Genomic DNA, 196,206 nt, shown 5'->3' with positions numbered 1-196,206 from the left:
TTGGTCCAATATTAGTGACTCAATTAGATTTACCTTCAGATGTTGTTTGTTCTAACATTCCAGAAGTTCCTGAGTTAATTTTTGAAGACAACTGTTCTGAACAAGATATTGAATTTACTTTTGAAGAAACTTCAACATACACTGGTGAAGAAGAAATGTACACTATTACTTGGATTTGGACTGCAACAGATGAATGTAACAACAGTACAGTAATTACTCATAATATTAACGTCATTACTGAAAACTTTATAGAAGAATCATTTATTTCAAGATGTTATGAAGATGGTGAAATTGATCTATACAATGAACTACCTCTTGGATATGATACTGATATGGAATGGACTGTTGAAACAGACGGAATTTCAATTGCAAATGGAATATTTGATCCTTTAGATGTAGATTTAGGTGACTATGTCTTTACTTATACAACAATTGATAATGGATGCTTAAAAACATTTAGATTAACTGTTAATATTAATGAAGACTGTGTGGTATTACCTTGTGGAAGCTTAGACAGAATCAAAATATCTAAAGCTGTAACACCAAATGGAGATGGTTATAACGAAACATTTAATGTTACAGGAGCTTCTGATTGCGGTTTTGTTGTAGAAGTAAAACTATTTAACAGATTTGGTGATGTGGTATATGAATCTGATAATTACCAAAATGACTGGAGCGGAGTTTCACCTTCATCTTCAATTGGATCTGCAGGAAGATTGCCAAATGGTACTTATTACTATGTAGTAGTACTTAAAGAAAGTGGTTTAGACCCAATTGCTGGTCCAATATATTTAGGTACTAAATAAAAATGCTATTAATGAAAAAATTTTCAAAATATGGAATAATTGTATTGTTCTTTTTAGGTTGTTTAGAGATAACTGCTCAACAATTACCTCAATTTACTCAATACATGTTTAATACAATTTCCATAAATCCTGCATATGCAGGCAGTAGAGAAACACTAAGTATTGTTGGTCTACATAGAAGTCAATGGGTTGGTCTTGAAGGAGCTCCTACTACTTCAACTGTATCAATACATTCGCCTTTAAAAAATGAAAAAATTGGACTAGGTGCTACAGCTATAAATGATGAATTAGGTTATGAAAATTTTGTGTACGTAAATGGAGCTTTTTCTTATACAATTCAAGTATCTGAAAAAACTAAATTAGCATTAGGTTTAAGCGCTGGTTTTATACACTATAGCTTAGATAGAGCAGGATTTTTGGATGATCAAAGTGTATCTCAAGATCCATTTTTTAGCAATTTTACAAACCGTTGGAATCCTAACTTTGGTGTAGGCGCATATTTACATCAAAATCGTTGGTATTTGGGTCTTTCTGCTCCTAGAATTATTAATACAAATTATAACGAGTCTGCTTTAGATCCTAACGTAGATTACATAGCATTAGAACGTGTTGGATATTATTTTACTGGAGGATACGTATTTGATTTAGGTGAAAACACTAAACTAAAGCCTTCTACAGTAGTTAAATTTACAAATGGTGCTCCAATAACTTTTGACTTAAGTGTTCACTTACTATTTAATGAAACGTTTTGGATTGGTGGAAGTTATAGATATAATCAAGATACGTCAACAATCGGAGGATTAGCAGATTTCCAAATTTCGCCACAAATGAGAATTGGATACGCTTATGAACATTATATAACAGATTTAAGACCTTACACTGGTGGTACGCACGAAATATTGTTAATGTTTGAGGTGTTTAAACCAACAAAACGTGTTAAATCTCCAAGATATTTCTAAAGATGAAATTAAATTTTACATACTTAATATTATTTTTTGTTTGTCAATTATCAATAGCACAAACAAAAGTTGCAGATAATTTTTTTAGAGACTTTAATTATGATAATGCTGCAGAGTTATACAAAGAAGCTTTAAAAAAAGAAGACAGTACAGAACATATTTTGTCAAGACTAGGAGACTGCTATTTTAACATTAGTAAAGTAAAAGAAGCTGCTTTTTGGTATAAAAAAGCGATTGATAAATATCCAAACATTAACTCTGATTATGTATATAAATACATTCAAACTTTAAGAGCTCAAAAGAAATATGAAGAAGCTATTGAATTTGTCAAAATTTTTAACAAGAACAATAAAAAAGATAGACGAATAAAAGATATAGAAAAATTTAATCTAGATACATATTCAGAATTATCAAGCACAGAAAAGGTTTATGTAGAAATTGAAAATTTACCTCTAAATACAAAATATTCAGATTTTGGTAGTTTCGAAAAAGATAATAAATTATACTTCTACTCTACTTGGGTTAAAGATTCTATTACAAATGAAAAAGAATTATACGAACTTAATAATGAACCTTATTTAAATATTTTTGAGTCTGAAATTACTATAGAAAACAATAAAAAAGTATTTAGTAATGCTGCGAAATTAAATTCTGAAATCAATACTAAAAATGATCACGAAGGTCTTGTTACCATTACAAATGATGGTAATACAATGTATTTTACCAGAAATAATGTGAATAAAAAGGAAAAAAGACGATATAATAAAAGTGGATCCTCAAATTTAAAACTTTATAAAGCAACTAAAGTTGATAATACCTGGACAAATATTGAAGAATTACCATTTAATAATGAAAACTTTGACTTTACAGCTCCTACCCTTACTCCAGACAATAAGACATTAATATTTTCATCAAACATGGATAGTGGGTATGGTCAAACAGATTTGTATAAAGTAGCTATAAATGATGATGGTACATTTGGAGAACCTATTAATTTAGGACCAAAAATTAACACAGAAGGAAACGAAAAATTCCCTTTTGTTGCAAAAGACTCTACTCTATACTTTTCTAGTGATGCTAATATTAACCTAGGTCTTTTAGATATTTTTGAATCTAATATTTTAAAAACCAATACTGATATTGAAGTCAAAAATTTAGGAGCTCCTTTTAATAGTTCTTTTGATGACTTTTGTTACTTTATAGATACAGAAACAAATACAGGTTATTTTTCTTCTAACAGAGAAGGAGGACAAGGTGGAGATGATATTTATGCGTTTGGTAAATTAAAATGTGAACAAATCGTAAAAGGTTTAATTAGAGATGAATTAACTAATGAATTATTGTCAAAAGCTACAGTCTCTTTAATTAACATAGATGGTAAAATATTAGAAAGATATCAAACTAAAGAAGATGGTTATTACGAGTTTAAAATAGATTGCGAGAAAACTTATACAATTTTAGCTGAAAAACCAATCTACAGACCTGATAATATTGAGTTTGAAACATCTGCAATTAATCAAGAAGAAACTGAAATTGATTTATCATTAAAACCACTTATTATTGATAATGAAATTGTAATTAACCCGATATTTTTTGACTTTGACAAATCTAATATTAGACCAGATGCTGCTTATGAGTTAGAAAACATAGTTGCTGTTATGAGAGAACATCCAAAAATGGTTATTAAAATCGAATCTCATACAGATAGTCGTGGTAATGATAGTTATAATATGAAATTATCTGATAGAAGAGCTAAGTCTACTAGAGATTATTTATTTTCTAGAGGCATAGCAAAAGACCGAATACAAAGCGCTATTGGTTATGGAGAATCTCAAATATTAAATCGTTGCAAAAACGGAGTTAAATGTACAGATGAAGAACATGAAGAAAACAGACGATCAAAATTTATCATAACAAATAATTATAAATAAAAAAAGCCTTCCAAATTGGAAGGCTTTTTTTTAGCTATTATCCTTTATTATTTTTTTATAAAAATATTTGTAAAATACCATTTGTCGTTAGCATTTTTTTCTGCAGATATCTCAAAATGACTAAAATCTCCTTCTATGGTTTGTCTATGACCTTCACTGTTTAACCAAGCATTTACTACAGAATTTGCACTAGAATATCCATATGCAACATTCTCTGACACAGATTGGGCATCTGCATTTGCTTGTAAGTAAGCTTTTCTGCTATGAAAATAGTCATGATTTACTTCATCAATATCAATCATATAATCTGTGTGAGAATACGCTTGACCTTTAATTATGTCAATACTTTTTAATTCGTTTAAACCAATACTTATTCTGTGCTGGTTAATTAGCTCTAAAATCTCTATTTCAATAGTTTTAGCTTCAGGAATTACAATGTCATTGCTTTTAGCAACATTTTGATCATCATCTAAAGTATCTGTGCTACAAGAAGATAGTGTTATAGCAAAGAAAAAAACAGTAAGTAGGTTAAGTGTTAGTTTCATAATTTTAGGGATAAATAATTTGGGTACCTCTAAAATATGAACAGTTCATTTTTAATTATGTTAAAGAAATGTTAAAATCGATTAACTACATGTTTTTTAACGTCTTTTAATACACTTTATCGATTATTAGTATCAATAACATGCATTTAAACGGTATTTTAAGGAGATAATCTTTTCTTAACCCAATCGTAATTTTCTTCTAACGTATATAAAATTCTATCATGTAATCTATTAGGTCTACCTTGCCAAAACTCAATAGAAATTGGTTTAACAATATAACCTCCCCAAAATTCTGGTCGTTCTACTTCTTTGCCTTTATATGCGATTTCTAAAGCTTTTAACTTATTTTCTAACACATCTCTACTTTCTACAACTTCACTTTGATTTGAAGCTAAAGCACCAAGTTGACTTCCTTTTGGACGAGATTCAAAATAACCATCACTTAAATTAGGAGCAATCTTTTCTGCTTTACCTTTAATAATTATTTGTCTTTCGGCTCCATGCCAAAAAAAAGATAAACAAATATTAGGGTTATTCGCTATTGCTTTTCCTTTTTCGCTTTGATAATTGGTGTAAAATATAAAACCTTCGTAAGTAAATTTTTTAAGAAGTACTACCCTATTTTTTGGGTAACCGTCTAAACCAATAGTAGATACTGTCATAGCATTAGTTTCATCTTGCGGGAAATGTTGGTCTACTTCATTAAACCAAGATCTGAAGAGTTCTAAAGGGTTTTCTGGTGTGTCTTTTAGGAGTAATTCGCCCTTTTCGTAAGACTTTCGATAATTGCTTAAATCTTTTTCCATAAATTTAATTTGAATGTAAATTTACAAGATTTAAATTTTAAATGTTAGTGCGGTAATTTGTATTTCGGCTAAAATTCGAAAACTTTTCCATCTTCAGCTAATTCTACATTGTTAAAAATAGTCTGAGCTTCTATTTTAAAATCTTGTAGATTATCATATCTAGTTGAATAGTGTCCTAATATCAACTGCTCTACATTGGCTAATTTGGCTATTGTTGCGGCTTGTACAGCTGTACTGTGCTTTGTTGGAGCTGCTAGCTTTGCATGTTTTTCTAAAAATGTAGATTCATGATAAAGCGCTGTAGCATTTTTTATAATAGGCACTAAAGCTTCGTTATAAGCTGTATCACTACAAAATGCATAACTTTTTGGTTGTGGTGCTGGTAAAGTTACCATTTGGTTTTTTACTATTTCTCCTTTTTTATTTGGTACATCTGCACCTTGTTTTAATTTACGATAATATGCTACGTCAATATCTTCATTAAGCACTGCATTCATATCCAACTTGCGTTCTCCTATTTTTTCTTTAAATAAAAAACCGTTGGTATATATGCGATGGTCCAATGGTATTGTATGTACTTCTACTTTTTCGTCTTCAAAAATAAGCTCTGATGATGTTGAAGTTAGCTCATGAAAGTATAAATTATAATTAGTCCAAGACTGTGCTAACTTCATTTGTAATACAATGACTTCTTTTAATCCTTTTGGTGCGTGAATATATAGATCTGCCTCACGACCTAATAATCTAAATGTAGATATTAATCCTACTAAGCCAAAAAAATGATCGCCGTGTAAATGAGATATAAAAATGTGTTTTATGCGGTTAAATTTTATTTTATGTTTACGCAATTGTACTTGTGTTCCTTCTCCGCAATCAATTAAAAATAAATGATTTTTAATTTCTAAAACTTGAGATGTAGGATTTGTAAAAGTACGTGGTGTTGCGCTGTAACAGCCTAAAATATTTAACTTCATAAGTTGAATTTAAAATCCTAGATCGCGCTCCATTTCTTCCATTTCAATAATATCTTGTGCTTCTTGAAGTGTTGGCACTATTACTATTTCTTCTGGAGTTTTGTCTACATCTATACCTTCATTTACAATTACAAAAGAATGTTTTGCTGCACGATGTTGATTAGAAACTCTTAAAAACTCTATAATTTGTTCTAAAGGAATAGGTTTTATTGTATTTAAATTAACAATGATGTTATTGTTTTTAAATTTTGGATAAAGAGCCTCTATTTTTTTTACCAATTCTATAACCGAAGCATTTTCTTGGGTTATGGTTGTTATGTTTTCATTTTGATCTATAATCATAACTTAGTTTTTAATTTTTGAAGCTAAAAGATAGATTACAGCCATTCTTACAGCTACACCATTTTGGACTTGGTCTAAAATTATGGCTTGTTTTGAGTCTGCAACATCACTAGTAATCTCTACACCACGATTTATTGGTCCTGGATGCATGATTATTATTTCTTTATCTAAACTGTCTAATAGATCTTTATTAACTCCAAACTGTTGGGTATATTCTCTTGTAGAAGGGAAATAACTAATATCCATACGCTCGTTTTGTACACGCAACATATTTGCTACATCACACCAATTTAAAGCTTTACGAAGGTTGGTTTCTACCTTTACTCCTAACTTATCAATATGTTTTGGCAATAATGTTTTAGGTCCACAAACCATTACGTTTGCGCCTTGAAGTTTTAAAGCAAAAATATTTGATAAAGCCACACGACTATGCAAAATATCTCCTACAATAACTACATTTTTACCTTTTACACTACCTAATCTTTCTCTAATAGAATACGAATCTAAAAGCGCTTGTGTTGGATGCTCATGTGCTCCATCTCCTGCATTTACAATTGCTGCGTCTACATGTTTTGATAAAAAAACACCTGCACCAGGATTAGGATGACGCATTACTACCATATCTACTTTCATAGATAGGATATTATTTACTGTATCTATTAAGGTTTCTCCTTTTTTTACTGAAGATTGTCCTGCTGAAAAGTTAATGACATCTGCTGATAGTCTTTTTTCTGCTAACTCAAAAGACAGTTTTGTACGTGTTGAATTTTCAAAAAATAGATTAGCTATAGTTATATCTCTTAGCGAAGGTACTTTTTTAATGGGTCTATTAATAACCTCTTTAAAATGATCTGCTGTTTTAAAAATAAGCTCTATATCTTCTTCTTTAAGATATTTAATACCTAGTAAGTGATTAACACTTAATTCGCTCATAGTTTAATTATTTATAAGATATACTGTGTCTTCTTCTTCGTTTTCTTTCCAATGCACTTTAACTTTTTCATTGTTAATGGCATCTACTTGTCTTCCTCTGTAATCTGGTTGTATTGGTAAATGTCTACTAAAACGTCTGTCTATAAGTGTTAACAACTCTATTTCTGTAGGTCTTCCAAAACTTTGTATTGCTGTTAATGCAGCACGAATACTGCGTCCTGTATATAATACATCGTCAATAAAGACTACTTTTTTGTCTTCTACTACAAAGTTGATTTCTGTCTTATTTGCTTCTAAAGGTTTATCACTTCTTCTAAAATCATCTCTATAAAACGTAATATCTAAATGCCCTAATTGAAGATTTTTGACTTTATATTCTTTGGTTAAAATTTCAGCTAATCTATTTGCTAAAAACTTTCCTCTAGGCTGAATTCCTATTAAAACAGTATCTAAAAAGTCGTTATGATTTTCGATAAGTTGACAAGCCAATCTGTGAAGAATGATGTTTATTTCGGTTGCATTAAGTAGCACTCTTTGACTCATAGTGTTTTCCAAACGGGTTTGGTTAACAAAGGTAAAGTAAAATATGATAAGTTAAAAGGTGTTTTTGTTTTTACATAAAAAAGCCTCTCAAATTATTTTTGAGAGGCTTTTAAATTATATAAAATTAAGTAAGATTACTTACCGTCCATTTTATCTTTTAATGCTTGTAACGCTTCGTTAGCATCACCTAAAGTTGGTTTTGCTTCTGCAGCTTGAGCTTCTGCTTTTTTAGCAGCAGCTTTTACATTAGCAATCTCTTCTTCTTTAAATACAGCAGTATGAGATGCTACAACACGCTTAAATTCTTTATTAAATTCAATAATTTTAAATTCAGCAGTGTCACCTTTCTTAAGCATTTTTCCGTCTTCTTTTTCCATATGACGAGATGGTACAAATGCAACGATATCTTCGTTAAACTCAATTGTAGCTCCTTTATCTACTACGTCTGCAATTTCTGCAGTATGAGTAGTACCTAAAGCAAATTCAGATTCGTATTTGTCCCAAGGGTTTTCTGTAGTTTGTTTGTGACCTAAAGATAATTTACGTCCTTCAACATCTAATTCTAATACAACTACATCTAACTTATCGCCAACGTTACAGAACTCAGATGGATGTTTTATTTTCTTAGTCCAAGATAAATCTGAGATATAAATTAATCCGTCAATACCTTCTTCTAATTCTACAAATACTCCAAAGTTAGTAAAGTTACGTACAGTACCAGTATGTCTAGAACCTACAGGATACTTTGTAGTAATATCTGTCCATGGATCTGGTGTTAATTGCTTAATACCAAGAGACATTTTACGGTCTTCTCTATCTAATGTTAAGATTACTGCTTCTACTTCGTCACCAACGTTAACAAAATCGTTAGCAGAACGTAAGTGTGTAGACCATGACATTTCAGATACGTGTACTAAACCTTCTACACCTTCAGCAACTTCGATAAATGCACCGTAATCTGCGATTACAACTACTTTACCTTTTACTTTGTCACCTACAGCAACTTCTTCTCCTAATGCATCCCAAGGATGTTTAGATAATTGCTTAAGACCTAATTGGATTCTTGACTTATCCTCATCAAAGTCTAAGATTACAACGTTTAATTTTTGGTCTAACTCAACGATTTCGTTTGGATGGTTGATACGAGACCATGATAAGTCTGTAATGTGGATTAATCCATCTACACCACCAAGGTCGATAAATACACCGTAAGATGTGATGTTTTTAACAACACCTTCTAATACTTGACCTTTTTCTAATTGACCAATAATTTCTTTCTTTTGCTCTTCGATATCTGCTTCGATAAGCGCTTTATGAGAAACAACAACGTTTTTAAATTCGTGGTTAATTTTAACAACCTTAAATTCCATTGTTTTATTTACGTACTGATCGTAATCTCTAATTGGCTTAACGTCAATTTGAGAACCTGGTAAGAATGCTTCGATACCAAAAACATCTACAATCATACCTCCTTTAGTACGACACTTAACAAAACCGTTTACGATTTCGCCAGTTTCGTGAGCTTTGTTTACTCTATCCCAAGCTTTAATTACACGAGCTTTACGGTGAGATAATACTAATTGTCCTGTTGCGTCTTCACGAACATCAATTAATACTTCTACCTTGTCTCCTACTGCTAAATTTGGGTTGTATCTAAACTCGTTTAAAGAAATAACACCTTCTGACTTAGCGTTAATGTCAATAATAGCATCACGATCTGTAATGTGTACTACTTCACCTTCTACTACTTCGTCATCTAATGTGTCAACAAAGTTTTCTGATACTAATTTTTCAAATTCTTTTAATTGAGAATCTTCAACTTCATCAATACCTTCTTGGTAATTGTGCCAGTTAAACTCTTTTAAGAATTTTTCAGGGTTTTTTTGTGCTTCAGATACTTCTGGAGCGTTGTTTTGTTTTGCTTCGGTTGCTTCAACCTTTGCGTCTTGTGCTTTTTCAGCCATTTAATTAAAATTGCAATGTTTTTTTCTCGCTTTCGCGGAAAGAAAACACTGTGTTTGTATTCTGTGATATTTTGGATTAATTAAGCGATATACCAACAGAAGCGTTAAATTTATTTTTCTTAATTTCCTTTTAAAAATCCAATTCTCGCTAAAAGGAGTGCAAAAATACTACATTTTAGCCATTTTGCCTAATTTTTTTGAAAATTAATTAACTGATTATCAACACACTTTAAATTTGTGTAAACAATAACAAAACAATGTTTTTAATCGATGATTTTAAACACTTAGTCGATACAGTAAGTTTACTTAACCTTTTGTTTAAAAGAACTATTGTTATATTTCATATCTTTATTTAAGAATTAACAATTAAAACTATTTATATGGCAGTTAAAGAAAAATATCAAAGCGTATTAGATTTAGGAGAAAAGTTAAATATCCAAAACGGAGATGTTTGGGTTGAAGACGGAATTTTAAAAGTAAAAGGTACTGCTAATACGCAATACGAAAAAAACTTAATTTGGGACGAAATTAAAGCTGTTTCTGGTGAAGAAGCTCCAACAGATATTAAGGCTAATATTACTGTTGCAGATGAAAGTATTTATGCAAAACATACTGTAAAAAGTGGTGATACATTAGGTAAAATAGCAAAGCATTATTACGGAAATGCTAGAAAATACACAGCAATTTTTGAAGCTAATAAGGACATTTTAAATAATCCTGATGTGATACATCCTGATCAAGAACTTAAAATTCCTAATTTATAAAATTATAAATTAAGAATAAAAAAAGCGAACCTTTTGGTTCGCTTTTTTTTATTTAAAATGATATCTAATTATTTAAAGTTTCTTCCACTAGGTTTAGAATCTTTTTAAATTGTTCTTCTAAGGTTAAGTTAGAATTATCTATTTCTATAGCATCTTCTGCTTTTACTAAAGGGGAATTTTCACGGTTAGAGTCTATATAATCACGCTCTCTAACATTTTTAAGCACATCTTCGTACGTTATATTATCTCCTCTTTCTATTAATTCGTCATAACGTCTTTGTGCTCTAGTTTCGGCAGATGCGGTCATAAACAATTTTAGCTCTGCGTTAGGAAAAACTACGGTTCCAATATCACGACCATCCATAACAACACCTTTATCTTTACCCATTTGATGTTGTTGTTTTACTAATTGGTAACGTACTTCTGGTATTGCTGCTACTTTACTTACATAGCTTGATACTTCAAGTGTGCGTATTTGCTTTTCAACATTTTTTCCATTTAAATATACTTCTGCAAAACCTAGATTTGGATTAAACTTAAAACTAATTTCTACGTTACTTAAGTTTGATACTAAAGCGACAACATCAAAATGATCTTTGTCAATCCATCCATTTTGCATAGTATACAACGTTACAGCTCTGTACATAGCGCCAGAGTCTACATATATATAACCTAAGTGTTTTGCTAATTGTTTTGCTACTGTACTTTTTCCTGTTGAAGAAAATCCGTCTATAGCGATTGTTATTTTTTGCACGTTTTAACTTTTAGGCTTCAAAAATAGGGATTAAAATTGATTAAAAAAGATTATACTTTATTTAAGCATCTTTGCATAATTGTTAAACTGAATAAGAAATAACACGCACTTCCTTAATTTGAATTATATTTATCCTTAAATATTAAAACTTATGACTTTTTTCAATAAAATAAAATGGACCCTTGGTATTTTAATGGTTTTTGTTTTAATCGTAACCACAAATCTTATTGACAGAAACAACTTTGTGCGCGTAAAAGACTCAGTCGTGTCTATTTACGAAGATAGACTTGTTGCTAAAAACTTAATTTTAGAGTTTTCAAATTCTATTCATAAAAAAGAAGTTGCAGTTGCATTATCAGATTCTACTTTTTTTAAAGTTTCTAATAAAGAAGAAAATAAAAACATAGAAAACCTTATTTCTAAATTTGAAGCTACCAAACTTACTAAAGAAGAAAGTAAAACTTTTAGTAATCTTAAAGAAAACTTACAACAACTAAATAATACAGAATCTAAATATGTTACTTCTAACTTTTCTAGCAAAGAAGACATGTTTAAACAAATAGCTAAGATTAAAAAGAACTTAGAGGATCTATCTAAAATTCAACTTTTAGAAGGAAGTAAACAAATGTCAATTAGTAAAAAAGCTATAGATTCGGTTGAATTATTTACACAAATAGAAATTTACTTATTAATATTTCTTGCTATCGTAATACAAATAATTGTAATGTATAATCCTAAAAAAGAAGACAATTAAACACTACTTCAAATCAATATGCAAACCAAAAAAGTTAGCATCTGTAGCTGCAGTATATTTAGCATGTGTATAACTAAAACGAAGCTTGTTAATTTTTACTGCAAAACCAGCAGATAAACCAGAAAAATTACGCTGATCAACAACACGAAGCTCTTCTGCTCTTCTAAAATTATAGCCTAAACGAATATTAAAACCTTTATCAGGAAATAACTCTGCACCAATAATTGTGTGTCTTAGCACATTATTAAAAAAGCCTACATTTTCTTGCGTTTGATTACCTTCTAAATCTGTAGTTGCTCTTGCTGGATTAGAAACACCGATTGGCCACTCTTGAAGATTTTCAAAAGTAAGATGCCAACGTAACGGGATGTTTTCTAACGTTTGACTTAAGCCAATATTTACTTCTAATGGTAAAGACTCTTGCAAACCAGCATAGGTTGTAATTTGTGTTCCTAAATTTCTAACAACAAGTGTTGCTTGAAATTCTAAATCTTCATCTATATAAAGTAAGCCTAAATCTGTAGCTATACCAAATGAATTATATTGTTCTAAACGAGAGGTTATAAATTTTAAATTTCCGCCAAAATAAAAATCACTATACCCTATTTGTAAAGCATAACCTAAAGATAATGCGGCTTCGCTACCTGTAAAGGTTCCTGTAGGATTACCTTGCTCATCATAACCATCAAAATCTCCATAATTAATATATGTTACACCTGCATGAAAAGTTTGCGTACGCCTATCCCATGTGTAAGCGTATGCTGCTGTACCATAATTAATACCGCCTAAATAACTACTGTAATTAAGTGCAAATTGATTATCCATATTCACATTAATAGTAGACGGATTATAAAGTGCTTGTGTTACATCGTAATCTACATTAGTTAACACTTTACCTCCAAGAGCAGCTTGACGTGGTGATGCAATTAAATTTAAAAATTGGTAAGTAGATTGTCCACCTAATTGCGAAAAGCAATACGTGCTAAAAAGGCAAGCAGTAAACAGGACAACTTTTTTAAACATAAGGTTGCAAAGTAAATAAATCTCTTTTAAAACGTAGTTATAGATGATTTATTTTTTAGCTTAATTTTATTTAAAAATATCTATTAGTATTTTAAATATTACAACAATAAAAAAAGCTACCTGTTTATGGTAGCTTTTTTAAAATTTGAAATTATAATGATTTTGCGTTTTTAACTTTTTGATTTGTTATTGCAATGTCTATTACGTCTTTCATGTCTGTTACGTAATGAAATGTGAGTCCTTTTAGATATTCAGGTTTAATTTCTTCTATATCTCGTCTGTTATCTTCGCATAATAAAATCTCTTTAATTCTAGCACGTTTTGCTGCTAAGATTTTTTCTTTAATACCTCCAACTGGTAACACTTTCCCACGAAGAGTAATTTCTCCCGTCATTGCAATGCTCTTTTTTACTTTCTTTTGAGTAAATAAAGACACTAAAGATGTTAACATCGTAACACCTGCGCTTGGTCCGTCTTTTGGAGTTGCTCCTTCAGGAACATGAATATGAACATTATAATTATTGAATACATCCGTACTTATTCCTAAAGTTTCAGCATTTGCTTTAATATATTCCATAGCAATTGTTGCCGATTCTTTCATGACTTTACCAAGGTTACCAGTAATTGTCATTGCTCCTTTTCCTTTAGATAAGATAGATTCTATAAATAGTATATCACCACCAACTCGTGTCCACGCTAATCCTGTAACTACACCAGCAACGTTGTTGTTTTCATATTTATCACGCTCTAATTTTGGTCCGCCTAGTACATCTATAACATCTTCGTTTGTAACTTTAATATTATACTCTTCTTCCATAGCAATATTTTTTGCTGCGTGACGCACCATTTTTGCTATTTGTTTTTCTAGACCACGTACACCAGATTCGCGTGTGTAACCTTCAACAATTTTTTCTAATTGCGGCTTACCAATTTTTAAATCTTTATCAGTTAAACCGTGTTCTTTCAACTGTTTAGGTAGTAAGTGACGTTTTGCTATTTCAACTTTTTCTTCAATAGTATATCCTGTAACATTAATGATTTCCATACGGTCTCTCAACGCTGGTTGAATGGTATTTAAACTATTTGAAGTTGCAATAAACATTACTTTTGAAAGGTCGTAACCCATTTCTAAAAAGTTATCATGAAACTCGCTATTTTGTTCTGGATCCAAAACTTCTAACAATGCTGAAGATGGATCGCCTTGATGCGAATTTGATAGTTTATCAATTTCGTCTAAAACAAAAACTGGATTTGATGTTCCTGCTTTTTTAAGACTTTGAATAATACGACCTGGCATTGCACCAATGTATGTTTTACGGTGACCTCTGATTTCTGCCTCGTCACGTAATCCTCCTAAACTCATACGCACGTATTCTCTACCCAATGCTTCTGCGATAGATTTTCCTAAAGATGTTTTACCAACTCCTGGAGGACCGTAAAGGCAGATGATTGGCGACTTCATGTCATTTCGCAATTTTAAAACTGCTAGATGCTCAATAATACGTTTTTTAACATCGTCTAAGCCATAATGGTCACGATCTAATATTTTTTGTGCGCGTTTTAAATCGAATTTATCTTTACTAAACTCGTTCCACGGTAAATCTAAAAATAAATCTAAGTAGTTACGTTGAATAGAATACTCGGCAACTTGTGGATTCATGCGTTGCATTTTTGATAATTCTTTTTCAAAATGCTTTGCTACTTTCTCGTCCCAGTTTTTAGATTTGGCACGAGTTTTCATTTCTTCTATTTCTTCAGCATTTCCGCCACCAAGTTCTTCTTGAATGGTTTTTAATTGCTGATTTAAGAAATACTCACGCTGTTGCTGATTTAAATCGCTTTGTACTTTTGATTGAATATCGTTTTTTAACTCTAGTTTTTGAAGCTCGATATTCATATAACGTAACGTCTCTAAAGCGCGATCTTTTAAATCGTTTATCTCTAATAGTTTCTGCTTTTCTTCAACAGATAAATTCATATTTGAAGACACAAAATTGATTAAAAACGATTCGCTTTCTATATTTTTTATAGCAAAAGTCGCTTCAGTAGGAATATTTGGACTATCCTTTATAATTTGAACTGCTAAATCCTTAATGCTTTCAATAATTGCATTAAATTCTTCATTTTTAACAGCTGGTGTAGCTTGTGCTACTTCTTTAACCGTTGCTTTAATATAAGGATCTTCTGTTAAGACTTGATCTATCGCAAAACGCTTTTTACCTTGAATAATCACGGTTGTGTTTCCGTCAGGCATTTTAAGCACTTTTAAAATACGAGCTACAGTACCTGTTTGATGGATATCGGTAACTTTTGGATCTTCTACATCTTCGTCTTTTTGTGCAACTACACCTATTACTTTTCCGCCTTTATTAGCGTCGTTTATAAGTTTGATAGACTTGTCTCTTCCTGCTGTAATTGGGATAACTACACCTGGAAAAAGTACTGTATTACGCAAAGAAAGTATTGGTAAACTTTCTGGTAATTCTTCTTTATTAATTTTTTCTTCGTCTTCAGGAGTCATTAATGGAATTAATTCTGAGTTTTCATCAAAATCTTGTAATGACAAACTGTCAAGTGATATAAAATTAGATTTCTTCATAAGTATGTTTTAAGTCAAAATGTCATTAAAAAGTAATGGTTTCGACTTTTATAGTTTTAAATTGAATTATTCAAATCCTATAAAACATTGATATACTAGCTATTAATGTTAAATTAGAATACAATAACATTATATAAATTTCAATTAACGTGCCACTTCTTTATTCCTTTTAAAAAGTTGAAACTTTAAAATTGAAAAGAATTTTGAAAAATTTTTAAAGAAAGTGTAACAATGATTATTAAATTAACTCTTTATAATAAACCATCACATTTTTGACACTAACTAATCAAAATACTGAACAACTTGTTATGCTTTGTGTATCTGGTAACCCAAAAGCCCAAATAGAGCTTTACAACAGGTATTACAAAGGATTGTATAACACGTCGTACAGAATTGTAAATGACAGTTTTGAAGCTGAAGATATTATGCAAGAATCATTTATCACGGCATTTTCAAAATTAGATAGTTTAAAAGATAAAAAGACCTTTGGTGGCTGGTTAAAGCGTATTGTAATTAATAACAGCATACAAGCTTATAATAAAAATAATAAGCAACACGATGTCGCTTTAGATGATGTGCTTTATAAAGTTGAAGACCATCAAGGTATTGATACACCTGTTGAAATAACAAACATAAAAGTGCAACAAGTATTAGAAGCTTTAAATCTTTTAAAATCCAATTACAAAGTAGTCTTAACCCTTAATTTAATTGAAGGTTACGATTATGAAGAAATTGGAGACGTAATGAATATTAGTTACGCTAATTGCAGAACTATGATATCTAGAGCTAAAGACAGTTTAAGAAAAAAATTAGAACAATTAAATTAATTGTTATGAGTAAAGATAATTTAGAATATTTATTTAAAAACTTAGAAGGACAATTTGATGTAGAGACACCAAATAACGGTCATGAAGCACGTTTTTTAGAAAAATTAAATGCATTAGAAAACACCAAAACTATTGTGCAAAAAGACTCTAAATCGTACTGGAAACCTTTATTAGCTGTAGCAGCTTCTATTGCACTAATTATTTCTATAAGTTTTGGTGTGCAAGCTAAAGAACAACCTAAAGATTTAGCTAGCGTATCACCAGAAATGGCAGAAACACAACAGTTTTTTACCAATGCTATTGCTTTTGAAGTTAACAAACTAAAAGCAGAACAAACACAAGAAACTAAAACTATTATTAACGACGCCTTAAAACGTCTAAACGAACTAGAAAAAGAATACGACAACCTTAAAATTAGCTTACAAGAAAGTGGCGAAGATCAATTAGTTATCTATGCTATGATCACCAACTTTCAAAACAGAATAGACATTTTAAAAACAACATTACAATATATTGAAGACCAAAAAGAACTTAAACAAAATAACTATGAAACTACTATATAAACTAACATTACTGCTACTCTTACCTGCAGCTATTTTTGCTAATAATGATAATGATTGGAGAGGTAAACACACCAAGAAAAAAACTATAAAAAAAGAATATAACGTTTCTAAAGACGCTACGTTAAAAATAGATAATCGTTATGGCAACCTTGATGTTGTTACTTGGAACGAAAACCGAATTGTTTTTGAAATCACCATCACTACTAACGGTAATGACGAGGACAAAGTACAAGATAAATTAGATGATATTGATGTAAATTTTTCTGCGACTTCAAACTACGTCTCTGCAGAAACACAAATTGGTAAATCTAAAAGCAAATCTTGGTGGAATTGGGGCAACAGCAACAATGTTAACATTCAAATTAACTACCTAGTAAAACTACCTATTACTAACAATGTCGATTTAAATAATGACTACGGAAGCATCCTTCTTGGTACATTACAAGGTCACGCCAATATAAATTGTGATTACGGTAAAATTACCACAAAAGAGCTTTTAGCAGACAATAATAATATCTCTTTTGACTATACAAACAATTCTTATTTCGAATATATCGAAAGCGGAAAAATAAACGCAGATTATAGCGGGTTTACCGTTGCTAAAGCTAAAAACTTAGACATTGTTGCAGATTACACAAATTCTGTTGTCGAAATTGCAGAAAACGTAACTTACAACTGTGATTACGGAAGTTTACGTGTTAATAACATCAATAACTTTTCAGGAAACGGCGACTATTTAACCGTTGTTTTAGGAGACGTCTACAAAAACGTACAGATCAAAGCCGATTACGGATCTATAAAAATTGGTAAAATGACTAAAAATGCAGGGAATGTATTTATAGATTCAGATTACGTAGGTATTAAAATTGGTATAGATAACGATTACAATTTTGATTTTGAAATTGACTTAGATTACGGAGGTTTAAATGGCGATAATGATTTTGAATTTAATATGAAAAACGAACGCTCTACTAGCAAATACTATAAAGGCTATAAAAACACTAAAAATTCTGGTAATTTAATTACTATAAAATCAGACTACGGAAGCGTATCTTTCGATAATAAATAATAACATTAATCATAAAACCATATACAATGAAATCTTTAAAAATCACATTAATATTAGCAATAGCACTAGTTAGTATTAACACTGCATGTGCTCAATGGGGAAACAAAAAAGTAAGAGGTAACGGAGATATTACTACCATTACCAGAACAACATCTAGCTATGACAACGTAAAATTAGCAGGTTGGATGGATTTTGAATTAGTTAAAGGTAAAGAAGGTAAAATAACCCTAGAAGGAGAAAGCAATTTATTAGATTATATCATTACAGAATCTGAAGGAAACAGCTTAATAATAAAAATAAAAAACAACATTAACCTTAAGCCTACTAGCAATAAAGGAATAAAAATTACTATACCTTTTACAGATATTAATAAAGTAACACTATCTGGTTCTGGAGATGTTACTTGTAATACTACAATAAAATCAAGTAATTTTGAAACACGTCTTTCTGGTTCTGGAGATATTACATTAGATATCAATGCAAATGACACCGAAGTAGTTGTAACTGGTTCTGGAGATATTAACCTATCCGGAAAAACAGAAAAATTAGAAGTGTCTGTAACAGGATCTGGAGATTTTGATGGAGGAAATTTAAGCGCAAATTACACCGAAGCTAAAGTAACAGGATCTGGAGATATCGTTGTTGTTGCTAATAAAGAGATAGAAGCAAGAGTAACAGGATCTGGAGATATAGAATATAAAGGCAATCCAGAAAAAGTGTCAAAAAAAGTAACTGGTTCAGGCGATATTAGCAATTAAAAACAATAGTTAGTATAAATAAAAAAGCCACTATTTAAATAGTGGCTTTTTTATACTTCTTATATATTACTAATTTATTTTTTGCCAAATAGATTCTGCTACAATATCTATTTCTGTTTCAAATCCGTTAGCAGATTGTAATGTTGTTTGATTTTGAGAAAATGTTAGCGTTTGCCCATCTGCGCTAATACTATAGTTACTAGTTTGATTGTCCTCAAAAGCAGATTGATCTACACCTTCAAATGAAAAATCAAAAAATGCACCTTCCGTAGTAATCTCATTACCGTCTGTTGTGTAAGATCCTGATCCTGTAACATCTGTTAATGTTAGATTATCTTGTTGAGAAATTCCTCCAGCCTCAATAAATGTATCATAACTATAACTACCTGTTGTAGTAAATTCAGTTTCAGTAAAAGTAACCTGATAATCTGTTGAAGTAGAACTTACTAATATTTCTGTTATCATATCTCCGGAAGGAAGAGTAGCAGAATTTAGCATATCTACATCAAAACTAACAAGATCCCAAGTTCCTACTAAATCTGTATTATTAGAACTGTTATTACTATTATTTATACTATCAATAGACTCTTGGTCATAATCCAAAGATTCATTTTCACAAGTAAAAGCAGACAATAAAATAAATAGTGACAGGAAAGGTAAAAGTGATTTTTTCATTATAAAAATTAGTTGATTGTTATACAAACATAAAAAATTATTCTAGTTTTTGTTGTTTTAACACCCTAAAAAGTAATATAATACCTATTAAAAAGAATATAAATAAGAATAAAATTGAATTACGCATACTTCCTGTAATCTGATCTATTGTCCCATAAATAATCATTCCTATAACGATACCTATTTTTTCTGCAACGTCAAAAAAGCTAAAATAGGACGTTGTATCTTTTGTTTCTGGTAAAAACTTAGAGTATGTAGACCTAGCTAAACTTTGTATACCACCCATAACAAATCCTACACAACTCGCTGCAATGTAAAATTGTACTGGTGTTTCCATAAAATAAGCATAAAAACACAAACTCATCCATATAAAATTAATAGCAATTAATGTTTTTATATTACCGAATTTAGATGATGCTTTAGATGTTAATACAGCGCCAACAATAGCTATAAGCTGTATTATTAAAATACTAACTATTAATCCCATAGTTTTAGCATCATCACTTCCCCAATTTATTTCTTCTTCACCAAAATAAACAGCTACCAACATAATGGTTTGCACAGCCATACTAAACACAAAAAAGGATTGCAAATATTTTTTTAGTAAAACATTTTCTTGTAGCGCTTTCCAGACCACTTTTAGCTCATTAAATCCGTCTAAAACAACTTCTTTAGTTACTTTATGACCTTTAGATGTTCCTTTTGGTAACCAATAAAAGCTATACTGACTAAAACCAATCCACCAGATTCCAACCATGACAAAAGAATAGCGCATCATATCCATTTTTTGACCATCTTCTGCAGTCATAACCATTATTAAATTGATTATTAACAATATAACACTACCTATATAACCTAAACTAAATCCTTTAGCACTTATGCTATCTTGTTGTTCAGGAAAAGCAATGTCTGGTAAATAAGAATTATAAAACACCAAACTTCCCCAATAACCAATTAATCCCATAAAATAGAACAGAAGACTAATGTAAATATGATCTAAACTAAAAAAATATAATCCTATACAGCCTAATCCACCTACATAGCAGAAAAACTTAAGAAAGTTTTTTTTATTACCAACATAATCTGCTATTCCAGATAAAATTGGAGACGTAAAAGCAACAACCAAAAAAGTAAAAGCTGTAATAAAAGTAATTAATGCAGTGCTTTTAAACTCAAATCCAAAAGCATTTACAACTTTGTGGGTTTGATTTATAAATAATGCCGAATAAAATATTGGAAATATAGATGAAGCTATTGTTAAAGTATAAACCGAATTTGCCCAATCATAAAATGCCCAAGCATTAAGTAGTTTTTTACTTCCTTTTTGAAGGTTTTCCATTTGATTTTTAGTTAGGTTATGCTTTTAAAAAAAAAGCTGCTCTTAAAAAGAACAGCTCCGAAAGTAATTAAATATTTTTAATTCTCAATTAGTATTTTCCTAAAGGTCTAAAACTAGACACACCAAATTTTTTAGCTTCAGCTTTTGCTTGAGGCGCTAATGCTGTTAAGTTATCTATTCTTGATTCATTAGCTGGATGCGTACTTAATATTTCTGGTGGTGCTTGTCCTCCACTCGCTTGCGCCATACGCTTCCATAACTCTGCTCCTTCCTCAGGATTATAACCAGCTATTGCTGTTAAATATAACCCTATACGGTCTGCTTCAGTTTCATGACTTCTACTAAAAGGTAGCATTAATCCTACTTGAGATCCTACTCCATAATATTGGTTAAAAGCATTTCTTGTTTGTTCATCTTTTATAGCAACATTACCTGCAACAGCTCCTACTTGTTGTAACATACCAGCACTCATACGTTGTTGACCGTGATTTGCTAATGCGTGCGCCACTTCGTGACCCATAATTACTGCTATAGCTGTTTCATTTTCTGCAACTGGTAAAATTCCTGTATAAAATGCAATTTTACCTCCTGGCATACACCAAGCATTAACCACATCTTCTTGTATTAAATTATATTCCCATTTATAATCATTTAAATATCCTGGTTTTCCGTTAGCATTTAACCAACGTTCTGCAGCAACAGCAATACGTTGTCCTACACGTTTAATCATTTCAGACTGTTGTGTTCCTGTAACAACTTTACCTTCAGAAAGTACTTGATTATACTGAGCAAAAGAAGTAGGAAACAATTGAGAATTTGGTATTAATGCTAATGTCTTTTTTCCTGTAAAAGGATTTGTAGCACAAGAAACTGCCATTAATACTAAAAATGTAAGTGAAGCAATTATTTTGTTAATTTTCATAGTTGAAATTTTAAATTCAATCTAATGTACAAAATCTTTCACAAAAATCACTTTATGCTATGTTAGTATCGTCTTAATGTTTTCGATTAAAAGTCATAAAAATCTGCTAAAATGAAGCTTTGTAATGTCTTATTAATTTAAACGACTTATCTTTAATAAAAAACTATGATTATGAAAAAAATAGCTCTATTACTTGTTGTTACCTTAATGTTTAGTTGTAAATCTAAAGGTCAAGACAAAGACGAAAAAGAATCTTTTTCGGTAAATAAAACTGACTCGCAATGGAAAGCAGAACTTACAGATATGGAATACTATGTTTTAAGAGAAGCCGGAACAGAACGTGCGTTTTCAAGTCCTTTAAATAATGAATACAGATCAGGTACTTTTCATTGTGCTGCTTGTAACACACCTCTATTTAAAAGTGAAAATAAATTTGATTCTGGTACAGGTTGGCCAAGTTTTGATCAAGAAATTAAAGGTAATGTTGCCTTTAGCACTGATTATGACTTAGGATATGCAAGAACCGAAGAACATTGCGCGACCTGTGGTGGTCACTTAGGTCATGTTTTTAATGATGGACCTAAAGATACTACTGGAAAAAGACATTGTATTAATGGTGTAGCGTTAGACTTTGTCCCTGAAAATTAATCTAAATTTTACGGTTTAAATTTATTCTTATAAGGTCTTATGATTAAACGTGCTTCACGATCAAACCTAACATAATTATAAACCCAATTTATAAATACAACAAGTCGGTTTCTAAAACCTATTAAGAAAAATAGGTGAACAAACATCCAAACAAACCAAGCAAAAACACCTTGGAATTTAAATTTTGGTAAATCAACAACTGCTTTGTTACGACCAACAGTTGCCATACTTCCTTTATCTTTATACTTAAAAGGTTTTAGAGGCTTGTTTTCTATTAAACACAATAAATTATCACCTAAGTGTTTACCTTGTTGTATGGCTGGTTGCGCCATCATTGGATGTCCATAAGGTGTTTGATCTGTTGTCATTTGGGCAACATCTCCAATAGCAAAAATATTATTAAAACCTTTTACTTGATTAAACTCGTTAACCTGTATTCTATTACTTTTAGACAATAATTCTTCTCCATCAATACCATTAATTGCAGCACCTTTAACTCCTGCAGCCCAAATAACCGTTTCTGCTTCAAAAGTTAAATCACTGTTTGTAGTAACCACATTACCATCATAACCAGTAACTCTAACGTTTTTCCAAACATGCACACCTAAATCTTCAAGAAAATCTTCTGCTTTTTTAGAAGCCTTTTCGCTCATTTCTTTTAATATTCTATCTCCTGATTGTACTAAATTAATCTGTACAGTTCTGGTATCTAAATCAGGATAATCTTTAGGTAAAATCCCTTTTTTAATTTCTGCTAAAGCACCTGAAAGCTCTACACCTGTTGGTCCAGCTCCTACAATTACAAAATTCATTAAAGCATTTCTTTCATGTAAATTTGAAGTTAATAGTGCGTCTTCAAAATTTTCAAGAATTAAGCTCCTTAAGTTTAAAGATTGAGGTATGGTTTTCATTTCCATACTATTATCTTCAATAGATTTATTTCCGAAGAAGTTAGTTTTAGAGCCTGAGGCAACTACTAGATAATCAAATTTTAAACTTCCAATATTGCTAATTACTTTACATTTTTCAGTATCAATTTCTGAAACATCTGCTAACCTAAAATAAAAGTTTGGAAAATCTTTTAATATTTTTCTTATTGGGTACGCAATAGAATCAGGTTCTAATCCTCCTGTAGACACCTGATAAAGAAGTGGTTGAAAATTGTGATAGTTATGTTTGTCTAACAACACAACTTGTAATTCTTTTTTAGATAATTTCTTTGCTAATGCTACACCAGCAAATCCGCCTCCAATAATTACAACTCGCGGAAAACTAGATTTTGGAATATTCATAGATATAAACTTATTACAAAGGTAGTAAAAGTTATAATTTTTGAGGTTGTAAAATTCTTTATTCAAATACGATTTCGTAAATTCGTAGCTTCTAAAAAACGACAAAACTTTTTATAATGAGTAAATACGATATTATAGTTCTTGGAAGTGGACCAGGTGGATACGTTACAGCAATTAGAGCCTCTCAATTAGGTTTTAAAACTGCAGTAGTAGAAAAAGAAAGCTTAGGTGGTGTATGTTTAAATTGGGGATGTATCCCAACTAAAGCATTAATTAAAAGCGCGCAAGTGTTTGAATACTTAAAGCATGCAGAAGATTATGGATTAAAGGTAAAAGAAGCTGAAGCTGATTTTGATGCAGTTGTTAAACGTAGTCGTGGTGTTGCTGAAGGCATGAGTAACGGTGTTAAATTTTTAATGAAAAAAAATAAAATTGACGTTATTAATGGCTTTGGAAAACTTAAACCTGGTAAAAAAGTTGAAGTTGACGGAAAAGAATATAGTGCAGACCATATTGTAATAGCAACTGGCGCACGTAGTCGTGAGTTACCAAACTTACCACAAGATGGTGAAAAAGTAATTGGTTACAGAGAAGCTATGACACTAAAAAAGCAACCTAAAAAGATGATAGTTGTAGGTTCTGGAGCTATTGGTGTTGAGTTTGCTTACGTATACAACTCAATGGGTACAGAAGTAACTATTGTTGAATACATGGATAGAATTGTACCGGTTGAAGATGAAGAAGTATCTAAGCAATTAGAACGTTCTTTTAAGAAAAACGGTATTAAAATTAAAACTTCTTCTGAAGTTGTAAGCGTAGACACATCTGGTGATGGTGTTAAAGCTACAGTTAAAACTAAAAAAGGAGAAGAAGTTATTGAAGCAGATGTAGTATTAAGTGCTGTTGGTATTAAAACTAACATTGAAAATATTGGTTTAGAAGATGTTGGTATTGCTGTAGATAGAGACAAAATATTAGTTAATGATTATTACCAAACTAACATACCTGGTTACTATGCTATTGGAGATGTAACTCCTGGTCAAGCATTAGCACACGTTGCTTCTGCCGAAGGTATTTTATGTGTTGAAAAAATTGCTGGACAACATGTAGAAAAATTAGACTATGGTAATATACCAGGTTGTACTTATTGTTCTCCAGAAATAGCTAGTGTTGGTTTGACAGAACAACAAGCTAAAGATAAAGGTATTGACATTAAAGTAGGAAAATTCCCTTTTTCTGCATCTGGTAAAGCAAGTGCTGGAGGAAACAAAGAAGGTTTTGTAAAAGTTATCTTTGACGCTAAATATGGAGAATGGTTAGGTTGCCACATGATTGGTGCTGGCGTAACGGATATGATTGCAGAAGCTGTTTTAGGTAGAAAGTTAGAAACTACAGGACATGAAGTATTAAAAGCAGTACATCCTCACCCAACAATGAGTGAAGCGGTTATGGAAGCTGTTGCAGATGCTTATGATGAAGTGATTCACTTATAAAATTGAAAAACTATTTTTAATAAAAAAGGTTCCAGAAATTCTGGAACCTTTTTTATTTAATATGATTGATAATGTATTAAAACATAAATCCTACACCAAATTGCCATACCTCGTTTTTAGCATCTACGTTTTCAAAAATAGTACCGTCTTCAAATATATCTGTGACACCAAAGTTATAACGACCGCTTATAAAAAAGCCATTATTAAATTTATATGCAGCACCTAAAGCTACACTAGTATCAAAGTCTTTTACATTACTATCTTCAATATCTATATCTCCTGCGTTATCGTTTGGTTGATAATCAATTTCTTCATTTACCTTAAAGCCAAATTGCGGTCCTGCTTCTACAGATAATCCTTCTACTAAATAAACTTTTAATAATAAAGGTACTTGAACATAATCTAATTGATATTCTATATTATCATCGGTATCAAAAACATTGTCTTGATCTACTTCTTGAATATCAAATCCTTGACCTGAATAAAAAACCTCTGGTTGAAAAGAAACTCTTTCAGAAATAGGAATTTCGGCTACTAAACCTGCATTAAAACTTGTTCTTGACGATAAATCACCAACATCATCTCCGCTAATTGTAGAAGAGTTAACGCCTCCTTTTACACCTAATTGAACAGCTTTTGAATCTGACTGCGCATTCATAAAAGTTAAGCTAGATAATAATACGACAGTACTTAAAATTAATTTTTTCATTGTATTCATTTTTTTTGGTTTATACAATGAAATTACGAAGACCTTAATTATTCAGATGCTTTATTAACATGGTTTAACAGCAAAAGCATCGCTTTTAACTGTTTTTAATATAGAGAGTAGATTTGCTTTAAATATTTAATATTTGTTTAGAAGTTTTACTAAAAATGCGTTAAAACATACTAAAGAAAACTTTGTATTGCTAGTTCATAACTTTGCAAACCAAATCCTAAAATAACACCTTTTGCATTAGGCGAAATAAAAGAGTGATGTCTAAACTCTTCTCTTCCAAATGTGTTAGAAATATGCACTTCTACAACTGGAGTTTGTATGGCTTTTACTGCATCGCCAATACCAACTGAAGTATGTGTGTAAGCTGCTGCATTTAAAATAATACCATCATAGTCAAAACCTACGTCTTGTATTTTATTAATAATCTCTCCTTCTACATTAGACTGAAAATGTTCTAAAGAGACATTAGAATACTTATTTTTAATTGTATCTAAAAACTCTGTAAAAGATAAGTTACCATAAACATTAGGTTCTCTTTTACCTAATAAGTTTAAATTAGGTCCATTAATGATAATTAGTTTTTTCATAAAGTAAAAATACAAAAATAAGCGCATAAAAAAACCGAAGCATTAAGCTTCGGTTTAATATTTTGTTTATTATAATTTCTTATAATTAGAACTTCCAAGTTAAACCAAACTGAGCAGTTTGGAAGAAGTTATTAAATACGTTTAAGTTACCGTTAAAAGAAGTTACTGCTTCTGCACCATCAACATCTGCTTTATCAGATCTAAAAGATAAAACATCAGTTAAAGCAAAGTTAATTGCAATATTTTCTTTTACGAAGTAGTTTAAACCTAAACCTAAACCAGCTCCAATTCCGTTAGTTTTGAAATCATCAACATCAACACCAGGAACTTCTACTTCTGTTTTAGCAGAATCAAAACCTACACCAAACTCACCATAAGTTTTAAAACGCTTTCCTAAATCTAAGAAATAGTAACGAGCAAATACACCTGCACCAAAAGTAGTTGTTTTAGTTTCAGTATCTGCCATTCCATCAGTTTCTTTGTCTGTATCTAACATTAATTGAACACCAACAGCTAAGTCATCAGATAAAAAGTAACCAACTTTTGGGTTAAACTCAAATGCAGAAGTTTCGATTTCTGTATTCTTATCATTTTCTGAATTAAAACCTAAGTTTCCTTCTACAATAACATCACCTTCTGCAAATCCGAAAGTTTGTTCTTCTTGAGCGTTAGCTGTAAATCCAAATGCTACTAATGCAGCTGCGAATAATAATTTTTTCATAATTTAAATTTTCATTTATTGATTTGAGGCGGCAAAATTAAAGTAGGTTAACCTATCAAACAAGAAAAAAACAGTTAAAAATTTACAAATTTTCCTACAAACCTAATAGTTAATTAGTTATGATTTTAATTTAAAAATATGTCAAAATATACTAGGTTATATAAATAAAAAAACCGAAGCAATTACTTCGGTTTTTAAGTTGTTAATATCTAATAAATTAGAAGTGTAATGCAAATCCAACATTAAATTGGAAAACACCTTCGTCAGTAAAATCTTCATTTAAAGAATGATTATAACGTAATCCTGGTTCTATTGAAACATTGTTCCCTAAAAACCATGCATAACCAGCACCAATACCTAACCACATTGGGTTTTCTTCTGCGTCTTCAATAGAAGCTCCTGTCAAATCTAAAGTTACAGGTATCATACTATTAATGTAATACTTACCTCCTAGTCTATATGAAAAGGTTGAAGTATCTCCAGCATCTGCAGATATACCTCCGTAACCTAAACCTGCTTTTAAAGCAAGATCATCCATAATAAAATAACCTCCATCAAGACCAATGTTATAAGATGTTACTCCGTCTGAGGTAGATAAATAAAAACCTGTATTACCTAACATAGCATTACCTGTGTTAGCTTCTATTAGCCATTTACCTTTTGATGTTTGAGATGACGTATCATCTTGTGCATTCATCGTTGATAATCCGAATACTGCAAAAGCAGCTAAAAAAAATAATTTTTTCATAATTAATGATTTAATAATTTGATTAATAATACTAATCTATTAATTTTTTTCTATAGTTTTTTAAACATTACACAATTAATTAACAAAGTTTTTAACATTTCTTCAATACAACAAACAAATAAAGTATATATTATTATTATACTTATTTTTACATAATGAATTGGACACAAGCTAAAACAGATTTTTCTACATATCTTAAAATAGAACGTGGTTTATCAGATAACACTATAAATAGTTATCTCTTAGATGTTGAAAAACTAATAGTATTTTTAAAAGAAAATAATAGTGGTGATAGTCCTGTAAATATTTCAAAAGAAACTATTAAAGAGTTTGTATATCAAACTGCAAAACAACTTAATGCTAGATCACAGTCTAGATTAATTTCTGGCTTAAAAGGGTTTTTTAATTATTTAGTTTTTGAAAATTACAGAGATAACAATCCTATAGACCACATAGAAGCGCCTAAAATAGGAAGAAAAATACCCGACACCTTATCTTTAAATGATATTAACAAACTAATTGCCGCTATAGATTTAAGTCATCCGCAAGGCACACGCAATAAAGCTATTTTAGAAACACTTTACGGTTGTGGATTAAGAGTTAGCGAGCTAATAAACCTAAAAATATCTGATTTATTTTTTAATGAAGGGTTTATAAAAGTTACAGGTAAAGGAGACAAACAACGTTTTGTACCTATAATGGAACATACTCAAAAATATATTAACATTTATAAAAACGAAATTAGAAACCACTTAAACATCAATCCAGAGCATTCTGACATATTATTTTTAAACCGAAGAGGTAAACAGCTTACAAGAGCTATGATTTTTACCATCATCAAAAATTTAGCAAAAACAATAAATCTAAATAAAACAATATCTCCTCATACTTTCAGACATAGTTTTGCTACACATTTATTAGAAAACGGAGCAGATTTAAGAGCTATACAATTAATGCTTGGTCATGAAAGTATAACAACTACCGAAATATACACACATATAGACAGAAGTCAATTAACAGAAGTAATTAACAATTTTCATCCAAGAAAGTAAAGTTGTACTTTATCGATTATTTTTTGAATTTCAACATATGTTGAATATATTTGTTCAGAATCCCTTACACTAACTTAGTCTTAAATTTAACACAACAGTACAACCTGTATGTCACAGTTATTAAAAGAACTTAAGTTAAAACACTCTAATAACCAACATATTGAAGATGTAAAATGGCAACTAGCCTTAGAGATTTCAAAAGTTGGTATTTGGGATTTTGATGCAAAAGAAAACAAAGTTTTCTTTTCTAAACCTTCAAAAGCTATAATAGGATTTGAAGATGATGATTCCTTTGGCTTTAATGTAAACGATTGGAATGATCGTGTTCACCCAGAAGACAGAGAGCAATATTTTAAAGACTTTCAAGATCATCTTAACGGTTCACTTCCTGATTACGAAAACAAACATCGTGTGCTTCATAAAGATGGTACTTACAGATGGGTTTTAGATCGCGGTCAATATATAGAAAAAAATAGTTTAGGAGAAGCTACTAGAGTTATTGGTACCCATGTAGATATAACAGATTATGCTGATAATGAACAGAAAATTAAAGAAACACTAGATTTAATAGCTAAAAAAAATAGTAAACTTCAAAACTTTGCTCACATTGTTACCCACAACCTAAAACAACATGCTGGAAATTTTGAAAGTTTACTAGAGCTTTATGATGAAGCTGAAGATGTAAAAGAAAAAGCAGAAATGTTAGGTTACATGAAAACCTTATCAAAATCATTAACAAAAACTATTAATGATTTAAGTGAAATCGTTTCAATACAATCCCAACCAGAAGAAACCACAGAAGACATTAAGTTAGTTACAAAGGTCAATAATGTTTTAAAAGATTTAGAATACTTAATTGCCGAAAAGCAAGCTAATATTAAAGTAGATATTTCTGATAAATGTACAGTCAATTTCAATAAGTCTTACCTATATAGTATCATTCAAAATTTAGTAACTAATGCAATAAAATATAAACATCCTGATAGGAATCCTGAAATTTTAATTTCTGCTGAATGTTTAGATGATTATACTAATCTAACAGTAAAAGATAATGGTATTGGGATAGATTTAGATAAATTTGAAAAAGATCTATTTGGGTTATATAAGACTTTTCATAACAATCCAGAAGCAGAAGGAGTTGGATTATATTTAGTTAAAAACCAACTAGAAACCTTTGGAGGTACTATAGATGTTAAAAGCAAAATTAATGTTGGTACAAGTTTTATGCTACACTTACCAAATCAAAAAATCCAGCATTAAGCTGGATTTTTTTATATCTATTAATTATTAGATTATTTTTTATTTAGCAATATTAATTGCTCTAGTTTCTCTAATAACAGTAACTTTAACTTGTCCAGGATAAGTCATATCTGTTTGTATTTTTTGAGAAATATTAAATGATAAATCAGCAGCATTTTGGTCGCTCACTTTTTCGCTTTCTACGATAACACGTAGCTCTCTACCTGCTTGTATTGCATAAGCTTTTTTAACGCCATTAAAACCAAAAGCAATTTCTTCAAGATCTTTTAATCTTTGGATATAGCTATCTAACACTTGTCGTCTTGCTCCTGGTCTAGCTCCAGATATAGCATCACAAACTTGAATAATTGGTGATAATAAAGATTTCATCTCTATTTCGTCATGGTGAGCACCAATTGCGTTACACACATCTGGTTTTTCTCCAAATTTTTCTGCCCATTGCATACCTAATATAGCATGAGGTGTTTCCATATCTGCTTCTGCATCTGGCACTTTTCCTATATCATGTAATAAACCTGCTCTTTTAGCTAATTTAGGGTTTAATCCTAACTCTGCAGCCATTACACCACAAAGTTTAGCAACTTCACGTGAGTGTTGTAATAAGTTTTGACCGTAAGAAGAACGATATTTCATACGTCCAACCATTTTAATTAATTCTGGATGTAATCCATGAATACCTAAGTCTATAACAGTACGCTTTCCAACTTCTATAATCTCCTGCTCTATTTGTTTTTGTGTCTTTTTAACAACTTCTTCAATACGTGCTGGATGTATACGTCCGTCTGTAACTAGTTTATGTAAAGATAAACGTGCAACTTCACGTCTTACAGAGTCAAAACAAGAAAGTATAATTGCTTCTGGTGTATCATCTACTATAATTTCTACTCCAGTAGCTGCCTCTATTGCTCTAATATTTCTTCCTTCTCGACCAATAATACGTCCTTTAACGTCATCACTTTCTATATTAAATACAGATACACAGTTATCTACAGCTTCTTCTGTACCAATACGTTGTATTGTATTAATGATGATCTTTTTGGCTTCTTGTTGAGCTGTTAATTTAGCTTCTTCCATTTTATCTTGGATATAAGCCATAGCATCGCTTTTAGCTTCTCCTTTTAAAGACTCTACTAACTGTTGCTTTGCTTCGTCTGCAGATAAACTAGAGATGACTTCTAATTGTTCTACTTGACTTTTATGTAGTTTATCAAGTTCTGATTGTTTCTTTTCTAATACTTCTAATCGGTGATCAAAATCATTAGATTTTTCTTCGATTTGAGCATTAAGTTTTTTAGTTTTTGATAACTCACTTGATACTTGAGATTCTTTATCTCTAATACGTTTTTCGGCATCAGACATTTTCTTGTCTCTGCTCATGATTACTTTTTCATGCTCTGCCTTTAGCTCTAAAAACTTTTCTTTAGCTTGTAAAATTTTATCTTTTTTAATGCTTTCTCCTTCTGCATTTGCTTCTTTTACAATAGCTGCTGCAGATTTTTTAGCACTTTTAATTAGCTTTGATGCATTACTTCGTTCTAGCATTTTTGCAATAATAAAACCTATTAAAGCTCCTATTGCAATACCAGCAATTATTAAAATTGTATTATCCATTGTTGATTAATTATATATAAAAAAAGCCTACATTAATTTTGTTTTGAAAAAAACTCCTTAAAAACAAGTTTAGGGCTAACAAACTGATCAAGGATCTGCCCAAATACATAGTATTAGCAGCATGCTTTTACAGCTTAAACTCACCCTTTTTAAAGAATTAACGTTGAGTTTCTCAAAAAGATAATCAATGTAGGCAGTAACCTATTATTTTATGTGTTATGAACGTTTTACTTTATAAACTTAAATGTGTGTCTAACATATTGTTTAAAGCTTTTAACTTTTCTTCTACATGTTCTGACACGTACTCTTTATCTAATATGCTCTGCTCTACTTGACTAGCAAATTGTAATGCGCACATTGCCAATACATCTTGCTTATCTCTAACAGAATAGCTTTGCTCAAATTGCTTTATCATAGCTTCAATTTTTTTTGCAGCTAGTCTTAAGCCTTCTTCTTGGCTTGGTGCAATTGTTAATGGATACACTCTATTTGCTATAGATAACTTTATTTTTAGTGTGTCTGCCATTAATCTTAATATTTTAACTAGATAATTGACTTATACAATGGTCAATTTCTCTAATTAATGCATTTATCTTGAGCTTAGTTTCTCGTTTATCATTGTCACTGCCAAGTATGGTGTTAGCCATTTTAAGTGTATTATATTTTTCTTGCCAATTATCTAATTCTAGGTCTTTGGCTTTTAACACTGATTGAGATTGTTGCAATGCTTCTTTTAGCTTAGCATTTTCTGCTTTTAAAACTTGCTGTCTCTTTAAGACTTTGCTAATTTTTTGCTCTAGATTATCAACAATGTCTTCAATTTTACTCATTCTGCTAATACCTATACTTATCTTACAAAGTTAATCAAACCGTAGGATTATACAATTGTTTTTTCATAAAATTTTATTTTTAAAAAAAGTATTTAAAAATCAAATGGTTGGTCTAGTTATTGATTTTTGTTTGCTAATTAAAACCTTATTTCTATTTTAGCAGTAACATGTATTTTATGCGATTTATAACATTTCTCTTTTTATTTTTTTCTAGTTTTATCAATGCTCAAAATATGTACCCTCAAGATTATTTTGCCTCACCTTTGGATGGCGAAACTATTTTAGCTGGTACGTTTGGAGAACTTAGAAGCAATCATTTTCATTCTGGATTAGATATTAAAACAAAACAGCGTGAAGGTTTAAAAGTCTATGCTGCAGCAAGCGGATATGTTAGCAGAATTAAAATTGCTCATTTTGGATATGGTAAAGCACTTTATATTACTCATCCCAACGGTTACACAACTGTCTATGCACACTTACAACACTTTTCTGATAAAATTGAAAGCTTTATAAAAAAGAAACAATACGAACAAGAATCTTTTGAGGTTGAAGTTTTTCCTTCTAACAACGAACTCATTTTAACCAAAGGAGAAATCATTGCTTTTTCTGGTAATACCGGTAGCTCTGGCGGACCACATTTACATTATGAAATTAGAGATAATCAAGAACGCCCAATAAATCCTTTACTTTTTGGCATTAAAGTTAAAGACACTAAAAAACCAATTGTAAAAAGCATCTACGCCTACCCTATTAACGAACTATCACATGTTAATAATTCAAATTTAAAACAAAAACTACGACTAATTCCACTTCAAAATGGTGATTATAAAGTTGAAGACATAAAAGCTTACGGCAAAATTGGTTTTGCAATAAATACAATAGACAGACAAGACCTAGCCGCAAATAAAAATGGTGTTTACAAAATTGAAACTGCCTTAAATGGTATGCCTAATTTTACTATTAATTTTAAGCGTTTTTCTTTTGACGAGTCTAAACATCTAAATCGTTTAATCGATTATCCTCATTATTCTGAAAAAAAAGAACGCCTTCAAAAACTATTTTTAGATACTAATAACCCGTTAAGTATGTATGACAATTTAGTAGATGATGGATATATTATGGTTTACGATTCTATAGCGTCTTTGTACAAAATTAAAGTTGAAGATTTTGAAGGTAACACCACAATTATTGACTTAAATATTAATGGAGACACAACTCCAGTTTCAGAAACTGCAACAAACTTCACCTCTCAATATTATATTAACAAAGAAGAAAATGTGATTTTAGAAAAGGATAAAATTAGCGTTAATATTCCTAAAGAAACATTTTATGACAGTTTTTTTATGGACTTTCAAGTACATTCTGATACTGTAAAAGTACATGATAAAAACAGAGCTGCTAATAAGTACTTTACAATAAATTATGACATTACAGGTTATTCTCCAGAAGATTTAAAACAAGTTTATATTGCTAGATTAGTTGGATGGAATAACTTTCCTAGCTACTCTTCTACAAAACAAAAAGACAACGTTTTATACACTAGGACTAAAAACTTAGGAACATATTGTTTAGCAAGAGATACAGTTGCGCCTACTATAAAACCTGTAAATTTTACTGATGGTAAATGGATGAGTAAATATCGATTTTTAAAACTTAAAATTGAAGATAAGCAAAGTGGTATTTCTAACTACAGAGCAACCGTTAATGGAAAATGGATTTTAATGGAATATGATTACAAAACCGGTATGCTTGTACACGATTTTAAAGATAACGTCGTTAAAGAGACTAATAACAATTTAAAAGTTATTGTAACAGATAATGTTGGAAATAGCACTACATTTGAAGCAACTTTCCATCGAAAATAAATTTTTAGACCTTTGAAAAAACTAAAACTAACCTTAAAGCTTCTTTTTGTCTTACTACCAATTGTTGCTTTAGCGCAAACAGCCACAATAAATGGTGTGATTTTAGATGAATTTAATCAACCCATAGATGCTGTAAATATTAAAAGTGGAGATTTAGGAACACAAACTAACAGTAACGGTTTTTTCTCTTTAAAAATTCCTGCTAACACAGATGTTACCGTCGTATTTTCTCATGTATCATTTAAAAATGTAGAAGCTACATTTAATTTGAAAAAAGGTGAGATTTTTGAATTTAATCCTGTAATGAAACAAGATGCTGTACAAATATCTACAGTTGTCTTAAATGGTAAAAAACGAAAAGATGTAGAAGGTATTGTAACAATAGCTCCAGATGCATTAATTAAAATTCCTGGTGCACAAGCTGGTGTAGAAAATCTTTTAAAAACCTTACCTGGCGTAAGTAGCAACAACGAGTTAAGCACACAATACTCGGTACGTGGTGGAAACTATGACGAAAACCTTATCTATGTTAATGGTATTGAGGTGTATCGTCCGTTTTTAATTAGATCTGGACAACAAGAAGGTTTAAGTTTTGTTAATTCTGATTTAGTTAGTAATATCGAGTTTTCTGCTGGTGGATTTCAAGCGAAATATGGCGATAAGTTGTCTTCAGTTTTAGATATTACTTATAAAAAGCCAACCGAATTTGGTATAGCAGCAAATTTAAGTCTTCTAGGTGGAAGTTTAGCGGTTGAAACTGCAAGTAATGACTCAAAATTTACAGGTATTGTAGGTTTAAGATACCGCGATAATAGTTTATTGGTAGATGCTCAAGAAACAGAAACTAACTTCAACCCAACTTTTGCAGACCTTCAAAGTTATTTTACTTATAGATTTACTGATAAATTTGAACTTAGTTTTTTAGGTAATGCATCATTAAATAAATACAACTACATACCACTTACGCGTCAAACCAACTTTGGTACATTAGACAACCCATTAGCATTAGTAGTAAGGTACGAAGGACAAGAAAAAGATCAATACCAAACACTATTTGGTGCTTTAAGCGCTAATTATAAAGTAAATAACGATCTAGATTTAAGTCTTGTTACCTCTACTTACCACACAACTGAAGAAGAGTATTTTGACATATTAGCACAATATGCTTTAGGTGAAGTAAACAGTAATATTGGTGACGATAATTTTGGTGAAGTCGAATTTGCTGAAGGTATTGGAAGCCAACTTAATCATGGTCGTAACGATTTAGATGCGTTAATTTCTACCATAGAAGCAAAAGGAACATATACTAAAAATGAAAACGAATTTAAGTTTTCAATTAAATATACAAATGAAGATATTAGAGACCGTTTAGTAGAATGGGAAGTCATAGATTCTGCAGGCTTTTCTATAAATCCACCAAGTTCTGATGCGTTTAACGAGCAACCATATGAGCCTTACCAAGGTCCTTTAGAAGCTTATCAAAATGTAAGAGCTACTAATAGTACAGTTATAAATCGTCTGCAAGCATATGTACAATGGAGTTTACGCAGTAAAATTGGCGAACATGATGTTTGGTACAATGCTGGTGTAAGAAGTCATAGTTGGACCGTAGATGATGCATTAACCAATCAGTCTGTTAGTCAATCTGTTTTTTCTCCTCGTGCGCAATTCGCCATAAAACCTAACTGGGACAAAGATATGCTGTTTAGAGTAAGTGGAGGATTATATTATCAACCACCTTTTTACAGAGAATTACGTGATCGATTTGGTGTAGTTAACACAGATGTTAAAGCGCAAAAATCTATACATTTAGTTGTTGGGAATGATTATAGCTTTAAAATTTGGGATAGACCTTTTAAATTAACTAGTGAAGCTTATTACAAAAAACTAACCGATGTAAATCCATACACATTAGAAAATGTTAGAATAAGATACAGAGCAAATAATAATGCAGAAGCTTATGCATACGGATTAGATTTACGTTTAAATGGAGAGTTTGTTCCTGGTACCGAAAGTTGGTTTAGTTTTGGTTACTTAAAAACCGAAGAAAACATTAATGATAGAGGCTACATACCTAGACCAACAGATCAACGACTAAAGTTTGCTGCGTTATTTCAAGATTATGTACCAAACATACCTAGCATGAAAATGTACTTAAATTTAGTATACAATACAGGTTTACCTGGTGGTTCACCAAGTTATGCAGATCCTTACGTATACCAAAACCGTTTACCAGACTACAAACGTGCAGATGTTGGATTACAATTTGTATTAGTTGATAAAGACAAACAATTTGATAGTGGTTGGAAAAAACCGTTTAAAGAATTGTCTTTTGGTTTTGAAATATTTAACGTTTTTAACGTGCAAAACTCTATAACCAACACATGGGTTAGAGATGTGTACAGTAAACGTCAATATGCTATCCCCAACTATTTAACACCAAGAGTGTTTAATGTAAGAACAACTATGAGGTTTTAGTTAATACTTAAATTTTCAGAAAAAATAATTAAGTTATCTGTCCCAGATCCTGTTAATCTCTGCACATGTACTTCTACGACATCGTTAGTGTTTAAAATGGTATTTTGATTAATCGCAACGTTTTGAATTTGCGCATCAGAATCTATATATACAATAGACCTTGATTCATTTAGAATAGTTGTTCCTCCAGAATTTCTCACAGCTATATAAAAAGCATAAAAGTTACCTGCAGCATTAATTACTCTTACTGATAATGTAGCATTAATTTGAAATTGCCTACTTTTTAAACCTTCATATTGTAATCCATTATTTCCTCCATTCGTAGTGAACCTAAATAAATTATTACTAGCAAAAGTACCGTTACCTTGAACTTCATCGGTACCTCCATCATTAACATTTTGAGAAAAACCACTAGTTACGGGTCCATCATAATAAAAATTACCAGCTGCAACTGCATCTTTTTCTACTGGTATTCCTGCACAATCAACATCCCAATCGGTATTAAAATTGTAATTAGTATAAGTTCCTGGTCCATTTATATAATTACCGCCTCCAAAAAAGTCTACAGTTCTTAATGTGCCTCCTCCTGTTAAAGATGTTATACCTAGCACATCTATTGCTGCTGTAGCACCTACAACTTCACTAAACCCACCTTGCTTAGCTATAACTTCAAAATTACCAACAAAGGTTTGATAAGTACCTGAATTACTCCCATCCCAACCTTCAGAATTAAGAAGTAATTGATTTATATTTGTAAAAACTATACCTGTAGTATTACCAACATATTGTACAATACTAAAAAAGACTAAATTAAATCCTGAAATACTACCAACAGAAGCAGAACTAACTATTACAGCATCTCTAAAAATTAAATTTTGGGTATTTGTTATTTCAGATAAATTAAAAACTGAACCTGCAGTAGCTTGTAAAGTTAAGTTTCTAACAGATCCACCAGTATCTCCTTCAAATATATTTCCTGTAGTCCTTAATAAAATATCATTATTAGTATCTTCTCCTGATACATAGGCGTTATTTAGCTCTATTGGATAAGACAGCGTTATAAGTCCATTAATTTCGTAATATGTGTTTGAGTCTAGAAGATAAGTTGTGCCACTACCAGCAACTAACTCAGCAGCTAAATCGGCTTCACTTTTAATTAATTTGTAATTATTACGTTGTGAGGAAGACAAAGGTTTCCAAGAAGAATTATCATAAAAATAGAATAATCCTAAATCTGTATCATAAACTAATAATCCATTAGCAGGACTAGCTATAGCGTTACGCTGTACTGTAGTCATTCTTGGTGCTAACATTCCTGATGTTGTAGATACAATATCTAACACAGATGATGGATCTGGAGATGATGTATTTATTCCAACCTGAGCATAATTAAAGAAAGAAGTTAATAGAAAAATAAAAAAAAGTAATTTTTTTCTCATAGCTGTAGATTTATAAAATTTAGGGGATACAAAATTACAAAACACTACTTTTTTTAAAGAAAAAAAAATGTCATATTATCCTTACAAACACCTATAAACACTAGTTTTTATCAATATTTTAACAAAATTACAAGAATATTAAATGGTATATGTAAGAAAAAACTTTAATTATTAATTTGTGGATTTTCTAATAATCAAACATTGAATAATCTGCTAATTAACGTTTGTTAACTTAGTAAAAATTTTATACGCTATATTTTATTTTTGATATATTGAATTGTAATAGCGTTAAAGACTTCTGGTTGTTCTACATTAACAACATGTCCACAATTTTCAACTATAAATAAAGATGAATGTGATTGATTTAAGACTAGGTTTCTAATCGAAGGTAAAAACAAATGATCTTCTTCACCCATTACATAAAGTGTTGGTGTTTTTGTGTCTTTGGCTCTAAAGAAACGCAACAATGGATTAATTTCTGAAGTTAACTTAAACCATCTAATAAATTCTTTTTGGCATAACTTTTTAGCCTCATTAACAAACAATAGCCTTGAAGATTTATGGTTTTTTCTTGGCATTATGATAAATGCAAAAAACTTGTATAAATATAGGTAAGGTACAACACTTTTAAAAAAATTACCTAGACGAATTAAAAACTGAGATCTCGTATTTAATTTCATTATAGCGCCACCCATAATCATGCTTTTTACTCTATGTGGATGCTTTTCGGCTAAATTTCTTATTAAAATGGTACCTAAAGAAATACCCACAAAATGAGATATTTTAATTTGCGCATGGTCTAAAACTTCTACAATATCATTTGTAATATTATCAAACGTATATTTAGAGTTAAATGTATCTTTTAACTTCGGTTTACTATTTCCATGACCTCTTAAATCTAAGATTAATACATTAAACTCTTTGCTAAAAGACCGTATTTGTTTAAACCAAATAGAGCTGCTTCCTCCTGCTCCGTGAACAAAAGTGACCCATTCCTTAGAGGATCCATGTATAAATGTAGAATAATGAAGCAATCTTTTTTAAATATATTAAAATAATTCTTTTAAGACATTAACCAGATAATCAACATCTTCTTTGGTGTTAAATTTACTAAAAGAGACACGTAATGATGCTTTTTTTAACGCTTCTTTAGCTAATATTTCTTCTAAAACGTGACTATTTTTTGTGCTTCCGCTTTGACATGCGCTACCACGCGAACAAGCTATTCCTTTTAAATCTAAATGAAACTGAACCATAGTTGCATCTTTAGAAATTTCTGGTAAGCGCAAATTTATTATAGTGTAAGCGCTATTTTCTAAAGTGTCGCTAAGCCCATTAAACTTTACCGAAGGAATTTCTTTTTTTAATTGTTTTAAACAATAGCTTTTAAGATTTGTTATATATGCTTTATCTACTTCAAGATTTTGATAAGCTATTTTAAAAGCTTTTTCTAATCCTGCTATATTATGCAAGGCTTCTGTACCAGCTCGTTGTCCTCGCTCCTGCTCGCCTCCAAAAATAATCGGATGTAATCCTGAGTTTTTTCTAATAAAAGCAAAACCAACACCTTTTGGTCCATGAAATTTATGCGCACTTACTGCCACAAAATCTACTTTTATGTCTTGTAAATCTAAATTGTAATGTCCTATAGATTGTACCGTATCACTATGGAATAATGCTTTATTTTCTTGACATAAATTAGCAACCTTTTTAATATCTAAAATATTACCAATTTCGTTATTAACATGCATTAGACTAACTAAAACATTGTCTTTGCTATTTAAAAACTCTACTAACTGATTGTAATTAATTTGCCCGTTTTCATCTAGATCTAAATAGATTATTTCTACATCATAATGTTCACTTAAATAAATAATTGTATTTAAAACAGCATGATGTTCGATTTTTGTAGTAATTATAGTTTTTACACCTAAATCTTTAACCGCACTTTGAAGTATTAAATTATCAGCTTCGGTACCACCAGAAGTAAAAATAATTTCAGAAGAAGACACATTTAATTGCTTTGCTATTGTTTTTCTTGCTTGTTCTACAATTGCTTTAGCATTACGACCATAATTATGCGTGGAAGATGGGTTACCAAAGGTGTTTGTTAAAACTTCTGTCATTGTATTGACAACTTCTGGTAAAATTGCAGTCGTAGCGGCATTATCTAGGTAAACAGATTTCATCTAAAATTCACTTTAATTATGTGCAAAAATACTTTAAATAAAATTAATTGTTAATGGTTACGTTATTAGTTTGGTAATTCTGTTATTTTTGTTTTTTAAAATTGAAATTATGCGCAAAATAGTTGCTTTATCTATACTTTGTTTATCTTTATTTAACTGTGATGATGGAGATATAATTACTAGCGAATTAGAGTTTGATGAAACTTTTGAAGCTTGTGGTGATTTAGTTATTTTTAAAACTAATACTAGCCAAAGCCTATCACTACAAATTACTAGTAGCGATTTTGTTATGAACGACTTAATTGAAGTTGTTGAACATCCTGACAATCCAAACAGACTACAATTAGCTAATACAGAATATACTCAAGCTGATGTTGGAGGAAACCGTACGTTTAGATACAGAAGTTACGCATCTTCTACAGATGGAATTTTTTGTTACGATGTACCACCTGATAACATACAAATAACCGAAGATTACTCTTCTAGTGGCGATTTCACATTTTTTGTTGCATTAGCCGAAGATGATAACGATGGTATCCCTGCTTATTTAGAAGATTTAAATGGAAATGGAGATTTAAATGACGACGATACAGATGGTGATGGTATACCAAACTATATGGATGTTGACGATGATGGAGATAATGTTTTAACTGTTAGTGAAGGTGTTACTTTTGAAGACGGAATGACCTTAGCAGACCTAGATGCAAATGCGTTAGACACAGACGAAGACGGTATACCTAATTACAGAGATAATGATGATGATGATGATGGTGTATTAACCATTAATGAAGAAAACGCAACGACACAAGACAATAACCCTACAAACGATATAACAGATCCTAACGCTGGTCCTGATTATTTAAATGACGAAGTCTCTGATACTTTACTAGCAACATCATACCGACAACATACGGTTTACGATACGTTTACAATTACTATGACAGCCTACAATATTGACTTTGGCTCTTTTCAATATCAAACCTATGATTTTGGGACTTTAACCCAAGCTACAGATGTAGATTTAAGTACTAGTAGAACATTACAACCAGAATTGTAATTAGCTGTTTTGATAAATATAAACTTCTGTTGCTCCTAGACCATATTTCTTATAGTCAGCATCGTAGTATTTAATATTATCATAACGACTAAAAAGAGTTTCTAACTCCATTTTTAAAACGCCTTCACCAACTCCGTGAATAAACACGACTTTTTGAATGCGTTTTTTTATAGCAAATTCTAATTGTCTCCTTGCAGTATCTAGTTGAAGGTTTAACTTATCATAGCTACTCATTCCTCGTTCGTTATCAATTAATTTGTGTAAGTGCAAGTCAACTTCAAGTTTTGGTTGATAACGTTGCTTAGGCTTTATTTTTTGTGTGTTGTTGTGTCGTTTCTTTTCAGTTTTTTCTTTTAAAATCTCATTAACACTAGCTAATTTAAAAGCATCTTGATTTATAGATTTTGAACCTATTTTAACTAATTCATTAGCTTTAAAATCAAGATCAAAACCTTCATTAGTTTCAATAGTAACCATGTTGCCATTAATAGCAACTATAGTACCAGAAAGTACATCATCTAAAACATCTACTTTATCGCCAATTTTTAGCATTACTATTCTTCTTCGTCTATTTTTTCAGATTTTATATAAGTTTCATTTTTCTTTCTACTTGGTATTGTTGCTTGTAGCTTATAGATACCAAACATTAAAATTACAATACCTATCACTAACAAAAATACGTTTTGTTTTTCCGTAGCATTTGCATAGAAAGAAATAGCGCCTCCAATAATTATAAAAAGATAATTTTTATTCATTTTAATATAACTTAAAACAAAAATAAAAGATTTAAGTAAAGAAACTACTATTAAAAGATGTTAATAAGAATAGTCAATTAATACATTAAACCTATAAAACTCGTATTTCGTCTAAAAATAGCTTTAATTGACCGACTAAAATGCTCAACCAGAGTTGTTTTTAGTAATTTTGTGTGTGCCAAATTTAAATTACTATGAAATTATTTTATTTAACTTTTTTATCATTTACATTCTGTCAATTGTCTTTAGCACAATTAACGGTTAGAAATGATGCTTTCATTTTTGCTTCAGATATCGAAGTTTATGTAGAAGATGATGTTAATCTTACAGAAGCAAACTCAACGTTCTATTTAAGAAACGAAGCACAATTATTACAAGGGTCTGGTAACACTGGTAACTCTGGTGTTGGTAAACTTAGTGTCTATCAAGAAGGTACTGTAAATCAATATGCCTACAATTATTGGGCTTCTCCTGTAGGAAATGTTGATGCAAACAGTACTGGTAACAGAGCGTTCACACCTAACAAAAACATTTACGACGTTGCGGATCTAACTAACAGTAATCTTGCTGGTTACAGTACAACAGGATATAACGGAACAAGTTCTCCTTTAAATATAGAAGATTATTGGATTTGGAAATATAATCCAGGTACTGATTATGCTGATTGGATTTTTGTTGGAGAATCTGGTACAGTAGATGCTGGTTATGGTTTTACTATGAAAGGAACAGATGCAGGTAACCAACAATACGATTTTAGAGGAAAACCTAACGAAGGTGAAATAAGTGTTGCTGTTCTTACTGGTCAAGAAACTTTAATTGGCAACCCTTACCCTTCTGCTTTAGATGCAGTAGCGTTTATACATGATCCTGCCAATACTGGTTTTTTAGATTCTGCCTCTTTATACTTTTGGGAGCAAGACCAATCTATTGCATCTCATAATTTGACATCTTATTCAGGTGGTTATGCATCGTTTACTATAAATGCTGCAGGAGATGTTAGGTCATTTACACCTGCCACATTTAAAACTTACAATGGAGATGGTACCGTAAATACAATTGGATCACCTTCTACATCAGGTAAAGAAGTATATAGATATATACCTATTGGACAAGGGTTTATGGTTAAAGGTAGCGCTAATGGTAATTTATTAATTTCTGATAGTCATCGTACTTATTACAGAGAATCTGGTGCTAACAGTGAATTTTTTAGAACAGCACAACAGAATGAGTCTGCTACTAATCAAAATGGTCAATCTACAACAAACGGATCTGATGTTTTACCTTCAGATTACAAACGTTTTAGATTAAATATAGATTTTAACGAAACCTATACACGCCAATTATTACAAAACTTCCATCATACTGCAACACCAAACGAGGATTATGGTTTAGAAAGTAATATGTACAGTACGTTAAACTCTGATGCGTATTGGACTCAAAACAGTAAAAAATTAGTAACTCAAGCTAATGCTTATGATTTAAATTTAGCTATTCCTGTAGTTTTAAATCTTAATAATCAACAGTTAATTAGGTTTAGAATATTTGATGTGCAAAATTTTGATAACAATCAACCTATTTACATACATGATAAAGTAAATGATACTTACGTAAACTTACAGTCTCAAAACTTTGAAATTAACTTACCTACTGGTAATTATACTGATAGATTTGAAGTTGTTTTTGTAGAAGCTAATACGTTATCTACAGATGAGTTTGCAGAGAACAACTTTAACGTGATTCAAAACAACAATACATCTGAATTAGTCGTTTTAAACCCTAAAAAACTAGATATAGAAAACATTAAATTATACGATGTTTCTGGTAAAATTATCTTTAACAAAATTATAAAAAACAACAACGAGCGTTTAAGCTATTCTACTAAAAACTTAAGTGACGGAGTATATTTAGTACAAACTACACTTTCTAACAGTAATACAACAACTAAAAAGGTTATTGTAGCTAATAAAAAGTAGATGTACATAAAATTTTATTTAAAAAGGCTTTTACAAATTGTAAAAGCCTTTTTTATTTTACTAAATTTAAATTTTAAATAGTAAAATGGAAGATTTAAATAACTACATGCTGCCTTGTATGAATAAGCAAGTCTTAGGATTTGAATGTCCTGGTTGTGGTATACAAAGATCTGTCACTTTAGTATCTCAAGGTAAATTGGTGGATGGATTTTTGATGTATCCTGCAATCTACACACTATCTCTTCTTGGTATAGTTATATTAGCATCTGTTTTCTATAAATTTAAATATTCAACAAAAATCATTTCTATATTAGCTATTATTAGTATTATTTTAATTTTAACTAACTTTATATATAATTTAATTAACCACACTTAAAATGAAAAAAAGACTCAACCCAACCTTAGTTTATGTACTTTCAATTGTCGGTTTATTATGCTGCTGTTTTGGCGGATTAGGTTTTATCCTATCTGGTTCAGGATTTTTAGTAGCTAATAACTCTTTAAAAAATGCACAGTTAAACCCTGAAAATTACGAAGCAGGTCCAAAAGAATACAATCAAATGAAAACTGCTAAAACGGTAGCTTTAATAATAACTATTATAAACGTTATCTATTTATTAGTTACAATTTACAGAATTTATACTGTTGGATGGGACGAGATACAAGAACAATTTAGACAAACAATGGAGCAGTATGAAGCACAACAAGCTGCTCAATAATTGACATATTCTTATAAAATAAAAAAGGCGACCAAATGGGTCGCCTTTTTTATGGAAATAAACCTTTTATTTTTCAAAAGCTTCTAAAGTTTTTGTAATGATAGATACACAATCTAATAATTGTTCTTTAGTCATTACTAATGGCGGCGCAAACCTAATTATGTTTCCATGTGTTGGTTTTGCTAGTAAGCCATTATCGCGTAATGCTAGACAAATATTCCAAGCGGTATCACTGTCTTCATCATCATTAATAACTATTGCGTTTAGTAAACCTTTTCCTCTTACTAAATTAACAATGTTACTAGTTTCTATGTATTTATTGATTTCTGCTCTAAATAATTCACCTAAATCAAAAGCTTTCTGTGCTAAGTCTTCTTCTTTTACAACTTCTAAAGCTGCTATAGCTACAGCTGCTGCAACTGGATTACCTCCAAAAGTACTTCCGTGGTTACCAGGTCTAATCACGTTCATCACATTATCATTTGCTAAAACAGCACTTACTGGATATGCGCCACCACTTAATGCTTTACCCAAGATTAAAACATCTGGTTTTACTTCTGGTGTACCAGAACAATTTTTATCCTCGCAATTACAGTTACCACAAGTTGCTAATAATCTTCCCGTACGAGCAATACCTGTTTGTACTTCATCTGCAATAAATAATACATTGTATTTTTCGCAAAGTGCTTTTGCTTTTGCTAAATAATCCTCACTTGGAACATACACACCTGCTTCACCCTGTATAGGTTCTACTAAAAATCCTGCTACGTTTTTATTGTTTTTTAAAGCATCTTCTAATTGCTCTAAATTATCGTAATCAATTTTGATAAATCCATTGGTATAAGGACCAAAATTTTTACGTGCTACGGGATCATTTGAAAATGAAATGATCGTTGTTGTACGTCCATGAAAGTTGTTTTTACAAACAATTATTTCAGCTTCATTTTCATCGATGTTTTTAACTTCGTAAGCCCATTTTCTACAGATTTTTAAAGCAGTTTCTACAGCTTCAGCTCCAGTATTCATTGGTAATAGCTTATCAAAACCAAAATACTCAGTCGCATATTTTTCATAACGACCTAACATGTCATTATAAAATGCTCTTGAGGTTAAGGTTAAGTTTTTTGCTTGCTCGGTCATTGCACCTACAATTTTTGGGTGACAATGTCCTTGGTTTACTGCAGAGTAAGCCGATAAAAAATCGTAATATTTCTTACCTTCTACATCCCAAACGTAAACACCTTCGCCTTTACTTAATACTACTGGTAATGGATGATAATTATGCGCTCCATACTTGTTTTCTAAATCCATCGCTTCTTGCGACGTTAATTGGTCTAAAACAGCCATTTTTATAAATTTTTAAAGTGAAAAAAATAACCATTCCTTATCTACCTTTATCCTTTCGAAAAGTCTCGAAAATTCAGCGTGGGAAAGAAATCATCCCTAGAGGTTGCAAAATAATAAATATTACCTGCCTTTAAAAACATTTTTTAAGTGGATTTAATGATAATATGATTTTTAGCTTAAAAAAGTTAAAAAATCATAATTCTAATTTCCAAAATCGAAATTGCTTTGCTTACTTTTGCAGCATGTCTAGAAGAGATCGAAATAAATTTGTAAAACGTGGTCAGCTTATCGATTTAGATATCGTAGACTATGCGTTTGGAGGTAAAGGAATTGCCCGTATAAGTAACGAATTAGGAAACTTTGTACTTTTTGTACCTAACACTTTACCTGGTCAAAAGGTTAAAGCGCGTGTGGTAAAATCTAAAAAGAAATATGCCGAATGTAAGTTGATTGATGTGCTGCAAAAATCTCCAGATGAAGTTCAATTAAACTATCACGAAATTTCTGGTGCGCCATACATTAATTTACCAATCGAAAAACAACACCAATACAAGTACACCAGTACAATGGATTTGTTTAAAAAAATTGGAAAAGTACCTGAAATTGAAGACTATTTTGATGAGTTTGTGGCGTCTCCTAACCTATTTCATTATCGTAATAAAATGGAATATAGCTTTTCTGCAATTGGATACGATCATAATAAAAACACAGACGTAGACGAGTTTACTCTTGGTTTTAAACGTCGTGGTACATGGTGGATAGGTGATAATCTTGATAAAGATAGCGGTCTTTTTGATAAAGAATTAGAAGACAACTTAATAAAAATTAAAGATTATTGCGAAGCTACACATTTAGCTCCTTGGCATGCTCCAAAGCGTGAAGGCTTTTTTAGATACTTAGTGGTTAGAAAATCTTATAAAACTAATCAACTATTATTTAATTTGGTTACCACTTCTGATGGATTAGATCAATTTGATTTAGATGTATTTGCTAAGTTTTTAGTATCACTATTTAATGATAGAGTTGCCGGACTTTTACATACTATAAATGATGAACAAGGCGATCGTACAATAGCAACATCAGGTAGTATTGCACTTATCCATGGTGAAGACAAAATAGTTGAAGAATTACTTGGCTTAAACTTTGAAATTAGCATGAAAAGCTTCTTTCAAACCAATCCAAAATCTGCCGAAAAATTATATCAAAAAGTAGTCGATTATGCTTTAGAAGATAAAGAAGCTATAGATAACTCTGTAGTTTTAGATCTATTTTGTGGTACTGGTACTATTGGTCAAATTATTGCTTCAAAAAGTAATAATACTAAAATAATTGGTGTAGATATTGTAGCTTCGGCAATAGAAGATGCTAAACTAAATGCTAAAAGAAATAATATTGAAGGTCTTGAGTTTTATGCTGAAGATGTTGGTAAATTTTTAAGCAAATATCCACAATACCAAAACAAAATACAGACAATAATATTAGATCCTGCTCGTTCTGGCATTGCACCAAAAACCTTAAATAAAATCATAAATTTAAATGCAAAACGCATGGTTTATGTATCTTGTAATCCTGCAACACAAGCAAGAGATACAGAAACCTTGATCAATGCAGGTTTTAAACTAAAAAAGATAAGTCTAGTCGACCAGTTTCCGCATACATCACACATAGAAACGGTTGTACTTTTTGAAAAATAAATTATGAAAAAATTATTAACGCTATTTTTGGTGTTACCGCTTTTAACCACTTGCGAACGTGACGATTTATGTCCAGAAAGCTCTCCTACAACACCAAATATGATTGTTGACTTTGTAGACAATAGCATTTTAGAAAATTCTAAAAATGTATTTAATTTAGTTGTTTTAGGTATTGAAGATCCAAGCGTGTTTCCTTTAGATACAAGTGTTCCAGAAGGATCAAATCTAAGAAGCGCCACAGGAGAAGATACTAACCAAGTATTTTTACCCTTAAGAACAACTAACGATCAAACTTACTTTATATTAATTAGTGATTTTGAAATAGATAACAATGGGACACCTGATGATTTATCTGACGATTTCTTTACAGGAAACCAAGATCTAGTCACAATTGACTATTCAAGAAGTGATGTTTATGTATCTAGAGCTTGTGGCTACAAAACAATTTTTGTTAATACAAATGTAACTATAGATCAAGGTACTGATGGTCAATGGATTTTTCAAACAATACCACAAAACGATAATTTAATAATTGAAGATGAAACAATTACACACTACACTTTTTCTCATTAGTCTTGTTTGTAGCGTTTGGTCTTCTAACGCTCAAGACACAATACAAATACCAACAGAAAATACAAACAAGCTAGAATACGGTTTGCGTATTGGTCTGGATGCAGGAAAATTAATAAGATCTGCTGTAGATGATGAGTATAAAGGATTTGAAATTGTTGGGGATTACCGATTAACAAAAAGCTGGTATCTAGCAGGAGAAATAGGTAATGAAGAAAAAACAACTACTAACGATTATCTAAGTGTAACTGCTTCCGGTAGTTATTTTAAAGCTGGTGCAGATTATAATATGTACGATAACTGGTACGGAATGAATAATATGATTTATGCTGGTTTTAGAGTTGGAGCTAGCACATTTAGCCAAACCAGAAATAATTACACAGTGTATAACACAAATCAATATTGGGGAGAACAAAACTCATCCAACGAAAGCTTAAAATTTAGTGGTTTATCTGCTATTTGGGTAGAACTTCAATTAGGTATTAAAGCCGAAGTATTAAACAATTTATACGTTGGTATTAACGGTCAATTAAAAAGTATGATTAGTCAAGATGAACCTGAAAACATGCAAAATTTATATGTACCAGGTTTTTATAAGACTTATGATTCTAATAGTATTGGTGTTGGATATGGGTATACTATTTCTTACATGATTCCTTTATTTAAAAAGGATAACACAAAGAAAAAGAAGACTAAAGAACTGCCTGAAAATACCGAAGAAGATTCTACTAATTAAACTTAGCTTTTTTGCTTCCTGCATAAATTTCATATTTAACTAATCTAGACTCTAGTTTTGCGTTAAATAATTTAATTTTTCTTGAAGGTCTTAAACCTACATATTTTAAAGCTTCTAAATTAGAAGTAATAAACCAAGCATCTGTATTTGGATAATTTTGTTTTAAGGTGTCTCCTATTTGCTTGTAAAACTGCTCCATTTGTATATCCAAACGCTCGCCATAAGGAGGATTAAAAACCATATGCAATTTTTGTGCTTCTCCTGGTCGTTGTGTTTTAAAGAAATCTTCATGCTTAATCGTTATAAACTCATCTAAATGTGCATTTTTAATATTTTCTTTAGCTTTATGCACTGCACTTGGTGACTTATCGTAACCAATAATTTTATAATGAAAATCTCTAGTTTTCTTTAATAAAGACTCTTCTATTTTTTCAAATAACTCTACATCCCAATCTTCCCAACGTTCAAAAGCAAATTCTTTTCGCATTAAATTTGGTGGAATATTACAAGCTATCATAGCTGCTTCGGCTAACATAGTACCACTACCACACATTGGATCCATAAAATCACTTTGTCCATCCCAACCAGATAACATAATTAAACCTGCTGCTAAAACTTCATTTATAGGCGCAATATTAGTTGCTAATTTATAACCACGTCTGTGTAAAGACTCACCAGAGCTATCTAAAGAAATTGTGCAAACAGATCGATCTATGTGCACATTAATTTTTAAATCAGGAAAACGTAAATCTACATTTGGTCTAACACCGCCATTATCTCTAAAACGGTCTACAATAGCATCTTTTGTTTTTAAAGCAATAAATTTTGAGTGTGTAAAATGTTTAGAATGTACTGTAGCATCTATTGCTAAACTACCTGTAGCTTTTAAGTATTTTTCCCACTTAATATTATACACTTGTTTGTATAAATCGTCTTCATTAGATACTCTAAACGTTTTTATTGGTTTTAAGATTTTTATAGCTGTACGTAAACCCAAGTTGGCTTTATACATAAAGCCTTTATCACCAACAAAAGATACTTTACGTACACCTGCTTTAACATCTTGTGCGCCAAGTTGTTTTAATTCTTTTACCAATAAATCTTCAAAACCAAATAAGGTTTTGGCTACCATGTTGAAATTTTCTTCCATTATAAACGTCTAATACTTTGCAAAAATAGAGTATTTTTGCCGGAAACATAACCTTTGTTGATAAATGGGTTAAGGATTGAGCAATTTGTTTGAGCTCCTTGAAAAGAGCGAGTTGCGAAAGCCTGATAAACTGTAGCTTAAGCGAAAGTTTAAACCCCAAAATTAATTTTATGACAAATAGTACTAAAAAATGGTATGCCTCTTGGTTTGACACTCCATTTTATCATATACTTTATAAAGACCGCGATTATGCCGAAGCGGAAACTTTTATGACCAATTTAACCAACTATCTAAATTTACCTGAACAAGCAAAGGTTTTAGATTTAGCTTGTGGTAAAGGCAGACATAGTATCTTTTTAAACACGCTTGGCTACAATGTTGTTGGTGCAGATTTATCTGAAAATAGTATTGCATTTGCCAAACAGTTTGAAAATGAAACTTTACATTTTGATGTACATAATATGTGTAAGCCTTATGGCGAAACTTTTGATACTGTGTTTAATCTATTTACAAGTTTTGGTTATTTTGAAAATGAAATTGATAACCTATCGACCATAAAAGCTATTAAAGCTAATTTAAACGAGTTTGGTTTTGGTGTTATTGATTTTATGAATAGCAACTACGTTATTGATAATTTGGTTAAAAAAAACACCAAAACTGTTGATGGTATTGATTTTTTACAAGAACGTCGTGTTGAAAACGGTTACATTATTAAAGATATTAGCTTTACTTTTGAAGATGAAGATTACCTCTTTCAAGAACGTGTAAAAGCCTTTACTCTTAATGATTTTGAAAAATTATTTGAAAAAGCTAGTGTATATTTATTAGACGTATTTGGAGATTATAAGCTAAATAAATTTGATGCTAAAAACTCTGAAAGATTAATCATGATTTTTAAATAATCTAAACACGACCGCTAAGTCTTCTTTATGTTAAATATTATATTACCCATATTAAGTGTTGTTTTAGGTTTTTTAATTGTACTAATTTTTAAACCTAAAAAATCGACTAACCTCAAGTTATTATTAGCTTTTAGTGGTGCTTTTTTATTATCTATTACCGTTTTTAACTTTTTACCAGAAGTATACCATCATAACCATGATAAGCCTATTGGTTTATTTATTATGGCAGGTATTTTGCTACAAATTGTTTTAGAGTTTTTCTCTAAAGGTGCAGAACACGGACATGTACACATCCATAAAGATAGAGTTAATTTTCCTTGGTTGTTATTTATTAGCTTAAGTATGCATAGCGTTTTAGAAGGTATACCTATCCATGCGCACGAGCAATTATTATACGGTGTTATTATTCATAAATTACCCGTTGCTATCATTTTAAGTTCGTTTTTTATTAGCTCTAAAATAAGTAATCCAAAAATCTTTTTGTTTTTAGGTTTGTTTGCTATTATGACGCCATTAGGTACATTTTTATCAGAAAATTTTGAGTTTTTCACCACTTATTTTTATGAAATTTCAGCTTTAGTTATTGGTATCTTTTTACACATTAGTACCACAATTTTATTTGAAAGTAATGAAGGACATAAATTTAATATCGTTAAATTAAGTACCATTGTTTTAGCAATTATTATTGCTTATTTTGTCTAAAAATCAAGTATAACTATGTTTTCTAAAGAAGAATCAAGGCAATTAAAACAAGAATTTTGGACCAGTTTTGGTAAATCTTTTCCTAGAAAATGGATTTTATACAACACCAAACTTAAAGGTGTTAGCTTTAAATTTCATTTTGATAACAAAAAAGCTTTAGTTGCATTAGATCTTGAAGATAGCTTAGAACATCGTATTAAATATTGGGAAAAACTGGTAGCACTTCAATCTATTTTAAAAGATGAATTTTTACCTGAAGCCATATATGAAGAAGAGTTTTTTTTAGAAAACGGAAAAGAAATCTCTCGTGTCTATGTCCCTTTAGGGCATAAAGTATCTATACATAACAAAAACACATGGCAGGAAGTTATGGTGTTTTTTAATGACATTATGAGTCGTTTTGAAGCCTTCTTTTTAGAGTATAAGGATATTATTGAAGGGTAATTTTAATCAATAACCTAATATTAAGAAAAGTTTAATAAGCGGCACAAAACCTTATTATTACTTTTACGATATGAAAATAAGCGCAACTAATAAAATAATATCATGGTTATCTGTAGTTAGCCTTGCTTTTTTATTATTAGTATCGCCGTGTAAGGTTCGTAATTTTTTTCAAGCAGAACTTGGTTTACCACAAACTGAAGTTTCTAACAAAAACAAATCTACTTTTAGCAGTTACAGTTGTGACAACTTAGTGGTTAACGTTATAAAACTTTCAACATCTAAAAGTAATTCGAAACAGATAGCAATATTTCCTGATGTATTAAACTATAACTTCGCATTAGTTGAAAATATAACTGTAGACACAAAACTGCAAGCAGCTCAAACTACCTCTACTGCTCCGCTTCCTCTTTATATTTTATACCAAAATTTTAAAGATTATCTGTAATTGTTTATGACACAAAACACGTTAAATCGTGAATCATAAATAATAACTTACTGATAATAAAAATGAATAAAATAAATTTAAAAAATGATGCTGGGCTAATGGCTTTAGCATTACGACTTGTTGTAGGTTGGACCTACTTTTCTGCATTTTGGAGACGAACTGTATTAGCCGAAAAACTGGATCCAGAATTAGCTGGATATATTGGTGTAAAATTTAATCACTTTTTACCACATGCGTTGGGCATAAAACCTATTATTAAATATCTAGTTGAAAATCCAGATGCACTATGGATAAATATGGTTGTATTTACCATAATTGAAGGTATTGTTGGATTATTTATCATGTTTGGTCTATTTACAAGATTGATGAGTATTGGTGTCTTTAGTTTAGCTTTAGGTATTCTTTTAGCATCAGGTTGGATTGGTACAACATGTTTAGACGAATGGCAAATAGGTATTTTAGGTATTGCTACAGGTTTTGTTCTATTTCTAACTGGCGGTGGTAAATATGCATTAGACAATTATTTATTAAATAAGAATATATCTTTTACTAAAAAGAAATGGTTTAATTGGCTAGGGTCTGGTAACATTCCTATTAAAAATAATAACTTCTCTAAAGTTGTTTTAATTGGATCTATATTTATTTTTGGTTTAACATTAGCTACAAATCAAATCTTTCATGGTGGATTATGGGGAACACTTCATAATAAATCTATAAAACCTAAAGTTGAAATTACAGAAGGATTATTTAACCATAATACAATTAGTTTTGATGTATTTAGAACTGAAGGTGTTGATGTTTATGGTGCTTGGATTATTAAGTTAGAACTATTAGATAATCAAAACCAAAAAATATATCAACTAGACCAAAATGCCTTATCACAACTAAATGATAAAAACATTTCTAATTACTACATAGCCAAAGTCAAACCTGGCAAACATAGCCTTATCCTACCGTTAGGCGCCAAAGCTAAATTGACTTTTAAAGATGATATTTTTACTAAACTTCCTAAAGGAAACTACACTATCAAACTAACAGATATTAGCGGTGCTTTCTGGGAATATTCTATAAAAAACAAATAGTATCATTATAATGAAAACAACGGTTTACATATTGTAAATCGTTGTTTTTAAACCACAAAAAACAATACCATAAAGAAGTGACAAATAGCACCAGCCAACACAAAAAGGTGCCATATTACATGATTATAAGGTATTTTTTCTATCGCATAAAAAACAATACCAACGGTATAAGCTAATCCGCCAGCCATTAATAATACTATTCCGTTTGCAGGCATCAGACTATTTAAAGTTGAAAAATCAAATACAATAAGCCAACCCATAACTAAATATAAAATGGTTGAAAAGGCTTCGAATTTACCTGTGAAAAATAATTTTAAAATCACACCAAATCCAGCAATAGCCCATACAATATAAAATAGCAACCAACCTTTACTCTGCTCTAATGTAATAAGTAAAACTGGTGTGTAAGTTCCTGCTATTAATAGATAAATACTAATGTGATCAACTATCCTGAAGTAGTGTTTCTTTTTCTCGTCTGTAAAACTATGGTACATTGTAGACGCTGTAAACAATATAATTATTGAAATACCATAAACAACAACACTAAATAAACTAAACTCTGTTTTTTTAGTTTCAAAAATGATCAATAAAACTAATGCTACAATACCAAAAACAGCACCAATTGCATGTGTTAAAGCGTTAAGTTTTTCTTCAAAAGGTGTTTGTTTCCTCATTAATTTTCTGTTGATGCTGGTTTTTTATCTGCCCATTTATCGCTTAGTTCAAAATAATCAAACTCTACAGATGGTGCACGTAGTTCTAATAAGCCTTGTTGTTTAGCTCTTATTAAAATATCTTCTATATAAAAATCTTCTTTAACATCTATTGGATCAAATTCGCGTTTTAAAGAGATGTCAAACATACTTGCTGTGGTATTAAACCAAAATGCTCTCCAACCACTACGTAATTCTTTAATTAAGTCAAATGTAGTTTGACCCGTTTGTCGGTGTATTAATTTGACTAAAATTTGACCTTCGGTACGCGTTAATTTTTTTAGCTCTTCAGAAAATTCTTCTTCTATATATTTTTGTACTTTTCTTGCATAACGACGTTTTTGACCCTTTTTATCTAGTGTTTGTAAACGCGCTGTTAAGGTTTCTAATCGTTCTGCAGCCAATTTTGCGTAAGGGTAAACTTTAAGTGTTTTTCGTTTTAAAATATAGTACTTATATTTTTCTTCTTTACTGTTAAAATGCAGACTAGGTAGTAAAAGTATTTCATCTAAATAAATAGATTTTTGCGGTATAGAGTCGCCTTTTATAATTATAAATTCAACATCTGTAGTATCGTTAACTATCTCCTCTTCTTCTTGTGCAAAAAGACAAAAAGGAAATATAAGAATTAAAAAAAGCAATTTTTTCATAGTAACAATACTGCTAAAACCATTCCAAATTTAGATGTTAATACAAAATTAATAATTAACACTTCACTAACTATTAAATAACTGTGAATATTGTTATTTTAGACAAAAATTAAATTAAAAATGGCAAAAAAATCGATACTTAATAAAAAGTCGATGGACTTTTTAGAAAAATATTTAAATAATGCTGCGCCTACAGGTTACGAATGGGACGGACAAAAGTTATGGATGGATTATCTAAAACCTTATGTAGATGAATTTATCACGGATACTTACGGTACTGCAGTTGGTGTTATTAATCCAGACGCTAAATACAAAGTAGTTATAGAAGGTCATGCAGACGAAATCTCTTGGTATGTTAATTATATTTCTGATAACGGATTAATTTACGTGATTAGAAACGGTGGTAGCGACCATCAAATAGCACCAAGTAAAATTGTTAATATCCATACCAAAAACGGTATCGTAAAAGGTGTATTTGGTTGGCCTGCAATACATACACGTGACAAATCTAAAGAAGAAGCGCCAAAACCTGACAACATTACTATAGATATAGGTGCAAAAGACAAAGAAGAAGTCTTAAAAATGGGAGTACACGTGGGTTGTGTAATTACTTATCCAGACGAGTTTCATATTTTAAATGGTGATAAATTTGTATGTCGTGCTTTAGATAACCGTATGGGTGGATTTATGATTGCAGAAGTAGCGCGTTTACTTAAAGAAAACAAGAAAGAATTACCATTTGGTTTATACATTACTAACTCAGTGCAAGAAGAAATTGGACTTCGTGGTGCACAAATGATTACAGAAACCATTAAACCAAATGTCGCTATCGTTACAGATGTTACGCACGATACAACAACACCAATGATAGATCGTAAAAAAGAAGGTCATTTAGAAATTGGACTTGGTCCTGTTGTGGCTTATGCACCAGCAGTACAACAAAAATTACGAGATTTAATTACAGATACTGCCGAAGCTAAAAAAATCCCATTCCAACGTAGTGCCTTAAGTAGAGCTACTGGTACAGATACCGATGCTTTTGCTTATAGTAATGGTGGCGTTGCTTCAGCATTAATTTCTTTACCACTTCGTTACATGCATACTACTGTAGAAATGGTACATAAAGATGATGTAGAAAACGTAATCAAGTTAATTTACGAAACGTTACTTAAAATTGAAGACGGAGAAACATTTAGTTACTTTAAATAATAAATTCCCACGAAAGTGGGAATCTTTTTTTAATGGAAGAATACATAGACATAGTCACCAAATCAGGTAAACCAACAGGTAAATCTGCTACAAAAACCGAAATACATACAAAAGGTTGGTATCATAATACCGTACACATTTGGTTTTATACTTCTAAAGGAGAAATTTTACTACAGCAACGTGCTGCTAGTAAAGCTATTTGTCCGTTACTTTGGGATGTTAGTGTTGCCGGACATATTGATGCAGGTGAAACTATTGAAAGCGGAGCCATTAGAGAAATTAAAGAAGAAATTGGGCTTAAAATACAAGAAGATTATTTAGAAAAAATTGGTGTATTTCCTTGTTTTCAAACCTATCCAAACGGGATAATTGACAACGAATTTCATCATACATTTATAGCAAAATTAAACGTTGATTTATCTGATTTAACGCCTCAAAAAGAAGAAGTTGAAGCTTTAAAATTGGTAAGCATTTCTAAATTTAAAGACTTATTAGATAATAGCGATAAAAACGGACATTTTGTATCTAGTAATTATGAGTATTACATTAAAGTTTTAGAAGCTATAACCAAAAAAATAAATTAAATGACTGTTATCCAACTTATCATTATGGCACTAGCACCAATTGCAACTATAGTGGCATATATTTATTTTAAAGATAAATATGAAAAAGAACCAACTAGATTACTGATAATTTCATTTTTACTAGGCGCTATTGTAAGTGTAATCATTACCACAATATTTTACATATTTTTCAATAGCTTCTTACCTTTAGAAGATAAATTAAGTGTTTGGGAGCAGTTTAAACAAGCCTTTTTTGTTGTTGGCTTCTCCGAAGAGTTAAGTAAATACTTAATTGTATTGTTATTTGCTCAGCGTCATAAAGAATTTAACGAGCCTTTTGATGGCATAGTCTACGCCGTTATGGTTTCTATGGGATTTGCTGCAACCGAAAACATAATGTATGTACTGCAACACGGTGCTAGCACTGCACTATTAAGGGCATTTACAGCTGTACCTGCTCATGCTACATTTGGTATTTTAATGGGATATTTTATGGGTATGGCAAAATTTAAACCTAATAAGCTTTTTCTAAACCTTTGTGGTTTGTTGTTAGCTATTGTTTTTCATGGTGCTTACGATTTCTTTTTATTTATAAATTTTATACCTGGTATTTGGGTTGGAGCATTTGTATCTCTAGCCTTAGGTCTATTCTTGTCTAGAAAAGCTATAAAACGTCACCAAAAAGGATCTTTTTTTAAAAACTAACAACTATGTCTTTTTAGCAAATAATACTTTATAACTTGGGATAAAAAATGTATTTATCAGTATCTTTACAAGTAATTAAATACAAATAAAACAATGAATATATCCTACAAAGTTAAAGTCAATGACAACTCCGAATTTGAGGTAACTTCCCAAGATATTTCAGCATTAGATAGCGTTAAGGTTAGCAATCAATCTTACCATATCCTTGACAACAACACATCTTATAAAGCTGAAATTTTAGCATCTAACTTCAATAAAAAATCCTATACCGTTAACATCAACAATAATAATTACACGGTAAATATCGAAAACGATTTAGATCAACTAATAAAATCTTTAGGATTTGAAATTGGTGCTTCTAAAAAAGTAAACGAAATTAAAGCGCCAATGCCTGGTCTTATTTTAGACGTCATGGTAAAACCTGGTGACGAAGTTTCAGTAGACACACCACTTTTAATCCTTGAAGCTATGAAAATGGAAAATAGTATCCTATCGCCTCGTGAAGGTATTATAAAATCTGTATCTGGCGGAAAAGGTACTACAGTAGATAAAGGCGAATTATTAATTGAATTTGAATAAAATGAAAAAAATATTAGTCGCCAACCGTGGCGAAATCGCAATAAGAGTCATGAAAACTGCCCAAAAAATGGGTATTAAAACAGTTGCAGTCTACTCTACTGCAGATCGTAATGCACCTCATGTAAAATTTGCTGACGAAGCTGTTTTAATTGGTGAAGCTCCTTCTAACCAATCTTATTTATTAGGCGAAAAAATTATAGAAGTTGCAAAACAACTTAACGTAGACGGAATACATCCTGGTTATGGATTTTTAAGTGAAAATGCAGACTTTGCAGAGCTTTGCGAAGCTAACAACGTTACTTTTATTGGTCCAAAATCGTACGCCATTAAAGTCATGGGTAGCAAATTAGCTGCAAAAGATGCTGTTAAAGCATACGATATTCCAATGGTACCTGGTACTGACCAGGCTATTACAGATATTTCTGAAGCTAAAAAAATAGCGCAAGGTATTGGTTTTCCTATTCTAATCAAAGCATCTGCTGGTGGTGGCGGTAAAGGTATGCGTATTGTAGAGAAAGAAGCCGATTTTGAATCACAGATGAATCGCGCCATTAGTGAAGCAGTTAACGCGTTTGGAGATGGCTCTGTGTTTATTGAAAAATATGTAGCCTCTCCTAGACATATCGAAATTCAAGTAATGGCAGATACACATGGTAATGTTATTCACCTTTTTGAACGCGAATGTAGCATACAACGTCGTCATCAAAAAGTAGTAGAAGAAGCACCAAGTGCTGTATTAACTCCTGAGTTAAGAGAAAAAATGGGGCAAGCAGCTATTAAAGTAGCCAAAGCTTGTGATTATGTTGGTGCCGGTACAGTCGAATTTTTATTAGATGATCAACATAATTTTTATTTCTTAGAGATGAATACCAGATTACAGGTAGAACATCCTGTAAGCGAAATTATTGCTGGTGTAGATTTAGTAGAACTTCAAATACAAGTTGCTCGTGGCGAAGTACTTCCGATAAAACAAGAAGATTTAAAAATAAATGGTCACGCTTTAGAGCTTCGTGTATATGCTGAAGATCCTTTAAACGACTTCTTACCTAGCGTTGGTCACTTAGAGCAATATCAAATTCCTATTGGTGATGGTATTCGTGTAGATAACGGTTTTGAAGAAGGTATGGACATTCCTATTTATTATGACCCAATGTTAGCCAAATTAATTACTTATGGTAAAACACGTGAAGAAGCCATACAAATTATGCTTAAAGCTATTTCAGAATATAAAGTAAAAGGGATAGAAACCACTTTACCTTTTGGAGCATTTGTTTGTCAACATGAAGCGTTTACCTCTGGAAACTTTGATACACACTTTGTAAAAAAATACTATTCGCCAGAAGCCTTACAGCAACAAACAGAAAAAGAAGCTAAAATAGCCGCTTTAATTGCTGTAAAACAGTATTTAGAAGATCAAAAACAATTAAGAGTACCAACTAATTAATATGAGTTTTATGTCATTTTGCACGCTTGTGCTTAGCGCAATCAAAGTAAGAAGTGGTATCTAATAATTTAAAATAGATGCTGCATCGTAGCGTAGAATGACAAAAAAAGATAAAATTTCAATTATGGAATCTAAAATAAAAGAATTAAACGAAAAACTTGAACTTGCCAAATTAGGAGGCGGACAAGTAAGAATAGATAAACAACACGAAAAGAAAAAACTAACCGCTAGAGAACGTATCGAATACCTAATGGACGAAGGTTCTTTTGAAGAAATCGGTGCTTTAGTCACACATCGTACGGTAGATTTTGGCATGCAAAACCAAAAGTTTTATGGTGATGGTGTCGTAACTGGTTACGGTACAATAGATGGACGTCTTGTCTATGTATTTGCACAAGACTTTACTGTTTTTGGTGGTGCGTTATCAGAAACACATGCCGAAAAGATTTGTAAAATCATGGATATGGCACTTAAAGTTGGTGCACCATTTATCGGTCTTAACGACTCTGGTGGCGCACGTATCCAAGAAGGTGTTAGATCGCTTGGTGGTTATGCAGATATTTTTCACCGTAATGTAAAAGCATCTGGTGTTATTCCGCAAATTTCAGCAATTATGGGACCATGTGCTGGTGGTGCAGTATACTCTCCTGCAATGACCGACTTTACCATGATGGTAGAAGATACAAGTTACATGTTTGTAACAGGTCCAAACGTTGTAAAAACGGTTACTAACGAAACCGTTACTAGTGAAGAATTAGGTGGCGCAAGTACACACAGTACAAAATCTGGTGTAGCACATACAACTTCTGCAAATGATATTGAATGTTTAGAAGATGTTAAACGTCTACTAAGTTATTTACCACAAAGCAACTTAGAAAAACCTAAAGATCTTCCTTATGATTTAGGTGAAGAAACGCGCGAACAATTAATGAATATTATACCAGATCATGCTAGTAAACCTTACGACATGCACGAGGTAATTAACGGTATTATTGATGAAAATTCCTTTTTTGAAATTCATAAAGATTTTGCCGAAAATATCATTGTTGGTTTTGCTCGTATTGGAGGAAAAAGTGTTGGTATTGTAGCTAATCAACCTTTATTTTTAGCAGGAGTTTTAGATGTAGATAGTTCGCGTAAAGCAGCACGTTTTACTCGTTTTTGTGATGCCTTTAATATTCCGCTATTAGTATTAGTAGATGTCCCTGGTTTCTTACCTGGTACAGATCAAGAATGGAATGCGATTATTGTACATGGTGCAAAATTACTGTATGCATTAAGTGAAGCAACTGTACCAAAAGTAACGGTTATTACACGTAAAGCTTATGGTGGCGCTTATGATGTAATGAACTCTAAACACATTGGTGCCGATTTAAATTACGCTTGGCCAAGTGCAGAAATTGCTGTAATGGGTGCAAAAGGTGCTAGTGAAATTATTTTTAGAAAAGAAATTAAAGCAGCAGATAATCCTGAAGAAAAGCTGTTAGAAAAAGAAGCAGAATATGCAGATCTTTTTGCTAATCCTTATAAAGCAGCTGAACGCGGATTTATAGACGAAGTGATTTTGCCAAAAGATACCAGACGTAAATTAATTAAAGCGTTTACCATGTTGGAAGACAAAGAAGAAGTATTACCTAATAGAAAACATGGTAATATTCCATTATAATAAAAAAATAAGCCACGCATAATCTGCGTGGCTTTGACTTTAACGTATTTTCCCTACTCACACACACAATTAAAGTCTCTTTATAAAATAACATTATTTAAAATGATATAAGGCTATTTAATCTTACTTAAGGGTTAAGACAAATTAAAACACAATTTTGTTAATTGCTATTGATTTGTCCGAAAGTGTTGTTTTAACAAAATATACATTCTGATTTTTTCTAATAGCATTTACTGTAAATATCATTGAATTTATATATTCTTCTTCAAAAACCTTTTTACCTAATACATCAAAAATTACTATACTAACAATATTAACGTTAGAACTTATCTGCAAATCTTCATTAGAATTACTAAAGATCTTTACTGAATTATCTTTATTAAAATCGGCAAAATTTTGAATTCCTAAAGTTTCTGAATTTAGATCGGTTTCCCAAACGCCTCTACCGTATGTTCCTGCTCTTAATTTATTTGTTGGATAAAATATTTCTAAGTCTCTAACTGAAGCGTGAGGTAAATTAGTCATATATGGTTGCCAAGACGTTGCATCATTATTTGTAATATAAACACCAACATCTCCTCCAACATAAATTTCGTCTGTTGTACTATTATTTCTGTATACTAAAGTATTCATAGGTACATTTGGTAAACCTGCAGAAATATTAGTCCAAGTTTGTCCGCCATCTATTGACCTAAAAACTTTGGTTCCATCTTCATAACCAGAGTAAGTTACCCATACTTTGTTAGGATCTGTATTAGACACTGTAATATTAGATAAAGCAACAGAAGTTGGTAAAGATCCAGAAACATCTGTAAAAGTATGACCAGAATCTGTTGATTTAGAAATTGCATCAAATTGTACCGTGTATATTATTGATGGATTACTTGGTGCTACTACAAACTCTTTAATACTTCCTGATCCTGAAGGTGTACCCAAAGCGCTCCAGTTATCTCCTTGATTAGTTGAAGTATATAATGTTGGTGTTCCTCCTGAATATAATTTTAGATGATTTACAGGATCCATTTTAAATGGACTATAAAAATCAATTCCATTAGGCAATCCTGTTTGAATATCATCTTTAGTTTCTGGGATAGTACTATAATCAATACGACTATATTTACCTTCTACATATTGAACATATATTAAATTATCATTTGTATAATCAATAAAACATTCACCTCCATCTCCTCCATTTATGCCATACCAGTCATTGATAACGGATGTGTTAAGAATAGTTCCGTTATCTTGTTCTCCGGCTACTATTTGAGTTTCAAAATTACTAGACAACCCTAGTTTTACTACTTGACCAATAGCTAAATTACCACTAATATCAGTCCATTGATTACCATTATCTGTAGATTTAAATATTCCACCATCATTACAAGAATACATTGTAGAAGAACTACCAGGATGATAGGTTATTTCGTGGACATCTGCATGAATTTCTCCTGAATCCCATACAGATACATTTTCCCAAGTAGTACCGCCATCAAATGATCTCCAGTGGTTTACACCACCTATTGTGATGTTATTAGGTTGTGTAGGAGAAGCGACTATTGATAAATCAAAAAAAGCTTGACCGCCAGAGTCAGATCCATCGGCTTCATATCCTAATAAGTTTGGTGATGTAGACATAGCAGTAAATGAATTACCGCTGTCTGTAGATCGGTAAGTACCCATATAAGATTGGTTAGTAGATTCTCCTATAAGTGCATAAACATAGCTATCATCTCCTGATGTTACTGCTAATGCTATACGAGAAATATTAGAGGTAGGTAAACCATTAGTTATTTCTGTCCAAGTATTTCCAAAATTTGTAGATTTAAAAAATTTTGTTCCTGCTGCGTAAATAGTATTTGCGTTTAGCAAACCTGGTTTAAACTCCATATCCTTTAAATCTGGAAAACTTCCATCAATATCTGTAAATGTATTAGTATTCCAACCATCTGTTGTAATCCATGCTCCTACATTACTAGCTACTATCATTCTTGATGGATTGTTTGGATCTATTAATAATTTAGATAGCTTCCAACCGTTTGCAGCATCGATAACCAAACTTGTAGTATTCCAAGTATTACCTCCATCTGTAGATTTTAAAATTCCTATACTATTCCTATTACCCTCAAGATCTCCTGTTGCTAAATACATTATTTGAGAATTTGTTGGATCTATCGCTAAATCTGAACAACCTATAATTGTTAAAAAGTCTGTATTAGTTGTCCAAGAGGATCCTCCATCTGTAGACTTCCATAAACCACCATCTGGTGCTCCGACATACATTATATTAGAATTATTTGGGTCAAAACGTAAAAAATTAACACGTCCTGCTCCTGTACCTGTGTATGGTAATGGTCCATCTGCTGGACCTATTGGTCCTAACTGAGTCCAATTGCTGGTAACTAATGATGATGTTGATGAAAAAGATCTTTCTGAATTGTTAGATCTTCTTAATAACCATGTCATGTAATTATCATAAGTTGTTGTTGGTAATGTTATATCTCCTGTAGGGTATACCCTTGGAGCCATATAATCTTCCCAACGTTTAAAAGGTTTATAACCTTTTCCTCTTTCTGGTGTTTTACCACTCCAGTAGTTATAAAAATCTTCTTGAATTTGATAAAAGGTAGCGTCTTGGTTATTATTCATTTTAGTCCAATTAACGTCCTTTGTTGCTTTTGATTGAGAAAACATCAATACTGTAAAAAGTAAAAAAGTAAGATTGTAGATTTTTTTCATGCAAAGTAAATTTATATTAGCATGCCAAATATCTTTACTTAATAAATGTTAGTAAAATTTTTGACTACTCACTAACTACGCAGTTGAAAAAAACAGTTTAAATTGGTTGATTTTGAGATGTTTTAAAAGTTTTATTTAAATAATCTAAAAGAACTATTTGTTTATTTTTTAAATCTATTTTTTTACTAATTCTATAGCGTTTACTTTCTATAGCTCTTGTTGATGTATTTAAAAAGCCTGCAATTTCTTTATTTTTAAAACCTACATAAATATAATAACAGATAACAATTTCTGATTCGTTTAAATTTGGATGTAATTGCTTCATTTTTGAAAAAAACTGAACATTTGTTTCATTTAAAAGTTCAAGGTAATTTTCTTCTTTTGACAAAAATGTCGATGAGTTTAAATGTATATTTTTATACAGTTCTTTTATTTTTTCTTTTTGAGTCTCTTCATTATTAATCGAAGAAATTAATTTTATCTCTTTTTTTAATTCTGTTATATATTCATTTAAACCACTAACTTTTAGCTTTAATTTTTCATGATTGTTTGTCAATAACGAAAGTTCTTCATCACTCTTGTTATGTGCTAAAATTTTTTCTTTTATCTTTTTAAATTTTACTATTACAAAACCAACTAATCCCACAAGCATTAAAGTTAATAACACAATAATGTAATTTTTCTTTTTTTTAATTTCAGTTTGAGATTCTAATTCAGTCTGTGTTTTTATAAACTCGTCATTTATTTTAATACTTGCATCTAATTCCTTTTTTAACTGATAGTCTTTAAATAAGCGTAAAGAATCTTGATATGCATCACGATTGGTTACTTGATTTAAAGTATTATAATAATCATATTTTAATTTAAAATAGTTACGTATATCACTATCATTCATATCTAATCGTAATGACTCAGCTTTACTTAAGTATGTAGCTACAGAATCTAGATTTTTTTTGTAAAGATAAAATTGAGCAAAATCTTGATATAGAGTAACAATATGTCCATTATAAAACGATTTTATTATAGTAGTATCATTTTTTAATGTTTTTAATTGATTGAAAGAACTGTAAGCTTCAGGGATTTTATTTAAATTAATATAATTTGAAGTAAGCATAAATAATGCATACAACTGATAATATTTGTCTTCTTTTAAACTCTTATAATAGTCTAATTCTTTTAATAAAATATCATTACTTTTTAGATAGTTTCCTTTATTAAACTCTATATAAGCCAACATTTGTGTTACCTCTGCTAACCCATATTTATTATTATCTAGTTGGTAGTATTTTTTTGCTTCTTCTAAATATGCTTTTGCTTTAACAGTATCTTTTTTAATGCGATATAGATTATAAAATAGCTCTAAGCTACTCATCCCTGCTACCTCATAATTCTTTTCGATCTTTGCAAATTTTAAAGCAAATCTAAAATTGTGATATATAAGGGTTTGATTGTTTAACTCATCACTAATAATGCCTCGAAGTTTATAATATTCTGCTAAATTTCCTTTTATATTCTGATTTAAAGGCTGTTTTATTGAATCTAAAAACTGGCTTGATAATTTAGGACTTGTACCGATATATGTTTGTGCAGAGTCTATATATTTTAAATAATCTTTATTGTCTACTTGAGCTATAATATTAGTCAAACAGAAAAAGAATAGAATATATATAGTATTACTTTTTAGTCTTTTTTTAAGCATTAAAATAATATTGAAAATAAAGTGATGATTATTAAATTATAATGGCATTAGTTAATTTTGGAAACACAATTTACTAAAGATTTTTACTTTTAAAACCAACACGTTAAATAAAAAATACCGATGATAACATCGGTATTTTTTAACACTTAATTTTAAATTGATAGACTAAGCTTCACAGCTAGCACAATCTTTCTTTTGTTTAAATTTTTGTGCAGCATTCATACTATGCTGGTAGTAAAGCGATTTTAATCCTAATTTCCATGCTGTAACATGTATTTTATTAATCTCTTTTACTGGCATATCTGGATGAATAATGATATTAACAGACTGTCCTTGATCAATATGATTTTGACGGTTTGCTGCTTGATAAATAATATCCATTTGGTCTATTTCAGAATAAGTTTTAAAAACATCTTTTTCTAATTCTGATAAGAAATCTAAATGCTGTACAGATCCGTCGTTATCTCTAATACTTCTCCATACTTCGGTTGTATTTTTACCTTTAGATTCTAATAAATCTTCTAAATAAGAGTTTTTAATAGTGGTTTTAATCTTAGCGATATCTTTTACATAAATATTTGACCAAATTGGCTCAATACCTTGTGATACTTGACCTAAGATAAATGCAGAAGATGTTGTTGGTGCTACCGCATTTAAGGTTGCATTACGTCTTCCGTAACCTTTTAATACTTTTGGTTCTCCAAATTTTTCTGCTAACTCTTCTGAAGCTTTGTAAGATTTTTCTTTAATCACTTTAAAGATCTCACTGTTTAAACTAAAAGCTTCTTGACTGTTAAATGGTAACATTTTAGATTGTAATAACGAGTGCCATCCTAATACACCTAAACCTAAAGAACGGTTTTCTTTAGCAAAGTTGTAGGCGCGCTCCATAAACATAAAGGTTTGTCTATCATCACGATTAGGAGAGTCTCTGTATACTTCTAATTTTTCAACAAATTCAGTAATAACTGCATCTAAGAAGTATACCATAGTTTCTACTGCATCTGTATCTTTCCATTTATCATAGTGTAATACATTTACAGAAGATAATACACATACAAAAGACCAGTCGTCATTTGATGGTAACATAATTTCTGTACATAAGTTACTTGCATAGATTGGTAACTTTTTGTCTTGGTAAACATCTGCTGCATTGTTATTAGCATTATCTGTAAAGAAAATGTAAGGATAACCCATTTCACCTCTACGTTGTAATACTTTTGCCCATGTGCTACGCTTGTCTACATCACCATCTATCATTTCTTGCATCCATTGGTTGGTAACAGTTACACCATGTGTTAACTCTTGTATTGGGTTACCTTCTGTACCAATTTCTAAGAACTCATTAATATCTGGATGCTCTATTGGTAAGTATGGCGAAAAACGTCCACGTCTTACTGACCCTTGACTAACAACATCTACCATAGATTCAAATAACTGCATGATATGTACTGCTCCAGAAGCATAACCATTGTTTTTTACTTCAGATCCACGATGTCTTATTTTTCCAAAGTAGCCAGAGGTACCACCTCCTAATTTTGACATCATTCCTACTTCTGATTGTGAGTAAAGTATGTTACCCATATCATCATCTACATGCGATCCAAAACAGCTAATTGGTAAACCTCTTTCTTTTCCAAAGTTTGACCATACTGGTGATGCTAAAGAAAAGTATCCTTCTGACATGTAGTTATAAAACTTATCAGAATAACCAGGTATTTGTAAAATTTGTTCTGCTCTATCTGCTATTTCTCTTATACGCTGTTCTGCGCTTACGCCTTCAGTTAAGTAGCCTGCTGCTAAAAACTGTCTACTATGATCTGTTAGCCACTTAAATCCTCCTGTTCCAGAAGTTTTTATTTGGTTTAACGACTTTTTTCTTGCATCAATTAATGGGTTAGCTTCCGTTTGTTTTTCTTGGTTTGGAGCTTCCTGGGTCTGGTTTTTATTTTGTTCTATCATTTAAAAAAGGTCATCACTGGTTATACTTTGGGTTCTTTTACTATAGTTTATAGAGCGCTTTACAAAAAAGTCGCCATGTTTGGTTCCGATAATTTCATCGTCAAACCATTCTGTTTCTGCTAGTAGTTTTTCGTCTACTTCAAATATTTTATCAATACCTATGCTTTCTAAGGAGTTGTTAAATCTGTTTTTTATAAACTCATTAACCACTGCTTTTGGTAAAAAGTCAATTTCTCCTTTTTCAAAAATCCAGTCTACTATTTTGCTTTCAGACTCAAAAGACTCAAGACACATATCTTTTATCATTTGCTCGTATGCTGCATCAAACCATTCTGGATTTTCGTCTTTTATAATTTTTATAATATCAATTCCAAAATCTCCGTGTATTTGCTCTTCTTTAGAAGTTGCTTCTACCACGTTAGATATTCCTTTTAATACGTTTTTATGCTTGTTAAACGCCATGATAATTAAGAACTGTGAGAATAGAGACACGTGTTCTATAAACAATGAGAATAACAAGATAGACTCTGCATACTCTTGGTTATCTTCACTTTTTGCGTTTTTTAGTGCAGTTTCAAGATACTGCACACGTTTCATAATCACAGGTTTTTTCTTTAAGGTTTTAAACTCATTGTTTAATCCTAAAATTTCTAATAAATGTGAGTATGCATCATGATGTCTTACTTCACTTTCTGCAAATGTTGCGCCTACAGATCCTATTTCTGGTTTTGGCATACGGTGATAAATATCTCCCCAAAACGATTTTACTGCAACTTCTATTTGAGAAATAGCTAACATTGTATTTTTAATCGCACTACGCTCTACTTCATTCAATCCTGCTTTAAAATCTTGAATATCGCTTGTAAAGTTAAACTCTGTATGTATCCAATATGAGTGTCTTATTGCTGGAACATATTCGTATAATTGTGGATACTCATATGGCTTAAGGTTTATACGTTTTTCAAAGATATTTGTCTTACGCTTTCTGGCTTGTTCATCTCTATATAATATGTAGGCTTTTGCTACATCTAAAAAATGACTTTCCATTAAAGCATTTTCTACTGCATCTTGAACAGTTTCTACCGTAGGAATGTAATTTGGATCATTCTCTTTATGCTTTAAAAGGCTAGTTTCTACTAGTTGAGATACACGCTCTGCATCTTCTAAACTCCCGTGTTCTAAAGCGGTCATCGCTTTTAGAATCGCATTGGTAATCTTACTAAGCTGAAAAGGTACAGTCGTAAAATCCCTCTTGATAATGTGATTAATTTGCATGATGGTAATTGATTTTTTTTGTGTCTTAAAAGGATTATAAAATTGCGATTTTATTTCGAGCGTATTCAAAAAATACCATTTAGTTTTTCCACATAATTATCAACAATTGGTTATCCCTTACTATTGCTGAAATGATAAAAATTCACTGTTAATTTTTTGTGAAAAAAACTTAAAAACCGAAGTTTTTATCGGTAAATTTTAAGGGTAATAAAACGCTAAATAGATCATTTTTGACTTTTGAAGTTGAAATAATTTACGCTGTTTTGCTTAGCTTATTTTTTAAAAATTAACATTCTATTATCATTATAAAATATGACACCTTTTAAGCATTAGCTAATTTTGCAAGATGCAAAACTCTAACCCTGCTTTTAAGAATGAATTTGTAGCATTAATGGCATCTTTAATGTCTATTGTTGCATTAACCATAGATGCATTATTACCTGCTTTACCTAACATTGCCGAAGATTTAAATATTACTGATCCTAATAGTACACAATGGTTAATTACCATGATATTTTTAGGAATTGGTTTTGGGCAGTTAATATTTGGACCGTTGTCTGATAGTTACGGTCGTAAGCCTATTGTTTACATAGGCTTTTTTATTTTTATTATTTCTAGTATTATCTGTGTTACTACAAAAAACTTCGAAATGATGTTGTTTGCTAGAGTATTACAAGGTGTTGGGTTGTCTGCGCCAAGGACAATATCTATTGCTATGGTTAGAGACTCTTTTAGTGGAGATTTTATGGCAAAACTGCTATCTGTAATTGTTATGTTTTTTATTCTGGTACCTGTTATAGCGCCTACTTTTGGTCAAATACTTTTAGAATGGTTTGATTGGCGTGCTATTTTTAATGCTAATCTTATATTTGGATCTGTTGTTATGTTATGGTTTTGGAAACGTCAACCAGAAACATTAGATAAAAGTAAACGTATTAAATTTTCTCCTAGCATTTTTATTACTGGCACAAAGGAGTTTTTTAAACACAAAGAAGCAGTAGCTTTTACTTTGACCTCTGGTTTTATTACTGGATCTTTTATGGTGTATTTAAGCACTTCACAACAGATTTACCAAGATCAGTATAATTTAGGCGAATTGTTTCCTTACTTTTTTGCTAGTACTGCGTTGTCTATTGGATTATCTACCTTTACTAATAGTAGATTGGTTATGCGTTTTGGGTCGCGTAACATTGCATTTTATGCTACTGTTGCCTACTTTTTAATCTCAATTTTATATGTCATTTTATTCATATCTGGAAACAACCCAAGTATCGGAGTTTTAATTTCTTTTTTCTTAATTCAGTTTTTTGCTGTTGGGTTTATTTTTGGTAATTACCGTTCTTTAGCAATGGAGCCTTTAGGGCATATTGCCGGTATTGGCGCCGCAATTAACGGGTTTATATCTACAGTTATGGCGGTACCAATTGCTAACTACATTGGTAGTTTTGTACACACATCTGTACTTCCGTTATTTATAGGGTTTTCTGTATTTGGTTTACTATCGTTAATAACCTTTTATGTACTAAAATATAGTACCCAAAGAAAATTAGTTTAATAAATTTATTACAATATTTTCTACTGAAGAAATTATATACTGCACACCTATTGATATAACAATAAAACCAATAATTCTTGATAGAGCGTTAATACCAGACGCGCCTAAAAACTTTACTATAAAATGTGCACTTTTAAGTATTAAATATATTGCAGTGGTAACAAGTAGTACTGCAGATAGGATTATTAAAACGTCTTTAGTTAATGTATACTCTTGATTGTAGGTTATCAATAAAGATATTGTTCCTGGTCCTGCTAACATTGGTATTGCTAATGGCGTTAAGCTAATAGCGTCTCTATTATGTATATCTTCTTGTACACGTTTGCGCTTCATACCTTTATGTTCTCTAAATTTACCTGTCAATAAAGCAAAACCCGAAGAGGTTATAATTAATCCACCTGCTATTTTTAGTGCATTTAATGTAATACCAAAAAACGATAATATATATTGTCCTGCAAAAAAGGATAAAAACAGAATAATTAATACATCTAAAGCAGTCCATAACGCAATTTTAGCTCGTTCTTTTTTAGCGTGTTCTTGCGTTAATCCCACAAAAACAGGTACAGTCCCTAAAGGATTAATAATAGAAAATAATGCGCCAAAAGCAATTAAAAATAAGTCCATTGTTTTTTCTGCAAATTCACTCTATTTTTTAATGGCTTAAGTTATCTTAAACTTAAATCATCTTTAAAAGTAGGTTAACTACAAAAAGCCATAATTCAGTTTTAAACATCTAAAAACAAGCGGCTTAAAACCGTTTTTACAATTACTTAACTTAGTAACATTAGCGTAAAATTTAATTAATCTAAGCATTAATTTAAGTTAACTTATAAAGAATAATGTCAGAGTAGTTTTGTTCAAAATCAAATTTTAAACAACCTTAAAATGAACACATTTAAACAACTATTTTTACAATTTAGCTTAGTAGCTGCTGTTGGGAGCTCTTTCTTTGCATGTGATGGCGAAGATGGATTAAACGGTCAAGACGGACAAGATGGTCAAGACTTTACGCCTACAGAAACCATTTTTTCTAACAAATCTTCTTTAAACCCGTTAGTAAATATTAACCCTAATTTTAGTAATGTAAATGCTTACTCTTTAATTAGCTCTACAGACGTATTATCTAACGGTTTCCGTTTAGTTGGCGCACAAGATGGTGCTGGATTTTTAAAAGATGGAGACGAATATATTTATGTTGTTAATGCAGAAGATGATTATAGTGTATCTAGAATTCGTTTTGATCAATACATGAATCCTATACAAGGTGAATGGTTACTTAACGCTGGTGTTGCAGATTATGCAAGACAATGTTCTGGTACTATGTGGGAAGCAGCTGTACATGGTGGATCTCAAGATTTATTCTTATCGGCTTCAGAAAGTATTTCTTACGATGTTAAAGGTATTGACCCTTGGATTGAAACTCCTACGCCTACTGCAGATTTTGGATTAGATGCTTTAGGTGAATTTTCTTGGGAAAATGCTGTGCCATTACCTCAAAATGCTTACGCTGGTAAAACAGTAATTATTGGTGGTGATGATGACTCTAGCGGATCTGAAGGTCAAGTAACTATGTACTTATCAGAAAACGGTGATGCAGATTTAGATAATGGTAAAATTTACGTTTTAAGATTTAAGCAAATTTCTAACGGATCTGGCGGCGTACAAGACGTAGCTGCTAACACTGTATATAACGAAGGTGACTTAGATTTTGGCACGACTTACGATGTAGAGTTTGTAGAAATTGTTAACGGTGCTAGCTTAACTAAAAACGAAATGGAAACGGCTTGCTCTAACGTATACGCCTCTCAATTTATGCGTGTAGAAGATGTAGACTACCAAAAAGGAAGTGATGATAACGGACGTAACGTATACTTTGCTGTTACAGGTCGTGGTCCAGGACAAGGAACTTACAACGATTGGGGAACCGTTTATAAATTACAATTAGATGCAGACAACCCGTTACAAGGTCAATTAACACAAATTGTTAGCGGTAATACAGATACTAACAATATGGATGGAAACTTAGCAACCCTACAAAGTCCTGATAACATTTGTGTTACAGAAAACTATGTATATATTCAAGAAGATCCAAACTCTTTTAGCCGTAACCATGCTGCAAGAATCTACCAAACAGATTTAAATGGTAGCAACCCATTAGCTGTATTAGATTTAAAAATTGAAGCTAATTTAGAACCTAACGGAAGCGATGCATTTTCTGGTGAATTTGGTGCCTTAATTGACATTTCTGATAAAATAGGAGAACCAGATACATTTATACTTAATCTACAACCACATTACTGGAAAAGCAGTGATTTTGTATCTAATAACTTACCACATAACCAAGGTGGACAAATTGTGTTGTTAAAAGGATTACCAAGATAAACTATCTCTTTATTTTAATCCTAAATGAATCTTCACGCCTTGTGAAGATTCATTTTTATTATTTATATCATTTTAGATGAAAACACTTATTCAACTTTCAATTCTTACCACTACTCTACTTTTTATTGCTTGTAAACAGAAAAGCAATAGCGCAACTACAGCAATGAAAACTGTAGATGTTATTACATGGCAAAAAGCTCAAACGTATTACATCCAACATATGGATAAAGCCATAAACTATCTTGACAGCTTAAAACAAGCTAGTGTTAATGGTACAAAATCTAAATACTATTTTGCTAAAGCAAGAGAAGCTTTTAAAATTGCCGAACCTTTTGCGTCTTACCTTAATCCAGAAGTTGGTCATCGTACCAACGGTCCTGCTTTACCTGTTTATAAAGAAGACACTGGTAAAATATTATATCCTATCGGTCTTCAAAAAATTGAAGAAAGTGTATACGAACAAGACATTACAGACAAAGACTTTAATCAAGAAATTAAAATCACACAAGGATTAATGCTAGTTTTAAAAGGCGATATGACCAAACGTCAACTTACACCTCAACGCTTTTTTAGAGCTACACATCAGCAGTTATTTAGACTAATTAGTTTAGCTATTTCTGGTTTTGATACACCTGTTAGTCATCTAGGCATTAAAGAAACAGCAACATCTTTAAATAGCTTATATAAGGTGTATGAGTTTACCCTTCAACCTAGTATTATAAAAAAAGATGCACTTTTAGATCAACAATTTAAAAACAACATCAAAAACGCAATACAGTACGTTGAAAACAACACCAATTTTGATACATTTGATCGTTTTACTTTTACAAGAGATTACCTTAATCCTATTACTACGCAATGGGTAAATATTCGTAAAACTGCAGATATTTGGGAACCAACAACTACAGATCCTTTCAATTTTGATGCTCCTACTTTTTTTGAAAATAACAGCTTTAATCTTAATCATTTTACTGCTGTTAATAATCGTAATCCTTCTAAAGCTCAAATTGACTTAGGTAAAAAGTTGTTTTATGATCCTAATCTATCGGCTAATCATAATATGGCTTGCGTGACTTGTCATTCACCAAATAAAGGATATGCAGACGGATTGACAACTAGTCTTGATAACAATGGTAAACCTTTAGATCGTAATACACCAACCTTAATTAATAGTGCTTTTCAGCGTAGCTTTTTTTGGGATGGACGCTCAGAAACGATGATAGAACAAATAGCTTCTGTGTTTTTAAACGAAAAGGAATTTAATACCAATGTTCATCAGTTTTCAGAAGATATCCTTAAAGATTCTTCTTACATAAAAGCATTTAAAGCTGCATATGGAAAAATTCCGAAGAAAAATACTGAAGTTATAAAAGCACTTTCATCTTACATTTCAACTTTAAATAGTTTTAACTCTAGATTTGATCAAAATATTAGAGGAGAAATTAATGATTTTACAGACCAAGAACGCTTAGGTTATAATCTATTTATGGGAAAAGCATTATGTGCTACCTGCCATTTTATGCCTTTAACTAATGGTACTGTACCTCCATTTTTTTCAGAAACAGAAAAAGAAGTTATTGGTGTTCCTAAAACTGCTGCAAATAAAGAAAATGATGACGATTTAGGGTTTTATTTTAAGTATAAAGAAAACTTGCACAAAGGGATGTTTAAAACACCAACCTTGCGTAACGTATCATTAACAGCGCCATATATGCATAACGGCGTTTATGATAGTTTAGAGCAAGTTATGGATTTTTATAATCGTGGTGGTGGTGGCGGACTTGGTTTTGATTTACCTCATCAAACCTTACCTTTTGATGAGCTTAACCTAACCACAGAAGAGCAACAAGCTATTATTGCTTATTTAAAGACTTTAACTAGCGTACCAGAAGACGGTTATTAAGTAATTAATAGTATTGAGATTGCTTCGTCCTTTCGTACTCGTAATAACAACTCATATGTCATTCCGAAGTTTACTTAGTTAAATTTAGGAAGGACTGAAGGAATCTCAATAGTCATTAGCAAGCTATATATAATTAGCACATTATAAACCCAATACAACATTCAGCATTTATTTTTTCTCTAAATTAGTAAGATGAATAAAAACACAATTGCTGAACGTATACTAGATTTTCTTAAAGATTTTCCTCCTTTTGATGCGTTAACTTATGAGCAATTAATAACTATATCTTCTCAAGTTAAAGTATTATATGTAGAGCCTAATCATTTTGTTTTTAAACAAGGAACTAGTATTAAAGATGAATTTTACGTGGTAAAAAACGGTGCAATTGGTGTATATCATGAAAACAAATTAGTAGATCAATGTGATGAAGGCGATATTTTTGGCTTACGTGCCTTAATACGTAAAGATCAATATTTTTTAGATGCTAAAGCTATAGAAGAAAGTATCGTTTACAGTATCTCTTCTACCCTATTGCAAGACATTATTATTAGTAATCCAAAAGCTAACCAATTTATCATGGCTAGCTTTGCAACTAATACGCGTAACCCATACGCAAAAGACGATAAAGGTACTTTATTAGGTAACCTTGAGTTTTTAAAACCTGATGTTTCGGGATTTACAGAAGCACAATCTGCTATATATTCTAAAAACCCGATATGTTGTACTCCAGAAACTAGCATCAAAGAGGCATCTTTAATCATGAAAGAGCACAATGTAGGTTCTATTGTAATTACTAAAAATCAAAAACCTATAGGTATAATTACTGATAAAGACTTACGTAATCAAATTGCTACCGGTATTCATCATATAGACGAGCCTGTAACAACAATTATGTCTTCACCTGTATTATCATTTCCACCAACAATCACGGTTGCCGAAGCTCAAATAGCTACCTTAAAACATCAAATTTCACACTTATGCATTACCGAAGACGGTACTGATCAGTCTAAAATTATAGGCATGTTATCAGAGCATGATATTATTGTTGTTCATGGTAATAACCCAGCAGTATTAATTAAAGAAATTAAACGCGCAAAAACTGCAAAAAGTTTAAAGTATATAAGAGAAAAAGCACAAACGTTACTTAAAAATTATTTAGATCAAAGTTTACCTATGGTGTTTACCGCTAATATTATTTCTGCAATAAATGATGCGGTAACCAAACAGGTTATAGAGTTAAGTATTATTCAGCTTAACCAAAAACCACCAGCCAAATTTGCTTGGTTAGCCATAGGCAGTCAAGGTCGTAAAGAACAACTATTAATGACCGATCAAGACAACGCTTTAGTCTTTAGTGATAAAAATTTACATGAGTCTGATATTGAAACGGCTAGAGCCTACTTTTTAAAATTAGCTAATACTATAAATGACCAATTACATCATATTGGTTTTGACTATTGTCCTGCCAATATGATGGCACGTAACCCAGACTGGTGTTTAACGTTAACCGAATGGAAAGCAAAATTTAATAACTGGATTACACAACCAACACAAGAAAAGATTTTACTTTGCAATATCTTTTTTGATTACAACCTAGTTTATGGTAACAAAAAACTAGTGTATAAAATGTCTAATAGTATTTTTAAATCAATAGAGCAATATGAAATCTTCCTTAATTTTTTAGCTTTAAATGCACTTAAAAATCCGCCACCATTAAGTTTTTTCAGACAATTTTTAGTAGAAGACTCTGGCGAGCATAAAGATCAATTTGACATTAAAAAAAGAGCAATAATGCCACTAGTAGACGCCGCTAGGTTATTAATACTTTCGCATCATGTTAAAGAATTTAATAGTACTATTGCTCGTTACAAAAAGCTACAAGAGTTAGAGCCTCAAAATGCAGATTTATATGATGCCTGCATTAATGCTTTTAAAATTTTGCTACGATTTAGAGCAAATCAAGGTTTAAAACATAAAGATTCAGGTCAATTTGTAGATGTAAAAAGTCTAAGTAAATCAGATCGTTTAAAATTAAAAGGCTGCTTTAAACCTGTAAAAGACATACAAACCTTGATGCAAGTCCGTTTTAAATTATCGCAAATTATGTAGTTATGTGTTGGTTTAAATCAAAAACATATCCCGAATTTTGGAATAGCTATGCCAATAGCTTTCATAAAAAATACAGCCTAGAAGATACACGCTTTGTGGTTTTTGATACCGAAACCACAGGTTTAAATCCTAAACAGGATCGATTATTATCAATAGGTACAGTAACCATCATAAACTTTCAAATTGATGTTGCAGACCAACTAGAGTGCTACATCAAACAAAAACATTTTAATACAAAAACTGTTGAAATACATGGTATTTTAAAAGAAGGATCTCTTCATAAAATAGAAGAAAAGGAAGCTATCAAACAGTTTTTAAAACACATTGAAGGAGCTATTCTTGTAGCGCATCACGTACACTTTGATGTTGCAATGATTAATGAAGCTTTAAAACGCTTAGGCTTGCCTAAACTAAAAAATAAAACGGTAGATACCGGCACTTTATACCGCAAAACCAAATATATTAAAACGGATAAGCATTACAGTTTAGACGATTTGTGCAATAAATTTAATATTACTATGCACGATCGGCATACTGCATCTGGTGATGCTTATTTAACCGCTATTCTATTTTTAAAACTCTGCGCCTTACTTAAAGCGAAAAATAAAAGGCTAACACTAAGGGATGTATTGAGGAGGTATTAGAAATTACCAAGTCTACCCAATTTTACAATTCTCCCTTGATTAAGAGAGTTAATAATATTACGCTCTAAAGAGAGTAATACGGCGTAACAGTCTGATTCTGTTACTGTACACTCGTAAGCAATTTGCTCTGCGAGTATATCTAAATCTACTTCGCCATCTGCTATTGCAGCTGCATAGTACTTCTCAGGTAACGTGATGTCCTGAGGATTTTTGCGCGGTTGCGCTTTAAATTTTATAGCCATAGGCTTTTAAAAATTTAAATTAATAAAAAAACATTTGTCTTAGTACACTTAACACTTTAATAGTGAAGCGCCTAACTGACATTTACAAATATAAATTAAAGGAATTCAATTATAAAGTAAAGTTATAAACACTTATTTGGCGTATATATTTTCTTTATTACATGCGTTTTATCGATAGTTATTTATAAAATTGAGTTATTCATCGAAAATAATGGTTGTTTAACCCAAAAAAGAGTAGTATTAAGACTTATGGTGCGCAAGACTAATACATTGATTTTTATAGGAATAACATAAGATTGTGTATAAGTCTGAGTGTGTATAGGCTAAAAAAACAGATTGATGTTTTGAGATTGCTTCGTCCTGCGTCCTAGCAATGACATTGGGAGGATTGTAATGATAATTAAACCGTGCTTTGTATATCGATTATAGTATCTCAAACATATTATCAAACTATTATTATTTTATTATGTATCAATTAATTAGGTGGTGTTAATTAAATAGTCTATGTTTGCAACTCAATAAAAGATACCTATAGAGGTTTAAGGTAGTATATAGTACAATTAGTTTTACGAGTTTTTCTCTTCTTTCCAATTTTATTTTTCAATTACTTTTCAATAGTGTTTTTAAGTTAATAGATTGTTTATGCAATCTAATTATTAATCTTTAGTATGCTTTTCTTAACTAGGACGTTCTTTATTGTAAACACATTATTAGTAATTTAAAATTAAGTAACGATGCAAGAAGGCACAGTAAAATTTTTCAACAATTTAAAAGGATTCGGATTTATTAAATCATCAGAAACAGGAGAAGACATTTTTGTTCACAACTCTGGTTTAAGAGATGATATTAAAGAAGATGACAAAGTACAGTTTAATACTGAACAAGGAAAAAAAGGATTAAATGCGGTTAACGTAGAAGTAATCTTTTAATCAAAAAAAACATATTTATCTTCTAAGATAAAATTGTAAAAGACCGTTTAAATAAACGGTCTTTTTTTATGCGACTTCTCTCTACAATCGAAGTGACTATAGAATTTTTTTTCTGGTTTAAGGGTAATTTGTGTCTTGTTTAGTCATTAATTAATAGTTATTAAAAAGAGATTGCTTCGCTGCGCTCGCAATGACAATGGGATGTTTATAATAATAAAAAACACCTCCAAAATTGAAGGTGTTTTTGTTTAAATAATCAAATCAATCAAACAATAGTTTGTTAGTTAGTTTGTCTTCTTAGATTAAAAATTTATAAAGCATGATCCATTATATCTTGAACTACTTCTGGATTAAGTAATGTACTAGTATCGCCTAAATTACCAGTGTCTTTACTTGCTATTTTACGTAAAATACGGCGCATGATTTTTCCGCTTCGTGTTTTTGGTAATCCATTTGTAAACTGAATTTTATCTAACTTAGCAATTGGTCCTATTTGCTCAGTGATTAATTGGTTAATCTCTTTACGTAAGTTGTTATGATCACGTCCTTCGCCTGTTTCTTTTAACGTCACGTAACCGTATAACGCATTTCCTTTAATATCATGAGGGAAACCTACAATTGCAGACTCAGCTACTGCTGGATGCTCATTAATAGCATCTTCTATTGGTGCAGTACCAAGGTTATGACCTGATACGATAATAACATCATCCACACGACCTGTAATACGGTAATACCCTACTTCATCTCTTAACGCGCCATCACCTGTAAAATATTTATTATCGTATGCTGAGAAATACGTGTCTTTATAACGTTGATGATTGCCCCAAATAGTACGCGCCATACTTGGCCAAGGGAATTTTATACACAAGCGACCATCTACTTGATTGCCTTTAATTTCTTGTCCGTGTTCATCCATTAACGCTGGTTGAATCCCGATAAAAGGAAGCGTTGCATAGGTTGGTTTTGTTGGTGTTGCAAATGCTATTGGTGTAATCATAATTCCTCCAGTTTCGGTTTGCCACCATGTATCTACTATTGGTGCTTTTTTCTTTCCTACGTTATCATCATACCAATGCCAAGCTTCTTCATTAATTGGTTCGCCAACGGTTCCTAATACTTTTAAAGATGATAAATCGTGTTTTTCTAAGTGGTCTACACCTTCTTTTGCTAATGCACGAATAGCTGTTGGTGCTGTATAGAATTGGTTAACCTTATGCTTTTCTACAATATCCCAAAAACGACCAAAGTCTGGATAACTTGGTACACCTTCAAACATTACGGTTGTAGCACCATTACATAATGGTCCGTAAACAATGTAACTATGTCCTGTAATCCAACCTATATCTGCTGTACACCAATACACATCTTTTTCGCGATATTGAAACACGTTTTTAAACGTGTAAGCTGTATAGACCATATATCCAGCTGTAGTATGCACCATGCCTTTTGGTTTTCCTGTGGAACCTGAAGTATATAAGATGAATAACGGATCTTCTGCATTCATAATTTCTGGTACACAATCGTGATAAGCGTCGTCTAATAAAGGCTGTAACCAATGGTCACGACCGTCTTTCATGTTAATATCACTATTAATTCGTTTTGCTACCAAAACGCTTTCTATGGAATTACAATCTTCTAACGCTTCATCTACAATGCCTTTTAAGTCTATGGTTTTTGCACCACGATACGATCCGTCACTGGTAATAACCATTTTACATTCTGAGTCGTTGATACGCGTTGCTAATGCTGTAGAAGAAAACCCAGCAAAAACTACTGAATGTATCGCACCAATACGTGCACATGCTAATACAGAAATGGCTAATTCTGGAATCATTGGCAAATAAATACACACGCGATCGCCTTTACCAATGCCTTTATCTTTTAATACATTTGCCATACGACACACACGGTCGTGTAATTGGCGGTATGTGATATGTTCTGCTTTTTCTTTAGGGTCGTTAGGTTCAAAAATAATAGCAGTTTTATCGCCTCTTGTATATAAATGTCTGTCTATACAGTTTTCGGTAATGTTTAGTTGTGCGCCTTCAAACCATTTTACTTCTGGTTTGGAAAAATCCCAACTTAACACATTGTCCCATTTTTTTCGCCATAAAAAATGCTCTTCTGCTATTTCTTCCCAAAAAACCTCAGGGTTTCTGACTGATTTTCGGTAGACTTGATAGTATTCTTCTAAGTGTTTGATATGATAATTACTCATAATGCTTATATGTTATTTTAGTTTTGTTTTAATTATAATAGGTCTCGACTGCGCTCGACCAGACATTTTATTTATTTATATTTTATCTCTTGCTCTCTCTTTCATTATGCTCAATGACCAATGTTTTGCGATTAGCCAAAGTACATTTCATTGAGATTTAATGTATCCCAATATGATGGGTTTGATAAATTGTTTTTATTTCGTCTATAATTGTAACATCATCAATGGTTGATGGAATGTTATATTGTTGTTCGTCTGCGATATTTCGTAACAATTTACGAAGAATTTTACCGCTTCTAGTTTTTGGTAATCGGTTAACTACCAATACGTCTTTAAATGAAGCGACTGCGCCAATCTCATGACGCATATCTTTGATAATTTCGTTTTGAATGGTATCATTATCATTTGTGTTATCTGACTTTAAAACTACTAAGCCTAGAGGTTTTTGTCCTTTTATATCGCAATGCACTCCAAATACAGCACATTCGGCTACAGATTTATGAGAGGCTACAATTTCTTCCATTTCGGCAGTAGATAATCTGTGACCAGCAACGTTTATAATATCGTCTACTCTACCTGTTATAAATATGTAGCCATCTTCATCTTTATAACCACCATCGCCAGAAAAATAATACCCTGGAAATTTATTTAAATATCCTGATTTAAAACGTTCTGTGTTTCCCCATAAATTCATTAATGTTCCTGGAGGTAATGGTAATTTGGCAGCAACATAACCTTCTACACCTGCTTCTACTTCGTGACCTTCTTCATTTAAAATTTGAATATCATAACCACTTACCGGAAAGCTTGCCGACCCAGGTCTTATCTCTTGTAATTGTACACCAACCATATTTGCTAGCATTGGCCAACCGCTTTCTGTTTGCCACCAATGATCTATTACCGGAACTTGTAATTTTTCTTGGGTCCAAGTTAAAGTTGCTACGTCGCAACGCTCGCCAGCTAAGAATTGATATTTTAGACAGGATAAATCATAGTTTTTAATCAATTGCCCTTCGGGATCTTCTTTTTTTATCGCTCTAATGGCTGTTGGTGCTGTAAACATGACTTTTACATTATGCTCGCTAATAACACGCCAAAAGGTTGAAGCGTCTGGTGTTTTTATAGGCTTACCTTCAAAGAGAATAGTTGTGTTTCGGTTTAATAACGGTCCGTACACAATAAAACTATGACCTACAACCCAACCTACATCACTAGCTGCCCAATAGACATCATCTTCATTGACACCATATACGTTTTTCATTGAGAATTTTAACGCAGTAGCATAGCCTCCAGTATCTCTAATGATGCCTTTTGGTTTTCCTGTTGTGCCGGAAGTATATAAAATATAAGAAGGATGTGTTGCTGGTAAAGGTATAGCATCTACTGCAGAGGATGTTTCTACTAAAGTTTTATAGTCTACATCATAACTTTTTTTAGGAATATCTACATCTTGATTTCTATCAAACACAACAACATATTCTGGTTTGTTTTTAGCTTGTGCAATAGCATTGTCTACATAAGGTTTATATGGAATGATGCGTTGTATTTCGATTCCATTTGAAGCGGTAATAACAGCTTTTGGTTTACAATCGTCAATACGAATAGCTAACTCATGCGGCGCAAAACCACCAAATACTACCGAATGTATGACTCCTATCCTTACACATGCTAGCATAGCATATAAGGCTTGCGGTATCATAGGCATGTAAATAATACAGGTATCGCCTTTTTTTAGTCCTAAACTTAGTAATCCGCCAGCAAGTTTAGAGACTTCTTTGTGTAATTGATTATAGGTTATATGCTGTTTGGTATTGGTAACTGGCGAGTCATAAATTATTGCATTTTGATTACCATAACCATCTTTTATATGTTTGTCTATACATAAATAGCTTAAGTTAAGTTGACCGTCTTCAAACCATTGAAAATAGTCATGTTGGTCTTTAGACAAGATGGTATTTGGTTGTTTATACCAGTCTAATTGTTGCGCTTGTTCTTTCCAGAATTGTTCTGGATATTTAATACTTTTTTTATAGAAATCTTGATATAGCATAACTAAGCTTTTTTAGAGTTAAAAAGACCGAACCAATTAGGGTTAAGTACTTTAAGCTTAATTAAAGCCCAAATTATAGCTACAAAAGATAAACCAACTACAATAGATAACATTGGAGTTACAATAGTTTGGCTTTGCCATTTAAATCTAAGGTATAACGTAGCAACAACGTAGATACATATTATTATATCTGATGCTAGTGGATTGATACGAAGTTTCATTGTCTTTATATTTTAATTAAATACTTGCTTGTTTGCACACAAAACCAATATTTAATTAGTCATATTAAGACTAACTTTTATGTTTTTAAGCGACGAGTTCCATAATTTCTGAAACTATTTTTTTTACTGAAAAGGGTTTGGTTAAATACTTATCTGCACCTAAATTTAGTCCTTTTTCTATATCTGACGCTTTATTTTTAGCGGTTAAAAAAACCACTTTTATATCTTTTAAATTTTTATCTGATTTTATGTATGACAATGTTTGGTAACCATCTACATTAGGCATCATTATGTCTAACAATATAACGTCTGGCGTTTGGGTTTTTAATATCTCTAACGCTTCACTTCCGTCTCTTGCTATATACACTTCAAAGTCTTGTTTTTTAAAGGTATACTCTAGTGACATTACAATGTTAGGCTCATCATCTACAATTAAAATCTTCTTCTTCATATAAAAATGTTGTACAATTTACTTAAAAGGTAGCGTAAAAACAAGACTTGCGCCATTTTTTAACCCTTTTTTAGCCCAGATTTTTCCGTGATGTTTTTCTATGATTTGTTTTGTAATAGCCAAACCTAATCCGCTTCCTTGTGGTTTTATTGTGTTTTGGTGTTGAGATTGATAAAATTTATCAAAGATATAATCATGATCTTCTTCCGGTATCCCTTTACCATTATCACTTACAGAGACTTCTATATGTTCCTTAAAAACCGAGTAATCTACAACTATTTCTCCTGTTTTAGGAGCACAAAATTTTAACGCATTAGATAATAGGTTTGTAAGTACTTGTAGGATGCGGTCTTCATCATACTCTAAATACAGTTGGCTTTTGTTTTTTTTAATTATACGTATCTCTTTTTTTGCTGCGATATGGTTTAAACTAGAAATTGCTTTTGATATAGTACTACATATGTCGTTACGATTAACATCTAGATTTAGACGTCCGGTTTCTAGTTTTTCAAAATCTAAAATGTTATTAATTAAGCGTCCTAGACGATCTGAATCCTGAAGTATATTTTTTAAGAACTGTTGTTTTATCTCTTTAGGCATATCATCGTCTTCATCCATTAATAGCTCGGTTGCTGCACGTATACCTGTTATTGGTGTTTTAAGCTCGTGTGCTACAGTGTCTAAAAATTCGTCCTTTTGTCTATCTTTTACTATAAGCTCGTTATTAGCTTGTTTTAATTGTGATGATAACTGAGATAACTCTTGAGATTGCTCTAGCAACATTTTATTGTTTACAATATTTTCTTTAGACTCCTCTAAAATTTTAAGCACTTCTACCAAACTAATTTGTTCTTCTTTGACGACACTTGCTATTAATATTTTAGCTGAAGCAGCACCAATGCTACCGGTTAGTAGTTTTTCTGAAAAATTAATTAATCTAGCATCTGCTAACTGTGTGTCTTGAGGTAGTTTATATTTAGTAAAAAAGATATTTAAAGCACGGTTGGCTCTATATTCTCCTAAAAAACGAATTAATACATTTTTTATATCATTAACGTACGCTTCTCCTTTCCATACTAAAGCGCTGTCTTGTAAAGTTGTAAAGTTTTTACTATCTACATACATCTCGGCATAATTACGTTCTCTATAATTACCTTTATAGATTAATGAAAACACTAAGTAAAACATTACATTAAAAGTTATGCTCCAAAAAAATGCATGTGCAGGTGGACTTAAAAAGTCTAATCCAAATAAGGCATAAGGTCTCAATGCTTCTACACCAAAAAGCCCCAACTGAGTAAAAGAATCTTTACCTACAAAAGCATCTAAAGTGAAGGGTAACACCAAGGTATACAATACTGTTAAAGTCCCAACAACCATACCTATAATAGCTGCTCTTGCAGAACCACGATTCCAATATAAACCAATAAAAAAAGACGGTGCTAATTGTGCTATAATAGTAAACGATATTAACCCTATAGAATATAAGGATAGCTCTTTAGAAAACGATATATAAAAAAAATACGCTACAATTATTATGGAGAATATTGATATGCGTCTTATATTTTTAATGTATTTAGAATTTCGTTCAGGTTGATTTTTAATGAATTTATCTAAAAACCCATAAGGTATAATTAAGTTATTACTAACCATTGTTGATAATGCTAAAGTAGATACAATAACCATTGAAATTACTGCTGAAAAACCACCTAAAAAAACAAGGGTTGCTAAAAACGAATGACCTTGCTCTAATGGCAAGAACAGTGTGTAATATTCGGCATTTTGAGTATTGCCAAAACTTAATTTTCCTGCCCACGCAATAAAGATTACAAATACATTAAACAGTAATAAATACAACGGAAACATCCAGATAGCATGTTTAAGGTGTTTTTCTCTATTATTTTCTAGTACTGCAACTTGAAATTGTCTTGGTAACAAGAATATAGCCATAAAAGACAATCCCATAGTAAAAAGCCAATTAAAACCTTCTTCTAAGCTATCTATAGTGGTTAGCGGTATTAAATTGTCTATTTTGGATATTTTATTGTAAATATCTGTAGTGCCATTAAACAGGTAAAACGTAACATATACACCAATAATTAAAAAGAATAAGAGTTTTATAATAGACTCAAAAGCTACCGAAGCAATAATCCCTTTATGTTTTTCGGATGCATCGGTGTTTTGTGTCCCAAAAAAAGCAGCAAAAATAGCTAATAGCAAGGCAACATAAAACGTAGAGTCGTCTATTATTGATGTTGAAATATAGCTTGTATCATCAGACATTATTTCAAAAGTCTCAGATACTGCTTTAAGTTGTAAAGAAATGTAAGGTAAGGTACCAATTAAGCAAATACCTGTTACTAAAGCGCCTAAAAACCTATTATTACCGTAACGTACAGAAATGAAATCTGCTATAGACGAAATTTTATGTTGCTTAGAAATACGAATAATTTTGCGCAATACCGTAATCCATAAAGGCGCAGCAATAACAGGTCCTAAATAGATAGTTAAAAAATTAATACCAGAATTTGCAGCAATACCAACGCTACCATAATAGGTCCATGCAGAACAATAAACAGCTAAAGATAACGTATAGACATAAGGGTTGTTAACCCATTTGCTTTGTCGTTTTTTTTCAGCAATAAAAGCAATGTAAAACAACACTGCTAAATACAATACAATTATAACTACTAACGCATAATTACTCATAATGACGTTTTAAAACTATAAACGAAATTACTCCTGAAAGTAACCAAGTAGAAAATATAAACACATAAAAATAAGGCACGCCAAACACATGTCCATTAATATTAAAAATAAGTACAAAAGGTATATTAAACATTAAAAATAATGCTATGGAGAGGACGATTAGTTTTTGCTCGTGGCGTTTTTTCATATAAATATTTAAATAGAATACTAATATAATTAAAAATCAGCATTACAGTTTGTAATGCTGATTTTAACTAACTAAATTAAAATATGCTCTTAATTATTTTAAGATAAAGAACAATGTTTTAATGTGAAGAAGCTTCGCCTGCTCCCGATGGAATACGAATGTTTTCCACCATATCTTGTACATCTTGAGGCGGTGCAGGTGTTAACCTTGATACTACTACCGAAACTACTACGTTTATTAGCATTGCTATAGTACCAAACCCTTCTGGAGATGTCCCAAACCACCAGTCTTCTGCAGTACCACCACCAAACATATTTAATTTAAATTTCATCATGTAGAATAACATAATTACGATACCTACAACCATTCCTGAGATAGCACCTTTGCTATTCATACGCTTATCAAAAATACCTAAGATAATCGCTGGAAAGAATGACGCTGCTGCTAGACCAAATGCTAGTGCGACGACAGCTGCCACAAACCCTGGAGGATTAATACCAAAGTATCCAGCAATTAATATAGCTACAAAAATAGATACACGAGCCCAAGTTAATTCGCCTTTGTCAGAGATATCTGGTTTTAATTGCTTTTTAATTAAATCGTGAGATACTGACGTAGAAATTACCAATAGTAAACCTGCTGCTGTAGATAAAGCTGCTGCTAATCCACCAGCTGCTACTAAACCAATTACCCAGTTTGGTAGGTTAGCAATTTCTGGGTTTGCTAATACCATAATATCTCTATCTACATATAGCTCGTTAGAGGCATCACTTACATTAGCTACCATACGTTGTCCATATTGCCCTCTTTCTTCGGTATATACAGGTTTTTTACCATCTAAAGCGTTGCCAGCTACATATTGAATTTTTCCATCGCCATTTTTATCTGCCCAAGCTATTAATCCTGTATTTTCCCAATTTTTAAACCATTCAGGAATTTCAGAGTATTCTTTATTACTTACTGTTTCGATTAAGTTAGTTCTAGAAAATACTGAGATTGCAGGTGCAGTTGTATAAAGAATAGCAATTAATAATAATGCGTATCCTGCAGATTTACGTGCATCTTTAACTTTAGGCACGGTAAAGAAACGTACAATTACGTGTGGTAATCCTGCTGTACCAGTCATTAAAGCTAAAGTAATAGCAAATACATCCCAAGTACTTTTGGTTCCGCTCGTATATTCGTTAAAACCAAGTTGCGTATGTAATGCATCTAATTTGTCAAGTAAAAATTCACCGCCTTCAACAGTTCCTCCCATTCCTATTTGAGGTATGATGTTTCCTGTCATTTGCATAGAGATAAAAAATGCTGGTACCATAAACGCAAAGATTAATACACAATACTGTGCTACTTGCGTATATGTGATTCCTTTCATTCCTCCTAATAAAGAGAATACTAAAACCACAGCCATACCAATAATTACACCTAAATTAATATCTACTTGTAAGAATTGTGAAAATACAATACCTACACCACGCATTTGTCCTGCAACGTATGTAAATGAAACAATTAAGGCACATATTACAGCTACAGTACGTGCAGTGTTAGAATAATATCTATCACCAATAAAATCTGGTACAGTAAACTTACCAAACTTGCGTAGATAAGGCGCTAAGAGCAATGCTAATAGCACATATCCTCCAGTCCAACCCATTAAATAGACTGAACCATCATAACCAGCAAACGAAATAATACCCGCCATACTAATAAAAGAAGCGGCACTCATCCAGTCTGCTGCTGTAGCCATACCATTTGCTAAAGGTGAAACACCACCACCAGCAACGTAAAATTCTTTTGTTGAACCTGCTCTAGCCCAAATTGCAATTCCGAAATATAGAGCAAAAGATAGCCCTACTAATAACCATGTCCATACTTGTACACTCATAATGTTTTTTGTTTTTTAGTTAAGGCTTACTCGTCGAAACCGTATTTTTTATCTAATTTATTCATCAATCTTACGTAAACGAAAATTAGAATTACGAATACATAAATAGATCCTTGTTGTGCAAACCAGAACCCTAGTTTAAATCCGCCAAGTCTTATTTCATTTAAAGCATCTTTAAAAAGGATTCCGCATCCGTAAGACACTATAAACCAAACAGAAAGCAGTATGATTAAATACTTTAAGTTTTCTTTCCAGTACGCTGTTGCGTGTTGTTGTTTATCAGACATAATGTTCTTTAGTTTTAATTAGTTGTTTATAGAAAAATGTGCGTTTGTAGTCTAAAGATATTAGTAGACTCTGCTCCTGTTGCTCCTTTGGTACCTGTAGTGTATTCTGCAGTTATTTTAGCAAAATGACCGTTTATAAAATAGTTAAGTCCTAAACCTAACTCATCACTATTATTTGGCGTAAAATCCATATTAGATGTATTGTAAGTTATATATGGCATTACGTTATGTTTTCTAAATAAAAGTCCTAATTGACCATGAACAACTGTTCCTGAAGATGGGACTAAACCACCAGTATTAAATCCATCGGTATCACCATAATTATAATTGTAATAAGCACCTAAAGCGCTAATTGCTAAGTTTTCGTTTAACGGTGCATCGTAAAATGCATCTACAGCAAAGTGTGTTACAGATTCTCTATTATTTAAATCGTTTACCGCTAATGCGTCTGGATGATGGAAGAAACCAGCACCAATACTTAATACTTTTTTCTTACCTAAGTAAGTACCAACTAAATAAGGCAATTTATCTGATTCTTTATCAAAGATGTCATACTTAAAATATCCTGCGTAATTCCAAACACCATCTCCAATAGTATTATCGACTTGGTAAGTTGGTGTAGCGCCTAAAACTCCTACGTTTGTTCTTGCATTATTAGCTGCTATACGATAGCTGAACTTACCTAAAGAACCTTTAGCATAAATCCCTAAATGACGTGCAAATTGATCACTTGTTGTAATATTATTCCATGGAAATAACCTTACATCAGAGTTTCCTGCTCCAGGATTGTCTAAAGTCATCATATTTAATGTGCTTTGATTTGATAATCTTGAAATGCCATTCCAATAATGTAAACCAGAACCAACATGAAGTTTTCCTGGCTCTATAGCAAACTCTGCCCAAGCATCATGTAAAAACAATAAACTTCTATTATTTGCTGTTTGTGAATTTGGATTTGCGGTTAAATTGTCTGCACTTAAACTATTAAGTCCAAAGTGAGTTAAGATTAAAAATCTTGGTGAGATTTGTGCGTAAGCTAATAATCTAGACCTTCTAATAGAGTGTCTAATTCCTTTTTGATCGCTTCTAGCTTCAAGCCATAATTGATGCCAAGTAATAAACCTTATGTATTTACTACCATCTTCATTAAGATTTACTTTTAGTGGTTTGTAAGAATGGTCTACTTCTTTTTTTTCTGCTTCTTGACCATTTCCTAAAAAAGGAAAAAGCAATACTGCTGCTATTAAAAATAAGAATGTTTGTTTTCTCATAATTTTAAAGAGTTAGTTAGTGAATAATTAAATATTGGTTTTGTGTGCACTACTAAACTCTAAAAAAGAATGTGTTAACAAAAAATTAATATATAAATCTGTTAATTATATATACTAATCTTTAAAACGCTCCCATTTTATTAGCATAAATTTGTCTCCTAGCTCTGTTACAACAACTCCTGCTCCTTTAATATTTTCTGTTTTTTGAAAATAATTACCTAATTCTGTGGCGTTTAATATTTTATAAGTTGGATGATAATTAGAATTATAAGGTCTTTTAATATTGTATTTTTTTACCCAATTCATTATACTTACGTGAGACACGCCAAGGATACGCTCTATTTCTCTATAAGTTAATCCTTCTAAGTATAGTTGTAATGATTTGTTTACATAATAGTCATCAATCTTCTTACCTATTTTATTAACAGAAAAAAAATAGCTACATTTTTTACACTTATAGCGTTGTCTATCATTTACAATTCCACTTTTAATATAGTGATCAGAACCACAATTTGGACACAAATCAATTTTCATATATATTATTTTAGCATAAATATATTAATTTAGCAATAAAAAATGATTCAAAAACTTAATTATTTATCAAATACATATTTTTAAAACCAAAAACATATAAAATTTATATTTTTTTAAGCTTATAATTAACAATAAAACAAAACCCTATAATACGGTATTATAGGGTTTTGTTTTTAACTTGTAGCTTGTATGATTATTTATGATTAAAGTAAGTATCTTCTTCTTCTGTTAATAATCTAGAGTGAATAATAAAACGGATCCCTAAAGGAATCTCTAAAGAGAAACTTGCTCCTCTTCCTTCGGTGATATCGATAGTTAAATGTGTATGTTTCCAATATTGAAATTGATCTTGATTCATGTAAAAAGGAACGCCTTCAATATCTCCAAGATGAATATCACTTTCATCTAAATACATATCATCTTTTTCAAAAATCATTGGTGCAGATCCATCACAACATCCGCCACTTTGATGAAAAATTAAATCGCCATGTTTTTCTCTTAGCTGCCTAACTATTGTTTTTGCTTGTTCTGTTATGTCTAATCGTTGCATTATTATAAATTTAATAAAAAAGGCTGAATTAATTAAACTCAGCCTTTTCTGCTATTATATTCTATCTATTAAAAGAAACCTAACTTATTCTTATCATAAGAGATTAGCATGTTTTTAGTTTGACGGTAGTGACTCATCATCATTTGGTGGTTTTCTCTACCAAAACCAGATTTTTTATAACCACCAAATGGTGCATGTGCTGGATAAGAATGGTAACAGTTTACCCAAACACGACCTGCTTTTATAGCTCTTGGGATTTGGTATAATTGGTGTGCATCACGTGTCCAAACACCAGCGCCTAAGCCGTAAAGTGTATCGTTAGCAATCTCTAAAGCTTCAGCTTCGTCTTTAAATTTGGTTACGCAAACTACTGGTCCAAAAATTTCTTCTTGGAAGACTCTCATTTTATTATGACCTTCAAGAATGGTTGGTTGGATGAAGAATCCGTTGCCTAAATCTCCTTCTTTATTAGCGTCACCACCACAAAGGACTTTTGCTCCTTCTTCTTTTCCTATTTTTATATAAGATTGAATTTTTTCATATTGATCATTAGACGCTTGCGCACCAACCATACAATCTGTACTGTAAGGACTGGTTTGTACAATTGCTTTGGTACGCGCCACAACACGCTCCATAAACTTATCGTAAATATCTTCTTGTACTAAAATACGAGATGGACAAGTACATACTTCACCTTGGTTAAAAGCGAACAATACTGCGCCTTCTATAGCTTTATCTAAAAAAGCATCATCATGATCCATAACCGAATTAAAGAAAATATTTGGAGACTTACCGCCAAGCTCCATGGTTACTGGATTTAAATTTTTAGATGCATATTGCATGATTAACTGTCCTGTTGTCGTTTCGCCTGTAAAGGCAACTTTGTCTACACGAGAGCTCGATGCCAAAGGTTTACCTGCTTCTGGTCCAAAACCATGCACCACATTGATGACTCCTGGAGGAAACACATCTGCAATTTTTTCCATTAATAAGGTTGCTGAAGATGGCGTTTGTTCTGCTGGTTTTAATACTACACAGTTACCTGTTGCTAAAGCTGGTGGTAATTTCCATGACAACATTAATAGTGGGAAATTCCATGGAATAATTTGTCCAACGACACCAAGTGGCTCTTTAATATTCATGGATAAAGTGTTTTGATCTAACTCTGTTGCACTACCTTCTTCTGCACGAATACACGATGCGAAATACCTCCAATGATCTACAGAAAGTGGCACATCTGCATTTAACGTTTCACGGATTGGCTTACCGTTATCACAAGTTTCTACTAAAGCAAATTCTTCTAAGTTTTCTTCAATGATATCTGCTACTTTATTTAAAAGTGTTGCGCGTTGTGTTGCCGAAGTATTACCCCAAGCTTCTTTTGCTGCATTGGCTGCATCTAAAGCAAGTTCTACATCTTCTTTTTGAGATCTTGGGTATTTTGCAATTAAAGATTTATCTATTGGTGATGTATTTTCAAAATACTCACCTCCAATAGGTGCTACAAACTTTCCGTTTATAAAATTGTCATAGGATGCTTTAAATTTTGGTTTAGAGTAACTCATAGAAATTAATTTAGATTATTAGTTATTATTTAGTTTTCAATCATTATTTATTAATAATGTAACATTGATAGCTTTCATCTTATTAAAATGAATAATTATTGATTTTTGTAAAGTTATTTTGTTATATTCTCAAATTATTGAACATATTTATTATATTGTTGCACAATCCTATTATTAAGTATTTTTTAAAATACATTTTTGTATCATTGGGTATGAGTCATTTATTAAGTCAGCATAGAAAACATAGAAAATTAACTACGCTTGTAGAAAACAGAACGACTTACAATGCAGAGTTTGCAGAGTTGAATATTTATGAAACTCATCAATATGCAGAGCAAGTATCTTTGACTTTTGATTTTCCTATAATAGCTAGCATGCTAACGGGTAAAAAAGTAATGCATATTGAAGGCATGCCGTCTTTTGATTTTTATCCAGGTGAATCTGTTGTTATGCCTACAAATAAAGAAATGGTGATTGATTTTCCTTTAGCAAAAGAAAATGATCCTACGCAATGCTTAGCCTTAGGTATTGATAGTACAAAAATTACCGAAGTTGTTGATAAATTTAATCATCACGTAAGTATTGAAAATGAAAACAATAATTGGTCTTTAGACAAAAACACTAATCACTTAACCAATAACAATGAGGTTAATCATTTAATTAACCGTTTAGTATATACTTTTACTAATAACAATAATACTTCTAAAGATGTATTGTTAGATTTAATGCTACAAGAATTGATTGTTAGACTATTACAAACTAAAGCTAAAACCTTGTTATTAAGCGATCAAAACATGTTTAATGACACAAGAATTGGTATGGTAATTAACTACATTAAACAAAACTTAACCAATAAAGATATTACCGTAGATTTACTTGCTAAAAAGGCTTGTATGAGTACGTCACACTTTCATAAAAAGTTTAAAAACACCTTAGGTATCTCACCTATTGATTATATTAATTCTGAAAAAATAAAATTTTCTAAAAAACTAATTAAAGCATCTAAAGACCTAAGAATATCTGAAATTGCCTTTAAAGCTGGATTTAATAATACTAGTTATTTTAATAGGCAGTTTAAAAAAATGGAAATGATGACACCTGCACAGTTTAAAAAGTCTGTTAGTCAATAATTTACTATATTGTTTTCACGTAACGCTTTACTTCTTTCATCACTTTTGGCGCCAATAATAGTGTTGCTGTCATCGTTGGTATTGCCATTAATGCAAATACACCGTCTATTAAATTAATCATTAAGCTTAATGATGTTGTCGCACCAATAATTATACTTAAAATATAAAAATAATTATAGTAGTGTTGATGCTTTGCTCCTATTAAAAACGATAAACATTTACCGCCGTAATACGCATAAGAAAACAATGACGAAATACTAAATACAGCAATACAAGCCATAAGCAAATATTTACCATAAATAGGCATAGCATTACTAAAAGCTGATGCAGTTAAACTAACACCGTTTGCGTCTGTTGTTTTCCAAACACCAGTAACAAGAATAGCAAGAGCTGTTAATGTACATACAACTAACGTATCAATTGCAGGTCCCATCATAGCTACTAAACCTTCACGAACAGGTTGATTAGTTTTAGCAGCACCATGTGCTAAAGGCGCTGTACCAATACCAGCTTCGTTACTAAATGCGCCTCGTCTTATTCCTAAAATAATTAATGTACCAACAACACCTCCAAATAACGCATCTTCTTTAATAAAACTTGCTGTAAAAGCATCTGTAAATATAAGCTTGAAGTAATAAGGAACACTTTCTATATTAACAATTAAGATAAAGAAAACTAAAACAAAATATAGTATGACCATACTAGGTACTAATTTTGAAGTGACTTTACTAATTCTATTTAAACCACCTAAAATAACCACAGATGTAATTACTACTAAAACTAAACCGATGATTAAATTTGAAGTAAAATTAACCTCAAATCCGTTAGGTATCAGTACAATATCGTTAATAGCTTGTGTTAATTGATTGACATTAAAAACCGGCAACGCACCAATTAATCCGCAAAGACTAAAAAATACCGCTAAAGGTTTCCAAGATTTACCCAAACCTTCAACAATAAAATACATTGGTCCGCCTTGTGTTTTTCCTTCACTATCTTTTCCTCTAAACATGATAGCCAAACTTGAAGTAAAAAATTTTGTAGACATACCAATAATGGCACTAATCCACATCCAAAACACAGCTCCTGGTCCACCAACAGCAATAGCAACAGCTACACCAGCGATATTTCCCATACCAATAGTAGAAGACAACGCGGTAGTTAAGGCTTGAAAATGAGTAATATCACCTTCATCTAACTCGTTATCATACTTTCCTTTTAGTACATCTATTGCGTGTTTAAAATATCTAAAAGGTAAAAACCTGGATAGAATTAAAAGGTATAATCCGCCACCTGTTAATAGAATTAATAAAGGAAATCCCCATACTGCAGAAGAAAACGCTTCTACCCAAGTATTAATCTGTTTATACATACTAACTGTTTTGAAAAAGTAAATATAGTATATATTTGTAACCTAATAACTAATGACCATTTTGAAACCAACCCGTCTTTTTTTCTTAGATGCTGTACGTGCATTTGCTATTTTGATGATGCTACAAGGTCATTTTATTGATACGCTTTTAAACCCAGTTTACAGAGATAAAACCAACATAGCATATACTATTTGGGAATATTTTAGAGGTATTACAGCTCCAACTTTTTTTACCATAACGGGTTTAGTATTTGTTTTTTTGCTGTTGCGTGCAAAAGCTAAAAATGAAGATAGATACCGTATAAAAAAAGGGTTTAATAGAGGTTTATTATTGATTGGTATTGGGTATGCGTTACGGTTTTCGTTTTTAAGCTTATTTAAAGGCGAAATTAATATGTACTTTATTGTTATTGATGTCTTACAATGTATTGGTCTGTCTTTAATTTTAATTATTGGGCTTTACCTGATTACCTTAAAAAACGAAACTGTTTTTGCGCTTTTAATGTTAATTATTGGTAATATCATTTTTGTAACCGAACCATTGTATCGTACGCTACACATTGAAGGTATTCCTAAATTTTTAGCCAATTACATCACTAAAGAAAACGGTTCTGTATTTACTATGATACCATGGTTTGGTTATGTTTGTTTTGGCGCTTTTATAGCTGTTTTGTTTCATAAATTTGGTCACAAATACCGATACAAACAATTTAAAATCACCGGTTTTTTAGTCGTTGGGTTTATATTACTTTTTTGGTCTTCACCTTTTTTAACCTTTTTAACTCAAATTACTGGTATACAACTTTTTGATGATAGCGCTAACTATAATTATCTGTTTACTAGATTAGGTAATGTATTGGTTATTTTTGGGCTATTTTACACCTTTGAGCGGTATTTAAAGCAAGCCGTTATCACTAAAATTGGACAAAAAACCTTGTCTATTTATGTCATTCATTTTATTGTTATTTATGGCAGCTTTACTGGTATTGGTTTAAAGCATTTTTTTTATAAATCTCTAACACCAACACAAGCTATTATTGGCGCTATTTTATTTATGGTTGTTGTTTGCTTTATTTCTTTCCACTACGCCAAAACCAATAAGTTTATCTATACTAACCTTTTACCTTTTGCTAATAAATTATTAAAAAAGACTAATGATTAGTTAATTATTTTATTATAACTAAACAATTGGTTAGTTTTGTAAAAGAAATTAATTTATGCCTAGAAATAAAACATATAATGAAGAAGACGTTGTAGAAAAAGCCTTAAATGTTTTTTGGCAGAATGGCTATGAATCTACTTCTATGCAAATGCTAGAAAAAGCAATGGGTATAAATAAATTTTCTATTTACTCTAGTTTTGAAAGTAAACACGGTTTATTTTTAGAATGTTTAAAACACTACAAAAAACAAGTAAAACATAATATTGATAAACTTAAAACAGGAAATAAAGGTATTGAAGATATTAAACAATTTTTTTATGATTCTGTAAGTTCTAATTTTAAAACCGACCAACCTAAAGGTTGCTTTGTAACAAATACATATAACGAATTTTCTAGCAAAGAAGATAAATGTATTAATGAGCAAATGACAAACTTTATGGATCAGTTAAAATCTATTTTTAGACAAAAAATAGAAATGGATACTAACAAATCTAAAAAACTAGTTACAAAACAAACAAATTACCTGTTGTTAGCTAAACATGGTTTAGCAGCTGCATCTAGGGTTAATACTAAAGAAGAAATTGAAGATTATATAGATATGATTTTTAAAAACTTGTAAAAGTTTTTTTTAAACAATAACTAAACGAACGTTTAGAAATAATTAACATTTAAACAATAAATAAAATGACAACTTTAAAAATTCAGAACATTGAAAGTGCACCAGAAGCATCAAAACCATTATTAGAAAAATCTCAAAAAGCATACGGAATGATTCCTGGTTTGCATGGTGTGTTAGCTAGTTCTCCAAAACTATTAGAAGCCTATCAAATATTACACGAGTTATTCTCAGAATCTTCATTTAATGAAGAAGAATTAACAGTAGTATGGCAAACCATTAATGTAGAACATGCTTGCCATTATTGTGTACCTGCACATACTGGTATAGCCAATATGATGAAAGTAGACGAAAAAATTACAGAAGCTCTAAGAAACGAAACACCTTTAGAAGATTCTAAATTAGAAGCTTTACGTACATTGACATTATCAATTGTTAGAAACCGTGGTAATGTATCTCAAGAAGATTTAGATGCTTTTTATGCAGCAGGATATGAAGAAAAACATGTTTTAGATATCATATTAGGTTTATCTCAAAAAACAATAAGCAACTATACAAATCATATTGCAAATACACCAGTAGATGATGCTTTTAAAAAGTTTGCATGGTCCAAAAAATAAAAATCAGATATTTAGCAATAGTTTTAACCCTTCTGAAAAGACTTCAGAAGGGTTATTTTTTTTAACACAAAATCACTTTATGTTTTTTATAACATAACTTTAATAGTTATTTTAATTGGTATAGTAGTTGTTTTATTTAATTTGAAATTTATAATCAATAACACATTAATAAAATAACTAATAATGAAAAAAACATATACAATATTAACCTCTATCATAGTTTTAATAATTACCTCTTGCGCAACAACTAAAAATGCAGAATTATATAAAACTAGTTGGGAATTAGAGTATATCTCTGGAACAAAAATCGCTTTTCAACGTTTATATCCAAATAAAAAACCGACAATAACATTTAATAAAGACAAACATAAAGTACAAGGCAACAATAGCTGTAATGGGTATTCTGCAAACTACACAATTAAAGATAACGCTATATATTTTAGTGAGCCTGGACCAAGCACTTTAATGTATTGCGGTCAAGGAGAAAAGATTTTTTTAAATATGATGGAAAAAGTTAATCGATATCGTTTTGATGAAAACGGAAAACTTAATTTAATGCTAGACGATGTGACAATTCTTAGATTTAAAAAATTAAAAAAATAGACTACTAAGCTGATTAAACCAATTAAAATGAATGTAAAACCTAACAAACCAAAAGTTTTATTTTTTGATGTTAATGAAACTTTGTTAGACTTAAGTCCTTTAAAACAAAAAATTAAAACCGTTTTAAACCATCAGGATCACTTATTGTCTTTATGGTTTACAACGCTTTTACACTACTCTTTAGTAGTTTCATCTAGTAATCAATACAAATCCTTTGGACAAATTGGCGCTGCATCTTTACAAATGATTGCTGCAAATAATGGTATAAAAATATCTTTAGAAAAAGCTAATAACATTGTTACAAACGCATTACAAAACCTACCACCTTACAAAGATGTAGAAGATGGCTTAACATTATTAAAAGAAGATGGTTTTAAGTTAGTAGCTTTAACTAACTCAGATAACAATAGCCTTAAAATTAAAATTGAAAATGCTGGTTTAACTCATTATTTTGATGATTTGTTAAGTATTGAATCTGTTGGTAAGTTTAAACCTTTTACTAAAACTTATCATTGGGCTTCTAAAAAGATGAATATTAAACCTGAAGATAGTATGCTAATAGCAGCTCATGGTTGGGACGTAGCTGGTGCTTTATGGGCTGGTTGGCGTGCAGCATTTATAAGCAGACCTGGTAAGCAAATATTTCCTTTAGCTCCTGAGACAGAAATTAATGAAAGTGATTTAATAAAAGTTGCTAACGTTTTAACTAAATACTCTTGATAATACAAGTTTACTAATACTAAAGCAGGTTTATGTATTGCTAAAAATTAAAATGAAGCCTCATTTGACTTTATTAAAATTTTCTACTAACTTCGTTTAACAATCGTTAGCAATAATTTGACCCAACTTTATTAGAATGAGAGAATATGATAGCTTATCATCAAAAGAAATAGAAAATTTAGAACATGAAATTGATTTAGAATTCCAATCTAAAATTTTAAAGCCAAGAGAGAAAAAGATAGTTGATTTTTTAGTTAAAGTTCAAAATTGTGAATTCGAATATAGGACTACAGGTGACACAAAAGAAATTAAAGTAATTAGTTTATACTATTATGCCAGGAGTCCACTGAGTTTTATTTTTGTTCAACCTTGCTATGCCTTTTATTCGGATAGCAAAACTATAAATAGACCTGAACTTCATTCTGATGATTATACTTACGAAGAACTTGAAAAAATAGCAGTTGAAATATTAGCAAAAAACAATATTGATTACACAGAATTTACAGAAGATGATGAAGCTGAGATATATGACTTTTGGGATAATGATTATAGTTTGGTAAAAAGCTTTTTAATTGAATGTTGGAATAAAGCCAAATCAATAACTCAAACTAAACTAATCGGGTTTTTAGACGCTTCTGACTACTCTGGTGGAACTTATGATTTAGATAATGGTTATTCACTTTTTGACAATAAAATAGAGATTGAACCATATCTTAAAAATAAAGGAATAATAATCATTAAGGATAAAGAGCGAATTTAATAAAAACTATTGCTAACAATGTGTATAATTCATTGCTGGTAAAGGCTTACTTACGAAAATTCCGCTGGAATTTTTTATCCGTGATTATTTGCTAACTTTAGTGCTTAAACACGCAACGAAATCATACACTAGACCGTTAAAAGAAACTCCACAAAAAAGCTCACAAAACGTGAGCTTTTTTTTATTTATATATTTTATTTAAAAACCTAAGCGTTTAAATAATCTAACACATTAGCTTCTATCCTACTTTCTATGTTAGAGACGTCTGCTTTTACAAAGGTTTCTCCCATTATGTTTTCGTATAACTCTATGTAACGGTCTGATACAGTTTGTATGTAATCGTCACTCATTTCTGGTACGGTTTGTCCTTCTAACCCTTGAAAATTATTAGCGATTAACCATTGGCGTACAAACTCTTTAGACAGTTGTTTTTGGGCTTCGTTATTATCTTGACGCTCTTGGTAACCATCGGCATAAAAATAACGAGAAGAGTCTGGCGTGTGTATCTCGTCTATCAAGACTATTTTACCGTCTTTAGTTTTTCCAAATTCGTATTTAGTATCTACCAAAATTAATCCGCGTTTTGCAGCAATTTCAGTGCCTCTTGCAAATAATTTGCGTGTGTAATCTTCTAAAATCGTGTAATCTGCTTCGCTAACAATACCTCGTTTTAAAATATCTTCTCGTGAGATGTCTTCGTCATGATCACCCATTTCTGCTTTTGTTGCTGGTGTAATGATAGGCTCAGGGAATTTGTCATTCTCCTTCATGCCTTCTGGCATAGCTACACCGCAAAGTGTACGTTTACCAGCTTTATATTCGCGTGCAGCGTGACCCGATAAATAACCACGTATTACCATTTCTACTTTAAAAGGCTCGCATAAATGACCAACAGCAACATTTGGATCTGGTGTTGCGGTTAACCAATTTGGGACTAAATCTTCGGTTGCTTTCATCATACTTGTCGCAATTTGATTTAAGATTTGTCCTTTGTACGGGATACCTTTTGGCATAACAACGTCAAAAGCACTTAGCCTGTCTGTTGCAATCATGACTAATTTGTCGTCGTTAATATTGTAAACTTCTCTTACTTTTCCTTTGTATACACTTTTTTGACCAGGAAAATTAAAGTTAGATTTTATAATGGTGTTACTCATTTTGATTTACGAATTACGATTCTGGGTTTATGGATTGTATTATTTTGACACGAATTTCATTAATTGTCACAAATTATAAACGTCTATTTATAACTGATAAACACTGAAATTTCAATAGAAAAGCGCAAAGTTATTTTATTTTTTTGATTTCTTTTTAATAATTATCACAAACTGCCAACAAATAACTGCTAACAAATGCCTACTCTCTATTTTCAATATTTTTGTAAGCTGCAATAATCTTTTTTACAAGTTTATGTCTAATTACATCTTTATCATCTAAAAACACCATACCAACGCCTTCTACATTTTTAAGAATTAATAATGCTTCTTTTAATCCAGAAATTGTGCGTCGTGGTAAATCTATTTGTCCAGGATCACCAGTTAATAAAAACTTAGCGTTTTTACCCATACGGGTTAAAAACATTTTCATTTGTGCGTGTGTTGTATTTTGACCTTCGTCTAAAATAACAAATGCATGATCCAATGTACGACCACGCATAAAGGCTAGTGGTGCTATTTGAATTATGCCTGTTTCTATATAATTGGCTAATTTTTCTGCAGGAATCATATCGCGTAAAGCGTCGTATAACGGTTGCATATACGGATCTAATTTCTCTTTTAAATCGCCTGGTAAAAAACCTAGATTTTCTCCTGCTTCTACCGCTGGTCTTGTTAAAATGATACGCTTAACTTCTTTATTTTTTAAAGCTTGCACCGCTAAAGCAACACCAGTATATGTTTTACCTGTTCCTGCAGGACCAATAGCAAAAACCATATCATTTTTACGCATTAACTCTACCATACGACGTTGGTTAGCTGTTTGCGCTTTGATAATTTTACCATTTGCACCGTGTACTATGGTTTCTCCGCTATGTTCTGATGTTGTATAGTCTTCTTTACTTTGGCTAGTCAAGACGCGTTCTATAATATTTTCATCTAACTTATTATACTTACCAAAATGTTCAAATAACATATTTAAACGCCTATCAAACTCTTCTAGTAGATCTTCATCACCGTAAGCTTTAATTTTATTTCCTCTAGCTACAATTTTAAGTTTTGGGAAATATTTTTTTAATGTAGTAATGTGTTCGTTTCCAGTTCCAAAAAATTCTTTTGGAGAAATCTCTTCAAGTTCAATAATTATTTCGTTCAAAAGCGTTTAAATTTTAAATTAATCTGTACAATTTTATTAGTTTTGTTGGCATAAATGCTACTAAACAAACTTACGCAATTTTTGCGTGTTGTATATTAAAAAAATATCAACAAAATTAATGGCTATCATCACTTTAACAACCGATTTTGGAGAGAAAGATCACTTTGCTGGCGCAATTAAAGGCGCTATTTATAGTGAGTTACCAGATGTTAGAATTGTTGATATCTCTCATTCTGTATCGCCTTTTAACATCTCAGAAGCTGCTTATATTATTCAAAATGCGTACAGTAGTTTTCCTAAAGGGACCATTCATGTTATAGGAATTGACTCTGAATTAAACCCAGAAAACAAACATATTGCTGTAGAGCTTGATGATCATTTTTTTATTTGTGCTAATAACGGGATTATGAGCATGATTGCAAATGTGATTGTTCCTAAAAAAATTGTTGAAATAAATATACATGATAAAATAGAAACTAGTTTTCCGGTTTTAGATGTGTTTGTAAAAGTAGCGTGCCATATTGCACGAGGAGGAACACTAGAAGTTATTGGTAAAGCTATAAACAGCATTAAACCAATAAAAAATTTAGTGCCTTATGTTAATGACGAAAAAACACAGATAATAGGCAGCATAATCTATATAGACAATTACGGTAATGTAGTTACTAATATTAGAAAATCGTTTTTTGAACAACTACAAAAAGGTAGAGCTTTTGAAATTTCTGCTAGAAGCCATAAATTTAAAACTATACATAACAAATATAGTGATATAGTAAATTTTGAAATCCCCGAAGCTCAGCGTCACGATGAAGGACGAGGTCTTGTTGTCTTTAATAGCTCAAACTTTTTAGAAATTGCAATTTACAAAAGCAATACAAATACTGTTGGTGGCGCAAGCACATTAATGGGACTAGGATTAAGAGATACTGTAACTATTAACTTTAAAAAATAATCGCAAAAAATGTTTGTTAGAATTGTAAAATTGAGTTTTGCTGAAGAAAATATAGACGTTTTTAAAGCTAATTTTGAAACAGTAAAACATAAAATCAGAGCTTTTGAAGGTTGTCAACTACTAGAATTATATCAAGATAAACACAATAGCAATATCTTTTTTACGTATAGTTATTGGAATACAGAAGAAGATTTAGAACATTATCGAAATTCTGAATTATTTAAAGGTGTTTGGGCAAAAACAAAACCTTTGTTTAACGCAAAACCTGAAGCTTGGAGTGTAGATAAGATTGCTTTATTACACTAACTGTTTTCTTTGGTTGATAAATAGAGTTTTAATAATAAAACTTTTAACTTTACACCTTAAAGTATTGTATAATTAAATCTTTAAACACTTAACATCAATAAATGCTAGCCATTCTAAAAAAAGAAATTAACTCGTTTTTTGCCTCACCAATAGGCTATTTAGTTATAGCAATTTTCCTATTACTTAACGGACTGTTTTTATGGTTGTTTAAAGGCGAATTTAACATCTTAGATAATGGTTTTGCAGACCTATCTTCGTTCTTTTTACTTTCTCCTTGGATATTAATTTTCTTGATTCCTGCAGTAACCATGCGTAGCTTTAGTGACGAGAAAAAACAAGGTACTTTAGAGTTATTATTAACCAAACCTATTAGCACATTACAGCTTGTTTTAGGTAAATATTTTGGTGCCTTTTTATTAATTATCATAGCACTAATACCAACTCTACTTTATGTATATACAGTTTATCAATTAGGTAATCCAGAAGGTAATTTAGATGTTGGTAGCACTTTAGGGTCTTATTTTGGATTATTATTTTTAGTTGCTGCATATACTGCTATTGGTGTGTTTGCCTCTACCCTTTCAGACAATCAAATTGTAGCTTTTATTATTGCAGTATTTTTATGCTTTTTCTTTTATATAGGTTTTGAAGGTATTGCAGATTTTACTTCAAGTAATTTTATAGATAATTTAGGCATGTCTGCACATTTTAAAAGCATGAGTCGTGGTGTTTTAGACACTAGAGATATCATATACTTTTTAAGTATTACTGCATTGTTTGTCTTTTTTACAACACAAATAATAAATCGTCAAAAAGCATGATAATTACAGTTCCTTTAGTTATATCGTTTATTGTAACTTTTGTTTTGGTTTGGCTATTTGTAAAAACCATCGGAAATAAAAAGTGGCTAAGCTTTTTAATAGCTATTGTTATTACACCTTTTGCCTATTTTTACTTGTTATATCCTATGGTAAATATTTTTAGTAGTTATCATCATGAAAAATATTTTAATGCTGAGGATTGGGAAGACTATCCTGCACAACGCTTTGAGATGATGAGCGATATTTTAAATGATACTACTTTTATAGGAGAAACTAAAGCCGAAATTAAATCTAAATTAGGAAAAGCTGAATGGTACGGTTGGGACGATGCTATTAAAGCAAACTCTAAAGATAAATGGAACTATAATTTAGGTTTTAAACCTGGTGCGTTTACTAAAGATCAAGAATGTTTAGAATTTGTATTTAAAAACGACACTTTACAATCTATAAGAAACTATCAACTTGAGAAAAAATTTGAATAAGTCACTTAAACATATCATCATAGTTATTGTAGCTGTTATTGCTGTAAACTTTGTTAGTACTAAGGTTTACAAGCGTTTCGATTTAACTACAGATCAGCGTTATACGCTAAATGAAGCTACTTTGGATATTATAAAAAAAGCTGAAACTCCTATCGTAATTGATGTCTTTTTAGAAGGTGAAGATTTTCCATCAGAATTTAGACGTTTGCAAAGTGAAACCAAACAATTGTTAGAAGAGTTTAGAGCTTACAACGACAATATTTCATTTAAGTTTATAAATCCTACCGAAGACGAAGACACACGTGATCAAGCCATCAAACAACTTAATGCACGTGGTTTAACACCAATGCAGTTAAATGTTCAAGAAAACGGTAAACAAAGTCAAGAAGTTATTTTTCCTTGGGCATTAGCTAGTTATGATGAGGTTACAGTAAAAATTCCGTTAGTAAAAAATAAAATTGGCGAAACACAACAGCAATTAGTTACCAATTCTGTACAGCATTTAGAATATGCTTTTGCAGATGGTATTAGTAAATTGGTCAATCCTAAACGTCGTAAAATAGCAGTTTTAAAAGGTAATAACGAAATGGATAATCTAAACATTGCAGATTATGTTAAAACACTTCGTGATTACTATTTTATAGCGCCTTTTACTTTAGATAGCGTTAGCAATAATCCAGAAAAAACATTAAAGAGTTTGCAAGATTTCGATTTAATTATTGCTGCAAAACCAACCGAAGCCTTTACAGAAGAAGAAAAATTTGTATTGGATCAATATACTATGAATGGCGGAAAAAGTCTTTGGCTAATAGACCAAGTTGCTATGGATAAAGACAGTTTGTATAACGACTTTGGTAAAAATGTAGCTTTAGCTAGAGATTTAAATTTAACCGATTTTTTCTTTAAGTACGGCGTTAGGATTAATCCTGTATTAGTTAGCTCTATGTACTCTGCGCCTATCGTATTATTATCTGGTGAAGGCAGCAATACCAGAGCAGAACGTTTCCCTTGGACGTATTCGCCATTAGCACAAGGTATTAGTACGCATCCAGTGGTAAATAACTTAAACTACATAAAGTTTGATTTTGCTAGTCCAATAGACACCTTAAAAAACAATTTAAAGACCGTTAAAAAGACGGTTTTACTACAAAGCGCACCACTTTCAAAATTAGAAGGTACACCGCGTGAGATTAGTCTAGATGAAGTTAATAATCAACAAGATCCTGCATCGTTTAATAAAGGCTCTCAAAATCTAGCCGTATTATTAGAAGGTAAATTTACTTCGGTATATAATAACCGTGTAAAACCTTTCGATTTACAAGATGTAAAAAACGAAAGTGTGCCAACTAAAATGATTGTAATTTCTGATGGTGATGTGATTAAAAATGAAATTGATAGAAATGGACCTAAAGAATTAGGATACGATTCTAAATTAAATCAGTTTTTTGGTAATAAAGAATTTTTAGTAAACGCTGCTAATTATCTGCTTGACGATAACGGACTTATAAACATTCGATCAAAAGAAATTGCTGTTGCGTTTTTAAATTCAGAAAAAATCACTGAAGAAAAAACCAAATGGCAACTCTTAAACATCTTATTACCATTGGTGTTGTTAGGTATTTTTGGTTTTAGTTTTAACTACTTCCGCAAGAAAAAATACGCCAAATAAGTGTTAATAAGTTTGTTTCCTAATTAAACACATTAACAATATATTTGTAATACAACAATTAACCGATTTTAACGAATATATAAATAGATGAAATTTATTGTATCAAGTACCTATTTACTAAAGCAATTACAGGTTTTAGGTGGTGTAATAAACAACTCCAATACACTTCCAATTTTAGATAATTTTTTATTTGAATTACAGCAATCAAAACTAACCGTTTCTGCAAGTGATTTAGAAACAACCATGTCTGCTGTATTAGACGTAGAAAGTGATAATGAAGGAAGCGTTGCTATACCTGCACGTTTATTATTAGATACTTTAAAAACTTTCCCTGAGCAACCTTTAACGTTTGTTGTAGAAGAAAACAACACTGTTGAAATTAGCTCTAATCATGGTAAATATGCATTAGCTTACGCAGACGGAAACGAATTCCCTAAAGCAGTTAGCCTAGAAGATCCTAGCTCTACTGCAATGCCGGCTCATGTATTAGCTACTGCAATAAACAAAACTATTTTTGCTGCTGGTAATGACGATTTACGTCCGGTAATGAGTGGTGTATTTTTTCAATTCTCTACAGAAGGATTAACCTTTGTAGCTACAGATGCTCATAAACTTGTAAAATATTCAAGAGAAGATGTTAAAGCTTCTCAAGTAGCCGAGTTTATTATGCCTAAAAAACCTTTAAACTTATTAAAAGGAATTTTAGGAGCTAATGAAGATGAAGTAACTATTGAGTACAACGACTCTAATGCTAAATTCACTTTTGAAAATACCGTATTAATCTGTCGTTTAATTGATGGTAAATATCCAAACTACGAAGCAGTTATACCAAAAGAAAATCCTAACAAATTAACTATAGATCGTACACAGTTTTTAAACTCGGTACGTCGTGTTAGTATTTTCTCTAATAAAACAACACACCAAATAAGACTTAAAATTGCTGGTGCCGAACTTAATATTTCTGCAGAAGATATAGATTATTCTAACAAAGCTGAAGAACGTTTAACATGTGATTACCAAGGTGATGATATGCAAATTGGTTTTAATTCACGTTTCTTAACAGAAATGCTAAACAATTTAAGTTCTGCAGATGTTCAATTAGAATTAAGTATGCCTAACAGAGCTGGTATTTTAACACCAGTAGACGATCTTGAAGAAGGCGAATTTGTAACCATGTTAGTAATGCCGGTAATGCTAAATAGCTAAACCTAACTACATAAATTTAAAAAAAAGCCGCAACTTAAATGTTGTGGCTTTTTTTATTTAAAATCGTTTGATATTTTTTACTTTTGAAACAGTAAAAGGCTTCCCTAATTTTCTAAGTCTTTTGCTAAGCAATTAATCCAAGAACAAATGATGTATTTTAATAGACTATTATTAGTTTTATTATGTTTTACTTTATGGTCATGCAGTAATGATGATGATAATACAACTACCGACAATAATATTTTGATTGGCAAATGGTTAAGAAGTGATTACGATAACACTTATGAGCATAGTATACATTTTGAAGAGAACGATTTTGGCTACACAGCAGATAAACATACAACAGCAGAAGGTATTGTATCTACAGCAATTAGTTTTGATTGGTCTGTTTCTAACAACAAGATTACTTTAATTTTTGATAGCCATACAATTATTTCTAATTACTCCTTTACAGAAAATGGTAATCTAATAATTAATGATTTATCAACATTAGAGTTTATTAAACAATAAAATTTTATAAAATAAAAAACGCAACCTATAAAGGTTGCGTTTTTTATTCAACTTAAATATTAAAATTTAATCATAGTAAAGATAATCTCCCTTATAAGTTCCGTTAACTATTACACCATCATTTCTTGTAAACTGAAAACTAATTTCAATTTGATCTGTAGTGTATACTTCTAATGTTAAACTACCTGTAGATGCATTTAAATTTGTATTAGAATTATTTCTATCTAATAATATATCACCATCTTCTAGTTCTCCATCAATAATTTGAGCGTTTTCTTCAAATTGAAAATTAGACATATCAGAAAAACTATATGTTTGTTCTGCTAATGGACTTTGACTAATGCGTATATTAAATACATTAACATTATCAAGTTGAGTCCCATTATTTATAGCATCTAAAAACTCCGTTTCATTTTTATTGATAAAACTTACAAAAGTACTATTGCCTAATGCAGGCTCTACGATAACAGAACTAACAACATAAGTTTCATTATTTAAAGTAATAACATTTGTGTTTTGAGGTTCTTCTGTATTGTTATCGTCGTCTGAAGAACAATTTAAGACAGTTAAAGCAAGACAAAATAATATTACAAGTTTGTTTAATTTTTTCATTTTAAAAATTATTGTTTTAAGATTTTTATTGTTTGGTTTGATTGGTTAGAAGTTATGTTTAAAAAGTACATTCCTGTTGGTAAATTAGAAATGTTAATTTGAGATTGATTAGCAAAATCAAGTACTTTTTGACCATTTACATTAAAAACTGTTACATTTTTAATAGTTTGATTAGTCTTAATATTTACAACGTCTGTAGCTGGATTAGGATATAATTTTACTGAGTTTTCATCTAAAGAAATATCATCAACACTTAATGTAGAATTGTACTCGTAAGCTCCTAAATCTATCGTAGTGTTAAAAACTCTTGTGTTACCTGATAAATCTAAATCACCAAATAAAGCTATATCGTAGTAAGTGTTATCTCCTTGATCTACAATATAGTTTGAAGCTGATGTAGGTTTGTATTCGGCATCTAAATTTAAGTTATCAGTCGTTGGGTCTAAAAGTGTGATATTTGAATTATCAAAAGTTCCAGAAGTTACACCGCTACCAACCATAGCAATAGTATTATATACCCTAACTGTTTGGATATCTCCTTCAGCAGTTTTACTGTTTTCAATATCTACTGTACTTAATTGACCTCCATTATATTTGTTTTGCCAGAAAAGACTGTTTCTAAATTCAAAAACTCCCCAACCACTTCCACTACTAACATTAATAACTTGTTGGGTAGATGCGTGGTTATTAACATTATCTATAATAGACACATTGGTTAACGAACTTTTAAATAGTCTGCCATCATTATTTAAAGTTCCTCTTCTAAACCAAATTGCTCCCCAATCTGCGTTATAAGTATTATTAGCAACTAACACATTAGACCAATTGGATTCTAAAGTACTTGAGTTGGTATCGTTATGTTGTAGTAGTATAAGACCATTATTAGTTTGATTATCTGTAATGGCAACATTATTGATTGATACAGTACCTGAAAAAGTTCTCCAATCAAATAAAATACTGTTGCTATAATTATTATTAATTAGCGTATTAGATAATTCAAAATTTGAAACGTTGGTGGCTACTTTTACAATTGGGCTACCCGATGTTGTATAAAAGTTACTTAAAACAAAACCATCAATAATTACATTATTAGCTGCTAAATTGAATAAACTTGATGAATTATCTGATTTGTTTTGCGTAAAATCACCAGAAATATCATCATCTAATATATCACCAGAAATTATAGTTGCATTACTTGTATTTACAATAGATAAATCTCTATCTGTTTCAGAAGTTTCTGTTCCGTTAAAACCACCATAAATCTCTATTTCTGAATTAATACTAATTTCACCAGATGTTAATTTATAAGTCCCTGATTTTACAAATATTTTAGATCCACTACCTAAAGTAGGTATATTAGCGTCATCTAAAGAAGTATAAGCATTAGTCCAACTTGTACCATCATTAGCTCCAGTAGCACTTGCGTCAACGTATATAACTGTTGGTGGTTCTGGTAATGATAAAGGCGCTATGTTTCCTGGACCTGTTAGCATAGCTGTATCTGTATATTGAATGGCTCCTAAACCTATCGATGAATCTGCATTTTTTCTAGGATTCATAAAACAATCGGTCGTAGGATTAATATTGCTATAATATCCTGGGATAGAACTTTCTCCATTATCTCTATAAGCTGAAACAGGTATAAAATTTCCAGAGAAAATATCAACAAAAGGACTCTCTGATAAAGTGTAATTAGATAGTAAATTAGCCGAACCTATTACAGGTGTAAACTCTGATGCATTGGCATAACCAAGTGCTATAGTTGAAGAACTTGTATCTTGGGTTCCTATGTAGTCTGATGTACCATAGTTACTGTAATACAAATTATTACTCCATCTTCCTATCGTTTCTGCTGAACCAAGTGTCTCAAAACGTATTGGGCTAGCTACATCAGATGTTACATTGCTACCTTCTTCATTTAAAGCTAACGTGTTATTTTGAAAAAACACCGTTAGTCTTGTTGAACCACCTGTTGCGCTTATAAAACGTGCAACACTACCTGAAGCATTAGCACTTTCTACTTTGTTACCTATAAACATATTATTAGCAATAAAAATATCATGCTCAAGATTTATATAATTTGTGATACGATATTCAAATGCATATCCTGAATTAGATACATTTTCATCTAGTATACTATTAAATAACTCAAAAGGATAATCATTTACAGTTTCATTAGACCAAATATCAATTGCTGGTCTTGTTGAAGCATAATTTCTTGAAAATCTACAATTTTGCACTGTAATTTTTCTTTGCACTTCATTTGAAGATGATGGATGGCTATACAATGCACTACCACCATAAGCATTAACAAAATGCAATCGGTCTAGAGTAATTTCTTGAGTTTTACTTGCTGAATTAGGCTCTACTTTAAGAATAATTGGTGCATTATCTGTTTTATTTGCAGATGTTGCACTAGGTAATTCATTAGCATCATCTAGCGCTAAATCTCCCGTTAAATATACAGGATGTGCCCAAGGATCTGTGCTACGTTGCGAAAGAGACGTTTCAGTACCCACAAAACCACCATAAATACTAACTCCGTACTGGTTTAGCATTGGTGTGTTTTTATTAACAGGCATGTAAGTTCCTTCTGCTATCCAAATTTGAGCACCTGTTATGGTTTGGATTCCTAAAGCACTATGAAGACTTGTGTAGGCATTTGCCCAACTGCTTCCGTTATTTGCACCTGTTGCATCAACATCTACATAAATTATGGTTTGTGCTTGCGTAAAACCAAACACTAAAAAGGTTAATAAGAGTAATGTTTTTTTCATTGTAGTTGAGATTAATATTCAACAACAAAATAACTGCACTTTTAAAGGTTTTCAATTTGCTTTTTTCTGAATAGGTCTAATTTCTTTCTGAATATATAATAAAGAGTATTCTTACATTTAAATCAAATAAAAAAGCCTGCTTAAATAAGCAGGCTTTAAAAATTTTGGTTAATAGCGTTTATTAATTATTCGCAATTCATTTTTTGTCCGTAGGGCATTTGACCGTGAATAACACCACCAAATTGTGAGCTACCATAACCACTACCATTGTACTGTTGCTTGATTAAAAAACCTTGTAAATAGCAGTCGTTATTTTTATTTTTTTCTGTAAAAGCACCTTTGATCCAACGGTATAAAATACGACCTGTGTATTTGTTTTTTACAATACTCCAATCGTTAGATTCTATATTTAACTTTAGAAGTTTTGCACCATCTTTGGCAATGGTTTTTGATACATTTTCTTTAGCAAAACTCACTAATGACGCATTACTATTCATGCTACCTGCTTTTGGCATTTTTATAGCATCCATGGTTGATTTTGCAGCTGCATCATAATTTGCTTTTAACGTGGCTTCAAACTCTTTTACAATTGGCTTCGCTTTTTCTAACCACTCTAAATGAAATTGTTGATCGCCTTTACCTATTACGTTTAAAATAGTAATATCTTTTTCGTGCATATATGATGGTACGTTAAATGCGTGTCCACCTTGGTGCGAAGCTGCGTAAATTACAAATACATCGTCTGCAATTAACATTCCTCTTACTAAAATTGGCATACCTGTACCAAGCTCTAAAGTTTGCGATCGGTCTGCACCTACTTTGGTTGTAAACATTCCCGAAACCAACTCGTAACCAACATAACCTTCTGGTGACATGGCTACTAGTTCTGGTGTTGTTAAAAAGCGCAACCATGCATAATCTGGATCTTGTGCAGGTAACAAGTCAACATTATCACCCATATCTGTCATTTGGCTTCTTATTTTTACACGATCTACACCAACTGCGCTCATGCCTTTTGTCATTGCAAATGGGTAAGACATGTATAAAAACTCATCACTTACTGAATTTGCAGATTTAGGCTTATTAGCATCTGCTTCTTGTTGCTTTTTCTCAAGATATTTTTGATAGTATAAATCTTGCTTTGCCTGGTCGTTTGGATATTTTTTGGCTAATTCTGCTTTAAATTCTTCATCAGTATATTCTGTTTTTGATGAATTTTCGGTTGAAGAACTGCCAACCATTCCTGAAGCGTTTTCAGATTTTGAAGACGAATTGCTACTTTCTTTTTTATCTAACTTCTTCTCTACTGCTGCTTTGGCTTTCTTTTTAAGCATTTTACCAAATTGCGCATGCGAGACGTTATAGCATAATGCCAAAACGAATAATAGAACTATTTTTTTCATAAGAATTGTGTTTAGTGGACTTCAAAATAAAGCACTTAAGCACTATTCTTAATTTAGTTTTTTCTGAAAATGATGTTTTTTTTTCTGAAGGAATTTCAAAAATTTCAACTAAATCACATAAAGGTTTCCTTAATCACTTCAAGAAACTGATCGCGTTTAGATTTTGAAATTGGGATGCGTTTTTGATTATTCATTAATAAGTAATCGCCATCATCTTTAACCAATTCATCAACATATTTTAAGTTGATTAAATACGAACGATGGCATTTAAAAAACATCGCATTACGTTCTAATTGCTCAACAAAATGTTTTAACGGTTTGCAAATGGTTTTTTGTTTACCATCCATAAGTTGCACGTTGGTGTACATACCATCGGCTTCAAAATACACAATATCATTATGCGATGCGAACATGATTCCTTTTGGTATTTCTAAAGCAATTTTGTCCATGGATAGTTGCTTTAACGAATCGCGTAACTTGTTTAACTGGTCGTTTAAATTATTAGCTTTTATGGCTTCTTCAGCTTTTGCTACAGCTTCTTTTAACTCATTTGTATCTACTGGTTTTAATAGATAATCTACAGCCGATAATTTGAAAGCTTCAATTGCGTATTGATTGTACGCTGTAACGAAAATAATTTTAAAATCTATCTGGTTTGGGAAGTATTCTAAAATGTCTAATCCAGACTGATTTGGCATTTCAATATCTAAAAAAACAACATCTGGTTTACTGGTTTTAATCAAGTCTACACCAGATGCTAAATCTTGCGCTTCTTCAATGCTAGTAATACTTGCACAATGTTCGGTTAGCAAGTTTGATAGTAAATGTCTGGCGCGTTTTTCGTCGTCTATAATTATCGCTTTCATATCTTAATGTATTGGCATGGTGATGACCACTTTTGTACCTGCAGCTACGTCGTTTTCGTCATACAAATCGTTGGTAGTTATGGCTATATCACGTTTTAATTTGTTTTTATAAAGATGAACACGTTCTTCGTTAGCTTTAGTAGCAAACGGTTTATGCTGTTGGTTTGGTCGTTTTAATTTTTCGGATTGTGCGCGACCAATCCCGTTATCTTCAACGGTAATTTCTAATTTATTTTGCTGAATAATTTTCGCTTCAATATGTAATTTTCGGTCGTTTAATTTGTGTAACAATCCGTGTTTTAAAGCATTTTCAACATACGGTTGAATGAATAACGACGGTACTTTTATCTGTTTTGTTTTCAATTGATTATCAACTGAAATAGTATATTCCAATTCATCTTCAAAACGAACTTTTTCTAATTCTAAATACAGTTTTAAGGCGTTTAATTCTTCTTCTAAAGTAATTTCGTTTTGCTGACTGTAATCTAAATACATGCGGATTAATCGGCTAAACTTTACTAAATACGAGCTTGCCAATTCCTTTTCGTTTGAAATGATATAATCTTGAATAGAATTTAAGGCATTGAAAATGAAATGCGGATTCATTTGCGAACGCAGATTTTCCAACCTTAAATTGGTTATTTTTTTATCGATTAAAATTTTATCGACTTCGGCAATACGTTGTGCTTCTTTTTGTTGTAATCGCCATCTAAAATAGAGCCAAACTAAACCTATTATTGTTGCTATAACTAAACCATAAAACCAATAGGTTTCCCAAAATGGTTTAGCAATTGCAAAGGTTATTGGTGTTGCAAAAACAGCTTCTTTTGCACTTAAATTTTTAGCTTTTAATTCAAAAGAATATGTGCCACTAGACAAACTATTAAACGTAACAAAATGTGTATTTAGCGGTATGTTTTGCCAACTTGTATCTATCTCTTTAACACGGTATTGGTAGCTTACGTGTTGGTTAGATTGAAATCCGTTTGAGTTGAACGAAATATCAATTTTATTTAAATGGTGCGGTAGTTTGTAATTGGTTGATACTAACGTGTCGCGGTCGTTAATTTTTACAGCTTCTACCCTAACCTTGGCTGTTTTAAAAGCTTTGAACAGTGCATCTGATTTTGGTAGCACATAAAATGCTTTAGGCAAGCTTACAATAATTTGATTTTGAAGAATTAAAAAATCATTAACCGCTGTATTTAATCCATCTTGCGCACTTAACGATTTAAGCTGATGTGTTTTTGTATGATATTGAAACAATCCAGCATCAGTTGAAATCCAAAGCACTAAACCATCGGCATTAATGGCATTAATTTGAAGGTTTTCAGGAAGGTTAATTCCTGAAGGTTTTAGCGTATTGTTTTCGTATTTCAATAATCCATTGTGCTGAGTTGCAACCCAAACTGTTCCGTTGGTTTTAGTTAGTGTATTAACCAGTAAACTTTTAGAATTGAATAAGATTTCTTCTGCATTAAATGTTTGCGTATTGTATTTATAAAGTCCGTCGATGTACGAAACAAACAAGTGATTATTAGAAACTACTGAAGCTTTGACACGACTTTCTTTAAGAATTTGTTGTTCAGGATGATTAAACGGATTTTTATATACAATACCTTGACGATAATTACCATAAAACAAGGTGTTGTCATCAATTTTTGAAAAGGTTTTAGCAACTGAAAATTGATTATTTACGTCTAAAATTCTGTCATTTTTTAGATTTACCACAAACGATTCTGAAGCATTAATACTTACAATTAGTTTTTCGTTTTGAGCATCAAAAAATAATTTCCCAATGATTTTTTTACCTGGTAATTGCAGTGTTTTTATTAGCTGATTGTGATTGTAAAACAGTAATTTACCGTCATTGGTTCCTAAAACAAATTGATTGTTTTGTAAGGCTGCAGAAGCCGTAATTTTAGAGTCTATATTTGATAATTCAACACGACGAATATTTAAGTTTGGCGCCACAAACACACCATTATCTAAGGTTGTAAACCAGTAGTTTTTATTAAAATCTACTTGAACATCTGTAATTGATTCTGTTTTAAAAAGTTGTTCTTTAAACGTGAAAATTTCATTTTCAAAACCATAAACAAACACGCCAGAACTGGTTAAAAACCAATAGTTGTTTTCAATATTTAAAACATTGTAAATGGTTTCATTTTTTAATCTAGCAGGCGTTACTACTTTTTTTGATGTGTTTTTGGTTTTATATACTTTATAAATGATGTTTCCATTAGAACTTTTGTGTGTAAAAAAAACAGTGTTTTTAAAGGCGAAAATTCTTGGTGATTGTATACGATTTCTACTTGTGATTTCAAGTATTTTTGTTTTTGTATTATTATCGAATTTGTATAATCGATGACGCTCTAAATCGCCTTCAAGATTAATTATAAATGTGTAGTTATTGTTACCATCCTTAGCATTTGTAATACACATGCCTTTAAATACTTCGGTTACTTGTTTGGTGCTTTTATCAATATCAAAAATGCCAATAACAGTGAATAAACGTATGCTGTTTTCTAGTATTTCAAAATTTGCTAATTGTCCATTTACTAATTTGCTAGCGTCATAAAATAGTTTTAAACTATCGTTTTCAACATAAAATAATTGCCCGTAAATATTGTTGCACCAAAGTCGGTTTTTTGTGTCAAACTTTAATTGAAAAAGAGAATTTCCTCTTTGTTGAGGATGACTAAAGTGTTGGTAATTTTTTCCGTTGTAACGGTATAAACCTTTGTTTGCCGCAAGCCACATGTAATTTTGGTTATCTTCGGCAATATCATAAAACTCAACATCTGGAAGATTTGAGACTTTAGACATATGCACAAAAACAGGATTTTGAGCATGAGCAACGCTTCCCAAACCAATAATAAAAACAAATAGTATGTATCTAAATATTAATTGCATAGCTTATAATTAGCAAACTTAATATTTAATTAGCTAATCAAGATTTGTTTTTTCTGTAAGCAGTTGTTTTTTTTCTAAACAAAAAACGCAACCTTGGTTATGGTTGCGTTTTTAACTTTATCTAAAACTAACTAACTAATAAAATTAAAAGATAAAGGATATTTTGGAGTTTCTCCGTGACTAGCTTTGATCGCATTTATCACAGGAAAAATAATAGATATCAAACCTAAAACTATAAAACCTAAGATACCTAGACCTAATAGTAAAATTAAGGGAATACATATAATAAAATACACTAATAAACTTAGTTGAAAATTAACTATATTTTTACCATGTTGGTCTAACTCATAAACTCTATCTCTTTGAGTTAACCAAATAATTAAAGGTAGCAACAAACTACCAAAACCTATTACTAAAGTAATTAACTGACTTAAATGTGTTAATACTATTAATTGTTTATTCTCTTGCATGATAATACTGTTTTGATTGATACTTATATGACGCACATTTATCAAAAAAGTTACAAAATTTTAAGAACTTATTAATTAAATTATTGTTAATGAGGAAGTTTATCTTTTAAAACTCCATAAATAAACGTTCCTATAACTGCAGATCCAATAACTATTAATATTGGTAAAAAACCTGCTCCTACTAATGTAAACATTGGTCCAGGACATGCTCCTACTAAAGCCCAACCTAATCCAAATATAATACCGCCTAACAGATAACGATATATTGATTTTTCTTTATCAGGAATAACTATTGGACTACCATCAATAGACTTGATTTTTTTTCTTTTTATAAGTTGGATAAAGATAATTCCAAAAAATAATGCTGTACCAATAATACCATACATATGAAAAGATTCAAATCGAAACATTTCGTATATTCTAAACCACGATGCTGCTTCAGATTTGTACATAATTATTCCAAAAAAGAAACCGACTACTAAATAGATGAATACTTTTTTCATTGTACTAAAAAATTAAAGGAAATAATAAATGTACCATAATTAATCCTCCAATAAAGAATCCTATTACAGCTAATAATGAAGGTCTTTGAAGGTTACTTAAACCTGTTATAGCATGACCTGAAGTACATCCGCCTGCATAACGTGTACCAAAACCTATAAGCAATCCGCCAACAATTAAAATAATAATTGTTTTTGGCTCTTGTAAGGCTTCTGCAGAAAACAATTCTTTGGGTAAATAACCATTATCTTCCGAAAAACCTATTTGTTGTAAACCTTCTTTTGTAGCGTTACTAATTTGTGGCATCGTCCCATCAGTCATAAAATTCTTAGCTACAAATCCTCCTAAAATTGCTCCTAAAACAACTAATAGGTTCCAGCTTTGTTCTCTCCAATTAAAATTGAATAATTGACTAAACTTACCGCCACCACATATAGAGCAAAAGGTTCGTAAATTAGAAGACATACCAAAAGTTTTTCCCATTATTAAAAGAAAAAACATAATTAGTGCTATTAAAAAACCTGAGAGCAACCAAGACCATGGTTGTAAAAAAAATTCCATAAATCAATTTTGTGCAAAAATACATGCTATAATTTAATTTATGGAAATTAAAATCTTTTTTAACTGTTAGAGATTTTTTTAGTTTTTGATTTTAAACACTTTAGTTAAAATATCTTCCATCAAACACCATTTAGTGATTGCAGACTGAAATAAATTAGCGCCTACAAACACTGTAAACCACAACCAATTTTGATTAACGTACATACCTAATAATACGCTTATTATAACAAAAATTCCTGCTATTGCTCTTATATACCTGTTTAACATAACTATTATTTATTTGAATTTAAATTGCTCTTTCTATGGGTACAACAATCGCTTTAATAGGATTGTTGGTTTCTAAATTGCTATTGAACTCCTTTATTAAATCAAAAAGGATATCAATAAACATGTCTTCTGTAAATGAGAAAAACATTGTAGACTCATTACTTGCATTTTCTGCTCCAAACCAATTGGTAGACATAATTAAAGCATGGTTGTTTTTATAACCATCTATATCAGATTCGCTAAAATTTTCAATACCTGCTTTTTTAAAAAGTTTAATTACATCTTTATGAAACTCTTCTACTGCGGTTACTAATACTAATTTCATATCTTTCAACTTTACTGGCCAAATGAGCACAACTAAGATTTTTTTTTTAAACTCTCATGACACTTAATTGTGCTCGACCAGCTTTTTATTTATGGTTTTTACGTTCTATCATATAATACACTAAAGGCACAACCAATAAGGTTAATACAGTCGAAACGATAGTTCCGCCCATTAACGAAATAGCTAATCCCTGAAAGATCGGGTCAAATAGGATAACAAATGCACCTATGACTACTGTTCCTGCAGTTAATAAAATTGGTGTTGTACGCACTGCTCCTGCTTCTATTGCAGCTTGTTTTAGTGGCACGCCTTCTTCTAACCTCAGATTGATAAAATCGATGAGTAATACCGAATTACGTACCATAATTCCCGCTAACGCAATCATACCAATAAATGATGTTGCGGTAAAAAATGCTCCCATTAACCAGTGTCCTAAAATAATTCCAATCATCGATAATGGAATGGCAACCATCATTACTATTGGTGCTTTAAAGTTTTGGAACCAACCTACAATTAAGATGTAGATTAAAGCTATTGCTCCTAAAAAGGCTATTCCTAAATCCCTAAATACTTCCAAGGTAATTTGCCATTCTCCATCCCATTTTACGGTGTAATCATCTTCAAGTTCTGGTTGTCCTAAATACATTTCATTGATCTTATAACCTTGTGGTAACGGAATTGCTTTTAACTTCTCTTCCATTCCTAAAATAGCATATGCAGGACTTTCCAACTCGCCAGCCATATCTGCTAACACATACACCACGCGCTTTTGGTTTTTACGGTAAATACTTTTTGCGCTTGTAGTTTCAGAAATATCAACCAAGTCTACAATCGGAACTAAGTTACCTTGTTGCGATTTTACTTTTAACTGCGAAATATCTTGAATGGTTGACTTTTCCTTTTCATCTAAAGCCAAAACCAAACCTATTTGATTTACAGCATCTTCGTCATACAACACAGTTAACGGTCTGTTGGATAATGCCATATTCATCGTGTAAGCAATCTGTTTTGGTGCTACACCGTAAAGCATTGCTTTTTCTTTGTCTATAGTGAATTGAAATTCTTTTTGATCAGCTTCTACCATCCAATCCACATCAACAACATCTTCAGTATTATTCAAAATATTTTGAACTTCGTTAGCAATCTCCATTTGCTTATCATAATCAGGACCGTAAATTTCAGCCACTAAAGTTGATAATACTGGTGGTCCTGGTGGCACTTCAACAACCTTAACATTCGCATTGTATTTTGAAGATATTTTTTGAATTTCAGGTCTTAACAACTTAGCAATATCGTGAGATTGCGCACTACGTTCGCCTTTATCAATCAAATTCACTTGTATATCTGCCATATTGCTTCCACCACGTAAATCGTAGTGACGTACTAAACCGTTAAAAGTAATTGGCGCTGAAGTCCCAATATAATTCTGATAGTTAACCACTTCTGGTCGCGTTGATAAGTATTGCGAAATTTCTTGAGCGACAACTGCTGTACGCTCTAAGGTTGTTCCTTCTGGCATATCAATCACAACTTGAAATTCATTTTTGTTATCAAACGGTAACATTTTAACAACTACCGAATTAGTGAAGAACATCACCATTGTTCCCATTAACAAGATGAAAGTCAACCCTAAAAACAACCAACGTTTAGAAGAACTTTCAATTAACGGACGTTCAAATTTTTCATAGAACTTATAAATCAATGTGTCTTCTAAAGGCTTTTTAGGCTTCTCCTCTGCTCCTTTTTTATCTTTTTCACGCAAGAAAATATATCCTAAATATGGTGTAATGGTTAAGGCTACAAATAATGATAAAATCATCGCAATAGACGCTCCAATCGGCATTGGTGCCATATATGGCCCCATTAATCCAGACACAAATGCCATAGGCAATACCGATGCAATTACAGTGAATGTTGCCAAAATAGTTGGGTTACCTACTTCGTTAATGGCATATAAAGCTGCTTGTTTAAACGGTAAGCGTTTCATTTTAAAATGCCTATGCATATTTTCGGCAATGATAATGGAATCGTCTACCACAATACCTGTTACAAATACTAGTGCGAATAAGGTAATTCGGTTAAGTGTGTAATCCAGCATATAGTAGCTTAACAGCGTTAATGCGAATGTAATTGGCACCGATAAAAACACGACCAATCCACCACGCCAACCCATAGCCAACATCACAACAAATGTTACTGCGATGATAGAACCTATAAGGTGTAATAGTAATTCTGATACTTTGTGAGACGCCGTTTCACCATAGTTTCTGGTGATTTCTACGTGAACATCATCAGGAATTAAAGTTTTACGTAAATGCTCTACTTTATCAATGATAACATCTGCAATTTTCATCGCGTCTGCACCTTTTCGTTTTGCTACCGAAATAGTTACTGCTGGATATTCTGATTTGTAATCACTTGCTTTTTCGCTAGCCTGACCAAAACCAAGACTAACATAATTTTGTGGCACTTCAGGACCATCAACAATTTTTGCAACTTGCTTTAAATAGATAGGCTGATTTTGCTGAACACCAACAACTAGATTTTCAACATCAGTCATCGATTCTAAAAACTTACCTGTGTTTACAACAAACTCCGTATCATTTTTATCAAAAGTTCCACTATTTAATTGAGCGTTGTTGGCTTTAATCATTTCAGAAACCGATAAAAAGTCTAATCCTGCGCTAGCTAATTTATCTTTATCTAAAACAACGCGTATTTGACGTTCTCTACCTCCTATTTTGTGGGTAATGGCAACGTCATTTACTTTCTTAATTTCGGCTTCTAATTCTTGAGCCATTTGCCCTAATTGGAAATCGTCATAAGTCTCACTCCACAACGTCAACCCTAACATTGGCACATCATCAATAGCACGTGTTTTTACTAACGGAAACGTTACGCCTTCCGGCATTTCATCCATATGCTTATTGATTTCGTTGTAAAGTTTCACAAAAGAACGCTCGATATCTTCGCCAACATAAAACTGAACGATGACCATTCCTTGTTCTTTCATAGACGTAGAATACACATATTCTACACCTTTTATATTCGAAATTAATTGCTCTAAAGGCTTAATAACTCTAGACTCAACCTCGGTTGGACTTGCACCAGGATAACCCACAAAAATGTCTGCCATAGGCACATCAATTTGTGGCTCTTCTTCACGAGGAATTAAAAACGAGCTGTACACACCAATGACCATAAAAACAATCATTAAAAGCACTGTAAGCTTCGATGTCATAAAGACTTTGGCAATTTTTCCTGCTAAACCTTCTTTCATTTTGATTTCTTATTTTTTGGACGTTTTAACGGGCTATTCGCTATATCTTTTTACTTGTTCTCGATACAAATTTGTTTCATTTCGACTGCGCTCAATGTGACACAAATTCACTCGAACTGACGTAAAAAGGATGCCGCTTCTATCCCTAACGCGACTTTGAACTGTTAATTCAATGTTGTTATTAATTTAAAATTCAGTACTATTTACTGCCTACTGCAAACTGAATTACTGCTTACTTATTTTCGCTCCGTTATATAACTTTCCTTCTGCTGAAACGATATAACTTTCATTGGCGTTTAAACCAGATAATACTTCTACTTCATTTCCAAATGTTCTACCTAAACGCAACCAGCGTAAAATAGCTGTATTACTATGGCTTACTGTGTAAACACCGCTTAATTGACCGTTGTTTACAATAGCTTCTTTTGGTATTAAAACCATTGAAGTTTCTGCTTTTCTTTCTATTGGAAACTGTACCGTTGTGAACATACCTGATAGAATTTTCGCATCGGTTTTATCTAATGCTATTTTCACTAAATATTGCCCACCAGTTTGTGCTGCAGATGTACTTACTTCGGTGACTTTTCCAGAAATAGTTTGGTTAATAGATTTTACATTTACACTTACTTTCGTATCTTTTTTAATTTCTGAAATTTCGGTTTCTGGAACCATTGCAACCACTTCAAAATCGCTTGGTGCTTCTATTGAAATTAAAGGCTGACCTGGATTTGCCATATCGCCTTTTTTTACATTTTTGCTTGTAATAACGCCGCTAAAAGGTGCAGTAATGTTGGTATAAGCAAATTGTGCGTTAATTTCATTTTTCATTTGTTTTGCAGCTTCAAGACCTGCTTTTGCCATCTCGTAATTGGCTGTCATATCATCCATTTCTTTTTGAGAGGCACTGTTTTGAGCAAATAGCGACTTAAAACGCTCGTAATCTTTTTTAGCGTTATTAAAAGCTGCTGTAGCTTTTGTGATATTTGCATTTATCTGAGCCTTTTGCGCTTGTAAATCAGCATTATTAATTGCTACTAACAACTGTCCTTTGCTTACTTTATCGCCAACATTTACAGGTACGTTATTGACATAACCCATCATTCTGGTACTTAAATTAGCACTGTTTTCGGCTTGGATTTTTCCGCTTACCGCTAAAAATGGACTGTCATTATTGTCGCTAACCTGTGCTACTTTTACAGGAATAGCTGGCGAGTTGTCTGCAACTTCTTTTTTGTCTTCGCTACCACAACTTGCTATTAGTATTGCGGTTGAAAGAGATAAGATGGTATATAGTTTTTTCATTTTAATTGAGTTTTATATTTAGGTCTCGACTGCGCTCGACCTTACAAAATTTGTCTCCTCGAGCGCAGTCGAGAGGTTATTCTTTAGTTAAAAAATTGACGTACGCTAAAGCGTAATTGTATTCAAAAATGGTTTGGTAATATTCTAATTGTTTTTGTGCATATTGGGTTTCTGCCATCAATAAATCTGATGTTTTTTCTAAACCTTCTTTAAAACGATTGGTACGAATACGAAGTGATTCTTCAGATTGGTCTAAAGCTAATTTTGATAGGTTTAATTTGTTTTCGGCATCAATAAGCATTCGCTTAGCTTTATTTAATTCTAACTTACTTTTTGATACATATTGATTGTATTCAAGCTTCGATTTTTCAAATTCAGCTCTACTTTTTTGAGCTTTTCCAAAACGCTTTGATCCTTGAAAAATATCCCAACTTAATTGCGCACCAACAATGTATCCGTTGGCATCTGCTTGAAAGATTTTATCATCATACATTTCGTAACTTCCAAAAGCGTTTAAACGTGGTAAAAACGCCATTTTATCTGCTTTACTCATAGCTTCATATGCTTTACTTGCTAATTGCATTGCTTTGATGTCGCTACGGTTTTCAGTAAACGTTTTCAATTCCATGGTACGCACATAAGGTGTTAGTGTATCGCTAGGTTTGTAGGTTATAAATGTGTCGTCATTCATTAAAAACGATAAATAATTAGACGCATTTTGCACGTTGCTTTTGGCTTGTTGTAATTGGTTTTTTACTTCTGTAACACGCACTTCTACATTAAGCACATCTGCACGTTGTAAATACCCTTGCTCGTAACTATTATCTGCTAATTTTTTATTTGCATTTGCGGCTTCTAATGCTTTTTCTAAAACATCAACAGCTTTATATGCTAATTGTAATTGCATGTAGGCTTTATCTACTTCAAAAGCAATGTAATCTTCTGTACGCTTTGTCTTTAGTGACATAGCTTCCATTTTAGATTTGGCTGCTTTACGCTGAAATATACCATCTACATTAATTAATGGTTGTTGTACTTCTAGCTTAGTTGCAAAGTTTTGTGTTGTTTCTGGATCGTTTAACAATGCTGGATTAAAATCATTGCTTGTTAAAATTTCTTGATTTAATTTAGAACCAAAAGCCATTAAAGGATTTGTTGTAGAAATACCTGTATGACTAGCTGTTATATTTGGTAAGAAAATAGCATTGGTTTGATTGTAATCTGCTTTAGCTTGGTTAAATTCTTCTTCAGAAATTTTTATAGATGTATTGTTTTCTGAAACTTGAGTCAAAACTTCACTTTTACTTATTGGTTTTACCTCTTGAGCTTGTGTTGAGGCAGACCATATAAACACTGATAGGATTGATAAGTTAATTATGTGTTTCATTTTTCAATTTTTACTGATACAAATTTACGTTTAGAAAACACCCATGTCAGTAACATATGTTACCTAGATAAAATGATAGCCTAATGTGACTTTTGTCATATTTAAATTCAGCTTTACAATTTATTTTTGTGACATGAAAAAATGGATTTTCTTTTTTGCGGTAAGTCTAAGCGCTCTTATTATATTTAATATGCTAAGAGTTTCTTTTACTTTTATATACTACGAAATAGATCCTATTAGTTTTATTGAAGAACTTTGCGAGAATAAAGACAAACCACAATTACAATGTAACGGAAAGTGTCATTTAAAAAAAGTAGCTCAAACGACTGGTGACGAAAATGAGCCTGTTAAAATTGTAAATTTTGAAGAATTACTTCTATTTAAACAAGACATTACAGATTATAAATTACAAACAAACTTTTATAGTTTAAAGAAGGAAAACTTTACTTATCTTAACCTTTATAACTTTAGTTATAAAACTTCTTGTTTTCATCCTCCACAAGTTTAAGTCTACATACTATTATTTTAGTTTTAATACTGTTTTTCAGTATTAAAACCACTGACTTATTACAAATTTTCAAATAAAATTATAAGATGAAAACATTTTATAGTGCATTATTATGTGCGCTAATCACAACCGTATCTATTGCTCAAACAAACCCTAAAGTAAAAGATACAACTACACAAAAAGTAACAACTTTAGACGAAGTTATTATAACCGGAAATTTAAAAACAGACCCGATACATACTATTGTTACTAATAATTATGATGAAACTATTGTTCAACCTAAAAACGTAGCCGATTTATTTAATGATATTAACGGTTTTTCTGTTATTAAAAGAGGTAATTACGCTATAGACCCAAGTTTTAGAGCTAGTCAATACGAGCAATTAAACGTGCAATATGATGGCGGAACTAAAGCAATGCACGCTTGCCCAAACCGTATGGATCCAATAACAACACATGTTATTCCTGAAGAAATTTCAAAAATTGAAATTATTAAAGGTCCGTACACCGTACGTTATGGCGCAACATTTGGCGGTATTGTAAACTTAGTCACTCAAAAACCAAATTATTTAGATAAAGGCTTTCATGGTAAAGCTTCTGCTGGATATGAAACCAACGGAAACTCGATGGTAAACATGCTTCAATTACAATATATTGAAGACAAATACGACATTGTTGGTAATGTTGGTTATAGAGATTTTGGAAGCTATGAAGACGGAAATGGTGTTGAAATTCCATCGTCTTTTAGAAGCACCGATTATGGTGTAAAGTTAGGCTATAATTTTACAGACAATCAACGTTTACAAGCGCATTGGCGTCAATCTTTTGGTCGTGATGTACAACATGCTGCGCTAATGATGGATACCGAATATGATGATAGTAGTATCCTGTCTTTAGATTATAAAATTTCGGATTTAGGTGAAACTGTTAAAAGCTTTTCCGCGAAAGCGTATTACAGCTACGTAGATCATTTAATGACAAATTTTGACAGACCTTCATTTGTACGTATGGCGGCAGAATCTTCTGTTGAATCTACAACCATTGGCGGAAAATTAGAATTAAACTGGCAACCAGCAAAAAACCTGACTGTTTTTAGTGGTTTGGACGCTATGACCATTGCTAGAGATGGTGGAAGAACCAGAACCATAAAGTTAAACATGATGGGTATGCCACTTGCTATGCCAATGGTGTTTAACGACAAGGTTTGGCAAGATTCTTACATTAACGATTATGGTGTATTTACAGAAGCAAAATGGGCAATTAACCCAACCACAGTATTAACTGCTGGTATGCGTTATGACCTAGTAAAAAGTAATATAAAAGATCCAGAAGACGACTTTGCTGCGCGTTACGATTTAGAAGAAAAAACAGATAACAATGTAAGCGGAACAGTCTCTATTAAGCAATTAGTTACAGATAATTTTACGTTAGAAGCTGCTTATGGTCGTGGTGTACGAAGTGCTAATATGATAGAGCGTTACATTAATCATTTTACTGTTGGTCAAGATCCTTATGAATATTTAGGAAACCCAAATCTAAATCCAGAAGTTAACAATCAATTTGAAGTTGGTTTTAAAGGAAAAAACAGTAAAAACAACTTTAATTACGCGGCTAGTTTTTACTATTCTAAATTCGAAAATTATATCGTAGCGGTTGTAGATCCAACCATTACACGCAAGTATATGCCAACTGCAATGCCACAAGAAGTAAAAGTGTTTAGAAATTTAGATAACGCTTATAAAACTGGTTTTGAAGCTATGGCGAAAGTTAACTTTTTAAATGATTTTTATTTTAAAACTGAATTGGCTTACGTGTATGCAAAAAACAATGATTTAAGTGAATCTTTACCACTTACACCGCCATTAAATAGCACGTTTTCTTTAGGTGTTAATCGTGAAAAATATTGGGCAAAAGTGCAATATAACGTCACAAGCAAACAAGAGAATATTGCAGAAAGTTTTGGAGAAACTACAACAGCTGGTTATGAAACTTTAGATGTAAAATTAGGTGTAAAACCACTCAAAAACTTAACATTAGGTATTGCAGCATTAAATATTTTTGATGAAGCCTATAATAACCACTTAAACTTTAGTTTTACTAATCAAGCTGATTTTGGAAGAACACCTATTACAGAACCAGGACGTAACTTTTCTGCTTTTGTGCAGTATCAATTTTAATAAAAACATGTCCGTTATTTATTAAAAGTTCTTGATACAATTTTTTAGTTCTGCTTCGACTACACTAAGCAAATACTAAAAATCACGTGAACTGACGCTATTTTGATTGCTAAATCATATAGAAAAAGGGCATTTTTAAAATGCCCTTTTTCAATTAAAAACCAACCAAAATCACTGAAAACCACGTCAGTTTACTTTTCTTGTGCCGCCATGTCCGCCAGCAACAACAATCATTATTTTAATACTTAAATAGATGAATTTAAAAAATTGTATAATAGGATTCATCATTTTAAAACGCTGATATTTTGATATTCTTTGTGTCATAATCTTAAATTTTTTATTCAGGGATCAACCACCAAAACGGTTTCATTTTTGCTTTGTAAATAAAGGCGTAGTGTAAGGCTAATTTTAACCAATGTCCTGCTAAACCTATATCTCCAAAGGTTTTCCCTAGTTTTCTACCTTGTGTTTTTGGATATTTATTATAATCTGGTACAATTGGGTATGTGGTAATACTTACACCACTTCCTTGAGTCATACCATAACCAGCAGAAGCTATACATGCTGCTCCCATATTTCCCATTGACCCTTTATGATGTAAAGATTCTTTACCGGATTTTATACTATCAATAATGTTATCTGCTACTAATTTTGCTGTAATACCTGATGGCATACCTGTTCTTGGTGGAGCAGGAAATATATCAGTTCCATTTTTACTTTTTCTAGGTTTAGAAATTGTATGTGGCGGAGCAAATGCAATACCTGGTGCAAAAATATTTTTATAGCTTGGGTTTTGATACGTTTCTGGCCAATCTTGCACACTCCATTGCTCATAAGGTTTTGGTGTATAATCAGCATCTACAATCATAAAGCCTTTAAATAGCTTGTCTGTAATGTCGTTATCATTTTTATCGTAAGCTTTAAAACCGTGACCTGAAAATGCTGGAATTAACATTGCAAAATCATAAGTTTCGGTTTTGTATTCGCCATCTAAATTTTCATAGTGCGCTATGCCATCTTCAATTTTATTTACGCCTGCTCCTGTAATCCATTTTATATCTCGATCTTCAAAAATCATTTCTATCATCTCATTAGACTTCATCGTCATGCTTCCGTAACTCATTAACATACCGTCCATACCAAAATCTCCTAATAGAAATTCATTAGATATCCAAGTAATTTCAGCCATATCACGTACTTTATGTCTACGTAACTCTTGTTCTACATTCAAAATATATTCAAATGCAGCACCTTGACACGTCGATTTGGCGTGACCAGTACCTATTAAAATTTTGGCTTTTTTTCCGTTTTTCATTTGCTGAATCACTTCATTTAAACCATGCCAAGCATGATCTGCATGCGTATAAGTACAAACGGAATAGGTTTTATTTTCACCTGGAATCAAGCCTTCTGTTGCTTCAAAATTTAGCTTTGGTCCTGTTGCATTTATCAAGTAATCGTAAGTAACTTTTTCTTGAGTTCCTTTCTTTTCACCTGCAACATATTCGGCTAAAACATAAGGTTTCTGCTCTGTTTTATCTCCTTCTGGATGAAAGGTTACCGCTTTGGCTTGCTTATACCCAATGCCTTTCTTTTTGTATAATGGCGCTAATGGAAATAAGATTTTTTTGGATTTCATTCTACCAATTCCGACCCAAATATTGGACGGAATCCATTGGTAATTACTATTAGGAGAGACTACGACAACTTCGTGATCTTTTGACAGCTTTCGTCTTAAATGTGATGCTGCAACATGACCAGAAATTCCGGCTCCTAAAATGACTATTTTTGACATTTTGATTCAGATTATGAGTTAGTTACGATTAAAAAGTGAAGTGTATACTTTTTTAATCCTTCTGTAAAGGTAATTTTAAGCTAAAGTTTATACAGTTACTTTTGTTACATAAGATTTTTAATTTGTTTTCCTGTAACTCCAAACTGCCAATCCATTCATTATAAAGGCATATAACGCTGTTTTGATTAGTTGTGGTAAAATGTCATTTATGTTAGAGCCTTTTAGCATGACCATGCGCATTACTTCTACAAAGTATTTAATTGGGTTAAACTCCGTTATGGTTTGTGCCCATTTTGGCATACTTTCTATTGGTGTAAATAAACCACTCATTAATATAAATATAACCGTAAAAAACCAAGCAATAAACATGGCTTGTTGTTGTGTTTCGGTGAAATTTGAAATGAATAATCCAATACCTAATACTACAAAAATATAAATGGAAGTGTATAAATACATGAGTGGCAAACTACCAATCATTGGCACATTAAATATAACTTTTGCCAAGATTAAACCAATGGTTAACAAACCCATTCCTATAACCCAAAACGGAAAGAGTTTTCCGATAATAAACTGGCTTTTTTTAATTGGCGTCACGTTTATTTGCTCTAAAGTACCGATTTCTTTTTCGCGAACAATATTCATTCCAGACAGGAATAATGTAATCATAGTGACTAGTAAAACCAATATTCCAGGAACCATAAAGGTTTTATAATTTAGTGTTTCGTTATACCAAAATAAAGGAATAGTTTCAATTTTTACGGGCTGAATTTGCTGGTCTGAAACCTGCATCAAATCCACTTTTAAATTTTGATTAAAACGTTGCACAATCTGTGAAACATATACATTTTCTACTCCAGCTGCAGCACCATCAATTGCGTTAATAGTAACACCTAAAGCATTGTGTTTTTCGTTTTGTAAATCGCGTTCAAAATAATTCGGAATTTCCAAAAGCACATCCACTTCTCCTTTTAGCATGGCAGCACTTGCCAATGCTTCTGAAGGAAAATCGGTTAATACGTTAAAATAAGTTGAGGCGTTAAATTTTTCTACTAAGGCTCTGGAGGTTGATGTATGGTCGTTATCGATATAACCGAATTTGATATTCTTAACTTCAAAAGTGGCAGCATTAGATAAAATGACGAGTTGTAATATTGGTAAAACAAAAATGATAGGAAGCATGCCTTTATTTCTAAAGATTTGCTTGAATTCCTTTTGTATGATGTATAGAATTGTTTTCATTACTCGAGTCTGATTTTATATTTCTTCACACTTAAACCGATGAAAAAGATGGTCATAGCAACTAAAATCAATGTTTCTTTCCATATAAATTGAATGCCAACACCTTTCAGCATAATGCCTTTTATAATGATGATAAACCATTTTGCAGGAATGATATTACTAATGATTTGCAATGGTAATGGCATGCTTGATATTGGAAAAATAAAGCCAGAAAGCAAAATAACAGGAAGCATTAATCCCATCAAGGAAATCATCATTGCTGTTTGTTGGGTTGCCGAAATGGTTGAGATTAATATACCCAAAGCCAAAGCACTAATGATAAACAATATACTTTCTAAAGCTAATAAAAACAAGCTTCCTTGTACTGGCATTTTGAAAATAAAAATACTCAACAATACAATAACTACTGCATTGATTATGGACAGAAAAATATAAGGAAACACCTTTCCGACAATAACTTGGAATGGTTTTAATGGAGACACCAAAAGTATTTCCATAGTGCCTAATTCCTTCTCTCTTGTTATAGAAATAGAAGTCATCATTGCAGAAACTAACATCAAAATGATGGTCATAACTCCAGGAACAAACATATACACGCTTTTTAATGCGGGATTGTAAACCATTCTTGTTTGTGGAACTGTTTGATAGGTGATTGTGATTTCTTTGTTCAATTCTTTTTGATATTGAATAAGAATGGCGTTTACATAATTACTTATGGTATTTGCTGTATTTGGGTCTGTAGCATCTGTAATTATTTGAATTGTTGCTTTGTGTTCTTTGATTAGATTTTTGCTGAAATCTTTTTCGATATTTAAAACTGCTTTTACTTTTCCTTTTTTGAAAACGGTTTCAATGTCAGATTCTTTTTCAATAAATTGATTGATACTGAAATATTTTGAAGCTGAAATTTTATTGATAATTTCTTCTGTTGTTACATCTTTAGAATGGTCTAAAATGGCGATATCTACATTATTTATTTCGTTAGTAATAGCGAAACCAAACAACATAATTTGTGCTATTGGCATTCCAAAGAGTATAAACAATGAACGTCTATCTCTAAAGATGTGGTAGAATTCTTTTTTTATGAAGCCTATGAATCTTTTCATAATATATTCCCGCGGATTACGCTGATTACCGCAGATTTTTTTTGTTTTTATAGTCCGTTTACTTTTCTGTAAATGCCTTTTGTGATGTCATCGACATTGAAATTCACTAAAATACCTAACTTCAGTTCTGAAATTTTTAAATAAGTTAGAACTTGTTTATGATGAACTTTTGCTAAAGTTTCTACTGATTTGATTTCGATTATTACCTTATTATTTATTAATAAATCTAATCTGTAACCAATTTCTAATTCAATATCATCATAAAAAATTGGTAATGCTACTTGTCTTTTTACAGATAATCCTTGTTTTTCTAATTCATACATTAAAACGGTTTCATATACAGATTCTAATAAACCAGGACCTAATTCATTAAAGACTTTAAAAATCGCTCCTCTGATGATAAAGGATAATTCATTTTCTGTTTTTTGTTCCATAATTATTTTATTTTTTTCTACCGCTGATTTCGCAAATAAGCGCAGATTTTTTAAATCTATTTTCTGCGTAAATCTGTGAAATCTGCGGGAAACATTTTCATCCTCTTGCTAGTTTTAAAAACACATCATTCATATTATCTACTTCAAACTTCGCTTTTAATTGTTTTGGAGTATCTAAAGCTTCTATTTTACCATTAACCATAATGGAAACTCGGTCGCAATATTCTGCTTCATCCATATAATGTGTGGTAACAAAAACCGTTGTTCCTTGGTTGGCTGCTTTGTAAATCATTTCCCAAAACTGACGTCTGGTAATCGGATCAACGCCTCCTGTTGGTTCATCTAAAAACACAATTTTAGGGTCGTGAATCATGGATACAGAGAATGATAGTTTTTGTTTCCAGCCTAAGGGCAATGCGCCAACGAGTTTGTTTGCTACTTTTTCTAATCCTAATTCCTCAATTAAAATTGCCGATTTTTCTTTGATTCGTTTTCTGGATAATCCATAAATACCTCCAAAAAAAGTAATATTTTCTTTCACTGTTAAATCGTCGTACAAGGCAAATTTCTGACTCATATAACCAATGCTTTTCTTGATGTCTTCAGCATGTGTAAACACATCGAAACCAGCTACATTTGCTTTTCCAGAGGTAGGATTGGAAATTCCTATCAGCATTTTCATAGCTGTGGTTTTTCCTGCTCCATTTGCGCCTAAGAAACCAAATATTTCGCCTTTTTTAACTTCAAAAGTTATAGCATTTACAGCAGTAAAATCTCCAAACATTTTGGTTAAGCCTTCTACTTGTATGACGTTGTTATTCTTCATTTTTTTTAAGCCCTCACAGGTTTTAAAAACCTGTGATGGCTATTTTTTATTTTGCTAATTCCATAAAGGTATCCTCAATGGTTGCTACTGTTTTATCAATGTTTATGTTTGATAAATTTTTAGATTCTAAATACACTTTTAAATCTTCAGGATTAAAATCTGTTCTATTATCTGTATAATGCACAAATTCGCCAAAAGGGTACACACTATGATTGTGTTTATAAGCATTTAAACTATTAATAAGTTGGTACATATTATTTGCGCTCACGTTGTAAATTGGTTTTGGGTAATGTTTTACAATCGCTTCTGGTGTATCTATTTCTAAAATTTTCCCATCTTGAATCAAGGCAATTCTATCGCACAAAGCGGCTTCATCCATATAAGGTGTGGATACCAAAATGGTGATGTTTTTTTGTTGTAAACGTTTTAGCATGTCCCAAAACTCTTTTCTAGAAACTGGATCAACTCCTGTGGTTGGCTCGTCTAAAAACAACACTTTGGGTTTATGGATTAAAGCACAACATAAAGCGAGTTTTTGCTTCATTCCTCCTGAAAGTTTACCAGCTCTACGAGCTTTAAAAGGTTCTATTTGCACGTAGATATCTTTGATTAACTCGTAATTTTCTTCAATGGTTGTACCGAAGATGGTAGCGAAAAATTCTAAGTTTTCTTCGACAGTTAAATCTTGATATAGCGAAAATTTTCCAGGCATGTAACCAACGCTATTTCTAATGTTTTTATAGTCTGAAACTACATTAAAACCTGCAACTGTTGCTGTACCTTCGTTTGCAATTAGCAATGTTGTTAAAATTCTGAATAGCGTAGTTTTTCCTGCGCCATCAGGACCAATTAATCCGAAAAGTTCACCTGCCTTAACATCAAAAGAAATGTCTTGTAAGGCTTTTACGTTTTTGTATGATTTTGATATGTTAGAAATATGAATGCTCATTTATTCTTTAGTTAACCAAATTTCAGCAGGCATGCCTATTTTTAAGCTTCCATCGTTTATTACATCTACTTTTACAGCATAAACTAATGCGACGCGTTCTTCTTTAGTTTGAATTATTTTTGGTGTAAATTCTGCTTCCGAAGCAATCCAACTAATTTTACCATTAAAAGATTTCATTGTATCTGCATCATCAATTTTAACCGTTACTTCTTGTCCGATTTTTATATTGGCTAATTGTGTTTCGCTGATGTAAACGCGTAGTTGCATGGTGTTTAAATCGGCAATTTTATACAATGGTTTTCCAAAAGCAGTAATCTCGTTTGGTTCTGCGTATTTGGTTAAAACGGTTCCGTTTGCTGGATTTATAATTTTACTTTTTTGAATTTGGTCTTCTATTTGTTTTAACTGCACGTCAATAGATTTTAGCTCGTTTACCACAGGTGCGTTTTGGATTTCAACACTTCTAATTTGTTGCTTAATAACATCTATTTCTCCGGTAACATCATCTAATTGTTTTTGTGTTCCTGCGTTGTCTTTTATTAAATTTTCTACTCGTGTTTTATTGGTGTTTGCTGTTTTTAATTTAGAATTCAACACAGCAATTTGAGATAAAACACCTTTAGATTTTGAACTAATTACAGCTTTAGAGACTTCTAATTGTTCGCGTTTTAATGTTAGCGGAATTGTATCGATATATCCTAAAAAGGTTTCTTTTTGAACAATATCACCTTCATTTACGTCAAATTGCATCAATTTTCCGTTGTTTTCGGCAGAAATGGTGATTTCTGTAGCTTCAAAATTTCCGTAACCATCTGCTTTTCCGTTATCATCTCCACAAGACAATAAACTGATTGCTATGATGCTAAATCCTATTATGTATTTGTAGTTTTTCATCTGACTTATTTTATTGACCTTTAATAACATTATAATTAGCTTTTGCGAGTTGTAACTGAATTTTATGTTTTACCAACGTATTTTCATCTTCATATAAATTGGTGAATTCTGTAATGTATGCTGAAGATGTAATCACGCCATTTTTGAGTTGTGAATCTGTTGACTTGAGAACCTCTTTTCTTAAGTTGATGATTTCTAGATCTGATGCAATAAATTCTTCAATTTTATCAATTTCTTTTTGTTGTTGATTTAGTTGAATGTTTGTATTTAGTTTAAAAATTTCGGTTTCATTTTCCACAATATCTTTATTGATTGCTAAAGATTCACGTTGTTTTTTATTAGAATTCCAATCGAATACATTCCAGTTCAATTTTACACCAACTGTATAAAAAGGTTGAAACGAATTATCCAACATATTCAATCCAGGATTACCATAACCACCTGATGCAAAACCTAGTAATTTAGGTGCGTTTTGCTTGGATAATACATTTTCTGAAGTTGTAATTTCTTCTTTTTTAAGTTGAAATAATTCCAATTCTGGTCTAGCTAATTCGGTTTGTAAATCGGTTTCTACAAGTGGATTTTGAAATACTACAGAATCATTTAATGGTTTACTTATTAAACTAGAAAGCGTTGCAATAAGACTTGCTTTATTACTTACTAGCTCTTTAAATTGTTGGCTTAATTTTAATAATTCGGCTTCCAAAACTTTATCGGACGATGGTAAAATAACACCATACTTTATTCCAGATTGTACTTCTTTCAGTTTAACTTCTAATTGTTCTTTTTTGGCGTTTAGTAACAACTCTGATTCTTGTACTAATAAAATTGAAAAATACAATTGATTGATTTGCTGTTTTAATTGATACAAACTGACTTCAACCTGCTTTTGTTTGGTTTTAAGTTGTGCCGATTTTAAATCTAATGTTGCATCAGTTGCACCTCCATTATAAATAAGTTGATTAACAGATAATGTAGCACGATATTGATCTTTGTTTAAAGGTTCTATACCAGCATTTGGAATAGGAATTTCAATCACATCAGACTGATATGTTGCTTGTGCATCTAAACTTAATTGTGGTAATTTTGATGTAGAAACCACTTCTTTATCCAATTTGTTTTGTGCATCTAATAGTTGCGTCTGTTTTGCTAAAGGATAATTCTCTATCACTAATTGGTAACATTGCTCTAAGGTGATGCTTTGCTGTGCAACACTTGGTAGCGTGATTAAGATTGCGAAAATGACTATTAACTGTTTCATTTTATGTCGTCTTTATGGAATTAATAATAAAATTGGCAACTTCTGTTTTACGATCTTCCATTAGTAATTTATAATTTTTATCATCTGAATTTGTAAATGCCATGATTAAAGGTTTTGCCACAAAAGGAAAAATATTCAGAGCCATTATATTTATAAATAATTGTTCTGCACTAATTGGTTTTATAAGTCCTTTAGCAACGTCTTCATTTACTTGTTTTTTGAATTTTTCAATATTTGGAAAACCTTTGTCTTTTAATTTTAAAATAAAATCTTGATTTCTATTCAATTCTTGAATGATAAAATTTGGCAAATATGGATGCTTTACAATGAATGATATATAGTTAGAAGTAAAGTTTTTAATCTTGTCTTCAATAGAAGAATCATCATTTAAAATGGCGTTTAATTGAGGTGCCAATAATGAAAACGCATTGTTAAAAACCGCTTCAAACAATAGTTGTTTACTTCTATAATAATAATGAAGCATGGCTTTGTTAATTCCAGCTTTATCTGCTATTTCTTGCATTCGTGCGCCATCCATTCCTTTGGATTGAAATACGCTTTTGGCAGCTTCAAGTATCTGTTCTTCGGTATTTTCGTCTTTTGTTTTTTTCATTTCAACTATATGGTTTAACCAAGTGGTTAACAAATGTACAAAAAATAATCAAACACAACTCTGTTTGATTATTTTTAATCTATTTATTTAATAACTTGTATCGTCTAGCTCTACTTTTCCGTTAAACGTTTTGTATAAAAACAAGAAATAAAATGCTAAAAGTGGCGCACCAATTAGTACAATAGTAAGCATGATCCCTAATGATTTTTGTGATGATGCTGCATTGTAAATAGTTACACTATATTCTGGATTTATAGTTGAAGGCAACAACACTGGATACAATTGAAAAGCTACTAACATTAATAAAAATGCCATGATTAATGACGAAAATACTAATGCATAAAAGTATTTCTTTTTAGATACTAATCTTGGCACATTGGCTACTGCTAAAAATGCTAAAATTGGTAAAGCGAAAAATATAGGTTGTTCTTTAAATTTATCGGTTACACCGTGAAGATACGTTAACGTGTAAAAAGATGTAACTGCAAAACTGACAATGAAGAACACCATTCCTCTTTTTAGTAAAAATGATAATCTATCATGCAGTTTTCCTTCTGTTTTTAAAAGAAGAAAAATAGCTCCTTGTGTCATAAAAATGGATAATGTTGTAAACCCAACCATTAATGAATATGGGTTTAAAAACGCAAAGAAAATACCACCTTTATAAATAAAGTTTTCGTGTAATTCAAAACCTTGTAATACGTTACCTAAAACAACGCCAAGTAAAAAAGCTATTAATGTATTTGATGTAAAGTAAATGATGTCCCAAGTTTTTCGCCACCATTTCATTTCTTCAGCACTTCTAAATTTTATAGCAGCAGAACGTAATACCAATAGCATTAAAAACAACATAAACGGAATATACATTGCCGATAACATTGTTGCATACATTACAGGAAAACCTGCAAACAATGCGCCGCCACCAATAATTAACCACACTTGATTAGCATCCCATAAGGGTCCAATTGCATTTATGGCTATACGCCTACTTATATCTTTTTTTAAAAATAAATGCCATGCGCCAGCACCATAATCAAAACCTTCTAAAATAGCATAACCAGAAAACAAAAGTCCTACTACTAAATACCATAATGTTGGATAATCTATACCTAAAAATGTTTCCATAATCTTCTATTAAGTGTACTTTAAAAATTCATTTGGATTTTCAGATTCATCATAAGGACCATGCTTTATCTTCTTGTTTAATGAGTATAAAAACAGTAAAAATAAGATGGCATAAACCACAAAAAACAAAATTAATGAGAATAGAATTTGATTAGCAGATACCTCTTGAGAAAATGCTTGGCTTGTTTTTAAATGACCATAAACAACCCAAGGTTGTCGTCCCATTTCGGCAGCAAACCAACCAGCTTGATTGGCTATTTGAGGCAATAATACCGAAAATGCAAATATTTTAAGTAACCACTTTTTATCAAACAACTTACCACGCCACCATAAATAACTAGCATATAATGTTAACCCAATAAAAAACATACCTATAGAAATCATGATATGATAAAATTGAAAAACAGCGTTGACTTGCGTTGGTATTTCATCTTCAGGAAACGCATTTAAACCTGCAATAGGTTCATTAAAATCTTGATGCACTAAAAATGATAATCCGCCAGGAATACCAATACCTGTAACCGTTTTTGAAGCTTGATCAACCCAACCAAACAAATATAAATCGGCAGCAGCAGATGTCTCGTAATGACCTTCCATAGCAGCTAATTTTGCAGGTTGATTTACTGCAACACCATCTGCTGAACTATGACCGGATACTAATTGTGTTAACGAAATTATTGTAGCTACAGATAATGCTATTTTAAAAGCTTTTTTAGAAACTTCTACATACCTTCCTTTTAATAAATAGTAAGCATGAACACTTAAAATCATAAATGCGCCAGCTAAAAATGCGCCTTGCCAAACGTGAATTATACGATCTACACTAGATGGATTAAAGACCATTGCCCAAAAATCGGTTACTTCTGCTCTAGCATTTAATCCTTCTCCTACAATATGATAACCTGCTGGTGTTTGCTGCCAACTGTTAGCTACAACAATCCAAACTGCCGAAAACATTGATCCTAAAAACACGCCTATTGTAGAAATAAAATGTACTTTAGGCGATACCCGATTCCACCCAAAAATTAAAATACCTAAAAAGGTACTTTCTAGTCCAAAAGCAAATAATCCTTCTGCAGCTAAAGCACTTCCAAAAATATCACCAACATATTTGGAATATACAGACCAGTTGGTACCAAATTCAAACTCCATTATGATTCCGGTTGCTACACCAATACCGAAGGTTATGGCGAAAATCTTTAACCAAAAACGAGTTAAAATTTCGTATTCTTTTTTACCGGTTTTAAGATATAAACCTTCAAAAATAACCATGATTAATCCAATACCAATGCTTAATGGCGGATAGATGTAATGAAAAGCAACAGTGAAGGCAAATTGGATTCGGGCTAAGATTTCTACATCCATAATTGTAAGTTTATAACAAAAATACGACACAGATTATTGGTTGAATGTAATAAATATTACATATTAAAAACTTTAACATTTAGCATAAAAAAAACCAGTTGCAATGATTAAAATACAACTGGCTTTTTACTTTATTTATGAAGTTTTGACTATTTAAATTGTGACACAGCTTCACTTAAATCGTAAACCTTTGCATTATTTTTTAAGTTGGAAATAATACTACTTCCTGCTGCACTACGGTAACCACCAGCACAATGTACAACTATTGGTTTTTCAGTTGGAATTTGATTTTCTGAATCTCTTAATTCGTTTAAAGGAATTGATATAGCGTTATCAAAAAACTTACCTTCTTCTACTTCACTTTTATTTCTTATGTCAATAATTGTGTATTGATTTGGATTATTTTTAAAGTCTGATAAATCTATTTTTTCTGTACTTTCAAAAGATGAATCATCTAAAGTAAGAATGCCTTGCAACTGATCTTCATAACCAATTTTGGCTATACGATGTAATATTTCATCTTTATCTTCAACTGTATTTAAAACTACATAAAATGCTTCTTCTGGTTTGACGATAGATCCTAACCAAGTTTCAAACTTATCATTTTCGGTTTTTGCCATAATATTTATGCTACCTTTTAGATGATTTTTTTTGAAATCGGCTTCATCTCTAACGTCAATAATTAAAGCGTTGTCTTCAAAACTATCTGCTTTAAATTGAAAGTTTGCTTTAGAAATTGCCTTTTCATAATCTTTTGCTCCAACTTTGTTTATATCTACGTTATATCCAAAATATGAAGGAATAAAAGGTTGATCTTTTAAAATATGATTAACAAAATCGTCTTCAGATAAATTTTTAAACGCCCAATTTTCTTCACGTTCTCTACCTAAAGTACTTGATGCATCTTTGCTCATATTTTTACCGCAAAGCGAACCTGCGCCGTGTGCTGGATAAACAATGGTATTGTCTGGTAAATCGTTAAATTTTGTTTGCATGGTTTGATACATACTTTTGGCTAATTCTTCGCGTTTAGCTTTCATATTTCCTGCTTTTTCACGTAAATCTGGACGACCAACATCGCCTATAAATAACGTATCGCCAGAAAACATCGCATAATCTGCGTTATTTTTTGCAATAATTGTGATACTATCTGGTGAGTGACCAGGTGTGTTTATTGCAGAAAACTGAACGCTTCCTAGGTTAAAAACATCGCCATTATCAAAAGTTTTGTGTGGATAATTAGCACCAACTAATTTACTTACAAAAATAGTTGCGCCAGTTTCTTTATGTATTTGAAAATGACTACTTACAAAATCTGCATGCGGATGCGTCTCGAAAACCGCAACGATTTTTGCATTTTCTTTTTCGGCTAATTTATAGTAAGGTTTTGGATCTCTGGAAGGATCTACAATTGCCATTTTATTATCGCTAATTATTGCATAAGAATAATGCGCTAATGGCTTGTCTTCAAATTGAGTAATATTCATTTTATTTAGTTTTGGTTTAGATGAAAATAAGATAAAAAAAATCGGTCTTAACTTGATGAAAAGACCGATATTTTAAGAGTATTTTATAGGTTTTTCTTTGCTAAATACCAGTCTACTTTTTCAAGAGAGTCGTCGTTGATTCTTTCATTTAACTCGTCTAAAGTTTTTGGTGGTCCAACAATTACTTTATCTCCTTTTTTCCAATCTAAAGGCATCGCTACTTTGTATTTATCCGACGTTTGAAGTGCTTCTAAAGCTCTTAAAATTTCGTCCATATTACGACCAACATTTAATGGGTAATACATTACAAGACGTATTTTTTTACTTGGATCTATAAAGAAAACCGCACGTACTGCTGCTGTTTCACTTTCGTTAGGTTGTAACATTCCGTAAAGCTTAGATACTTTCATATCAATATCTGCGATAATAGGAAAATCGAAATATACACCTGTATTTTCTCTTACGTTTTGTACCCAACCTAAATGCGCATGTATACTATCTATACTTAACCCAATAAGTTCTGTGTTAAGTGCATCAAATTCTGGTTTTCTTATTGCAAATCCGCTCATTTCTGTTGTACAAACCGGTGTAAAATCTGCTGGATGAGAAAACATTACTACCCATTTATCTTTTGCAAAATCAGAAAATTTAATTTTTCCTTTAGTAGTTACTGCTTCAAAATCTGGTGCTTGATCACCAATTCTTGGCATAGTGTTTACTTGGTTTATTTCATTGTTTATTTCATTGTTTGTTTCCATAATTACTATATGTTTTTAAATATTAAATTTCTATAATATAAAATTAAAACAATAGATTTAATCTATTTGAAACAATTGTTACATAAGATTGAAATTTAACAATAGTTAAAAAAAAAAGAGTGCAATTACTTGCACTCTTTAACCAAATTTAAATAAAAAAGCTACTCTTTAGTATCATCCTTTTTACTTTCTCCACTCATAAACTTTATAGCAAAACCTATAAGGGTTAAACAAACAATACCAAAAATAACAATCATTATTACACCGTTACTCCAGCTATAAAGAGATATATTTTGAGATACCATAATTGATTAGTTTAGTCTTTAATTATTACAATGTAAAGGTATAACTGATTTACATAATGAAATATGACATTTGTCATTAAAACTAAAAAAGCATCTGAAATTATCAGATGCTTTACGCTATTAATTAAGATGATGATATTTACACTTCTTTTCCCTTCATCATTTTGTTCCAATATAAATATGGTAATCCATATTTTTTTAACATCCAAAGTCGCCAATGCTCTTTTTCGCTATTAAAAACAAGCATTTGTTTAAGTTTTGGATCTGGAATAAAGTTATTATCGTAATCAAATTCGGCTAAAATCATTTTGCCATACCCAGTTACTAATGGACAAGATGAATAACCGTTGTATGATTTATTTCCTTTTTTACTATGTGTTATTAATTGCAAAATATTATCTGTAACTACTGGCACTTGTTTACGTATAGCTGCTCCTGTTTTTGCTGTAGGTAACGCAGCAACATCACCTAAACCAAAAATATTAGCGTATTTATTATGTTGCAAAGTGTGTTTATCTACATCTAACCAACCAGCTTCATTAACTAACGGAGATTCTTTAACAAATTTTGGTGCTGTTTGTGGTGGCGCAAGGTGAAGCATATCAAAAGGCATTTCTATAATTGACTCGCCAGACATGATTTCTCTTAATTCGTTATCTTCATTTATCACACATTTATTTTCGCCAGTTCCAACACCTTTAAAAGTTACAATTTGGTTTTCGCCATCAATTTTAATTGGCGCGTAAAATGGTTTAAAATGAATACCATATCTACTAATTACTTGCATTAGGCTTTCTCTAATTTCTTTCACACCAAAAATTACAGAGCCAGGTGTTGCAAACACAACATTAGTTTTATTTTTCAATCCGTTTTTCTTGAAATAATCTGCTGCTAAATAAGCTATTTTTTGAGGTGCTCCACCGCATTTAATTGGTGTTGTTGGCTGTGTGAACACCGCATTACCTCCTTTAAAATTCTTAATTACATCCCAAGTATGTTTTGGGTCTGTATAATTGCTACAAACTACACCTTTACCCAAAGATTCTGTTAGACCTTCTATTAAAGACGTATCCATAACTAAACCAGGAGATACAATTAAAAAATCATATGTTATTGCTCCATTTTCTTTAGTTTCAACAGTATTTTCTTCTGGTTTAAAAATTGTAGCGTAATCTTTTATCCATTCTGCACCATTTGGCATAACAGATGACATAGGACGTTTTGTTTTATCGAAATCATATGTACCTGCTCCAACTAATGTCCAAGCTGGTTGATAATAATGCCAATCTGCTGGCTCGATTATACCTATATCTAACGATTTATTTTTGGATAGTAAATTGGCTGCAGTCATGATTCCTCCTGTTCCGCCACCAATTACTAGAATTTGATAGTGAGATTTCATTATTATTTTTATTTAGTGAGTTTGTTAGTTTTCAATCTTGATAAAAATAATAGTGTTTTAAGACAAAAATTGTAACTTTTGTTACACAACAAACAAAACAATAGCTTTTTAATAATATTAAGCGCAGTTTTTTATCAAAAACTAAAAAAATATAGTTTCTTTTTCTATTTTATCTATTCTAAAAAATAATTCTCTACCAGCTCTTGGTTGTATTGAGTTGTGAGCATTTTCCATAATGGTAATTTTAAAATACGGTTTGAAGTAATTAATGTACTCTTCTTTACAACCTCCAAATGGTGGTTTATCCGTATTTAATGGTGCATCAAATAATAATCCTACAACTTTACCTTTTGGGTTTAGCAAGTCATAAGCTTTTGCTGCATAGGCTGCTCTTAAATTAGGATTTATTGCACAGAAAAAAGTTTGTTCTACAATAAGATCAAAAGTTGTATCTATATCGAAAAAGTTTTTTTGTATTAAGTGGTTTTTTGGGAAGTTAGGCACTCTTTTTGAAAAATTTTCTAAAGCAGTTTTAGATACATCTACAACATAAACATTTGTAAAACCTTGATTGTGTAAATATTCAGCTTCATAACTATTACCGCCGCCAGGTATTAAAATCTTTAAGTTTTTGTCTTCTAACTGATCAAAATAAGCTTTTAATGGTGGTGAAACTTGTCCTAAGTCCCAACCTATATCATCAATTTTATAACGCGTATCCCAATATTTTTCAGATAAATCCATCAATCTAAATTAGTGATAATGTTAATAATTTCGTCTTTTTGAAGCACTCCAGATTGGCGCCAAACTTGTTTTCCGTTTTTAAAAATCATAAGTGTAGGTACGCCTCTAACCTGATATTTTGCGGCTAATGCTTGATTTTTATCTACATCAATTTTTATAATAGAAATACGGTCTTTTAAATTGTCTTTTACTTCTTTTAAAATAGGACTCATCATTTTACATGGTCCGCACCATTCTGCAAAAAAATCTATCAAAACAGGTTTGTCTTGATTTATAATATCTGAAAACTTACTCATACCTAAATGTTTTAATTATCAAAACTAATACTCCAAATACCTCTAACTTGGTCTGTTGTATAACCTGTAGCTTGGTCTTCTGGATATAACAAAGTTAACTTTTTTATTATTTCAGGCTTAATATTTTCGTTAGGTTTACCATGACACTGTAAACACATACTATTTGTAACGATTGGATAATACACGTGTACTTGATCTGTATCTTCTTTTACAATTGGACTAATCTCTTCTTGATTTGCCAACTGTTTTTTAAAGGTATTGATATAATCAAGCTCTATTGCGTTTGCTTTATTATTAGGATTTCTTGGTTTATCTGAAACTCTTTTAATATTAGCATTGTGTACAACACTCATACTATCTGTTAACGGATAAGCTTGCTCATTACAAAATGCTAACGCTTCTAAAGTTCCTTTTTTTTGAATGGTTCCCATCAAGTTTTTTCCTAAAACTGCTTTTGTAGTTAATGCATATTTTAAACCACGTTCGTCGTAAGGCAAATCTTGATAGTTAACTTCTGCTTGTTGTTTGTGCATGCCTTGTCCCATTCCTTTACCTTTTCCGTTACCCATGCCTTGACCTTTATGTTTACCTTGTTCTTCCTTAAAATGATCTTCAAACCATTCTGGTTGCTCAATATCAAAATCAAACATATATTCTGCAATTTGCTTAATATCTTCTTCTGGGAAAGATTGTTTCGGCATGACACCAAAGCGTTTTACAGCTCCAAACATTTTTGCATCTTCTTTATTTGGGTTTTTAATCCAAGCTTGCATTGCAGCTACAAAATCTTCTTTTGATGTATCTTCATCTATGTAATGTTTTTTTATTGCAACCATTGGTGGCGCAATCCTATCGTCATGACTAGCTGTTGGACTATGGCAAACGTAGCAATACTTTTCCATTGCTTTTTTACCTGGATGATTGTTAGCTTGTAATTGTACATCTAATGCAGAAAATTCTTTCTTTTCTGAATCTTTACAGCTAAAAAAAGTGATTGCTAAAGCTGAAATTATAAGTAACTGTTTCATGATTATTTTGATAATTTACCAGTTGCGCAACTGACGAAAGATTTAGCTTTAGATACTAATCCATTTTCGTCTTCTATTGATGGATAACCTAAACTTCTTAGCTTATGTTTTACCTCAATTGCGTCTTCAGGATTTGGACAATCAAAAGTGACTTTACTTTCTTCTACATCTACTTGAATATTTGAAATTGTTTCAATTTCTGATAATTTAGTTGAAATGGTATTTGCACAACCACCACATTTTAGGTTTTGAACTATTATTGATGTTTTCATATTTGTTTTTATTTATAATTTAAAATTCCGCCTTGCAAATCGTAGATTTCTTTAAAACCTCTTTCTGCTAATTTGTTAGCGGTTTGTCTGCTTCTATTTCCACTTTTACAATAAATGTAAACTGGTTTTTCTTTGTCTAATTTGTCAAATTCTACATTAAATTTCCCCGAAAAAAAGTCTATATTTTTAGCGCCTTCAATGTGTCCTGCTTCAAATTCGGCTGGCGTACGCACATCTATTAATTGCACGTCTTTATCTTGGATTTGCGCTTTAAATTCTTCTGGAGATAATACTTTTATTGGTTTATCTTGTACTGAGTTGTTTCCGAATAAAAATGAGAATATTGACATAATGAGTATGTATTTCATCTATAAAAATTTCTATAAAATTACGTCAATTTGTTACTATTATTGGTAACCTTTGTTACAAAAAAAATGTGTGTTACAGATTTGTAACACACACTTTTAACTAACTAAAAAACTTAAAACTACTTTAATGTTGATGGACAAACATAGTCTGTTACTGGTATATCTGTTTTTTTGATAGCACCGTAACCACCACCAACATCTATTAAGTTGTGGATGCCTCTACTTTTTAAAATAGAAGCTGCAATTACAGATCTATATCCTCCTGCACAATGCACATAAAATGTTTTATTATCTGGAAATTCTTGTAAATAATTATTTATATAATCCAATGGTGTACTTTTTGCTCCGTCAACATGTTCGGCAGTAAACTCTCCATTTTTTCGTACATCAAATACAACGTCTTTATTATCTTCAAAACGGTTAGCGAATTCTTCTGCTGAAATTGAAGTTATAGTATCATACTCTTTACCAGAATTTTTCCAAGATTGAAAACTACCATCTAAATAACCTATTACGTTATCAAAACCAACGCGAGATAAACGTGTTACCACTTCTTCTTCTCTTCCTTCTGGAGCCACTAAGAGTATTGGCTGACTTACGTCTACAATTAAAGCACCAACCCAAGGAGCAAATCCACCATCTATACCAATAAAGATTGAACGTGGTATGTGACCTTTTACAAATTCTGATTGATGACGTACATCTAAAATAATAGCTTCAGTCTCATTTGCTGCAACTTCAAAAGTTTCTGGTGATAACGGTTTATTAGATTTAGTGATAACGTTATCAAAACTTTCGTAACCTGTAATATTCATCATTACATTTTGAGGAAAATATCCTGGTGGCTCTGATAAACCATCAAGAACTTCTTCTATAAATTCTTCTTTGGTCATATCTGCTCTTAAAGCATAGTTAACCTTTTTTTGATTTCCTAAAGTATCTGTAGTTTCTTTACTCATGTTTTTACCACATGCCGATCCTGCACCGTGATTTGGATACACTATTAAATCGTCACTTAATGGCATAATTTTGTTACGTAAAGAATCGTATAGATATCCTGCTAATTTTTCTTGAGTTAAATCTTCTACCACTTTTTGCGCCAAATCTGGACGACCTACGTCACCAATAAATAATGTATCGCCTGTAACAATACCGTGTTCTTTACCGTTTTCATCTATTAAAAGATATGTGGTACTTTCCATTGTATGACCTGGTGTATGAATAACTTTTATCTTGTAGTTACCAACTTCAAAGATTTGTCCGTCTTCTGCTACTATTGCTTCGTAATTTGGTTTTGCTGTTGGTCCAAATACAATGCTAGCTCCTGTTTTTTCTTTTAAATCTAAGTGACCAGAAACAAAATCTGCGTGAAAATGCGTTTCAAAAACATACTTGATTTTTGCATCGTCTAATTTTGCTCTATTAATATATGGCTGAACTTCGCGAAGCGGATCTATTATTGCTACTTCTCCATTGTTTTCTATGTAATACGCTGCGTGAGCTAAACAACCAGTATAAATTTGTTCTACTTTCATGTTATTTTATGTTCTAATTCAATTTTAAAAATTGATTATTAATGGGTTATAAAATTAATTGATTTGTAATTATATAGATGTAACAAAAGTTACAATTATCATTTAGTTAACTCTTTAAAGATTATATATATCCCCATAACAAGTACAAACCATCCAAATCCTTTTTTAAGTTTTGCGCCTTCAATAAATTTTGAAAGATATGTGCCGATAAATATACCAATAATAGAGATGGATGTAAAACTTAATAAAAACAACCAATCTATTTCTATATTTTGAACATCTCCAATAAATCCTATTAACGAGTTAATAGCTATGATTAATAACGAAGTTGCTACAGCATTTTTTATAGACATTCTAGCAAAAAACATTAGTGTTGGAATGATTAAAAATCCGCCACCAGCACCAACTAATCCTGTTAAAACACCTATAAATGCCGCTTGAAAAAAGAAAACTACAAAATTAAGGCTTACATCTTCTTCTATAACTTCTTTTTTACTTTTTAACATAGATATTGAAGCTAAAAGCATTAATACTGCAAATAGTAACATTATTGCTATATCTTTTGTGATTATAAAATTGTTTATTTTATAAAATTGTTCTGGTATTGCTGGCACTAAATACTTACGTGTTAAAAATACTGCTGTAAATGCAGGAACTGCAAAAACAATTGCTGTTTTAAAGTCTACTAATTTTTTTTGAATGTTTTTTAAAGCTCCAACTAAAGCAGAACTACCAACCACAAATAAAGAATATGCTGTAGCTGTAATTGGATTAATCCCTAAAAGATAGACTAGTATAGGAACTGTAAGTATTGATCCGCCACCACCAATTAAGCCTAAAACAAGACCTATTAGTAATGCGCCTATGTATCCAAGTATATATTGTATTTCCATAGTTAAGAGTTAGTACTCAAAACTAATAATGATTAGCTTGTTTTTTTGTAACATTTGTTACAGGTTTATAAGTCAAGTACTTTAATATTATTTCTGTGTAGCTCTATACGACCATTTATTTCTAAAGCTTTAAGTAGTCTTGATATTACAACCCTTGATGTATGCAAGTCTGAAGCTATTTCTTGATGTGTAACATGTATCACATCGTTGTGATTTACCATTGCTTTATCTTTAAGGTACTTAAATAGTCTTTCGTCCATTTTTAAAAAAGCAATAGTATCTATAGCTTCTAAAAGCTCGGTCATTCTGTTTTGATAGCTTTGTAACACAAAATTACGCCATGATTTATACTTACCTAGCCACTCTTCCATTTTTTGAACTGGCACCATTATTAACCTTGCATCTGTTTCGGCTATTGCTCTTATTTCACTTTTAGAATCTCCTAAACAACACGACAATGTCATTGCACAAGTATCACCTTGTTCTATAAAGTAAAGAATAAGCTCATCTCCTTCTTTATCTTCTCTTAAAATCTTAATGGCTCCGCTAATTAATAGTGGCATAGATTTTATGTAGTCTCCTATTTCTATCAATTTAAGTCCTTCTGGAATATCTCTATAAGTACCAACATTGTTTATTTCTTGAAGCAATTCATCTTCAAATAAATAGCCATAATGCTGCTTAAGCTCTTCTATCATTTTAGAATAATTTTTCTACGTAAAGTTATGTATTTTAAGTAATATTAAGTTTAAGTTTGCTAAAATTTAATCTTGTTTATGTTAAAAGCTGTGTTATTTGATATGGATGGTGTAATTGTAGATACAGAACCTTTACACAATAAAGCCTATCACAAAATGTTTGAAGATTATAAAATTGATGTAACTAAAAATTTATACGAAAGTTTTACTGGTCAATCTACAAGAAATGTTTGTACCAAACTTGTTAATCATTTTAATTTAAAAGCTAATCCTAAAGATTTAGAATTGTGCAAGCGTAGTCACTTTAATGGTTTATTTGAAACAGACGAAAGTTTACAGCTATTAGATGGTGTACTTGATATTATTGTTGATTATTTTAATAATGGTTTAACTTTAGTTTTAGCTTCTTCAGCTTCAAATAGTACAATTAACAAGGTGTTTACAAGATTTGAATTGGACCAGTATTTTAAAGCAAAAATTAGTGGTGCTACTTTAAAAGCATCAAAACCACATCCAGAAATTTTTGAAAAAGCAGCTCAATTAGCCGGTTTTAAACAAGAACACTGTATTGTTATAGAAGACTCTACAAACGGTATAAAAGCAGCAAAATCTGCAGGTAGTTATTGTATTGGATATGACAGTTTACACTCAAAAAATCAAGATTATAGTCAAGCAGATTTAGTAATTTCTTCTTTTAAACAAATACCTTATCAAAAGGTTAAGACACTTATTTAATTTATAGTGTTATGACCAATGTCATGTTTTAAATAGTTTTTGCACACTAATTTTGAATTATAAAAAATTAGTTATGTGCTTTTCTTTAGTTAACAAATACAATGTAGCCGGACCTAGATATACAAGTTATCCAACGGTACCATATTGGAATACAGAAACGTTTTCTTCTAATAAATGGAAAGAAAGCCTTATAAAAGCTTTTAATGAAAGTAATCAAGAAGAAGGTATAAGTCTTTATATCCATCTCCCTTTTTGCGAAAGTTTATGTACTTTTTGTGGTTGTAACAAACGTATAACTAAACGTCATGAAGTTGAAACTCCTTATATTGAAGCTGTTTTAAAAGAATGGAATTTATATTGCGAGTTGTTTGATGATAAACCAATTATCAAAGAGCTTCACTTAGGTGGCGGAACACCAACATTTTTTTCGACAGAAAATTTAACACTTTTAATTAATGGTCTTAAAGCTAAAGCAGAACTTGCTAATGAATATGAATTTAGCTTTGAAGGTCATCCAAATAATACCACAAAAGATCATTTACAAACCTTATATAATTTAGGGTTTAGACGTGTTAGTTTTGGTGTACAAGATTACAACCCAATAGTACAAAAGGCAATACACCGCATTCAACCTTTTGAAAACGTAAAACGTGTTACAGAACAAGCTAGAGAAATTGGTTACACCTCTATTGGACATGATATAATTTTTGGGTTACCTTTTCAAACAGAAGCACATGTAGAAGCAACAATAAAAAAAACAAAAGCGTTACTACCAGACCGTATTGCTTTTTACAGCTATGCCCATGTCCCATGGATAAAAGGGAATGGACAACGTGGTTTTAAAGACAGTGATTTGCCAAAAGCAGATAGTAAACAAAACCAATATCAATTAGGTAAAAAACTACTAGCAGATGCAGGTTATTACGATATAGGCATGGATCATTTTTCACTAAAAACAGATAGTTTATATAAAGCTAGTAAAAACGAAACCATGCATCGTAACTTTATGGGCTACACAGCATCAAAAACTAAAGTTATGATTGGTTTAGGTGTATCTTCTATAAGTGATAGCTGGTATGCTTTTGCACAAAATGTTAAAAATATTGAAGATTATTATCAACTTATAAACGATAATATAATACCTGTATTTAGAGGTCATATTTTAACTACAGAAGACCTAATAATAAGACAACATATTTTAAATTTAATGTGTCATTTTAAAACAAGTTGGATGTCAAATGGTTTGTATTTTGAAGAAATACCAGAAATACTAATCAAATTACAAGAAATGCAACAAGATGGATTAGTAAACATAAAACTAAATCAAATTTTTGTTACAGAAAAAGGCAAACCATTTATAAGAAACATATGTATGGCTTTTGATTTGTTGCTTCAAAGAAATAAACCAGAAACACAACTTTTTTCTATGACAATTTAAGCATGTTAATTAAAGCTTAAATCATAAAAAAAAACTTTAAAACCTTAAAAAATTAATAACTTTATATAACTCTTAAAATCAACAAAAAATGAAAAAAATAATTGTACCAGTAGATTTCTCAGAACATTCTAATTACGCTTTAGAAGCTGCATCAATACTTGCAAAAAAATATAATGCAGAAATCTTAGCATTGCACATGTTAGAAATCTCTGAAACTATATTAACTAAAGGAGAAACAGCTTTACAAGACGAAACTGTTTTCTTTATAAAACTAGCAGAAAAAAAGTTTAATGAATTTTTAGAGCAAGACTTTTTAGAAGGTATTAACGTAACACCAATAGTTAAACATTTTAAAGTATTTAGCGAAGTAAATGATGTTGCTAAAGAGCAAAATGCAGATATGATTGTTATGGGATCTCATGGTAGTAGTGGCTTAAAAGAAATATTTGTTGGATCCAACACAGAAAAAGTAGTTAGACATGCAGATATACCTGTACTTGTAATAAAAAACAAACCGACTACTTTAAGTTTTGATAATGTAGTGTTTGCTTCAGATTTTACAGAAAAAAGTGTTACACCTTATTTAAATGCTACTAAGCTATTTAAAACTTTAGGTTCTAAACTACACTTGCTATATGTAAATACACCAGGTGACAACTTTAACAGCTCTCAAGAAATAGAACAGACAGTAGCAGACTTTTTAACTAAAGCAGATGGCGACTTAAGTCAATTAGATAACGTAAAATATGTAGCAGATTATACCGTAGAAAAAGGTGTTTTAAACTTTGCTAATGTATCTGGCGCAGATGCTATTGCTATAGCTACACATGGTCGTACAGGGTTTACACATTTCTTATCTGGAAGTATTTCAGAAGATATTGCTAACCACTCGTCTTTGCCTGTTATAACTTTTAAAATCAAGTAAGTAAATTTAAAATAATTTAAAAAAGCCAGCAAAAATGCTGGCTTTTTTATTTCCTAACAGTTATCATGTTTTATTATGAAAATTTAAACTAACTTTAAGTAAATCAAAAACTTAAGACTATGAAACACATTTTAATTCCTTTAGATTTTTCAGATAACTCTTGGGCTGGATTAGTATACGCTGTCAAACTATATAAAGATGACTTATGTACATTTCATCTTTTACATACAGAAGTTTTAGATCCAGAAATACTTTCTACATTAAATGAAGTTTATATAGAAAACATAATGAAATTGGGTAACGATCAACTCAATCAATTTAAAGAACAAATTGAAAATAGTGATCATAATGCTAATCATGAGTTTAAAACTATTATAAAATTTCAGCCTTTAACAAATGCAATAGAAGAAATTACAAAAAAAATCTCTATTGACTTAGTCATAATGAGCACTAAAGGGATAAACAGTATGTTAAATAGTTTGTTTGGTACTAATAGTGTTAATGTTGTAAAAACTCATTTATCTTGCCCAGTTATGATTTTGCCAGAAGATTATGACTATAACCCTATAAAACAAATTGCTTTTTCGACAGATTTAAACCGTTTTTACACTACAGAAGAGTTAACTATATTAAATGATCTAGCTTACAACAATAACGCTGTTTTAAGAATAATGCATATAGAAACTAATAAACCATTATCTAGTATACAAGATTATAATTTATCGGTACTTAAGTCAAGCTTACAAGGCTTTAAAACACATTATCATAGTGTACCAAACTTTGACAAAAAAACAGAAGTAATAAATACTTTTATAAAAGATTTAGATATCGATTTATTAGTAATGGTCAATTACAAACATAGCATTTTTGAAAAAATTCTAAATGAGCCTGTGATTAATAAAATTGGTTTTAATCCTCAAATACCATTTTTAGTTATTCCTAATAAAAAAACATCTTAAACAATGAAAAACAAGAGTTTTGATGTCACAAAATCGTCTGGTAAAAAAGTAAGTTTTTCAATAGATAAACTTAAACATTCATTAAAAAAAAGTGGAGCAGATACTAATTTAACTAAACAAATTGCAGATAAAGTTAGAGATGAAATCTATCAAGGTATAAGTACAAAAGAAATATATAATCGTGCATTTGCGCTTTTAAAATCTAAACAAAGTCATATTGCCTCCAAATACAAATTAAAAAAAGCAATCTACGAACTTGGTCCAACAGGCTTTCCTTTTGAGCGCTTTGTTGCTGCAATTTTCAATGCAGAGCAATATAACACTAGTGTTGGTGATGTAGTTTCTGGTATTTGCGTCTCTCATGAAATAGATATTCTTGCCTCAAAAAATAACAAAACCCTATTAGTAGAATGCAAATTTCATGGTGAGCAAGGATTAAATTGTAATGTCAAAATTCCGTTATATATATTCTCTAGATACAAAGATGTTCAAGATAAATGGAATGATAATCAAAATAAAACTTCTACTTTATCAGAAGGTTGGGTCGTTACTAATACTAGGTTTACAGAAGACGCTAAAATTTTTGGTAATTGTGTAGGTTTAAAATTACTTAGTTGGGATTACCCTCACAATAATAGTCTTAAACAACGTATAGATAAGTATAAGTTATATCCCATAACAGTTTCTACTTTACTAACAAAAAGAGAAAAACAATTTTTATTAAATAGAGATATAGTACTTAGTAAAGACTTACTAAATGATTCTTTTTATTTAGACCATTTAGGTGTTTCTACTACCCGAAAAAAAAGAATTTTAAACGAATTTAACTTATTATGTAATTCTTAACAAATGTCCAACACAGCCAAAATAACGTTTTTAGGAGGAGCAAAAACCGTCACTGGATCAAAGTTTTTACTCGAAGCTTATGATACTTCTATAATGATAGATTGCGGCGTTTTTCAGGGATTAAAAGAATTACGCCAAACCAACTGGAATGATTTACCCATTAATGTCAAATCCATAGATACAGTATTACTTACACATGGACATTTAGATCATGTTGGCTATTTACCAAGACTAATCAAACAAGGTTTTACAGGTACAATTATTGGTACTGCACCGACCTTAGCTATAGCCGAAATTATTTTAAAAGACAGTGCTAAAATACATGAAGAAGAAGCTAAAAAAGCCAACAAAGAACAATTTACTAAACATCATCCTGCTTTACCTTTTTATACTATAAAAGACGTAGAAAACACCATTTCTAAATTTGAAGTCCAAACAGAAGCCAAATGGATTAAAATAAATAATCACATTTCGTTTAAATTTAATTACAACGGACATATTATAGGTGCTACTTTTATAGAAATTGATATTGAAGGTAGACGTTTTGTCTTTTCTGGAGACATTGGTCGTACAAATGATTATCTTCTTAAAGACCCCAAAAGACCAAAAGAAGCAGATTATATATTTTTAGAAAGCACCTACGGAAACAAATTACACAGTAAAGAAAATATAGAAACTCTTTTAACCACTATCATTACAGAAGTAATCCATAAAAAAGGTAATCTAATCATCCCTAGTTTTGCGGTAGAAAGATTACAAACACTTATGTATATTCTGTTTAAATTATATCAAAAAAACAAAATACCTAATATCCCTATTTTTGTAGATAGTCCAATGGGCAATAATGTTTTAGAAGTTTTTAAACTTTTCCCTAAGTGGCATAAACTATCAGAACAAGACTATCATGCTATGTGTAGACATATCAATATTATTACATCATATGCAGATACCTGGAAAACCATTGACGATCCTAGATCTAAAATTATCATTGCTGGTAGCGGTATGGTTACTGGCGGTCGCGTACTTACCTATTTAAAACAACTCATAGACATCAATACAACAAGTATATTATTAGCTGGTTATCAAGCCGAAGGTACCAGAGGAAGACTTATAAAAGATGGTGCTCATGAAGTGAAATTTTTCGGAAAATACCATAAAGTCAATGCAAAAGTATACAGTATAGACAGTTTATCAGCACATGCAGATCAATCTGAAATATTAAACTGGCTAAGCGCTATTGAAAACACACCAAAAAAAATATTTTTAATTCATGGTGAAGCAGCTTCTATCGATAATTTAAGGTTAAAAATCAAAGATCAAATGGGTTGGAATACACATATTCCATCTCTTTATGAAAGCTTAGAAATCGATTTATAACCTCTTAAATACATGATAATTATCATTTTTATTTAAAGCATATAAAAGTATCTTAAAGAAATAATTATTAACCCTTAAACAATAAAAAATGAAAACTAATAAAGGAAAACTAGTAGAATGGTTTAGCGCAGAGCGCATGCACGAAATGTCAAAAAATTGGCTATCAGATCTTAATTTTATTAAAGATGAACAATTATTTTTAGAAGAATTAATTACAAATTATACCCAAAAAATTATAAGCAATAACGATTTAGAACGTGCTCAAACTGCAACAACAGCATTATACAGAACCAAACGTGGTAATGAAAAACTAATTAATAACTTAATTAAACACGAACAAGAACTTGAAATTATCGTAAACGGTATTGATGAGCTTGAAGAAGAAAATAAATACAAAAAAGAACACAGAGAATTTACCTCTAAAATAAGTGAGTTTTTTCATGATTATAAAGCTGTGAAATTTGAAATTTTTAGCTTAATTAAAGATTTAATGAAAACAGATAAAATGAAAAATCTTATCAAATAAAATAATGAGACTACTTCTTTTAAATATAATTTTAATACTTCTTTTAAGCTGCGAAAACACAACTCAGCTAAAAGATTATTGGAAAAACCCAACAATTAAAACCTACACACCTAAAAAAGTATTAATAATTGGTATGACCCAAAATAAGGAAGCTAGAGATCTGTTTGAAAATACATTTGAAACTCAGTTACAAATTCTTGGTGTAGATGCAGATAAAAGTCAAGTTGTTTTAAATAAGGATTTATTTAAGGAAAAAATTTCTGAAACTGAAATAAATAAAATAGAAGATTCTTTAATTTCTTTAAATTATGACACTGTAATTATTTCAAGAATAATTGGTATTAAAAATAAGATAAAGTACTCTGATCAGTATTATAAAGAACATATAGAGCAAAAAAACTTCAAGGAAGAATTCATCTTATATCAAGACCAGTTCTATAACCCTAATTATTATGAAGATTATAATGTCTATAATGCAGAAACTAGTATATATTGCTTATGCCCTAATAATGATAGAAACCTCATCTGGAAAGGCAGTATAGATATAATTGACCCTACTAATTTAAAAGATAGCGTTAAAGATTATATTAAATTATTACTACTAATATTAGAGGAAGAAGCTATAATACCAACACCAAAATAGTATGTTATCTAAATATTTTGGTGTATTTCTATTACTTGTTTTACTTGCAGAAATTTTAGGAACGGTTGGTGGTTTTGGTTCCTCTGTGTTTTTTGTTCCTGTAGCTAATTTTTTCTTAGATTTTCAAACGGTTTTAGGGCTTACTGCACTATTTCATTTATCTAGCAACGTAGTTAAAATAGCTTTTTTCAAAAAAGGAATTGACAAACAAGTTATCCTGTACTTAGGTATACCAGCTGTTATTTTTGTAATTATAGGTGCTTACGTAAGTCAGTTTTTTAACACTAAAATACTTACCTATTTTTTAGGCGGATTTTTAATTATACTTAGTCTTATCTTTTTAGTCTTTAAAGAATTAATAATTAAAGCATCCAACAAAAACGCCATTTTAGGAGGTGTTTTATCTGGTTTTAGCGCAGGTTTATTAGGTACTGGCGGAGCAATAAGAGGCATAACTCTTTCTGCGTTTAAAATGAATAAAGAAAAATTTATTGCTACGTCTGCAATTATAGATCTAGGCGTAGATTTAAGCAGAAGTGTTGTATATTACAACAATGGTTACATACAAAAAGACATTTTATACCTCATCCCTATTCTATTGGTAATTAGTATTATTGGGACTTACATTGGTAAAAAAATCCTAAACAAAATATCTCAAGATCAATTTAGAAGTTTTGTACTAATACTAATCTTAATTATCGGTATCTCTAGCTTTGTAAGTCTTTGGTTTTAATCATGAAGTATAAACAAAGGTACTTTTGCTACTTTACTATGTTTTGTAATTGGTGATCCTTTAAAAAGTCTTTCAAAAAAAGTAGTTTGCTGTATAATAAACACCTCAAAATCAATAGTATTTGTTTGCACATAAGTATCTACAACATAATGTAATGGCACATTAGTAATATTGAAATAGCTATAGTTTTCTTCAGAAAAGTTTGAATTTAAAACCTCAACATCTGCCTCTTTAAAACTATCATTTTCAGTTTCTGTAACTCTTAGAATATGAAATTTAGTTTCTTTATTATGTAAAAGACTAGAAATTAAGCTTAATCGTGATTTAGTTAAATGATCTTTTTCGTCTAAAGGAATTAAAACTTCGTTAGGTATTTCAAACTTAAAATCCTTAGGAATGACTAGCGTTGGACATTCAACTTTTCTAATTACATTAAGTGTATGACTACCAAAAACAACCTCATCTGCACCTGTCACACCGTTAGTTCCCATAACGATTAGGTCTATATTTTGAAGCTGTATTAACTGATTGATTGCATCTGTAAACACATCGTAATCTACATGAGAGTTTATAGTATGCTTATCGTTTTTATATAACGTTTTTAAACTGTTTACAAGGTCTTCTAAATCTTCTTGTGGCGACTTTACGATACTTGCATACAAATTATCTGTGCTACTAGTCATCAAATCTGCAGAAGTAAATGCAGACGCTTTATGCACATAAACTAAATGAAAAGTTGTTTCTTTATTTTCAAATAACTGTAAAGCATAATGAATAGCGTTTTTTGAAGTTTCAGAAAAATCGGTAAGTAACAGAATGTTTTTCATATAAAATAGATTGGTTTTGAGATTTCAATTCAGCATGAAATTCAAACAATAAAGATAAGAAGAAATTAGTGACAATTAATAGCGCCTTCTACCATTTCTACAACAGGAGCTGGAGAAATATAAGGAATACCAAGACCTAAACCTCTTAAAATAAATAGCGCACCAATAATCACAACAAAAACAGGTATTGCCTTTTGGATGCGTTGTTTGGCTTGTACATTTAAAAATTTACCTAAATAAATAGCGCTAGTCATTAAGGGTATTGTGCCTAATCCAAAAAAGAACATATATAAACTACCTTGCCAAGATGTACCAGTTGCTATTGCTCCAAAAACTGCCATATAAACTAATCCGCAAGGTAAAAACCCGTTTAAAAAACCAATGGTTAAAAAAGTATCTGCGGTTTTCTTTTTTAAAGCTTCACCCATTTGTTTTTTTACAAAAGCTACCGCTTTGTAAATAGGTTTTACTACAAAGTTTTGTCCTATTTTTTTATACGGAAACACAACTACAACTATCATTAAAACGCCAATAATGATAGAAAGTCGTTGCTGTAAACCAAAAATATATAAACTTTTACCAATTAAACCGAAGATTAAACCAATAATACTATAAGCTAGTAAACGACCAATGTGATAAGCTGTAATTTGAGATATTTTTTTAAAAGAATTACTCCTATCAACAGGCAACATAAAGGCAATAGGTCCGCACATTCCTACGCAGTGAAAACTTCCTAATAAACCAAATATGATAGCCGTAAGTAGCATTTTAATATAAAATTTCTTCTTTATAAAGGTAGTTGTTACCTTTGTAATTCCAATCTATTTTAATGTTCCAACGACCATCTAACAAACGTTTGTCAGGTATGAGCAAATTGTGGTTAGACAGAGAAATTGTGGTTTCAAAGTCCAATTGTTTATTAGATGGCCTATATAGGAACACTTTACCTGAAATATTACTTGGCTCTAAATTTTCAGGAAAACTGATTAGCATGCCATTTTCTGTTTTTTGCCACTTTAAGTTAGCAGACAGTGTTTTGGCATTTTTTTCTTTATCTATATCGTTTTGATATTTTAATTCTTGTTTATAGTAATCTTCTGTAACTAAATCATGATCTAACTTCTTGTCAGTATTCATATTGATAACAAAGTACATTATAAAGCTAATAAAGCCAATAAATGCAATTACAATTCCGGTTCCCCAATTAAGTTTCATATCTCTAAAATGTTTATGGCATTACCTTACGCAAGCTTCAGGTCAGGCTTTCGGTAGTCGCGCTTTACAAGGCGCTCCAACAATACCTCAATCCTTAATGCAAGGTGTACTTGCCATTATTTTTTTTATTCTTTCAATGTTTATATTTTAGAAACTTCTAGGACCTAAAAAGTTAACCTTAGTTGTTTCTATTAATTTATCTTTACTATAAATTTCAATAGTTAATTCGGTCTTATCACCTTTTAATAAACTTTGGTCAAGCTCTATAAATAAAGTTCCTTCTTCTAAACCTTGTTTAGGCACTGTTACAGTATTTTCTGTAGATACTAGTTTTACTGTACCTTTATAATCTTTTAATTTAAAGCTAACGTCTTCAACTGGTTCTGTTGTTTTATTTACCAATTTATAGGTAAATACGTTACTTATTATATTGTTTTCTTTATGCTCGTATAATTGTCCTGGTAACCTTAATACACGTGCTTCAAGTTCGTTTCTTAATTGAAGCATTGCTATTAAAACACCTATTAAAACTGTTAAAACTACAATGTACCCTTTTAGTCTAGCTGTAAGTTTAAATGGTTCTTTGTCTTCAATGTTAGTTTCACTTGCATATCTAATAAGGCCTTTAGGTAAACCAACTTTTTCCATTATGGTATCACACTCGTCAATACAAGCTGTACAGTTAACACATTCTAATTGTGTACCGTTTCTAATATCAATACCTGTAGGACAAACATGTACACATTGAAAACAATCAATACAATCTCCATATCCTAAAGCTTCTCTATCTTCATTTTTACGCCATTTTTTGCGTCCATTTTCGCCTTCTCCACGTTTATGGTCGTAGGCTACAACAATAGATTTAGTATCTAAAAGCACACCTTGTAAACGACCGTAAGGACAAGCAATGATACATACCTGCTCTCTAAACCAAGAGAAAACAAAGTAGAAAATACCTGTAAATATTAGTAACGGAATTAATGTACCTAAATGCTCAAACGGACCGTCTTTGATATATCCTAAAAGCTTATCACTACCAATTAAATAAGCTAAAAAGATATTGGCAATTAAAAATGAAATAATTATAAAAATAGTGTGTTTAAGAACTCTTTTTCTTATTTTTTCACTAGTCCATCCAGATTTTTTAAGTCTTAATTGTTTTCCTCTATCTCCATCAATCCAATATTCTATACGTCTAAAAACCATTTCCATAAAAATGGTTTGCGGACAAATCCAACCGCAAAAAATACGACCAAAAGCTACAGTAAATAGAGTAATAAAAATTACACCTATAATCATTGAGATTACAAACAGGTGAAAATCTTGAGGCCAAAACGGAAAGCCGAAAATATTAAAACGACGCTCCAAAACATTGAACATTAAAAACTGATTACCATTTATTTTAATAAACGGTGCTGCAAACAAAAAGGCTAGTAAAAAGTAACTTACGTACTTTCTGTAATCATAAAACTTACCGCTTGGTTTTTTTGGAAAAATCCAAGCGCGTTTTCCTTCTTCGTTTATTGTTGCAATCGAGTCTCTAAAACTCTCGTTGTCTGGAGCTTCCATTTTAACTTATTATTAATCGTTATTTTCTGCTGGAGTAGATTTTTCTACTTCAATAACTTCTGTTTCTATAACTTCTTCTGGTACTTCTACATTATCAACTCCTTCTGGTTTCCAAATATCTCCTTCTGGTTCTTTTGGATTTGCTGGTGTTGTACCTTCTAAAGACAATACATAACTAGCTACTTGCGCCATTTCTATTGGTTTTAGATCGTTTTTCCAAGAAATCATTCCTTTTCCAGATCGTCCACCTTCTGAAATGGTATGGAATACATTTTTAATTCCACCTCCTAAAATCCAGTAGTTATCTGTTAGGTTTGGACCAATTCCTCCTCCACCATCTGCCATGTGACAAGCTACACAGTTAGCATTAAAGATAGATTGACCAGCTTTTAAATCGGCAGCATCTGTTAATAACGTTACAGTATTAACATCTACTAAATTTTTAGCTGTTTTCTTATACTCTTCTATTTCAATTTTAGCTTGTGCATATTCTTTTTCTAATTCTTCTGCTGCAAAATCTGCTGTTCCAATAACATGAAATCTTACTAAGTAAACTGCTGCAAATACAATTGAAATATAGAATGACCATACCCACCATGGTGGTAAGTTATTATCTAACTCTTTAATACCATCGTAATTGTGGTCTAGGATAATTTCATGTTCTTCCTCAATTGGTTTTTGTTTACCTTTTAATTTATCGTAAATGTTATTTAAGGCTTTAAATTGAGGCGTTTTTGTTTTACTAGCTAAGTAACGTTCTTTACCAGCTTCATCTAAACTTTGGAAAAGCACGTTTTCTATAGAACCTACTATTCCTTCTATTGCTATAAGTACTAATAAAATTAAAAGTAAGAACAGCATGATAACAGGATACTTTAAAAAAGCTGGCTCGTCTCCTGAATCCACGAAATACTCGATTAATCCGAATATTGTGAAGAATATTACAGGAACTCTTACATATGATGGGAATAAATTTCTCATGATTCTGATTCGTTTTGGTTGTCTAATTCTAATGGTATATTACTTACTTTAGAGATGTAGTCTTTTTTGGCGGTGATTACCCACCAAAAAAGAACTACAAAAAATCCAAAGAATATAAGAAGTGATAATATTGGGTATATCTCTACACCTGCTATTGTCTCTAAATGATTTTTTACAAATTTCAACATGACGTATTAGTTTTGAGCTGTTGTTTCTTCTGTTTGTTCTACTTTAATATCTGTACCCAAACGTTGCAAGTATGCTATTAAAGCTACAATCTCTCTGTTTTTCATTTCTACAAAGTCTGCACCAGCATTTTTCTTACTTGCTTCGTAAGCAGAAGCAAAATCTGGATCGCTGTAAAGGTTTTTCTCTATTTGAGTACCTTGTTCAGTCATTTGAGCTTGAGCATTTGCAATATCTTCGTCCGTGTAAGGTACACCTAAAGATACCATTGTACGCATTTTAGCTTCGGTTTGAGATTTATCAAGCTCATTATCAATTAACCATTTATAGGCTGGCATGATTGATCCTGATGATGTACTTTGTGGATCATACATATGGTTGAAGTGCCAGTTATCATTATACTTTCCACCTAATCTATGTAAATCTGGACCTGTACGCTTACTTCCCCAAAGAAATGGGTGATCGTAAACAAATTCTCCTGCTTTACTGTACTCTCCGTAACGCTCAACTTCACTTCTAAATGGGCGTACCATTTGAGAGTGGCAACCTACACAACCTTCACGTATATAAATGTCTCTACCTTCTAATTCTAACGGTGTATAAGGCTCTACACTACTAATAGTTGGAACATTAGATTTTACCATTATTGTCGGTACAATTTGAATAATACCACCAATTAGAATTGCGATAGTAGCATAAATAGTTAATCTAATTGGTTTACGTTCTAACCAAGTATGCCAACCTTCTCCAGCTACACGTTTTTTAGATACACGTTGCAATGCTGCTGCTTCAGCAAGTTCGTCTTCAACTTTACTACCTTGAGCAATAGTAACAACAATGTTGTATACTAAGATTAACATTCCTGTAAGGTATAATGTACCTCCTATGGCACGCATCCAGTACATTGGGATAATTTCCGAAACAGTTTCTAAGAAGTTACCATACACTAACGTTCCATCTGGATTAAATTGTTTCCACATACTAGCTTGAGTAAATCCAGCAACATACATTGGTAACGCATACATTATAATACCTAAGGTACCAATCCAGAAATGTAAATTAGCTAATCCTACCGAATGTAATTTAGTTTTAAATAACTTTGGTACTAAATAATAAATCATACCAAAAGTTAAGAAACCATTCCATGCTAAAGCACCAACGTGGACGTGAGCAATAATCCAATCTGTAAAGTGAGCAATTGCATTTACATTTTTAAGAGAAAGCATTGGTCCTTCAAATGTAGCCATACCGTAACCCGTAATTGCAACTACCATAAATTTAAGCACTGGATCTACACGAACTTTATCCCAAGCACCACGAAGTGTTAATAATCCATTAATCATTCCTCCCCAAGAAGGCATTAATAACATTACAGAGAAGGTTGTTCCTAAACTTTGAGCCCATTCTGGTAAAGCGGTATATAATAAATGGTGTGGACCAGCCCATATATAAATAAATATTAAAGACCAGAAATGTATAATTGATAATCTATAAGAATATACAGGTCTATTGGCTGCTTTTGGTACAAAGTAGTACATTAAACCTAAAAATGGTGTTGTTAAGAAAAATGCTACCGCATTATGGCCATACCACCATTGTACCAATGCATCTTGTACACCTGCATAAACTGAATAACTCTTAAATGCACTAACAGGTAATTCTAAACTATTAAATATATGTAATACTGCAACAGTAACAAATGTTGCTATGTAAAACCAAATTGCAACGTATAAGTGACGTTGACGACGTTTTAACATAGTACCAATTAAATTAACTCCAAATGCAACCCATATAAGTGCTATTGCAATATCAAATGGCCATTCTAACTCTGCATATTCTTTTGATGTTGAAAACCCTAAAGGCAAAGTAATTGCAGCACCGACAATAATTAATTGCCAGCCCCAAAAGTTTATGTTGCTTAATAAATCGCTAAACATTCTGGCTTTTAATAATCTTTGCGTAGAGTAATAAACACCTGCAAAAATTGCGTTACCCACAAATGCGAAGATAACGGCATTGGTATGTAATGGTCTTAAACGACCAAAACTTAACCATGAAATCCCATCTGTCATATTTGGGAATAAAAACATGAAAGCTAAAATTAGTCCCACTAGCATACCAACTACTCCCCAGAGCATTGTTGCATAGAGAAACTTTTTAACAATCTTGTTATCGTAATAAAATTGTTGCATTTCCATAATAATTGTGATTAGTCTTTGTTGTTTTTAGTTATTGTTTTGTTTGTTTTTATAAGTTCGTCTTCAAAAAGCATTCTTACAGATGGTGTATAACCATCGTCAAATTGCCCGTTTCTTACAGCCATAATAAAGGCTACAAAGAAAATTACAGCTACAATAATGCTTACCGTTAATAATATATATATAACACTCATACCTAATTAGAAGTTATGTTTCAAAATTACTTTAGAAGTCTTGTTTAAAAGATGATATTTATCATGTTTAAAATTATTTTAGTTTTCGGCCAATCCAGTTTGTAGCTATTGTTGTGAAAATCACAATACTTATAGAACTTAAAGGCATCAATATTGCTGCAATTACTGGCGCTAATTGTCCTGTAACAGCAAAATATAATCCTATAACATTGTAAAAGAATGACAGCAAAAAGCTCCATTTTATAATTTTTAATGCACTTTTTGAAGCCTTGATATAACTATACAAGTGATTAAACTTAGAAGCATCCAAAATAGCATCGCAAGCCGGAGAAAACACATTTATATTTTCTGAAATTACTACACCAACATCACTTTGTGCTAATGCTCCTGCATCATTAAGTCCGTCACCAACCATAAGTACTTTTGCGCCTTCAGTTTGATGATATTTTATGTATTCTAACTTATCGTTTGGTTTTTGATTAAAAAGCAACTTGGTTTTTGAAGGCAATAGTTTTTTAAGGTTTTCCATTTCACCTTCATTATCTCCTGAAAGAATCGCTAAATCGTAATTCTTTTTAAGTTTATTAAATAGTTTAGACAACCCTTTACGATAGCTATTGTAGAAGGTAAATTTTCCTTTATAAATACTATTAGAACTTACGTGAACAGCCGTATTTAAAACTTCTGTTTCTGTTTGATAACCTACAAATTTTGCAGACCCTATTTTTATCTTTTCTGAAGCATGAGAAGCTTCTATTCCTTGCCCTAAATGTTCTTTATAAGTATCTAAAGTAATAATATTATGTTCGTCTAAGATATCATAAAGACTTCTACTTAAAGGATGATTAGATCCTCTTAAGGTGTTTTTTAATAAAGTTTCTTCTTCTGTGGTGAGTGGCAAACCTTCATATTTTGCTTCACTTTTTTTGTTTGAAGTAATGGTTCCTGTTTTATCAAAAATTATCGTATTTATATGCGATAATTGTTCTATTACAGAAGCATTTTTTAAATAGAACTTCTTCTTACCAAAAATACGCAGCAAGTTTCCGAAAGTAAATGGAGCCGATAATGCTATAGCACATGGGCAAGCAATGATTAAAACTGCTGTAAACACATTCATCGCTTTAGAAGAGTCTACATAAAGCCAATATGCAGTTGCTATAAAAGCTATACTTAAAATAATGATTGTAAAACGCTTACTTATAGCGTTTGTTAGCGTTGTAAAACCATCTTCTTTATTTTTATTAAACACATCGTTACTCCATAATTGTGTTAAATAACTTTGCTCTACAGACTTTATAGCCTCCATTTCTATAACACCAGATGTTTGTTTTCCGCCTGCAAATAATTTATCTCCAGATGCTTTTTTAACTGGTTCAGATTCGCCAGTTACAAAGCTGTAATCAATTTTTGCGCTTCCGTTAATTAAAATTCCGTCTACGGGAATTAACTCTTGATTTCTTATTAATAATCGGTCTCCTTTTTCTATATCATAGACTTGAACTGGCACTTCTTCGTTATTAATAATTTTTGTAACTGCAATTGGGAAGTACGATTTGTAATCACGCTCAAAAGATAAAAATGAATAGGTTTTTTGCTGAAAGAATTTACCAAGTAATAAGAAAAATATCAACCCTGTTAAGCTGTCAAAAAATCCTGATCCGTAGTTGAAAATAATTTCTATTGTACTTCTTAAAAATAGAACAATTGCACCTAAAGCAATTGGTATATCAATATTTAAAATTCTGGTTTTAATAGCTTTATACGCCGAAATAAAATAATCTTGTGCAGCATAAAACACTACAGGTAACGAATACGCAAACATTAACCATCTAAAGAGATGTTTGTATTTTTCTAGCCAATACTCATCTACCTCAAAATACTCCGGAAAAGACAAAAACATGACATTGCCAAATGCAAAACCAGCAACGCCAAGCTTGTATATTAAGCTTCGGTTAACATTTTCTTTTCCTGTTTTATAATCGTCTAAACTAATGTACGGCTCATAACCTACAGAGCTAAGAAGCAAGACTAATTCTTTTAAACTAAACGTTTCTGTATTATACGTTGCTCGAACTGTTTTTTTACCAAAATTGACTTGAGATTGCGAAATTGCTGGATTTAATTTGTTTAAATTTTCTAAAATCCAAATACAAGAACTACAATGAATATGCGGAATGTAAAGCGTAACAATTTGTGTTTTGCCATCGTCAAACTCTACTAATTTTTCGATAATTTTATCTTGAGAAAGAAAATCGTACTTACCTTCTATCTCTTTAGGAACAGCTCCTGGTGAAGATTGAAGATCATAGTAACATGTTAAATCGCTTTCCGAAAGGATTTCGTAAACCGTTTTACAACCATTACAACAAAACACTTTTTCATCTTTTGTTATTTTGGTATCTGCACATGTATCACCACAATGATAACATACTTTTGCATCCATAATTTGCTCTTTTATACCTGTAACAAAGATTACATTTAAACTCAATATATTTTATGATATTTGTCATATTATGTATAATTTTGGAACATTAGTCTTTTTGGTATGAGCAAATGTGAACAATGTATTGTTAGGCAATTTAATAGTTTAAAGGCCTTAACAAAAGAAGAGTTAATGCGTGTTTCTGCATGTAAAACAACTCAAATCGTTAAAAAAGGAGATAACATTTTTGAAGAAGGTGATTCTTTAAATGGTATTTACTGTATAAGAGATGGAGTTTGTAAATTAACTAAGTTAAGTGAAAATGGTAAAGATCAAGTTGTAAAACTTGCGCTAAAAGGCGGAATGATTGGTCAACGCTCTTTAATTAGTGGAGAACCATCAAACCTTACTGCAACTGCTGTAAATGATATGCAAGTTTGTTTTGTTCCTAAAAGTGAAATTATCCAAGATTTACAGAAAAACCCTGATTTTTCTATGGACGTATTAAAAAATATGGCCAAAGATTTAAAAAACTCTGATGATCAGCTTGTAGACATGGCACAAAAAACGGTAAAGCAACGTCTTGCTAATACGCTTGTTTACATTCATCAAAAATTTGGGAGTGATGAAAATGGTTTTTTGGCACTAACCTTATCTAGAGAAGATTATGCAAGTATTGTTGGTACTGCTACTGAAAGTGCTATTAGAATCTTATCTCAATTTAAAAAACAAGGATTAATTAGTACAAAAGGAAAGCAAATAAAAATTGAAGATGATACTGGTTTACTTAGAGTTGAATAAACAGTAAAAGAATTTTTAAATAAAAAAAGGTGCAAAAATATATTTGCACCTTTTTTATTATAGTTAGTTATTGAGGTAAATTTTAATTATTGATAAATCTTTATATAGTCTATAATAAATTGTTGAGGGAAAATTGAATCGTCCACATCTGGTCCACCAAAACTACCTCCAATAGCCATATTTAGAATAACAAAAAATGGTTTATTAAAAGGATAATTCTTTTCATTTTTTTCTTTTGGTGAAAAAGTATACACCAACTGATTGTCTATATAAAATTGAATAGCATCTTTGCTCCAATTTGTTTTATAGACATGAAAACCTTCTTCTATATTCTCTAAAGTTTCTACATTAGTATTTATAGATTGACCAAAGCTAGATGGTGTATGTAAGGTTGTATGGATCTGATGAGGTGTTTTACCAACATACTCCATTATGTCAATTTCGCCACAAGCAGGCCAACCTACTTCTTCAATATCTGATCCTAGCATCCAAATTGCTGGCCATAAACCATGTCCTAGAGGTAATTTTGCTTTTACTTCTACAGTACCGTATGTAAATTCTACTTTATCTTTAGTCGTTATTCTTCCAGAATAATATTTAGTTGAATCTTTTGTAGCTGTAATTACTAAATTACCATCTTTTATAGATACATTTTCTTTTGTGTAATATTGTCTTTCATTATTTCCCCAACCACAAAGGTTTGGACAACCATTACCTAACTCGTAATTCCAATGAGTTTCGTTAAGATTTTCAGTATTAAAGTCTTCAAAAAAAACAATATTTTCTTGCTCCTTTTTTTCACAAGAAAATATTGTTACTAGACTAATTATAATTAATAAATGTTTCATTTAAATTTTAAATTCTGATGATAATTTTGCTGAAGAATCTCCTCCAACAAATACTTTGAAATCTCCTTTTTCAACAATAAATTCACCTAAATTATCATAGAACCCAAGTTCATTTTCTGTTAAAGTAAAAGTTACAGTTTTTGTTTGATTTGGTTCTAATTCGATCATTTCAAAACCTTTTAACTCTCTTATAGGTCTTGTTACACTTGCAAATAAGTCTCTTATATACAATTGAGTTACTTCTTTTCCTTTGTAATTACCTGTATTGGTGATTTCAACAGAAACTTTAACCGTTTTATTTTCACTAAAAGTATTTTCTACTTTTAAATTGTCATATTTAAACGTCGTGTAACTTAAACCGAAACCAAATGGATATAGCGGTTGGTTGGTTTGATCTGAATAATGCGACCAAAATACCTCATCAGGTGCTGGCATGTTTGGTCTTCCTGTACTTTTATAATTATAATAAATAGGGACTTGATTGACGTTTTTAGGAAACGTCATTGGTAATTTACCACTTGGATTATAATCACCAAATAGGACTTGCGCTATTGCATTACCACTTTGACTACCTAATTGCCATACTTCTAAAATTGAAGGTATATTTTGATCTGCCCAATCTATTGCTAATGGTCTACCATTATGTAATACTAAAACTATGTTTTTATTTACTTTGTAAACAGCTTCTAAAAGTTGCTGTTGAACGCCTGGAAGACTAAGGTTTGCTCTACTTCTACCTTCACCAGATTGCATACCGTGTTCTCCTAAAACCATAATTACAACATCCGAAGATTTTGCTAAAGCTAAAGCTTCTGCAAAACCAGAAGTATCATCTTCATTAATTTTTACTTCTTTGGCAAATGATGTGTTTTCTATAATTACATCTGCGCCTTTAGCGTATGTAATTATATTACCTGTATAGTTTTTTAAACCTTCTAAAAGTGAAATAGCAGAACCTTCTTCTGCAGCTAATCTCCAGTTTCCTAAAGGACTTGTTTTATCGTCTGCTAATGCACCAATAACTGCTATTTTTTGACCTTCTTTTTTTAAAGGTAATAACTGATTTTGATTTTTTAAAAGAACTATAGATTTTTTTGCAACATCTAAAACGGTGTTATTAATAGCTTCGCTACCTATAATTTCTTTTTCTCTATCTTCATTACAATATTTATAAGGATCATCAAATAATCCTAATTCAAATTTAACTTTAAGAATACGTCTTACTGCATCGTCAATTAAGGCTTCATCTACCTCACCTTCTTTAACTAAAGCAGCTAAATGTTCTACGTATAAATACGATTCCATGTCCATATCAGAGCCAGCATTTGCAGCATATTTTGCAGCTTCTTTTCCGTCTTTAGCGTACCCATGTGCAATCATTTCTGCTATTGATCCCCAATCTGAAACTACAAATCCATCAAAATTCCATTTTTCTTTTAAGATGTCTCTTTGTAACATTTTGTTACCTGTTGCTGGAATTCCGTTTAACTCGTTAAAAGAATTCATAAATGTTCTAACTCCTGCATCTGAAGCTGCTTTAAAAGGAGGTAAAATAATATTATTTAAAGTTGAAGTACCTACATCTACAGTATTATAGTCTTTACCAGACTCTGCAAATCCATAACCTGCAAAATGTTTAGCACAAGCTGCTATGGTTAATGGTGATGATAAATCTTCTCCTTGGAAACCTTGTACTCTAGCTACCCCGATTTTTGAACCTAAAAACGGATCTTCTCCTGCGCCTTCCATAACACGTCCCCAACGTGCATCTCTAGATATATCTACCATTGGAGCAAACGTCCAATTAATACCTGATGCTGCAGCTTCTTTAGCGGCAACTTCAGCAGAGCTTTTTATAGCTTCTAAATCCCAGCTTGCTGCTTCTGCTAAAGGGATTGGACTTGTAGTTTTAAACCCATGAATAACATCAAAACCTATAATTAAAGGAATACCTAATCTAGATTCTTCAACTGCTATTTTTTGAACAGCTCTGACATCTTTAACGCCTTTTACGTTAATCATTGAACCTACATAACCTTTACGAAGATGCTCATATTTTATTTCGGCTTCTCCATCTGAAGGCGCAGGTCCTGTTACATCCCAAAACCCATTATATTGATTCATTTGGCCAATTTTTTCTTCTAAAGTCATTTTAGAAAGCAAAGCTTCAACCTTATCTTCAATAGAAAGAGATTTAGAGGTTTTAATATCGTTTACTGACTGGTTACTCTCGTTACTGTTTTTACAAGATGTAAAGAAAATAACACAAATCAATAGTGCGTTTAATATATTATATTTCATTTTCTATTCGTATACTCTTACATAATCAATTTCCATAGAGCTTTGTGTAAAGGCTGGATCAATATCGCCTCCAAAAGTTCCGCCCATAGCTACATTTAAAATCAAGAAGAAATCACTATTAAATGGCGAAGATCCTGTATTAGCATAGGTATGATACACTACATCATCTACAACAAATTTTATTGCTGTCGGAGACCATTCTACTGTATAATTATGAAACTCTGTACTAGCTGTGTCTACTGTAGTAGATCCTGTGTCTGCATTACCTGCAAAAGCTTCTGGATAATGTAAAGATCCGTGAATTGTATTTTGATCATTCCCTACATGTTCCATAATATCTATTTCTCCACAAGCTGGCCAAGCATTTGTATCATAATTAGCACCAAGCATCCAAATTGCAGGCCAAGTTCCGCCACCAGTTGGTAATTTTGCTCTTACTTCCACTCTTCCGTAAGTAAACTCATACAGATTTTCTGATTTAATTCTTGCAGATGTGTAACCAGAACCTGTATTAATTGCTGTTATTATTAAGTTTCCGTTAGAAACCTCAACATTTTCAGAGTTGTTTGTGTAAGATTGAGCTTCTTGATTTCCCCATCCATCTACACCAGTTCCTAAATCATAAGTCCATTTTGTTGGGTCTGGAGCACCATCTACATCAAATTCGTCTTGCCAAGCAAGTGTATTATAATCTGAAGTAAATCCTTGTGTTGGTTCTTGCGTTGTAAAGGTATGATACCATGCTAAATCTGGGTTTTGAGAATCTATACATCTAACTTTTAATAAAGACGATGTTAACTCGATAATTTCATAACTAGATGCCCCTACATAGTATCCCATAAAATTGCCGTTAGAAAAGTTCATTACTGTTCCTCTAGATGTAAAATCTGGGTCTGGTACAGTACTCCAATCTACAGAAGTTGGCGCAAGAGAAACTATACTTGTTCCTGATGTATCAAAGTCATAACAAAAGTCATAACCTGCACTTCCTCCAACAACAGACTCGTAAGCTCCATTAAAGTAAGTTTGTCCGTTGTTATTAAGTTGATATGTTAATTGATCGTTTGTATCTAAAGAAAAAACTAATTGGTCTTCATAAATACAACTACTTTCGTCAGAACCAGCTTTTTCAAAAGGTTGTGCTGCATACCATTGCGGATACCAATATCCTTCACCGATTGAGCCATTAGCAGGTCCAACTCCTAAATGAGCCGTTTCTGCTGCTGCCCAATACCATATTTTAGAACTACCAGCTCCTCCTGATAGTAATTGTTTAGCTTCTAAATCGTCAAAAGAACTAAATACATCAATAGTTATGGTTCCTGTTGTTGCGTTTCCTCCTCTTCCTATTGCACTTACAACAACGTTATAAGAATTTAAACCTACTAAACTAAATCGATGATTTGCTACTCCTGATGGAAAAACGCCATTTTGTCCGTCTCCAAATTCAAAATTATAGGTAATAGCATTATCTGCTGTTGCAGTTAATATTACCATACCACTTCCATCACCGTTAGGGTTATTTGCATCTACGCCAATAATTTCGGCACTAATTTGTAAATTAGTTGGTGCAGTTATTTCTCCAAATTCTGCATCATCTTCTTGACAACTAAAGGTGAAAAGTGATAACGCTAGAATGAATAATAGATTTATTTTTAGATTTTTCATCATAGTAATTTTTAAATTTTAACAAGCTTATATTGCCAGAAAACTCCAGCACCAGCTTCTACATAAACAGTCATTGTATTTGCATCAACAAATGTTACATTGTAAGTAATTGAAGTTGGCACAGCAACATTTGGCAATTCTCCTGCATTATTTGCTTTAGCTAAACCGATGTAAGCACCTGTACCGTTAACAGTCACGGTTCCTGCTGCGCTATCATAAGTGTAAGTTGCAGACGCAGAACCATCATAAGGAGCTACTGGTGTACCACAAGCATCGCTACCACCTTGCCAACCTTCAACCCAAGTGTCTGTTCCTAATACATTACTAAAACTTCCGTCAGAATTAAACACATATGTATCATCGTAATAACACGCTCTTTCTGTTACACAAGCATCATCACAATTCCACCAACTTGTATCTCCTACTGCTGGTCCAACTCCTAATGCGCCAGCTTCTTCTGCCATCTTCCAAGTTCCTTCAATTGGTGATGAAGTTGCTCCAACTCTTTCTAATTTATATTGCCAGAATACACCAGCGCCAGATTCTACATAAACACTAATTGTATTAGCGTCTAAAAACGTTACATTATAAGTTATTGAACTTGGTACTGCTACGTTTGGTAATTCTCCTGCATTATTAGCTTTAGCTAAACCTATATAGGCTCCTGTACCATTTAACGTTACTGTTCCTGCAGCACTATCGTATGTGTAAGTTGCAGAAGCTGACCCATCATATGGTGCTACTGGAGTACCACAAGCATCGCTTCCGCCTTGCCAGCCTTCAACCCAAGTTTGAGCACCTAAAACATTATTAAATGTTCCGTCTGGATTAAATACATAAGTATCATCATAATAACATGCACGATCTGTAACACAAGTAGCATCACAATTCCACCAGCTTGTATCTCCTACTGCTGGTCCTACACCTAATGCGCCTGCTTCTTCTACCATTTTCCAAGTTCCTTCTAATGTATTTTGAACTGTTGGTGCACGATAATAATATAAATTGTCTATAAATACAGTACCAGACCCTACAAATTTAAACTGATGGATATCGTTCATTGATAAGCCTTGAGAAGTAAAATCTGATATAGGAATATCAAAACTATTCCATTGGTCTGCTACTAAGTCTAAAGTTACTTGTTGCTCTCCTGTAGCGATACTTATAGGAAATACTTGAATATTTGGTGCATCAGTTGTCCATACATCAATATGTAAATATTCCATTGCTGAAGCATCAACAGTTTCTCCATATTGTATACCTTGATAATTTAAGTTACTATATTGAATAGTAGCATCTCCATTGATATCTAACTCATTAAAAGTTGTTGCTTGTCCCCAATTAGGATAATAATCTGTACCAGAAATGTCTGTGTAATATCCAGAATAAATTGAAATGACATCTGCATCTGCTCTTGCTGGTTGTGAAGGAGCTGCATTTAAGGGTTGAAGTATAGCTGTTACTTCAAATTCTTCCGTGTAAACAGTAGTTTCGATAGCAGCACTAAAAGCTGTTACTGTAATTGTATAAATACCTGCATCTGTGTACTGATAACTGTAAGGCTCTTCAAAATTAGTCATAATAGGATCACTACCATCACCAAAATTAACCTCGTAAGACAATGCAAAATCAGCGTTTGCATTAATGTTTACTTGCTTAGATATAGTCGCATCATTTTCTATAGTAACTACTAAATTTTGTGGTGCTTGAAAAGACACAACTACTTCTTGTGTTACGGATGTTGTTTTTCCGTTTAATCCTGTAGCGACAATAATAGCGTTATACACGCCTTCTTCATATGTATGCTGTGTACTTTCTCCTGGATTTAAATCTTCTGACAACTCAGAACCGTCACCATAGTTTACTTTAAAACTTACTACACCTTCTCCTAATGGTGTAATTGTTACCAAGCCTGTATTATCTTGTGTTACGGTTATTAATGCCGAAACATTTTTTGGTGCTTCTATTTGATTTACATAGTTTGTATCATCATCTTCATTAGCACATGTAAACACTAACAAAACAGCCAAAAAAGATGTAAGGATGTACTTAAAATTTTTCATTTTTCTAATTTTTTTAATTAATAACCTGGGTTTTGTTGCCAATTACCATTTGAAAATTGAATTTCTTCAATTGGTATTGGAAATAATTCATTTTTATTAGAAGTGAAACCTGGAATTTGGTTTCCTCTTCCTGTACGAACTAGATCAAAGAAATGATGTCCTTCTCCAACTAATTCTACACGTCTTTCATGATAAATTGCATCTGTTAGAGCTGTACCTGTTACTGTTACATTGTGAGATGTATCCCCAAAAGCACGTTCTCTGACTCTGTTTAAATATAATTGTGCTTTTGTATCGTCAATTCCGCTTCTATTAAAAGCTTCTGCAGCCATTAAAAGCACATCTGCAAAACGAATAGCTCTATAATTATTTGGGTTAGTAAGATTTTGATCACCAAGATTTGCATCTCCTTGTCTAGCAATATATTTTCTATTAAAATAACCTGTGTGTTCATATCCTGTACCGTAAGTTGCGCCAGTAGTATTTGCCCAAGCTTCGATATCTAAAATAGCCACATCTTTTCTTAAGTCTCCTGCTTCAAACTCGTCAACTACATCTTGTGTAGGCACATTAAAGCTAAAACCAGAATCAAACACTGGACCATCGTAGTTACGGATTCCGTTAAAACCAACAGCTACGTTACCTTCACTACATTGAAGACATCCAAATCCTGCTCCTTCTGCATCTGTATATTGAACTTCAAAAACAGATTCTATACCATTTTCTCCTGCATTTTCAAAAATTGTATTGTAATCATCAACCAAATCATAAGGACCAAATTGAATTAAATTATCTAACACATTAGCTGCATCTGAAAATTTATCTTGATACAAATAAGCTTTACCTAATAATGCTTGTGCTGCACCTTTAGTTACACGTCCTATTTGTGGTGCTGTATACTCTAAATTATTTATTGCATATTGTAAATCTGATTCTATTAAACCATATACATCTGACACTGGAGATCTTGGTATTGAAGTTTCGTCTCCTAGTTCAAATCTTGTTTCTTTTAAAGGCACTGGACCAAACCATTTTACTAACTCAAAATAATAATAAGCTCTTAAAAAACGAGTTTCGGCAATAATAACTTCTTTACCTTCAAAGTCTGTTTTATCTTGAAATTCTAAAATGTAATTTGCTCTATTAACACCTGCAAACATCCAATCCCAAATATTTTTTAAGTTACTATTAACAGGTGTATGTGTCATGTCATCTATTTGCTGAAAACCAATAACATCTGTAGCGCTTTCTCCGCCACAAAGTGTATTATTAGAAGCTATTTCTCCTAACATGACATTTACGTAGGTAGATTGTAATAAATCGTATGCGCCTACTAAAGCATTATAATAATCTGTTTCTGAATTAAAATAATTTTCTGATCCAATTGAGTAAACTGGCTCACGCTCTACAAAGTCATCTGAACAAGCAGCGAAGCCTACTAATACAGTAAAAGCGTAAAGTATATTTTTATAATTTTTCATAATTCTTTTTTTTAAAAGTTAAGATTTAAACCAAGAATGTAAGTTCTAGGTATAGGATAAAAACCGTAATCTATACCTCCGCCAATTGGTGCTCCGTTTGAAGCTCCTGGGTCATATCCTTTATATTTAGTAAATGTATAAAGATTATTTACAGCTGTGTAAAGTCTTATTTTAGTCATACCTAATTTGTCTAATACTTTGCTTGGTAAACTGTAACCTAATTGAATGTTTTGAATTCTAACAAAAGATGCATCTTCTACAAAATAATCTGAAAACACATTGTTACTAGTTGCTGCTGTAGTTACTCTTGGTACTGTATTACTTGTTCCTTCTCCTGTCCATCTATCTAACACATAATTAAGTCTATTAACATCAGATAAAGTTCTTTCGTAGTTTCTTACCATATCGTTTCCTATAGAAGCAAACGTGTACATTTTAAAATCGAAGTTTTTATAATCTAAACTTAAATTTAGTCCCATTGTTACGTCTGGTATTGGGTCTCCTAAGTTTGTCCTATCATCAAAATCAATTACTCCATCACCATTTACATCAACAAATCTAATATCTCCTGGAGCTGCTTCTGCACCTAAAGCAGATTGAGATGGATGCGCGTTTACTTCTGCTTGGTTTTGGAAAATTCCATTTGTTTGAAAACCATAAAAATATCCAATTGGTAAACCTACTTCCATTCTTGATGGTGCTGGTTGACCAACACCAAAAGCTCCACCTTCAAGATATCCTGTACTATTATTAACTTCTAATACAGTATTCTTTAATGTTGTTAAATTGTAATTTACATTAAATTTAAAATTGTCTGATAACTTATCACTATATCCTAATGCTAATTCAAAACCTCTGTTTTCTACTTCACCTGCATTAACCGTTGGTGATCCAGCACCTGGAGCTGCTATACCTGTTATACCTGAAGTTGCTATATTTTGAATTAACAGGTTATCTCTTTTGTTTATAAAATAGTCTGCTGTAACATTTAGTTTTTCTCCTAAAAATTTTAAATCTAATCCAATATCTAGTTTTTTAGCTTCTTCCCATTGTAAATCTGGATTAGACAAAACACCTATTGCTTGACCATTTACTAAAGATCCATCAAAAATATAAGTTGCTTCTCCTTCTAATAGACTTGTGTAACCGTTGTTTCCTATTTGGTCGTTTCCTAACACACCATAACTAGCTCTTAGCTTTAAAAAGTCTATAAAATTTGAGTTATTCATAAATTCTTCATCAGAAATTACCCAACCTGCAGTTACAGAAGGAAAATATGCTGTTCTGTTATTTGGTCCAAACTTTGTTGAAGAGTCTCTTCTAAGCATTGCTGAGAATAAATATTTACCCTTATAGTCGTACTGTAGCCTACCAAAGTAAGATAGTCTTCTTTCATCATAAGCATAAGAACCAACGTCTCTAACACCTTCATCGCTTGTTCCTTCAGCTAACGCTATATCAGCAAATGCCCAATCGTTGTTAGGTATATCAAATCCAGTTGCAAAAAGACCATTACCAAATTCTTTAAAGATAGTAGTCCCTAATGTTAATGTTACTTTATGGTTATCTGCAAAGACATCGTTATAGGTTCCAAAAATATCTAGTGAGTAGTTATTATCATTGATTGCATTTTGCGACACGCTACTTCTTTGTACATCAAAGACTTTACCTCCATAATCAATCTCTTTAGCAAAAGACTTTCCTTCGCTGTTACTTGTATTAAAACCAATTCTACTGGTTAACTTTACTTTTTTATGAATATCATAATCTAAAGATACTGTACCATTTAATTTTTTTAAATCATAATCATTAAATGTGTTATCTATTTGAGCTAATGGATTTATAATCTCGATACCTAAACCTGGTGTATTTGGTACTAGAGAAAAATCACCATTTGTTTGATATGGAGATAAAGTAGCAGGAGCATTAATTGCGTTGAATAATACAGACCCTAAACCGTTATCATTAATCGCATCTCTATCTAAGTAAGTATAAATAACATTAGCATTAACTTTAATTTTATCTGAAAGATCTGCACCTAAAGACAATCTTGCTGTATTACGTCTAAAGTCTGTTTTTTTAGGTCCAATAATACCTTGTTGGTATAAATGAGATCCACTAAAGGAGTATGTTATTTTTTCTGATCCTCCAGAAACATTAAAATCATGATTTATAATAGGAACAGCTTCATTAAAAACTTCTTCTTGCCAATCGGTTCCTGTACCTAATCCTGTTACATTTGGAAAAGGTATAGCCTGTCCGCCTGCAGCATAGCTTTCATTTAAAAGTAGAGCATATTCTGTAGCATTAAGTAATGGTAACTTTCTTGTGGTTTCTTGAAAACCAGTATATGAATTAATAGAAACTTTTGGAGCTGAGTTTTTTCTACCTTGTTTAGTTGTAATCAAAACTACTCCATTTGCTCCTATTGTACCGTAGATAGCAGCCTGAGCATCTTTTAAAACTGTAATAGTTTCAATATCATTTGGGTTTAAAATATCCAAATTTCCTTGGTAACCATCAATAATAACTAAAGGACCGTTTGCTCCGTTTGTAGAAATACCTCTAATTCTAATATCCAAACCTGCACCTGGTGCTCCACCTTGTTGGGTTACGTTAACACCAGAAACTGTACCTTGTAGTGCTTGTTCTACTTTAATAGGTTTAATTTCTTCTAAGACTTCAGAACCTACTGTTGATACTGCTCCTGTTACTTCACGTTTTTTAAGAGATCCGTATCCAATTACAACAACTTCTGATAGTGACTCAACATTTTCTGTTAAAGTTACATTTATAGCATTAGAATTATTAACAACAACTTCTTTAGTTTCAAATCCTATGTAAGAAAACACTAATGTCTCTCCTTTTTGGACATTACTAATTGTATAGTTACCATCAAAATCGGTAACTGTACCTTTTGTTGTGTTTTTTATAATAACACTAACTGTAGGAAGTGGTAATCCATCTTGTTGACTAGTCACAACTCCTGAAATGGTATACTCTTGGGCATAGATACTTATAGCAAAAATTGAGAGTAAAACCGATAAAAATATTTTTTTCATTTTTATTTAGTTTGAGCTTTTCTCAAAATTAATCGCTTTAATTAACAAATTCTTAATATTTAGCGCTACAAAAAACATACATCGCAAAAAAAACATCATAAAACACGTAAAAACACAGTGATTTATTGATGTTATAATGTTTTATATTTTTTTTCTAGTAAATGAAACTTTTAAAAAAAAACGACCTTTGTAGTGGTATTGTATAGGTTATTTTAACACTTGTAGTGTTTTTATAACTCTAATATATAGTCGGTTAAATTAGTTTTATGGGGTAAATCCATCTTTTTACGCAAACGATATCGTTTAACCTCTACACTTCTTGGAGAGATGTTTAATAGAGGTGCTATTTCTTTTGATGATAAATTAAGACGTAAATATGCGCAAAGTCTTAAATCGTTAGAGGTAAGTTTGGGATGTATAGATTTTATCTTTTTTAAGAAATCTTTGTCTGCATTATTAAAAGCTTCTTCAAAAAGTTTCCAGTCATCCTTGTTATTTATGTTTTTATCAATTATTTTAATAACAGGTTTTAGATTTGAGTCTTCAACTTTTTCTGATAATTCTTTTTTTATAGTATTTAAAAATTCGTTCTTTTTTATCAGACTCATTGTAGATACAGCTAACTCTCTATTTTTACTTTCAATTTCATTTTTAAGCTTTTCGTTATTAAGCTTCATTAAATGTTGCTTATTTTCTAAATCTTTTAATTCTAGCTCTCGCTGTGTCTTTAGAAGTAGTTTTGCTTTTTGTTTTTTATAATATAATTTGTAAAAATAGTTGACTAACAGGACTATAATTATTCCTAAAATAAAGTACACAACAATCATAGAAGAAGATAAATACCATGGTTTTTCAATGCTAAAACTATATACAACAGCGTCTTCTACATTTTTATCTCCTACTCTTGCTTTTACTTTAAATATGTAATCTCCTGGTGGTAAATTTTTATAAGACACATTTGATTGATTACTCCAATCACTCCAATTTTCGTAAAACCCTTCAAGTTTGGTAGCATATTCAGCTTCTAAATACTTATCATATTCTGCTATACTGTAACTAAACTCTAAATTGTTTTGTTTGTTCTTAAATAGACCGTTTTCTGATATGTTTATAAGTTTTGTTTGACCTGAAAGAGGATTCAGTTTAATTTCATTTATATGAACAGTGTAAGCTCTAGCTTCAAATTTTGATATATCAAGTATTTTATAACCTCTTGAGGTTCCTAAAATAAATTTGCTAGCAGATATGCTAGAAACACTTTCGTAACCCGAAATATTGTCTCTTAATGTATTAGATAAAGGAATAAATGTAATATCTGGATCATTACTTAATTTACCAGGCTTAATATAATTTATGCCTTTTTGTGTAAATATCCATAACGTGTTTGTTTTTGAATCTGAAACAAGTTTACCTGATGCATAACCTTGTTTTTTAAATAGATTTGAAAGAATGGTATCCTTTTTTAGATTAAAATTTTCTTGATCTGATACAAAAACACCTTTTTTTGATGCATAGTAAATCTTATTATTATGTTTTGCTACTGAAGAAAACAAACCATTACCTAAAAAATTTAATTTTTGAACTTTTGATATTGAACTAAAGTCCTTTTTGATATCAATTTTAAATACGCCTTTATACTCATGGTTTACCAAAACTTGATTATTATTGATAAAAACCAAAAACCTAGACGAGTTATTAAATCCATTAATTTTGTTTCTAAAAACCCATTTTCCGTTTTGTTTTTCAAGAACATTTAATCCATTATAATTACCTTGTAATAGTAGGTTTGGATGGTTTTTTACAGTTAAAATATCCCAAGTACCATCAATGTCTGCAATGCGTCTTGCTATATTATCTTCAATTATAAAAGTACCTCTGTTATGTCCACAAAACAATTGATTATCAATCACTTTTAAACACCAAACTTGACCTTTTGTATTTTCTACAAATGTTAAATCATGACTTTTTTCATCTTTGTAAAATAATCCTTGATTTGTTCCTAGATATAGTCTGTTTCTATATACTACAGAAGTATAAACAGTACCTAAACCTCCTTTATTATCATTAAAAATTAAGAAAGGAGAATCAATATTTATACAACTTACACCATTGTCCATTCCTAACCACAAATTTTTGTCTACATCTTCAAATACAGACAAAATTGTGTTATTACCCAATCCGTTTTCTTGTTTAATTGTATTTACTATTTCTCCATTTGTATTTAATTGAATAATTCCGTTAGATATTGTACCTACAATAATACTATTGTCATTAAGCATTAAACTACTGTAAACAGAAAATGAATCTAATACATCAGAAAATTTTGTTATTTGATTACCTTTTAACTGATAAATACCTTTATTCTGGGTGATTACTATAAAATGTTCTTCAATAGGAAAAAAACCTACTACAATATCATTTATAATTTCTGGAGCATTAGAAATTAATTTAGGTTTACTATTCTCAAAAGCAAATAATCCTTTTGTTTTATCCTGAAAATAAATAGCATTTTTGACTTTAAACATTTTTAATATAGACTCTTCAGAATCTATAATATTGAAAGTTTTATCTAATGTATTATAAATATAAATCCTGTCTAAGGATTGAAACAAAAGCCAATTACCTAAACTTTCAATATTCCAAAACTGTTCATCTTCTAATAGTTTCTTTTTAATTTTTGAAGATAAAGAGGTGTATTGCAAATCTCCTATTTGTGTTTTTTGCCAATACCCAAACTCCATATAACAACCTGTATATATTTTGTCTCCTAAAACATGTACAGATCTAATTACAGTTTCGTTAGGTGAATTATATAAATTCCAATTAGCACCATTAAACTCTAATAATCCTTTGGAATTAGCTACATAAATATATTTATCTGAAGATTGAGATATATCCCAATTTTGATTTGATGCGTTGTATTGCTTAGGTGAAAAATATTGTATAGGTGGTAAGTTTTGAGACTTAAGCACAAAAAAAGCAAACAAAAAACCAATAGTAATAAGGCTTTGCTTGTTATTAACCAAACATCTTAAAATACAGTTTTGCATATGACAATATACAAAATGTATGGTTAATTATTAAAATTTAGATGTACACTTACTATTTACCGATACAATATATAACTAACCCTGTATTCATTGGTAATACTGCATATGGGCAACAAATAGCATACAAAAAACATATAAAAAGAGAAGATTAGCAACAACTATTAATAAATAGAGCAACAAATATAGCATAAAAAAAACCGCTCGATTAGAGCGGTTTCCAAACAAAAACACCAAGCATTAATTAGCTGTTCCAGAGCCTAAATAAATACTGTTTGATACTTGACTACCATCAGCAGTAATAAACGCCATAAATAGCTCTACTGTATCTCCTGCATAAGTTGTTGGGATTGGAACAATTTGAGAACCAACAGTTCTGTCGGCTCCATCAAGTAAAGAAATAGATTCCTTTTTTGAGGGGTTGTAAATCAATAACATTGACTTGTCAGTAGCATTTGCATTACCTTCAGCAGAGTTATCATCCCAATCAAAGGTAACTTCTCCAGCAGTTGCTAAATCAGTCGTTGGGTTTAACGCACCAGATAAACCTCCTCGACTTACTAAAGCGTTCGGATAGTCAACAACAAAGTTAGGTTCAGTACCTGTAATCGCATTATTCAACACATACGACATCGCAGCATTAAATTCTGTTTTCTTAACAGCTAACCCTTTATAACCTAACTTAATAAAAGGCTTTACAGCCTGTAAAAATTCTAAAGTGGCAGTAAACTTGGTTCTTTGGTTTACTTGACCAACAGTTCTTGGATTGGCTACACTTGAAGGTTTAATTCTAATGTAATCAATTCCTTTCCAGCTTCCACCGATAACGTTTCCAACCTTACCTGAAAGCCCTCCTAAAATACCTTGAGCAATTTTACCCATAACATAAATAATTTTAATGAAACATAATTTTCTTCGGACTTGGTACGGACTTGACACGAAGTTGTACCTACCGATGAAATATAAGTCAACTATTGTGCACTTAATTAGATAAAGGTTTTGTTGCTTTCGATTGCTTCTTTTTGCATTTTAGAAAATAAACTTTGAATGTATGATACTTTCAAATCTGCCATTTTTGAAATGACTTTTTGAAGTTCGGCTTCTTTTTTACTAATCGCTGACACTATATTAATATGCTTTTGCAATTGAAATTCATTATTTATTAATGATATAAAACTATTTTTTAGAGTATTTCTGCAATCATCTATTGAAATAAACGGAATAACACTTCCTTTTAAATGGTAAGCGTAAAAACCGCCTATTTGTAACATCATAGATAAGTTAAAAAGTGTGTGTTTTACCTCTTCTGTTGTAGTAGTGACAACGAAACAGTTAGCACAGGATTTTAAGAGTGGTTTTCCGCTGTTTAGCCCTTTGTTTAGTATAAAAAAATGAGGGTTTGAGTAAGCTTTTCCGACTTGGTGTGTTTTTAGTTCAAAAGTTGACATAGCTATCCAATTTAAAATTGCTTCGCTACGCTTCGCGCCATTATTTTTTTTTGAAAAGAAAAAAGATAGCCATAGTTGTTGTGGCGTGGGTAAGGCTGTCAAGGTTTTTGGATAAAAGTTTTTTTATTGAATGACTAAATCAAAAAAAAAGGTATTGAAAAAAGTTTTATTCAAAACCCGTAGGGCTTGACCTTTATAGCCTTGTGCGGTTGGCAGAGGTAGCCACATATATTTGCCATCTTTTTTTATTTTAATATTTCAAATTGGTTTAAACTTGATTGAAATTGCCTTTAACTTTTCTGGGGAATTAACACTTAAAAAAATAGGTTGCATTTTGTTATTAAGTGTTGGATGAAGCGTTTGTATGGGTAGCGTTTTAAATAGTTGTTTGATAAAACAGCATTTAAACAAGCTACTTATACAGGACTTTTAGACAATAGCTAATTGCTTTTTTTGAGGCACGAGAAAAAGCAATATGCTATGGGGTATTACTACACTTTATAAACCTATTTTTTTATAACCGCTGACTTGGGTGGTGGGGAAAAGTGGACTTTTATATTTGTTAACGAAATGAAACAAACAAAGACTTGAGGTAAGGAATACTTGGACTTAACGATGGTTTTGTGCAGCTTGAATGAGGTAACGAATATTATTATCAATTAACGGAAACCTTAAAATGTTCAAATGTTTAATGTTAGTTCAAAATGTGGTTTAATGTACGGAAGTGCGCGTTGGAATAGCGGATATTTTACATAATACCAGTTATAGCTACGAAAATATAAGAATACTGCGTTAGCAAACCTTTGAAAGGATTTTTGCTACTATAACTTGTATTATGTAACATAGCTTGGGTGAGTTTAGGGTTTTATGATAAAATAATAACAGAATAGCTTTTTGCAGTTTGGTTTGATTTTATGAAAACCAAAGCTGTAATATGCTATTACCTTAAAGACGAAAAAAACGCTAAACTTGTTTGGTGAGCGGAACAACACAAAAGACAGAGGATTTTGAGCTTTCGTCAGGCTCAAGACAAGGCAAGCGAAAAAACTGGGTTTTGGGTTGTGGGGAATAAAAAAAGAGCCTTCCGAAAAAGACTCTTTCATTTTTGTTTAATGGTCGTGATTTGAATGGTCATCACTTTCTTCTTCACCAGATTGATTCATCATCATTTCGTGGTCGTATTGACAACAACCTGGTAAATTTTTATAGGCGTCTTCATCACCTGCTACTTTCTCGGTATCGTAACCTGAAGCTGCAATTGCTTTGTGAATCGCCATTACATCTGTTTTTGTATCATCAAAAGACACATCAATTTTCTTTTTATCGACATCCCAATTAGCACTTGCTACACCTTCAACACCGTTAGCTGCTTTTTCGATAGTGTTTTTACACATTCCGCAATTTCCTCTTACACCAAAAGACAGGTCTGTCATTGCCATATCTTTTGACATTTCAGTAGTTGTGGTTTCTGTTTCTTTTTTGGTTTCGTTTTTACAACTTGTTAAACCTAATGCTGCTATTACAGCTACACTTAAAATTACTTTTTTACTCACGTCGATTACATTTTTGTTTTTGTGTTCGTGATTTTTCTTTGAAAAATTCATTGTTTAAAATTTAATTGTTATTACTTGATTTATTATTCTATTACTTGTTTTACTTCACCACAGGTTAGCATTGCATCACCAAAATATGGATTGATTACTTTTTCTTCTTTGCTCAACCAAAACGCACCATTATTGTTATCTGCCATTGGACAAAATTCTACATAGACCTTTTCATTGACACCAAATAGTTGTACAGCATTGATTAGATGTGATGATAAATGTTTAAAATGGTCTCTTTGTGATTTTATATCGGACGTTTCAGAAATTGAAGTTGCAGAAGATTTTATTTCGCCTTCTAATGACATCCAATGGTTATGCGCCTTATTATCTGACAACAATTTCATATCTACTTTGTTCAATTTATTTAATAAAGTTGTTGCGTTTGCTGAAGTACTTATTGAATCTTCTTTTACTAAAGCATCTTTTAAATTGATATACGCATTGTAAACACTATTTAACTGTTGTTGAAATTTCTCTGATACTTCCAAACGCTCATTCATATTAGTGTGGTCACTTTCTTTGTTAGATGCATTGTTATCCATACCTAAATGACCTTCGTGTCCAGTCATTACTTTACCACCATCTTTATTCATCATAGACTTTTTGCCTTGTAATTGTGCTGCTGCATCAACTGTAAATGTTCCGTTAGTCACTATTTCATTTCCAACAAATAAACCTTCTACAACTTCATATTCATTACCAATTTGATTGCCTAATTTAATTTCACGCATTTCAAAAAGAGGTTGGTCTGGATTTGTTTTAAGGTACACCACAGAACGTTCACCTGTCCATAATACAGAAGATGCAGGAATTGATAATACTTCATCATTTTTAGCTGTACTGCCTTCAATATTTGCGGTTACAAACATTCCTGGTTTAAATACATCGTCCTTATTGCTTAAAACAACACGTAAGGTTACAGTTCTTGTTTTCGTGTTTAAAACTGGGTCAATGAAATCAACTTTACCTTTAAACTCTTTATTAGGATAAGCATTGGTTGTTATCATCACTTCCTGTCCTTTTTTAAAGCGGTCAATCTGATTTTCATACACATCAAAGTTTCCCCAAACTGTGTTGAGATTGGCAATTTTTAATAAGGGTTGTCCTTGTTTGATGTAATCGCCTTGCTCTACCAATTTTTCTGTAACAGTACCCGAAACGGTTGCATAAACAGGAAAGTTTTCTTTTACTTTTCCTGTTTCTTCAATCTGGTTGATTTGATTTTCAGAGAGCTTCCATAATTTCAATTTATTACGGACTGCTTTGTATAAAGCAGGTTGTGATTCTTTTAAAGATGCTGCTGTAATTAATTCTTGTTGTGCTGCATAGAGTTCTGGCGAATAAATGGTTGCCAATAATTGACCTTTACGAACTTCTTCGCCTGTAAAACTCACATTCAAACGTTCAATTCTTCCAGCGAAATAACTTACCTGTACTGCATTGGCTTCTTCGTTTTCAGCAATTTTACCAGATAACTTTATGGTGTTGCCTTCAACATTTCCCTTGCCTACAACAGTTGTTTGAATATTGGCTAATGCCATCGCATTTTCTGTTAGTTTAAATTGGTCTGCCATTAAGCCATCACTTCCGCTTTCCGCAGGAATTAAATCCATACCACAAATGGGGCAGTCGCCTGGCTCTGGTTGCATAATCTGTGGATGCATAGAACACGTCCACATTTGATTGGTTGCTGCAACCGCATCGTGATTATGGTCTATTTCTTCATTTGTCGAGCCACCAAAAAGCAACCAACCCAATAACACACCTACTACGAGTATGCCAATATATATGACTATTTTATTATTTTTCATTCTCTAATCGTTTTATCATTGCTTTCATTTCTTCTATTTCTTTACGTTGTGCTTTTATAATGTCTTCTGCTAATTTTTTAACTTCTGGGTCTTGAATATCTGCTCTCTCACTTGTTAAAATAGCGATAGAATGATGTGGTATCATTGCTTTCATCCAAAGGACATCACCAATAATGGGTGCTTGTGTTCTTACCAACCCTAATGCACCAACAAACAGAATGAAACTACTTGCGAGTATTGCGATATTCTTCTTTTTATCATTATACATTTTTCGCATAAAAAACCACATTATTACTGCCATTGTTGAAATCCCTAAACACGTCATATAGAATCGTGTTAAACTAAACCATACGTGGTCTATGGAATAGGTGTTTAAATACATTGTGATGTACATTGCTACAAATGAGCAAGCCAACATTATAAAGAAGGTTTTGTAATTTCCTTTGTTTGAGTGTTTTTTTGAATTTTCCATAATTTTTGATTTTATAGTTAAACTTTTTACTTACTTAATTTTAATATCCTGAATGCACCTTGTATCACCAATCCAAATACAATGATTCCTATAATTAAATCTGGAATACCAGAATGCAGCCAATTGACTAAAACGCCTGCTGTAATTACGCCAAGATTTATTATAATATCGTTAGAGGTAAAAATCATACTGGCACGCATATGTGCTTCTTGACTTTTAGATTTTTGTAAGAGGTACAAGCAAATGCCATTTGCAATCAAAGCAAATACTGAAACTATAATCATTGTTGAAAATACAGGTAAAGCTTCATAGCCTAAAAATCTACGTATTACCTCAACGATTCCGATAATTGCAAGTGTTATCTGAAAATAGCCTGCATATTTTGCAATCCGTTTCTTTTTTAAAACTGTACCACCAACCGCTATTAAACTCAATCCGTAAACAAATGAATCTGCCAACATATCTAAACTATCAGCAACTAATCCCATTGATTTTGAAATAAGTCCTGTACTCATTTCGATAATAAAAAATGCAAAATTGATGATTAGAACTGTCCACAACAGTTTGGATTGACTCCTTGTAGATTCAGTAATAATTGTGTCTGTATCTTCTGAACTGATTAAACTTTCATTTAATTTTAATTCATTTAAGGCATTACCAATTTCATTTACATTTGAATTATGATATAGTGTTAAGATTCTTTCTTCTAAATTAAAATCAAGTTGTTTGATACCATCTATATCAGATAGCTTCATCTTAATTAGATTTTCTTCAGAAGGACAATCCATTTTTGATATTTTGAAAACTGTTTTCTGCATATAATTAAATGTTTTTTGTTCTTAATCGTAATGCGTTACCTATTACCGAAACCGAACTAAAACTCATTGCTAAAGCTGCTATCATTGGCGAGAGTAGTATTCCGAAGAATGGAAACAACACACCTGCTGCAATAGGTACACCTAAAGTGTTGTAGATAAGTGCAAAAAATAGGTTTTGCTTAATGTTCTTCATTACAGCATTACTTAAATTTTTTGCTTTTACAATACCGTGTAAATCGCCTTTTACTAAAGTTATCATAGCACTTTCTATCGCTACGTCTGTTCCAGTTCCCATAGCAATACCGACATCACTTTTAGCCAATGCTGGTGCATCGTTAATACCATCACCTGCCATAGCAACTACTTTTCCGTTTTCTTGTAATTTTTCTACTTCTTTGAGTTTGTCCTCTGGTAACATACTGGCTTTAAAATCTGCAAGATTTAGTTCTGATGCTACTGCTTGTGCTGTATCGTGATTATCACCTGTCAGCATTATTACATCAATCCCTTTATCTTGAAGTGCTTTAATGGCTTTAGCACTTGTTTCTTTTATCTTATCGCCTATAACTACATATCCAACGACGGTTTCATCTATTGACAAATAAGAAACTGTTTTACCCTGTTCTTGGTAAGATTTAGCTTCGTCTTTCATTTTAGAAGTAATATCCGCTTTAGCATATTCCATCATTTTAGGATTACCTAATGCTACATTTTTTCCATCAATTTTAGCTTCAACACCTTTTCCTGTAACAGCACTAAAATCTTCGGACTTTAAAATTTCTGCGTTGTGTTCTTTGCCATATTTAACTGTCGCTTCTGCCAAAGGATGTTCGCTATTGGTATTTAATGACACGATGTATTGTAACACTTCTTTTTCGCTTAAAGCATCATTAAAAGCTCCAACGGTTTCAACTGTTGGTTTTCCTTCGGTAATTGTTCCTGTCTTGTCAACGATAAGCGTATTTACCTTATCCATTTTTTCAAGAGCTTCAGCATTTTTAATCAATACACCATTTTGAGCACCTTTACCCACACCAACCATTACAGACATTGGTGTTGCTAAACCTAAAGCACAAGGACAAGCAATGATTAGTACTGCAATTGCATTGACAAACGCATACACATAAACTGGTTCTGGTCCCCAAATAGACCATACAATAAATGTGATAATAGAAATAAGAACTACAACTGGCACAAAATAACCTGAAACTTTATCTGCTAAATTTTGAATAGGTGCACGACTTCTACTGGCATCATTAACCATATGAATGATTTGTGATAAAAGCGTGTCACTTCCTACTTTTTCAGCTTTCATTAAAAAGGTTTGATTCCCATTAATTGTTCCGCTACTTACTTTATCTTCTTGAGTTTTGTTTACAGGAATAGGTTCTCCTGTAATCATAGATTCGTCAATAGTTGTTTCGCCTTCAGTTATCACACCATCCACAGGAATTTTATCTCCTGGTTTCACTTTTAGAATATCATTTAATTCTATCTCGTCAATACTGACCTCAACTTCTTCACCATCAACTATTTTTATGGCTTTATTAGGTGCTAACTTTAGTAACTCTTTTACTGCCGAATTGGTTTTACTATGTGCACGAGCTTCTAACAATTGACCTAAAAGCACTAACGTTAGAATAACTGTTGCTGCTTCAAAATAGACGTGAACTGCGCCTGATTCAGTTTTAAATTGTTCAGGAAATACATCTGGAAACAACATCCCAAATACACTAAATAACCAAGCCACACCTGCACCGATTCCAATAAGTGTAAACATATTGAGATTCCACGTTTTTATGCTTCTATAAGCACGCTCAAAGAACATCCACGTAGCGTAAAAGACAACTGGAATGGATAAAACAAACTGAATCCAATTCCAATTTTTTTGTTCCATTATATCGTACAACGGATTGTTATTGAGCATTTCGCTCATAGCCATTAAAAAAATTGGTAAGGTGAATGCGGTTGCAATCCAAAACTTCTTTAAAAGTTTTTTATACGTTTTTTCCTCTGCTGAACTATCTGCTTCCATTGGTACTAAATCCATCCCACAAATAGGACACGAACCTGCTTCGTCTTTAATGATTTCTGGATGCATAGGACACGTCCATTGTTCTGCTGAAGTTGTGGATAGATTTTGTTCTTCCACCAAATCCATTCCGCAAACAGGACAATCACCTGGTTTGTTATAGATTTTATCGCCTTCGCAATGCATAGGACAATAAAATGTGCCTGTACCTTTAGGTTGCTTTTCCTTTTTAGCTTCTGAATGCTGATGGTGTTCACCTTGTTTATGAATGCTATATTTACCACCATCCTTTTTTAAGGCTTCTTGAAATGTTTCTATGGGAATATGTGATTCCATTTCTATGGTAGCTTCTGCCTTTTCTAAATCGACGGTTGCTTTTGAAACGCCTTCTACTTTAGAAAGTGTTTCCTCAACGTGACTGCGACAACCGTTGCAGGTCATTCCGTGTATGTGATATGTGTGTTTCATTGAATTTATTTTTTCTCTTCTTTAAAGAAAAATGAACTAATCCATTCTACTTATATCAGAATTTTAATTTAAACTATCTTTAATTTGTTTCATATAACCAATTATAAGTTCTTTTTCACCTGTCGATAAAAGGGCATTTTTGTGAATTAGCGTATAAGACCAAAGGGGCATTTCGCCATTTTCAATTTGATTGATGATGGATTTTAGTTTACTGTTTTTTCTTCTATTTGAATAATCATCCCATTCATTAAAATTTAATTCTGCCTTGCCTTCTTTGATATGGTCTTCAAGAAACCAGGCTACCGGTTGCACCTTATTGTACCAAGGATATATTGTATTGTTACTGTGGCAATCATAGCAAGAGACTTGTAATTTGTTCTTGATATCATTTGGGACATCATTTACCAACATAAAGTCGGTTTTTGGAACAACTTCACTTTGGTTGCGCGTTGTGGGGATAAATTGAATCCCCACAAACGCCACCAACAACACTATTGCTATGATTTTTAAAATCTTCATTTAGTTAATTTCCTTTTGGACTTTTCCACAGTTCAACATCTTGCTTCCATAATAGGGATTCTTAATATCCTTGCTCATACTTAACCAAGCTGAACCACCATCGTACATTGGACAAAATTGCTCATATAGTTTTACTTGTGTTCCTGTAATAGCTACCATATCAGTAATATCCTTACTTAAAACTTTAAAGTGCTCACGTTGATGTGCTATTGGACTTTCTGAAATATGTTCTGCGTGTTCCGTAGCATCTTCGATAATGTCCTTTAATTCTGATTGCTGGGCATCTGTAAATTTTGAAATGTCAAGCTTTCCTAATGACGTTGCGAGGGTTGCACCCAATTCTTTAGCTTTGGCATTATCATCTACCACTAAGGCATCCTTTAAGTTGAAATAGTCATTTAATATTGTTTGAGAATTTATATCTCCATTCATTGCCATTTTCTTTTTCTTACCATCGTGATGACCATCGCTATTGTCGTGATTCATTTCTGTATTATGACCTTCATCGTTGTTATGTTCTTTTTTTGCGTCTTTACAAGACATTGTTGTTAGGCTTATAAAAGCCATTACCATAATTGTTGTTACTAATTTTACTTTTTTCATTTTGACTTACTTTTAAGATTAATATTTGTTTATATAAAATTGTTATTTATTATTAAAATCGAACTAATAGTCCGCCACCCCAACCATATCGGTTATTATAATTCCCTTGAATTGAAAAATTTCGAGATAAGATGTATGATGCTCCAATTAACCATTGCGTTTCACCTTCATAAGATTTGTTGTTTTCTAACTCATTAACCCATCCAAAATCTGCTCTGTATTCGTATTCTCCTTCGAGAAAAATTCTAGGAAAAATCAATAGTTCTCTGTCTAAACGTATTCTTGGGCGCAGTTGATGGTCCATACTCACATCGACATTAAATCTGTAAGGCGTGAAATATTTAACTCCAACCAATCCCACAGTATTGAATGTATCATAAGAATCTGGTGTTGAAGTTTCAGTATTTACACCTGCATACACACGTACCCAATCATTGAGATATCTGTTATAATTTACTTCTATCTCGGCATTTTGGTTATAATCAAACTCGGCACGTAGTCCAAATTCGTTACGAATGTTGCTTGACATCAATAAAAGTTCATTAAAGTTTGAACCTACACGTGCAGCTCCCCAAGAGTAATAATGGTCAGTTTCATCAATTAGTTTTTGAACTGGATAAGGTTTCATCCTTTCATCGCGTGGTGTATCATAGCTAAATACTCTTGCCATACCACCCATCATATGATATAACACGTGACAATGAAAGAACCAATCACCATATTCTTCGTTATAAAATTCGATGACCACTTTTTGCATAGGTGGTACATTGACGGTATGTTTTAATGGGGAACGTTCGCCATTTTCATTGATGACCCTAAAGTAATGTCCGTGTAAGTGCATTGGATGATGCATCATTGTTAGGTTATTCAAAGTAATTCTAGTAACCTCTCCACCTTTAATTTTAATTTTGTCTGTTTCCGAAAGTGGTATGCCATTCAAACTCCAAACATAACGTTGCATATTACCTGTTAGATTAAGTAAAAGGTCGGTTACAGGTATGTCTGCCTTATAAGTCGTGTTTTCTTTTGCCTTTAAAAAATCATAATTGAAATAGGTTTTACGTGTGTCATAATTAAATGAAGTGGTGTCCTTTTGCATCATCTTATGATTCATTGGCATCACATCCTTTTTCATTTCCATATTCATTTCATTCTCCATCTGTCCATCTTTCATATCCATATTCATCTTCATCCCATATTTCTGCATTAGGACTTCTGGTGTGTTACTGTTTTTATTTCCTACTAAAGCAGGTGCACCCATCTTCATATCCATTTTTGCCATTTGCTTCATCATAGCTACTTTATCTGGTCTGTCTATAACTGTTGCTGGATACAGTTTTCCGCTACCTAAACGAATGGACATATTACCAGAACCATCTTGTGCTGTTGCGGTAATTTCCAATGTGCCTTCTGGAATGGTTACAATCACATCATAGGTTTCGGCAATTGCAAAAAGAAATCGGTTTTTATATTTTGGTGTTACATCCACACCATCACTCGCTACAATCATCGGGTTACCACCACCAAAATCCAGCCAATAATAAGATGAAGCAGATGCATTAATAAAACGTAGTCGTACTTTTTCACCTGCTTTAAACTCTGGATATTCTGCAACTTTTTTACCATTGGCTAAAAACGCAGGATAGTAGATATCTGCAATATCTGCACCTTCCATTCTATCGCGCCAAAATTTGAATTGTGCGCCTAATGCATCTTCTTTTATAACTCTGCTTAATGGTACCGCTGTTCCTTTTTTAACCTGATACCACTCATTTCCTCGTTTAAGGTTTCGCAGTACATTTATTGGTTTTTCATTTGTCCAATCGGAAAGGACTACGACTAAATCCTTATCATAGTCCAAGGTCTTTTCTTTAGGATGAATGACTATTGAGCCATAAACTCCTTTTTGCTCTTGCAACATCGTGTGGGAATGATACCAATATGTGCCAGATTGGTTTATAGGTATTCTATATTGAAATGTAGTGTTTGGTTTTATAGGTGGCGTAGTTAAATAAGGTACACCATCATAAAAATTAGGAAGTATTAAACCGTGCCAATGTACAGAGGTTTCTTCATCCATTTTATTGGTTACATTAATAATAGCGAGGTCACCTTCATTAAATTCTAATGTAGGTCCTGGAATTCCACCATTAATGGTCATTCCGTTTGCGGTGACACCTCCAAGCGTCATTTCATTTTTTTCTATGGTAAGGTTATACTCTTGTATGTTTCGGCCTTCTTCTTTTCTATCTTGACCATTTGTACCAACTTGGGCAAATGCCATTGAAGTTAGAAACAAGAGAAATATTGTGTTAAATGTTTTCATTGTTTACTGAATTAAATAATTAATGATTGTACTTTGCACATAGTAGGTCTTCACAGATTCTATTTGGTTCATTTGAAACTTTAGCTGCAACTCTTGAATATCCAAAACATCATTAAAATCAATCGTTCCTGTTTCATAGCTTTTGATTAAAATGTCTTCTGCATCTTTGGCTTGCTGTAGGTTTTTGGTTTGGGTAGCATAACTTATTCTTGCAGAAATGCGTTCGTTATTCGCTTTGTCTAAAAGCGTTTCCAATGCATTTAAACGTTCCTGTTTTTGAGCAGTAATTTCCTGCTGTTGCAAATCATTTTGTTTGGTTTGGGATTTATATTTCTTATTGAAAATTGGGATAGATACCGAAACCATTGGCATTACAATATCCTTTCCGTTATCGCTGAAATCCATATTTGGTCTTTCAGCAACATTGATATAATCTAATCCAAAACCAATCATTGGACTGCTTTCTTTTTGATTCAATAATTCTGATTGCTCTATGGATTGATAGAGTTTATCAAATTTTAGTAATTCAGGATGTAATGCTAAATTTTCAAAAGTAATATCAAAGTCTTCTGAAGGTATCATTAAACTATCTACCACATTCACGGTAACATCATTATCTCTATTCAATAGATTATTGAAGTTAGTTTGTTCTGCTAAAAACTGTTGTTGCAATACATCTTTTAATTGTTGCATTTCGTTTTGACGCATTTGCAATCGCAACACATCTACTGCGGATGCTTTACCAACCTCAACAGAAGTTAATGCCAACGTCTCATAAGTTTCTAATAGTTTAATGTTTTCAGTTAAGACCTCTTGCTTTGCTTTATTGGCGTATAAATTATAATAGGATTGCGATACCGAAGCCATTAGTTTTCGCTTTGCGATAACAATATCTTCATACTTAACATCTGCTAACGAACTCACATAATTTTCTCTTGCCGAAATATTACCAAACCACGGTAACATTTGTTTTGCAGACACCTTAAAGCGTTGAGCACCTGTTCGAGTTTCTGGTTCACTTACAAAATAACCAACTCCAAATTCTGTATTAGGAACCGTATTTACTTCATTTACTTTTTCTGAAACCCTTTTGTATTGCAATTCAAATTTTTGAATTTCAGGATTGTTATCTAATGCTTCATTAATGAGCACATCTAATTGTTGCGCATTTCCTTTGAGAACAAAGATTAAAAAACAAAGAAAAATGACTGACTTTATGTGTGATTTTATATGTTTCATTATACTGTTCTTTTAAGTTTAACTTCTGCTTTCCAACTATATAAAACAGGGACTACAAATAGTGTTATTAAAGCGATTAACATTCCACCAAAACTTGGTATTGCCATAGGTATCATAATATCACTACCTCTTCCTGTAGATGTTAATACTGGTAATAATGCCAATATGGTAGTAGCAGTTGTCATTAAACAAGGTCTAATACGTTTTTCTCCTGCTTCTACTACTGATGCTCTGATTTCTTTTTTATTTTCTGGTGTATTTCTATCAAATGTTTGTGTTAAATAAGTTGCCATTACAACTCCATCATCGGTTGCGATACCAAATAGTGCAATAAACCCAACCCAAACCGCTACACTTAAATTAATGGGGTGCATTTGAAATAAATCGCGCAGATTTTCACCAAAGACATTGAAGTTTAAGAACCAATCTTGACCATAGAGCCATATCATTACAAAACCACCAGCAAAAGCAACTGCAATACCTGTGAATACCATTAGTGATGTCCCTACTGAACGAAATTGGAAATACAGAATTAAGAAAATGATTGCCAACGCTAAAGGCACAACAACCGACAAGGTTTTTTC

181 protein-coding genes and 1 other RNA gene (1 of these 182 running past the window's edge) are annotated in these 196,206 nt (G+C 31.5%); 65 read left to right on the top strand and 117 right to left on the bottom strand.

Annotated elements, in window-relative coordinates:
* The 3 genes from H574_RS0107400 to H574_RS0107390 form a co-directional block, all read left to right on the top strand.
* Positions 1-806: T9SS type B sorting domain-containing protein (locus H574_RS0107400; RefSeq protein WP_027879969.1), on the top strand; the 806-nt coding region annotated here is incomplete at its 5' end.
* An 11-nt stretch (positions 807-817) separates the two neighbouring features.
* The gene (locus H574_RS0107395; RefSeq protein WP_027879968.1) at positions 818-1,765 is read left to right on the top strand and encodes a PorP/SprF family type IX secretion system membrane protein; all 948 of its coding nucleotides are present in this window, start codon (positions 818-820) and stop codon (positions 1,763-1,765) included.
* Positions 1,766-1,767: 2 nt separating this feature from the next.
* A complete protein-coding gene (locus tag H574_RS0107390; protein WP_036227266.1) occupies positions 1,768-3,696 on the top strand; it encodes an OmpA family protein in 1,929 nt (642 codons plus the stop codon).
* A 47-nt stretch (positions 3,697-3,743) separates the two neighbouring features.
* On the opposite strand, the gene H574_RS0107385 is transcribed toward H574_RS0107390, so the two are convergent.
* From H574_RS0107385 to rpsA, 7 genes are all read right to left on the bottom strand, one after another.
* Positions 3,744-4,241 carry a CAP domain-containing protein gene (locus H574_RS0107385; RefSeq protein WP_027879966.1) on the bottom strand — a complete coding sequence of 166 codons (498 nt, stop codon included), beginning with the start codon at positions 4,239-4,241 and terminating at the stop codon, positions 3,744-3,746.
* A gap of 158 nt (positions 4,242-4,399) precedes the next feature.
* Positions 4,400-5,047 (bottom strand): pyridoxamine 5'-phosphate oxidase, encoded by a 648-nt coding sequence (gene pdxH, locus H574_RS0107380; protein ID WP_027879965.1) that lies wholly within the window; start codon positions 5,045-5,047, stop codon positions 4,400-4,402.
* Between the two features lie 68 nt (positions 5,048-5,115).
* Positions 5,116-6,021 carry a ribonuclease Z gene (locus tag H574_RS0107375; protein ID WP_027879964.1) on the bottom strand — a complete coding sequence of 302 codons (906 nt, stop codon included), beginning with the start codon at positions 6,019-6,021 and terminating at the stop codon, positions 5,116-5,118.
* Positions 6,022-6,030: 9 nt separating this feature from the next.
* On the bottom strand, positions 6,031-6,363 hold the full coding sequence (locus tag H574_RS0107370) for a hypothetical protein (RefSeq protein ID WP_027879963.1): 333 nt from the start codon (positions 6,361-6,363) through the stop codon (positions 6,031-6,033).
* Positions 6,364-6,366: 3 nt separating this feature from the next.
* Complete coding sequence (locus H574_RS0107365) at positions 6,367-7,296, bottom strand: aspartate carbamoyltransferase catalytic subunit (protein ID WP_027879962.1); 930 nt, start codon at positions 7,294-7,296, stop codon at positions 6,367-6,369.
* Positions 7,297-7,299: 3 nt separating this feature from the next.
* Positions 7,300-7,839 carry a bifunctional pyr operon transcriptional regulator/uracil phosphoribosyltransferase PyrR gene (gene pyrR, locus H574_RS0107360; protein WP_027879961.1) on the bottom strand — a complete coding sequence of 180 codons (540 nt, stop codon included), beginning with the start codon at positions 7,837-7,839 and terminating at the stop codon, positions 7,300-7,302.
* A 134-nt stretch (positions 7,840-7,973) separates the two neighbouring features.
* The gene (gene rpsA, locus H574_RS0107355; RefSeq protein ID WP_027879960.1) at positions 7,974-9,803 is read right to left on the bottom strand and encodes a 30S ribosomal protein S1; all 1,830 of its coding nucleotides are present in this window, start codon (positions 9,801-9,803) and stop codon (positions 7,974-7,976) included.
* 380 nt (positions 9,804-10,183) lie between these two features.
* Here rpsA and H574_RS0107350 point away from each other — a divergent pair, with 380 nt between their 5' ends.
* Positions 10,184-10,567: a LysM peptidoglycan-binding domain-containing protein gene (locus tag H574_RS0107350; protein ID WP_027879959.1), complete on the top strand. Its 384-nt coding sequence runs from the start codon at positions 10,184-10,186 to the stop codon at positions 10,565-10,567.
* Between the two features lie 64 nt (positions 10,568-10,631).
* Here H574_RS0107350 and cmk read toward each other — a convergent pair whose 3' ends face one another.
* Positions 10,632-11,321, bottom strand: coding sequence for a (d)CMP kinase (cmk, locus tag H574_RS0107345; protein ID WP_027879958.1), 690 nt, complete (start codon positions 11,319-11,321; stop codon positions 10,632-10,634).
* Between the two features lie 151 nt (positions 11,322-11,472).
* Here cmk and H574_RS0107340 point away from each other — a divergent pair, with 151 nt between their 5' ends.
* Positions 11,473-12,075, top strand: coding sequence for an MCP four helix bundle domain-containing protein (locus tag H574_RS0107340; RefSeq protein WP_027879957.1), 603 nt, complete (start codon positions 11,473-11,475; stop codon positions 12,073-12,075).
* A 3-nt stretch (positions 12,076-12,078) separates the two neighbouring features.
* Here H574_RS0107340 and porQ read toward each other — a convergent pair whose 3' ends face one another.
* Together porQ and lon are read right to left on the bottom strand one after the other, a co-directional pair.
* A complete protein-coding gene (porQ, locus tag H574_RS0107335) occupies positions 12,079-13,098 on the bottom strand; it encodes a type IX secretion system protein PorQ (protein WP_027879956.1) in 1,020 nt (339 codons plus the stop codon).
* 151 nt (positions 13,099-13,249) lie between these two features.
* Entirely contained in the window at positions 13,250-15,697 is a 2,448-nt protein-coding gene (gene lon / locus H574_RS0107330) for an endopeptidase La (RefSeq protein WP_027879955.1), read from the bottom strand.
* A 272-nt stretch (positions 15,698-15,969) separates the two neighbouring features.
* Here lon and H574_RS0107325 point away from each other — a divergent pair, with 272 nt between their 5' ends.
* The 4 genes from H574_RS0107325 to H574_RS0107310 are packed head-to-tail and all read left to right on the top strand — an operon-like array spanning position 15,970 to position 18,914.
* A complete protein-coding gene (locus H574_RS0107325; RefSeq protein WP_027879954.1) occupies positions 15,970-16,524 on the top strand; it encodes an RNA polymerase sigma factor in 555 nt (184 codons plus the stop codon).
* A gap of 5 nt (positions 16,525-16,529) precedes the next feature.
* A complete protein-coding gene (locus H574_RS0107320; RefSeq protein ID WP_027879953.1) occupies positions 16,530-17,087 on the top strand; it encodes a hypothetical protein in 558 nt (185 codons plus the stop codon).
* On the top strand, positions 17,071-18,156 hold the full coding sequence (locus tag H574_RS0107315) for a DUF4097 family beta strand repeat-containing protein (RefSeq protein ID WP_027879952.1): 1,086 nt from the start codon (positions 17,071-17,073) through the stop codon (positions 18,154-18,156). The genes H574_RS0107320 and H574_RS0107315 overlap by 17 nt, the downstream gene beginning before the upstream one ends.
* A 26-nt stretch (positions 18,157-18,182) precedes the next feature.
* Complete coding sequence (locus H574_RS0107310) at positions 18,183-18,914, top strand: head GIN domain-containing protein (protein WP_027879951.1); 732 nt, start codon at positions 18,183-18,185, stop codon at positions 18,912-18,914.
* A 69-nt stretch (positions 18,915-18,983) separates the two neighbouring features.
* On the opposite strand, the gene H574_RS0107305 is transcribed toward H574_RS0107310, so the two are convergent.
* From H574_RS0107305 to H574_RS0107295, 3 genes are all read right to left on the bottom strand, one after another.
* The gene (locus H574_RS0107305; protein WP_027879950.1) at positions 18,984-19,589 is read right to left on the bottom strand and encodes a hypothetical protein; all 606 of its coding nucleotides are present in this window, start codon (positions 19,587-19,589) and stop codon (positions 18,984-18,986) included.
* 37 nt (positions 19,590-19,626) lie between these two features.
* Positions 19,627-20,928 (bottom strand): MFS transporter, encoded by a 1,302-nt coding sequence (locus H574_RS0107300; protein ID WP_027879949.1) that lies wholly within the window; start codon positions 20,926-20,928, stop codon positions 19,627-19,629.
* 88 nt (positions 20,929-21,016) lie between these two features.
* Entirely contained in the window at positions 21,017-21,850 is an 834-nt protein-coding gene (locus H574_RS0107295) for a M48 family metallopeptidase (protein WP_027879948.1), read from the bottom strand.
* 171 nt (positions 21,851-22,021) lie between these two features.
* Here H574_RS0107295 and msrB point away from each other — a divergent pair, with 171 nt between their 5' ends.
* Entirely contained in the window at positions 22,022-22,498 is a 477-nt protein-coding gene (msrB, locus tag H574_RS0107290) for a peptide-methionine (R)-S-oxide reductase MsrB (RefSeq protein ID WP_027879947.1), read from the top strand.
* A gap of 8 nt (positions 22,499-22,506) precedes the next feature.
* Here the strand turns inward: msrB and H574_RS0107285 are convergent, their stop codons facing one another.
* Positions 22,507-23,790 carry an NAD(P)/FAD-dependent oxidoreductase gene (locus H574_RS0107285; protein WP_027879946.1) on the bottom strand — a complete coding sequence of 428 codons (1,284 nt, stop codon included), beginning with the start codon at positions 23,788-23,790 and terminating at the stop codon, positions 22,507-22,509.
* 116 nt (positions 23,791-23,906) lie between these two features.
* Between H574_RS0107285 and lpdA the strand changes: the two genes are divergently transcribed.
* On the top strand, positions 23,907-25,283 hold the full coding sequence (gene lpdA / locus H574_RS0107280; protein WP_036227262.1) for a dihydrolipoyl dehydrogenase: 1,377 nt from the start codon (positions 23,907-23,909) through the stop codon (positions 25,281-25,283).
* 76 nt (positions 25,284-25,359) lie between these two features.
* On the opposite strand, the gene H574_RS0107275 is transcribed toward lpdA, so the two are convergent.
* From H574_RS0107275 to H574_RS0107260, 4 genes are all read right to left on the bottom strand, one after another.
* Entirely contained in the window at positions 25,360-25,992 is a 633-nt protein-coding gene (locus H574_RS0107275) for a porin family protein (protein WP_027879944.1), read from the bottom strand.
* 179 nt (positions 25,993-26,171) lie between these two features.
* Positions 26,172-26,588, bottom strand: a complete 417-nt coding sequence (gene aroQ, locus H574_RS0107270; RefSeq protein ID WP_027879943.1) for a type II 3-dehydroquinate dehydratase — start codon at positions 26,586-26,588, stop codon at positions 26,172-26,174.
* 85 nt (positions 26,589-26,673) lie between these two features.
* Complete coding sequence (locus H574_RS0107265; RefSeq protein ID WP_027879942.1) at positions 26,674-27,309, bottom strand: outer membrane beta-barrel protein; 636 nt, start codon at positions 27,307-27,309, stop codon at positions 26,674-26,676.
* Positions 27,310-27,526: 217 nt separating this feature from the next.
* Entirely contained in the window at positions 27,527-28,057 is a 531-nt protein-coding gene (locus H574_RS0107260) for a hypothetical protein (RefSeq protein WP_027879941.1), read from the bottom strand.
* Positions 28,058-28,212: 155 nt separating this feature from the next.
* Between H574_RS0107260 and xerD the strand changes: the two genes are divergently transcribed.
* Positions 28,213-29,109: a site-specific tyrosine recombinase XerD gene (xerD, locus tag H574_RS0107255; protein ID WP_027879940.1), complete on the top strand. Its 897-nt coding sequence runs from the start codon at positions 28,213-28,215 to the stop codon at positions 29,107-29,109.
* A gap of 108 nt (positions 29,110-29,217) precedes the next feature.
* Positions 29,218-30,369, top strand: coding sequence for a sensor histidine kinase (locus tag H574_RS0107250; protein WP_027879939.1), 1,152 nt, complete (start codon positions 29,218-29,220; stop codon positions 30,367-30,369).
* A 39-nt stretch (positions 30,370-30,408) separates the two neighbouring features.
* Here H574_RS0107250 and rny read toward each other — a convergent pair whose 3' ends face one another.
* The 4 genes from rny to H574_RS0107235 form a co-directional block, all read right to left on the bottom strand.
* Positions 30,409-31,980 carry a ribonuclease Y gene (gene rny / locus H574_RS0107245; RefSeq protein ID WP_027879938.1) on the bottom strand — a complete coding sequence of 524 codons (1,572 nt, stop codon included), beginning with the start codon at positions 31,978-31,980 and terminating at the stop codon, positions 30,409-30,411.
* Positions 31,981-32,030: 50 nt separating this feature from the next.
* Positions 32,031-32,149: non-coding RNA, 6S RNA (ssrS, locus tag H574_RS14560), on the bottom strand.
* Between the two features lie 63 nt (positions 32,150-32,212).
* Positions 32,213-32,506, bottom strand: a complete 294-nt coding sequence (locus tag H574_RS0107240; RefSeq protein WP_027879937.1) for a cell division protein ZapA — start codon at positions 32,504-32,506, stop codon at positions 32,213-32,215.
* A 13-nt stretch (positions 32,507-32,519) separates the two neighbouring features.
* Positions 32,520-32,810 carry a hypothetical protein gene (locus H574_RS0107235; RefSeq protein ID WP_027879936.1) on the bottom strand — a complete coding sequence of 97 codons (291 nt, stop codon included), beginning with the start codon at positions 32,808-32,810 and terminating at the stop codon, positions 32,520-32,522.
* Between the two features lie 233 nt (positions 32,811-33,043).
* On the opposite strand from H574_RS0107235, the gene H574_RS0107230 reads away from it, so the two are divergent.
* Positions 33,044-34,675 carry a M23 family metallopeptidase gene (locus H574_RS0107230; protein WP_240471262.1) on the top strand — a complete coding sequence of 544 codons (1,632 nt, stop codon included), beginning with the start codon at positions 33,044-33,046 and terminating at the stop codon, positions 34,673-34,675.
* Positions 34,676-34,687: 12 nt separating this feature from the next.
* Positions 34,688-37,153, top strand: a complete 2,466-nt coding sequence (locus H574_RS0107225) for a TonB-dependent receptor (protein WP_027879934.1) — start codon at positions 34,688-34,690, stop codon at positions 37,151-37,153.
* Here H574_RS0107225 and H574_RS0107220 read toward each other — a convergent pair.
* The 3 genes from H574_RS0107220 to H574_RS0107210 form a co-directional block, all read right to left on the bottom strand.
* Positions 37,150-38,592, bottom strand: a complete 1,443-nt coding sequence (locus H574_RS0107220) for a hypothetical protein (protein WP_027879933.1) — start codon at positions 38,590-38,592, stop codon at positions 37,150-37,152. The genes H574_RS0107225 and H574_RS0107220 overlap by 4 nt on opposite strands.
* A gap of 251 nt (positions 38,593-38,843) precedes the next feature.
* Positions 38,844-39,626 carry an alpha/beta fold hydrolase gene (locus H574_RS0107215; RefSeq protein ID WP_027879932.1) on the bottom strand — a complete coding sequence of 261 codons (783 nt, stop codon included), beginning with the start codon at positions 39,624-39,626 and terminating at the stop codon, positions 38,844-38,846.
* A 15-nt stretch (positions 39,627-39,641) separates the two neighbouring features.
* Positions 39,642-40,781, bottom strand: coding sequence for a cysteine desulfurase family protein (locus H574_RS0107210; protein ID WP_027879931.1), 1,140 nt, complete (start codon positions 40,779-40,781; stop codon positions 39,642-39,644).
* Positions 40,782-40,890: 109 nt separating this feature from the next.
* Between H574_RS0107210 and H574_RS0107205 the strand changes: the two genes are divergently transcribed.
* Positions 40,891-41,838, top strand: a complete 948-nt coding sequence (locus H574_RS0107205) for a hypothetical protein (RefSeq protein WP_027879930.1) — start codon at positions 40,891-40,893, stop codon at positions 41,836-41,838.
* On the opposite strand, the gene H574_RS0107200 is transcribed toward H574_RS0107205, so the two are convergent.
* Entirely contained in the window at positions 41,839-42,390 is a 552-nt protein-coding gene (locus H574_RS0107200) for a Smr/MutS family protein (RefSeq protein ID WP_036227257.1), read from the bottom strand.
* A 2-nt stretch (positions 42,391-42,392) separates the two neighbouring features.
* A complete protein-coding gene (locus H574_RS0107195) occupies positions 42,393-42,593 on the bottom strand; it encodes a hypothetical protein (protein ID WP_027879928.1) in 201 nt (66 codons plus the stop codon).
* Between the two features lie 194 nt (positions 42,594-42,787).
* Between H574_RS0107195 and H574_RS0107190 the strand changes: the two genes are divergently transcribed.
* From H574_RS0107190 to H574_RS0107180, 3 genes are all read left to right on the top strand, one after another.
* Positions 42,788-44,566 carry a T9SS type A sorting domain-containing protein gene (locus H574_RS0107190; RefSeq protein WP_027879927.1) on the top strand — a complete coding sequence of 593 codons (1,779 nt, stop codon included), beginning with the start codon at positions 42,788-42,790 and terminating at the stop codon, positions 44,564-44,566.
* Between the two features lie 118 nt (positions 44,567-44,684).
* A complete protein-coding gene (locus tag H574_RS0107185) occupies positions 44,685-44,942 on the top strand; it encodes a DUF2752 domain-containing protein (protein ID WP_240471261.1) in 258 nt (85 codons plus the stop codon).
* A gap of 1 nt (position 44,943) precedes the next feature.
* Complete coding sequence (locus H574_RS0107180) at positions 44,944-45,285, top strand: CCC motif membrane protein (protein ID WP_027879925.1); 342 nt, start codon at positions 44,944-44,946, stop codon at positions 45,283-45,285.
* Positions 45,286-45,351: 66 nt separating this feature from the next.
* Here the strand turns inward: H574_RS0107180 and rocD are convergent, their stop codons facing one another.
* Positions 45,352-46,632 carry an ornithine--oxo-acid transaminase gene (gene rocD / locus H574_RS0107175; RefSeq protein ID WP_027879924.1) on the bottom strand — a complete coding sequence of 427 codons (1,281 nt, stop codon included), beginning with the start codon at positions 46,630-46,632 and terminating at the stop codon, positions 45,352-45,354.
* A 242-nt stretch (positions 46,633-46,874) separates the two neighbouring features.
* Between rocD and rlmD the strand changes: the two genes are divergently transcribed.
* Genes rlmD through H574_RS0107160 form a run of 3 tightly spaced genes read left to right on the top strand, consistent with a single transcriptional unit; the run spans position 46,875 to position 49,632 of the window.
* Positions 46,875-48,326 carry a 23S rRNA (uracil(1939)-C(5))-methyltransferase RlmD gene (gene rlmD / locus H574_RS0107170; protein WP_027879923.1) on the top strand — a complete coding sequence of 484 codons (1,452 nt, stop codon included), beginning with the start codon at positions 46,875-46,877 and terminating at the stop codon, positions 48,324-48,326.
* 3 nt (positions 48,327-48,329) lie between these two features.
* Positions 48,330-48,899, top strand: a complete 570-nt coding sequence (locus tag H574_RS0107165; RefSeq protein ID WP_027879922.1) for a DUF6452 family protein — start codon at positions 48,330-48,332, stop codon at positions 48,897-48,899.
* Entirely contained in the window at positions 48,865-49,632 is a 768-nt protein-coding gene (locus H574_RS0107160) for a DUF6048 family protein (RefSeq protein ID WP_027879921.1), read from the top strand. Before H574_RS0107165 ends, H574_RS0107160 begins: the two co-directional genes overlap by 35 nt.
* Here H574_RS0107160 and H574_RS0107155 read toward each other — a convergent pair.
* On the bottom strand, positions 49,625-50,782 hold the full coding sequence (locus tag H574_RS0107155; protein ID WP_027879920.1) for a THUMP domain-containing class I SAM-dependent RNA methyltransferase: 1,158 nt from the start codon (positions 50,780-50,782) through the stop codon (positions 49,625-49,627). The two genes, H574_RS0107160 and H574_RS0107155, sit on opposite strands and share 8 nt — an antisense overlap.
* A gap of 170 nt (positions 50,783-50,952) precedes the next feature.
* Here H574_RS0107155 and H574_RS0107150 point away from each other — a divergent pair, with 170 nt between their 5' ends.
* The 5 genes from H574_RS0107150 (at position 50,953) to H574_RS0107130 (ending at position 54,357) form a co-directional block, all read left to right on the top strand.
* Entirely contained in the window at positions 50,953-51,684 is a 732-nt protein-coding gene (locus H574_RS0107150; protein ID WP_027879919.1) for a class I SAM-dependent methyltransferase, read from the top strand.
* Positions 51,685-51,711: 27 nt separating this feature from the next.
* Positions 51,712-52,386: a ZIP family metal transporter gene (locus H574_RS0107145; protein WP_027879918.1), complete on the top strand. Its 675-nt coding sequence runs from the start codon at positions 51,712-51,714 to the stop codon at positions 52,384-52,386.
* A gap of 15 nt (positions 52,387-52,401) precedes the next feature.
* Entirely contained in the window at positions 52,402-52,830 is a 429-nt protein-coding gene (locus H574_RS0107140) for a DUF4268 domain-containing protein (protein ID WP_027879917.1), read from the top strand.
* A gap of 70 nt (positions 52,831-52,900) precedes the next feature.
* Entirely contained in the window at positions 52,901-53,275 is a 375-nt protein-coding gene (locus H574_RS0107135; protein ID WP_027879916.1) for a hypothetical protein, read from the top strand.
* Between the two features lie 62 nt (positions 53,276-53,337).
* Positions 53,338-54,357: a TQO small subunit DoxD gene (locus H574_RS0107130; RefSeq protein ID WP_027879915.1), complete on the top strand. Its 1,020-nt coding sequence runs from the start codon at positions 53,338-53,340 to the stop codon at positions 54,355-54,357.
* Between the two features lie 47 nt (positions 54,358-54,404).
* Here the strand turns inward: H574_RS0107130 and trhA are convergent, their stop codons facing one another.
* Together trhA and H574_RS0107120 are read right to left on the bottom strand one after the other, a co-directional pair.
* Positions 54,405-55,031: a PAQR family membrane homeostasis protein TrhA gene (gene trhA, locus H574_RS0107125; protein WP_027879914.1), complete on the bottom strand. Its 627-nt coding sequence runs from the start codon at positions 55,029-55,031 to the stop codon at positions 54,405-54,407.
* Positions 55,031-55,720, bottom strand: coding sequence for a DUF4294 domain-containing protein (locus tag H574_RS0107120; protein WP_027879913.1), 690 nt, complete (start codon positions 55,718-55,720; stop codon positions 55,031-55,033). Before H574_RS0107120 ends, trhA begins: the two co-directional genes overlap by 1 nt.
* Positions 55,721-55,840: 120 nt before the next feature.
* Here H574_RS0107120 and H574_RS0107115 point away from each other — a divergent pair, with 120 nt between their 5' ends.
* From H574_RS0107115 to H574_RS0107090, 6 genes are all read left to right on the top strand, one after another.
* Positions 55,841-56,929 carry a M42 family metallopeptidase gene (locus H574_RS0107115; protein WP_027879912.1) on the top strand — a complete coding sequence of 363 codons (1,089 nt, stop codon included), beginning with the start codon at positions 55,841-55,843 and terminating at the stop codon, positions 56,927-56,929.
* A 32-nt stretch (positions 56,930-56,961) separates the two neighbouring features.
* Complete coding sequence (locus H574_RS0107110) at positions 56,962-57,513, top strand: NUDIX hydrolase (RefSeq protein ID WP_027879911.1); 552 nt, start codon at positions 56,962-56,964, stop codon at positions 57,511-57,513.
* Positions 57,514-58,197, top strand: a complete 684-nt coding sequence (locus H574_RS0107105) for a PrsW family intramembrane metalloprotease (protein WP_338101000.1) — start codon at positions 57,514-57,516, stop codon at positions 58,195-58,197.
* A 93-nt stretch (positions 58,198-58,290) separates the two neighbouring features.
* Positions 58,291-58,776 (top strand): acyl-CoA carboxylase biotin carboxyl carrier protein subunit, encoded by a 486-nt coding sequence (locus tag H574_RS0107100; protein ID WP_027879909.1) that lies wholly within the window; start codon positions 58,291-58,293, stop codon positions 58,774-58,776.
* A 1-nt stretch (position 58,777) separates the two neighbouring features.
* On the top strand, positions 58,778-60,220 hold the full coding sequence (gene accC, locus H574_RS0107095) for an acetyl-CoA carboxylase biotin carboxylase subunit (RefSeq protein ID WP_027879908.1): 1,443 nt from the start codon (positions 58,778-58,780) through the stop codon (positions 60,218-60,220).
* Between the two features lie 124 nt (positions 60,221-60,344).
* The gene (locus H574_RS0107090) at positions 60,345-61,886 is read left to right on the top strand and encodes an acyl-CoA carboxylase subunit beta (protein WP_027879907.1); all 1,542 of its coding nucleotides are present in this window, start codon (positions 60,345-60,347) and stop codon (positions 61,884-61,886) included.
* Positions 61,887-62,030: 144 nt separating this feature from the next.
* Here the strand turns inward: H574_RS0107090 and H574_RS0107085 are convergent, their stop codons facing one another.
* The 4 genes from H574_RS0107085 to H574_RS0107070 all read right to left on the bottom strand — a co-directional run bounded on the left by H574_RS0107085 (position 62,031) and on the right by H574_RS0107070 (position 69,558).
* Complete coding sequence (locus tag H574_RS0107085) at positions 62,031-64,622, bottom strand: exo-alpha-sialidase (RefSeq protein ID WP_027879906.1); 2,592 nt, start codon at positions 64,620-64,622, stop codon at positions 62,031-62,033.
* A gap of 97 nt (positions 64,623-64,719) precedes the next feature.
* The gene (locus H574_RS0107080; RefSeq protein WP_081653189.1) at positions 64,720-66,321 is read right to left on the bottom strand and encodes a helix-turn-helix transcriptional regulator; all 1,602 of its coding nucleotides are present in this window, start codon (positions 66,319-66,321) and stop codon (positions 64,720-64,722) included.
* A gap of 165 nt (positions 66,322-66,486) precedes the next feature.
* The gene (locus H574_RS0107075) at positions 66,487-68,283 is read right to left on the bottom strand and encodes a ribonucleoside-diphosphate reductase subunit alpha (protein WP_027879904.1); all 1,797 of its coding nucleotides are present in this window, start codon (positions 68,281-68,283) and stop codon (positions 66,487-66,489) included.
* Positions 68,284-69,558: a ribonucleotide-diphosphate reductase subunit beta gene (locus H574_RS0107070; RefSeq protein ID WP_027879903.1), complete on the bottom strand. Its 1,275-nt coding sequence runs from the start codon at positions 69,556-69,558 to the stop codon at positions 68,284-68,286.
* A 346-nt stretch (positions 69,559-69,904) separates the two neighbouring features.
* On the opposite strand from H574_RS0107070, the gene H574_RS0107065 reads away from it, so the two are divergent.
* A complete protein-coding gene (locus H574_RS0107065) occupies positions 69,905-71,113 on the top strand; it encodes a multidrug effflux MFS transporter (protein WP_027879902.1) in 1,209 nt (402 codons plus the stop codon).
* On the opposite strand, the gene H574_RS0107060 is transcribed toward H574_RS0107065, so the two are convergent.
* The gene (locus H574_RS0107060) at positions 71,105-71,737 is read right to left on the bottom strand and encodes a MarC family NAAT transporter (RefSeq protein ID WP_027879901.1); all 633 of its coding nucleotides are present in this window, start codon (positions 71,735-71,737) and stop codon (positions 71,105-71,107) included. The two genes, H574_RS0107065 and H574_RS0107060, sit on opposite strands and share 9 nt — an antisense overlap.
* A 261-nt stretch (positions 71,738-71,998) precedes the next feature.
* On the opposite strand from H574_RS0107060, the gene H574_RS0107055 reads away from it, so the two are divergent.
* From H574_RS0107055 to H574_RS0107040, 4 genes are all read left to right on the top strand, one after another.
* Positions 71,999-73,495 carry a PhoX family protein gene (locus H574_RS0107055; RefSeq protein WP_027879900.1) on the top strand — a complete coding sequence of 499 codons (1,497 nt, stop codon included), beginning with the start codon at positions 71,999-72,001 and terminating at the stop codon, positions 73,493-73,495.
* A gap of 76 nt (positions 73,496-73,571) precedes the next feature.
* Positions 73,572-75,398 (top strand): cytochrome-c peroxidase, encoded by a 1,827-nt coding sequence (locus H574_RS0107050; protein ID WP_027879899.1) that lies wholly within the window; start codon positions 73,572-73,574, stop codon positions 75,396-75,398.
* A gap of 192 nt (positions 75,399-75,590) precedes the next feature.
* Positions 75,591-77,507, top strand: a complete 1,917-nt coding sequence (locus H574_RS0107045; protein WP_036227250.1) for a DUF294 nucleotidyltransferase-like domain-containing protein — start codon at positions 75,591-75,593, stop codon at positions 77,505-77,507.
* A 2-nt stretch (positions 77,508-77,509) separates the two neighbouring features.
* On the top strand, positions 77,510-78,151 hold the full coding sequence (locus tag H574_RS0107040; RefSeq protein WP_027879897.1) for a 3'-5' exonuclease: 642 nt from the start codon (positions 77,510-77,512) through the stop codon (positions 78,149-78,151).
* Here H574_RS0107040 and H574_RS14030 read toward each other — a convergent pair.
* Positions 78,148-78,393, bottom strand: coding sequence for an HU family DNA-binding protein (locus H574_RS14030; RefSeq protein ID WP_036227298.1), 246 nt, complete (start codon positions 78,391-78,393; stop codon positions 78,148-78,150). The two genes, H574_RS0107040 and H574_RS14030, sit on opposite strands and share 4 nt — an antisense overlap.
* A gap of 734 nt (positions 78,394-79,127) precedes the next feature.
* Here H574_RS14030 and H574_RS0107030 point away from each other — a divergent pair.
* The gene (locus tag H574_RS0107030; protein WP_027879896.1) at positions 79,128-79,322 is read left to right on the top strand and encodes a cold-shock protein; all 195 of its coding nucleotides are present in this window, start codon (positions 79,128-79,130) and stop codon (positions 79,320-79,322) included.
* A 310-nt stretch (positions 79,323-79,632) separates the two neighbouring features.
* On the opposite strand, the gene acs is transcribed toward H574_RS0107030, so the two are convergent.
* The 12 genes from acs to H574_RS0106975 all read right to left on the bottom strand — a co-directional run bounded on the left by acs (position 79,633) and on the right by H574_RS0106975 (position 93,250).
* A complete protein-coding gene (acs, locus tag H574_RS0107025) occupies positions 79,633-81,540 on the bottom strand; it encodes an acetate--CoA ligase (protein ID WP_027879895.1) in 1,908 nt (635 codons plus the stop codon).
* 157 nt (positions 81,541-81,697) lie between these two features.
* The gene (locus tag H574_RS0107020) at positions 81,698-83,590 is read right to left on the bottom strand and encodes an acetate--CoA ligase (RefSeq protein ID WP_027879894.1); all 1,893 of its coding nucleotides are present in this window, start codon (positions 83,588-83,590) and stop codon (positions 81,698-81,700) included.
* A gap of 2 nt (positions 83,591-83,592) precedes the next feature.
* On the bottom strand, positions 83,593-83,811 hold the full coding sequence (locus tag H574_RS0107015) for a hypothetical protein (protein WP_027879893.1): 219 nt from the start codon (positions 83,809-83,811) through the stop codon (positions 83,593-83,595).
* An 85-nt stretch (positions 83,812-83,896) separates the two neighbouring features.
* Complete coding sequence (locus H574_RS0107010) at positions 83,897-84,262, bottom strand: response regulator transcription factor (RefSeq protein WP_027879892.1); 366 nt, start codon at positions 84,260-84,262, stop codon at positions 83,897-83,899.
* An 18-nt stretch (positions 84,263-84,280) separates the two neighbouring features.
* Positions 84,281-86,971 carry a sensor histidine kinase gene (locus tag H574_RS0107005; RefSeq protein WP_027879891.1) on the bottom strand — a complete coding sequence of 897 codons (2,691 nt, stop codon included), beginning with the start codon at positions 86,969-86,971 and terminating at the stop codon, positions 84,281-84,283.
* A complete protein-coding gene (locus H574_RS14025; protein ID WP_036227247.1) occupies positions 86,964-87,158 on the bottom strand; it encodes a hypothetical protein in 195 nt (64 codons plus the stop codon). The genes H574_RS0107005 and H574_RS14025 overlap by 8 nt, the downstream gene beginning before the upstream one ends.
* A 118-nt stretch (positions 87,159-87,276) precedes the next feature.
* The gene (locus H574_RS0107000) at positions 87,277-89,043 is read right to left on the bottom strand and encodes a sodium:solute symporter family protein (protein WP_027879890.1); all 1,767 of its coding nucleotides are present in this window, start codon (positions 89,041-89,043) and stop codon (positions 87,277-87,279) included.
* Positions 89,044-89,069: 26 nt separating this feature from the next.
* Entirely contained in the window at positions 89,070-89,330 is a 261-nt protein-coding gene (locus H574_RS0106995) for a DUF4212 domain-containing protein (protein ID WP_027879889.1), read from the bottom strand.
* A gap of 26 nt (positions 89,331-89,356) precedes the next feature.
* Positions 89,357-90,601 (bottom strand): hypothetical protein, encoded by a 1,245-nt coding sequence (locus H574_RS0106990; RefSeq protein WP_027879888.1) that lies wholly within the window; start codon positions 90,599-90,601, stop codon positions 89,357-89,359.
* A gap of 114 nt (positions 90,602-90,715) precedes the next feature.
* Positions 90,716-91,135, bottom strand: a complete 420-nt coding sequence (locus tag H574_RS0106985; RefSeq protein ID WP_027879887.1) for a transposase-like zinc-binding domain-containing protein — start codon at positions 91,133-91,135, stop codon at positions 90,716-90,718.
* Positions 91,136-91,328: 193 nt separating this feature from the next.
* Complete coding sequence (locus H574_RS0106980) at positions 91,329-91,685, bottom strand: DUF779 domain-containing protein (RefSeq protein ID WP_036227243.1); 357 nt, start codon at positions 91,683-91,685, stop codon at positions 91,329-91,331.
* Positions 91,686-91,753: 68 nt separating this feature from the next.
* Positions 91,754-93,250 (bottom strand): aldehyde dehydrogenase family protein, encoded by a 1,497-nt coding sequence (locus tag H574_RS0106975; RefSeq protein WP_027879885.1) that lies wholly within the window; start codon positions 93,248-93,250, stop codon positions 91,754-91,756.
* A gap of 212 nt (positions 93,251-93,462) precedes the next feature.
* On the opposite strand from H574_RS0106975, the gene H574_RS0106970 reads away from it, so the two are divergent.
* Positions 93,463-94,380 carry an AraC family transcriptional regulator gene (locus tag H574_RS0106970; protein WP_027879884.1) on the top strand — a complete coding sequence of 306 codons (918 nt, stop codon included), beginning with the start codon at positions 93,463-93,465 and terminating at the stop codon, positions 94,378-94,380.
* Positions 94,381-94,384: 4 nt separating this feature from the next.
* Here H574_RS0106970 and H574_RS0106965 read toward each other — a convergent pair whose 3' ends face one another.
* On the bottom strand, positions 94,385-95,752 hold the full coding sequence (locus H574_RS0106965; protein ID WP_027879883.1) for an alanine/glycine:cation symporter family protein: 1,368 nt from the start codon (positions 95,750-95,752) through the stop codon (positions 94,385-94,387).
* Positions 95,753-95,804: 52 nt separating this feature from the next.
* Between H574_RS0106965 and H574_RS0106960 the strand changes: the two genes are divergently transcribed.
* The 6 genes from H574_RS0106960 to H574_RS0106935 all read left to right on the top strand — a co-directional run bounded on the left by H574_RS0106960 (position 95,805) and on the right by H574_RS0106935 (position 100,233).
* Positions 95,805-96,914: a heparan-alpha-glucosaminide N-acetyltransferase domain-containing protein gene (locus H574_RS0106960; RefSeq protein WP_081653188.1), complete on the top strand. Its 1,110-nt coding sequence runs from the start codon at positions 95,805-95,807 to the stop codon at positions 96,912-96,914.
* A 55-nt stretch (positions 96,915-96,969) separates the two neighbouring features.
* On the top strand, positions 96,970-97,533 hold the full coding sequence (locus H574_RS0106955) for a TetR/AcrR family transcriptional regulator (protein ID WP_027879881.1): 564 nt from the start codon (positions 96,970-96,972) through the stop codon (positions 97,531-97,533).
* A 65-nt stretch (positions 97,534-97,598) separates the two neighbouring features.
* The gene (locus H574_RS0106950) at positions 97,599-98,150 is read left to right on the top strand and encodes a carboxymuconolactone decarboxylase family protein (RefSeq protein WP_027879880.1); all 552 of its coding nucleotides are present in this window, start codon (positions 97,599-97,601) and stop codon (positions 98,148-98,150) included.
* A gap of 183 nt (positions 98,151-98,333) precedes the next feature.
* Positions 98,334-98,753, top strand: coding sequence for an META domain-containing protein (locus H574_RS14645; RefSeq protein WP_027879879.1), 420 nt, complete (start codon positions 98,334-98,336; stop codon positions 98,751-98,753).
* 27 nt (positions 98,754-98,780) lie between these two features.
* The gene (locus H574_RS14640; protein ID WP_036227239.1) at positions 98,781-99,473 is read left to right on the top strand and encodes a haloacid dehalogenase type II; all 693 of its coding nucleotides are present in this window, start codon (positions 98,781-98,783) and stop codon (positions 99,471-99,473) included.
* A 136-nt stretch (positions 99,474-99,609) separates the two neighbouring features.
* Positions 99,610-100,233 (top strand): hypothetical protein, encoded by a 624-nt coding sequence (locus tag H574_RS0106935; protein ID WP_027879878.1) that lies wholly within the window; start codon positions 99,610-99,612, stop codon positions 100,231-100,233.
* A gap of 206 nt (positions 100,234-100,439) precedes the next feature.
* Here the strand turns inward: H574_RS0106935 and H574_RS0106930 are convergent, their stop codons facing one another.
* Both H574_RS0106930 and H574_RS0106925 read right to left on the bottom strand, forming a co-directional pair.
* Positions 100,440-101,390, bottom strand: a complete 951-nt coding sequence (locus H574_RS0106930; RefSeq protein WP_027879877.1) for a phosphoribosylaminoimidazolesuccinocarboxamide synthase — start codon at positions 101,388-101,390, stop codon at positions 100,440-100,442.
* Positions 101,391-101,589: 199 nt separating this feature from the next.
* Positions 101,590-102,543, bottom strand: coding sequence for a PhoH family protein (locus tag H574_RS0106925; protein ID WP_027879876.1), 954 nt, complete (start codon positions 102,541-102,543; stop codon positions 101,590-101,592).
* 118 nt (positions 102,544-102,661) lie between these two features.
* Between H574_RS0106925 and H574_RS0106920 the strand changes: the two genes are divergently transcribed.
* From H574_RS0106920 to H574_RS0106890, 7 genes are all read left to right on the top strand, one after another.
* The gene (locus tag H574_RS0106920) at positions 102,662-103,495 is read left to right on the top strand and encodes an SAM hydrolase/SAM-dependent halogenase family protein (protein WP_027879875.1); all 834 of its coding nucleotides are present in this window, start codon (positions 102,662-102,664) and stop codon (positions 103,493-103,495) included.
* A gap of 9 nt (positions 103,496-103,504) precedes the next feature.
* Entirely contained in the window at positions 103,505-103,801 is a 297-nt protein-coding gene (locus tag H574_RS0106915; protein ID WP_027879874.1) for a putative quinol monooxygenase, read from the top strand.
* 101 nt (positions 103,802-103,902) lie between these two features.
* The gene (gene gldF / locus H574_RS0106910) at positions 103,903-104,622 is read left to right on the top strand and encodes a gliding motility-associated ABC transporter permease subunit GldF (RefSeq protein WP_027879873.1); all 720 of its coding nucleotides are present in this window, start codon (positions 103,903-103,905) and stop codon (positions 104,620-104,622) included.
* Positions 104,619-105,104: a hypothetical protein gene (locus tag H574_RS0106905; RefSeq protein ID WP_027879872.1), complete on the top strand. Its 486-nt coding sequence runs from the start codon at positions 104,619-104,621 to the stop codon at positions 105,102-105,104. The genes gldF and H574_RS0106905 overlap by 4 nt, the downstream gene beginning before the upstream one ends.
* Complete coding sequence (gldG, locus tag H574_RS0106900; RefSeq protein ID WP_036227294.1) at positions 105,097-106,773, top strand: gliding motility-associated ABC transporter substrate-binding protein GldG; 1,677 nt, start codon at positions 105,097-105,099, stop codon at positions 106,771-106,773. Before H574_RS0106905 ends, gldG begins: the two co-directional genes overlap by 8 nt.
* Before the next feature lie 87 nt (positions 106,774-106,860).
* Positions 106,861-107,979, top strand: a complete 1,119-nt coding sequence (gene dnaN, locus H574_RS0106895; protein ID WP_027879870.1) for a DNA polymerase III subunit beta — start codon at positions 106,861-106,863, stop codon at positions 107,977-107,979.
* Between the two features lie 147 nt (positions 107,980-108,126).
* Positions 108,127-108,489, top strand: coding sequence for a hypothetical protein (locus H574_RS0106890; protein ID WP_027879869.1), 363 nt, complete (start codon positions 108,127-108,129; stop codon positions 108,487-108,489).
* A 66-nt stretch (positions 108,490-108,555) separates the two neighbouring features.
* Here the strand turns inward: H574_RS0106890 and H574_RS0106885 are convergent, their stop codons facing one another.
* From H574_RS0106885 to H574_RS0106825, 13 genes are all read right to left on the bottom strand, one after another.
* Positions 108,556-109,101 (bottom strand): hypothetical protein, encoded by a 546-nt coding sequence (locus H574_RS0106885; protein ID WP_027879868.1) that lies wholly within the window; start codon positions 109,099-109,101, stop codon positions 108,556-108,558.
* An 8-nt stretch (positions 109,102-109,109) separates the two neighbouring features.
* Positions 109,110-111,878 (bottom strand): T9SS type A sorting domain-containing protein, encoded by a 2,769-nt coding sequence (locus tag H574_RS14375; protein ID WP_027879867.1) that lies wholly within the window; start codon positions 111,876-111,878, stop codon positions 109,110-109,112.
* Positions 111,879-112,063: 185 nt separating this feature from the next.
* Positions 112,064-113,281: a hypothetical protein gene (locus tag H574_RS14370; protein ID WP_027879866.1), complete on the bottom strand. Its 1,218-nt coding sequence runs from the start codon at positions 113,279-113,281 to the stop codon at positions 112,064-112,066.
* A 113-nt stretch (positions 113,282-113,394) separates the two neighbouring features.
* A complete protein-coding gene (locus H574_RS0106870; RefSeq protein WP_027879865.1) occupies positions 113,395-114,147 on the bottom strand; it encodes a LytR/AlgR family response regulator transcription factor in 753 nt (250 codons plus the stop codon).
* A 3-nt stretch (positions 114,148-114,150) separates the two neighbouring features.
* On the bottom strand, positions 114,151-117,063 hold the full coding sequence (locus H574_RS0106865; protein ID WP_240471260.1) for a sensor histidine kinase: 2,913 nt from the start codon (positions 117,061-117,063) through the stop codon (positions 114,151-114,153).
* A gap of 131 nt (positions 117,064-117,194) precedes the next feature.
* Positions 117,195-117,533, bottom strand: a complete 339-nt coding sequence (locus tag H574_RS0106860; protein ID WP_027879863.1) for a DUF4870 domain-containing protein — start codon at positions 117,531-117,533, stop codon at positions 117,195-117,197.
* Positions 117,534-117,619: 86 nt separating this feature from the next.
* Positions 117,620-118,036 (bottom strand): DUF6691 family protein, encoded by a 417-nt coding sequence (locus H574_RS0106855; protein WP_027879862.1) that lies wholly within the window; start codon positions 118,034-118,036, stop codon positions 117,620-117,622.
* A 4-nt stretch (positions 118,037-118,040) separates the two neighbouring features.
* The gene (locus tag H574_RS0106850) at positions 118,041-118,595 is read right to left on the bottom strand and encodes a YeeE/YedE family protein (protein WP_027879861.1); all 555 of its coding nucleotides are present in this window, start codon (positions 118,593-118,595) and stop codon (positions 118,041-118,043) included.
* 78 nt (positions 118,596-118,673) lie between these two features.
* Positions 118,674-118,862, bottom strand: coding sequence for a YgaP family membrane protein (locus H574_RS0106845; RefSeq protein ID WP_027879860.1), 189 nt, complete (start codon positions 118,860-118,862; stop codon positions 118,674-118,676).
* Positions 118,863-118,881: 19 nt separating this feature from the next.
* Positions 118,882-119,187: a hypothetical protein gene (locus H574_RS0106840; RefSeq protein WP_027879859.1), complete on the bottom strand. Its 306-nt coding sequence runs from the start codon at positions 119,185-119,187 to the stop codon at positions 118,882-118,884.
* Between the two features lie 85 nt (positions 119,188-119,272).
* Positions 119,273-122,467: an efflux RND transporter permease subunit gene (locus H574_RS0106835; RefSeq protein ID WP_027879858.1), complete on the bottom strand. Its 3,195-nt coding sequence runs from the start codon at positions 122,465-122,467 to the stop codon at positions 119,273-119,275.
* A 225-nt stretch (positions 122,468-122,692) separates the two neighbouring features.
* On the bottom strand, positions 122,693-123,769 hold the full coding sequence (locus H574_RS0106830) for an efflux RND transporter periplasmic adaptor subunit (protein ID WP_027879857.1): 1,077 nt from the start codon (positions 123,767-123,769) through the stop codon (positions 122,693-122,695).
* A 76-nt stretch (positions 123,770-123,845) separates the two neighbouring features.
* Complete coding sequence (locus tag H574_RS0106825) at positions 123,846-125,156, bottom strand: TolC family protein (RefSeq protein WP_027879856.1); 1,311 nt, start codon at positions 125,154-125,156, stop codon at positions 123,846-123,848.
* Positions 125,157-125,289: 133 nt separating this feature from the next.
* Between H574_RS0106825 and H574_RS0106820 the strand changes: the two genes are divergently transcribed.
* Together H574_RS0106820 and H574_RS0106815 are read left to right on the top strand one after the other, a co-directional pair.
* Positions 125,290-125,664, top strand: a complete 375-nt coding sequence (locus H574_RS0106820; RefSeq protein WP_051169843.1) for a hypothetical protein — start codon at positions 125,290-125,292, stop codon at positions 125,662-125,664.
* A gap of 86 nt (positions 125,665-125,750) precedes the next feature.
* A complete protein-coding gene (locus H574_RS0106815) occupies positions 125,751-127,841 on the top strand; it encodes a TonB-dependent receptor domain-containing protein (RefSeq protein ID WP_027879854.1) in 2,091 nt (696 codons plus the stop codon).
* Between the two features lie 186 nt (positions 127,842-128,027).
* Here H574_RS0106815 and H574_RS14750 read toward each other — a convergent pair whose 3' ends face one another.
* The 24 genes from H574_RS14750 to H574_RS0106695 all read right to left on the bottom strand — a co-directional run bounded on the left by H574_RS14750 (position 128,028) and on the right by H574_RS0106695 (position 149,234).
* The gene (locus tag H574_RS14750) at positions 128,028-128,165 is read right to left on the bottom strand and encodes a hypothetical protein (RefSeq protein WP_165353716.1); all 138 of its coding nucleotides are present in this window, start codon (positions 128,163-128,165) and stop codon (positions 128,028-128,030) included.
* 13 nt (positions 128,166-128,178) lie between these two features.
* Entirely contained in the window at positions 128,179-129,636 is a 1,458-nt protein-coding gene (locus H574_RS0106805; protein ID WP_027879853.1) for an NAD(P)/FAD-dependent oxidoreductase, read from the bottom strand.
* Between the two features lie 117 nt (positions 129,637-129,753).
* Positions 129,754-130,875, bottom strand: coding sequence for an ABC transporter permease (locus tag H574_RS0106800; protein ID WP_027879852.1), 1,122 nt, complete (start codon positions 130,873-130,875; stop codon positions 129,754-129,756).
* Positions 130,875-131,981, bottom strand: coding sequence for an ABC transporter permease (locus H574_RS0106795; protein WP_027879851.1), 1,107 nt, complete (start codon positions 131,979-131,981; stop codon positions 130,875-130,877). The genes H574_RS0106800 and H574_RS0106795 overlap by 1 nt, the downstream gene beginning before the upstream one ends.
* Positions 131,982-132,028: 47 nt before the next feature.
* Complete coding sequence (locus H574_RS0106790; protein WP_036227234.1) at positions 132,029-132,415, bottom strand: GxxExxY protein; 387 nt, start codon at positions 132,413-132,415, stop codon at positions 132,029-132,031.
* A gap of 97 nt (positions 132,416-132,512) precedes the next feature.
* Positions 132,513-133,241, bottom strand: a complete 729-nt coding sequence (locus H574_RS0106785) for an ABC transporter ATP-binding protein (RefSeq protein WP_027879849.1) — start codon at positions 133,239-133,241, stop codon at positions 132,513-132,515.
* 46 nt (positions 133,242-133,287) lie between these two features.
* Positions 133,288-134,190 carry an ABC transporter ATP-binding protein gene (locus tag H574_RS0106780; RefSeq protein ID WP_027879848.1) on the bottom strand — a complete coding sequence of 301 codons (903 nt, stop codon included), beginning with the start codon at positions 134,188-134,190 and terminating at the stop codon, positions 133,288-133,290.
* Positions 134,191-135,084 (bottom strand): HlyD family secretion protein, encoded by an 894-nt coding sequence (locus tag H574_RS0106775; protein WP_027879847.1) that lies wholly within the window; start codon positions 135,082-135,084, stop codon positions 134,191-134,193. It abuts the gene before it with no gap.
* 10 nt (positions 135,085-135,094) lie between these two features.
* A complete protein-coding gene (locus H574_RS0106770) occupies positions 135,095-136,345 on the bottom strand; it encodes a TolC family protein (protein WP_027879846.1) in 1,251 nt (416 codons plus the stop codon).
* 1 nt (position 136,346) lies between these two features.
* The gene (locus H574_RS0106765) at positions 136,347-136,958 is read right to left on the bottom strand and encodes a TetR/AcrR family transcriptional regulator (RefSeq protein WP_027879845.1); all 612 of its coding nucleotides are present in this window, start codon (positions 136,956-136,958) and stop codon (positions 136,347-136,349) included.
* Between the two features lie 87 nt (positions 136,959-137,045).
* Positions 137,046-138,083 (bottom strand): cytochrome d ubiquinol oxidase subunit II, encoded by a 1,038-nt coding sequence (gene cydB, locus H574_RS0106760; RefSeq protein WP_027879844.1) that lies wholly within the window; start codon positions 138,081-138,083, stop codon positions 137,046-137,048.
* A gap of 9 nt (positions 138,084-138,092) precedes the next feature.
* Positions 138,093-139,448, bottom strand: coding sequence for a cytochrome ubiquinol oxidase subunit I (locus H574_RS0106755; protein WP_027879843.1), 1,356 nt, complete (start codon positions 139,446-139,448; stop codon positions 138,093-138,095).
* Positions 139,449-139,597: 149 nt separating this feature from the next.
* Entirely contained in the window at positions 139,598-140,935 is a 1,338-nt protein-coding gene (locus tag H574_RS0106750; RefSeq protein WP_027879842.1) for an MBL fold metallo-hydrolase, read from the bottom strand.
* A gap of 83 nt (positions 140,936-141,018) precedes the next feature.
* Complete coding sequence (locus H574_RS0106745; protein ID WP_027879841.1) at positions 141,019-141,693, bottom strand: peroxiredoxin; 675 nt, start codon at positions 141,691-141,693, stop codon at positions 141,019-141,021.
* Between the two features lie 161 nt (positions 141,694-141,854).
* A complete protein-coding gene (locus H574_RS14745; RefSeq protein WP_169558270.1) occupies positions 141,855-141,998 on the bottom strand; it encodes a hypothetical protein in 144 nt (47 codons plus the stop codon).
* Between the two features lie 139 nt (positions 141,999-142,137).
* A complete protein-coding gene (locus H574_RS0106735; protein WP_027879840.1) occupies positions 142,138-143,400 on the bottom strand; it encodes an NAD(P)/FAD-dependent oxidoreductase in 1,263 nt (420 codons plus the stop codon).
* A gap of 141 nt (positions 143,401-143,541) precedes the next feature.
* The gene (locus tag H574_RS0106730; protein ID WP_027879839.1) at positions 143,542-144,144 is read right to left on the bottom strand and encodes a methyltransferase domain-containing protein; all 603 of its coding nucleotides are present in this window, start codon (positions 144,142-144,144) and stop codon (positions 143,542-143,544) included.
* Positions 144,144-144,440, bottom strand: a complete 297-nt coding sequence (trxA, locus tag H574_RS0106725; protein WP_027879838.1) for a thioredoxin — start codon at positions 144,438-144,440, stop codon at positions 144,144-144,146. The genes H574_RS0106730 and trxA overlap by 1 nt, the downstream gene beginning before the upstream one ends.
* 11 nt (positions 144,441-144,451) lie before the next feature.
* Positions 144,452-145,468, bottom strand: coding sequence for a c-type heme family protein (locus tag H574_RS0106720; RefSeq protein ID WP_027879837.1), 1,017 nt, complete (start codon positions 145,466-145,468; stop codon positions 144,452-144,454).
* Between the two features lie 2 nt (positions 145,469-145,470).
* Positions 145,471-145,740: a heavy-metal-associated domain-containing protein gene (locus H574_RS0106715; protein ID WP_027879836.1), complete on the bottom strand. Its 270-nt coding sequence runs from the start codon at positions 145,738-145,740 to the stop codon at positions 145,471-145,473.
* Between the two features lie 8 nt (positions 145,741-145,748).
* On the bottom strand, positions 145,749-146,108 hold the full coding sequence (locus H574_RS0106710; protein ID WP_240471259.1) for a rhodanese-like domain-containing protein: 360 nt from the start codon (positions 146,106-146,108) through the stop codon (positions 145,749-145,751).
* 119 nt (positions 146,109-146,227) lie between these two features.
* On the bottom strand, positions 146,228-147,643 hold the full coding sequence (locus H574_RS0106705; protein ID WP_027879834.1) for an MBL fold metallo-hydrolase: 1,416 nt from the start codon (positions 147,641-147,643) through the stop codon (positions 146,228-146,230).
* 98 nt (positions 147,644-147,741) lie between these two features.
* Positions 147,742-148,536: a sulfite exporter TauE/SafE family protein gene (locus tag H574_RS0106700; RefSeq protein WP_027879833.1), complete on the bottom strand. Its 795-nt coding sequence runs from the start codon at positions 148,534-148,536 to the stop codon at positions 147,742-147,744.
* Positions 148,537-148,601: 65 nt separating this feature from the next.
* A complete protein-coding gene (locus tag H574_RS0106695) occupies positions 148,602-149,234 on the bottom strand; it encodes a Crp/Fnr family transcriptional regulator (protein ID WP_027879832.1) in 633 nt (210 codons plus the stop codon).
* A gap of 78 nt (positions 149,235-149,312) precedes the next feature.
* Here H574_RS0106695 and H574_RS0106690 point away from each other — a divergent pair, with 78 nt between their 5' ends.
* The 9 genes from H574_RS0106690 (at position 149,313) to H574_RS0106650 (ending at position 157,416) form a co-directional block, all read left to right on the top strand.
* Positions 149,313-149,969 carry an HAD family hydrolase gene (locus tag H574_RS0106690; RefSeq protein ID WP_027879831.1) on the top strand — a complete coding sequence of 219 codons (657 nt, stop codon included), beginning with the start codon at positions 149,313-149,315 and terminating at the stop codon, positions 149,967-149,969.
* Positions 149,970-150,042: 73 nt separating this feature from the next.
* Entirely contained in the window at positions 150,043-151,407 is a 1,365-nt protein-coding gene (gene hemN / locus H574_RS0106685; RefSeq protein ID WP_027879830.1) for an oxygen-independent coproporphyrinogen III oxidase, read from the top strand.
* Between the two features lie 88 nt (positions 151,408-151,495).
* Positions 151,496-152,332, top strand: coding sequence for a universal stress protein (locus H574_RS0106680; protein WP_027879829.1), 837 nt, complete (start codon positions 151,496-151,498; stop codon positions 152,330-152,332).
* Between the two features lie 119 nt (positions 152,333-152,451).
* On the top strand, positions 152,452-153,291 hold the full coding sequence (locus H574_RS0106675) for a universal stress protein (RefSeq protein WP_027879828.1): 840 nt from the start codon (positions 152,452-152,454) through the stop codon (positions 153,289-153,291).
* Between the two features lie 3 nt (positions 153,292-153,294).
* Entirely contained in the window at positions 153,295-154,137 is an 843-nt protein-coding gene (locus tag H574_RS0106670) for an ATP cone domain-containing protein (RefSeq protein ID WP_027879827.1), read from the top strand.
* 3 nt (positions 154,138-154,140) lie between these two features.
* Complete coding sequence (locus tag H574_RS0106665; RefSeq protein ID WP_027879826.1) at positions 154,141-155,514, top strand: MBL fold metallo-hydrolase RNA specificity domain-containing protein; 1,374 nt, start codon at positions 154,141-154,143, stop codon at positions 155,512-155,514.
* A gap of 88 nt (positions 155,515-155,602) precedes the next feature.
* A complete protein-coding gene (locus H574_RS0106660) occupies positions 155,603-156,040 on the top strand; it encodes a hypothetical protein (protein ID WP_027879825.1) in 438 nt (145 codons plus the stop codon).
* A 4-nt stretch (positions 156,041-156,044) separates the two neighbouring features.
* Positions 156,045-156,683 carry a hypothetical protein gene (locus tag H574_RS0106655; RefSeq protein ID WP_027879824.1) on the top strand — a complete coding sequence of 213 codons (639 nt, stop codon included), beginning with the start codon at positions 156,045-156,047 and terminating at the stop codon, positions 156,681-156,683.
* Between the two features lies 1 nt (position 156,684).
* Positions 156,685-157,416: a sulfite exporter TauE/SafE family protein gene (locus H574_RS0106650; RefSeq protein ID WP_027879823.1), complete on the top strand. Its 732-nt coding sequence runs from the start codon at positions 156,685-156,687 to the stop codon at positions 157,414-157,416.
* On the opposite strand, the gene H574_RS14005 is transcribed toward H574_RS0106650, so the two are convergent.
* From H574_RS14005 to H574_RS0106605, 9 genes are all read right to left on the bottom strand, one after another.
* A complete protein-coding gene (locus tag H574_RS14005) occupies positions 157,413-158,243 on the bottom strand; it encodes a universal stress protein (protein ID WP_051169842.1) in 831 nt (276 codons plus the stop codon). The two genes, H574_RS0106650 and H574_RS14005, sit on opposite strands and share 4 nt — an antisense overlap.
* A gap of 65 nt (positions 158,244-158,308) precedes the next feature.
* Positions 158,309-159,010: a sulfite exporter TauE/SafE family protein gene (locus tag H574_RS0106640; RefSeq protein WP_027879822.1), complete on the bottom strand. Its 702-nt coding sequence runs from the start codon at positions 159,008-159,010 to the stop codon at positions 158,309-158,311.
* Between the two features lies 1 nt (position 159,011).
* Positions 159,012-159,458 carry a FixH family protein gene (locus H574_RS0106635; protein ID WP_027879821.1) on the bottom strand — a complete coding sequence of 149 codons (447 nt, stop codon included), beginning with the start codon at positions 159,456-159,458 and terminating at the stop codon, positions 159,012-159,014.
* A gap of 147 nt (positions 159,459-159,605) precedes the next feature.
* On the bottom strand, positions 159,606-161,027 hold the full coding sequence (gene ccoG / locus H574_RS0106630) for a cytochrome c oxidase accessory protein CcoG (protein ID WP_027879820.1): 1,422 nt from the start codon (positions 161,025-161,027) through the stop codon (positions 159,606-159,608).
* A 12-nt stretch (positions 161,028-161,039) separates the two neighbouring features.
* Positions 161,040-162,008, bottom strand: a complete 969-nt coding sequence (locus H574_RS0106625) for a cbb3-type cytochrome c oxidase N-terminal domain-containing protein (protein WP_027879819.1) — start codon at positions 162,006-162,008, stop codon at positions 161,040-161,042.
* Complete coding sequence (locus tag H574_RS0106620) at positions 162,005-162,196, bottom strand: cytochrome c oxidase subunit IV (RefSeq protein ID WP_027879818.1); 192 nt, start codon at positions 162,194-162,196, stop codon at positions 162,005-162,007. Before H574_RS0106620 ends, H574_RS0106625 begins: the two co-directional genes overlap by 4 nt.
* A 6-nt stretch (positions 162,197-162,202) precedes the next feature.
* Entirely contained in the window at positions 162,203-164,392 is a 2,190-nt protein-coding gene (gene ccoN, locus H574_RS0106615; protein ID WP_027879817.1) for a cytochrome-c oxidase, cbb3-type subunit I, read from the bottom strand.
* Between the two features lie 11 nt (positions 164,393-164,403).
* On the bottom strand, positions 164,404-164,586 hold the full coding sequence (ccoS, locus tag H574_RS0106610; RefSeq protein ID WP_027879816.1) for a cbb3-type cytochrome oxidase assembly protein CcoS: 183 nt from the start codon (positions 164,584-164,586) through the stop codon (positions 164,404-164,406).
* A 73-nt stretch (positions 164,587-164,659) separates the two neighbouring features.
* Positions 164,660-167,032: a heavy metal translocating P-type ATPase gene (locus H574_RS0106605; RefSeq protein ID WP_027879815.1), complete on the bottom strand. Its 2,373-nt coding sequence runs from the start codon at positions 167,030-167,032 to the stop codon at positions 164,660-164,662.
* A 102-nt stretch (positions 167,033-167,134) separates the two neighbouring features.
* On the opposite strand from H574_RS0106605, the gene H574_RS0106600 reads away from it, so the two are divergent.
* Positions 167,135-167,812, top strand: coding sequence for a Crp/Fnr family transcriptional regulator (locus H574_RS0106600; RefSeq protein WP_027879814.1), 678 nt, complete (start codon positions 167,135-167,137; stop codon positions 167,810-167,812).
* Between the two features lie 86 nt (positions 167,813-167,898).
* Here the strand turns inward: H574_RS0106600 and H574_RS0106595 are convergent, their stop codons facing one another.
* The 19 genes from H574_RS0106595 to H574_RS0106505 all read right to left on the bottom strand — a co-directional run.
* A complete protein-coding gene (locus tag H574_RS0106595) occupies positions 167,899-168,660 on the bottom strand; it encodes a glycoside hydrolase family 16 protein (protein ID WP_027879813.1) in 762 nt (253 codons plus the stop codon).
* A complete protein-coding gene (bglX, locus tag H574_RS0106590; RefSeq protein ID WP_027879812.1) occupies positions 168,661-170,961 on the bottom strand; it encodes a beta-glucosidase BglX in 2,301 nt (766 codons plus the stop codon).
* A 3-nt stretch (positions 170,962-170,964) separates the two neighbouring features.
* A complete protein-coding gene (locus tag H574_RS0106585; RefSeq protein WP_027879811.1) occupies positions 170,965-172,629 on the bottom strand; it encodes a glycoside hydrolase family 16 protein in 1,665 nt (554 codons plus the stop codon).
* 11 nt (positions 172,630-172,640) lie between these two features.
* On the bottom strand, positions 172,641-174,692 hold the full coding sequence (locus tag H574_RS14365) for a hypothetical protein (RefSeq protein WP_051169841.1): 2,052 nt from the start codon (positions 174,690-174,692) through the stop codon (positions 172,641-172,643).
* 17 nt (positions 174,693-174,709) lie between these two features.
* Entirely contained in the window at positions 174,710-176,173 is a 1,464-nt protein-coding gene (locus tag H574_RS0106575; RefSeq protein ID WP_027879810.1) for a RagB/SusD family nutrient uptake outer membrane protein, read from the bottom strand.
* A gap of 11 nt (positions 176,174-176,184) precedes the next feature.
* Positions 176,185-179,235 carry a SusC/RagA family TonB-linked outer membrane protein gene (locus H574_RS0106570; protein ID WP_027879809.1) on the bottom strand — a complete coding sequence of 1,017 codons (3,051 nt, stop codon included), beginning with the start codon at positions 179,233-179,235 and terminating at the stop codon, positions 176,185-176,187.
* Positions 179,236-179,465: 230 nt separating this feature from the next.
* A complete protein-coding gene (locus tag H574_RS0106565) occupies positions 179,466-182,285 on the bottom strand; it encodes a helix-turn-helix and ligand-binding sensor domain-containing protein (protein ID WP_081653186.1) in 2,820 nt (939 codons plus the stop codon).
* Between the two features lie 237 nt (positions 182,286-182,522).
* Complete coding sequence (locus tag H574_RS0106560; RefSeq protein ID WP_027879807.1) at positions 182,523-183,164, bottom strand: DUF6266 family protein; 642 nt, start codon at positions 183,162-183,164, stop codon at positions 182,523-182,525.
* A 104-nt stretch (positions 183,165-183,268) separates the two neighbouring features.
* The gene (locus tag H574_RS0106555) at positions 183,269-183,832 is read right to left on the bottom strand and encodes a DUF6943 family protein (protein WP_240471258.1); all 564 of its coding nucleotides are present in this window, start codon (positions 183,830-183,832) and stop codon (positions 183,269-183,271) included.
* A gap of 1,007 nt (positions 183,833-184,839) precedes the next feature.
* Positions 184,840-185,334, bottom strand: coding sequence for a heavy-metal-associated domain-containing protein (locus H574_RS0106550; RefSeq protein ID WP_027879805.1), 495 nt, complete (start codon positions 185,332-185,334; stop codon positions 184,840-184,842).
* A 32-nt stretch (positions 185,335-185,366) separates the two neighbouring features.
* Positions 185,367-187,145: an efflux RND transporter periplasmic adaptor subunit gene (locus tag H574_RS0106545; RefSeq protein ID WP_027879804.1), complete on the bottom strand. Its 1,779-nt coding sequence runs from the start codon at positions 187,143-187,145 to the stop codon at positions 185,367-185,369.
* Positions 187,135-187,617 (bottom strand): DUF305 domain-containing protein, encoded by a 483-nt coding sequence (locus H574_RS0106540; protein WP_027879803.1) that lies wholly within the window; start codon positions 187,615-187,617, stop codon positions 187,135-187,137. Before H574_RS0106540 ends, H574_RS0106545 begins: the two co-directional genes overlap by 11 nt.
* Positions 187,618-187,643: 26 nt before the next feature.
* Positions 187,644-188,435, bottom strand: a complete 792-nt coding sequence (locus H574_RS0106535; RefSeq protein WP_027879802.1) for a cation efflux transmembrane domain-containing protein — start codon at positions 188,433-188,435, stop codon at positions 187,644-187,646.
* Between the two features lie 4 nt (positions 188,436-188,439).
* Positions 188,440-190,935 (bottom strand): heavy metal translocating P-type ATPase, encoded by a 2,496-nt coding sequence (locus H574_RS0106530; protein ID WP_027879801.1) that lies wholly within the window; start codon positions 190,933-190,935, stop codon positions 188,440-188,442.
* 63 nt (positions 190,936-190,998) lie between these two features.
* Positions 190,999-191,454, bottom strand: coding sequence for a heme-binding domain-containing protein (locus tag H574_RS0106525; RefSeq protein ID WP_027879800.1), 456 nt, complete (start codon positions 191,452-191,454; stop codon positions 190,999-191,001).
* Complete coding sequence (locus H574_RS0106520; RefSeq protein WP_027879799.1) at positions 191,455-192,057, bottom strand: DUF3347 domain-containing protein; 603 nt, start codon at positions 192,055-192,057, stop codon at positions 191,455-191,457.
* A gap of 52 nt (positions 192,058-192,109) precedes the next feature.
* Positions 192,110-194,383, bottom strand: a complete 2,274-nt coding sequence (locus H574_RS0106515; protein ID WP_027879798.1) for a multicopper oxidase domain-containing protein — start codon at positions 194,381-194,383, stop codon at positions 192,110-192,112.
* Between the two features lie 3 nt (positions 194,384-194,386).
* A complete protein-coding gene (locus H574_RS0106510) occupies positions 194,387-195,622 on the bottom strand; it encodes a TolC family protein (RefSeq protein WP_027879797.1) in 1,236 nt (411 codons plus the stop codon).
* Positions 195,622-196,206, bottom strand: partial view of an efflux RND transporter permease subunit gene (locus H574_RS0106505; RefSeq protein WP_027879796.1) — the 3' end only. The gene runs 3,153 nt beyond the window's last position; the window shows 585 of its 3,738 coding nt (coding positions 3,154-3,738); its start codon lies off the right edge, out of view — the gene reads right to left on this strand; it ends in the stop codon at positions 195,622-195,624. Before H574_RS0106505 ends, H574_RS0106510 begins: the two co-directional genes overlap by 1 nt.

The organism is Mesoflavibacter zeaxanthinifaciens DSM 18436 (assembly GCF_000422365.1).
GTDB classification, from domain to species: Bacteria; Bacteroidota; Bacteroidia; order Flavobacteriales; family Flavobacteriaceae; genus Mesoflavibacter; species Mesoflavibacter zeaxanthinifaciens.
This window is presented reverse-complemented; position numbering and strand designations above follow the sequence as displayed.

Coding starts and splice junctions, on each gene's coding strand:
- H574_RS0107395 (WP_027879968.1), top strand. CDS start 818: ATGAAAAAATTTTCAAAATATGGAATAATTGTATTGTTCTTTTTAGGT.
- H574_RS0107390 (WP_036227266.1), top strand. CDS start 1,768: ATGAAATTAAATTTTACATACTTAATATTATTTTTTGTTTGTCAATTA.
- H574_RS0107385 (WP_027879966.1), bottom strand. CDS start 4,241: ATGAAACTAACACTTAACCTACTTACTGTTTTTTTCTTTGCTATAACA.
- pdxH (WP_027879965.1), bottom strand. CDS start 5,047: ATGGAAAAAGATTTAAGCAATTATCGAAAGTCTTACGAAAAGGGCGAA.
- H574_RS0107375 (WP_027879964.1), bottom strand. CDS start 6,021: ATGAAGTTAAATATTTTAGGCTGTTACAGCGCAACACCACGTACTTTT.
- H574_RS0107370 (WP_027879963.1), bottom strand. CDS start 6,363: ATGATTATAGATCAAAATGAAAACATAACAACCATAACCCAAGAAAAT.
- H574_RS0107365 (WP_027879962.1), bottom strand. CDS start 7,296: ATGAGCGAATTAAGTGTTAATCACTTACTAGGTATTAAATATCTTAAA.
- pyrR (WP_027879961.1), bottom strand. CDS start 7,839: ATGAGTCAAAGAGTGCTACTTAATGCAACCGAAATAAACATCATTCTT.
- rpsA (WP_027879960.1), bottom strand. CDS start 9,803: ATGGCTGAAAAAGCACAAGACGCAAAGGTTGAAGCAACCGAAGCAAAA.
- H574_RS0107350 (WP_027879959.1), top strand. CDS start 10,184: ATGGCAGTTAAAGAAAAATATCAAAGCGTATTAGATTTAGGAGAAAAG.
- H574_RS0107340 (WP_027879957.1), top strand. CDS start 11,473: ATGACTTTTTTCAATAAAATAAAATGGACCCTTGGTATTTTAATGGTT.
- porQ (WP_027879956.1), bottom strand. CDS start 13,098: ATGTTTAAAAAAGTTGTCCTGTTTACTGCTTGCCTTTTTAGCACGTAT.
- lon (WP_027879955.1), bottom strand. CDS start 15,697: ATGAAGAAATCTAATTTTATATCACTTGACAGTTTGTCATTACAAGAT.
- H574_RS0107320 (WP_027879953.1), top strand. CDS start 16,530: ATGAGTAAAGATAATTTAGAATATTTATTTAAAAACTTAGAAGGACAA.
- H574_RS0107315 (WP_027879952.1), top strand. CDS start 17,071: ATGAAACTACTATATAAACTAACATTACTGCTACTCTTACCTGCAGCT.
- H574_RS0107310 (WP_027879951.1), top strand. CDS start 18,183: ATGAAATCTTTAAAAATCACATTAATATTAGCAATAGCACTAGTTAGT.
- H574_RS0107305 (WP_027879950.1), bottom strand. CDS start 19,589: ATGAAAAAATCACTTTTACCTTTCCTGTCACTATTTATTTTATTGTCT.
- H574_RS0107300 (WP_027879949.1), bottom strand. CDS start 20,928: ATGGAAAACCTTCAAAAAGGAAGTAAAAAACTACTTAATGCTTGGGCA.
- H574_RS0107295 (WP_027879948.1), bottom strand. CDS start 21,850: ATGAAAATTAACAAAATAATTGCTTCACTTACATTTTTAGTATTAATG.
- msrB (WP_027879947.1), top strand. CDS start 22,022: ATGAAAAAAATAGCTCTATTACTTGTTGTTACCTTAATGTTTAGTTGT.
- H574_RS0107285 (WP_027879946.1), bottom strand. CDS start 23,790: ATGAATATTCCAAAATCTAGTTTTCCGCGAGTTGTAATTATTGGAGGC.
- lpdA (WP_036227262.1), top strand. CDS start 23,907: ATGAGTAAATACGATATTATAGTTCTTGGAAGTGGACCAGGTGGATAC.
- H574_RS0107275 (WP_027879944.1), bottom strand. CDS start 25,992: ATGAAAAAATTAATTTTAAGTACTGTCGTATTATTATCTAGCTTAACT.
- aroQ (WP_027879943.1), bottom strand. CDS start 26,588: ATGAAAAAACTAATTATCATTAATGGACCTAATTTAAACTTATTAGGT.
- H574_RS0107265 (WP_027879942.1), bottom strand. CDS start 27,309: ATGAAAAAATTATTATTCGCAGCTGCATTAGTAGCATTTGGATTTACA.
- H574_RS0107260 (WP_027879941.1), bottom strand. CDS start 28,057: ATGAAAAAATTATTTTTTTTAGCTGCTTTTGCAGTATTCGGATTATCA.
- xerD (WP_027879940.1), top strand. CDS start 28,213: ATGAATTGGACACAAGCTAAAACAGATTTTTCTACATATCTTAAAATA.
- H574_RS0107250 (WP_027879939.1), top strand. CDS start 29,218: ATGTCACAGTTATTAAAAGAACTTAAGTTAAAACACTCTAATAACCAA.
- rny (WP_027879938.1), bottom strand. CDS start 31,980: ATGGATAATACAATTTTAATAATTGCTGGTATTGCAATAGGAGCTTTA.
- H574_RS0107240 (WP_027879937.1), bottom strand. CDS start 32,506: ATGGCAGACACACTAAAAATAAAGTTATCTATAGCAAATAGAGTGTAT.
- H574_RS0107235 (WP_027879936.1), bottom strand. CDS start 32,810: ATGAGTAAAATTGAAGACATTGTTGATAATCTAGAGCAAAAAATTAGC.
- H574_RS0107230 (WP_240471262.1), top strand. CDS start 33,044: ATGTACCCTCAAGATTATTTTGCCTCACCTTTGGATGGCGAAACTATT.
- H574_RS0107220 (WP_027879933.1), bottom strand. CDS start 38,592: ATGAGAAAAAAATTACTTTTTTTTATTTTTCTATTAACTTCTTTCTTT.
- H574_RS0107210 (WP_027879931.1), bottom strand. CDS start 40,781: ATGAAATCTGTTTACCTAGATAATGCCGCTACGACTGCAATTTTACCA.
- H574_RS0107205 (WP_027879930.1), top strand. CDS start 40,891: ATGCGCAAAATAGTTGCTTTATCTATACTTTGTTTATCTTTATTTAAC.
- H574_RS0107200 (WP_036227257.1), bottom strand. CDS start 42,390: ATGCTAAAAATTGGCGATAAAGTAGATGTTTTAGATGATGTACTTTCT.
- H574_RS0107195 (WP_027879928.1), bottom strand. CDS start 42,593: ATGAATAAAAATTATCTTTTTATAATTATTGGAGGCGCTATTTCTTTC.
- H574_RS0107190 (WP_027879927.1), top strand. CDS start 42,788: ATGAAATTATTTTATTTAACTTTTTTATCATTTACATTCTGTCAATTG.
- H574_RS0107185 (WP_240471261.1), top strand. CDS start 44,685: ATGAATAAGCAAGTCTTAGGATTTGAATGTCCTGGTTGTGGTATACAA.
- H574_RS0107180 (WP_027879925.1), top strand. CDS start 44,944: ATGAAAAAAAGACTCAACCCAACCTTAGTTTATGTACTTTCAATTGTC.
- rocD (WP_027879924.1), bottom strand. CDS start 46,632: ATGGCTGTTTTAGACCAATTAACGTCGCAAGAAGCGATGGATTTAGAA.
- rlmD (WP_027879923.1), top strand. CDS start 46,875: ATGTCTAGAAGAGATCGAAATAAATTTGTAAAACGTGGTCAGCTTATC.
- H574_RS0107165 (WP_027879922.1), top strand. CDS start 48,330: ATGAAAAAATTATTAACGCTATTTTTGGTGTTACCGCTTTTAACCACT.
- H574_RS0107160 (WP_027879921.1), top strand. CDS start 48,865: ATGAAACAATTACACACTACACTTTTTCTCATTAGTCTTGTTTGTAGC.
- H574_RS0107155 (WP_027879920.1), bottom strand. CDS start 50,782: ATGGAAGAAAATTTCAACATGGTAGCCAAAACCTTATTTGGTTTTGAA.
- H574_RS0107150 (WP_027879919.1), top strand. CDS start 50,953: ATGACAAATAGTACTAAAAAATGGTATGCCTCTTGGTTTGACACTCCA.
- H574_RS0107145 (WP_027879918.1), top strand. CDS start 51,712: ATGTTAAATATTATATTACCCATATTAAGTGTTGTTTTAGGTTTTTTA.
- H574_RS0107140 (WP_027879917.1), top strand. CDS start 52,402: ATGTTTTCTAAAGAAGAATCAAGGCAATTAAAACAAGAATTTTGGACC.
- H574_RS0107135 (WP_027879916.1), top strand. CDS start 52,901: ATGAAAATAAGCGCAACTAATAAAATAATATCATGGTTATCTGTAGTT.
- H574_RS0107130 (WP_027879915.1), top strand. CDS start 53,338: ATGAATAAAATAAATTTAAAAAATGATGCTGGGCTAATGGCTTTAGCA.
- trhA (WP_027879914.1), bottom strand. CDS start 55,031: ATGAGGAAACAAACACCTTTTGAAGAAAAACTTAACGCTTTAACACAT.
- H574_RS0107120 (WP_027879913.1), bottom strand. CDS start 55,720: ATGAAAAAATTGCTTTTTTTAATTCTTATATTTCCTTTTTGTCTTTTT.
- H574_RS0107115 (WP_027879912.1), top strand. CDS start 55,841: ATGGCAAAAAAATCGATACTTAATAAAAAGTCGATGGACTTTTTAGAA.
- H574_RS0107110 (WP_027879911.1), top strand. CDS start 56,962: ATGGAAGAATACATAGACATAGTCACCAAATCAGGTAAACCAACAGGT.
- H574_RS0107105 (WP_338101000.1), top strand. CDS start 57,514: ATGACTGTTATCCAACTTATCATTATGGCACTAGCACCAATTGCAACT.
- H574_RS0107100 (WP_027879909.1), top strand. CDS start 58,291: ATGAATATATCCTACAAAGTTAAAGTCAATGACAACTCCGAATTTGAG.
- accC (WP_027879908.1), top strand. CDS start 58,778: ATGAAAAAAATATTAGTCGCCAACCGTGGCGAAATCGCAATAAGAGTC.
- H574_RS0107090 (WP_027879907.1), top strand. CDS start 60,345: ATGGAATCTAAAATAAAAGAATTAAACGAAAAACTTGAACTTGCCAAA.
- H574_RS0107085 (WP_027879906.1), bottom strand. CDS start 64,622: ATGAAAAAAATCTACAATCTTACTTTTTTACTTTTTACAGTATTGATG.
- H574_RS0107080 (WP_081653189.1), bottom strand. CDS start 66,321: ATGCTTAAAAAAAGACTAAAAAGTAATACTATATATATTCTATTCTTT.
- H574_RS0107075 (WP_027879904.1), bottom strand. CDS start 68,283: ATGATAGAACAAAATAAAAACCAGACCCAGGAAGCTCCAAACCAAGAA.
- H574_RS0107070 (WP_027879903.1), bottom strand. CDS start 69,558: ATGCAAATTAATCACATTATCAAGAGGGATTTTACGACTGTACCTTTT.
- H574_RS0107065 (WP_027879902.1), top strand. CDS start 69,905: ATGCAAAACTCTAACCCTGCTTTTAAGAATGAATTTGTAGCATTAATG.
- H574_RS0107060 (WP_027879901.1), bottom strand. CDS start 71,737: ATGGACTTATTTTTAATTGCTTTTGGCGCATTATTTTCTATTATTAAT.
- H574_RS0107055 (WP_027879900.1), top strand. CDS start 71,999: ATGAACACATTTAAACAACTATTTTTACAATTTAGCTTAGTAGCTGCT.
- H574_RS0107050 (WP_027879899.1), top strand. CDS start 73,572: ATGAAAACACTTATTCAACTTTCAATTCTTACCACTACTCTACTTTTT.
- H574_RS0107045 (WP_036227250.1), top strand. CDS start 75,591: ATGAATAAAAACACAATTGCTGAACGTATACTAGATTTTCTTAAAGAT.
- H574_RS0107040 (WP_027879897.1), top strand. CDS start 77,510: ATGTGTTGGTTTAAATCAAAAACATATCCCGAATTTTGGAATAGCTAT.
- H574_RS14030 (WP_036227298.1), bottom strand. CDS start 78,393: ATGGCTATAAAATTTAAAGCGCAACCGCGCAAAAATCCTCAGGACATC.
- H574_RS0107030 (WP_027879896.1), top strand. CDS start 79,128: ATGCAAGAAGGCACAGTAAAATTTTTCAACAATTTAAAAGGATTCGGA.
- acs (WP_027879895.1), bottom strand. CDS start 81,540: ATGAGTAATTATCATATCAAACACTTAGAAGAATACTATCAAGTCTAC.
- H574_RS0107020 (WP_027879894.1), bottom strand. CDS start 83,590: ATGCTATATCAAGATTTCTATAAAAAAAGTATTAAATATCCAGAACAA.
- H574_RS0107015 (WP_027879893.1), bottom strand. CDS start 83,811: ATGAAACTTCGTATCAATCCACTAGCATCAGATATAATAATATGTATC.
- H574_RS0107010 (WP_027879892.1), bottom strand. CDS start 84,262: ATGAAGAAGAAGATTTTAATTGTAGATGATGAGCCTAACATTGTAATG.
- H574_RS0107005 (WP_027879891.1), bottom strand. CDS start 86,971: ATGAGTAATTATGCGTTAGTAGTTATAATTGTATTGTATTTAGCAGTG.
- H574_RS14025 (WP_036227247.1), bottom strand. CDS start 87,158: ATGAAAAAACGCCACGAGCAAAAACTAATCGTCCTCTCCATAGCATTA.
- H574_RS0107000 (WP_027879890.1), bottom strand. CDS start 89,043: ATGAGTGTACAAGTATGGACATGGTTATTAGTAGGGCTATCTTTTGCT.
- H574_RS0106995 (WP_027879889.1), bottom strand. CDS start 89,330: ATGTCTGATAAACAACAACACGCAACAGCGTACTGGAAAGAAAACTTA.
- H574_RS0106990 (WP_027879888.1), bottom strand. CDS start 90,601: ATGAGAAAACAAACATTCTTATTTTTAATAGCAGCAGTATTGCTTTTT.
- H574_RS0106985 (WP_027879887.1), bottom strand. CDS start 91,135: ATGAAAATTGATTTGTGTCCAAATTGTGGTTCTGATCACTATATTAAA.
- H574_RS0106980 (WP_036227243.1), bottom strand. CDS start 91,685: ATGCAACGATTAGACATAACAGAACAAGCAAAAACAATAGTTAGGCAG.
- H574_RS0106975 (WP_027879885.1), bottom strand. CDS start 93,250: ATGAGTTACTCTAAACCAAAATTTAAAGCATCCTATGACAATTTTATA.
- H574_RS0106970 (WP_027879884.1), top strand. CDS start 93,463: ATGAGTCATTTATTAAGTCAGCATAGAAAACATAGAAAATTAACTACG.
- H574_RS0106965 (WP_027879883.1), bottom strand. CDS start 95,752: ATGTATAAACAGATTAATACTTGGGTAGAAGCGTTTTCTTCTGCAGTA.
- H574_RS0106960 (WP_081653188.1), top strand. CDS start 95,805: ATGACCATTTTGAAACCAACCCGTCTTTTTTTCTTAGATGCTGTACGT.
- H574_RS0106955 (WP_027879881.1), top strand. CDS start 96,970: ATGCCTAGAAATAAAACATATAATGAAGAAGACGTTGTAGAAAAAGCC.
- H574_RS0106950 (WP_027879880.1), top strand. CDS start 97,599: ATGACAACTTTAAAAATTCAGAACATTGAAAGTGCACCAGAAGCATCA.
- H574_RS14645 (WP_027879879.1), top strand. CDS start 98,334: ATGAAAAAAACATATACAATATTAACCTCTATCATAGTTTTAATAATT.
- H574_RS14640 (WP_036227239.1), top strand. CDS start 98,781: ATGAATGTAAAACCTAACAAACCAAAAGTTTTATTTTTTGATGTTAAT.
- H574_RS0106935 (WP_027879878.1), top strand. CDS start 99,610: ATGAGAGAATATGATAGCTTATCATCAAAAGAAATAGAAAATTTAGAA.
- H574_RS0106930 (WP_027879877.1), bottom strand. CDS start 101,390: ATGAGTAACACCATTATAAAATCTAACTTTAATTTTCCTGGTCAAAAA.
- H574_RS0106920 (WP_027879875.1), top strand. CDS start 102,662: ATGGCTATCATCACTTTAACAACCGATTTTGGAGAGAAAGATCACTTT.
- H574_RS0106915 (WP_027879874.1), top strand. CDS start 103,505: ATGTTTGTTAGAATTGTAAAATTGAGTTTTGCTGAAGAAAATATAGAC.
- gldF (WP_027879873.1), top strand. CDS start 103,903: ATGCTAGCCATTCTAAAAAAAGAAATTAACTCGTTTTTTGCCTCACCA.
- H574_RS0106905 (WP_027879872.1), top strand. CDS start 104,619: ATGATAATTACAGTTCCTTTAGTTATATCGTTTATTGTAACTTTTGTT.
- dnaN (WP_027879870.1), top strand. CDS start 106,861: ATGAAATTTATTGTATCAAGTACCTATTTACTAAAGCAATTACAGGTT.
- H574_RS0106890 (WP_027879869.1), top strand. CDS start 108,127: ATGATGTATTTTAATAGACTATTATTAGTTTTATTATGTTTTACTTTA.
- H574_RS0106885 (WP_027879868.1), bottom strand. CDS start 109,101: ATGAAAAAATTAAACAAACTTGTAATATTATTTTGTCTTGCTTTAACT.
- H574_RS14375 (WP_027879867.1), bottom strand. CDS start 111,878: ATGAAAAAAACATTACTCTTATTAACCTTTTTAGTGTTTGGTTTTACG.
- H574_RS14370 (WP_027879866.1), bottom strand. CDS start 113,281: ATGAAAAAAATAGTTCTATTATTCGTTTTGGCATTATGCTATAACGTC.
- H574_RS0106870 (WP_027879865.1), bottom strand. CDS start 114,147: ATGAAAGCGATAATTATAGACGACGAAAAACGCGCCAGACATTTACTA.
- H574_RS0106865 (WP_240471260.1), bottom strand. CDS start 117,063: ATGCAATTAATATTTAGATACATACTATTTGTTTTTATTATTGGTTTG.
- H574_RS0106860 (WP_027879863.1), bottom strand. CDS start 117,533: ATGCAAGAGAATAAACAATTAATAGTATTAACACATTTAAGTCAGTTA.
- H574_RS0106855 (WP_027879862.1), bottom strand. CDS start 118,036: ATGAAAAAAGTATTCATCTATTTAGTAGTCGGTTTCTTTTTTGGAATA.
- H574_RS0106850 (WP_027879861.1), bottom strand. CDS start 118,595: ATGGAATTTTTTTTACAACCATGGTCTTGGTTGCTCTCAGGTTTTTTA.
- H574_RS0106845 (WP_027879860.1), bottom strand. CDS start 118,862: ATGTTAAACAGGTATATAAGAGCAATAGCAGGAATTTTTGTTATAATA.
- H574_RS0106840 (WP_027879859.1), bottom strand. CDS start 119,187: ATGAAATTAGTATTAGTAACCGCAGTAGAAGAGTTTCATAAAGATGTA.
- H574_RS0106835 (WP_027879858.1), bottom strand. CDS start 122,467: ATGAAAGAAGGTTTAGCAGGAAAAATTGCCAAAGTCTTTATGACATCG.
- H574_RS0106830 (WP_027879857.1), bottom strand. CDS start 123,769: ATGAAAAAACTATATACCATCTTATCTCTTTCAACCGCAATACTAATA.
- H574_RS0106825 (WP_027879856.1), bottom strand. CDS start 125,156: ATGAAACACATAATTAACTTATCAATCCTATCAGTGTTTATATGGTCT.
- H574_RS0106820 (WP_051169843.1), top strand. CDS start 125,290: ATGAAAAAATGGATTTTCTTTTTTGCGGTAAGTCTAAGCGCTCTTATT.
- H574_RS0106815 (WP_027879854.1), top strand. CDS start 125,751: ATGAAAACATTTTATAGTGCATTATTATGTGCGCTAATCACAACCGTA.
- H574_RS14750 (WP_165353716.1), bottom strand. CDS start 128,165: ATGACACAAAGAATATCAAAATATCAGCGTTTTAAAATGATGAATCCT.
- H574_RS0106805 (WP_027879853.1), bottom strand. CDS start 129,636: ATGTCAAAAATAGTCATTTTAGGAGCCGGAATTTCTGGTCATGTTGCA.
- H574_RS0106800 (WP_027879852.1), bottom strand. CDS start 130,875: ATGAAAACAATTCTATACATCATACAAAAGGAATTCAAGCAAATCTTT.
- H574_RS0106795 (WP_027879851.1), bottom strand. CDS start 131,981: ATGAAAAGATTCATAGGCTTCATAAAAAAAGAATTCTACCACATCTTT.
- H574_RS0106790 (WP_036227234.1), bottom strand. CDS start 132,415: ATGGAACAAAAAACAGAAAATGAATTATCCTTTATCATCAGAGGAGCG.
- H574_RS0106785 (WP_027879849.1), bottom strand. CDS start 133,241: ATGAAGAATAACAACGTCATACAAGTAGAAGGCTTAACCAAAATGTTT.
- H574_RS0106780 (WP_027879848.1), bottom strand. CDS start 134,190: ATGAGCATTCATATTTCTAACATATCAAAATCATACAAAAACGTAAAA.
- H574_RS0106775 (WP_027879847.1), bottom strand. CDS start 135,084: ATGAAAAACTACAAATACATAATAGGATTTAGCATCATAGCAATCAGT.
- H574_RS0106770 (WP_027879846.1), bottom strand. CDS start 136,345: ATGAAACAGTTAATAGTCATTTTCGCAATCTTAATCACGCTACCAAGT.
- H574_RS0106765 (WP_027879845.1), bottom strand. CDS start 136,958: ATGAAAAAAACAAAAGACGAAAATACCGAAGAACAGATACTTGAAGCT.
- cydB (WP_027879844.1), bottom strand. CDS start 138,083: ATGGAAACATTTTTAGGTATAGATTATCCAACATTATGGTATTTAGTA.
- H574_RS0106755 (WP_027879843.1), bottom strand. CDS start 139,448: ATGGATGTAGAAATCTTAGCCCGAATCCAATTTGCCTTCACTGTTGCT.
- H574_RS0106750 (WP_027879842.1), bottom strand. CDS start 140,935: ATGAATATTACTCAATTTGAAGACAAGCCATTAGCGCATTATTCTTAT.
- H574_RS0106745 (WP_027879841.1), bottom strand. CDS start 141,693: ATGGAAACAAACAATGAAATAAACAATGAAATAAACCAAGTAAACACT.
- H574_RS14745 (WP_169558270.1), bottom strand. CDS start 141,998: ATGGTATCTCAAAATATATCTCTTTATAGCTGGAGTAACGGTGTAATA.
- H574_RS0106735 (WP_027879840.1), bottom strand. CDS start 143,400: ATGAAATCTCACTATCAAATTCTAGTAATTGGTGGCGGAACAGGAGGA.
- H574_RS0106730 (WP_027879839.1), bottom strand. CDS start 144,144: ATGGATTTATCTGAAAAATATTGGGATACGCGTTATAAAATTGATGAT.
- trxA (WP_027879838.1), bottom strand. CDS start 144,440: ATGAGTAAGTTTTCAGATATTATAAATCAAGACAAACCTGTTTTGATA.
- H574_RS0106720 (WP_027879837.1), bottom strand. CDS start 145,468: ATGAAACAGTTACTTATAATTTCAGCTTTAGCAATCACTTTTTTTAGC.
- H574_RS0106715 (WP_027879836.1), bottom strand. CDS start 145,740: ATGAAAACATCAATAATAGTTCAAAACCTAAAATGTGGTGGTTGTGCA.
- H574_RS0106710 (WP_240471259.1), bottom strand. CDS start 146,108: ATGAAATACATACTCATTATGTCAATATTCTCATTTTTATTCGGAAAC.
- H574_RS0106705 (WP_027879834.1), bottom strand. CDS start 147,643: ATGAAAGTAGAACAAATTTATACTGGTTGTTTAGCTCACGCAGCGTAT.
- H574_RS0106700 (WP_027879833.1), bottom strand. CDS start 148,536: ATGGAAATACAATATATACTTGGATACATAGGCGCATTACTAATAGGT.
- H574_RS0106695 (WP_027879832.1), bottom strand. CDS start 149,234: ATGATAGAAGAGCTTAAGCAGCATTATGGCTATTTATTTGAAGATGAA.
- H574_RS0106690 (WP_027879831.1), top strand. CDS start 149,313: ATGTTAAAAGCTGTGTTATTTGATATGGATGGTGTAATTGTAGATACA.
- hemN (WP_027879830.1), top strand. CDS start 150,043: ATGTGCTTTTCTTTAGTTAACAAATACAATGTAGCCGGACCTAGATAT.
- H574_RS0106680 (WP_027879829.1), top strand. CDS start 151,496: ATGAAAAAAATAATTGTACCAGTAGATTTCTCAGAACATTCTAATTAC.
- H574_RS0106675 (WP_027879828.1), top strand. CDS start 152,452: ATGAAACACATTTTAATTCCTTTAGATTTTTCAGATAACTCTTGGGCT.
- H574_RS0106670 (WP_027879827.1), top strand. CDS start 153,295: ATGAAAAACAAGAGTTTTGATGTCACAAAATCGTCTGGTAAAAAAGTA.
- H574_RS0106665 (WP_027879826.1), top strand. CDS start 154,141: ATGTCCAACACAGCCAAAATAACGTTTTTAGGAGGAGCAAAAACCGTC.
- H574_RS0106660 (WP_027879825.1), top strand. CDS start 155,603: ATGAAAACTAATAAAGGAAAACTAGTAGAATGGTTTAGCGCAGAGCGC.
- H574_RS0106655 (WP_027879824.1), top strand. CDS start 156,045: ATGAGACTACTTCTTTTAAATATAATTTTAATACTTCTTTTAAGCTGC.
- H574_RS0106650 (WP_027879823.1), top strand. CDS start 156,685: ATGTTATCTAAATATTTTGGTGTATTTCTATTACTTGTTTTACTTGCA.
- H574_RS14005 (WP_051169842.1), bottom strand. CDS start 158,243: ATGAAAAACATTCTGTTACTTACCGATTTTTCTGAAACTTCAAAAAAC.
- H574_RS0106640 (WP_027879822.1), bottom strand. CDS start 159,010: ATGCTACTTACGGCTATCATATTTGGTTTATTAGGAAGTTTTCACTGC.
- H574_RS0106635 (WP_027879821.1), bottom strand. CDS start 159,458: ATGAAACTTAATTGGGGAACCGGAATTGTAATTGCATTTATTGGCTTT.
- ccoG (WP_027879820.1), bottom strand. CDS start 161,027: ATGGAAGCTCCAGACAACGAGAGTTTTAGAGACTCGATTGCAACAATA.
- H574_RS0106625 (WP_027879819.1), bottom strand. CDS start 162,008: ATGAGAAATTTATTCCCATCATATGTAAGAGTTCCTGTAATATTCTTC.
- H574_RS0106620 (WP_027879818.1), bottom strand. CDS start 162,196: ATGTTGAAATTTGTAAAAAATCATTTAGAGACAATAGCAGGTGTAGAG.
- ccoN (WP_027879817.1), bottom strand. CDS start 164,392: ATGGAAATGCAACAATTTTATTACGATAACAAGATTGTTAAAAAGTTT.
- ccoS (WP_027879816.1), bottom strand. CDS start 164,586: ATGAGTGTTATATATATATTATTAACGGTAAGCATTATTGTAGCTGTA.
- H574_RS0106605 (WP_027879815.1), bottom strand. CDS start 167,032: ATGGATGCAAAAGTATGTTATCATTGTGGTGATACATGTGCAGATACC.
- H574_RS0106600 (WP_027879814.1), top strand. CDS start 167,135: ATGAGCAAATGTGAACAATGTATTGTTAGGCAATTTAATAGTTTAAAG.
- H574_RS0106595 (WP_027879813.1), bottom strand. CDS start 168,660: ATGAAACATTTATTAATTATAATTAGTCTAGTAACAATATTTTCTTGT.
- bglX (WP_027879812.1), bottom strand. CDS start 170,961: ATGAAATATAATATATTAAACGCACTATTGATTTGTGTTATTTTCTTT.
- H574_RS0106585 (WP_027879811.1), bottom strand. CDS start 172,629: ATGAAAAATCTAAAAATAAATCTATTATTCATTCTAGCGTTATCACTT.
- H574_RS14365 (WP_051169841.1), bottom strand. CDS start 174,692: ATGAAAAATTTTAAGTACATCCTTACATCTTTTTTGGCTGTTTTGTTA.
- H574_RS0106575 (WP_027879810.1), bottom strand. CDS start 176,173: ATGAAAAATTATAAAAATATACTTTACGCTTTTACTGTATTAGTAGGC.
- H574_RS0106570 (WP_027879809.1), bottom strand. CDS start 179,235: ATGAAAAAAATATTTTTATCGGTTTTACTCTCAATTTTTGCTATAAGT.
- H574_RS0106565 (WP_081653186.1), bottom strand. CDS start 182,285: ATGCAAAACTGTATTTTAAGATGTTTGGTTAATAACAAGCAAAGCCTT.
- H574_RS0106560 (WP_027879807.1), bottom strand. CDS start 183,164: ATGGGTAAAATTGCTCAAGGTATTTTAGGAGGGCTTTCAGGTAAGGTT.
- H574_RS0106550 (WP_027879805.1), bottom strand. CDS start 185,334: ATGAATTTTTCAAAGAAAAATCACGAACACAAAAACAAAAATGTAATC.
- H574_RS0106545 (WP_027879804.1), bottom strand. CDS start 187,145: ATGAAAAATAATAAAATAGTCATATATATTGGCATACTCGTAGTAGGT.
- H574_RS0106540 (WP_027879803.1), bottom strand. CDS start 187,617: ATGGAAAATTCAAAAAAACACTCAAACAAAGGAAATTACAAAACCTTC.
- H574_RS0106535 (WP_027879802.1), bottom strand. CDS start 188,435: ATGCAGAAAACAGTTTTCAAAATATCAAAAATGGATTGTCCTTCTGAA.
- H574_RS0106530 (WP_027879801.1), bottom strand. CDS start 190,935: ATGAAACACACATATCACATACACGGAATGACCTGCAACGGTTGTCGC.
- H574_RS0106525 (WP_027879800.1), bottom strand. CDS start 191,454: ATGAAGATTTTAAAAATCATAGCAATAGTGTTGTTGGTGGCGTTTGTG.
- H574_RS0106520 (WP_027879799.1), bottom strand. CDS start 192,057: ATGAAAAAAGTAAAATTAGTAACAACAATTATGGTAATGGCTTTTATA.
- H574_RS0106515 (WP_027879798.1), bottom strand. CDS start 194,383: ATGAAAACATTTAACACAATATTTCTCTTGTTTCTAACTTCAATGGCA.
- H574_RS0106510 (WP_027879797.1), bottom strand. CDS start 195,622: ATGAAACATATAAAATCACACATAAAGTCAGTCATTTTTCTTTGTTTT.